This is a genomic window from Pseudarthrobacter sulfonivorans, from assembly GCF_001484605.1.
Lineage (GTDB): Bacteria > Actinomycetota > Actinomycetes > Actinomycetales > Micrococcaceae > Arthrobacter > Arthrobacter sulfonivorans_A.
In genome coordinates this window covers 4,236,185-4,465,245 of the sequence record NZ_CP013747.1, presented here as the reverse complement: position 1 = coordinate 4,465,245, position 229,061 = coordinate 4,236,185, and the positions used below count along the sequence as shown (strand labels likewise).

The 229,061-nt window shown below is 64.6% G+C and carries 211 protein-coding genes, 7 tRNA genes, 1 other RNA gene and 2 riboswitches (2 of these 221 running past the window's edge); of the genes, 83 read left to right on the top strand and 136 right to left on the bottom strand.

What is annotated here, in order from left to right:
- Window positions 1–318 carry the 5' portion of a hypothetical protein gene (locus tag AU252_RS20290; protein WP_157769028.1) on the bottom strand. The gene continues 597 nt to the left of window position 1, outside the view, so only the first 318 of its 915 coding nucleotides appear in the window; it begins with the start codon at window positions 316–318; its stop codon lies off the left edge, out of view.
- 328 nt (window positions 319–646) lie between these two features.
- Between AU252_RS20290 and AU252_RS23970 the strand changes: the two genes are divergently transcribed.
- Entirely contained in the window at window positions 647–3,580 is a 2,934-nt protein-coding gene (locus tag AU252_RS23970) for a hypothetical protein (RefSeq protein ID WP_157769027.1), read from the top strand.
- On the opposite strand, the gene AU252_RS20285 is transcribed toward AU252_RS23970, so the two are convergent.
- Together AU252_RS20285 and AU252_RS20280 are read right to left on the bottom strand one after the other, a co-directional pair.
- Complete coding sequence (locus tag AU252_RS20285; protein WP_058929994.1) at window positions 3,482–4,699, bottom strand: integrase catalytic domain-containing protein; 1,218 nt, start codon at window positions 4,697–4,699, stop codon at window positions 3,482–3,484. The genes AU252_RS23970 and AU252_RS20285 overlap by 99 nt on opposite strands.
- Window positions 4,700–5,709: 1,010 nt before the next feature.
- The gene (locus AU252_RS20280; RefSeq protein WP_157769026.1) at window positions 5,710–8,145 is read right to left on the bottom strand and encodes a hypothetical protein; all 2,436 of its coding nucleotides are present in this window, start codon (window positions 8,143–8,145) and stop codon (window positions 5,710–5,712) included.
- A gap of 966 nt (window positions 8,146–9,111) precedes the next feature.
- On the opposite strand from AU252_RS20280, the gene AU252_RS20270 reads away from it, so the two are divergent.
- The 3 genes from AU252_RS20270 to AU252_RS20260 all read left to right on the top strand — a co-directional run bounded on the left by AU252_RS20270 (window position 9,112) and on the right by AU252_RS20260 (window position 13,193).
- Entirely contained in the window at window positions 9,112–10,830 is a 1,719-nt protein-coding gene (locus AU252_RS20270) for an ATP-binding protein (RefSeq protein ID WP_157769025.1), read from the top strand.
- 158 nt (window positions 10,831–10,988) lie between these two features.
- Complete coding sequence (locus AU252_RS25055; protein ID WP_430929453.1) at window positions 10,989–11,924, top strand: fibronectin type III domain-containing protein; 936 nt, start codon at window positions 10,989–10,991, stop codon at window positions 11,922–11,924.
- A gap of 987 nt (window positions 11,925–12,911) precedes the next feature.
- Window positions 12,912–13,193: a hypothetical protein gene (locus AU252_RS20260; RefSeq protein WP_058932248.1), complete on the top strand. Its 282-nt coding sequence runs from the start codon at window positions 12,912–12,914 to the stop codon at window positions 13,191–13,193.
- A 332-nt stretch (window positions 13,194–13,525) separates the two neighbouring features.
- On the opposite strand, the gene AU252_RS23965 is transcribed toward AU252_RS20260, so the two are convergent.
- Entirely contained in the window at window positions 13,526–13,690 is a 165-nt protein-coding gene (locus AU252_RS23965) for a hypothetical protein (RefSeq protein ID WP_157769024.1), read from the bottom strand.
- 754 nt (window positions 13,691–14,444) lie between these two features.
- Here AU252_RS23965 and AU252_RS20255 point away from each other — a divergent pair.
- Window positions 14,445–15,470 carry an RICIN domain-containing protein gene (locus AU252_RS20255; protein WP_083510495.1) on the top strand — a complete coding sequence of 342 codons (1,026 nt, stop codon included), beginning with the start codon at window positions 14,445–14,447 and terminating at the stop codon, window positions 15,468–15,470.
- Between the two features lie 1,012 nt (window positions 15,471–16,482).
- Here AU252_RS20255 and nrdF read toward each other — a convergent pair.
- The 7 genes from nrdF to AU252_RS20215 all read right to left on the bottom strand — a co-directional run bounded on the left by nrdF (window position 16,483) and on the right by AU252_RS20215 (window position 24,850).
- Window positions 16,483–17,457: a class 1b ribonucleoside-diphosphate reductase subunit beta gene (nrdF, locus tag AU252_RS20245; RefSeq protein WP_058932245.1), complete on the bottom strand. Its 975-nt coding sequence runs from the start codon at window positions 17,455–17,457 to the stop codon at window positions 16,483–16,485.
- Between the two features lie 580 nt (window positions 17,458–18,037).
- On the bottom strand, window positions 18,038–20,158 hold the full coding sequence (gene nrdE / locus AU252_RS20240) for a class 1b ribonucleoside-diphosphate reductase subunit alpha (RefSeq protein WP_058933079.1): 2,121 nt from the start codon (window positions 20,156–20,158) through the stop codon (window positions 18,038–18,040).
- 53 nt (window positions 20,159–20,211) lie between these two features.
- Window positions 20,212–20,685, bottom strand: coding sequence for a class Ib ribonucleoside-diphosphate reductase assembly flavoprotein NrdI (gene nrdI, locus AU252_RS20235; protein WP_200950610.1), 474 nt, complete (start codon window positions 20,683–20,685; stop codon window positions 20,212–20,214).
- Between the two features lie 57 nt (window positions 20,686–20,742).
- Entirely contained in the window at window positions 20,743–20,988 is a 246-nt protein-coding gene (gene nrdH, locus AU252_RS20230) for a glutaredoxin-like protein NrdH (protein ID WP_013601222.1), read from the bottom strand.
- Between the two features lie 354 nt (window positions 20,989–21,342).
- Window positions 21,343–22,716, bottom strand: coding sequence for a class I SAM-dependent methyltransferase (locus tag AU252_RS20225; protein ID WP_083510493.1), 1,374 nt, complete (start codon window positions 22,714–22,716; stop codon window positions 21,343–21,345).
- Window positions 22,713–23,444, bottom strand: a complete 732-nt coding sequence (locus tag AU252_RS20220; protein WP_058932244.1) for a DUF1365 domain-containing protein — start codon at window positions 23,442–23,444, stop codon at window positions 22,713–22,715. Before AU252_RS20220 ends, AU252_RS20225 begins: the two co-directional genes overlap by 4 nt.
- A complete protein-coding gene (locus tag AU252_RS20215) occupies window positions 23,441–24,850 on the bottom strand; it encodes an NAD(P)/FAD-dependent oxidoreductase (RefSeq protein WP_083510492.1) in 1,410 nt (469 codons plus the stop codon). Before AU252_RS20215 ends, AU252_RS20220 begins: the two co-directional genes overlap by 4 nt.
- 153 nt (window positions 24,851–25,003) lie before the next feature.
- Here AU252_RS20215 and AU252_RS20210 point away from each other — a divergent pair, with 153 nt between their 5' ends.
- Together AU252_RS20210 and AU252_RS20205 are read left to right on the top strand one after the other, a co-directional pair.
- A complete protein-coding gene (locus AU252_RS20210) occupies window positions 25,004–25,921 on the top strand; it encodes a LysR family transcriptional regulator (RefSeq protein ID WP_058932242.1) in 918 nt (305 codons plus the stop codon).
- A gap of 45 nt (window positions 25,922–25,966) precedes the next feature.
- Window positions 25,967–26,473, top strand: coding sequence for a DUF2004 domain-containing protein (locus AU252_RS20205; protein ID WP_058933077.1), 507 nt, complete (start codon window positions 25,967–25,969; stop codon window positions 26,471–26,473).
- Between the two features lie 69 nt (window positions 26,474–26,542).
- Here AU252_RS20205 and metE read toward each other — a convergent pair whose 3' ends face one another.
- The 8 genes from metE to AU252_RS20165 form a co-directional block, all read right to left on the bottom strand.
- Window positions 26,543–28,882 carry a 5-methyltetrahydropteroyltriglutamate--homocysteine S-methyltransferase gene (gene metE / locus AU252_RS20200; RefSeq protein WP_058932241.1) on the bottom strand — a complete coding sequence of 780 codons (2,340 nt, stop codon included), beginning with the start codon at window positions 28,880–28,882 and terminating at the stop codon, window positions 26,543–26,545.
- Window positions 28,883–28,938: 56 nt separating this feature from the next.
- The gene (locus tag AU252_RS20195) at window positions 28,939–29,904 is read right to left on the bottom strand and encodes a methylenetetrahydrofolate reductase (RefSeq protein ID WP_058932240.1); all 966 of its coding nucleotides are present in this window, start codon (window positions 29,902–29,904) and stop codon (window positions 28,939–28,941) included.
- Between the two features lie 376 nt (window positions 29,905–30,280).
- Entirely contained in the window at window positions 30,281–31,120 is an 840-nt protein-coding gene (locus AU252_RS20190) for a hypothetical protein (protein ID WP_240484237.1), read from the bottom strand.
- Window positions 31,117–32,142: a vWA domain-containing protein gene (locus AU252_RS20185; RefSeq protein WP_058932239.1), complete on the bottom strand. Its 1,026-nt coding sequence runs from the start codon at window positions 32,140–32,142 to the stop codon at window positions 31,117–31,119. Before AU252_RS20185 ends, AU252_RS20190 begins: the two co-directional genes overlap by 4 nt.
- Window positions 32,139–33,167: a vWA domain-containing protein gene (locus AU252_RS20180; protein ID WP_058932238.1), complete on the bottom strand. Its 1,029-nt coding sequence runs from the start codon at window positions 33,165–33,167 to the stop codon at window positions 32,139–32,141. Before AU252_RS20180 ends, AU252_RS20185 begins: the two co-directional genes overlap by 4 nt.
- Window positions 33,158–33,628 carry a hypothetical protein gene (locus tag AU252_RS20175; RefSeq protein WP_058932237.1) on the bottom strand — a complete coding sequence of 157 codons (471 nt, stop codon included), beginning with the start codon at window positions 33,626–33,628 and terminating at the stop codon, window positions 33,158–33,160. The genes AU252_RS20180 and AU252_RS20175 overlap by 10 nt, the downstream gene beginning before the upstream one ends.
- Entirely contained in the window at window positions 33,618–34,502 is an 885-nt protein-coding gene (locus AU252_RS20170) for a DUF58 domain-containing protein (protein WP_058932236.1), read from the bottom strand. The genes AU252_RS20175 and AU252_RS20170 overlap by 11 nt, the downstream gene beginning before the upstream one ends.
- A gap of 7 nt (window positions 34,503–34,509) precedes the next feature.
- On the bottom strand, window positions 34,510–35,517 hold the full coding sequence (locus tag AU252_RS20165; protein ID WP_058932235.1) for an AAA family ATPase: 1,008 nt from the start codon (window positions 35,515–35,517) through the stop codon (window positions 34,510–34,512).
- A 155-nt stretch (window positions 35,518–35,672) separates the two neighbouring features.
- Between AU252_RS20165 and AU252_RS20160 the strand changes: the two genes are divergently transcribed.
- On the top strand, window positions 35,673–35,876 hold the full coding sequence (locus AU252_RS20160) for a hypothetical protein (RefSeq protein ID WP_056341538.1): 204 nt from the start codon (window positions 35,673–35,675) through the stop codon (window positions 35,874–35,876).
- A gap of 17 nt (window positions 35,877–35,893) precedes the next feature.
- Here AU252_RS20160 and AU252_RS20155 read toward each other — a convergent pair whose 3' ends face one another.
- The 7 genes from AU252_RS20155 to AU252_RS20125 form a co-directional block, all read right to left on the bottom strand.
- Window positions 35,894–36,778: a carbohydrate ABC transporter permease gene (locus AU252_RS20155; protein WP_058932234.1), complete on the bottom strand. Its 885-nt coding sequence runs from the start codon at window positions 36,776–36,778 to the stop codon at window positions 35,894–35,896.
- Window positions 36,775–37,692 carry a carbohydrate ABC transporter permease gene (locus AU252_RS20150; protein WP_058932233.1) on the bottom strand — a complete coding sequence of 306 codons (918 nt, stop codon included), beginning with the start codon at window positions 37,690–37,692 and terminating at the stop codon, window positions 36,775–36,777. Before AU252_RS20150 ends, AU252_RS20155 begins: the two co-directional genes overlap by 4 nt.
- Window positions 37,693–37,695: 3 nt before the next feature.
- Window positions 37,696–39,048 (bottom strand): extracellular solute-binding protein, encoded by a 1,353-nt coding sequence (locus AU252_RS20145; RefSeq protein WP_058932232.1) that lies wholly within the window; start codon window positions 39,046–39,048, stop codon window positions 37,696–37,698.
- Window positions 39,049–39,156: 108 nt separating this feature from the next.
- Complete coding sequence (locus tag AU252_RS20140; protein ID WP_058932231.1) at window positions 39,157–40,359, bottom strand: ROK family transcriptional regulator; 1,203 nt, start codon at window positions 40,357–40,359, stop codon at window positions 39,157–39,159.
- 181 nt (window positions 40,360–40,540) lie between these two features.
- A complete protein-coding gene (locus tag AU252_RS20135) occupies window positions 40,541–41,701 on the bottom strand; it encodes a class I SAM-dependent methyltransferase (RefSeq protein WP_058932230.1) in 1,161 nt (386 codons plus the stop codon).
- Window positions 41,702–41,719: 18 nt separating this feature from the next.
- Entirely contained in the window at window positions 41,720–42,799 is a 1,080-nt protein-coding gene (locus tag AU252_RS20130) for an FAD-dependent oxidoreductase (RefSeq protein WP_058932229.1), read from the bottom strand.
- An 18-nt stretch (window positions 42,800–42,817) separates the two neighbouring features.
- Entirely contained in the window at window positions 42,818–43,171 is a 354-nt protein-coding gene (locus AU252_RS20125; RefSeq protein WP_083510491.1) for a zinc ribbon domain-containing protein YjdM, read from the bottom strand.
- An 84-nt stretch (window positions 43,172–43,255) separates the two neighbouring features.
- Here AU252_RS20125 and AU252_RS20120 point away from each other — a divergent pair, with 84 nt between their 5' ends.
- On the top strand, window positions 43,256–44,575 hold the full coding sequence (locus tag AU252_RS20120) for an SAM-dependent methyltransferase (protein WP_058932227.1): 1,320 nt from the start codon (window positions 43,256–43,258) through the stop codon (window positions 44,573–44,575).
- 102 nt (window positions 44,576–44,677) lie between these two features.
- On the opposite strand, the gene AU252_RS20115 is transcribed toward AU252_RS20120, so the two are convergent.
- The 21 genes from AU252_RS20115 to AU252_RS20015 all read right to left on the bottom strand — a co-directional run bounded on the left by AU252_RS20115 (window position 44,678) and on the right by AU252_RS20015 (window position 74,238).
- Window positions 44,678–44,753 (bottom strand) — tRNA-Ala (locus AU252_RS20115).
- 164 nt (window positions 44,754–44,917) lie between these two features.
- Entirely contained in the window at window positions 44,918–46,519 is a 1,602-nt protein-coding gene (locus tag AU252_RS20110; protein ID WP_058932226.1) for a serine/threonine-protein kinase, read from the bottom strand.
- Window positions 46,516–47,970 (bottom strand): FHA domain-containing protein, encoded by a 1,455-nt coding sequence (locus tag AU252_RS20105; protein WP_083510490.1) that lies wholly within the window; start codon window positions 47,968–47,970, stop codon window positions 46,516–46,518. The genes AU252_RS20110 and AU252_RS20105 overlap by 4 nt, the downstream gene beginning before the upstream one ends.
- Window positions 47,967–48,857 (bottom strand): PP2C family protein-serine/threonine phosphatase, encoded by an 891-nt coding sequence (locus tag AU252_RS20100; protein WP_058932224.1) that lies wholly within the window; start codon window positions 48,855–48,857, stop codon window positions 47,967–47,969. Before AU252_RS20100 ends, AU252_RS20105 begins: the two co-directional genes overlap by 4 nt.
- A complete protein-coding gene (locus AU252_RS20095) occupies window positions 48,854–49,987 on the bottom strand; it encodes an RDD family protein (RefSeq protein ID WP_058932223.1) in 1,134 nt (377 codons plus the stop codon). The genes AU252_RS20100 and AU252_RS20095 overlap by 4 nt, the downstream gene beginning before the upstream one ends.
- Complete coding sequence (locus AU252_RS20090) at window positions 49,988–52,318, bottom strand: transglutaminase-like domain-containing protein (protein ID WP_058932222.1); 2,331 nt, start codon at window positions 52,316–52,318, stop codon at window positions 49,988–49,990. It abuts the gene before it with no gap.
- A complete protein-coding gene (locus AU252_RS20085; RefSeq protein WP_083510489.1) occupies window positions 52,315–53,673 on the bottom strand; it encodes a DUF58 domain-containing protein in 1,359 nt (452 codons plus the stop codon). Before AU252_RS20085 ends, AU252_RS20090 begins: the two co-directional genes overlap by 4 nt.
- Window positions 53,670–54,644, bottom strand: coding sequence for an AAA family ATPase (locus AU252_RS20080; RefSeq protein ID WP_058932220.1), 975 nt, complete (start codon window positions 54,642–54,644; stop codon window positions 53,670–53,672). Before AU252_RS20080 ends, AU252_RS20085 begins: the two co-directional genes overlap by 4 nt.
- 64 nt (window positions 54,645–54,708) lie before the next feature.
- Entirely contained in the window at window positions 54,709–60,753 is a 6,045-nt protein-coding gene (locus tag AU252_RS20075; protein WP_240484236.1) for an Ig-like domain-containing protein, read from the bottom strand.
- 361 nt (window positions 60,754–61,114) lie between these two features.
- A tRNA-Ala gene (locus AU252_RS20070) sits at window positions 61,115–61,187 on the bottom strand.
- A gap of 100 nt (window positions 61,188–61,287) precedes the next feature.
- A complete protein-coding gene (rsfS, locus tag AU252_RS20065) occupies window positions 61,288–61,689 on the bottom strand; it encodes a ribosome silencing factor (RefSeq protein WP_058932218.1) in 402 nt (133 codons plus the stop codon).
- A 47-nt stretch (window positions 61,690–61,736) separates the two neighbouring features.
- Window positions 61,737–63,050: a hypothetical protein gene (locus AU252_RS20060; protein ID WP_058932217.1), complete on the bottom strand. Its 1,314-nt coding sequence runs from the start codon at window positions 63,048–63,050 to the stop codon at window positions 61,737–61,739.
- A 7-nt stretch (window positions 63,051–63,057) separates the two neighbouring features.
- Window positions 63,058–63,789 (bottom strand): nicotinate-nucleotide adenylyltransferase, encoded by a 732-nt coding sequence (nadD, locus tag AU252_RS20055; RefSeq protein ID WP_256468649.1) that lies wholly within the window; start codon window positions 63,787–63,789, stop codon window positions 63,058–63,060.
- A complete protein-coding gene (locus tag AU252_RS20050; RefSeq protein ID WP_056340536.1) occupies window positions 63,728–63,958 on the bottom strand; it encodes a hypothetical protein in 231 nt (76 codons plus the stop codon). Before AU252_RS20050 ends, nadD begins: the two co-directional genes overlap by 62 nt.
- Window positions 63,959–64,033: 75 nt before the next feature.
- The gene (locus AU252_RS20045) at window positions 64,034–65,398 is read right to left on the bottom strand and encodes a glutamate-5-semialdehyde dehydrogenase (RefSeq protein ID WP_058932216.1); all 1,365 of its coding nucleotides are present in this window, start codon (window positions 65,396–65,398) and stop codon (window positions 64,034–64,036) included.
- Between the two features lie 26 nt (window positions 65,399–65,424).
- Window positions 65,425–66,576, bottom strand: coding sequence for a glutamate 5-kinase (gene proB, locus AU252_RS20040; protein WP_058933075.1), 1,152 nt, complete (start codon window positions 66,574–66,576; stop codon window positions 65,425–65,427).
- Window positions 66,566–68,155 carry a GTPase ObgE gene (gene obgE / locus AU252_RS20035; protein WP_058932215.1) on the bottom strand — a complete coding sequence of 530 codons (1,590 nt, stop codon included), beginning with the start codon at window positions 68,153–68,155 and terminating at the stop codon, window positions 66,566–66,568. The genes proB and obgE overlap by 11 nt, the downstream gene beginning before the upstream one ends.
- A gap of 117 nt (window positions 68,156–68,272) precedes the next feature.
- On the bottom strand, window positions 68,273–68,536 hold the full coding sequence (rpmA, locus tag AU252_RS20030) for a 50S ribosomal protein L27 (RefSeq protein WP_056340543.1): 264 nt from the start codon (window positions 68,534–68,536) through the stop codon (window positions 68,273–68,275).
- Window positions 68,537–68,597: 61 nt separating this feature from the next.
- Entirely contained in the window at window positions 68,598–68,906 is a 309-nt protein-coding gene (gene rplU / locus AU252_RS20025; protein ID WP_018773353.1) for a 50S ribosomal protein L21, read from the bottom strand.
- A gap of 272 nt (window positions 68,907–69,178) precedes the next feature.
- Window positions 69,179–70,777, bottom strand: coding sequence for a bifunctional hydroxymethylpyrimidine kinase/phosphomethylpyrimidine kinase (locus AU252_RS20020; RefSeq protein WP_157769023.1), 1,599 nt, complete (start codon window positions 70,775–70,777; stop codon window positions 69,179–69,181).
- A riboswitch (TPP riboswitch) is annotated at window positions 70,760–70,857 on the bottom strand. (Overlaps the previous gene by 18 nt.)
- A gap of 102 nt (window positions 70,858–70,959) precedes the next feature.
- The gene (locus AU252_RS20015; RefSeq protein ID WP_058932213.1) at window positions 70,960–74,238 is read right to left on the bottom strand and encodes an Rne/Rng family ribonuclease; all 3,279 of its coding nucleotides are present in this window, start codon (window positions 74,236–74,238) and stop codon (window positions 70,960–70,962) included.
- A gap of 454 nt (window positions 74,239–74,692) precedes the next feature.
- Here AU252_RS20015 and AU252_RS20010 point away from each other — a divergent pair, with 454 nt between their 5' ends.
- Window positions 74,693–75,367, top strand: coding sequence for a vitamin K epoxide reductase family protein (locus tag AU252_RS20010; RefSeq protein ID WP_058932212.1), 675 nt, complete (start codon window positions 74,693–74,695; stop codon window positions 75,365–75,367).
- Between the two features lie 139 nt (window positions 75,368–75,506).
- Here the strand turns inward: AU252_RS20010 and ndk are convergent, their stop codons facing one another.
- The 5 genes from ndk to AU252_RS19985 all read right to left on the bottom strand — a co-directional run bounded on the left by ndk (window position 75,507) and on the right by AU252_RS19985 (window position 82,538).
- Window positions 75,507–75,926, bottom strand: coding sequence for a nucleoside-diphosphate kinase (gene ndk / locus AU252_RS20005; RefSeq protein WP_058932211.1), 420 nt, complete (start codon window positions 75,924–75,926; stop codon window positions 75,507–75,509).
- Window positions 75,927–75,964: 38 nt separating this feature from the next.
- Entirely contained in the window at window positions 75,965–76,411 is a 447-nt protein-coding gene (locus AU252_RS20000; RefSeq protein WP_058932210.1) for a DUF4233 domain-containing protein, read from the bottom strand.
- Window positions 76,412–76,413: 2 nt separating this feature from the next.
- A complete protein-coding gene (locus AU252_RS19995) occupies window positions 76,414–77,772 on the bottom strand; it encodes a bifunctional folylpolyglutamate synthase/dihydrofolate synthase (RefSeq protein WP_058932209.1) in 1,359 nt (452 codons plus the stop codon).
- Between the two features lie 3 nt (window positions 77,773–77,775).
- Window positions 77,776–81,102: an isoleucine--tRNA ligase gene (ileS, locus tag AU252_RS19990; RefSeq protein WP_058932208.1), complete on the bottom strand. Its 3,327-nt coding sequence runs from the start codon at window positions 81,100–81,102 to the stop codon at window positions 77,776–77,778.
- Window positions 81,103–81,485: 383 nt separating this feature from the next.
- Entirely contained in the window at window positions 81,486–82,538 is a 1,053-nt protein-coding gene (locus AU252_RS19985; RefSeq protein WP_083510487.1) for a glycerophosphodiester phosphodiesterase, read from the bottom strand.
- A 214-nt stretch (window positions 82,539–82,752) separates the two neighbouring features.
- On the opposite strand from AU252_RS19985, the gene AU252_RS19980 reads away from it, so the two are divergent.
- The gene (locus AU252_RS19980; protein ID WP_058932207.1) at window positions 82,753–83,757 is read left to right on the top strand and encodes an endonuclease/exonuclease/phosphatase family protein; all 1,005 of its coding nucleotides are present in this window, start codon (window positions 82,753–82,755) and stop codon (window positions 83,755–83,757) included.
- Here AU252_RS19980 and AU252_RS19975 read toward each other — a convergent pair.
- Complete coding sequence (locus tag AU252_RS19975) at window positions 83,754–84,557, bottom strand: SDR family oxidoreductase (RefSeq protein WP_058932206.1); 804 nt, start codon at window positions 84,555–84,557, stop codon at window positions 83,754–83,756. The two genes, AU252_RS19980 and AU252_RS19975, sit on opposite strands and share 4 nt — an antisense overlap.
- A gap of 116 nt (window positions 84,558–84,673) precedes the next feature.
- Here AU252_RS19975 and valS point away from each other — a divergent pair, with 116 nt between their 5' ends.
- The gene (gene valS, locus AU252_RS19970) at window positions 84,674–87,292 is read left to right on the top strand and encodes a valine--tRNA ligase (protein ID WP_058932205.1); all 2,619 of its coding nucleotides are present in this window, start codon (window positions 84,674–84,676) and stop codon (window positions 87,290–87,292) included.
- A 312-nt stretch (window positions 87,293–87,604) separates the two neighbouring features.
- On the opposite strand, the gene AU252_RS19965 is transcribed toward valS, so the two are convergent.
- The 6 genes from AU252_RS19965 to AU252_RS19940 all read right to left on the bottom strand — a co-directional run bounded on the left by AU252_RS19965 (window position 87,605) and on the right by AU252_RS19940 (window position 92,844).
- The gene (locus AU252_RS19965; protein WP_058932204.1) at window positions 87,605–88,219 is read right to left on the bottom strand and encodes a hypothetical protein; all 615 of its coding nucleotides are present in this window, start codon (window positions 88,217–88,219) and stop codon (window positions 87,605–87,607) included.
- A gap of 68 nt (window positions 88,220–88,287) precedes the next feature.
- The gene (clpX, locus tag AU252_RS19960) at window positions 88,288–89,568 is read right to left on the bottom strand and encodes an ATP-dependent Clp protease ATP-binding subunit ClpX (RefSeq protein ID WP_056340575.1); all 1,281 of its coding nucleotides are present in this window, start codon (window positions 89,566–89,568) and stop codon (window positions 88,288–88,290) included.
- 179 nt (window positions 89,569–89,747) lie between these two features.
- A complete protein-coding gene (locus AU252_RS19955; RefSeq protein ID WP_056340578.1) occupies window positions 89,748–90,407 on the bottom strand; it encodes an ATP-dependent Clp protease proteolytic subunit in 660 nt (219 codons plus the stop codon).
- Between the two features lie 37 nt (window positions 90,408–90,444).
- A complete protein-coding gene (locus tag AU252_RS19950; RefSeq protein WP_058933073.1) occupies window positions 90,445–91,068 on the bottom strand; it encodes an ATP-dependent Clp protease proteolytic subunit in 624 nt (207 codons plus the stop codon).
- Between the two features lie 224 nt (window positions 91,069–91,292).
- Window positions 91,293–92,684 (bottom strand): trigger factor, encoded by a 1,392-nt coding sequence (gene tig, locus AU252_RS19945; RefSeq protein ID WP_058932203.1) that lies wholly within the window; start codon window positions 92,682–92,684, stop codon window positions 91,293–91,295.
- Between the two features lie 85 nt (window positions 92,685–92,769).
- Window positions 92,770–92,844: transfer RNA gene (locus tag AU252_RS19940), tRNA-Pro, on the bottom strand.
- Between the two features lie 148 nt (window positions 92,845–92,992).
- On the opposite strand from AU252_RS19940, the gene AU252_RS19935 reads away from it, so the two are divergent.
- Window positions 92,993–93,066: transfer RNA gene (locus tag AU252_RS19935), tRNA-Gly, on the top strand.
- Between the two features lie 59 nt (window positions 93,067–93,125).
- Here AU252_RS19935 and AU252_RS19930 read toward each other — a convergent pair.
- The 3 genes from AU252_RS19930 to AU252_RS19920 all read right to left on the bottom strand — a co-directional run bounded on the left by AU252_RS19930 (window position 93,126) and on the right by AU252_RS19920 (window position 95,634).
- Window positions 93,126–94,046: an Fpg/Nei family DNA glycosylase gene (locus AU252_RS19930; protein WP_058932202.1), complete on the bottom strand. Its 921-nt coding sequence runs from the start codon at window positions 94,044–94,046 to the stop codon at window positions 93,126–93,128.
- The gene (locus AU252_RS19925; RefSeq protein WP_058932201.1) at window positions 94,046–94,540 is read right to left on the bottom strand and encodes a ribose-5-phosphate isomerase; all 495 of its coding nucleotides are present in this window, start codon (window positions 94,538–94,540) and stop codon (window positions 94,046–94,048) included. Before AU252_RS19925 ends, AU252_RS19930 begins: the two co-directional genes overlap by 1 nt.
- A gap of 77 nt (window positions 94,541–94,617) precedes the next feature.
- Window positions 94,618–95,634: a hypothetical protein gene (locus AU252_RS19920; protein WP_058932200.1), complete on the bottom strand. Its 1,017-nt coding sequence runs from the start codon at window positions 95,632–95,634 to the stop codon at window positions 94,618–94,620.
- Window positions 95,635–95,744: 110 nt separating this feature from the next.
- Here AU252_RS19920 and pepN point away from each other — a divergent pair, with 110 nt between their 5' ends.
- The gene (pepN, locus tag AU252_RS19915; RefSeq protein ID WP_058932199.1) at window positions 95,745–98,312 is read left to right on the top strand and encodes an aminopeptidase N; all 2,568 of its coding nucleotides are present in this window, start codon (window positions 95,745–95,747) and stop codon (window positions 98,310–98,312) included.
- Window positions 98,313–98,321: 9 nt separating this feature from the next.
- The gene (locus tag AU252_RS19910) at window positions 98,322–98,795 is read left to right on the top strand and encodes an OsmC family protein (protein WP_058932198.1); all 474 of its coding nucleotides are present in this window, start codon (window positions 98,322–98,324) and stop codon (window positions 98,793–98,795) included.
- Between the two features lie 98 nt (window positions 98,796–98,893).
- Here AU252_RS19910 and AU252_RS19905 read toward each other — a convergent pair whose 3' ends face one another.
- Window positions 98,894–99,886, bottom strand: a complete 993-nt coding sequence (locus tag AU252_RS19905) for an epimerase (RefSeq protein WP_058932197.1) — start codon at window positions 99,884–99,886, stop codon at window positions 98,894–98,896.
- 121 nt (window positions 99,887–100,007) lie between these two features.
- On the opposite strand from AU252_RS19905, the gene AU252_RS19900 reads away from it, so the two are divergent.
- Entirely contained in the window at window positions 100,008–100,700 is a 693-nt protein-coding gene (locus AU252_RS19900; RefSeq protein ID WP_058932196.1) for a mechanosensitive ion channel family protein, read from the top strand.
- A 4-nt stretch (window positions 100,701–100,704) separates the two neighbouring features.
- Window positions 100,705–101,157: a globin gene (locus AU252_RS19895; protein WP_058932195.1), complete on the top strand. Its 453-nt coding sequence runs from the start codon at window positions 100,705–100,707 to the stop codon at window positions 101,155–101,157.
- A gap of 52 nt (window positions 101,158–101,209) precedes the next feature.
- Here the strand turns inward: AU252_RS19895 and AU252_RS19890 are convergent, their stop codons facing one another.
- Window positions 101,210–101,866: a hypothetical protein gene (locus AU252_RS19890; RefSeq protein WP_058932194.1), complete on the bottom strand. Its 657-nt coding sequence runs from the start codon at window positions 101,864–101,866 to the stop codon at window positions 101,210–101,212.
- Window positions 101,867–101,929: 63 nt separating this feature from the next.
- Here AU252_RS19890 and AU252_RS19885 point away from each other — a divergent pair, with 63 nt between their 5' ends.
- Window positions 101,930–102,910 carry an acyl-CoA thioesterase gene (locus AU252_RS19885; RefSeq protein ID WP_058932193.1) on the top strand — a complete coding sequence of 327 codons (981 nt, stop codon included), beginning with the start codon at window positions 101,930–101,932 and terminating at the stop codon, window positions 102,908–102,910.
- 102 nt (window positions 102,911–103,012) lie between these two features.
- Here the strand turns inward: AU252_RS19885 and ettA are convergent, their stop codons facing one another.
- From ettA to AU252_RS19865, 4 genes are all read right to left on the bottom strand, one after another.
- Window positions 103,013–104,695, bottom strand: coding sequence for an energy-dependent translational throttle protein EttA (gene ettA / locus AU252_RS19880; RefSeq protein WP_058932192.1), 1,683 nt, complete (start codon window positions 104,693–104,695; stop codon window positions 103,013–103,015).
- 46 nt (window positions 104,696–104,741) lie between these two features.
- The gene (locus AU252_RS24670) at window positions 104,742–105,299 is read right to left on the bottom strand and encodes a DUF6993 domain-containing protein (RefSeq protein ID WP_240484235.1); all 558 of its coding nucleotides are present in this window, start codon (window positions 105,297–105,299) and stop codon (window positions 104,742–104,744) included.
- A 108-nt stretch (window positions 105,300–105,407) separates the two neighbouring features.
- Window positions 105,408–105,989, bottom strand: coding sequence for a single-stranded DNA-binding protein (locus AU252_RS19870; protein WP_058932191.1), 582 nt, complete (start codon window positions 105,987–105,989; stop codon window positions 105,408–105,410).
- Between the two features lie 248 nt (window positions 105,990–106,237).
- Window positions 106,238–106,558 (bottom strand): helix-turn-helix domain-containing protein, encoded by a 321-nt coding sequence (locus tag AU252_RS19865; RefSeq protein ID WP_083510486.1) that lies wholly within the window; start codon window positions 106,556–106,558, stop codon window positions 106,238–106,240.
- A 136-nt stretch (window positions 106,559–106,694) separates the two neighbouring features.
- On the opposite strand from AU252_RS19865, the gene AU252_RS23960 reads away from it, so the two are divergent.
- From AU252_RS23960 to AU252_RS19700, 37 genes are all read left to right on the top strand, one after another.
- Window positions 106,695–106,907: a helix-turn-helix domain-containing protein gene (locus tag AU252_RS23960; RefSeq protein WP_157769022.1), complete on the top strand. Its 213-nt coding sequence runs from the start codon at window positions 106,695–106,697 to the stop codon at window positions 106,905–106,907.
- A 139-nt stretch (window positions 106,908–107,046) separates the two neighbouring features.
- Window positions 107,047–107,541: a hypothetical protein gene (locus AU252_RS19860; RefSeq protein ID WP_058932189.1), complete on the top strand. Its 495-nt coding sequence runs from the start codon at window positions 107,047–107,049 to the stop codon at window positions 107,539–107,541.
- On the top strand, window positions 107,538–107,846 hold the full coding sequence (locus tag AU252_RS19855; protein ID WP_058932188.1) for a hypothetical protein: 309 nt from the start codon (window positions 107,538–107,540) through the stop codon (window positions 107,844–107,846). Before AU252_RS19860 ends, AU252_RS19855 begins: the two co-directional genes overlap by 4 nt.
- Window positions 107,843–108,043: a hypothetical protein gene (locus tag AU252_RS19850; RefSeq protein ID WP_058932187.1), complete on the top strand. Its 201-nt coding sequence runs from the start codon at window positions 107,843–107,845 to the stop codon at window positions 108,041–108,043. Before AU252_RS19855 ends, AU252_RS19850 begins: the two co-directional genes overlap by 4 nt.
- Window positions 108,036–108,416 (top strand): hypothetical protein, encoded by a 381-nt coding sequence (locus tag AU252_RS19845; protein ID WP_058932186.1) that lies wholly within the window; start codon window positions 108,036–108,038, stop codon window positions 108,414–108,416. Before AU252_RS19850 ends, AU252_RS19845 begins: the two co-directional genes overlap by 8 nt.
- Window positions 108,413–109,711 carry a ParB/RepB/Spo0J family partition protein gene (locus AU252_RS19840; RefSeq protein WP_058932185.1) on the top strand — a complete coding sequence of 433 codons (1,299 nt, stop codon included), beginning with the start codon at window positions 108,413–108,415 and terminating at the stop codon, window positions 109,709–109,711. The genes AU252_RS19845 and AU252_RS19840 overlap by 4 nt, the downstream gene beginning before the upstream one ends.
- Window positions 109,704–110,141, top strand: coding sequence for a hypothetical protein (locus AU252_RS19835; protein ID WP_058932184.1), 438 nt, complete (start codon window positions 109,704–109,706; stop codon window positions 110,139–110,141). The genes AU252_RS19840 and AU252_RS19835 overlap by 8 nt, the downstream gene beginning before the upstream one ends.
- A 113-nt stretch (window positions 110,142–110,254) precedes the next feature.
- Window positions 110,255–110,665 (top strand): hypothetical protein, encoded by a 411-nt coding sequence (locus AU252_RS19830; protein WP_058932183.1) that lies wholly within the window; start codon window positions 110,255–110,257, stop codon window positions 110,663–110,665.
- A 319-nt stretch (window positions 110,666–110,984) separates the two neighbouring features.
- A complete protein-coding gene (locus AU252_RS19825; protein ID WP_058932182.1) occupies window positions 110,985–111,188 on the top strand; it encodes a hypothetical protein in 204 nt (67 codons plus the stop codon).
- Window positions 111,185–111,985: a hypothetical protein gene (locus AU252_RS19820; RefSeq protein WP_058932181.1), complete on the top strand. Its 801-nt coding sequence runs from the start codon at window positions 111,185–111,187 to the stop codon at window positions 111,983–111,985. The genes AU252_RS19825 and AU252_RS19820 overlap by 4 nt, the downstream gene beginning before the upstream one ends.
- Complete coding sequence (locus tag AU252_RS23955; protein WP_157769021.1) at window positions 111,982–112,119, top strand: hypothetical protein; 138 nt, start codon at window positions 111,982–111,984, stop codon at window positions 112,117–112,119. The genes AU252_RS19820 and AU252_RS23955 overlap by 4 nt, the downstream gene beginning before the upstream one ends.
- Window positions 112,120–112,170: 51 nt before the next feature.
- Window positions 112,171–113,106, top strand: a complete 936-nt coding sequence (locus AU252_RS19815) for a hypothetical protein (protein ID WP_058932180.1) — start codon at window positions 112,171–112,173, stop codon at window positions 113,104–113,106.
- Window positions 113,107–113,108: 2 nt separating this feature from the next.
- The gene (locus tag AU252_RS19810) at window positions 113,109–113,726 is read left to right on the top strand and encodes a hypothetical protein (protein WP_058932179.1); all 618 of its coding nucleotides are present in this window, start codon (window positions 113,109–113,111) and stop codon (window positions 113,724–113,726) included.
- A 108-nt stretch (window positions 113,727–113,834) separates the two neighbouring features.
- A complete protein-coding gene (locus tag AU252_RS23950) occupies window positions 113,835–114,170 on the top strand; it encodes a hypothetical protein (protein WP_157769020.1) in 336 nt (111 codons plus the stop codon).
- A 125-nt stretch (window positions 114,171–114,295) separates the two neighbouring features.
- Window positions 114,296–114,784 (top strand): hypothetical protein, encoded by a 489-nt coding sequence (locus AU252_RS19805; RefSeq protein WP_058932178.1) that lies wholly within the window; start codon window positions 114,296–114,298, stop codon window positions 114,782–114,784.
- An 82-nt stretch (window positions 114,785–114,866) separates the two neighbouring features.
- Window positions 114,867–116,219, top strand: a complete 1,353-nt coding sequence (locus tag AU252_RS19800; protein ID WP_058932177.1) for a hypothetical protein — start codon at window positions 114,867–114,869, stop codon at window positions 116,217–116,219.
- Between the two features lie 13 nt (window positions 116,220–116,232).
- Window positions 116,233–116,397: a hypothetical protein gene (locus AU252_RS23945; RefSeq protein ID WP_157769019.1), complete on the top strand. Its 165-nt coding sequence runs from the start codon at window positions 116,233–116,235 to the stop codon at window positions 116,395–116,397.
- A complete protein-coding gene (locus tag AU252_RS19795; protein WP_083510485.1) occupies window positions 116,394–117,692 on the top strand; it encodes a phage portal protein in 1,299 nt (432 codons plus the stop codon). The genes AU252_RS23945 and AU252_RS19795 overlap by 4 nt, the downstream gene beginning before the upstream one ends.
- A complete protein-coding gene (locus AU252_RS19790) occupies window positions 117,689–118,435 on the top strand; it encodes an HK97 family phage prohead protease (RefSeq protein ID WP_083510484.1) in 747 nt (248 codons plus the stop codon). The genes AU252_RS19795 and AU252_RS19790 overlap by 4 nt, the downstream gene beginning before the upstream one ends.
- A 136-nt stretch (window positions 118,436–118,571) precedes the next feature.
- Complete coding sequence (locus AU252_RS19785) at window positions 118,572–120,023, top strand: phage major capsid protein (RefSeq protein WP_058932176.1); 1,452 nt, start codon at window positions 118,572–118,574, stop codon at window positions 120,021–120,023.
- A gap of 83 nt (window positions 120,024–120,106) precedes the next feature.
- On the top strand, window positions 120,107–120,430 hold the full coding sequence (locus tag AU252_RS19780; RefSeq protein WP_058932175.1) for a hypothetical protein: 324 nt from the start codon (window positions 120,107–120,109) through the stop codon (window positions 120,428–120,430).
- Complete coding sequence (locus AU252_RS19775) at window positions 120,430–121,224, top strand: hypothetical protein (RefSeq protein WP_058932174.1); 795 nt, start codon at window positions 120,430–120,432, stop codon at window positions 121,222–121,224. The genes AU252_RS19780 and AU252_RS19775 overlap by 1 nt, the downstream gene beginning before the upstream one ends.
- Window positions 121,224–121,688 carry a hypothetical protein gene (locus AU252_RS19770; RefSeq protein WP_058932173.1) on the top strand — a complete coding sequence of 155 codons (465 nt, stop codon included), beginning with the start codon at window positions 121,224–121,226 and terminating at the stop codon, window positions 121,686–121,688. Before AU252_RS19775 ends, AU252_RS19770 begins: the two co-directional genes overlap by 1 nt.
- Window positions 121,689–121,697: 9 nt before the next feature.
- Window positions 121,698–121,973 (top strand): hypothetical protein, encoded by a 276-nt coding sequence (locus AU252_RS19765; RefSeq protein ID WP_058932172.1) that lies wholly within the window; start codon window positions 121,698–121,700, stop codon window positions 121,971–121,973.
- Window positions 121,970–122,998: a phage tail tube protein gene (locus AU252_RS19760; protein ID WP_058932171.1), complete on the top strand. Its 1,029-nt coding sequence runs from the start codon at window positions 121,970–121,972 to the stop codon at window positions 122,996–122,998. Before AU252_RS19765 ends, AU252_RS19760 begins: the two co-directional genes overlap by 4 nt.
- Window positions 122,998–123,603 carry a hypothetical protein gene (locus AU252_RS19755; RefSeq protein WP_058932170.1) on the top strand — a complete coding sequence of 202 codons (606 nt, stop codon included), beginning with the start codon at window positions 122,998–123,000 and terminating at the stop codon, window positions 123,601–123,603. The genes AU252_RS19760 and AU252_RS19755 overlap by 1 nt, the downstream gene beginning before the upstream one ends.
- Before the next feature lie 4 nt (window positions 123,604–123,607).
- Window positions 123,608–124,018, top strand: coding sequence for a hypothetical protein (locus AU252_RS19750; RefSeq protein ID WP_058932169.1), 411 nt, complete (start codon window positions 123,608–123,610; stop codon window positions 124,016–124,018).
- 188 nt (window positions 124,019–124,206) lie between these two features.
- Window positions 124,207–126,987 (top strand): phage tail tape measure protein, encoded by a 2,781-nt coding sequence (locus AU252_RS19745; protein WP_058932168.1) that lies wholly within the window; start codon window positions 124,207–124,209, stop codon window positions 126,985–126,987.
- A gap of 1 nt (window position 126,988) precedes the next feature.
- Window positions 126,989–127,852: a hypothetical protein gene (locus tag AU252_RS19740; RefSeq protein ID WP_058932167.1), complete on the top strand. Its 864-nt coding sequence runs from the start codon at window positions 126,989–126,991 to the stop codon at window positions 127,850–127,852.
- A complete protein-coding gene (locus AU252_RS19735) occupies window positions 127,843–128,994 on the top strand; it encodes a hypothetical protein (RefSeq protein ID WP_058932166.1) in 1,152 nt (383 codons plus the stop codon). The genes AU252_RS19740 and AU252_RS19735 overlap by 10 nt, the downstream gene beginning before the upstream one ends.
- Window positions 128,994–129,914 (top strand): tail fiber domain-containing protein, encoded by a 921-nt coding sequence (locus AU252_RS19730; protein ID WP_058932165.1) that lies wholly within the window; start codon window positions 128,994–128,996, stop codon window positions 129,912–129,914. Before AU252_RS19735 ends, AU252_RS19730 begins: the two co-directional genes overlap by 1 nt.
- A complete protein-coding gene (locus AU252_RS19725) occupies window positions 129,911–130,960 on the top strand; it encodes a hypothetical protein (protein WP_058932164.1) in 1,050 nt (349 codons plus the stop codon). The genes AU252_RS19730 and AU252_RS19725 overlap by 4 nt, the downstream gene beginning before the upstream one ends.
- Before the next feature lie 15 nt (window positions 130,961–130,975).
- Complete coding sequence (locus AU252_RS19720; RefSeq protein WP_058932163.1) at window positions 130,976–131,191, top strand: hypothetical protein; 216 nt, start codon at window positions 130,976–130,978, stop codon at window positions 131,189–131,191.
- Entirely contained in the window at window positions 131,188–131,832 is a 645-nt protein-coding gene (locus AU252_RS19715; protein ID WP_058932162.1) for a hypothetical protein, read from the top strand. Before AU252_RS19720 ends, AU252_RS19715 begins: the two co-directional genes overlap by 4 nt.
- Window positions 131,829–132,767, top strand: coding sequence for a hypothetical protein (locus AU252_RS19710; RefSeq protein WP_058932161.1), 939 nt, complete (start codon window positions 131,829–131,831; stop codon window positions 132,765–132,767). The genes AU252_RS19715 and AU252_RS19710 overlap by 4 nt, the downstream gene beginning before the upstream one ends.
- A complete protein-coding gene (locus AU252_RS19705; protein WP_058932160.1) occupies window positions 132,760–133,086 on the top strand; it encodes a hypothetical protein in 327 nt (108 codons plus the stop codon). The genes AU252_RS19710 and AU252_RS19705 overlap by 8 nt, the downstream gene beginning before the upstream one ends.
- Before the next feature lie 10 nt (window positions 133,087–133,096).
- Window positions 133,097–135,136, top strand: a complete 2,040-nt coding sequence (locus tag AU252_RS19700; protein WP_058932159.1) for a hypothetical protein — start codon at window positions 133,097–133,099, stop codon at window positions 135,134–135,136.
- 6 nt (window positions 135,137–135,142) lie between these two features.
- On the opposite strand, the gene AU252_RS19695 is transcribed toward AU252_RS19700, so the two are convergent.
- The 3 genes from AU252_RS19695 to AU252_RS24825 all read right to left on the bottom strand — a co-directional run bounded on the left by AU252_RS19695 (window position 135,143) and on the right by AU252_RS24825 (window position 137,092).
- Entirely contained in the window at window positions 135,143–135,979 is an 837-nt protein-coding gene (locus AU252_RS19695; protein WP_157769018.1) for a glycosyltransferase family 2 protein, read from the bottom strand.
- 66 nt (window positions 135,980–136,045) lie between these two features.
- Complete coding sequence (locus AU252_RS19690) at window positions 136,046–136,849, bottom strand: hypothetical protein (protein ID WP_058932157.1); 804 nt, start codon at window positions 136,847–136,849, stop codon at window positions 136,046–136,048.
- 108 nt (window positions 136,850–136,957) lie between these two features.
- A complete protein-coding gene (locus tag AU252_RS24825; protein ID WP_276203722.1) occupies window positions 136,958–137,092 on the bottom strand; it encodes a hypothetical protein in 135 nt (44 codons plus the stop codon).
- A 139-nt stretch (window positions 137,093–137,231) separates the two neighbouring features.
- Here AU252_RS24825 and AU252_RS19680 point away from each other — a divergent pair, with 139 nt between their 5' ends.
- Window positions 137,232–137,546, top strand: coding sequence for a hypothetical protein (locus AU252_RS19680; RefSeq protein ID WP_058932155.1), 315 nt, complete (start codon window positions 137,232–137,234; stop codon window positions 137,544–137,546).
- Between the two features lie 15 nt (window positions 137,547–137,561).
- Window positions 137,562–137,634: transfer RNA gene (locus AU252_RS19675), tRNA-Arg, on the top strand.
- 84 nt (window positions 137,635–137,718) lie between these two features.
- On the opposite strand, the gene AU252_RS19670 is transcribed toward AU252_RS19675, so the two are convergent.
- From AU252_RS19670 to AU252_RS19645, 6 genes are all read right to left on the bottom strand, one after another.
- Window positions 137,719–138,615 carry a tyrosine-type recombinase/integrase gene (locus tag AU252_RS19670; protein WP_058932154.1) on the bottom strand — a complete coding sequence of 299 codons (897 nt, stop codon included), beginning with the start codon at window positions 138,613–138,615 and terminating at the stop codon, window positions 137,719–137,721.
- Window positions 138,616–139,298: 683 nt separating this feature from the next.
- Window positions 139,299–139,640: a hypothetical protein gene (locus AU252_RS19665; protein ID WP_058932153.1), complete on the bottom strand. Its 342-nt coding sequence runs from the start codon at window positions 139,638–139,640 to the stop codon at window positions 139,299–139,301.
- Between the two features lie 229 nt (window positions 139,641–139,869).
- Window positions 139,870–140,718 (bottom strand): hypothetical protein, encoded by an 849-nt coding sequence (locus tag AU252_RS19660; protein WP_058932152.1) that lies wholly within the window; start codon window positions 140,716–140,718, stop codon window positions 139,870–139,872.
- A 75-nt stretch (window positions 140,719–140,793) separates the two neighbouring features.
- Window positions 140,794–141,651 carry a sugar phosphate isomerase/epimerase family protein gene (locus AU252_RS19655; RefSeq protein WP_058932151.1) on the bottom strand — a complete coding sequence of 286 codons (858 nt, stop codon included), beginning with the start codon at window positions 141,649–141,651 and terminating at the stop codon, window positions 140,794–140,796.
- Window positions 141,648–142,862, bottom strand: coding sequence for a dihydrodipicolinate synthase family protein (locus AU252_RS19650; protein WP_058932150.1), 1,215 nt, complete (start codon window positions 142,860–142,862; stop codon window positions 141,648–141,650). The genes AU252_RS19655 and AU252_RS19650 overlap by 4 nt, the downstream gene beginning before the upstream one ends.
- A complete protein-coding gene (locus AU252_RS19645; RefSeq protein WP_058932149.1) occupies window positions 142,862–144,031 on the bottom strand; it encodes a Gfo/Idh/MocA family protein in 1,170 nt (389 codons plus the stop codon). The genes AU252_RS19650 and AU252_RS19645 overlap by 1 nt, the downstream gene beginning before the upstream one ends.
- Before the next feature lie 178 nt (window positions 144,032–144,209).
- Between AU252_RS19645 and AU252_RS19640 the strand changes: the two genes are divergently transcribed.
- Both AU252_RS19640 and AU252_RS19635 read left to right on the top strand, forming a co-directional pair.
- A complete protein-coding gene (locus AU252_RS19640) occupies window positions 144,210–145,298 on the top strand; it encodes a LacI family DNA-binding transcriptional regulator (protein ID WP_058932148.1) in 1,089 nt (362 codons plus the stop codon).
- A gap of 5 nt (window positions 145,299–145,303) precedes the next feature.
- Complete coding sequence (locus AU252_RS19635; RefSeq protein WP_058932147.1) at window positions 145,304–145,939, top strand: GNAT family N-acetyltransferase; 636 nt, start codon at window positions 145,304–145,306, stop codon at window positions 145,937–145,939.
- On the opposite strand, the gene map is transcribed toward AU252_RS19635, so the two are convergent.
- Window positions 145,926–146,693: a type I methionyl aminopeptidase gene (gene map, locus AU252_RS19630; RefSeq protein ID WP_058932146.1), complete on the bottom strand. Its 768-nt coding sequence runs from the start codon at window positions 146,691–146,693 to the stop codon at window positions 145,926–145,928. The genes AU252_RS19635 and map overlap by 14 nt on opposite strands.
- A gap of 140 nt (window positions 146,694–146,833) precedes the next feature.
- On the opposite strand from map, the gene AU252_RS19625 reads away from it, so the two are divergent.
- On the top strand, window positions 146,834–147,610 hold the full coding sequence (locus tag AU252_RS19625) for a DNA alkylation repair protein (protein ID WP_083510483.1): 777 nt from the start codon (window positions 146,834–146,836) through the stop codon (window positions 147,608–147,610).
- A 15-nt stretch (window positions 147,611–147,625) separates the two neighbouring features.
- Here the strand turns inward: AU252_RS19625 and mptB are convergent, their stop codons facing one another.
- Window positions 147,626–149,182, bottom strand: a complete 1,557-nt coding sequence (gene mptB, locus AU252_RS19620; RefSeq protein WP_167349848.1) for a polyprenol phosphomannose-dependent alpha 1,6 mannosyltransferase MptB — start codon at window positions 149,180–149,182, stop codon at window positions 147,626–147,628.
- Between the two features lie 161 nt (window positions 149,183–149,343).
- On the opposite strand from mptB, the gene orn reads away from it, so the two are divergent.
- The 3 genes from orn (at window position 149,344) to def (ending at window position 150,867) form a co-directional block, all read left to right on the top strand.
- Entirely contained in the window at window positions 149,344–149,976 is a 633-nt protein-coding gene (gene orn, locus AU252_RS19615; RefSeq protein ID WP_082575783.1) for an oligoribonuclease, read from the top strand.
- Between the two features lie 129 nt (window positions 149,977–150,105).
- Window positions 150,106–150,178, top strand: a tRNA-His gene (locus AU252_RS19610).
- A 116-nt stretch (window positions 150,179–150,294) separates the two neighbouring features.
- Entirely contained in the window at window positions 150,295–150,867 is a 573-nt protein-coding gene (def, locus tag AU252_RS19605) for a peptide deformylase (RefSeq protein WP_058932145.1), read from the top strand.
- 9 nt (window positions 150,868–150,876) lie between these two features.
- Here def and AU252_RS19600 read toward each other — a convergent pair whose 3' ends face one another.
- The 4 genes from AU252_RS19600 to rnpB form a co-directional block, all read right to left on the bottom strand.
- Window positions 150,877–151,674: an HNH endonuclease family protein gene (locus AU252_RS19600; protein WP_058932144.1), complete on the bottom strand. Its 798-nt coding sequence runs from the start codon at window positions 151,672–151,674 to the stop codon at window positions 150,877–150,879.
- A gap of 125 nt (window positions 151,675–151,799) precedes the next feature.
- Complete coding sequence (locus tag AU252_RS19595; RefSeq protein WP_058932143.1) at window positions 151,800–152,003, bottom strand: hypothetical protein; 204 nt, start codon at window positions 152,001–152,003, stop codon at window positions 151,800–151,802.
- A 79-nt stretch (window positions 152,004–152,082) separates the two neighbouring features.
- Window positions 152,083–153,561 (bottom strand): glyceraldehyde-3-phosphate dehydrogenase, encoded by a 1,479-nt coding sequence (locus tag AU252_RS19590; protein WP_083510482.1) that lies wholly within the window; start codon window positions 153,559–153,561, stop codon window positions 152,083–152,085.
- Between the two features lie 268 nt (window positions 153,562–153,829).
- Window positions 153,830–154,216: RNase P RNA component class A (gene rnpB, locus AU252_RS22890), an RNA gene on the bottom strand.
- 56 nt (window positions 154,217–154,272) lie between these two features.
- Here rnpB and AU252_RS19585 point away from each other — a divergent pair.
- Entirely contained in the window at window positions 154,273–155,037 is a 765-nt protein-coding gene (locus AU252_RS19585) for a YaaA family protein (RefSeq protein ID WP_058932141.1), read from the top strand.
- A gap of 60 nt (window positions 155,038–155,097) precedes the next feature.
- On the opposite strand, the gene AU252_RS19580 is transcribed toward AU252_RS19585, so the two are convergent.
- On the bottom strand, window positions 155,098–155,853 hold the full coding sequence (locus AU252_RS19580; RefSeq protein WP_058932140.1) for a zinc ribbon domain-containing protein: 756 nt from the start codon (window positions 155,851–155,853) through the stop codon (window positions 155,098–155,100).
- Between the two features lie 121 nt (window positions 155,854–155,974).
- The gene (locus AU252_RS19575; RefSeq protein WP_058932139.1) at window positions 155,975–156,898 is read right to left on the bottom strand and encodes a Nif3-like dinuclear metal center hexameric protein; all 924 of its coding nucleotides are present in this window, start codon (window positions 156,896–156,898) and stop codon (window positions 155,975–155,977) included.
- Window positions 156,899–156,997: 99 nt separating this feature from the next.
- Here AU252_RS19575 and msrA point away from each other — a divergent pair, with 99 nt between their 5' ends.
- The 3 genes from msrA (at window position 156,998) to epsC (ending at window position 159,147) form a co-directional block, all read left to right on the top strand.
- Complete coding sequence (gene msrA / locus AU252_RS19570) at window positions 156,998–157,522, top strand: peptide-methionine (S)-S-oxide reductase MsrA (protein ID WP_058932138.1); 525 nt, start codon at window positions 156,998–157,000, stop codon at window positions 157,520–157,522.
- A 65-nt stretch (window positions 157,523–157,587) separates the two neighbouring features.
- A complete protein-coding gene (gene cysK, locus AU252_RS19565; protein WP_058932137.1) occupies window positions 157,588–158,523 on the top strand; it encodes a cysteine synthase A in 936 nt (311 codons plus the stop codon).
- A 39-nt stretch (window positions 158,524–158,562) separates the two neighbouring features.
- Window positions 158,563–159,147: a serine O-acetyltransferase EpsC gene (gene epsC, locus AU252_RS19560; protein ID WP_058932136.1), complete on the top strand. Its 585-nt coding sequence runs from the start codon at window positions 158,563–158,565 to the stop codon at window positions 159,145–159,147.
- Between the two features lie 16 nt (window positions 159,148–159,163).
- On the opposite strand, the gene AU252_RS19555 is transcribed toward epsC, so the two are convergent.
- Together AU252_RS19555 and gndA are read right to left on the bottom strand one after the other, a co-directional pair.
- Window positions 159,164–159,997, bottom strand: a complete 834-nt coding sequence (locus AU252_RS19555; RefSeq protein ID WP_058932135.1) for an oxidoreductase — start codon at window positions 159,995–159,997, stop codon at window positions 159,164–159,166.
- Window positions 159,998–160,121: 124 nt separating this feature from the next.
- Window positions 160,122–161,558, bottom strand: a complete 1,437-nt coding sequence (gndA, locus tag AU252_RS19550) for an NADP-dependent phosphogluconate dehydrogenase (RefSeq protein ID WP_058932134.1) — start codon at window positions 161,556–161,558, stop codon at window positions 160,122–160,124.
- A gap of 172 nt (window positions 161,559–161,730) precedes the next feature.
- Here gndA and AU252_RS19545 point away from each other — a divergent pair, with 172 nt between their 5' ends.
- A complete protein-coding gene (locus AU252_RS19545) occupies window positions 161,731–162,459 on the top strand; it encodes a FadR/GntR family transcriptional regulator (protein ID WP_058932133.1) in 729 nt (242 codons plus the stop codon).
- Window positions 162,460–162,514: 55 nt separating this feature from the next.
- Here the strand turns inward: AU252_RS19545 and AU252_RS19540 are convergent, their stop codons facing one another.
- The 3 genes from AU252_RS19540 to AU252_RS19530 are packed head-to-tail and all read right to left on the bottom strand — an operon-like array spanning window position 162,515 to window position 165,326.
- Complete coding sequence (locus tag AU252_RS19540; RefSeq protein ID WP_058932132.1) at window positions 162,515–163,615, bottom strand: L-idonate 5-dehydrogenase; 1,101 nt, start codon at window positions 163,613–163,615, stop codon at window positions 162,515–162,517.
- Window positions 163,615–164,385, bottom strand: coding sequence for an SDR family oxidoreductase (locus AU252_RS19535; RefSeq protein WP_058932131.1), 771 nt, complete (start codon window positions 164,383–164,385; stop codon window positions 163,615–163,617). The genes AU252_RS19540 and AU252_RS19535 overlap by 1 nt, the downstream gene beginning before the upstream one ends.
- On the bottom strand, window positions 164,382–165,326 hold the full coding sequence (locus AU252_RS19530) for an NAD(P)-dependent oxidoreductase (RefSeq protein WP_058932130.1): 945 nt from the start codon (window positions 165,324–165,326) through the stop codon (window positions 164,382–164,384). The genes AU252_RS19535 and AU252_RS19530 overlap by 4 nt, the downstream gene beginning before the upstream one ends.
- 72 nt (window positions 165,327–165,398) lie before the next feature.
- On the opposite strand from AU252_RS19530, the gene AU252_RS19525 reads away from it, so the two are divergent.
- The gene (locus AU252_RS19525; protein ID WP_058932129.1) at window positions 165,399–166,463 is read left to right on the top strand and encodes a D-2-hydroxyacid dehydrogenase; all 1,065 of its coding nucleotides are present in this window, start codon (window positions 165,399–165,401) and stop codon (window positions 166,461–166,463) included.
- Window positions 166,464–166,663: 200 nt separating this feature from the next.
- Here AU252_RS19525 and AU252_RS19520 read toward each other — a convergent pair whose 3' ends face one another.
- From AU252_RS19520 to AU252_RS19490, 7 genes are all read right to left on the bottom strand, one after another.
- Window positions 166,664–168,013, bottom strand: a complete 1,350-nt coding sequence (locus AU252_RS19520; protein ID WP_058932128.1) for an MFS transporter — start codon at window positions 168,011–168,013, stop codon at window positions 166,664–166,666.
- A 168-nt stretch (window positions 168,014–168,181) separates the two neighbouring features.
- Window positions 168,182–168,979: an IclR family transcriptional regulator gene (locus AU252_RS19515; RefSeq protein ID WP_058932127.1), complete on the bottom strand. Its 798-nt coding sequence runs from the start codon at window positions 168,977–168,979 to the stop codon at window positions 168,182–168,184.
- 259 nt (window positions 168,980–169,238) lie between these two features.
- Window positions 169,239–169,529, bottom strand: coding sequence for a hypothetical protein (locus AU252_RS19510; protein ID WP_058933069.1), 291 nt, complete (start codon window positions 169,527–169,529; stop codon window positions 169,239–169,241).
- Between the two features lie 276 nt (window positions 169,530–169,805).
- Window positions 169,806–169,881 (bottom strand) — tRNA-Val (locus tag AU252_RS19505).
- Window positions 169,882–169,981: 100 nt separating this feature from the next.
- Window positions 169,982–170,902 carry an NAD-dependent protein deacetylase gene (locus AU252_RS19500; RefSeq protein ID WP_058932126.1) on the bottom strand — a complete coding sequence of 307 codons (921 nt, stop codon included), beginning with the start codon at window positions 170,900–170,902 and terminating at the stop codon, window positions 169,982–169,984.
- 6 nt (window positions 170,903–170,908) lie between these two features.
- On the bottom strand, window positions 170,909–171,403 hold the full coding sequence (locus AU252_RS19495) for a peroxiredoxin (RefSeq protein ID WP_058932125.1): 495 nt from the start codon (window positions 171,401–171,403) through the stop codon (window positions 170,909–170,911).
- A complete protein-coding gene (locus AU252_RS19490; protein WP_056341561.1) occupies window positions 171,400–171,819 on the bottom strand; it encodes a DUF3052 domain-containing protein in 420 nt (139 codons plus the stop codon). Before AU252_RS19490 ends, AU252_RS19495 begins: the two co-directional genes overlap by 4 nt.
- Window positions 171,820–172,217: 398 nt before the next feature.
- On the opposite strand from AU252_RS19490, the gene aceE reads away from it, so the two are divergent.
- The 6 genes from aceE (at window position 172,218) to AU252_RS19460 (ending at window position 180,207) form a co-directional block, all read left to right on the top strand.
- Window positions 172,218–174,986: a pyruvate dehydrogenase (acetyl-transferring), homodimeric type gene (gene aceE / locus AU252_RS19485; protein ID WP_205630713.1), complete on the top strand. Its 2,769-nt coding sequence runs from the start codon at window positions 172,218–172,220 to the stop codon at window positions 174,984–174,986.
- Between the two features lie 185 nt (window positions 174,987–175,171).
- Window positions 175,172–176,416, top strand: coding sequence for a PucR family transcriptional regulator (locus tag AU252_RS19480; RefSeq protein ID WP_056349053.1), 1,245 nt, complete (start codon window positions 175,172–175,174; stop codon window positions 176,414–176,416).
- Window positions 176,417–176,504: 88 nt separating this feature from the next.
- Window positions 176,505–177,434 carry an ACP S-malonyltransferase gene (locus tag AU252_RS19475; protein ID WP_181037144.1) on the top strand — a complete coding sequence of 310 codons (930 nt, stop codon included), beginning with the start codon at window positions 176,505–176,507 and terminating at the stop codon, window positions 177,432–177,434.
- A complete protein-coding gene (locus AU252_RS19470; RefSeq protein ID WP_058932123.1) occupies window positions 177,431–178,492 on the top strand; it encodes a beta-ketoacyl-ACP synthase III in 1,062 nt (353 codons plus the stop codon). Before AU252_RS19475 ends, AU252_RS19470 begins: the two co-directional genes overlap by 4 nt.
- An 81-nt stretch (window positions 178,493–178,573) precedes the next feature.
- On the top strand, window positions 178,574–178,819 hold the full coding sequence (locus AU252_RS19465; RefSeq protein ID WP_009359314.1) for an acyl carrier protein: 246 nt from the start codon (window positions 178,574–178,576) through the stop codon (window positions 178,817–178,819).
- A gap of 152 nt (window positions 178,820–178,971) precedes the next feature.
- The gene (locus AU252_RS19460) at window positions 178,972–180,207 is read left to right on the top strand and encodes a beta-ketoacyl-[acyl-carrier-protein] synthase family protein (RefSeq protein WP_058932122.1); all 1,236 of its coding nucleotides are present in this window, start codon (window positions 178,972–178,974) and stop codon (window positions 180,205–180,207) included.
- Between the two features lie 154 nt (window positions 180,208–180,361).
- On the opposite strand, the gene AU252_RS19455 is transcribed toward AU252_RS19460, so the two are convergent.
- The 16 genes from AU252_RS19455 to AU252_RS19380 all read right to left on the bottom strand — a co-directional run bounded on the left by AU252_RS19455 (window position 180,362) and on the right by AU252_RS19380 (window position 192,545).
- Entirely contained in the window at window positions 180,362–180,865 is a 504-nt protein-coding gene (locus AU252_RS19455; RefSeq protein WP_056349065.1) for a DUF3145 domain-containing protein, read from the bottom strand.
- Between the two features lie 271 nt (window positions 180,866–181,136).
- Window positions 181,137–182,063 carry a tyrosine recombinase XerC gene (locus tag AU252_RS19450; RefSeq protein ID WP_058933067.1) on the bottom strand — a complete coding sequence of 309 codons (927 nt, stop codon included), beginning with the start codon at window positions 182,061–182,063 and terminating at the stop codon, window positions 181,137–181,139.
- Window positions 182,064–182,114: 51 nt separating this feature from the next.
- A complete protein-coding gene (dprA, locus tag AU252_RS19445; protein ID WP_058932121.1) occupies window positions 182,115–183,299 on the bottom strand; it encodes a DNA-processing protein DprA in 1,185 nt (394 codons plus the stop codon).
- A gap of 13 nt (window positions 183,300–183,312) precedes the next feature.
- Window positions 183,313–184,857 (bottom strand): YifB family Mg chelatase-like AAA ATPase, encoded by a 1,545-nt coding sequence (locus AU252_RS19440; RefSeq protein ID WP_058932120.1) that lies wholly within the window; start codon window positions 184,855–184,857, stop codon window positions 183,313–183,315.
- Window positions 184,858–185,214, bottom strand: coding sequence for a YraN family protein (locus AU252_RS19435; RefSeq protein WP_056349077.1), 357 nt, complete (start codon window positions 185,212–185,214; stop codon window positions 184,858–184,860).
- Between the two features lie 123 nt (window positions 185,215–185,337).
- Window positions 185,338–185,664, bottom strand: coding sequence for a DUF2469 domain-containing protein (locus AU252_RS19430; RefSeq protein WP_056349080.1), 327 nt, complete (start codon window positions 185,662–185,664; stop codon window positions 185,338–185,340).
- A 93-nt stretch (window positions 185,665–185,757) separates the two neighbouring features.
- Complete coding sequence (locus AU252_RS19425; protein WP_430929487.1) at window positions 185,758–186,486, bottom strand: ribonuclease HII; 729 nt, start codon at window positions 186,484–186,486, stop codon at window positions 185,758–185,760.
- A gap of 11 nt (window positions 186,487–186,497) precedes the next feature.
- Entirely contained in the window at window positions 186,498–187,349 is an 852-nt protein-coding gene (gene lepB / locus AU252_RS19420) for a signal peptidase I (protein WP_058932119.1), read from the bottom strand.
- Window positions 187,350–188,027, bottom strand: coding sequence for a signal peptidase I (lepB, locus tag AU252_RS19415; protein ID WP_058932118.1), 678 nt, complete (start codon window positions 188,025–188,027; stop codon window positions 187,350–187,352).
- Window positions 188,028–188,111: 84 nt separating this feature from the next.
- Window positions 188,112–188,471, bottom strand: a complete 360-nt coding sequence (rplS, locus tag AU252_RS19410) for a 50S ribosomal protein L19 (protein WP_056349088.1) — start codon at window positions 188,469–188,471, stop codon at window positions 188,112–188,114.
- A 243-nt stretch (window positions 188,472–188,714) separates the two neighbouring features.
- Window positions 188,715–189,587: a tRNA (guanosine(37)-N1)-methyltransferase TrmD gene (gene trmD / locus AU252_RS19405; protein ID WP_058932117.1), complete on the bottom strand. Its 873-nt coding sequence runs from the start codon at window positions 189,585–189,587 to the stop codon at window positions 188,715–188,717.
- On the bottom strand, window positions 189,588–190,133 hold the full coding sequence (gene rimM / locus AU252_RS19400; protein ID WP_083510480.1) for a ribosome maturation factor RimM: 546 nt from the start codon (window positions 190,131–190,133) through the stop codon (window positions 189,588–189,590).
- Between the two features lie 112 nt (window positions 190,134–190,245).
- The gene (locus AU252_RS19395; protein ID WP_056349097.1) at window positions 190,246–190,488 is read right to left on the bottom strand and encodes an RNA-binding protein; all 243 of its coding nucleotides are present in this window, start codon (window positions 190,486–190,488) and stop codon (window positions 190,246–190,248) included.
- Between the two features lies 1 nt (window position 190,489).
- The gene (rpsP, locus tag AU252_RS19390; protein WP_056349101.1) at window positions 190,490–190,906 is read right to left on the bottom strand and encodes a 30S ribosomal protein S16; all 417 of its coding nucleotides are present in this window, start codon (window positions 190,904–190,906) and stop codon (window positions 190,490–190,492) included.
- 212 nt (window positions 190,907–191,118) lie between these two features.
- The gene (locus AU252_RS19385) at window positions 191,119–191,556 is read right to left on the bottom strand and encodes a hypothetical protein (RefSeq protein ID WP_205630596.1); all 438 of its coding nucleotides are present in this window, start codon (window positions 191,554–191,556) and stop codon (window positions 191,119–191,121) included.
- 113 nt (window positions 191,557–191,669) lie between these two features.
- Entirely contained in the window at window positions 191,670–192,545 is an 876-nt protein-coding gene (locus tag AU252_RS19380; protein WP_058932114.1) for a VOC family protein, read from the bottom strand.
- Between the two features lie 155 nt (window positions 192,546–192,700).
- Window positions 192,701–192,808, top strand: a riboswitch (TPP riboswitch).
- Here AU252_RS19380 and thiC point away from each other — a divergent pair.
- Window positions 192,803–194,620 (top strand): phosphomethylpyrimidine synthase ThiC, encoded by a 1,818-nt coding sequence (gene thiC / locus AU252_RS19375; protein WP_058932113.1) that lies wholly within the window; start codon window positions 192,803–192,805, stop codon window positions 194,618–194,620. It overlaps the preceding riboswitch by 6 nt.
- A 3-nt stretch (window positions 194,621–194,623) precedes the next feature.
- Here thiC and AU252_RS19370 read toward each other — a convergent pair whose 3' ends face one another.
- The gene (locus tag AU252_RS19370; RefSeq protein ID WP_058932112.1) at window positions 194,624–195,358 is read right to left on the bottom strand and encodes an alpha/beta hydrolase; all 735 of its coding nucleotides are present in this window, start codon (window positions 195,356–195,358) and stop codon (window positions 194,624–194,626) included.
- A gap of 103 nt (window positions 195,359–195,461) precedes the next feature.
- Window positions 195,462–197,042, bottom strand: coding sequence for a signal recognition particle protein (gene ffh / locus AU252_RS19365; RefSeq protein WP_058932111.1), 1,581 nt, complete (start codon window positions 197,040–197,042; stop codon window positions 195,462–195,464).
- 88 nt (window positions 197,043–197,130) lie between these two features.
- Here ffh and AU252_RS19360 point away from each other — a divergent pair, with 88 nt between their 5' ends.
- On the top strand, window positions 197,131–198,534 hold the full coding sequence (locus tag AU252_RS19360; protein ID WP_058932110.1) for a glucose-6-phosphate dehydrogenase: 1,404 nt from the start codon (window positions 197,131–197,133) through the stop codon (window positions 198,532–198,534).
- 143 nt (window positions 198,535–198,677) lie between these two features.
- On the opposite strand, the gene AU252_RS19355 is transcribed toward AU252_RS19360, so the two are convergent.
- Together AU252_RS19355 and AU252_RS19350 are read right to left on the bottom strand one after the other, a co-directional pair.
- Window positions 198,678–199,016: a P-II family nitrogen regulator gene (locus tag AU252_RS19355; RefSeq protein WP_056349123.1), complete on the bottom strand. Its 339-nt coding sequence runs from the start codon at window positions 199,014–199,016 to the stop codon at window positions 198,678–198,680.
- A complete protein-coding gene (locus AU252_RS19350) occupies window positions 199,013–200,362 on the bottom strand; it encodes an ammonium transporter (protein ID WP_058932109.1) in 1,350 nt (449 codons plus the stop codon). The genes AU252_RS19355 and AU252_RS19350 overlap by 4 nt, the downstream gene beginning before the upstream one ends.
- A gap of 227 nt (window positions 200,363–200,589) precedes the next feature.
- Between AU252_RS19350 and AU252_RS19345 the strand changes: the two genes are divergently transcribed.
- Complete coding sequence (locus AU252_RS19345; protein ID WP_058932108.1) at window positions 200,590–201,831, top strand: MFS transporter; 1,242 nt, start codon at window positions 200,590–200,592, stop codon at window positions 201,829–201,831.
- A 101-nt stretch (window positions 201,832–201,932) separates the two neighbouring features.
- Here the strand turns inward: AU252_RS19345 and AU252_RS19340 are convergent, their stop codons facing one another.
- Entirely contained in the window at window positions 201,933–202,982 is a 1,050-nt protein-coding gene (locus AU252_RS19340; RefSeq protein WP_058929710.1) for an IS110 family transposase, read from the bottom strand.
- Between the two features lie 410 nt (window positions 202,983–203,392).
- On the opposite strand from AU252_RS19340, the gene AU252_RS19335 reads away from it, so the two are divergent.
- Complete coding sequence (locus tag AU252_RS19335) at window positions 203,393–204,499, top strand: IS110 family transposase (RefSeq protein WP_058932107.1); 1,107 nt, start codon at window positions 203,393–203,395, stop codon at window positions 204,497–204,499.
- Between the two features lie 299 nt (window positions 204,500–204,798).
- On the opposite strand, the gene ftsY is transcribed toward AU252_RS19335, so the two are convergent.
- The 7 genes from ftsY to coaD all read right to left on the bottom strand — a co-directional run bounded on the left by ftsY (window position 204,799) and on the right by coaD (window position 212,902).
- Complete coding sequence (gene ftsY, locus AU252_RS19330) at window positions 204,799–206,007, bottom strand: signal recognition particle-docking protein FtsY (protein ID WP_058932106.1); 1,209 nt, start codon at window positions 206,005–206,007, stop codon at window positions 204,799–204,801.
- A gap of 55 nt (window positions 206,008–206,062) precedes the next feature.
- Entirely contained in the window at window positions 206,063–209,653 is a 3,591-nt protein-coding gene (smc, locus tag AU252_RS19325) for a chromosome segregation protein SMC (RefSeq protein ID WP_058932105.1), read from the bottom strand.
- A gap of 141 nt (window positions 209,654–209,794) precedes the next feature.
- Window positions 209,795–210,742, bottom strand: coding sequence for a bifunctional DNA-formamidopyrimidine glycosylase/DNA-(apurinic or apyrimidinic site) lyase (gene mutM / locus AU252_RS19320; protein ID WP_058932104.1), 948 nt, complete (start codon window positions 210,740–210,742; stop codon window positions 209,795–209,797).
- A gap of 8 nt (window positions 210,743–210,750) precedes the next feature.
- Window positions 210,751–211,491 (bottom strand): ribonuclease III, encoded by a 741-nt coding sequence (gene rnc, locus AU252_RS19315; RefSeq protein WP_058933065.1) that lies wholly within the window; start codon window positions 211,489–211,491, stop codon window positions 210,751–210,753.
- A 21-nt stretch (window positions 211,492–211,512) separates the two neighbouring features.
- Complete coding sequence (rpmF, locus tag AU252_RS19310; RefSeq protein WP_009356569.1) at window positions 211,513–211,716, bottom strand: 50S ribosomal protein L32; 204 nt, start codon at window positions 211,714–211,716, stop codon at window positions 211,513–211,515.
- A gap of 36 nt (window positions 211,717–211,752) precedes the next feature.
- Window positions 211,753–212,277 (bottom strand): YceD family protein, encoded by a 525-nt coding sequence (locus tag AU252_RS23395; RefSeq protein WP_082576166.1) that lies wholly within the window; start codon window positions 212,275–212,277, stop codon window positions 211,753–211,755.
- Between the two features lie 124 nt (window positions 212,278–212,401).
- Window positions 212,402–212,902 carry a pantetheine-phosphate adenylyltransferase gene (gene coaD / locus AU252_RS19295; RefSeq protein WP_058932102.1) on the bottom strand — a complete coding sequence of 167 codons (501 nt, stop codon included), beginning with the start codon at window positions 212,900–212,902 and terminating at the stop codon, window positions 212,402–212,404.
- Window positions 212,903–212,945: 43 nt separating this feature from the next.
- Here coaD and AU252_RS19290 point away from each other — a divergent pair, with 43 nt between their 5' ends.
- Together AU252_RS19290 and AU252_RS19285 are read left to right on the top strand one after the other, a co-directional pair.
- Window positions 212,946–214,175 (top strand): aminotransferase class I/II-fold pyridoxal phosphate-dependent enzyme, encoded by a 1,230-nt coding sequence (locus AU252_RS19290; RefSeq protein ID WP_240484232.1) that lies wholly within the window; start codon window positions 212,946–212,948, stop codon window positions 214,173–214,175.
- The gene (locus tag AU252_RS19285; protein WP_167349847.1) at window positions 214,175–214,963 is read left to right on the top strand and encodes a spermidine synthase; all 789 of its coding nucleotides are present in this window, start codon (window positions 214,175–214,177) and stop codon (window positions 214,961–214,963) included. The genes AU252_RS19290 and AU252_RS19285 overlap by 1 nt, the downstream gene beginning before the upstream one ends.
- Window positions 214,964–215,003: 40 nt before the next feature.
- Here AU252_RS19285 and rsmD read toward each other — a convergent pair whose 3' ends face one another.
- From rsmD to AU252_RS19260, 5 genes are all read right to left on the bottom strand, one after another.
- Entirely contained in the window at window positions 215,004–215,627 is a 624-nt protein-coding gene (gene rsmD, locus AU252_RS19280) for a 16S rRNA (guanine(966)-N(2))-methyltransferase RsmD (protein ID WP_058932100.1), read from the bottom strand.
- 9 nt (window positions 215,628–215,636) lie between these two features.
- Window positions 215,637–217,919, bottom strand: coding sequence for an ATP-dependent DNA helicase RecG (locus AU252_RS19275; RefSeq protein WP_058932099.1), 2,283 nt, complete (start codon window positions 217,917–217,919; stop codon window positions 215,637–215,639).
- Entirely contained in the window at window positions 217,909–218,919 is a 1,011-nt protein-coding gene (locus AU252_RS19270; RefSeq protein ID WP_058932098.1) for a DAK2 domain-containing protein, read from the bottom strand. Before AU252_RS19270 ends, AU252_RS19275 begins: the two co-directional genes overlap by 11 nt.
- 22 nt (window positions 218,920–218,941) lie before the next feature.
- Window positions 218,942–219,892: a thiamine-phosphate kinase gene (gene thiL, locus AU252_RS19265; RefSeq protein WP_240484417.1), complete on the bottom strand. Its 951-nt coding sequence runs from the start codon at window positions 219,890–219,892 to the stop codon at window positions 218,942–218,944.
- Between the two features lie 164 nt (window positions 219,893–220,056).
- Entirely contained in the window at window positions 220,057–221,433 is a 1,377-nt protein-coding gene (locus AU252_RS19260; protein WP_157769017.1) for a hypothetical protein, read from the bottom strand.
- A gap of 124 nt (window positions 221,434–221,557) precedes the next feature.
- Between AU252_RS19260 and AU252_RS19255 the strand changes: the two genes are divergently transcribed.
- A complete protein-coding gene (locus AU252_RS19255) occupies window positions 221,558–222,094 on the top strand; it encodes a DUF3515 family protein (RefSeq protein ID WP_058933063.1) in 537 nt (178 codons plus the stop codon).
- Window positions 222,095–222,096: 2 nt separating this feature from the next.
- Here the strand turns inward: AU252_RS19255 and AU252_RS19250 are convergent, their stop codons facing one another.
- The 6 genes from AU252_RS19250 to leuC form a co-directional block, all read right to left on the bottom strand.
- Complete coding sequence (locus AU252_RS19250) at window positions 222,097–223,245, bottom strand: D-alanine--D-alanine ligase family protein (RefSeq protein WP_058932095.1); 1,149 nt, start codon at window positions 223,243–223,245, stop codon at window positions 222,097–222,099.
- Window positions 223,246–223,247: 2 nt separating this feature from the next.
- Window positions 223,248–224,297 carry an NAD(P)H-dependent glycerol-3-phosphate dehydrogenase gene (locus AU252_RS19245; protein WP_058932094.1) on the bottom strand — a complete coding sequence of 350 codons (1,050 nt, stop codon included), beginning with the start codon at window positions 224,295–224,297 and terminating at the stop codon, window positions 223,248–223,250.
- Complete coding sequence (locus tag AU252_RS19240) at window positions 224,297–225,064, bottom strand: lysophospholipid acyltransferase family protein (RefSeq protein WP_058932093.1); 768 nt, start codon at window positions 225,062–225,064, stop codon at window positions 224,297–224,299. The genes AU252_RS19245 and AU252_RS19240 overlap by 1 nt, the downstream gene beginning before the upstream one ends.
- Window positions 225,065–225,074: 10 nt before the next feature.
- Window positions 225,075–226,400, bottom strand: coding sequence for a UDP-N-acetylglucosamine 1-carboxyvinyltransferase (gene murA, locus AU252_RS19235; protein ID WP_056349177.1), 1,326 nt, complete (start codon window positions 226,398–226,400; stop codon window positions 225,075–225,077).
- A gap of 158 nt (window positions 226,401–226,558) precedes the next feature.
- Window positions 226,559–227,161, bottom strand: coding sequence for a 3-isopropylmalate dehydratase small subunit (gene leuD, locus AU252_RS19230; RefSeq protein ID WP_058932092.1), 603 nt, complete (start codon window positions 227,159–227,161; stop codon window positions 226,559–226,561).
- 9 nt (window positions 227,162–227,170) lie between these two features.
- The gene (gene leuC / locus AU252_RS19225) at window positions 227,171–228,625 is read right to left on the bottom strand and encodes a 3-isopropylmalate dehydratase large subunit (protein WP_058933062.1); all 1,455 of its coding nucleotides are present in this window, start codon (window positions 228,623–228,625) and stop codon (window positions 227,171–227,173) included.
- Window positions 228,626–228,738: 113 nt separating this feature from the next.
- Here leuC and AU252_RS19220 point away from each other — a divergent pair, with 113 nt between their 5' ends.
- Window positions 228,739–229,061 carry the 5' portion of an IclR family transcriptional regulator gene (locus AU252_RS19220; protein ID WP_058932091.1) on the top strand. It continues 397 nt past the right edge of the window, so the window shows 323 of its 720 coding nt (coding positions 1–323); the start codon lies at window positions 228,739–228,741; its stop codon lies beyond the right edge, outside the window.

Sequence of the window (229,061 nt, the reverse complement as noted above, 5' to 3'; positions counted from 1 at the left end):
CGACGCAGCAGACTTCGCTTCCGCACGCACCGTCTTTCGAAGCAGTGGTTCGAAAAGGGCGAACAGTCCCGCCGTGAGAAATGCAGTGCCGACATTAGCCGCTACAGACTGAACGACGGCCAGATCGTCCTTGTCCAGTGCAGTCCAGGGAAACGTTTGCTGAAAGTCCTGGGCTCCAACCCAGTAGCGGGCAAAGAATGCAGAAAGTGTCAAGAGGAAGCCGAGCCCTAGCAAAAAGCCAATCCATTTCCAGTGGAATTGGGCAAACCAGGCTTGAATTCGACGGATTGCCGCATTTCGGGAACGCTCAGATGTCATGGCACGTCGCAGAAGGAAGCCGCGACAAGCGGCAACTGAGGACCGACCATACCAAACCCTTGATGCACATAGTGCACATGCTCATGGCGGGTCTCGGCCAATGGCGAGTGGCTAGGATATTGGTCATACCCGAAAATGGGTTGCCTACTTAGGATGAGTGACCGTGGCGGAAAGCACAGAGCCAGTGGCGGGGCGGGGGAGTGTCGCCGGAGCTTCGGGTGACGCTGGAGTCGAATATCGAAGAGGGGTAGCTGCTTACGCTGTTGCATGCGGTCTCTCCGGCAATCCTCTGCCAGGTTTTGGCATCCCAGATGAAGATTCGCAAGTAGTGTCTGTTGCCCTAGAGACGGAAGACCCACTTGACGACATCAGGGTCAACTTCAAGTCGGGTTGGTCTGCTCTCGTTCAAGCGAAGCGTACTTTAACCAAGGGAACAGCCTTTTCAAAGGCAGTAGACCAGTGGATTGAAGCTGCCCAGTTATCCTTGGCGCCTGAAACTCACCGCTTTGTCATCGTTAGCGGGTCATTAAGCGGTCCGCTTCGGGATCTTCAGAAAGCACTTGAGCGTCACCGATCGGATCTGCCGGGGCCGCCCACAAAGGGCGAAGCTGAAGCACTTTCATATCTTGACGGATTACTGAATGTACTCACACCGGAGCAGAAAGAGTTAGTCCTTCGTTGTGGTGTTCTATGTGAATTAGCTGTTGAGGAGCTTCATCACGCTGATGCGCGTATAGGAGCTCTCTACCTCCGTTCACTGGTTTCTCCGGCTACGGCTGAAAATGGGCGAAAAGCGTGGAAGGAACTGGTTTCGGCAGCAGGTAAGGCGGCGCGCCTTCGGGGCGGATACATGCTCGAAGGGTGGTTGGCAGAACTGCGCGGGGCCGGGGTTTCAATCGCTACTAGCGGCGAATCTCCCTCAGCTGAACTCGAAAGACTCCATGGAGCACTGGAAAGGTATAGGGAGCGCGCAATTCGCGCTGGTGCGTCTATCGACCTTCGCGGCCTCGGGGCACGCCTTCCTTCAATCCCGATTGAGGACATCGACGCCGACGTAAAAGTTTCAACTGATTCGGACGATACCAGGGCCGAGGCTGATCTCTTGTGGGCCTTTCTCCGTAGAGGCCGCCTCATCCTGACAGGACTCCCAGGGGGCGGCAAGAGCACAGCCATCCGGATTCTGGCTGCCCAATTGTGCACTCTACCTGCGGCGCCCCTACCCCTCCGAGTCTCGCTCAAGGACGTCGATGCTCTCGATCACACTGCAAGCTTTCGCGACCGGCTGTTGACTGCAGCAGTTCGCGACGACGCCGCCGCGGATAGAGCCCTCATCCGAGGGGAGTTGGATGCACGTTTGTCATCTGGTGGGGTGGCCCTGTTACTCGATTCTCTTGACGAGACCTACGACAGACGCGCTGCCGTAGCCAGTGAGGTCGACGAGTTCATGAAGACCGTCTCTACCGACGTGGACACCTTGCTGTCCACGCGGGACGTCGCCTTCGGGCATGCTGCAACTCTGGGATGGGAGGATCTTTCGCTTCTTCCGCCAAAGAAAAGCGAGAGGGTGATCAGCGCAATTCTGAGCCGCGCCGCAGAGAAGCGGCCGTTGTCGGATTCCGACGCTGCTCGTTGGGTGCAAGAACGAACTGATTGGGTGAACGAGGCGCTTCGGAGGGACGTTACTCTCCGCGAAACACCCTTACTTCCCGTCCTCCTTACGTTGCTTGCTGCTGAGAAAGATCTAGATACGTTGCCTGTTGGCAGGGCCCGCGTGCTGGCTGAGGTCGTTCATGATGCTGTCTCTCGCCATGAACTTAGCCGGCAAGACGGAAGCACCTTAGGGCCTCTAGACGGGTCAGCAACGGATACGGCAGCTATGCATGCGTTCGCGGTGGAAGCGTCAGCGATCCTTAGATCAAATGGTTCGATCAAACTTGCTGAATTAGTACGTATCCTCGCTGGAGAAATCGCTACCCACTGGGGTTTGAGCCCAGGCTTTTCCCTAACTACGGCACGTGATGCGATTCAGTTCTTCGATGGCAGTGGCATATTCGTCATCTCCGGCCCAACGGAAACGGTTGCTCCTAGAGTGGCTCTCTTTGCAGAAATAGGAGACGCACTTCGCGCGGTCGAGCAACCTGAAAAGTTAAAAGAATGGGTGACTGAAAAAATACAATCAGCTCAAATAGAACCGATAATTCTTGCGGCCGGCATCAGCTCGACGGCAGCAGCGGTCTTAGGCGCCGTTGCCACTGAGAGTAGTAGTGAACGAAGCGTTCTCTACGCGGCTGTGCGGGCTTACCGTGAGGGTGCCATCTTTTCAGAAGGACATCTGGACTCAATTTGCAACCGACTCATCACGGATCTCAGTAGTGGTGATCCGTCGTCCTGGGACAGTTGGACCCAGTTATTGGAGTTACCCATCACTCTCAAAATGAGAGCCGCCATCGAATCCGCCGCGGGGAAGTATGACCAGCAGCGGCAAAAGCTCGTCCGGGCTGAACTGGATCTCAGATTTCGAAGTCATGAAGAGTTGCGTCAGATGCCAGAATCGTTACTTGACGTCCTGCGGTTGGAACATCTGCCGCATATGGCGAAGCCCGTGACGAAAGGCAGAACTAATCTCAAGGCCCTTCTAGTGGAAAATCAGCTTCATTCCGCCCAGATTAGGGCCGCGCAAATCCTGACTGGGTCAGTTCCGGAAGCGACAGAACTAGTTGTGGAACGCGCGAAGCATACGTCCCCTAGTCTTCAAACTGCTTTACGAGACATCCTCACTCGTGCTGGCCTAGAGGTTGCGGCAGATGAATTAGAAGAGTCGCGTCCCGATTGGAAAATGCTTGATTGGCTCCGTGATCTTGAACCTGACAACGATCGCAAGTTCCTCAACCTACTCGCCCAGAGGCCCAAGGCGGAACTGACCTACCAACAGCAGGTTCGATGTAATGAGCTCGCCGATTTCTTGGAGACGCTATCGTTGAATGACGCTGGCAGCTTGCAAATGTTTAAGTACCCAGAGGATATTCCCAGCGTTATAGACCTGACTGCGACGCTATTCGATTTCGACTCTGCAGTTGTAGCCGCCCAAGCCGAATTGACGATCGACCGCATGGACAAAGGTTGGGGTTCAACTGCGTACTACGCGCTCTCCCGAGGAATCATGTCAAGATGCGCGCGTGGCCGTCTTCGTGGAATCATTCGGAAGTGCGCGCGTGGCGGGCTTGGGTTTGGCGGCTTGTTTGCTGGTCGTGAGCGTCAGTAGCTCGGCGGTGAGTGCCTGGATCTGGCGTTGAATGGCTGCCGGGTTCAGGGGCTGGTTTTCTCGGCCGAGTCGGGTTTTGTCCGTTTTGCGGACCGTGCCCTTGTCGGCCAGAACTCGCTGGTATGGCGTGGCAGGTAGGTCGTACTTCTTCGTGGTCTTCGCGCCGTTGCGCTCCTTGAAGACGAGTTTTTGCTGGGGGCCGAAGTGGTTGGTCAGCAGCCGCTGCAGCTCCCAGATCCGGTTCAGCAGATCCAGTTCGCCGGGGGTGTCGTACCGGTGGTAACCCACGGTCTGACGGACGATGTGCCAGTTCTTCTGCTCCACGTGGGCGCCGTCGTTCTTGTTCCCTGACCGGGACCGGGTGAAGGTCAGTTTCTCCTGCTCGCACCAGCGAAAAAGCCCCCAGTTGATGAACTCGGACCCGTTGTCCGAATCGATGCCCAGGACGGGAAAGGGGAACTTCGCGGTCGCCTCTTTGATCGCGGCGAACACCCACTTCTGCGCCTTGTTCCGCACCGATACGGTCTCCGTCCAGCCCGTCGCGATGTCAGTGATATCCAGGGTGAAACAGAACTCGCCCTGGGAATTGCCGCCCTCGTGACCGACCAGGTCGATCTCCACGAAACCGGGTCTAGCATCATCCCATTCGGCCCAGGTCCGCATCGGGATGGAGTCCTTCAGCAGCGTTCCCGGCTTTGTATGGGACCGGCCCCGCGGATCCAGTTTGGCCCGGTCCGCCTTGAGCCGGCGGTCAATGGTCGCCGGCGCTATCCGCAACAGCAGCGCCGCCGTCCCGTCCTCGATCTGAAGCTCCTCGAACCGGCGCAGACGCGGAACCAGATCAGGCAGGGCCGCCGCCAGCAGCCGCCCGCACGGCGTGCCCTGCACCGCCCAACAGAACCGCAGGGCGTCGATCACAGAGCTGTCATAGACCAGCGGCCTCGGCGGGCGGGGACGGACAACCCTGATCCTCAGGACCAGACCCAGCGCCTTGCGAGCATGACTGCGGTGCCAGCCCGTCACCGCGCAGATCTGATCCAGGATCTCGCCCTTCCTGGCCTTGGAAGCACGGCGGTATTCCGTGGCCAGAACCTTCGTGACAGCCCTGCGTTCGCTCATCGTCAGCTCCATAGCAGCAGCCCTACCCCCGCCAGCGAACCGGCAGCCGCAGACACCCCGCTACGCGCGCATTACCAAATGATTCTTCGATACCCACTACGCGCGCATCTTCTACGAGTCAACGCGGCTCTTTGACAAAGCCTCCGGTCGGCACCAGCATCGTTGGGACAAGGTCACGGACGCCACCGATGCGATCGCCCTCCTGTCTAGGATGATCACCTGGGGAAGGGCACACGCCTGGTATGTGGCTACTGCACTATGGGATGCCCCTGTGGCCGAGCCCGCAGCGTCGATGCTGCGTGAGAGGCTCCCAATTCTGGCGAGTAGCTGCGAGCACCTGCGGATCGGGGCCCATACACTTTGCTCACTCGTCGCCGGCCCGGAACCGGAGTGTTGGTACGACAGTACAGACCCGGTACTCAGGGCAGTCGCGGCGGAGCTGTGCGAAAGTTCGGAGGACGGCTACCTCAGCTCTCAGCATTACCGCCTTCTGGAAGATCCGGATGGCCACGTCCGGTTAACTGCTCTTGACCAAGCCGCCAAATTGCATCCCCCCAACATTCGAGCAGTTCTAGACCACGTCGGAAATCAGTCTCCGACAAGTTGGATGTGTATTTCGTGTCGGACAGTCAACCCACCTGGTTCTACAAGTTGCATTCGATCTGGGTGCTTCCGCTCTGGGCCGAATCTTGCTGGTCGGCTCCAGGAGATTCGTGACCGAATGGGAGCCCAACTCTAGGTGACAGAACTGCGCCCCAACAGCATTACTAGGGCGCATCTGCTAAGCGAGAGCTGCCCGTGAGAGTCGCGGTAATCGATTCGCTTCGCTCCTCGAATACCTCCCGAGGCTAGGCGTCAAATCGATCGAAGATATGAGTACTGGGCACCTTCCAAAAGAAGTGTGGCTGGGCCGCACTCCTGCCAAGATGCAAACTCATCGCGACAGGCTTGAACACTGCAAAGAATTTGTCGGTAATGACCACCGTGTCCTGCTAAAGATGGGAAATGGTTTACCGTCGCCTCGGCTTTTTGGGCTTCTTTTTGCGGCGGACCTGTGGTGGCTTAGGACCATCAGACCGCATCTGGGCAGGTGTCAGGAGACCGCTCGCCGCAACTTCCTGGTCCAGAGATAGGTCTGGAAGGTGGGCTGCGTTCGTGTACTCTGCCCATACCACCTGTCCGGCTGTATCGATTAAGATGCCCATGGATCGGTCCAACTGTAACTGGTGCTTCTTCAGTCGTACGTAGTTCCGAAGTCGGTCAGCGCACTCAGCGATAGCCCAAGTAGGCGGCTTGGAGCCGATAAAGAAACCCAAATGCCCCCACGGACCCGCATAGGTCTGCAAGGAAGTATGGAACCCTGCGTCTTGGACAGTCATTGCGACGATGCGCTGGACATGCTCGGCCATCAACTCCTGGCTCTCCTGTGATAGAGCAGCGAGATCAGCCCCAGCTCTCAGCCATCCGCGCACTTTGCGCTGGTGGAGGGAGTCAACCAGCTCCTCTACAGGTGCTACGTGCTTTCGTTCAGGCCGCGCGGCTGGAATCTCGGTCTGGCCTTCCGTGTAGTACATCCAAGCGTCTAAGGGATCCGTGTGAGTAACGACGTGTGTGCGAACGTTGCTTCTTCTAAACAGTTTCCGATCTGCCTGCGTGGGACGCGCTGTGAGCGGGTACCTCTTGTGAACTGAATCGGGATCAGGTTCAAAGTACAGGCCGCCACTTATGTACCACATTGCAATATCGAGCTCATCGCTTGCCATGAGCAAGCGCGACGTGGAGGGGTCGGTACGACGGCGGAGGTATGTCAGGAAGTCTGCTGGACGGGTCATAATCGACGAGATGACCAAGAGGTCATGCAGGGACACGAGCCATGGGATGGTCTCCGACTGCAAAATTTCTGCCCTTACCAAGGCGTCGGTGGCTATGGCCAGCGGGCCCCAGTCGTCTAGACATACGACGACCGTGTGAACTTCCTGTACGTCTGAAAGGTCTAGCCATTTCCCCTTCGGCGTCCACAAGCCGTGATGTTCCCTGACTAACGACTCCAAGCGTGAAGCTTGTTCAGCAGCCTCGCCGATTGTTTTCCGCAGGTCAGTTTCAACGCGCTTTACATTGCCTGAGCGGGCCTTATCGGTAATCGAACCGGCCTTCACCTCGACGCAAACTGCGACGTCGTCGATGACAAGAAGCGCGTCCGCTTCTGTATCGAGCGAGTTTGCGAAAGGGTCTCTTGAGCCTTTCGACAGGTCGCACTGGCCTGCCGCTGGATCGGGTGCCCGATACTCGAGAGAACGCACGGATGACGAGGAAACGCCCAGAAGCTTTGCCAAAGTTTCCCCAGCGGAGGACTCCACCCAGCGGTCGCGGTGTCGCTGGTACTGGCTCCAGGGTTTGGTGTGCTTCTTCAATCTGGCTTCTATGACGGGGCGAACGTAGTCATGCGGCATGGGATCGCCGATAGCGAGGTAGGAATCGGCGCGACGCAGCATTCCCTTACCCGACAGCAGGTTCTCGCCGTGGACGAACTTTTTGCAGGCTTCATACGCGCTTACAGGGACGGAATCGAGACTGAAACAGTTGAGAATGTCCTTCACTATGTTTGTAGCAAGCCCTGAGAGGGTCGCTAGCTCCGCAGCTGTGAAGGAAATACCTTGCCCCGGCGCTGCAAACAACGACTCGAAAAGAGTGCGCCCCTCCAAAATTTGATCCGGTGAAAGGCTGACGCCAGCTTCGGTGACCTCCACGAGGTTCTCGAATCGCGCAATGTTGCCTTCATGCTTCTTTTGGCGACATTTCTGAATTGCGTCCCACAAGCCACTTACATCATCAGGAGTGAAGCTGGCATGCCTACTGGTCAAATCCCGGATCGGAGCTGGGCCAAAGATACTTTGAACAATCTGGCGGGAGATCGAGAGGTAGTTTCTACCCCTTACAGTCACCTCAAAAGTCCGGAGGAGCCCGGTGAGCTCGGCAGTCCGCCCCAAGTGCGTGTCAGAGGAGGACGAGATAGCCACTAATTGCGCAAGCCTAACGATGCGCTCAGCGGCCTCCAAAATCTGAGGAATTGCAGGGCCTTTTTGTCCCGCCGAGGCGTTGTTGACGGGCGGCTCCAAGTCTGAGTCATTAGCGAGTCCGATCAGTGCCACGACTTCCACAACTGCCGGCAAGCTTGTGTTCAGGCTCTCCCTGAACTCTCCCAGGTCTCCATGTGCAGTTAGCTGCCGCAGGACTTCGAGCACGTCCCAAAGATCCATTCCACCGAGCCCGTCCCGAATCGAACGGACAGCTTCAGCCAATACTGACGGTACTTGATCGCGGAGATCGTCCCACGATTCTGCAGCGATCAGCCCATTACCCGCCCTTTGGACATTGGCTGCGAACACTGCGACTCCTTCGTCGTTGTTCAGAACAACGCGAGCAGTTGGTTCCTTGAACCTGCTCATTTCTACCCCCTGCGGCTGTGGTTCCCTACGTCTCAATGCCAAGACTATGTTGACAGGAACGCAGTGACCGCCGTTGCGCGAAGGGTTGGCGTCGCAGAGGATTTCAGGCGCCAGTCCGAATAGAAGGTTGAGGGGAAAGACCTTAAGCCGCTTCTGGCACGCAGGATACTGGACCAGTGTTCTTTCTCGCAGTCCGGCTCTTCCAGTACAGATCCATCTCGTACACCCCCAAGGTCAACATCAAGACAGCCCTCGCCAATGGCCGCTGCGCCCCGGCCGGAAGCCGCGCGAGCTGACGGCGTGGGGCATCGGGTACCCGTTCTCAACGTCCCCTAGTCTGTAAGCAGCGGGAAGGCTGGCTGCCCGGCAACCCTCAGGGGGATTCATGACTGACGAGCAGGTAGCCAACAAGTTCGAGGCGGCATGGGCCGTGTTCGCCCAGACCTGTGGCCATTGCTAGACAACATCCGAGCGTCAGGGTTTTCCATTCATGCAGGACAGGTGGATATGGTTCCCCTGCCAAAGAAATATTCGCGGGTTCGGCACACGGCGCATTGTCAGCCTATGAGTAACATGCCGGTCCAGACGGCAGCGCAATGGTGGAACGGTGAACGGGTCGGACAGTCCACTGCCTCGCTCCCCCATGAAGTTTGAGATCCCGCGCGAGCCGCGCTGAGACGGCGAACCAGGCTGCGCAGGCGCCGGTTGAACGCTTTCGTCGGTTCTAAATTAACAACTGTTAAGGTATGGCGAATTTAGAAATGGAATTGTTAATCTAGGAACGTACTGGACACACGGCTTGGGTTAGTCCGAAAAAGGACGACGTCGAGGTTTAAGTACGGCAGATAGAAAGACCGGTTACAGCGGGAAAAGACGCTCCTGATACTGGATGGTTGCGAATACCTGGTCGATGACGTCTCTGCCCTCGTCTATCGGCTGCTTAGGTCCTGTCCGAATATATCCATTTTGGCGACAAGCCAGGAGAGGCTCGGTCTTGCAGGAGAAACTCTGCGGACCCTCGGCGGCCTGGGCATACCCAAACCCGGTCCTGCGGAAATTCCGGCCCTGCTGCAATCCGACTCGGTTAATCTCATGGTGGAACGGGCGTCGGCCGTTCGTCCCGGATTCCGACTCGACCACAGCAACAGCCAGGCGATCATTACGATATGCCAAAGGCTGGATGGGCTGCCCCTCGCCATTGAATTGGCGGCCGCGCTGGTGAACTCCCTAGATGTTCACATCATCGCTCAGCGCCTGAACGACCGATTTGACCTCCTGAACGGCTCAACGCACGCACCGCTCGCCAGACATCAAACACTGCGGGCCGTAGCAGATTGGAGCTATGGACTCCTGAACCGGGCCGAACGACAACTTTTCGACAGCCTTGCCGTATTCGTCGGAGGGTTCACTCTCGAGGCTGCAGAGTCGCTCACCGATTCACACGAACAATCAGGGGATCCAGTCGCCATGACTCTTAGCCGCTTAGTGGACAAATCACTAGTCGTCAGTGAGGACCGTGGTGTTTCGGGGCGCCGCTACCGACTGCTCGACAGTCTGCGCCTGTTCGGACTGGAGCGACTGCAATCGAACAACCAGTTGGAACGCATGCGGATGCTTCATGCGTCCTACTACCTCATTGTGGCGGAACATGCAGCATCTGCGCTGCGAGGCCCCGACCAGGAGACATGGCTGGATCGCCTCAGTCTGGACCATGACAACCTTCGTTCGGCACTTGAAATATCGATGCAGATCCGTGATTTTGAAACGGCAGCGCGCATTGCGGGATCTCTGTATCCATTTTGGGACCTGCACGGCCACTACAGCGAAGGTCGTCGTTGGATAGAACAGGTCCTCCGGCCTGGTCGCGACATCTCAAACCAAGCCCGCACTCGGGTCCTTCTCGGTGAAGCGACGCTTGCAGTCATTCAAGGAGACCCTCTCACCACAATGAGCGCCTGCAGGGAGGCCGTCGGCTTGGCCCGCGGAACCGGAGACCGTGCCTCCCTGGCCCATGCTCTGCAGTACCTTGGCTTATGTTCCATGTTCCAAGGCGAACTTGACGAGGCCGATAGCTTCCTTAAAGAGTCGCTGGAGAACGCCATTACTGCCAAAGACTCGTGGCTTGAGAGCTGGGCTTTCGTCTTCATGACCAGCGTGGCTCTCTGTCGTGCTCAATACGAACTGACCGGAACCCTCGCAGAGCAATGCCTCTCAGCCAGCGGTCCGCACCAGGATCCGGAGTGCACGGGGTGGGCGACACTCGCCCTCGGCGTCTCCCACTGGTACGCCGGAAACCTGACCCAAGCCGTTCCGTACTTCAGTGAGGGATTCCAGATCTTCCAAAGACTCGGCGGACTTTGGGGCCTGTCACTTGCGATCTTCATGGCAGCCGAAGTGTCAGGTGCCCGAAGAAACACTGAGCAGCAGGTCATCCTGATGGGCGCGGCAGAGCATCTGCGAACCGCAATCGGCGCCGCATCGCACCCGTTCCTAGTCCGTTGGCTCGAGCAAGCCAGTCAGACAGCACGAACGATCCTCGGAGACGACGAGTACGCCCGGGAATGGCAGGAAGGTGACCAATTGCCGCTGGCAACAGCCATCTCTCTAGCGCGGAGTGAACTTGAGACGCCGTTCTTCTCCCAACTCCCAGTCCCTGAGGCCTCTCGCAGGCCAGCAGCGAGCTAAATCCGAAACGTTCTACTGGGAAGCCTGCGGCACTTGGCACGACGTCGATATGCGTTGGCCACAAGGTTCTGAAGAAAAACAAAAGCTTTCGTGAAGGCGCGGAACCTAACTTGGGAGTTGCCGGACCCAGAACAGGGAACCGCACCATCAATATACCAATGCCCGCCCCGTCTACTTTCGGGCCCAGCGGAAAATCGCTTGTCCAGTCAAGCGATACACACCTGCCACGCGAGGACTTTAGAAAAATCAGGTCCAGCACGCCTATAAAGGCGGCGAAAGGCATGTCCACACATCCCAAGCATCACCAGGACGTTAGGAAGCTTTCCATGTTTTACACTCTCATGAACCCGGCCAACCACCGTGATACCCGGCCGGCAGCCAAGGCTGGCCGACGATTCAAGATACTGCTCGCCTTGTGCCTATCACTGCCAATTTTGGGCCTACTGGGTCTATCACCGGCCAATGCATCCGGCCCCGTTGGGCAGCCGACACTGCCTGCTGCCCCGCTGGCCCCTAGCACGCCGACGGCGGTCCACAACGGCAGCACGCAGGTGACGCTGACCTGGACGGACAGGTCGACCAATGAGCTTGTGTTCGGGGTCCAGTACCGCGACCACGGAGGGGCATGGAAAAACGCCCCCAGCCTGCCCAGCACGTCAATCAGCACCACAGGCAAGACCTACACAATCACTCACGCGGTGCCCTATGGGACGATCTTTTGCTACCACATCAGTGCAGCCAACCTGGGCGGAGTCAAATACAGCCCGGAGGCATGCGCAGTTCCGGCAGCACCGTCCCGACCGACGAATCTTCGAGTCACGCTCATAGGGGCTAATTCTGTTGGGCTCTCATTCGGCCGCTCCGTTGTCTGGGAGTGGGGCTACGGCCTCTACACCAAGCGGGCCGGGGATAGTTCTTGGGTGCTCAACAAAGTGCTGGTATCACGGCCACCGAGTTCGGCAACGGAGCAAATGCTAGCGGACAACTTGATTTGGGGCCAGGACTACTGCTTCCGAGTGGTCGCAATGAACAGCCGGGGCCAGTCACTGCCATCCAATGAAGTGTGCGCCACTCCGGACTATGTTATGGAATAGCAACGAGCGTAATGCCTAAGCCACTCCTCCTCTGCAGGACAAGACGCGCTTCACACAATTGAATCCGGTGTCTTCGCTCTCTAGCGGGCGAATCAACAACAGAGATACTTGGGGGCCCCTATGTAGGGGCCCCCAAGTACGTACGTTGGCGGGATCGTCTGACTAACGGTGGAACCAGAGGCTGGTCTGACAGCCGGGCGGTGCGTAGCGGCGAGGACCAATCCTGAACTAAACACTGGATCCCATGACGATTGACAGCTGTTCGACGTTTGAGCAGATCGTCCAGAAAAGGCAGCGGCAGCTGCCCGGGTCATACCTCAGTAGGCCGCTAAGAACGCAGTTGGGTGATGGCTTCCTCGACCCTGTCCATGGCCTGCATGGCTGCGACCATTTGCGGTCCTCGCCGATCCAAGCCCCGATGGGACGAGATTGCCGAGAGTGAGAACAAAGTGGTCGATCGTGCACGCCAGCGCTTCACTCAGGGTGGCCTCAGCATATGAGTAGTCTCCCTGAGCCTGCTGGATTCCCGCGATCTTGTGCAGGTGGACGGCGACCTCGTACTGCGCCATTCTCGTCCATAAAGGAAACAGCCAACGGCTATCCGCAGGCTATGACGAATTGGTGGTCACCCTGGCTAGCGCCTTTGCTCTCGCACAAGCGCGGGATTCTCCCCTTCTGCCAGCCGGCCCGCCTCAACGCCCTGGGGATTCTAGCCAAGGACCGTGGGCTCTATGAAGACGCGGGAACCTACTACAGCAGTAGCGAGCTCCGGAGGGCTGCGGAAACAGGTCACGACGCCCGATGCAACGCTGACCGAAGGGGACCTGAAGAAACACAGAAGCTTCCCTGAACGCGCTAGACCTAGCTTGGGAATGCACACGGAGCCACTGGATGCGAGGGAACTTTGCATCAACCTCGATACCGTTCAGGATCCGAAAAACATCACCGTCCGCACTTGTCCCAAATGATCCAGAGGAGATCCCGGTCATGAAACGAATAGGTGACCCCGAGCTCGACGACGGCACCATGACCACTGAGGTAGAGCTGGAGGCTCTGCCGGTTCTCGCCATCATCATCAACAACGCGCACGGCGAGCCGCATGCCTATCAGAAGCACAAGGTCACCATTGGCGGCTTGAGGCTGGCGCGATGGTTCTGCACGACAGACCAAGATTGGCCACAATCATCGGAACGGCTGCTGCGCGACGGCGCGACCTACTCCACGCTCTGGCTTCCCAAGGGTAGCCTCTACCCGACTCCCCGTCCCTGATAACAGCCACCCCCACGCCTGCGCAGCTTCGGCTAGTGTACAAAGGGTCGCCAGCGGGCCCCTCACATTGGAGATGGGTGGATGGCTGTTCCGGCGCCATTATCCGGGTCCGTCTGCAGCCACAGCGGTGTGAGCCGCGCGGAGTTCTCCGCACACATGAGGGCCGTGTCTTCGCTCGACACAATTCTCGGTTCTGCCGGGATCCATGGATACCCACATGTCCGCCGGCCATCGACGTACGAAGTGGCGGACCTGTTCAGCCTCGCCGTCTGATTGATCCAGTGATCGATTCCTGTCGGGCGTACACATAACCGGTACAACACCAGGAGCAGTCAGGAGCCGGTCATGAACGTCATCGAACTTCCTTTCGCCCGCGGGCCCGACGGCACGATGTCCTTGGCCAGACCATCACGGATCCTGTCCTGCATGAACTGCTGCGCAAAGCGGTGGTTGCCCACGGGGCAGACGAAGCACGGACGCCTGGCTCCCTCGGGCACCGCTCCACCTGGCCGTGTCAGTCACGCTTCTGGACGCCATCCAGACCCTCATGGGTGGGGCCGACATCGCCACTGACGGGACCGGTGCCTGAACGCCGGCATCAGGGACATCAAGCAACTGGCCAGCATCGCCCGCGACTCGACGGCTCCAATCACCCTCTGTGAGTCCTGAATTCTGCGTAACCAAGCATTTCTCCAAAGACGGCCAGCCACCGAATCTAATGTGAAAGTACTACTCATTCAGGATCTGGATGCACAGTCTAGAAATGACGAGTGGATGTAGGCGTCGTCTGCTGCCACCAGCGCCGAGGCCAAGTCGTGGACCCAATCCGACACTGCCGTTGGCTGTGGACGGATACTACTGCGACCGCGATCCAAGTCGCCCGGGCTTGCAAGAAAATTCGCGGAAGTGCGCGCGCAGCGGAGAAATCCTGGTCTCGCAGCTGGCAAGTGGCCATACAGCGGTTACCGATGGCGATTCAGAAACTTTGGCAGCGATAACCAACGAAATCCGGAGCAACGGGAAGCCTGAACTGGTCACGACTCCCCCCATGGGTTGACCGCAGATGACCTGAAGAAACGCAGAAGCATCTCTGAAGGCCCGAGGCTTAGCTTGGGAATGCACACGGAGCCAAAGCCTGGACCGGAACCCAGCTGGCACCGAGGTTGACTGGAAATGAAGCCTATCGAGACATTCTCCTGGCGCATTTCTACTTCTCATTTACCAACGCAAATCGCATAGAAGGAGCACAAAATGTCTATATTCGAAAGTGCAGGAAGCGGGAGAAAAACTCCTGCCGGACTCACCGGACTTCCTCACGTAACCAGGCGACAAACACTAATGGCTGGAGCGGGGCTTCTGGCCGCAACAGCGTTGCCCGCCGCCGCGGCCCACGCGAACCCCTTGGCGCCCAGTCAAATAGGTTCCTCCGCCGCCGCCTTGCAGGGACGGTACACGATCCAGCAAGAATATAACCGCCTCTTCGTCGATGCCCATGAATCCGCGAATCAGGATTACCGCCTCGTCACCCGCGGTCCGCAGAGCAATGACACGCAACGCTGGCTACTGAATCCTGTCGGACATGTTTTCACCATCCAGCAGGCGAGCACCCACCGCTTCGTCGACGCCCATGAAACCGCGGATCGTGGACTTGACTTCGGCGTCGTTACGCGCGAATGGCAGAACAATGACACCCAACGCTGGATTGCTATCTCGCTGGGCAACGACAGATACACCCTTCAGCAGCTCAGCACCCGCCGCTTCGTCGATGCTTATGTAACCAAGGATCAGGACTTCCGCCTCGTTACCCGCGAACGGCAGAACAACGACAGCCAACGCTGGATTATCAGACCCCTGGGCAACGGCACATTCACTCTTCAGCAGGAGATCAATGGCCTCTTCGTCGACGCCCATGAATCCGCGGATCTGGACTTCCGCCTCGTCACCCGCGATCCGCAAAACCACCCAAGTCAATTCTGGATTCTGAATTCCGTTGGACGTGTCCACACGATCCAGCAGGCGAGCAACGGCCGCTTCGTTGACGCCCATGAAACCGCGGATCAGGGACTTGACTTCGGCCTCGTTACGCGCGAACGGCAGAACAATGACAGCCAACACTGGGTGACGATCTCCCTGGGCAACGACAGATACACGCTCCAGCAGCTCAGCAACGGCCGCTTCGTCGACGCCTATCTATCCACAGATCCGAACTTCCGCTTCATGGTTACCCGCGAACGGCAGAACAGCAGCACACAACGCTGGATTATCCTTCCAGGCTGACCCACGGAACCACGGGAAGGCATTTCTGAATAATGAGCCGATTTCCTGCGCGGGCCCTTGCAGCAAGGCTTTGGGCCCGCGTTTGGAAATCCTGAGGAGGGTTCCTCGATAAATGCCAATCATCGCTCACCCTCCTCGTGTTCAGAAAGACGCTGAGACCCTGGGCCTATTGCATGTATCCACGTGGAAGGGGTTTCGCCGCTGCTAGACCACACAGGAGACTAACGATGCTCCTTGTCCGCTCAACTCCGCATGATCTATGTCTCCAAGTCTCATGACTTGTCGCTGCTCCAATGCATTGCCGTGGCAGTGGCCGTGGCCGTGGCACAACCAAACAGTGGCAGCACCATCATCAATGGAACGATTCTTCTCCACAAGGTTGTAATCCGGCGATCCTTTCACCTGGCATCGGTAATGATGGAAGTGGCTGTGCTGCGGTGTGACTCAGGCACTGACTGACGCCCTAAGGGTTTGTCTTCTTTTTGATTTGTCCGCCGCGGCATAGCTGTAGTAAACGCGGCGGCCAGGTGGACATGACCTCATAGCGAAAGGCCCAAGAACAGCACCATGACTACGATGTTTGGCCGAAGGAGTGACCGACGCATGTGCTGTCAAGCACTGAAGGTTTGACACGGCGGAGATACCCGACCCTCGTACATTGGCTCCGTCACTCATAGCGACGCAGGCGTCCGGAGTCACCACGAGAGTCAGGCGACCACGGCTCTTGCTGCATGCGTCGGACAATCCCCCCGGAGGCTCGGACAAGTCCAGCTTCCAACGACCCGCGCTTCTTCCGCCAACCAGGCTCTCTATTGTCCTGAGACAGATCAATTGCTCCCAATTACACAGCAGGCCCCGCACTGGAAAGCGCGGGACCTGCGTCCGTGTGAGTCAAAGGGCCAGCTACGACCGACCAAGCGAACCGCCAACTAGGCCAGTTTGCGCCAACTTCCCAGTGCCGTTTCGCCAACTAGTATTCGAACCGCCAACTAGCCTCCGATCTCACAGGGTCCTAGAAGTCCCAGTCGTCATCCTCAGTGTTGACGGCCTTGCCGATGACGTACGACGAACCGGACCCAGAGAAGAAGTCGTGGTTTTCGTCGGCATTCGGTGACAGGGCCGAGAGGATGGCCGGGTTCACGTCGGTGACTGAAGCCGGGAACATGGCCTCGTAGCCCAGGTTCATCAGTGCTTTGTTGGCGTTGTAGTGCAGGAACTTCTTGACGTCCTCGGCCAGGCCAACGGAATCGTAGAGGTCGTGAGTGTACTGGACCTCGTTCTCGTACAGCTCGAAGAGCAGCTCGAACGTGTAGTCCTTGATCTCCTGCTTGCGCTCCTCGGAGAGACCTTCCAGGCCCTTCTGGAACTTGTAGCCGATGTAGTAGCCGTGGACGGCTTCGTCGCGGATGATCAGGCGGATCAGGTCGGCCGTGTTCGTCAGCTTTGCCCGTGAGGACCAGTACATCGGCAGGTAGAAGCCCGAGTAGAACAGGAAGGACTCCAGCAGCGTGGAGGCCACCTTGCGCTTCAGCGGATCGTCGCCCTGGTAGTAGTCCATGACGATCTGGGCCTTCTTCTGAAGGTTCACGTTCTCCGTGGACCAGCGGAATGCCTCGTCGATCTCCTTGGTGGAGGCCAGCGTGGAGAAGATCGAGGAGTAGCTCTTGGCGTGCACGGACTCCATGAACGCAATGTTCGTGTAGACGGCTTCCTCGTGCGGGGTGATTGCGTCCGGAATCAAAGAAACGGCGCCGACGGTGCCCTGGATGGTGTCCAGCAGGGTCAGGCCCGTGAACACGCGCATGGTGAGCTGCTGCTCGTCCGGAGTCAGCGTGGCCCACGACTGCACGTCGTTGGAGAGCGGGATCTTCTCGGGCAGCCAGAAGTTGTTGACCAGACGGTTCCAGACGTCTACGTCCTTATCGTCCTGGATGCGGTTCCAGTTGATGGCTTCAACATGGCTCAGTAACTTGAGCTTCTCGGTCAATTTGTGTTCCTCCGCCTGATTGCTGTTGCACGGGGAGCGACCCGCCGTGCCTGTTTCAATTCTAGATGGCTGTGTGGGCACCCCGGCGTGGGCACCCACACAGCCACACTCGAAACTCTTAGACCCACTGCCTAATCGTCTGCGCCGGACTCCGCCTAGCGGCAGTGTCGGTCACGAACCTGCCCGTGTCCGCGGAGCGGTTCACAAGCCGTGAGTTCGATGTACCTGAACCCACAAACTCCACCGTCGTCGTACTGGGACGGCGCTGCGCCGTCGCCATGGGGATGAATGCGCCGGTCTTTGCGTCACGTGCAATTTTCTGAGGCACTGGTGCCCCTTTCTGCCGAATGCTCGGCCGTTGATTTCATAGCTGACCTTGTGGGCAGCTACGGAATCCCGCGTGGGAATTTGGACTTTCGTCCGCGTGCCCTGATACATTCGACCTTCCAGAGATTCAATTTGGAACGTCTCGTGCGCGAGATTCTTGAGGGGCCGTGTTAGCGCACGGCCCCTCAAGCTTTTAAGTCTGGCTTACTACGCGGGGAGCTTGCCGCCGTCGTAAATCAACCGATTTCGAGTGTCACAGCATGCAGCTGACGCAGTTGTCCACCTCAGTTCCCTCCAGCGCGAGCTGGCGGAGACGGATGTAGTAGATGGTCTTGATGCCCTTCTTCCAGGCGTAGATCTGGGCCCGGTTGATGTCGCGCGTGGTGGCCGTGTCCTTGAAGAACAGCGTCAGGGACAGGCCCTGGTCCACGTGCTGGGTGGCGGCGGCGTAGGTGTCGATGACCTTCTCGTAGCCGAGCTCGTACGCGTCCTGGTAGTACTCCAGGTTGTCGTTCGTCAGGTACGGCGCCGGGTAGTACACGCGGCCCAGCTTGCCTTCCTTGCGGATCTCGATCTTGGACGCCACCGGGTGGATCGAGGAGGTGGAGTTGTTGATGTAGGAGATCGAGCCCGTCGGCGGGACGGCCTGCAGGTTCTGGTTGTAGATGCCGTGCTCCATAACGGAGGCCTTCAGCTCGCGCCAGTCATCCTGGGTGGGGATGTGGATGGTCTTGAACAGCTCCGCGACCTTCTCGGTCTGCGGCACCCACTCCTGCTCCGTGTACTTGTCGAAGAACTCGCCCGAGGCGTACTTGGACTTCTCGAAGCCGCCGAAGGTCTGTCCGGTCTGGATGGACAGCAGGTTGGAGGCGCGGACCGCGTGGTACACCACCGAGTAGAAGTAGATGTTGGTGAAGTCCAGGCCCTCTTCGGAACCGTAGTGGACCCGCTCGCGGGCCAGGTAGCCGTGCAGGTTCATCTGGCCCAGGCCGATGGCGTGGGACTGGTCGTTGCCGCGGGCGATGGACGGCACCGAGGTGATGTTGGACATGTCCGAGACCGCCGAGAGGGACCGGATGGCCGTCTCGATGGTCAGGCCGAAGTCCGGGCTGTCCATAGCCTTCGCGATGTTCAGCGAGCCCAGGTTGCAGGAGATGTCCTTGCCGGTCTGGTCGTAGGACAGGTCATCGTGGTACGTGGTGGGCTGGGAAACCTGGAGGATTTCCGAGCACAGGTTGGACATGATGATCTTGCCGTCGATCGGGTTTTCCCGGTTCACGGTGTCCTCGAACATGATGTACGGGTAGCCGGATTCGAACTGGATCTCGGCGAGGGTCTGGAAGAACTCGCGCGCCTTGATCTTGGTCTTCTTGATCCGGGAATCGTCCACCATCTCGTAGTACTTCTCGGTGACCGAGACGTCGGAGAACGGCATGCCGTAGACGCGCTCGACGTCGTACGGGGAGAACAGGTACATGTCCTCGTCCTTCTTGGCCAGCTCGAACGTGATGTCCGGGATGACAACACCCAGCGAGAGGGTCTTGATGCGGATCTTCTCATCCGCGTTCTCGCGCTTGGTGTCCAGGAAGCGGTAAATGTCCGGGTGGTGCGCGTGCAGGTACACCGCACCGGCACCCTGACGGGCACCGAGCTGGTTGGCGTAGGAGAAGCTGTCCTCGAGGAGCTTCATCACGGGGATGACGCCGGAGGACTGGTTCTCGATCTGCTTGATCGGGGCGCCGACTTCGCGGATGTTGGTCAGCGCGAACGCCACACCGCCGCCGCGCTTGGACAGCTGCAGCGCCGAGTTGATGGACCGGCCGATCGACTCCATGTTGTCTTCGATGCGGAGCAGGAAGCAGGAAACCAGCTCGCCACGCTGGCGCTTGCCGGCGTTCAGGAACGTGGGGGTGGCCGGTTGGAAGCGGCCTTCGATGATCTCGTCCACCATCTGCAGGGCGAGCTTTTCGTCGCCGCGGGCCAGGTGCAGGGCCACCATGCAGACGCGGTCCTCGTAGCGCTCCAGGAATCGATTGCCGTCGAACGTCTTCAGCGTGTAGGACGTGTAGAACTTGAACGCGCCCAGGAAAGTCTCGAAGCGGAACTTCTTTTTGTACGCGCGGTTGTAGAGCTCGCGGATGAAGTTCATCGTGTACTGGTCGAGGGTTTCGCGCTCGTAGTACTGGTTCTTCACCAGGTAGTCGAGCTTCTCTTCCAGGTCATGGAAAAAGACGGTGTTGTTGTTCACGTGCTGCAGGAAGTACTGGTGTGCAGCCTCGCGGTCGGCCTCGAACTGGATCTCGCCGTTCGGACCGTACAGGTTCAGCATGGCGTTGAGCTCGTGATAGCCCAGGCCCTTATAGGCGGCCGGCATCTCGGGCTTTTCGACGGCAGCGCCTGCGCGGGTGCCCTGGCCTTCGGCCCTGGTTACTTCTGTGTCTGCGACAGTCGTGTCCAAAACGTGTCCAATCCATTGTGTACGCGGGCGACGTCTTCTGGCGTGCCCATTAGTTCAAATCTGTAAAGCCGGGGGACGTTGCACTTGGCGGCAATAATGTCCGCGGCCATGCAGTAGTTGTCCCCGAAGTTTGTGTTGCCTGCACCGATAACCCCACGGATCAGTTGCCTGTTCTGCGGGTCGTTCAGAAAGCGGATCACCTGCTTGGGCACGGAGCCCTCTCCCCCGGTGCCCCCGTACGTCGGCACTACCAGGACGTAAGGCCGGGTGGCGAGAAGGGGTGCATCCTTTGCATGGAGCGGGATCCGTGCCAGCTCACATCCGAGCTTCGCGACAAAGCGGCTGGTGTTCTCGGAGGTGGAGGAAAAGTAGATGAGCTGGCTCTGTGTGGTGACAGGCGCCAACGGGGCCACCTGGGCCCTGGCTACTGCCAGTGCTGACACGGGAGTCACCTCATGTGTGCGGATTGAAAGTTGCCGGCTGGCGAAAAGTTTAAGGCCTTAGGCCACGGAGGAAACGGCAGACAGTGCCAGTTCCTCGATCTTGTCCGGGCGGAAGCCTGACCAGTGGTCCTGATCCGTGACTACAACAGGTGCCTGCATGTAGCCCAGCGCCTTCAGGCGCTCGAGGGCCTCGGCGTCCTGGGAGATGTCAACGCTCTGGTAAGTGATGCCCTTTTTGTCCAGCGCACGGTAGGTTGCGTTGCACTGTACACACGCAGGTTTGGTGTAAACCGTAACGGTCATTGTCCCTGTCCCCTTTATCGAAATCTTCGCTCGTCTTTGTCCTGCCCAAGCTGTACGTCGATACTACATGTAGTGCAGACTGCTCTTCGGAACCCCAAGATGATGTATTACAAGTATGTCATTTAATGCACTTTTAATCCACAGGCAAGCGCCCTCAAAATGTCCGGAATCCCGCCATTTTTGCGGACGAAATCCACACCCTGTGGAGTACTTAGCCACAATTAACGCCCCGCGTGTCGCGTGCTGGACGGCGTGTCGCGCATGGTGGGCGGACCACTACATCTGGTGCCGGGCACGCAAAAAGGGGCCCTGAAAACACCCTCAGGACCCCTGCGACGTGATGAACCTAACCCACTACAGCTGAGCCTCCCGGCGGTCCAGGACAATCTGCTGCACGTCCAGGTAGCCGGACTGGAAACCCGCCCGTGAATAGCACAGGTAGAACAGCCACATCCGCTGGAACACGGCGTCGAACCCCAGCCCACCCACCTCCTGCGAGCGCGCGATGAACTGTTCCTCCCAGAGGCGGAGGGTCGCGGCGTAGTGATCGCCCAGGCCCATCCGCTCCCGCACCCGGAGTGTGGTGTGCTGCTGGGTCACACTTTCGATGGCCCGCACGGACGGCAGGAAGCCGCCGGGGAAGATGTACTTGTGCACCCAGGTGTACGCGTTGCGCGTGGCCAGCATGCGGCCGTGCGGCATGGTGATGGCCTGGATGGCCACCTTCCCGCCCGGGGCCAGCACGCGGTCGATGGTCTGGAAGTAGATGGGCCAGTACTCATAGCCAACCGCCTCGACCATTTCCACGGACACAACGGCATCGAACTCGCCTTCCACGGCGCGGTAGTCCTGCAGCGCCACGGTCACCTGGTCTGCGTAGCCGGCGGCTGCAATCCGTTCCTGCGCCAGCGCCCGCTGCTCACTGGAGAGCGTCACGCTGTAGACAGTGGCACCGCGGGCTGCTGCCCGGAGGGCCAGCTCACCCCAGCCGGTGCCGATCTCCAGCAGCCGCGTGCCGGATCCGACGCCGGCCTTGTCCAGAAGCCTGTCGATCTTGGCCTGCTGCGCCTCCGCCAACGCGTCCCACGGGACGGAATCCAGCGCACCGTCGCTCAGCGGGAAAAGCGCTGAGGAGTAACTCATGGTGGTGTCCAGGAAGTTGGAGAAGAGCTCATTGGACAGGTCGTAGTGCCGCGAGATGTTGCTGCGCGTGTTGTGCTCTTCGTTGCGTTCCTGCCGCGGCGTCCGCGGCAGGTACAGGCTCCGCAGTTTCTGCAGCGGTGCGGGGATCAACGTGTCCACGGACGCGGCGAAGACCTCCAGCACCCCGGCGAGGTCTGAGGCTTCCCAGTCCCCCGCCATAAACGATTCGCCCAGCCCGATCAGGCCGTTGTCACCGATCCGCACTTCGAACGCTGCCGGCCTGAGCATGGTCATCACCGGTGCGTCCGGGCCGCCGGTGCCCAGCACCGAACCGTCCGGGTAGGCAACGCGCAGGGGCAGCCGTCGTACGGCCGCCTTGAACAGCAGGCCGGCGGCTTTGCCCGCCACCAGCGCTTTAGTGCCCGACGGCGCGTGGGCAACACCGGGCCACACTTCCGGATCGATGGTGGCCGGCGACGCCGGTACCCCGGCAGCAGTTTGCCCTGTCACCGGGTGCCGTGCGGCTGACTTCGCGGCGGAGACCTCCGCAGTCGCGGCTGTTCCGTTTTCATCGGTCATGGTCATTGGACTGCCTCCTGTGAGGGGTGATGTGGTTTTTTGATGACTGGCAGGCGTCGCGCCCAGAGTTTGATGCCCTGGACCCGGATCAGCGCGGATACCAGCAGCGGCGCGGCCGGGACGGCCACGGCCGCTGCCAGGATGTTCCTGACGGTGGCCGGGCGCCGGTCCCCGTCCATGGTCGCGGCGAACGGCCGCTGCCCTTCCCGCTCCAGGACGATGGAGACGGACAGCCGCTGCTCCGGTGCGGGCAGCTTCATCCGGTACTGCCCGTCAACGTCATTGAACGGAGAAACGTAGAAGGCCTTGGGCACGCTGGCCCGGCCGGAAGGATCCGTTTCCAGCAGGTAGCAGTGGCGTTCGCCGTAGGTGTTGTGGACCTCGGCGATGACACACTGCAGCTCCCCGGACATCCGGTAGCACCAGAAGAGGGTGAGCGGGTTGAAGACGTGGCCGAAAACCCGGGCGCTGGTCAGCATCCGGATGGCCCCGCCGTCGGGCTCTATCCCCCGGGTCCGCAGGAACCGTTCCACGTTGCTGCGGATGGTGGCGTCGGGATCACCCAGGTGGTCGGCGGCCCGGAAGACAGCCAGCGGCCGCATGAGCCGGGGCAGAACCGGGAGCCGGTCCACGTCCACAAACCAGCTGTAGCTCCGGTAGGTGAACGCATTCTTAAGGGGCGTCTGGCGCACGTGGGAAATGGACGTGCGGTAGATGGCTGCCGTCGAGCTCATGCGCCCTCCGAGGCAGAGAGCAGTTCGGGCTCGGGTGCCTGAGTAGCGGGCGTATTCCAAGTTCGTCCCAGGCTCGCGGCGGCACGGACACCGGCCAGGGCGCCGTCCTCGTGGAACCCCCAGCCCAGGTAGGCGCCGGCGTAGGCGATGCGGTCGTCACTCAGGGCCGCAATGCGCTGCTGTGCCCGCAAAGATTCGGGAGTGTACTGGGGGTGTTCGTAGACCAAATGTTCCAGCACCCGGTCCTCCGCGATGAGCTCGGACTCCCCCAGGCTCACCAAGTACGGCAGGCCATCGGCAGGCTCCAGGCGCTGCAGCCGGGTGAGGTCGTAGCTGACCAGGACCTTGTCCGGGCGGGCTTCGCAGTCCGGGAGACGGTAGTTCCAGGACGCCCTGGCATTGTCCGCGGCGGGCAGGACGGCCGGGTCCCGGTGGAAAACGGTGTGGTTGACGGAGTACGGCATCTGCCCCAGGGCTTCCTTTTCGGCCGGCGTGGCGTCCGCGAGGAAGCCCAGGGCCTGGGCCGGGTGCGTGGCAATGACCACGGCCTCGAAATCCTCCACTCCGTGATCGGTGTCCACTTCCACGCCGAGGGCGTGGCGCCGGATAGCGGTGACCGGACTGCTAAGCCTGATGTCCGGGAGCGTGGCGGCGAGTTTCTCCACGTACTTTCCCGAACCGCCGGTGACCGTCTGCCACTGCGGCGAACCCTTGACGCCCAGCATGCCGTGGTGGCCCAGAAACGTGAAGAGGTAGCGCGCCGGATAGGACAGCGCCGTGGTGGGATCGCACGACCACACCGCGCTGACCACCGGCGTCATGAAATGGGAGATGAAGTACCTGCTGAAGCGTTCCTTTGCCAGGAAGTCACCGAGGGTCAGCTCCGCGCCGCCCGCACCAGGGCCGGCGTCGGACGCTGGAGCTGACTCAATCAGAGCGCGGGCCCTGCGGTAGAAGCGCATGACCTCCAGCAGCATCAGAAGGTAGCGTCCGCGCAGCAGGCTGGACGGGCGGGCGATGATGCCGCGACCGCCCCCACGGGCCCCGGCGTACTCCAGGCCGCAGCCATCACAGCGGACGGACATACTCATTTCGGAGTCCTGCGTCTCCACGCCCAGCTCGGCGAACAGCCGCAGCAGGGTGGGATAGGTCCGCTCGTTGTGGACGATGAAGCCGGTGTCGATGCCGAGGACGGATCCATCCGGCTGCGCGACATTGTGGGTGTGGGCGTGGCCGCCCAGCCTGCTGTCCGCCTCGAAAAGGGTGACGTTGTCGTGCCGGTTCAGGACATACGCGGCCGTCAGGCCGGCCGCTCCGCTGCCCACGACCGCGATGCGCCGTCCCTGCGGCTTGAAGGTCGAGTTCCCTGCCAAAGACACTGTTCTGCTCCCCTGCTCGGACTGCATGTGCGCTTGCTCGGTGCAAACTCTCTAGGGGCAGTTCGACGCCGCGGGGCCGGTGGATGACTGAGTTTGCCGTAAATCTTTGTGCCAGAATGAAGCGGGCGTTCCATCCCCGGCACACCGCAGTGCCAAGGCGGCCCTGACCGAAGGACAGCGTTGGTAAATCCCGTACATCTGAAGACCCTCCTGGAAGTTACCCGGCTGGGCTCGTTCGCGGCCGCAGCGGCACGCCTGGGCTACACGGCGTCGGCTGTCTCGCAACAGATGTCCGCCCTGGAACGCGAGACGGGCGTGGTCCTGTTCCAGCGTTCGGCCCGCAGCGTGGTCCCCACGGAAGCGGCGGTAGTGATGACCCGGCACGCCGCGAAGGTGCTGACGGACATCGAAGCCCTGATGGCGGCAGCCTCCAAGACACACAGCAGCACCAGCCAGGAGCTCCGGCTGGGAATCTTCCCCAGCCTGGCAACCTACGTCCTCCCGCGCATCCTGAAGAATCCGGCGTGGAAGGACCTGGCCATCGACCTCAAAGTAACGGTGGCCGAACCGGCCCAGACCATCCAGGGACTGCGCACCGGCGGAGAACTGGACGTGGCGCTCGTTTTCCAGGTGGGCCAGTCCGGGCTCGCCTGGCCGCACACCATTAACCGGCAGTGGATCGGCGATGACAACTTCCGCGTAGTGCTCCCCGCGGGCTGGGGGTTCCGCACGGACGCCAAGGTGGCCGCTGACCATCTGTCCGAGCTGCCCTGGATCATGCACCACCCCGGGAGCCCCGACGCCGTGGTGATCGAACGGCTCTTTGCCAGCTGCAACCTGCATCCGCGGGTGGTGGCCCACAGCGACGACTTCCATGCCAGCCTCGAAATGGCGGCCGCCGGACTGGGCGCGGCGCTGGTGCCCGAGCTCGCATTGCGGAACCGGCCAGCCGGCGTAGTAGTGCTGGACGTTCCCGAGATCCGGCTGGCCCGGAACGTGTTTGCCCTGCTCATCAACGAGAAGAAGACCGCCCGGGTGCAGCTGTTCGTGGACCTGCTCGCCGAGACGATGGCCGCTGCGGGGTCCTCAGGCAATTAGCCCGGAATGCTGGAAAGCGCAGCACTTGGGGGCTATGTTGAAGGTATGAACAGGGTAGCGAGCCAGCACTTTGGAGAAATCGAGCTCAACCACGGCAGGGATCACAACATCGCCGCGAAACACGAGCTGGGTGGCCAGTTGCTGGAACTCGACCTGAACATCAACGCACACGACCACTTTGACGAAGCCGCCATGCACAAGGTTGACTACCGGTTGCGCTTCCTCCCCGAGCTCGTGGACGAGGTGCGGCAGATGATCGCCGACGAGCTGGAGCAGGAAGGCACCAGCCCGCAGGAGTACCTCCACTTCCACTGCAGCGCCCTCAAGGACGAGCAGCTGCAGAAAGTCTTCGGCGTGGAGGAACGCAGCCAGCTCACCAACGACGTCTTCCTCAAAGCCCTCAAACTCGGCCACGTGGGCATCTTCCCCGGCCAGCCCGAGCGCTACTTTGTCATGGACTTCACCCTGGGCTCACACTTCACGGACGAGGTCCTGGTGGTAGCCGCCGACGAAGACGGCGTGGTGGACGACGAAATCCTCTGGGAGTCCTGAACCCTTAACGCACGACGGCGGCCGGTCACCTTTCGGTGACCGGCCGCCCGTCGGCGTTAATGCGGTGGGTTACTTGGCGGATTCCAGCAGGCCGGCGCGGACCGTCTTGGTGGCCTTGACCAGGTTGCGCAGGGACTCTTCGGTCTCGGCGTAGCCGCGGGTCTTCAGGCCGCAGTCCGGGTTGACCCAGAGCTGGCGGGACGGGACGTGCTTGACGGCGGTGGCCAGGAGTTCGGTGACCTCGGCTTCGCCCGGAACACGCGGCGAGTGGATGTCGTAGACGCCCGGGCCAACGCCGCGGCCGAAGCCGTGGGACTCGAGGTCGTGGACGACCTCCATGCGGGACCGTGCCGCTTCGATGGAGGTGACGTCTGCGTCGAGGCCGTCAATGGCGTCGATGATCACGCCGAACTCCGAGTAGCAGAGGTGGGTGTGGATCTGCGTGGCGTCGGCCGCACCGGCGGTGGCCAGGCGGAAGGAATCCACTGACCACTTCAGGTACGTGGCGTGGTCGGCCTTGCGCAGCGGCAGGAGTTCGCGCAGTGCGGGCTCGTCCACCTGGATGACCTTGATGCCGGCAGCCTCGAGGTCCGCGATTTCGTCGCGGAGGGCCAAGCCAACCTGGTTGGCGGTCTCGCCCAGCGGCTGGTCATCGCGGACGAAGGACCAGGCCAGGATGGTGACCGGACCGGTGAGCATGCCCTTCATGGGCTTGCTGGTCAGCGACTGGGCGTACTCGGCCCAGGCCACCGTGATGGGGGCGCTGCGGGTGACGTCGCCCCAGAGGATGGACGGGCGCGTGCAGCGTGAGCCGTAGGACTGGACCCAGCCGTGGACCGTGACGTCGAAGCCTTCGAGGTTCTCGGCGAAGTACTGGACCATGTCGTTGCGCTCAGGCTCGCCGTGCACCAGGACGTCGTAGCCGAGCTCTTCCTGCAGCTCAACAACGCGCTTGATCTCGTCCTTCATGAGCTGCTCGTACTGCTCGTTGGTGAGGGCGCCCTTGTTGTTGCGGGCTCGCGCCGAGCGGATCTCGGACGTCTGCGGGAATGAGCCGATGGTGGTGGTGGGCAGCGGCGGGAGGTGCAGGGCCTCTTCCTGGGCGGCTTCGCGGACTGCGTAGGCGGAGCGGTTGAAGTCCGCTGCGGTCAGGGCCTCGGTGCGGGCCCGGACGTCGTCGCGGCGGACGCCTTCGGCGATGGCGCGGGCTGCGATGACTGCGGATGCCTCGTCGATGGCAGCCTTGGCGGAGGCCGGGTCGGCCAGGTAGGACGCGAGGGTCTTGACTTCCACGGCCTTCTGGTCGGCGAACGCGAGCCAGCTGCGCAGCTCCTCGGAGAGCTGGCCTTCTTCGGTGACGTCGTGCGGGACGTGCTGGGTGGAGGTGGAGGTGCTGACGGCGATCCGGCCGGCGGCAGCCTTCAGTTCGTCCAGCTTGGCGGCGGCGACGGCGAGGTCGTTGCGCCAGATGTTGTGGCCGTCCACGACGCCGGCAACCAGGGTCTTGTTGCCGAGGCCGGCCAGGGCCGCTGCGGACGGGACCGCGCCCTTGAAGGCGTCGATGTGCAGGGCGTCGATGTTTGTGGCGGCAAGTGTGCCCAGCTGGCCATCGAGGGCGCCGTACGGGGTGGAGACAAGGATCTGCGGGCGCTTGGCCGCACCGGAGAGGACTTCGTAAGCGCGGGCAACGGCTGCTTCGATTTCGGCGGCCGGGGTGTCCTGGTCAACAACCAGGGCGGGCTCGTCCAGCTGGATCCAGCTGGCGCCTGCGGCGGCGAGCTTCTCGAGCAGCTGCACGTAGACCGGCAGGACGTCTTCGAGGCGGGACAGCGGAGCGAAGCCTGCGGGGGCTTCATCCGAAGCCTTGGAGAGCAACAGGTAGGTGACCGGGCCAACGATGTACGGGCGGGTCTCGATGCCGTTGGCCAGGGCGAACTCGAATTCCTCAACGATGCGGTTGGAGGCGAGGGTGAACTCGGTCTCCGGGCCAATCTCCGGAACGAGGTAGTGGTAGTTCGTGTCGAACCACTTGGTCATTTCCAGCGGCTGCTGGTCCTTGGTGCCACGGGCCAGGGTGAAGTAGCCGTCGATGTCGAGCTGGCCTTCGGCGTTGAGGAGCTTGCCGAAGCGGGCCGGGACAGCGCCGAGGTGGGCGGTGGCGTCCAGGACCTGGTCGTAGTAGGAGAACGTGCCCGGAACAGCGGCGGCTTCGGTGAGGCCCAGTTCCTGCAGGCGCTTGGCGATGGTCAGCTGGATGCCCTTGGCGGCGGCGTCCAGGGCATCAGCGTCGATCTTGCCGGCCCAGTAGGCTTCGATGGCCTTTTTGAGCTCGCGGCGGCGGCCGACGCGCGGGTAGCCGAGGAGTGACGCGGCCGGGAACGGAGTGGCGGGGGTGTTCTGTTCAGTCATGGGAGATTCCTTGAGTGTTAGTGGAAACTGTGAATGGTCTGGCGGATGTTGGAAGGTCAGCTGGCGAGCTGGCGCCGGAGGGTGGCGCTGCGGCGGCCAACTGAACGGGACTGGCGCGGAAGTGCCAGTTTGTCCAGCACCTCCAGCGCGCTCTGGTGTTCGTTGAAGGTGTAGATGTGGATGCCCGGCGCTCCGGCCTCGAGGGCCGCGTTGGCCAGGTCCACCGTGGCCCGGACACCGATCCGGAGTCGTTCGCCGTCGCTGTCCGCGGCGGCGAGGCGGGCCAGGAGTTCCGGTGCCGGTTCAACGCCTGTCAGTTCGCCGAGCCGTGTGACCCGGCGCAGGCTGGTGAGCGGCATAACGCCCGGGATGATGGGGATGGTGACCCCGGCCCGGCGTGCGCGGCTGATGAGGTTCGCGTACTGCTCGGTATGGAAGAAGACCTGGGTGATGGCAAAGTCGGCGCCGGAACGCTGCTTGGCGAGCAGCACCTCGACGTCGTGGGCTTCACTGGGTGATTCCGGGTGCCGCGTGGGGTACGCGGCGACGCCCACGGCGATCTTGCCCGCACACAGCAGGGCCGACCGCCGCTGTTCAACCCGCCGGATGAGTTCGATCAGGTCCTGCGCATACCGCAGTGACCCTGCGGCGAGCGGTGCACCGTCCTTGGGCTGGTCGCCCCGGAGGGCCAGGATGCCCCGGACGCCGGTGTCCAGGAGGTCGCCGATGATCTCCGCCAGTTCCTCCGGCGTGTTGCCCACGCAGGTGAGGTGGGCGAGGGGCCGGAGAGTGGTTTCCAGGAGGAGCCTGTTGATGAGTTCGACGGCGGTGTCCCGGTTCGAGCCACTGGCACCGTAAGTGACGGAGACATAGTCCGGCTCGGTGGTTTCCAGTTCCCGGATGGTGGTCCAGAGCGACTCGGCCGCGGCCGGCGAGCGGGGCGGGAAGAGCTCGTACGAGAGCGCCACGGGGGCAGCCTCGGTGAGGTTCGGATGCGTTTCAATAAGGCTTGGCGGTGACATTTGCGTCCTTGGCTTTGGGCCATTGCCGGCTACCGGTCAGCAAATGTGACGGTGAAGCCGGGAATGAATTTGAGTTTGGGAACACGGAAAACTCCACAGGGACGCAGCCGCGACTGTTACGCCTGTAATGAAGTTGTCCGTGAGCAAATGTCAGGCCCACATGGGGGCACCCACACCCTCCACAATCGGAGGATCGCTGACACGTTACCTCGGTAACTTGTATAGAACTCTAGGAGCCCGCGGGGCACCCTTCAAGTCCGCCGCCGAATTAAGACGCAGCTTTACGGCGTGTTTCGCATTGGTGCAGAATTTTCTTCGCCATATTGGTCAACGGATTCATCGGGGCATACTGCAGACCCGCCGCTGCCTTGGCCTGTTACCAGGGCCGGTCAACACCCGGCCCGAAGCCATCGTCCCGGAGGTACTCGTCCCGCTCCTGCCCGGAATTCCGCTCGCTTTGGGCTTCCCTGGCGCTGTCCCTGAGCTGCTCAAGCTGGCTCTGCTGGCCCGGATCCGCCGGAAGCTCGTCCTGCCCAGGCACTTCCGGCGGTTGCGGGGTGGTGTTGTCCGCAGCCACTGCATCGGCCTTTTGCTGCATCCGCTCCGCCGCCTGTTTCAGTTGCTCCCCCGCGCCGGATTCGGCGCCGGATTCGGCGCTGGCATCAGCGCCGGCATCCGCGCCGGCGGCAAAGCAGCCCTCCGGAGCAGCCTCCACTACCGCAACGCCTTCGGCGAACAGCCGGGCCGCCGCCGTCGGATCTTCTGTTTTGGCCGCGGCGTCACCGAGGCGTTCGATGGTGAGGGCCAGGTTGACCCGGACGACGCACTCGTCGGCCGTGCCCGCCAGGGACAGTGCTTCTTCGAAGCGTTGGCGGGCGGCAGCGAAGTCCCCGGCGAGGAACAGGCCGTCACCCTCGGCGAACGGCGCCTTGTGCGGTTCGATGAAATTGGCGGTCCGCAGTCCGCTGGCGGCATCCGCCACGCCGACGGAGTCCCCGGCCGCGAAGGACCGGGCAGCAGTGTCGGCGAGAATGCCCACGCTGAGCAGCTTGGCGGACAGGCAGAGGATCAGGAGTGCGGGCAGCGCCGACCACCACAACAGCCGACGGCGGCGCTCCCGCCGGTCCCGTGAGGTCACCGACGGTGCCGGTTTCTGCGGTGCCGGTTTCTGCAGTGCCGGTTTCTGCGGTGCCGGTTTGGGCGCATGCCGCATCATGTTCGAGCTCCCGGTCCGGGCCGGAGCTGCCGGTATTGACGCAGCACCAGGAATGTCTCGCGGAGGGCCAGCAGGAACGCTCCGGCGGCTAGGAGCCAGTAGTGCTCCGTCCGCCCGGCGACGTCGGCATCCGTCGGTGCCCGTTGGAAGTCCCCGGGATCAGCGGCCTGCATCATCGGCGCCACCGGGTCTCCGGCCGAACGGTGGACATAGGGCACCCCCAGCTGACCGGCAATCCCTTGCAGGCGGCCTTCGTCGATGACCGATAATGCATCCTTGCCGGTTCCGGATGACCGGTCCTGGATGTAGCCGGCGCCGGCGTCCTGCCCCGAACCCTGCCCCGTGTTTTCCTTCATCCGGCCGCCGGCCGCCGTGCCGTAGCCGAGCACCGCGCCGCCGTCCACCAGGCCGCCGTCGAGCCTGATCGCCGCCGGTGCCTTGGCGCTGGTCTGTTCACCGTCGCCCAGGTAATAGACCAGGCGCGGCCGTTCTGGATGGCTGTCCCGCGCGGCGCGCAGCCGCTCCGCCAGCAAGGTTCCGGCAGCGGTGACGCTGCTGCCCTTCGAAAATGCCGTGACCTGCGGCTGCAGGACGGACACGCTGGTGTCCAGGGCGGTGGCGTCGGTGGTGAGGGGCATCCGGACAATGGCGTTGCTGTCGAACGTCAGGAGCGAAAAGCGGGCCCCGGCCAGTTCACCCGCGATGGCCATGATGTCCTGCCGCACCCCGTCCAGCCGGGGCGAGCCGTCGCCGTAGTCTTCGGCCACGATGCTGCTGCTGGTGTCCACTACAAAGAAAACGTTGACATCCGCCGCCGCGGCCTGGGAGCTTCCGCCGGGAACACCCGGCCGGAGCGCCGCGGCCAGGAGCAGCAGCACCAGGGCGCTCCTGAACAGCCAGTCGCGGCGTGTGCCGGCAGAGCGCACCCGCGACGCCTGGACGAGACGCCAGACCAGAAACAGCCCGGTCGCGGCGATGAGCGGGGCCATAACCCACCAGGGCAGGATCGGTTGCAGTGTCATGGCCGGAGCCTCCACGAGGCGCCCGCCAGTACCAGGCCGGACAGGAGTGCCAGCGCGAGCGGCAGCTCGGGCCGGTCCGAGACAACCGCACGGGGTGCTCCCTTCATCGCCGTGGCTTCGGTTTCCTGCACGGATCGGACGATGTCCACCACGGCATCCGGGCTGTCCAGTTGGTGGTATGCCCCACCGCTGGCTTCGGCCGCTGTGCGCAGCCTGGCTCCGGGCTGGCCGGGGCCGGGTCCATAGTCAAAGTCGCCGGGGTTCAGGGCGTAAACGCGCACATCGCGCTCCTTGGCCAGGGCGGCCGCCTGTTCCAGGGTGAAGATGGGATCGCCGGACAGGTAGTTGTCCGTTGCCAGGACGATGGACCGCGAGCGCCGCTGACCGGCGACAGGAGTGCCGGTCTCCGCTCTGCGGGCATCCGCGGCGCCGGTGTCCGGGAACCCGTTGACGCAGGACGCCAGGCCGTCGCCGATCAGCGAAGATCCGCGGCCGTTCCAGGTGCCGTCCAGGAATCCCGCACTGCCGGGTTTTCCGTCGAATGCGTCTTGGGCCAGCTGGAGTTGTTCCTGGACGTACCCGTAGTCGTCGGTGAGCGGGAAGACCTGGACGGCGCTGCTGTCGAAGACGGTGAGGCCGATCCGTTCGCCGTCGAACTCCTTCGCAAGTTCGGCAAACACCTGCACCACCGCAGCGTCGGCGCTGCTCATCGAGCCCGACGTGTCCAGGCACAGCATGATGTCCCGGTTGCGCTGCTCCGGCTGGATGGTAGTCAGCTCCACCGGGCGCGCCGCAGCGGCCACCGCAGAGACCAGCAGGGTTACGGCCGCGAGAGCGGCCACCGCCAGCCAGCGGCGGTGCCGGCGGAGGGCCGCCTGGTATTCGGGCAGCGCGGTGAGGCGGTCCGCATTGGCCACCGGCCGCCGTCGAGCGTTTGCGTGGCGGTCCGGGCGGAAGGCGCGCCATCCTGCCAGGGCCGCGAGGACCAGCGCCGGAGGGATCAGCCACCAGAACATCAGTTCCATTGCCGCACCGCCTGGCGGGCAGTCGCGGCCGATTGCGGGACCGGCGGCAGCGGTTCCAGGCCGAACTCGCCCGGGTAGATCTTGCCGACGGCCTCGGCCACTGGGGGCAGCGGGTGCCCGTGCAGCTCCGCAAGGGTCATCCTGGGGGCGTCGATGCCGGTGACGTCGCGGGCGAACCGGCGGACCAGGAGGCTCAGTTCCTGGTGCGACTCCCGTGCAGTCAGCAGCCCGGCGGCGGCGTCTGCCGTGACGGCGTCGATCCTTTGCAGGTAGGCCTCCTTGAGGCCCTCAAGGTCCGACGGCGGAGTGAACCGGGGCGCCTGCTCGGTCAGCTTCGGTTTGCGCGTGCTCAGGAAAACAAACGCGTACCAGCCCAGGACCGCTGCCAGTAGGGCGAGTCCGGTCCACAGCCACGCCTGGCTGTACTGGAGGGGTCCGTAGATGCCCGGGTCAGCCTGCACGCCGGTGCCTTTCCAGGAGGGCGAAGAGTTCCGTCATAACCGCACTGCTGCCGGTCACGTGGCCTTGGGTAATGCCGGCGCGACGGAGCATGGCGTGCCGGGCGGCGTCCCGTTCCCCTGTTGCCTTGGCATAGGCCGCCGCGACTGCCGGGGATGCTGCCAGATGTGCTGGCAGCATCGACGAGTCTGCCACGCTGAAGGCGTCCTGGCCGGTGTTTCCTTCCCCGGCCAAGTCAGCGTCCCGGATGGTGAGCCAAAGGACCTCATGCTGGGCACGGAGCCGGCGGAGCAGCTGTTCGGTGTCGGGGCCGGCGGCATGTTCGTCGGACACCACAAACAGCAGGAACCGGCCCTTGACGTTGCGGGCCACGTATTCCAGCTGGTCCTCGATCCTGCTCGGGCCTGAGTCCAGGGAGGTGGATGAGTCAACCTCGCGCAGGAGCCGTTCCAGATGCGGCTCACCGGCTTTGGCGGGAATGGAGCGTGTCCCGTTGCGGTCGCCGCAGACCAGGCCCACTACGTCGCCGTGCCGGTGCGCCAGGTAGCCCACCACGCCGAGTGCCATCACGGCGATGTCCTTTTTGGTTTCGCCGTCGCGGGACTCTGCAGCCATTCCCCGGCCTGTATCGGCAATCAGCAGGACGGTCTGGCGCCGTACGGCGACATACCGTTTGATGAGAGGCGATCCGAACCGGGCGGTAGCCTTCCAGTCGATGTCGCGGACATCGTCTCCGGGGATATAGGCGCGCAAGTCATCAAAGTCGAGGCTGCGGCCGCGGAAGACGGAACCGTATTCGCCGTCGAGCATGCCGCGGGCTTTCCGGTGGGCGAAGATGGCCATCTTCGCCTTCACGCGCTGCAGGAGACTGGTCACCGCTGCCTCAGGGAGTCTGGACGGAGGCCACGACCGCGTCGATGATCGTCTCCACCGGCACCTGCTCTGCAACGGCGTCGAACCCCAGGATGAGGCGGTGCCGGAGCACACGGTGGGCGAGGGACTTCACGTCCTCCGGGATCACGTGGTCCCTGCCGTTGAGAAGTGCCACTGCCCGGGCGGCCTGGCTGAAGGCAATGCTGGCGCGCGGGCTGGCGCCGAACTCGATGAAGCCGGCGAGCCGCTGGTCGATGTACTGCCCGGCGTTCCGGGTGACAAACACCAGCCCCACGATGTAGTTGATGACGGCCGGGTCGATATAGATCCGCTTCACCAGCTCCTGCACACTAATGACGGCGTCCAAAGAGGCGGCGGCCGCAGGCTTCTGCGCTTCAGTGAAGACCCCGGCGTCGATCCGGCGGATGATTTCCGTTTCCTCGGCCGGCGTGGGGTAGTCCAGCACGTCTTTGAGCATAAAGCGGTCCATCTGAGCCTCCGGCAGCTGGTACGTGCCTTCCTGCTCGATGGGGTTCTGGGTGGCCAGCACCATAAACGGGGACGGCAGCCGGTACTCCACTCCCCCGATGGAGGTCTGCCGCTCCTGCATGGCTTCCAGCATGGCGCTCTGGGTCTTGGCGCTGGAGCGGTTGATCTCATCAAGCAGGACGATGTTGGCGTGCACCGGCCCCAGCTGGGTGATGAAGGTGCCCTTGGCGGCGTCGTAGATCTGCGTGCCCACGATGTCGCTGGGGAGCAGGTCCGGCGTGCACTGGATCCGGCGGAACTCTGCGCTGACTGCTTCGGCCACGGTCTGGGCGGCGGTGGTCTTCGCCAGCCCCGGAACGCTTTCGAGCAGGATGTGCCCACCGGTCATCAGGCCCACCAGCAGGGATTCACGCAGCCGCGCCTGGCCCACCACCTTGGCATCGAAGCTGCGGGAAATGTTCGCCACCACCTGCTGTGCACGGGCCAGTTCCGCCGGCTCGATTCGTGCGGGCGCACTGGTCTGAAGCAATGGATTTCCCCCTGATGGCTGGTGGTCTACGGATATTGGCCCGGGTGTGCTGCCGTTCGGCTGCACTCCGTCCGCCATCCTATCCAAGACACCTCCCGGTCCGGCCGCAATGGTGACCCCTCCCCATCGCGGCCCTGCAGGTCTATCCTTTTGCCATGAGTGAGCTTCCAGCCAGTTACAAAGAGTTTCTCGCCGACAAGAGCGAGCGGTTCATCCTTGCCGTCAAGCCTGTCCTGCAGCAGTCCGCTGCCGACAAATCCCATGGTGTCCGGGTTACCTACAACGCGGGTCCCACCGGCCACCAGGCCCACCTCGATGACAGCATCCCCTTCGGCGTGGTGGTCGAGGACATCGACTGAGGTTCCGGCCGGCACCGCTAGCCCTTCACTGCACCCGAGAGCGCGAAGGAGCTGCCGGCGCCCCTGGCCACGATGACATAGAGAGCCAGCACCGGGACTGAATACAGGATGGAGAAAGCGGCCAGCTGGCCGTACGCCACTGCGCCGTGCTGTCCGAAGAAGCTGAAGATCGACACCGCTGCCGGCTGTCGGGCTTCGGACAGGAGCAGGACGAACGGGACGAAGAAGTTCCCCCAAGCCTGGATGAACACAAAAATGAACACCACGCCCAGCCCCTGCCGCATCAGGGGCAGGACGATGGTCCGCAGCGCCGTTAATCCTGACGCACCGTCCACCCAAGCCGCTTCCTCCAACGACACCGGGACTGCGTCCATAAAGTTCTTCGTCATCCAGATGGCCATGGGCAACGTGGTGGTGGCCATAAAAAAGATCGTGGCGGGCATCGAATCCAGCAGTTGAAGCTGCACAAACAACCCGTACACCGGCACCATGATGGCCGTGATGGGAAGGCAGGTTCCAAACAGGATGGTGTACATAAACGGCTTATTGAACCTGGACTGGTAGCGGGACAGCGGGTAGGCAGCCAGGACTGCTGCCACGAGGTTCACGGCGGCCGTGCCGGCGGACAACACCATGCTGTTCCAAAGCGGCTGGAAGAGCAGCCCCTGCGTCATGATGGCGGCAAAGTTTTCCAGGGAGACCCTACCGGGGAGCCTTGTCTCATGCCCGGCGGAGGCATCCAGGGACGCAAACACCAGCCAGAGCAGCGGCAGGACAAAGCAGGCACCGATCAGGATCAGGGAAACGTCCGCCGGCATCCGGGCACGCTGCTGGGCGCGGGAAACTGCGCCCGTCCCGGACCGGAGCTGCCCCCGCGCGGAGGTCCCCGCCGTCGTCGTCATGGTTTGCCCTCCCGCAGGAGCCGGACGTAGGCGGCACCGAACACCACGCCAATGAGGATCAGCACCGACGCCACCGCCGTGCCGTAGCCGATGTCGCCGAACTTGAAGGCCTCCAGGTACGCCAGCACCGGCAGCGTAGTGCTGGCGTTGGCGGGACCGCCCGCTGTCATCACCCAGATGAGGGTGAACACCGCCAGCGTCTGCAGGGTGATGAGCATGAGGTTGGTGGCGATGCTGCCGCGGATCATGGGGATGGTGATGAAGGCCAGCCGCTGCCAGCCACCGGCACCGTCCATCAGCGCGGCCTCCGTGACCTCACCGGGGATGTCATTGAGCGCGGCGCGGTAGACGAGCATGGAGAACGCCGTGCCACGCCAGATGTTGGCAAGCAGGATGGCGACCATCGGGAACGAATACAGCCAGTCGGTCTGCCCTATCCCCAGCCCGCCCAGCATCTGGTTCAACGTCCCGTCGCGGCTGAAATACGCGTAGGCGGCGAAGGCGGCCACGATCTCGGGCAGCACCCACGCAGCCACCACCGCAGTACCGACGGCGGCGGCCACCGTCCGGCGGGCCCGCCGCATCAGCACCGCGAGGGTGAGCCCGAGCAGGTTCTGGCCCAGGATGGCAGAGCCGCCCACGAACAGGACTGTCAGGCCAAGCGAGAGCGGCAGCACCGGATCGGACAGGAGCCTGGCGTAGTTGTCGAGCCCGATCCAGCCGGGACTGCGGGCATTGCGGCCGGTCAGGGCTGCGTTGGTGAATGACGCGTGGAACGCCCAGAGCACGGGGCCGGCCAAAAACACGAGCAGCAGAACCACAGCCGGGAGTACGGGGAGCAGCCGTGCCTGGCGCCGGAGCCCGGGGCGACGCCGCCGGTGGCCGGACCGGTCACGCCCTAGGGAAACCGCCACAGGCTACCGGGCGACGGTCTTGGCCTCACCGACGATGCCCTTCACCGCCGTGTCATAGTCGGCGGCCGCCTGCTCCGGGGATTTCGCCCCGGTGATCACAGCTTCCGTGGCCTCCTGGACGGCCGCCGAAATCCGCGGGTAGTCGGCCGTGGCCGGCCGGTAGTGCGTGACGGCCACGAGCTCGGATACGTCCTTCACAAACGGGTTGGCCGCCTGGTAGCCGGCGTCGGCGGCGACGTCCTCCCGCACGGCGATCTGGGAGCTGGCGATGTTGAAGGCCAGGGAGTTCTTCTGGTTCAGTGCCGTGGCGAGGAACTCAAACGCGAGGTCGGGGTTTTTGGTCTCCGCTCCTACCGCCAGGGTCCAGCCGCCGGACATGCTGACGCCGCCGGGTGCCTGGCCGTTCTGGGTGGGGAACGCCGTGACGCCCATGTCCTGCCCGTACTCGGCCCACTCGTAGCTGCCGCCCTTCTGCCAGAACGACGGCGAGTAGGAGCCTTCCACGGTTGCGCCCATCTTGCCCTGCGGCAGCCATTCGCCGAAGACCTTCTTCCACACATTGGCGTCGAGGGCCTCCGCCGGGGAGACGGCCAGTTTTTCGTCGTAGAGGGTCTTGAGGAACGCCAACGAGTCGGTGAACCCCGGGGCACCGACTACCCACTTCTTGGCGTCGGCATCGTAGAGTTCGGATTCCGTTCCGTAGAGCAGTTCGTAGAAGCTCTGCATTACGGTGCCTTCGCCGCTGGCCTTGCCGGCGTACATGTTGAACGGCACCACGGAGGCGTCACTGGCCTTGATTTTCCGGGCGGTGTCCAGGATGTCCTGCCAGGTGCGGGGCTCCCACGGGACGCTGACGCCCGCTGCGGCGAGCACCTTTTTGTTGTACCAGATAGCTCGGGTGTCGGTGCCCAGCGGGACCGCGTATGTGCCGCCGTCGTCCCCCAGGCCGGCGGCCTTAGCGCCAGCATCGAAGGTATCCCAGTCCTTCCACCCCTCAAGGTGGCTGTCCAGCTTCAGGAGGTACCCGGCGTCGACGTCGGAACGCACCTTGAAGGTGTCTTCATAGAAGATGTCCGGGGCGGTGGAGGGCGAGCGGAGAGCGAGGGCAAGCTTGGTGCCGTAGTCGTCGTCGTTCGCCTGGATGGGCTCCAGGGCAACCGTGACGCCCTGGTTGGCGGCCTCAAACTCCTGTTTGGCCGCCTGGAAGAGCGTGTCCAGGGCAGTGAAGGAATCGGTCTTTTGGTAGACCACCTTCAGTGTCTTGGTCTCCGCTTCGGGGGCGGCGGGGGAACACGCCGTCAGCACTAAGGCTGCGGCGGCAATGAGTGACGTGATTCCAAGGGCCTGACGACGCATGATGCTCCATTTCGGTCAATGGCTGCCGTCCCCTGTGTCTGCGGGCCCCCAGCCGCGGCGATATCCACATGCTAGATGGGGCTCCTGCCACTGGCAAGGAGCCCCGGTTCAGACTTCCAGGAGAAGCCGCTGCGCCCGGGGCGCCAGTGTATGCTCCAGGACCAGGCAGGCAGCTCCAACGGCGCCGACGTCCTCACCCACTCCCGTGCCGACAACCTCGATGGTGTGGATCAGGCGGGCCGCACTGTTGGTGTCCACGAGCGCCGGGATCTTCTCCAGGTAGCGGTCGGCGATCCGGCTCCAGAAGGGCCCGCCGAACACAACCCGCTCCACATCCAGCGTGTTGGTGACCACGGAGACGGCCCGGGCCACCAACACCGCTGACTTGTCGATGATCGCCAGGGCCTTGGCGTCGCCTGCATCGGCAAGGTCGCACAGCTGGGAGAAGCTTTGCTGCACTTCGGCTCCGCTGGTGTGCTTGCCGGAGCCGTCCAGGATGCCGGCGGCAACGGCCTCCGCCACGAGCACCTGCGGGATGGCTGAGGACTTCACGCAGCCGCGCAGTCCGCAGTCGCAGACCGGGCCATCGGGGTCCACCACGATGTGGCCGATCTCGCCGGCGTTTCCTGACGTTCCACGGACCACCTCATCGTTGAGGACGATGCCGCAGCCGATACCGGTGCCCATGTACATAAAGATGAAACTGCCCGAGCCGCTGGGCCCGCCGGCCCATGTCTCGGCGACGGCGGCGCTGGTGACGTCCTTATCCACCAGGACGGAATAGCCGGTGGCTTTGGCCAGGGCGTCCCGAAGTTCCACACGGTCCCAGCCCGGCAGCAGCGGCGGGTCCACCACGGTGCCGTTGTCCAGATCGATGGGTCCCGGAGCGGCCAGGCCCAGGCCGGCGATCCGGCTGGTGTCCACGCCGGACTCGGCAACGAGCTGCTCGATCTCGGTGGCCATGGTGGACATAACGGCGGCAGGATCATTCCCGCCGGGTGTCTTAATCCGTGAATGCTGTACAACGGCGCCCACAAGATCGAGGACCACGAACGTGGTGACGGCGGGGTCCAGGTGGACGCCGATGGCATACATTCCGCCCGGGTTGAGGCGAAGCATGGTGCGCGGTTTGCCGGGGCCGCTGCCTTCCTTGCCGGCTTCGACGATCAGGTGCTGGTCCAGCAGGCGGCGGGAGATGTTGGAGATGGTCTGCGGCGAGAGGCCCACAATCTGGGCGAGCTCCACGCGGCTGAGCCCCCCGGATGACCGGCGGATGGCATCCAGGATGACCGTGAGGTTGAAGTCCCCCATGCGCGGAAGATTAGTCCCGCGCCGTGGCGCCGAGGACTGGCGGATTTCTGGCACGGTCTCCCCTAGGTTTTCGGCCGCGTATTCATGATGTCTGAATGGTACGTTACCTCCTGATCAACGCCCAGAGCCGGAGGTGGGGCCGCGCCGCGGCCGGAGGCGCCACCTTGCCGTGCTGGCACGCCTATGGCCGCCGGGTGCTGACCGCCACCGTGAACTTTGGATTGCCGCCCCTCACAGTGGTGGGACCCACCAGCCGCTCCAGCGCCGGGAGGTACTGCAGGTGCCGGTTGAACACCGTCCACAGCTCACCGCCCGGCGCCAGGACCCTGGCTGCCGCCTCGAACAGTTTGATGCCCGCTCCGGCATGCACACTGGCGCCCAGGTGGAAGGGTGGATTCAGCAGGACCAGGTCGGCGCTTCCGGCCGGGAGGGTGCTCATGGCGTCATCCTGGAGGGCGGTAATCCGTTCCTCGAGGCCGTTGGCCTGCGCCGTGGCCCGGGCGGACGCGACGGCGGCGGCGGACCGGTCCGTGGCCGTGACCCTTGACGCCGGGTTCTGGCGGGCGTACATGGCGGCGAGGATGCCGGTGCCACAGCCCAGATCGATGGCGTGCCCGGCTTCAGGCATCTCCGGCAGGAAGGTCAGGAGGAACCTGGTCCCGATGTCCAGTTTCGCTCCAGCAAAGACGGCACCGTGCGCAGCAACGTCCAGGTCCAGCTCGGCAAGGCGTTCGACGGCGGGACTCCACTCGTGCGTCTCAGTTTGCCGGGCGCCGCTGGCCAGGATGATCCGGGACTTCTGCCGTGCCAGCTGCGGCTGGACCGTCTCGAAGTGGCGTTCCAGGACCACGTTCATTCCCAGGGACATGTGTTTGATCCGCCCGCCGGCGAGCAGCACCACGTCAGGGGCGGCATAACGCGCCACGGCGGCTGCGATTTCCTCAAGCTCCGCCAGCGTCCGCGGCAGTTGAAGCAGCACCAGCTCCGCGCCGGACAGCAGCTCCTCCCCCAGCGGCAATTGTTCGAACCCAGTGGCGTCAATGGCTCCGGGATCCGCCGCTGCGAGCCCCAGAGCCGCAGCGTTGTTCCGCAGGGCGCGCTCCCCAGTGATGAGATCCTCGTGCACACGGACCCGGCTGACCCCCAGAGTGCCAAGCGCACCGAGGGTGAGAGCACCGTAGCGGTCGCCGATCACTGCCAGCCGGGTACCCGGTTCCATGCGCCCTGCGGCGGCTTCGAGCAGCAGCCGGTCCGTGGCGTCCCAGGCCTGGAGGTTCGGGGCTTCGACATCCGGGTGGCGCCGGAGCGTGCCGAAGATGTCCTCAAGATTGTTCTGTGCCACTGGTTTCCTGCCGTCTGGTCATTTACTGGTTGTTGATGCGGTTGATGCAAGCGCGGGCAGTTTGAGGATGGCGGAGACGGCCGCCCGGCCCGCCCTGTTGGCGCCGATGGTGGACGACGACGGCCCGTACCCCACCAGATGGACGCGCGGTTCAGCTGCCACCTGGGTCCCTTCCATGGCGATGCCGCCGCCGGGTCCCCGCAGATGCAGCGGCGCCAGATGTTCGAGCTCGGCACGGAATCCGGTGGCCCACAGGATGACGTCGGCACGGAGCAAGCCCCCGTCGGCGAGCCGGACGCCGTCGGGCTCTATGGCGGTGAACATGGGGCGACGGTCCAGCGCACCCCGTTGCGCTGCCGCCCTCAACGAGGGCGTCCAGATGAGGCCGGTCACGGCCACCACGCTTTGCGGCGGCAGTCCCTGCCGCACGCGCTCCTCCACGAGGGCGACGGCGTTGTGGCCGGCCTGGGCGTCGAACGCGGCGTCACGCCAGTCCGGTTCCCGCCGGGTGAACCAGCTGGTGCTGGTCACCTGCGAGACCTCGTCCAACAGCCCGACGGCGGAAATTCCGCCTCCCACCACGATGACGTGCAGGCCGCGGAACTCCTCGGCGGAGACGTAATCGGCCACGTGCAGTTGCCGGCCCCGGAACGTGGCCCGGCCCGGGTAGATGGGCCAGAACGGCCGGGTCCACGTACCGGTTGCGTTGATGACCGCCTTCGCTGACCAGTCGCCGCTGTCGGTGCTGATCCGCAGGCGCCCCGCCGGATCGGCGTCTTCCCTTGCGACCGAGGTGACCTTGACCGGGCGCAGGACCTCAATTCCGAGGTCCCGCTCGTAGCCGGCGAAGTACCGGCTTAGGAACTCCGAGCTGGGTTCCGTGGGATCCACGTCAGGCTTCGCGATGCCGGGAAGGTCACTGATGCCGTTGACCGTGGCCATGACCAGGCTCTTCCAGCGGTGGCGCCAGGCGCCGCCCGGACCTTCCTCCGCGTCGAGGACCCTGTAGTCCAGCGCCCGGCGCTGCAGGTGGTAGGCGGCGGAGAGTCCCGCCTGGCCCGCGCCGATGACCACAACGTCGGTGGTTCCGTAGTCCATGCCCCTGACCGGTTCCGGCTAGACCTTTTTCACCACGGAGGATTTGAGCTGCATCGGCCCCACGCCGTCCACCTTGCAGTCGATGTCGTGATCGCCCACACCGTCCATGAGCCTGATCCCGCGGACTTTGGTGCCTACCTTGATGACACCGGAGCTGCCCTTGATTTTCAGGTCCTTGATCACCGTGACCGTGTCGCCGTCGGCGAGGATGTTGCCCACTGCATCCTTGATGACCCTCGGCCCGGGCTCTGCCGTGGCCTCCGCCGCCTGGGCGGACCACTCGTGGCCGCATTCCGGGCAGACCAGGAGCGCACCCATCTCGTAGGTGTAGGCGCTGGAGCATTCGGGGCACGGTGGCAACGTCTCATTCACTCCCCCATGATAATCGCGCCACTGCGCTGACAGGCGCGCGCCGGCGTCGTACTGTTGGGCCTAGGCGGACGAAAGGCGAGGACCATGAAAACAGAAAAAGGGGCAGCGTCGCTGCTGGCGAACGCACTGGGCATCGTCCTGGGGACGACGGAGATACCGCTGAGGCTGCGGGCGTGGGACGGGTCCCAGGCGGGGCCGCCCGAGGCCCCGGTCCTCGAATTCAGGTCACGCCGCGCCCTGCGCCGGATCCTGTGGTCGCCGGGGCAGCTCGGGCTCAGCCGCGCCTATGTCGCCGGGGACATCGATGCCCCCGGCGACATCTTTGCAGCCTTCACGGCGCTTAGCTCGGTGGGCAAGTTTTCCGAGCCCGGCCCCTTCCGACCCCTGACTCCGCGTGAACTGGCCACGCTGGTCAGCACGGCCGTCCGGCTGGGCGCGCTGGGCCCCAACCCTGCTCCGCCGCCGGAGGAGGCCAAGGTCACGCGGAAGGGCCGGCTCCACACGCGGAAGCGCGACGCCGCGGCCATCTCGCACCATTACGACGTCGGCAACGACTTTTACGCCCTCGTGCTGGGACCCTCGATGGTTTACTCGTGCGCTGTGTGGGCGGATGGACCCGACGGCGGCGGCACCCCTGCCAGCCGCGGCCTTCCGGCCGGACTGGATGACGCGCAGAAGGCCAAGCTGGATCTCGTCTGCCGGAAGCTTGGGCTGAAGCCCGGGATGAGGGTACTGGACGTGGGGTGCGGCTGGGGCAGCTTCGCGTTGCACGCGGCGCAGCATTACGGCGTCTCGGTGGTGGGCGTGACGCTCTCCACCGAACAGGCCGTGCTGGCGCGCAAACGTGCGGCCGACGCCGGCCTGACCGAAAACATCGACATCCGGGTCCAGGATTACCGTGATATCTCCGACGGGCTGTTCGACGCCATCAGCTCCATCGGCATGTCCGAACATGTGGGCCGGGAACAGACACCCCACTATGTCGACGCGCTGCACGGCTTGCTCCGTCCCGGCGGCCGGCTGCTCAACCACGCCATCTCCTGGAACGCCGGCCCCACCAAGCCGGACCCGGATTCGTTCATTCCGCGCTATGTCTTTCCGGACGGCGAGATGATCAGCCTGGGCGAGATGGTCAGCGCGCTGGAATCCGGCGGGTTCGAGGTGGTGGACGTGGAGGCCCTGCGCCAGCACTATGCGCTGACCCTGCGGGCGTGGGTGCGCAGGCTCGAAGAGGACTGGGACGAAGCCGTCCGGCTCACCAGCCTGGGCCGGGCGCGGGTATGGCGGCTCTACATGGTCTCAAGTGCCCTGGGCTTTGAAACCGGGATCACGGGCGTCAACCAGATCCTCGTCCAGCGTGCCGGCGGGGACGGGCCGCCGCTGCGCCGGACTGACTGGGTCTAGGCGCTCACTACTCGGCGCCCACTTCTCCGGCTCCCTGTTTGGGAGACAAAAAATGAGCCACCCGACCGGGTGGCTCATTTTTTTGCGGACCTGCGTCCTGTTTGGTGGAGCTGAGGGGACTCGAACCCCTGACCCCCTGCATGCCATGCAGGTGCGCTACCAGCTGCGCCACAGCCCCAAACTTGTGCTCCTCCGCGCTTCAGACGCCCGAAGCAACCTGATCAGCTTAATAGAAAACTGCCCGCGGCGCCAATCGGGAGCGCCAGCCAACAATTCATCGCTGGTTCGCGGATCCGCACCGTCAAGGCCGGGATCCGCGAACCAGCCTAGGACGCTTCAGCGCTAGGGTGCACAGGCGACGGCAGGTTCGTTGGTGGACCGTCCGGTACTTCTCCTTATCGATACTTCGATGCACGTTCTCCCGGTGGCGCCTGGCTGAACAGAGACAGAAGGATCCTTCGTGCTGGTCAGGGGGCCGTCGGTCTCGGCGTCCAGGACTCGCCAAAGATACATGTCCTCAGGTTGCGGGCTGGGATTCTGCCAACTGAAAACAACACCTTTGTCCCCGACTGTTCCCGCGAGTCCTGTGGGGGCAGGCACAATACTTTCCACCACCGGATCGAGGGGAACGGACGTCTGGGGCGCGGACTGGCCTGCGCCCTTCTTGTCCGCCTCGCCCGCTTGGCCAGTCATCAGCGTTGCGGCAATGGCACCGCCCACCACAATGACTGCAGCCGCCCCGATAATGGTTGGCACGAGCATGCGTCGCTTGGCCGGCTGGCTGACTTCTGACGACGGAGGCTCCGACGGCGGCCGCAGGAGTGTGTCTTCGATCGGCGGCGCAACAGGCAACGGGAGGCCTGCCTCATGACGTCCGGCCGGTTGTCCACCGCCGCTGGCATGCAGCCCGTCGCGGAGGACGGTGTCGTCCGGGACTCCGGCAATTGGCTGCACGTAATCAGGGTGGCGTCCACGGCTTGGAGCCTGCGGCGCAGTGGCTTCGGGGCTGATGCTGACAATGCTCCGGATCCGCGTCAGTCCGTCGTCGTCATCGTTCTCATCGATCTGATCGGCACTGTCGTCCACCACGTCCACGGGCGTAACTGCCATGTGCATATCGATCTGGACTTTTTGGAGGGCCCTGGCAAAGGCGAGGGAGGTTTCGTACCTGTCGCCCGGGCTCTTGCTCATGGCTTTCTCCAGGGCTTCCTCCAGCATGGGCGGCACGTCGTCCCGGCCCAATGCTGGGAGCGCCGAATTTTCGATCCGGCCCAGGATGTCGCTGCTTGAATTGGCAGCACCGGGAACTTCGAAGGGAGACCTGCCTGCCAGCAGGGTATAAACGGTCGCGGCCAAGGCATATACATCGGACTGGGGGCCGCTCCACGGAGGGCTGCCGAATGACTCCGGCGGCGACCACGGGATGGACATGCCCACGGCATCCTGCTGATTTTCCTGGGTGGCTGAGATGCCAAAGTCTGTAAGTGCCGGCTTGTTGTATTCGCTGATGAGGATATTGGCCGGTTTGATGTCCCGGTGGAGGATGCCTGCCCGGTGCGACGTTTCCACAGCACCGGCAACCTGGATGCCTATCCGGAGTGCTTCGGCCGCACTGAAGCGTTCGCGGCGGTACCGGACCTGAAGGTTGGCCTTCGGGAAGTACTCCATGACCAGGTACGGCCGGCCGTCGGAGGACAGTCCAGCTTGGTAGATGGTGACGATGGACGGATGCGCGGACAGTGCCGCCATCAGGTTGGCCTCAGCCGTGAACTGCTGCTCGGAGCCGGACGAGAGCCTTTCCACGAGCAGCACTTTGACGGCCACGCGCCGACCCAGCACATCCTGGTACAGGAACACGTCAGCGAAGCCGCCGGACCCCAGGACACTCTGATACGTGAAGCCCTCAATCCGGGGTGGTGGACCTACGAGTCGCTTAGGGCTCATGATTCCTCCCGGAACGTGACGGTGACGCCTTCGCCTAGATCCAGTACATCCCCGAAACTCAGCATCGTGGCCTCACGCGGGTGAAGGCGCTCCGGGTCGCGTCCGGTCCGCAGCAGACGGGTGCCGTTGGTGGTTTCCTGGTCGACGGCCAGGACATGATCGCCTTCCACCCGGATTTCCACATGGTTCCGGGATATGTCTTGGGTGGGACTTGGCACTGTCAGCAAGTACGGGACCATGTCGGCAACCGCACGGGTGCTTTTCGGCCTTCTGCCAATGATGACGTTCCGGTCCAACACCACGGACTCTCCGGTGGACACGTCGAGCCTGCCGGCGTTGCGGGCCGCCGCCGGCTGTCTCGCAGCTGGTACCGCCTGCACGGGCGTTCCGCTGCGGCGCCTCATCTCCGCCAGAGCTTCGATGGAAATGGTGTCATCGTTGTCCGGTTCGCCAGGCCCAGCGACTGCGTCCCAGGGAAAGTCCGGGAGGCCGTCGATGACGCCACCGGGGGTACTCGGCACGTGGAGCGGTCTGGCGGGCGGGAGAGCTGGGTATTCCGGTGGACTCAGTACACCAGGCACCGGAAGGCTGGGCGGGTGCAGGTCGCCTGCCGTGGCGGACAGTTGCCTCTGGGGGGCCGTTGGCTCCTGCCCGGCGCCGTCGCCGTCTTCCTCGCCGCGGATGGCCGCCCCTTCCACGGACCTGGCAATCGTTTCGCCGGAGAGCAGCCAGTCGTAGTCAGTTCCTTCCGCGTCCCCAGGATCTGAGATGGTGTGGGAAGGATCGTGCACGGGGGATGCATGCCAGCCGTCCCCTGCCTCGGCCTGCGTGGACTGAGGTTCCGTCGGCGCCACGGGCTGCGGTTCAGGTGTGGTGGCGGCAACCGGCGCGAGTTCCTCGGCCGGCACAGGTTCGGGCGGCTGTGCCTGGACGGATACGGGCTCCGGACCCTGCTGATGATCCGGAAACGGGAGTACGACGCTCAGCCGATCCGCGCTCAGAACTACGGAGATTGCGGAGCACGGGACCACTCCGTCGGCGATCGGCAGGGACTCAGGGAGGCCGATTTCCGTTCCCGTCCCGAGAGCCGTGACGATCTGGACCATATCGGGGTTACTCGACACTCTCTCGCTCCAGGTAGACACACGGGCGCCACTGACCGTATACCCGCCCGCGTCGTCGTCCCCCACCACACCGACCTCCAAGGGGCCCCGCACCGCTATGCCGGCTTCGGTGCCGGTAAAGCTCACAACAGCAAAGCTGGGAAGGGCCGAGAGGCTCGTCCCGAAAGCGCCCGTGAGAACATCCAGCACGCCTCCAAGTCCTTTGCCGGAACGCAGCGAATGCCAGATCCGTTCCACGAGATTGGTATCAAGGTCCCCGGGCAGCACAGCGACGCCGTACTCGGTCACAACCCCCAGCCACTCACCGGTCCGATAGCGGTGCATCATTTCTCCTCACCTGTTCTCCGCAGGGACGCCAGGGCTTCCCGCGGGATCGTTTCGTCCGGGTCGTGATGTTCCCCCGCAGAGCCTGCATGCTGCGGACTCGTCGTTGGCAGCTCGGACCCCTGGCCGTCAACGGCCGTGGCATCGACAACCAGCACAGTGACGTTATCCCTGCCACCATGCAGGAGAGCCTCATGGACCAGTCTTGTTGCGGCATCCTGTGGTGACGATTCCTCCAGCAGGACCTCCAGGATCCGGGCATCGGCCAGCTCGTTAGTCAGCCCGTCGGAACAGACCAGCATCCGGTCACCAGCTTCAGCTGGAACGAACCAGTAGTCCGCTTCGCCGGAGCTCCCGGCGCCAATGGCACGGGTGACAACATTCCTGCCCGGGCTTCCGGCGGCTTCGGCGGATGTGAGCTCGCCCCTGTCCACCTGTTCCTGCACCACAGAATGGTCCACGCTGATCTGCTCAAGCGAGGATCCCGCGAGCCGGTACGTCCGGGAGTCCCCGATGTTGAGTACGAGCCAGTAGGGCAGCCCACCGGCTTCGGAGATGGCAACGCCGGTGAGCGTAGTCCCTGCGCTTTTTCCGGTCGCGGGCAGCCCGAGTACCCTGCGGGTTGCCTGGGAAATGGTTTGCCTCACATCGTCGAGCCCGACGGAGGGCCGCAGGGCCAGCTCTTCGAAGGAGCTCACCACCATCGAACTCGCAACCTCGCCGGCATCATGTCCGCCCATGCCATCCGCGACAAGGAACAGGGCACCTCCTGCGAGGTACGAGTCTTCGTTGGATGTGCGCCGCCGACCAGTGTTCGAGGAGGCGCCAAAGTCCACAGTGATCCGTCTCGCCGGCCCCGGCTCCGAGGCGGGACCTTCGATCCCCGTCATTCACCCACCACAGTGATCCGGAGGTCCCCGAGGACGAGGACGTCGCCGTTGCCGGCATAGGAACGCGTCGAGCTGCTGACATCCAGGTGCTCGCCTGTGGTTCGGACGATTTTGGTGCCATTGGTGGATCCCCGTTCCTGGACCCAAAGGCGGCTTCCGTCGATTCCGAATGCCAGGTGGGTTTTGGAAACCGTCTTCGTGGCATCCCGGACAGGGATCAACTGCGCGGCTGCACCCGCCGCGTGATTCGGCTGGCCTTCCGGGTCTGCTGGATTCCGTCCGATGAAGCCTCGTGCAGCCAAGTGGATGTCCTGTCCGTCATCGAGGCGGAGGCACCAGGTTCGGTGGGCCCTGGCTACGACGCCGATGCGGGTGGCGTCCAGGTCATCGTCGTCATCGGCCAAGGCCGCGGGCACTGGCTGCGGCTGCGGAGCCGGAGCCGGAGCATTGGGCTGCCAGGATGGCACTGACGGTGCAGCCGTCACCAAGCCCGGGGCAAAGCCCGGCGGTGGTGGCGGAACGGGCGACGGCGGCTGCACCGGTGACACGATTGGCGTTACCGCTGCGGGCGCGGGCACTTGGGCAACGAACGGCGCTCCGTTCCGGGGCGCACCAACCGTGGCAGACTCCGCCAGCCGGCGGCGCTCGTCAATCATCCACGTGTTGGTGGCTTTGTCATGCCAGCCCCGCCGCTGCCCCGAATCGTCAAACAGGGGCGAAAAAGGCCCAACGACTATCAAGGCGCCAAGGGCGAACACCACGTTCCGCCCTGCTGCCCGCCAAAATCCGGGTGCGCCCAGTGTTTCCAGGGACACGAGCCGCACCCCAGTCAGCTTCATGCCGAGGCTCTGGCCGCGACCGAGCATGGCTACGTAGATGATGGCGAGCAAAATCCACAGGGCGGGCAAGACGAACCCGATGACATTCATCAAAGTGATGGCAGTGGAGTAATTCCCTGATTGTGCTGCGCCGAGCATCGCTCCGAATGAGGCGAAATACAGCCCGATGTAGATGCCTTGGAGCAGCAGTCCATCAATGACATTGGCCCAGATCCTGGCTCCAATGCCGGCGCTGTATAACCCCGGACCCGCGTGTAGTACTTCGGGAATGCGTCCGACTTCCTGGACCATCTAGTTCTTCCTTTTCCTGGCGATGAACGCCATGCCAATGGACGTCCACGATCCGCGCAACGAGCGCAGCGAGGCACGTGCCTTGAACCGTTTCCACGGTCCGACGCTGTTGTTCATTGAGCCGATGATCCCGTCCACCTCCTGCCAAAAACCTTCAAGCTCATGGGGGCTTGGTTCAACGGGCCCAAACACGCCGCCGTCGATCCGTTCCGCGAGAGCCACAATTGATGACTGTGGATACTTCGATTCCAGGGCATTGGCGCCCTCCTGCCGGGTGACGCCGGGCAAGATTCCGACGCCAAGATCGGTTGCGGCGTCCAGCAGCTCGTCCCAACCGCCGCTGAACCGGTCAGCGGTGCTGTCCGCGTTCGCGCGCCTCATCCGGCGTTTCCGTTTCAAATAGAAAACCAGGAGAACGGGACCCAACAACAGGATTGCGACGCCGAGGAAGCCTCCGCCAATCCCCAACACGGTGAGCAGCGTACCCCAGGGGTTCCCGCCGTCGTCGTCCCTCTCGTCGTCCGGCAAAACTTCCGGCGGCAATTCCGCGGGTTTCTGCGGTGGAAGCGGAGGCTGGAGTACCTGCGCGTTTTCCTGGGACTTCTCTTTGATCTTCTGTTCCTGCGGAACCTGGTCTTCAGGGGGTGTGGGGTCGAAGGTCACCCACCCTGCCCCCTGCAAGGCAATTTCTACCCACGCATGCAGGTCACTGCCCGTGATCTCGACAGCGCCCCCGCCGTCTTCCTCTGAGTGAAACCCCAGCACGACCCGGGCAGGCAGTCCCAGCGAGAGTGCCTGGAGCGCCATGGCCGTGGCGTACTGTTCGTCGTCGCCCACCATCTGCGTGGCTCCCAGCAGCGCCGCGATGCGTTCCGCACCATGGCCTGCCCTCGAAACAGCTTCACCCTGAAGGCCGTGGCTGAAGAACCCGTCGGTATGCAGCTTCGCCTCGAGCGCCCGGGCCTGCAGCAACGCGGTAGTGTTCGAGCCCGCGGCAGACTGCGCCGAACCGGACACCACGTCCGGGACTGCAGCCGCCGCAGGAAGGGCGATATCAGCGGAATCGCGATCACCCAACTGCTCATCCGACAGGACCGTGGGGATGGATACTTCCGCTGTGTAGGTATCGCCGGCCTGTAGACCGGCCGTGTTGATAGCCATCTGGCTTTCACGGTTGTAGTGCAGCGCCTTCGTCAGGACGTCCACGCGGGGTCCGCCAAATTGCACAGTCTTAAGGTCCCCCACACCGGGAACCCAGACCCCTTTGAAGGCCTCGATCGTGACGGCTATTTCGGCCGTGACGGGCCCACGGTTTTCGCCCACGGATGAGCCGATTCTGGCAAACGAACCCGACCCCGTACCGCCGTCGCCAGCCACGTTGTACACGATGCCGTCGTACGCGTCGAGGGTGGCGAGCCGGATGCGGGCGTCGCTTGGCAAGCCGGTGACTGTGAAGAGGGTTTCGTCCTTTTGGTCACGGACGTACTTGCGGAATGCAACCAGCGGGCTTGGGTAGGCGTTAAGGTCCAAGGGAGGCACCAGGGAATCCCTCAGGACCTGGCGCTGGGTGACGGGTTCAACGGAGTAGGCAGCAACTGAGCCGAACAACATGCCAGCTGCCAGGACTCCGGCGCCGGCGGCTATGGCACGGACCCGCAGGGACCTCTGCCACCCGCCGCTGTCCGCCACGTGGGGTTGCGGGGCGACCATTCGACTGCGGTGGCCTCGGCTCCATGCGTACCATGCGAGTGAACCTGCGAACACGAATGAGGCCCGCAGCACGGGTTCCACCGGGTCCTTGGTGCCGAATGCCACAGCCACCACAAAGTGCGCCGCCACGGGAAGTAGGGCCACGGCCGGCCGGCTGAGCCGGAGTGCGAAGCTGCCAGCCAGCACGCCGGCCAGCAAAGCTGCCAAGTACGGCAAGACTGCGAGATTCTCATACGTTCCGGCCGGAGGCTGCAGCGTCAGGAGCTGCTTCCAGGACAGCACCGGTCCCAGGGCGAGTTCGCGCAGGGTCTCCAGCGTGGGCACTGCACCTGCGATGGCCGTGGGCCGCAGCGCGATGGCTCCCCCGAACAGGAAGTAGGCCACTGTTGTGGCGCCGGCTACCGAGAGGATTCCCCACCGCCAGCGCGCTCCCAGCAGTGCAACGCCCAGGCCCAGGAAAGCGCCTCCGAGACCGGCAACAAGGTAGTCAGCACCTTCGAACACACGGCTGAAGCCGAGTGTCCCGGTGGCCAGAAGCAAGAGGAACAAGCCGAGCTGGACCAGGTCGCTGATCAGTGTCCCTGGCTCCAGTGCCCGGCGGGAAGTGGCTGCCTGTGTCATTCGCCGACCCTCCGCACTCCGCGGGAGAGGTCCTCGAGGTGCCCGAGCGTGAGCATGGAAGCTCCAGCGATGCTGCGCAGTCCCAACTCTTCGTCCCGGACACACCGTATGACAGTTGTACGGACACCATGGGGAATTTTCCGAATCGCTGCTTGAATCTCTCTCATGTCCACACGGCCACCGAAAATGACTGTAATCACCGAGGCATTGGCAACATCCGTTGCCACTTTCTGTGCGAATGCGCCCGGGGCAGAGTGGCGCGGCTTCGCAAAAGCTGCATCGAACGCGTCGACTGCAGCCAGTCCGTCGAGGAGGCGTTTGCCCGTGGGGGACGGGACCACGTTGTCGTGGGTTACGACCGTGACCTCCTTCTCTTCCCGCAGGCTCTGGAGGGCAATCGATCCGCACACTGAGATGGCCAGCTCAAACTCGACATCGTCCTGGTAGTGCTCCGGGTTAGTGGACAGTGCGACGGCCAGGTGGGATCGCCGCGTCTCTTCGAACTGCCGGACCATCAGCTTGCCGGTGCGGGCACTCGACTTCCAGTGGATGTAGCGCCGGTCGTCGCCTGGCACGTACTCGCGGAGCGCGTGGAACGAGATGTCGTCGCTCGCCAGATCCTTGGTGGGCAACCCGTCAAGATCCCGGAAAAGGCCTGACGATGAATTGCTCAGTGACGTAGTCCGCGGGTGGACAAACAGCGGCACAGCCTCTGTCCACGCCAGCTGGCGGCGAAGCAGTCCCAGGGCGTCGCCCCTGATTGACCTGACGGGCCCCACCGAAAGGACCGTTCTGCGGTTTGTCGGGATGGTAAACAGCTCTTCATGCGTTTCGCCGGAGTCAAGGCCAGGCAGGTGGAATGAGGCCAGGCCCTGTCCAACGGGCAGTTCAATCCGTGCGGGCAACAGCCTGTGCTTCGCAGTGTTTTCCACGTCAACCCGGCCCACCGCCCGTTCACCGACAACAACCCGGTTGCGGGCGAGATCGAGGGTGACGCGGTACGAGAGCTTGCCCAGCACAAACGGCAACGCCACTACAACGAGCGCGACGGCGATGAACGTCCAGGTGTTCAGCTCCTGCCACCCCCAGGCCACTGCCCCCGTGGCCGACAGGGCGGCCACACCCATAACGGCCCAACCGAACGACGTGGGCACTTTCAGCAGGCGCGCTGCGGCCGCCGCTGAAGGGGAAACGAAGGGTCCCGCGATCCTGCCGATCGGAGCACCGTAACGGCTGACGGCTGACAACGCCGTTCCGATCCTTCTCCTTGCTGCTGCCGCTCCGGACGATGCTCCCCGCGCGGCGGCTGCGACCGCTGCCCGTGCGCTTTTCGCGCCGGTGATGACCTGGCTCATCCAACCGGCTGCTTGGCCAGTGGCGCAGCCACATCGGCGAGCACCCTGGACAGCACCTTTTCCGCGGTCATGCCGGTAAACTCGGCCTCCGGGTCGATGGTGATGCGGTGCGTCCAGACCGGTGCGGCGAGCCGCTTGATGTCGTCCGGCAGGACGTAGTTCCGGCCGTTCGCTGCCGCCCAGACCTTGGCCGCCCGGATCATGGCGAGGCTGCCTCGAATTGAGACGCCGAGCTGCGTTTCGGGCGCGTGGCGGGTTTCCTGGGCCAGTTGGGCGGTGTACCTCAACACCGCGCCGTCCACGTGGACCCGCGCGGCCAAGTCCGCCATGTCTGCAACCGCCTTGGTGGTGACTACGGGGCTCAGTGTTCCGGCGGGGTTACGGACCGCCGCGCCGGCCAGGATCTTCTCGGCCGAATCGAGGTCCGGGAATCCGATGGACGTCTTGATCAGGAACCGGTCAAGCTGGGCTTCCGGAAGCCGGTAGGTGCCGGCCTGCTCGATCGGGTTCTGGGTGGCGATGACCATAAAGGGCCGGCCCACCTCGTGCCCCACACCGTCTACGGTCACCCTGGATTCCTCCATGACCTCCAGCAGCGCGGATTGTGTCTTGGGCGATGCACGGTTGATCTCATCGGCCAGCACAATCGAGGCGAAGATCGGCCCCTTGTGGAAGTCGAACTGCCGGGTCTGCTGATCGTAGATGGTCACGCCCGTGACGTCGGATGGCAGCAGGTCAGGCGTGAACTGGATGCGGTTGTTGGTGCCCTGGACACTGGCCGCGAGGGCACGGGCGAGTGACGTCTTGCCCGTACCGGGGGCGTCCTCCAGGAGCACGTGCCCTTCAGCCAACAGGGCCGTGCAGACAAGCCGGATGGTCTCGGGTTTGCCCAGGACAGCCAGTCCCACGTTGTCAACAAGCTTCGCAAACGTGTCCGCAAACCACGCGGCGTGTTCCGTTGTCAGTGCCATTTCGTCGTTCCTTCGTTTGATGTGCTGCCGTTGAAGATGCGGCTGTGGGCCATGGGGCGGGGCATTACCATGCGCCCTGACCCTGGTAGCGGGTGGTGGTCATGACGCCAATAATTTCGACCTCAATCCACTCGTGCCCTTGCCCGCCATAATCGGTCCAGCAGTTCAGCTGGACGGAGCCGTTAGCGGGGAAATACACAGGTGCCATGTTGGTGCCGTTCGGCCAGCCGCCCGGCGAGCCGTCGGCGCGGCACGTATACCGGTAATTACCTGCAGGGAAGTTCCGCGTGTTGACAACAACGTTGTACGCATTTCCTGTATAGTTTTGGCCCCTCGAGATCCACGCTTCCTTAGGCGGCGGGTCCTGGCTTCGGGCGGAGGCCGAATTTGTGCTCGACTGGCCGGCGGCGTCGGTGGCACGTACCTGGATGCTGTGCGTTTGTGAATAGCCGTTGCCGACCTCGCGGCTGCCGCTGCCAACACCGACGCCGGACCAGCCGCCGCCGTCCACGTTGACCTCCATGCTGACGATGTCGCGGCCGTTCCGGGCCGGGGCTGACCAGTTGAACGTGACGGTCTGGCTGTTGCCGTTGGCCGTTACGCCGGGCTGACCTATAGGCCCGTAGGGGGCAACAGAATTCGACGGCGCGGAAGGTGAACCCTCGTAGCGTTCGCCGTCGAGCGTTGTGACGCCGCGGACGGCGATGGAGTACTGCCCGTTGTTCGGCACTCCGGCCGTGATGCGGTTGTTCACCCAGTCGGACCGCCAGGCGCCGCCGCTGACACTGAACTGGTAGCTGATTTCGTTCGCGTTTGCTCCGTTGGCCGATCCTGGCGTGTACGTCACGGATACCTGGTTGTCTCCCGCAGTGGCCACAACATTGGTGGGAGCTCCGGGTGGCACAAAGGCCCGCCGCGGTGCCGACGGAGCGCTGGCGTTGGAGGCCCCGGCCTTGTTCCGGGCGGTCACGGTGAACGTGTAGTCCGTGGAGGATGTATCCACGGAAACCGCCTGTGACAGCTGGCCGGCAGGAACGGCCACCGTCTGAACTACGGCACCGCCTCTCAGCACGTTCAGGGAGTAGCCGGAAACCGGGTCACCATTGGGGTTGGCGGCGGCCCATGAGACCCGGAGCTGCGCCTGGCTGCCCACAGGGCTCAGACGTTCAGTGGTGGGGGTTCCCGGGGCACCGGGGATGCCAGCCGGAACACTGTTCACGGGGTCCCCGCCGTAGGGTCCCCACTCTGAGGGCTGCGGGGCCTTGTTATGGGCCTGCACGCGGAACTGGTAGCTGGACCCGTTGTCCAGTCCCGTCCAGGTCACCGAATTTCCTGTCGCTGTGCGCTGCGAGGCACCCGCAAAGGCACCGGAAATTTCTACCGTGTAGGAAGACACAGCGGAGCCGGGGCTGGCGGGCGTGGGCCAGGACACCTCGATCTGCTTATCTCCGTACTTAAGCGTGGGCGCCGCAGGCGCTGTTGGCCTCGCATCCGGTCGGGCAGGGGCGGACGCGGGAGAGGGCTGCGACTCCCCTACTGAGTTCTTGGCCGTTACCGTGAAGGTGTATTCGACGTCGTTTGTCAGGCCGCTCAGGGTGCACGTAGTGGTGGCGCACGCCTGGCTGAATCCCTGCGCGGACTTGACCGTGTATCCCGTGATTTCCGCGCCGTTGTTCGACGCCGGCGCCCAGGACAGGACAACCGTACGGTCCTGGATCGAGGCAACACTCGGCGTTGACGGCGCATCGGGTTTGCCCTTGACCGTCAGCCTAATGCGGCCATCAACCTCGCGCTCGGGATCTCCCGTGGCGTCGGCGATCCGGTACCGCACCACCATGGTTCCCACGAAGTCACCGCCAGGAGTCACCACAACCTCGGTTCCCGAAACGGTGGCCGTCCCGGTACCGGTTTCCACCATGGCGGACACGAGCTTGAGTGCCTGGTCCGGGAACGGGTTGGTGTCGTTGGCCAGCACAGCAACGCTGCTCGGCTTGCCCTGCTGGGCGTCGGTGAGGACATCGTCGGTTGCCGTGGCCAGCGGCCGGGTGGAACCTGTCACCTTGACTTCCACAATGCCGGTCACGGGATTCGACTTTCCGTCGGTCACTTCAATCTGGATGGTGCCCGAGGTCCCCTTCGACGTTTCCTTGGCCGCACTTACCAGGAGTTCCTGGCCTTCGACGGCGGCGGTCACTCCGGCTGGCACCCCACCGGTTACCTTGAAGGCCAGACGTTCCAGGTCGCCCGGATCGTTGTCCTTGGACATTGCAGCCAGGCTGACTCGCTGGGCCGATTCACCGGGAGCCACTTCGACGCTTCCGCCAACGAACGTGGGCGGCCTATTGGACGGGCTCAGGACGGTGATGGGCAGCGACAGCACAGCTTTTGTGCCGGTGGGATCGTCCGGTCCGTTGCCGTCGGTCACTTCAAAGCTGACGGCGTCCGCTCCCGCGTAGTCCTGCACTGACGTGTACACGAGATGCGACTCGTCCTTGACCAACGGTTCGCCGTTGGAATGTGCGGCTTTGACGCTTTCGGCCACAGTGATCCGCGGCGTCTTTCCCTCTCCAACGTTGACGTAGTCGGCGAGGCTGATGGTGACGGGCTCGCCACTCTTCACTTCAACCGGCTTGATCGGCAGCTTTAGGCTGGGCCTGCTGCGGTCTGAGCCCGGGACGAAAACGAAGGCGGAAGCCGTGAGTCCGTCCGCGTCTGTCACGGTATACACGACGGTCTGTGCGGTGGGCTGGAGCTGGACTTCCACCACTCCGTCAGCCAGCACCGTTGCCGACGCATCCTTGACGCCCACCCTGAGCTGGGAGGCCACGCCGTCGGGATCTTCATCGTTGGCAAGGACCTGGACGGTGACAGACTGCTTTCCCGCAATCTCTGCGGCCGGGACACGGTCGTCCCTGGCGATCGGAGCTTCCAGCTTGGCGTCGGCAGAGACGGTCACCTGCAAAACGCCGTCGGCCTCGGCGCCCCAGGTGTCCTGCACCCTGTAACGGATGGTGAAGATCCCTGGTGATTCCGGGGCGTCAACAAGGACTCGGCTTGAGACCACCCTGGCCTGCATGCCGGCCGGGACGTCGAGCCCATCTGCCACGAGCGACAGCACGTCACCGTCAGGATCTGTGTCATTGACCAGGACCGGCACAACCACTTGGCGCCCCGGACGGACAGTGTAGACGTCCTTGACCGGATAGGGCTTCTGGTTGCTGGCCGAAGGCAGCGAGATGCCCACCAGAACTGTGGCCTGCGCTTCCGCGCCCAGTCGGTCCCGCACCGAGTACGTAAACGTATCTGTGCCTGCCGAGTCCTCGAAGGCTTCATAGACCAGCCAGCTCGCACCGACCTCGACGATTCTCCCCTTGACCGGTGCCGACACCTGTCCCAGGAGTTCCACTGAGTCCCCATCAGGATCGATCTGGTTCATGGAGATGGGGATGCGGACAGTGCTTCCGGCCAGGACCCGAGCTGTCGCGTCAAGTGGCCGCGGCGGTGTGTTGGTTTCCGCGTTCGGGCCAACGATACGGATGGTCACGTAGCCGGAATCCTTCTGGCCTAGTGAGTCCACCACTTCGTACGTGGCGTACACCGTTTTGGCAGTGTTTCCCGCCCGGAACTTCAGCGAATTCTCGGCGATGAACATGTCGCCGTCGTTCGGATCGATAAACGGCTGGATAAGGTCGGGATCAAGGGAGATGGTGTCCCCGTTGGGATGGTGGTCGTTGTCCAGCACCGGGATTGACACAACATCGCCGGCCCGGACAGTGGCGGTGTCGTCAACCGCAACAGGAGGCTGAAGCTTCGACGGAGCCGGGACTGGAATAACCAGTACCTCCCCCTTGGCTGTCAACGCGCCATTCGAAACGGTGTAGCCGATGCTCGTGGGGCCGGCGATGCCGGAGAGGTCTGAAATCCGCAGGACCCTGTGTTCGAGCACGGCGACATTGAGCCCGGACTGAGCGGGTACGGAAACAGACTGGACCACCAGGATGCCGCCGGCAGGATCAGAGTCATTCTGCAGGACGTCCACCAGAGTGTCGCGGCCAACGGGCAGCAGTGCCACGTCCCGGACCGCGATCGGCGGAAGGGATCCGGCGCTGGCCTCCTGGACATCCACGCGCACCAGGCCAAGGGCGGATCCGGGTCCGTCAGTGGCCAAATACTGGACGTAATAGGTTCCGGGCGAGGCAGCAGTCACCACGAATGTTCCTGCCGAGTAGTCCGGGGTGAGCGTCAATCCGGCGGACTCATCCACTTTGGCCAGCCTCAGCGGGCTCCCGCTTGGGCTGACATCGTTGAGCAGTGGGGTCACTGTCCCGGCCTGCCCGGCGATGATCGTGACGTGATCGGGATTCGCGATGGGTTTGGTGGTGCCCACTGCCCGGACATCAACGCGCATGGTGCCGTCGCTGCTGTCCTGTCCGTCAGAAACAACGATGGACATTTCCTGTGGCCCGAGGACGTCACCGGTGGCCTTGTATGTGACCACGCCGTCCGCGCTGAACTCTAGATCGCCTGTGCCCGACGTGGCGGCGGCGGCGAGGAACAGGTCGTCGCCGTCGGGATCCGTCCAGTCCCCCAGCACGTTCATGGTCCCGGTCCCGCCCTGCTCAAGCACGAGGCTTGGGATGCGCTTTTGGACAGGAGCCTTGTTGGAGCCGGCAGCAGTCACTGTCAGGGAAACGGATGCTTCCGCCTCGCCACCCCGACCGTCGGAAATTTTGTAGCGGAAACCATCGGTTCCCGAAGCCTCATCCCTGACATCAATCTGCAGCGCCTTGCCACCATAGATCGGTTGGACCGATCCGATTTTCGGACCTTCGCCTACCACTCTTGCTGTCAGGAGGTCTCCGTCAGGATCGTTGTCGTTGTCCAGGACTGACAGGATGATCGTGCGGCCCGGGCGTACGCCCAGCTGGTCGTCCTGGGCCACGGGAACCCGGTTCTGGTCCTCGCGTTTGGGCAGGGAATTGGACAGAGACTCGGTGGGAGAGTCCTCCTCCTGTTCCTCGTCGTCTTTGTCCGGCAGGGGTTTGACGTCGTCCCAGTTGTTGGCCATAACCATGTTCTGGTTGACGAGCCACACGACACCGCTGGAAAGGTCGTTCAGCACTACAACATCCCTGTTGACCCTGAACACCAACTCGCTGCGGGTTTGAGTCTTCTCAAGGTCCTTGAGGAGGTCATCGCTTTCGCCACGGCAGTCGCGGACATACTTTCCGGAACCGTTCCAGGCGGCGTATGAACAGCCGCGCAGGTGGACCGGAGCAATGGCGCTGCCCTTGGCGCCGGTGTCCGTAATGACCGCCTGCCCACCGTCGAGTGGCTGTGTGACGAGGCCAGTGGCGGTGGCAATCACAACGGAGTCGTTGTCCGGGCCACTCTGCTGCAGGACGGCACCTTCGGCGTTGTCCACTTTGACTGACTTGCCGCCCGGCAGGAAGAGGGTGGACGTGTGGGAATCGAAAACAACAGTCTGGCTGCCCACAGCCGCGACAGATAGCTTGGATTCCGGAGTGATTCCCTGGAGGGTCTCCTGCGACGGCGCGCCAAAGGCGCCTTGCCCGGTTACGGGGATGGTCATTACTTGACCGTTTTCGCTGGATGCAGCCCGGATGGTTCCGTCAGTGCCGACGGTGATCGTCGCATTGGCCCCCAGCTCCGCCAACGGTTCAGCGCCGGTGTCCATGGTGAGCGATGAGAGTTGATCGGCAACGGTGGAGAAGATCTTGCCGGTGGCGGCGTCCAAGGCAGCGACTGTCTGCCCGCCGAGGGCAAGTACGGCGGACGGCGAAACCTTGATATCCGTGCCGAGAATGACGTTGGCCGGATCAACGGCATTCAGGGTGGCATTAGCGCGGTCATGGGTGAGAACCGTATTGCCGCTCTGGAGGAGTTCCACCTCGCTGGATTTTGATTTGAGCCCCGAGTCAAGGACCTGGGCCTGGTAATTGAGGTGACCGACGAGGAGGCTGGCCGGCTTGGTTACCCACACGCCGCCGTCGTTCAGTTCAACATCTGTGGTTTTGTGACCTTCGTAGATAAACGCACAGAGCGTAATAACCAGGCTTAATGCCGTCAGTAGCGCGACGGCGCACAAGGACTTTCCACGCGCACCCAAAAAAGACAATCGTTCCCCCAAGCTGAATGCCCCTGGTCAGCGCAGACTTACCGAGTCCGTCCTCCAGATGATGGGGAAAATGTATCACCCGGAAGTTCACGAATTGGCGGCAATTTTCTCTGTTGCACATTTATGACGCAATTGCGAGTCAAATGGGACACGGCTCTCAGAATGGTGCGGGGAACTGCGCGGAATGGGTGCGGTAATCTCCGGCACCGCAAGATTCCCAAGCATGTTCACATATCCGGACCTTCAAAGCCCAGGTCTGGGCATAAGCCCCGGACTTTGCTGGGTACACAAAAAATCCGCCGGAATCTTTCGATTCCGGCGGATTATCCGGTGGAGCTGAGGGGACTCGAACCCCTGACCCCCTGCATGCCATGCAGGTGCGCTACCAGCTGCGCCACAGCCCCGGACCTTCGTTACTCCGCGGTCTCCCCGGAGCAACTCAAATATCTTAGACCATCTTTTCCGAAAATTCCAAATCGGGCATATTCGGGCCGGCAAGGCCTGCTATTCGGAGTCGGAGGCCGCCGTCGCCTTGGCTGAAGTGTCCTCGCCCAGCTGCAGGTCAACTACCGGGCAGTCCTTCCACAGGCGCTCCAGGGCGTAGAAAACGCGGTCCTCTTCATGCTGGACGTGGATGACGATGTCCGAGTAATCCAGCAGTACCCAGCGCCCGCCGGAGCGGCCTTCGCGGCGTACCGGACGGAGGTCCTGCTTGGAAAGTTCTTCTTCGATGCCGTCAACGATGGCGTTGACCTGGCGCTCGCTCGGCGCGGATGCGATGAGGAAGACGTCTGCCAGTGCCAGCCGTTCGCTGACATCGAGGGCCACAATGTCGTGGGCAATCTTGTCCGCGGCTGCCTTGGCGGCTTGGCGGGCTATGGCGATGGATGAATCTGTTGCAGTCATGGGACTCCTTGTAGTTTTCTAAAGCTTCGTAAAAGGGCGTTGCGTGGTCAGCTGGAGATGCCGCTGACGATGAGGATAACGCCGGAAATAAGGGCCACGATCCCAAAAGCCAGGACGAGGACCTGCATAAGCCTGAGCCGCTTCGCACGGGCCAGGCCGGCCGTTGCCGCATCCAGCGGCTCCAGCCCGTGTGCTGACCGTGCCGGGATGCGCGGCAGGTCATCGAACAGATCGTCCGGCTCCCCCATTGGTGTATCGGCCACGGTGGGCTGGACGGGGACGACGCGCTTCGGTGCCGCGGCGGCCCTGGCAGCAGCTTCCGCACGGGCGATCACCCTGGAACGGCCCGAAGCGGCCGCCTGCGCAGAACCCGCGGCCGGCTCTTTGGACGTAGTGGACGGCCGGCGGCCCTTGCCGCCAGGCCGGACCTTAGGTCCGGCCTGGGTCGCCAACGGCACGTAGGAGGTCGCCGGGGGTTTCATCACAGGACGGTCGACGCCGGGTACCTGCACGAATTCCAGCGGCGTGACCATGGCCAGGTTGTCGGCGGTGGCCGGGCCCGTCTGGGGAACGGATTGGGTGGCCGCGGCCTGCGGATTGGCAGCCTGCGTGGGTACTGATACTGGCTGTGCAGGGGCGGCCTGCTCGGCCAGCTTCCGCTTGGCCATCGCCCGGCGGTTCAGCACCGCCGCGCGCTCGGCCAAGGCGATCTGTTCCGCAAGAATGTCCGGATCCACTGCTTCGGGGTCCAGCGAGGCGATGTGTTCCATCTTGGCCAGCTGATTCTTGGCCTGCTCGGCAATGAGCGTGCGGGCTGCGAGTGCCTGCTCCACGCTCATGCCAGCCGGAACACCTGCACCGTTCGCCGGCGCGGCGGGCCCGGCCATATCGGCGGATACAGCAGTGTCTTGGCCTGGCTTCGTTGGGGCTGGCTTCGTTGGGGCCGGCTTGGCTTGGCCTGGCTTAGGTTGGCTCGGCCCAGATTGCCTCGGCGCGGGTTGGCTTGGCAAAGGCTGCCCCATGGGAGCGGGAATGATGGGATTGGCCGAGGTGACGGCCTGTTCCTTCAGCTGCTGAAGCCGCAACTGCCTGCGCGTGGGAGGGCCTCCTGCGGAAAGCTGGCCCTCTTTCTCCTCGAGTTCCTTGATGGCACGCAGCGCCGCGCGGTCGCGGGCCCGGATCTGCGAGGACCGCTGCGCTTGGGACTGCTCGGGGACGGAATCCACCGGGGCGTCAGCCGCGCGCCGTTGTTTTGAGGCAGGCGAAACCTGGCCCGGGCCGTTGGACCCGGGAGCCGTGTTCTCATCTCTGGCCTGCCGCAGTTCGCGGCGGCTGCGGACGGGGGGCTTTTCCTGACTCATTGAGGACTCATTCAGTACTGGCTGGCTCGTCTGTTTCGGTAGTTCGGACGTCCTCGGGATCTGATCCCTCGGCGTACAGACCATATTTGGCGATGTATTGGACCACTCCGTCCGGCACGAGGTACCAGACGGGGTTGTTTCCGGCTACACGGACACGGCAGTCCGTGGACGAGATGGCCATGGCCGGCACCTCGAGGAGGCTGACGTCCTTGCGGCCCATGCCATCAAGCACATGTCCCGGCCGTGTCACACCGACAAAATGGGCCAGTGACCACAGCTCGTCGATGTCCTTCCAGGACAGAATCTGCGCCAGTGCATCCGCACCGGTAATGAAGAACAGATCCGCATCCGGACGTTGGGTCCGGAGATCCCGCAAGGTATCAATGGTATACGTGCGACCGGGCCGGTCAATATCCACCCTGCTGACGGTGAAGCGGGGGTTCGATGCCGTGGCGATCACCGTCATGAGGTAGCGGTGCTCAGGCTCACTGACCTGCTTGTGCGACTTTTGCCACGGCTGCCCGGTGGGGACAAAGACCACTTCATCCAGGCCGAACTTGGCGGCCACTTCGCTGGCTGCAACAAGGTGGCCGTGGTGGATGGGATCAAACGTCCCGCCCATCACGCCCAGCCGCAGCCGCCTTTGCGCACCGTCACGGTGCAGAACACGGGAAATTTCAGTGGCCTTGGCCGTGGTCGTGCTTGTTGGGGTGCTGGCGGTGCGGATCGGCGTGCTCATCCGTTACGGTGTGCCGGTTGCCCAGGTTCGAGTAGGAGAGCGTAACGAACATCATCACCAGCAGGATGGCGAAAATGGATACGCCGAACACCCACGGCTCAGCCCAGATCGGAGCGGGTGCGTGTTCTCCGCCTTCGGCAACGGTCATGGCGATCTGCTGGAGCAGCATTTTCTCCCCTAAGGTTCAAGGATGTGGCAGCGGATTGTCCCGCCGTTCCGGACTTCTGTCTATATTACCGCGTTGCTACCCGCGGACCTGGCCCTCGCCCTGCACGATCCACTTAGTGGTGGTGAGCTCTGTCAGTCCCATCGGGCCGCGGGCGTGCAGCTTCTGCGTGGAGATGCCAACCTCGGCACCGAGGCCCAGCTCGCCGCCGTCGGTAAACCGCGTGGACGCGTTGACGATGACCGCGGCAGAGTCAACCTCGGCGATGAACCGCTCCGCGTTGGCCAGGTCGTTGGTGAGGATCGCTTCGGTGTGGCCTGTGGACCAGGTCCGGATGTGCTTGACGGCGTCATCCAGGCTGTCCACCATTGCGACGGCGAGGTCCAGGTCCATGTACTCGGTTCCCCAATCCTCATCCGTTGCCGGCACGGACTCAACAGATGAAGGCAGCGCCGCACGGATGCGCTCGTCAGCGTGGAGGGTGACCCCGGCTCCGCGCAGCGCGGCGGCGACGGCGGGCAGCACGGTGGACCGCGAATGGACCAGCAGCGTCTCCACGGTGTTGCAGACACTGGGCCGCTGGGTCTTGGCGTTCAGCAGGATCTCCACCGCCATGTCCTCGCTGGCGGATTCGTCGATGAAGATATGCACGTTGCCCTCGCCGGTCTCGATGACCGGCACGGCGGCGTTCAACACCACGGACTGGATCAGGTCCCGGCCCCCGCGCGGAATCAGGACATCAACCCGGCCGCGGGCCCGCATCAGCGCATTCGCGCCTTCCCGTCCGTACTGGTCCACTGTCTGCACGGCATCGGCGGGAAGGCCCACACCGTCCAAGGCTTCGCGGAGAACGTGGACCAAGGTGTCGTTAGTGGCTGCAGCGGCGGTGCCGCCGCGGAGGATAACGGCGTTGCCGCTCTTGAGCGCGAGACCGGCGATGTCAACGGTGACGTTGGGCCGGGCCTCGTAAATGGCTGCGACGACACCCATTGGCACGTTGATTTGGCGCAGGCGGAGACCGTTGGGCAGCGTCTGGCCGCGGACCACGTTGCCCACCGGGTCGGGCAGGTTGGCCAGGTTTTCCAGGGCGTCAACGAGCCCGGTAATGCGGGCGTCAGTAAGCGTCAGCCGGTCCAGCATGGCCGCCGAGGTGCCGTTGGCCTTGCCGGCGGCAACATCCTTGGCGTTGGCGGCCAGGATCTGGTCCTTCCGCGCCAGCAGGGCAGCTCCGATGGCGCGCAGGCCACGGTCCTTCCAGGCCCTGTTGGCACTCGCCATCCGGCGGGCCGCGTGCTTGGAACGGTCGGCGACGGCATGGACCGCCGCTTCGACGTCCTCGGCGGACAACGGAACGGCAGCTGATGCAGGCGCTTCCGGGGCAGCGGGAACAGCAGTGGTATCCCCGGAAATAGCAGCAGTGTTGTGAATCAGTGCCTCAGTCATGATCCAAGTTTAGGCGAGCCGCAGGCTCAGACCAGCACCAGGTCGTCAACGTGAACAACTTCACGGTCATATCCGCGGCCCAGCGCCTTGCCCAGCTCCTTGGTGGACCGTCCCAGCATCTGGGGCAGTTCCGCGGCGGAATAGTTGACGAGGCCGCGGGCAATGACGGTGCCGTCGGCACTGACGATTTCGACGGCGTCGCCCGCCTCAAAATCACCGTCCACCGCGGAGATGCCGGCCGGAAGCAGCGAAGTGCGGCGGTGGCGCACTGCCTTGACGGCGCCGTCGTCGAGAATCAGCCTGCCATGCACGGAGGCAAGGTGCTCAAGCCACAGCAGCCGGACCGGCTTGCGGGCGCCATTGACCTTGAACCAGGTGCCAACGTCCTCGCCGGCCAGGGCGGCGGCGGCGTTGGCGGTGGACGTGACCAGGGCATGGATCCCTGAACCGGCCGCGATGGTGGCGGCTTCCACTTTGGTGGTCATGCCGCCGGTTCCCACGCCGGCTTTGCCTGCCTTGCCGATGGTGACGCCGTCGAGGTCGTGCGGACCTTCCACGAGCGGAATCCGCTTGGCGCCGTGCGACGGCGGACCGTCATACAGGGAGTCGACGTCGGAGAGGAGCACCAGCGCGTCGGCGCGGACCAGGTGGGCCACCAGGGCCGCAAGGCGGTCGTTGTCACCGAAACGGATCTCGTGCGTGGCCACGGTGTCGTTTTCGTTGACCACCGGAACGACGCCAAGGTTGAGGAGCCGGTCCAGGGCACGGAAGGCGTTGGTGTGCTGGCTCCGGCGCATCAGGTCATCGGCGGTGAGCAGCACCTGGCTGACGGTCACGCCATGGGCACCGAACGCCTGGGTGTAACGGGCCATGAGCAGCCCCTGGCCCACGCTGGCCGCGGCCTGCTGCGTAGCCAGGTCCCGTGGCCGCTTGGCGAGACCCAGCGGTGCCAGGCCGGCCGCGATCGCACCGGAAGACACCAGGATGATCTCGGTCCCGGAGTTCCGCTTGGCTGCCAGCGCATCGGCGAGGGCGGTCAGCGATTCTTCCGAGATGCCGCCCTTGATGCTGGTCAGCGACGATGAGCCGACCTTAACAACAATCCTGCGGGCATCCGAGAGCACACTACGGTCCGCGGTCCGCTTCCGCGGGACCGCGGAGACGGAGCTACTGGTCATCTTCTGCGCCCAGTCCACTCTCCTTGACCGGCTTGGCCACGCGGCGGCCGCTGACCGATTCGGTCCAGATCCCGGCCTTGCGCTCGGCTTCGAGCTCGGCGCGGGCGGCGGCCTTGGCCTCGCGGCGTTCCACCTGCTCGTCCCGCTTCTGCCCGCGGGTGGGCCGGTCGCCGATGTCGGCGAAGCGGACGTCGGTGCCACGCGGTGCCGCCAGCAGTTCGGCGCCGGCCATCATGGTGGGCTCCCAGTCGAAGACGACGCCGTCGTCCTCGCCGATCACCACGGTGTCGCCCGGCGTGGCGCCCTGCTTGAACAGTTCGTTTTCGACGCCGAGCTTGGCCAGGCGGTCGGCGAGGTAGCCGATGGCTTCCTCGTTGGTGAAGTCGGTCTGCTTGACCCAGCGGACGGGCTTGTCGCCCAGGACGCGGAAGAGCGGCTCGAGGTTCTTTTCCTCGCGGCGGATCTTGAAGCCGGATTCGTTGACGGCGCGGGGCCGCAGAATGGGCGGCTGGACCTTGGGCGGAGCGGCCGCGAGGGCGGCACGTGCAGCCTGGACGATTTCCGCCATGGCGAAGCCCAGCTGGCGGAGACCCTCGTGGCTGGTAGCCGAGATCTCGAAGACCCGGTAGCCGCGTGACTCGAGTTCCGGGCGGACAAATTCAGCCATGTCCTTGCCGTCCGGGAGGTCCACCTTGTTCAGGGCCACCAGACGCGGCCGGTGGTTCAGCGGAACCACTTCGCCGTCGGCACCCGCGTAGCTCATGTCCACGGAGTATTTTTCCAGCTCGGCCTCGATGATGGCCAGGTCTGCCAATGGGTCACGGTCGGATTCAAGCGTGCCGCAGTCCAGCACGTGCACCAGGGCGGCGCAGCGCTCGACGTGGCGCAGGAAGTGGTGGCCAAGGCCCTTGCCTTCGCTGGCGCCCTCGATGAGGCCCGGGACGTCGGCAATGGTGAAGCGGACATCGCCGGACTGGACAACACCCAGGTTCGGGATCAGCGTGGTAAAGGGGTAATCGGCGATCTTGGGCCGCGCGGCGGACATGGCCGCGATCAGGCTGGATTTGCCGGCAGAGGGGAAACCCACCAGCGCGATGTCGGCGATGGACTTCAGTTCCAGCACAATGTCACGGGCGTCACCCTCGATGCCCAGCAGGGCGAAGCCCGGGGCACGGCGCTTCTGCGAGGACAGCGAGGCATTGCCCAGGCCGCCCAGGCCGCCGGCGGCCGCCACATACTCGGCGCCTTCGCCGACCAGGTCCGCCAGGACGGTGCCGTCCTTGGACTTGACCACGGTGCCGTCCGGTACGGGCAGGATGAGGGTCTCGCCGCTCTTGCCACCGCGCCAGTCACCCATGCCGGGGCCACCGTTGGTGGCGTGGCGGTGCGGGGCGTGGTGGTAGTCAAGCAGCGTGGTGGTCTGGTGATCAACGCGCAGGATGACGTCGCCGCCGTCGCCGCCGTTGCCGCCGTCGGGACCGCCCAGGGGCTTGAACTTCTCCCGGTGGACAGAGACACATCCGTGGCCGCCGGTACCGCCGGATACGTGCAGTACTACCCGGTCTACAAAGCTCGCCACGTGGATCTCCTCAGTGCTGTTTCCTGTACGCCCAAAGGCGCCAAGACGATTGTAATGCGGTTAAAAGAACAGTGGAGCGGACCAAAATGGCCCGCTCCACCGCTTCAGAACTATTTGTTACTCTGCAGCTGCAGCAGCAACGATGTTAACAACGCGGCGACCGCGGCGGGTGCCGAACTGGACGGCTCCCGGGGCCAGTGCGAACAGTGTGTCGTCGCCGCCACGTCCAACGCCGGCGCCCGGGTGGAAGTGGGTGCCACGCTGGCGAACGATGATCTCGCCTGCGGAAACTACCTGGCCGCCGAAGCGCTTGACGCCGAGGTACTGGGCGTTGGAGTCACGACCGTTGCGAGTGGAACTCGCGCCTTTTTTATGTGCCATTTGAAATGCCTGCCTTTAAATTCTGGGGAATCTGCTGAAGAACCTGAACAGTAACGAAGAGTTACTTGATACCCGTGATCTTGACCTTGGTCAATTCCTGACGGTGACCCTGGCGCTTCTTGTAACCGGTCTTGTTCTTGAACTTCTGGATGACGATCTTCGGACCACGGAGGTCTTCGAGGATCTCAGCCGTAACCGTTACCTTGGCCAGGTCCGCAGCAGCAGAGGTGACTTTGTCACCGTCTACCAGGAGCAGTGCGGGCAACTCAAAGGTGCTGCCGGCTCCACCGGGGACGCGGTTCAGGGTAACGAAGTCTCCAACGGAAACCTTCTCTTGGCGGCCGCCTGCGCGGACAATCGCGTACACCACTTGGGAACTCACTTCTCTCGACGTTTATTACTAAATTTGCGTGCTGAACCCTGTTCCATAATTGGCTGGGTTCTCGCTGTGCCTCAACGCCGTGGGGTCGTAACCCAAGTGTTGGCGTAAGCACCGAAGATCTAGAATACGCTAATTTTGCCTTCGGCCGCAAATGAGGCTGGTTACGGCAGGTTGTCTGTGATAGGACCCACAAGCAGGTACTGCACTGACAATCCAAAACCGTGCCTGACTATCGTACAGGCCGCACGGGCCGCAGCCTGTCAGGAATGAATTCGCGGCGCGTCGAAGAATTCCACCTCAAACCGGCACGACTGCCTGAAAGCCACCAGCATCGCCGCCCGTTCATCCGCGGAAGCACTCCGGCCGGCGTCGTCAGCCAAGGCGATGGCGTCGCGCGTGGCCTGGGCGAAATCCTCGTCAGCATAGGCCCGCAGCCAGTCGGCATAAGGATGTGCTGCCGGTGCACCCGCAGCCAGGAACTCCGCGTGGAGGGTCTGTCCCACTTCGGCATACAACCAGAAGCACGGCAGTACCGCCGCCACGAGGACCGCGTAGCTGCCGGAGGCCGAGGCCGCCAGCAGGTGGTCCACGTAGGACTTGGTGACAGGTCCCAGGACAGAGTCCACTGTCCTGGTGCTTAGCCACGTGCGGTGCAGTTCGGACTCGACCTCAAGGCATTGCTGGGCCGACTTTGCCCAGAACAGCTGGGCGGCTTCCGTGGGCGCCAGCGCGCTGGCCCGGGCGAGGACCCGCGAATAGCCGTTGAGGTAGATGGCGTCCTGGGCGAGGTAATAGGCGAACTGTTCCTCAGCCAACGTGCCGGCCGCCAGGTCTCGGATGAAATCCAGCCCGTAGATGGCTGCAAGATCCGGCTCCGACGCCCGGCGCAGCGTCTCTGCGAACTCGCCGGCTGCCGGAACCTGTTGCATGTGGTGGAAGTGGTTGATGGGGCCGTTGCCCTCGCCCACCTCAAGTTGGTCAGAGGCCTGCAGCGCGCCCACCAGCCAGGGCTTCACCTGCCGTAATGCGGCTTCCCAGTCCCCCAGCCGGGCCTGAGCCGTGGCCATGGCCGACGACAGCGAGCAGCCGGTGCCGTGGCTGTTGCGCGTGGGGATCCTGTCCCCGCTCACTTCCACCACCTCCTGGGCGAGCAGCCCGGCAGCGTTGACCAGGGCATCCGGGCACGCACCGCCGTCGAGATGGCCGCCCTTGACCAGGACGGTGGCACCGGTCGCGGCGGACAACCGCTGCCCCTGCCCGAGCGCGTCGTGCCATTCCCTCGCCTGCGGCTCCCCCACCAGGATGGCCAGTTCGGCCAGGTTGGGGGTGATCAGGTCCGCGAGCGGGAGCAGCTCCCGCAGGGCCGCCTCGGCAGACTCCTGCAGCAGCCGGTCGCCGCTCGTGGCCACCATGACCGGATCAAGAACGACGACGGCGGGACGCACCTTTTCCAGCCAGTCGCGGACCACGCCTATCACCGCAGCGTCGCCCAGCATGCCGATCTTGACCGCGTCGATGGTGATGTCATCGCTGATGGCATCGAGCTGCTGGCCCAGGAAGGACGCAGGCGGGACGTGAACCGCCTGGACCCCCTGGGTGTTTTGGACCGTCAGCGCGGTGATGGCCGCCATGCCGTAGCCGCCAAGGGCTGCAATGCTTTTGAGGTCGGCCTGGACGCCCGCGCCCCCTGAAGGGTCCGATCCGGCAATGGACAGCACCCGCGGAACGTCACGCAGCACCCGGACCGCAGAAGAGCGGGCTGGTGCGGGCCGGACCTCAGCCCGGGTTGCTGGGGTTTCCGGCAGAGCCGCCGCGGGTGTTGCAGGAGGAAGGACAGAAGTTGAAGCCAAAGGAGACATCCCTTCGCCGGTGCTAACCGGACAGGTTCAACGGGTGTGGATCTCAGCCGGCTCTCTGCGCGGCACCCCGTGTCAGTCACCAGCCTAGCGTTCCTCGCGACTTAACGCCGGACGCCCGGACGCAGCCTGTGATTCACAGGCTGCGTCCGGGCGCCGTTGTATTGGCTTGCCCTACTGCTTGGTCAGAGCTCCGAGGCCGGAACTCCTACGCCCAGGATGATGGGCGCGTTGGCGGCAACCGGTTTGTCGGCCACAGGAGCCTTGACAGGCTCCGGCGCCTTGGCGGCGTGGGTGTGCCCAGCGGCAGCCGCCGGAGCAGCTTCGTGATGCTCCACGGACGTGGCGTTGGCTGCGCCCTGGGCACGGCTGGCACTCCGGTTCCGCCGGGGACGGCGGGCGCGGGGCTCCTCGGTGTGGTCGGAGTAATCCTTCTCCGCCACAGCTGGCTGCTGCTGGCGGGCAGGTTCTGCCGGCTGGGTTTCAGTTGCCTGGACTGCCGACGGCTTGCTTTCCGCTACAGGTGCCGGCTCGCCAAGGTGCGCGAAGGCCTCCGCGAGGCGATCAAGTGTCAGGGCAGGTGAGTGCGGCTGGTCATCGTGGTGCGCCACGAACGGAAGCACAACCTGCTCGCCGCCGAATGTCAGCACTGCGGCCGGACGGCCGTTGGAGTCCGTTTCGGACCGCTCAGCCGGAGCCGGCACCGCAGCCGCAGGCTGCCGGCCCGCGGCAGCTGATGCGTGAGCCACTTCGTCGTCGTGCAGGTGCGCAGCGTGGGCTGCGGCCGCAATGTTCGCAAGCGCTGCCCGCGTGGCCTCCGCCTTGGCATGTCGCTCGGCATCACTGGCTTCCGGGTGGACCGTGTGGATCTGCACCGGAGCTGCCGGTGCCGTTTCCAGCGGCTGGCCGCCCCGTCCGCGGCGGCGTTTCCGGTCAGTGCGGCCACCCGGCTGGCTGTCCGGGCGCTGGCTGTCAGTGCGCACGCTATCGGTGCGCTGGGTTTCCGGGCGGCTGTCCACACGCTGCACGTGGTGCTCCGCGGCTACGGTGTTGGCGCGGCGGTGTTCCACGGGGTCGTCGTGGGTGACGATCCCGCGGCCTGCACAGGTTTCGCACTGCTCGCCGAAGACTTCCAGGAGCCCGGTGCCCATGCGCTTGCGCGTCATCTGCACGAGGCCCAGCGAGGTCACTTCGGCCACTTGGTGCTTGGTCCGGTCGCGGCCCAGGCATTCCACCATGCGGCGGAGGACCAGGTCGCGGTTGGATTCGAGGACCATGTCGATGAAGTCGATGACGATGATGCCGCCGATGTCGCGGAGCCGGAGCTGCCGGACCACTTCTTCAGCTGCCTCGAGGTTGTTCTTGGTGACGGTTTCCTCGAGGTTGCCGCCGCTGCCGGTGAATTTGCCGGTGTTGACGTCCACCACGGTCATGGCTTCGGTGCGGTCGATGACCAGCGAGCCGCCCGAAGGCAGGAAGACCTTGCGTTCCAGGGCCTTGTGGATCTGCTCATCGATCCGCCACGCAGCGAAGATGTCCTGGTCCTTGGTCCACTTTTCCAGGCGGCCCACGAGGTCCGGGGCAACGTAGGTGACGTAGGCCTCGATGGTGTCCCAGGCCTCTTCACCGGAGACGATCAGCTTGGAGAAGTCCTCGTTGAACACATCACGGACCACCTTGATGGTGAGGTCAGGTTCGCCGTAGAGCAGCTCCGGCGCGAGGATCTTGGTGGACGTGGACTGGCTTTCGATGCCCTCCCACTGGGCCCGCAGCCGGTTGATGTCGTGTGTGAGCTCCTCTTCCGAGGCGCCTTCGGCAGCGGTGCGGACGATGACGCCGGCGTGCTCCGGGAGGCGGTCCTTGAGGATGCGCTTGAGGCGGTTGCGCTCGACGTCGGGCAGTTTGCGGGAGATGCCGGTCATGGAGCCGCCGGGCACGTAGACCAGGTAGCGGCCGGGCAGCGAGATCTGGCTGGTCAGGCGTGCACCCTTGTGGCCCACGGGATCCTTGGTGACCTGGACCAGGACGGTGTCGCCGGACTTGAGCGCGTTTTCGATCCGGCGCTGCTTGCCTTCGAGGTTAACGGCCTCCCAGTTCACTTCACCGGCGTACAGGACGGCGTTGCGGCCGCGTCCGATGTCAACGAACGCCGCTTCCATGGACGGCAGGACGTTCTGCACCTTGCCGAGGTAGACGTTGCCGATCAGGGAGTCCTGCTGGGTCTTGGAGACAAAGTGCTCGGCCAGGACGCCGTCTTCGAGGACGCCGATCTGGATTCTGTCGTCGCGCTGGCGGACGATCATCTGCCGGTCAACTGATTCGCGGCGGGCCAGGAACTCGGCCTCGGTGATGACGGTGCGGCGGCGGCCGGTGTCGCGGGATTCGCGGCGGCGCTGCTTCTTGGCTTCGAGGCGGGTGGAACCCTTGACAGACGTGACGCGGTTGTTGACCGGCGCTTCGGTCGCGGCGCGCGGCGCGCGGACGCGGGTCACCGTGTTGGGCGGGTCGTCGCCTTCTCCTCCGGTCAGTTCCAGATCCTGGTCGCCACGGCGGCGGCGACGACGACGGCGGGACGTCACGCCCTCATCGGCCTGCCCGGCGGATTCCTCATCGGTTTCTTCGGCTGCGCCTTCGTCGCCTTCGTTATCACCGTCAGCATCGCTTTCGCCTGTGCGGCTGCGTCCACGGCGACCACGGCTGCGGCGCCTGCGGCGGCCGTTGGCGTCGTCCGCTTCGCCGTCTTCGGCGTCGTCCTCTTCCGGCTCTTCAACCACGGCAGCAACCGGCGCGGGGCGGACCACGGTGCTGAGGTCGGGGGCCTGGAAAAGCACCGATGTGGTGGCCGCCGGCTCAAGGAACAGTGAACTGAACGGGCTGGCAGTCTCAGCAGCAGCTGGCTCTTCAGCCGGCGCGGCGGCAGCGCTGACCGGGGCAGCGTTGACGGGGGCGACGGCGGCTGCTGCGGGCGCCGCAGCGGCGACCTCCTCTGCTTCCGGGGCCTGCGTTGCTGCAGTTTCAGGGGCTGCCTGCTCCGGAGCTGTCTGTTCTACGGCCGCGGGAGCGACGTCGGGGGCCGAGGTTTTGCGGGTGGCCACGCGGCGGCGGCGGACAGGCTTGGTCTCCGCTGCAGCCTCAGGCGCTGCGGCTTCGGCCGCGTGTTCGACGCCGGCAGTATCTACGGCGGTCTCGGTAACAACGGCGGCAGGTGCTTCCAGAACCTCAGCAGCGAAGGCCGGCAAGGGTTCGGCGGCGACCACCGTCTTACGTGCGCGGGTCCGGCGGACCGGCGTCTTGGGTTCCGGAGCGGTATCCGTCGCAGGCTCAGCTTCGGCGGCGTCATTCACCGGTACGGCCTCTGCGGCCTTCGGCACTGCCTTCCGACGTGTCCGGGTGGCCTTCTTGGGCGCTTCCGTAGCCTCGGCGACGGCTTCATCATTAACGGCTGGTGTTTGTTCGTTTTCCATATGTGGCAACACTCCTGCCCCTGACGTACCGCCACATCCGGCACCCATTGGGGCACATATTGTCAAAACCCGCAGGCGTTGACAGAAGTCAAGTGGATTCTCCCAGGTTCGCACCGGCAGAGGGGTGCGGCAGCCCGTGGGAGCCGTCGGCTGTGTCCTGAAACCCGTTGTTCTAAACGCCACAACCAGGTGCCGACCAATGGAATTGCGGGAAGCCGGATCAGAGAATCCGAAGCCTGCCCTGCTCATCATTGGCGGTCTTGAAACAAGCCACCGGACCGGAGTCCGAATGTGGGTCGGCCTCCAGCCATGTTCATTCTCTCACACCCGGACTGAAAGGCGGCGGAACCACGGGCAACGGATCGGTACCTGGGGGCACTGACTGAATGCTGCTTCCAGTCACCGGCGTTACAATCGGGGCAAGGAGCACCCGAAGCAAAGGACGCCACACACCATGCCCAGCATTTCCTCCCACGGCACCGACACGCCGGCTGCCTCCCCTGCGGCGGAGCCCTTTCCCGCCACGCCCGGGACTGTGCCACCGATGGCACGTAACCGGCCCCTCGGCTGGCTGATGGTCATCACCGGCGCCATCGGCTGGCTGGCCTCGGGAACGCTGGTCCTGGAAAAGCTCGCCGTCCTCGAGGATCCGAATCACGTAACGGCCTGCGACGTTAATCCGTGGATCTCCTGCGGCCAGGTCATGCAGACGTGGCAGAGCTCGGCGTTCGGGTTCCCCAACATGTTTATTGGCATCGTCGCGTTCGCAGTCATCATCACAGTGGGCATGGCCCTGCTCTCCGGCGCCACGTTCGCCCGCTGGTACTGGGCAGGACTCCAGGCCGGTGTGACGCTCGGCTTCGCGTTTGTGGTGTGGCTCTGGTCCCAGGCACTTTACGACATCCATGTCCTGTGCCCGTTCTGCATGATCGTCTGGGCCGCGATGATCCCGCTCTTCGTCTGGGTGACCATCCGCAACGTCGTCCACGGCGTCATCCCCGTCCCGGCAGGTACTGCACGTGTGCTGGGCGAATCGGGCTGGATCATCACGGCGCTGCTGTACGTGGCGGTCATCGCCACCATCTTCTTCGCCTTCATCCAGGTGTTTGTCGGAACCTCGGGGTTCTGACGCGAGCCCCGCACAAAACGCACAGAAGGCGCGAACGGACAAGCGCGAACGGACACTTGAGGCCCCGGTTTCCCGGGGCCTCAAGTGTCCGCTCGCGCTGTGGACTCAAGTGTCCGTTCGCGCAGTTGGCGGGTGGACGTTAGTCCTGGAACCAGATCTTGATTTCGCGCTCGGCCGAGTCCACGGAGTCGGAGCCGTGGACCAGGTTCTGCTGGACCTTCAGGCCCCAGTCGCGGCCGAAGTCGCCACGGATGGTGCCGGGAGCCGCAGTGGTGGGATCGGTGGTGCCGGCCAGGGACCGGAAGCCTTCAATGACGCGGTGGCCTTCGAAGATCGCGGCCACCACCGGTCCGCTGAGCATGAATTCAACGAGGGGCTCGTAGAACGGCTTGCCCACGTGTTCTTCGTAGTGCTGCTCCAGCAGTTCCCGGCTGGCGTCAACCTTCTTCAGTTCGGCGAGGGTGTAACCTTTGGCCTCAATGCGGCCCAGGATGGCGCCGCTGAGGTTGCGGGCAACGCCGTCGGGCTTGATCAGTACCAGCGTGCGCTCAATGGTCATAGCTGCTCCAATGCGTAATGGGTGGTTTCGGGACAATTCTACGAGGCTTCCGGGGTGTCCCCGTGCGACGCGTTCCACTCAGCCTGTTCGCGTTCGCGCTTTGCGGCTTCGGAATCGATCCGGATGCCGGTGCGGATTCCATACCACCAGGCCAGGCCGAACAGCGCGCCAACCAGGAACATCATGGGCTCAACGATGCCGGTAAGGATCAGCACAATCTGCAGGATCCAGCCCAGTCCCACGCCCCAGGGCTTGGACAGCACCGCGCAGGCCAGGATCATCACTACGCTCAGTGCGATGCCGATGCCCAGGATCAGCGCCGGCGGCAACTCGCCGCGCCTGAGTCCAAAGACGGCCAGCGTTGCGAAAAAGACCACAAACGCTTCAAGCAGCAGGACGGTGGAGGCAAACATCACCTTGGTGGACCGGCGCTTCTTGGGCATTCCCGGGCGCCATTCACGCTGGGCTTTGGTCAGCTTGGCCACGGCTAGGCCTCCGTCTTTCCGAGCAGGATCCGGGCTTCCGCCACCAGGGTAATGGACCCCGTGACCAGCACACCGCCGGAGAGGTCGTCATTGGCTTCGGCGCGTTCCACAGCCCATTCCAGGGCGTCATCGAGTTTCTCCGCGATGTGGACGTTGTCTTCCCCGAAGCCCATTTCCACGGCGAGTTCGGCCAGTTCGGCGGCGGGCACTGCCCTCGGCGAGTTGGACTGGGTGAAGCAGTATTCCTCGGCAAGGTCTCCCAGGGACTCCTTGAGCTGGCGCAGGATTTCTTCGGCATCCTTCTCTTTGAGGACTCCCACCACCGGCACAAGCCGGGTGAAGGTGAAGGCCTCCTGGATGGCCTCGGCCGAGACCCTGATGCCATCCGGGTTGTGCGCCGCGTCCACGATGATGGTGGGCGCCGTCCGGACAACCTCAAGGCGGCCCGGGGACGTGACGGACGCGAAGGCTTCCTGCAGCACCTCGGCGTCAAGTTCCTTTTCGCCACCGAAGAAGGCCTCGAGCGCTGCCACCGCCACGGCCGCGTTCTGGGCCTGGTGCGCGCCGTGCAGCGGCAGCAGCAGTTCCGGGTATCGGCCGGCGATGCCCTGGATGCTCACTACCTGGCCGCCCACGGCAACCGTCCGGGACTCGACGCCGAACTCCACGCCTTCAAACCGGAACGGAACTGCCACCTCTTTGGCTTTCTCAAGCAGCACCTGCGCGGCATCAACGGGCTGCGACGCACTGATGAGGTAACCACCGGGCTTGATGATGCCGGCCTTCTCGTAAGCGATGTCCTCGGTAGTGTCGCCCAGCAGGTCGGTGTGGTCCAGGGAAATGGGGGTGACCACGGAAACCAGGCCGTCGCCCACGTTGGTGGCATCGGTGATGCCGCCCAGGCCCACCTCGATCACGGCCACGTTGACCGGCTGGTCCGCGAAGATCGCGAAGCCCAGGATGGTCAGGCACTCGAAGTATGTGAGACGGGGCTCCCCCGCAGCGGTAAGTTCGTCGTCGACGATCTGCAGGTACGGGCGGATCTCGTCCCAGATCCGGACGAACGTTTCGTCAGAGACGGGGTGGCCGTCGATGCTGATCCGCTCGGTGACCTTGGACAGGTGCGGGCTGGTGTAGCGGCCGGTACTCAGGCCGTGCGCGCGCAGCCCGGCCTCGATCATCCGGGCCGTGGAGGTCTTCCCGTTGGTGCCCGTCACATGGATGATCGGGAACGCCTTGTTGGGCTCCCCCAGCACATCCATGGCCCGGAACAGCGGCGCAAGACGCGGCTCCATCTTGTTTTCCGGCGCACGCCCCAGCAGCTCGGCGTAGACACTTTCCACGGAGAATTCGTCAGTCATAGCTCAAGCCTCTACTTTTTCGACGGTAATGCGTGGTTCGCCTGACTCAGCCGGAACTGTGGCCAGCTCCAGGGTCAGGGTTTCGGTCTTGACCAGCTCGGCGTTTGCCAGCAGCGCCTCCAGCACGGTGGGAACGGCCGTGACGGTGGTGCGGATCCGGTCGCTCACATTCAGTGCGGCGTCCTTGCGTGCCTGCTGGATGGCGCGGACCATGTCGCGGGCCGTCCCTTCGGCCTCAAGTTCGGGCGTGACCTCGGTGTTGAGCACCACAAAGCCGCCGCCCGGCAGGACAGCTACCGAAGCCGATCCGCCGTCGGATTCTGCCACCACGGTCTCCAGTGTGTACTCCTGGGTTTCCAGCTCCAGGCCTCCGGCGATGACCACTCCGGCGTCGGAAACCGACCAGTCGCCGGACTTGGCGCCCTTGATGGCCTGCTGGACGTTCTTGCCCAGGCGCGGTCCCGCGGCGCGTGCGTTGACCACGAGCTTCTGCTCGATGCCGAACTCCTCCGGGGAGGCGCTCTCGGCGTCCAGCAGGCGCACGGAGCGCAGGTTCAGTTCATCGGCGACGACGGCGGCGAAGCCTCCCAGCGCATCCGCGCCGGGTGCCACCACGGTCAGTTCCTGCAGCGGCAGCCGCACGCGGAGGTTGGCGGCCTTGCGCAGCGAGGATCCGGTGGAGCAGATCTGCTGCACGCGGTCCATCGCTTCCACCAGCGACGCGTCGGCCGGGAACAGGTCCGCGTCCGGCCAGTCGGCCAGGTGCACGGAGCGTCCGCCGGTGAGGCCGCGCCAGATCTCCTCGGAGACCAGCGGCAGCAGCGACGCGGCCACGCGGGACACGGTCTCCAGCGCGGTGTACAGCGCGTCGAACGCGTCAGCGCTCTCGTCAAAGAAGCGCTGGCGGCTGCGGCGGACGTACCAGTTCGTGAGCATGTCCAGGTAGCTGCGCAGTTCGTCGCACGCACCGGAGATGTCGTAGCTGTCCAGCTGGGCGGTCATGTTGCGGACCAGGTCACCGGTGTTCGCCAGCAGGTACTGGTCCAGGGTGTCGGCGTACCCGTCGTAGCGGAGCTTCGCGTCGTAACCCTTGCCGCCGTCGGCAGCGTTGGTGTACAGCGTGAAGAAGCTGTACACGTTCCACAGGGGCAGGATGACCTGGCGGACGCCGTCGCGGATTCCCTGTTCGGTGACCACCAGGTTGCCGCCGCGCAGGATGGGGCTGGACATCAGGAACCAGCGCATGGCGTCGGAGCCGTCACGGTCCAGGACCTCGGAGACATCCGGGTAGTTGCGCAGGCTCTTGGACATCTTCTGCCCGTCCGAGCCCAGCACAATGCCGTGGCTGATGACGTTTCGGAATGCCGGACGGTCAAACAGCGCCGTGGAGAGGATGTGCAGCATGTAGAACCAGCCACGGGTCTGGCCGATGTACTCCACGATGAAGTCCGCGGGGTTGTGGGTGTCGAACCAGGCTTCGTTCTGGAACGGGTAATGCACCTGGCCGTAGGGCATGGAGCCGGAGTCGAACCAGACGTCCAGGACGTCCTCGACGCGGCGCATCACGGACTGGCCCTCTTCGGGGGTCCGGGGATCGTCCGGGTTGGGGCGGGTCAGTTCATCGATGAACGGGCGGTGCAGGTCAACCTCGCCGGCCTTGTTCAGCGGCAGGCGGCCGAAATCGGCCTCGATCTCGGCCAGCGAACCGTAGACGTCGGTGCGCGGGAATTCCGGGTCGCTGGACTGCCACACCGGGATGGGGCTGCCCCAGTAGCGGTTGCGGCTGATGGACCAGTCGCGGGCGTTGGCCAGCCACTTGCCGAACTGGCCGTCCTTGACGTTGCCGGGGATCCAGTTGATGTCCTGGTTCAGTTCGGACATGCGGTCCTTGAACTTGGTGACCTCGACGTACCAGGAGGACACCGCGCGGTAGATCAGGGGGTTGCGGCAGCGCCAGCAGTGCGGGTAGCTGTGCTCGTAGCTGGCCTGGCGGACCAGGCGGCCCTGGGCCCGCAGCACCTGGGTGATGGGCTTGTTGGCCTCGAAGACCTGAAGGCCCACGATGTCGTGCAGGTCGCCATGGCTGAACAGCGGCAGGAACTTGGCACCTTCGTCCACGGACAGGACCACCGGGATGCCGGCTTCTTCACAGACCTTCTGGTCGTCTTCACCATAGGCGGGCGCCTGATGGACGATGCCGGTGCCGTCGGTTGTTGTGACGTAGTCGGCCACGAGGAAGCGCCAGGCGTTCTGCGTCCCATACTTTTCGTCGTCGCTGAAGTCGTTCCACAGCGGCTGGTAGGCCAGGCCCTCCAGGTCGGCGCCGGTGTGGGTTGACGTCACGGCAGCCTCGGCGGAGTCCGCATCCTCATAGCCCAGGTCCTTGGCGTACGCGGCCAGCAGGTCCGCGGCCAGGAGGAAACTGCCGGTGACGGGCGCGTCCGGCGAAGCGGCCTTGACGCCGTTGGGTCCGGCGGGGAGCACGGCGTAGGTGATGGAAGGCCCGACGGCGAGCGCCAGGTTGGTGGGCAGCGTCCAGGGCGTGGTGGTCCAGGCGAGCGCCTGGACGCCGGCGAGCTGCTTCGACAGCGCCGACTCCCCTGCCGTGATGGGGAACGTCACCGTGACAGTCTGGTCCTGGCGGTTCTTGTAGACGTCGTCGTCCATGCGGAGCTCATGGTTGGACAGCGGCGTCTCGTCCTTCCAGCAGTAGGGCAGCACACGGTAGCCGTTGTACGTCAGGCCTTTTTCGTGCAGCTGCTTGAACGCCCACAGGACCGATTCCATGTATTCGACGTTGAGCGTCTTGTAATCGTTGTCGAAGTCCACCCAGCGGGCCTGGCGGGTGACATAGCTCTTCCACTCATCGGCGTACTTCATCACGGAGGCACGGCAGGCGTCGTTGAACTTATCGATGCCCATGGCCTCGATCTGGGTCTTATCCGTCATGCCCAGCTGCTTCATGGCTTCCAGTTCAGCCGGCAGTCCGTGTGTGTCCCAGCCGAAGCGGCGTTCAACGCGGCGGCCGCGCTGTGTCTGGTAGCGGCCTACGAGGTCCTTGGCGTACCCGGTCAGGAGGTGGCCGTAGTGCGGCAGGCCGTTGGCGAAGGGAGGGCCGTCGTAGAAGACGAATTCGTTGCTGCCGGGCTGCCCGCCGGGGGCGTCGGCGCTTCGCTGGTCGATGCTGGCCTGGAAAGTGCCGTCCTGGTCCCAGTACTTCAGGATGCGCTCTTCGATCTCCGGGAACTTCACGGAGGCGGAGACACCGGCGCCAGCGCCGCTCGAAACTGCAGCCGAAGGGGAAGCTGAGGCTTTGGGGTAATACGTCATTCTCGACATCCTGTGTTGAGCTGGTGAACCACTCAGCCGTTGCTGGATGGTTCCGTTCAGGATGCGAGGACGGCTCGTGTACTGTCCTGGGACTGCACGCTTACCGCGGTACCACCTCACTTACCGGCACTCCACCATGCTCCGGGGGAAGCTTGTTGGTGCGCCGGCCGCTCATTACTGCTGTGACGGGCTTACCCGTCCGGTTCTACCGGCCCTGGCGCGTGCTGATCCTTGCGCCGGGGCGTTCTTCCGGAAGCTCACCGGTGATGGCCGGGTCAAAGCTGATACGACGATGTTACCGGAGAAGTCACTGCGTTTCACTGCACAGCGCGGTCCGCCGGGCAGCGAAACGCAGTGACGGCGGCTGGGCGCCCGGGCCGGTACTAGAAGCCGCGCGGCAGTTTCATCCCGGCAGCAGCCATGACATCGCGGAGCCGGTCCGGGTAGTCAGTGATGATCCCGTCAACGCCGGTGTCGATCAGCGCCCGCATGGTGGGCTGGTCATCGACGGTCCACGGGATGACCTGCATCCCGGCAGCGTGCGCACGCTCCACCATGTCCGCGGTGACGTAGGGGACGTAGCCCGGATCGGTCACTTTGCCGTTCTGCGGTGTGCCGTGCACGGGAGAGACGGCGTCGAAGCCGAGGGAGGACGCTGCAGCGATGAGGTCGCCGCCAAAGTCGTCGGCGTCAATCCCGCCAAGCCACGGCGAGCTGCCCGGCTGCCCGGCCTGGAGGAAGTCCTTGTTGGTCAGGGCCACGGTGCGGATCTGCGGGTCGCGCTGCTGGACGAGGCGCAGGGAGCCCCAGTCGAAGCTCTGGATGGAGACGCGGCTCTGCATCTGGGCGGCGTTGATTTCCCGGAGGGCGACGTCGATGAACTGCTCGCGCGGGGCGGTTTCCGCCGGAGCGCCGGCTTCGACCTTCGTTTCAATGTTGAACTTCACCTGGCTGGCGCGGTGGGCGTCGGCGAGCTCAAAAACCTCGGCCAGAGTCGGCATCTTGGCGCCGGGAGACGCCGTCTGGCCCGGGAACTGCGGCTGGGTGAGCGAACCGCAGTCCAGGCTTCGGACCTGTTCGAAGGTCAGGTCCTTGACGTACTTGCCAACATAGGGGAACTGCGGATCGTTCGGCGTGACCGGCGCGGTATCGAGGCACTTCTTGTTGCTGATCTTGCGGTCGTGCGTGATCACTTCGCGGCCGTCCTTGGTGATCTGGAGGTCAAGTTCCAGGGTGGACACGCCGGTCTCGAGGCCCTTGGCGAAAGACGCCAGGGTGGATTCGACGGTCAGGCCGAGTCCGCCGCGGTGGGCCTGTAGATCAAAATGGTTGTCCGTGCCGTTGGGGTTCGTGTCAGCGGCTTGGGCCTGGACCGAAGTAGTGAGGAGCAGGGCTGCGCTGAGTACGGCAGCGCCAAGCTTCATCGGGGTGCGCATGGGAAGGAATCTCCACTCTGGTGGTGTGCAGTTTGCGCCTGCTACAGTGCCGTCCTGCCGCCAACGTCAGGCCACAGCGGGCTGGCCGGCGTGCGACTGGACGGTAAACGTTGGGCTTCATCGCAAAGCCGATCCAATCAACGGGCGACGCCAGGGCGGCGACTCCTTAGACTCGTGCCATGACAGTCTCCCGGGCGATTTGTTCCGGTCCCTGATGGGCCGTCGTGCACACCACGGCTGGCTGTGGTCTGCTGGCCTGTTTGCGGCACCTGTTGTGATGGTGTCCTGGTTCCGCGCCGTCCCGGCGCCGTGGCCGCCGCTTGTGGTACAGCTAGTGGCCTTTACGCCGTGGCTGGCATTCCTCGCCGCGGCCGCGGTGTTGCTGGCACTGCCCAGCCGGCGTGCCTGGGCTATCCTGCCGGCCGCAATCCTGCTGATCGCACAGGTTACCTGGCTGTTCCCGCCGGAAGTGTTCCTGGCCCGGCAGGGAGGGTATCCCCAGGTCCGGGGGCCGGATGCTCCAGCCGCGGCGAAGCTGACAGTCATGAACCTCAATGCCCGGCTCGGAGGTGCTGATAGCGCCGCCATCGTCCGGCTGGTCCAGGACCACCATGTTGACCTGCTGACCGTCCAGGAGCACAGCCCGGAGTTGGAGAAGCGGCTGGCGCGTGCGGACCTGGGCAGCGTGCTTCCCCACCGCGTGTCCCATCCCCGGAACGGAGCGGCCGGCAGCGCCGTCTACTCGTCTTTCCGGCTCAAGGAGGTGGGACTGGTCCCTGACACAGCCTTCAGTATGCCGGTTGTCCGGCTTGAGACCAGTGACCCGGGCGCCGGCCTGACGGTCATCAATGTGCACACGCACGCGCCCGTGGACATTGCCGTTCATCAATGGCGAAGTGACCTTACAGCTGTGGCCCGGGCAAGCAGCGGAGCCGGTCCTACGCTTCTGGCGGGCGATTTCAACGCGACATATGACCACTGGGAATTCCGCGCGATGCTGGAGGGGGCCGGCGGCGGCCGGAAACTGGTGGATGTTGCAACCGCGTTGGGCAGCCGGCTCATCCCCACCTGGCCGATGCGGGATTACAGCCTTCCCGGCGTGACTCTGGACCATTTGGTGACCAGCCCGGACGTTTCAAGTTCGGGTTACTCGGTCCACCCGGTCAGCGGCACCGACCACGCTGCAGTGATCGCCACCCTGGAGATCCAGCTTCCCTAACGCTTGCGGATCAGCTTGTGGGTGGCCGCCTGCGCAACGGGCCGGATCACGATCTGGTCCAGGTTGACATGGTGCGGCGCGCTGACGGCATAGCGCACCACGTCGGCGACGTCGGCTGCGGTCAGGGGCTTCTCCACGCCCTCGTAAACCTTCTCCGCGGCGTCCTGGTCACCAAAGCGGTTGAGCGCGAACTCTTCGGTGCGGACAAGGCCCGGGGCTACCTCGATGACGCGGATGTTGTGCTCCGCCTCTTCCAGCCGGAGGGCACCGGTCAGTGCGTGCTGGGCAAACTTGGCGGCGTTGTAGCCGCCGCCGCCCTCGTAGGCCACCAGTCCGGCGGTCGACGTCAGGTTCAGGACAGTTCCTTCGCCGGTGGCGCGGAGCATCGGCAGGAACGCCCGGGTGAGCTTCACTGTGCCGAGGACGTTGACCCGGAACATCCACTCCCAGTCCTCGGTGTTGGCCTCGCCCACCAGGTCAGCACCCCGGGCCCCGCCCGCAATGTTGATGAGCGTCCCCACGCCGCCGGCTTCGGTGACGCGGGCAAGGAGCCTGGCGACGTCGTCGTCCTCGGTGATGTCAGCGGGAATTCCGACGGCGCCTGTTTCGGCTTCCAGCGCGGCCAGCCGTTCGGCGCGGCGTGCCACAGCGAATACCGTCCAGCCTTCTTCCCGCAATGCCCGCACGGTCGCCTCGCCGATGCCGGTGCTGGCGCCGGTAACCACCGCCGCCCTGTTCTGGGGTGAATCGCTTTGTGATGCCTGGTTCTGTGCTGTCGCGTTCCGTGATTCCTCAGTCATGGCACCACCCTAACGGCAGAGCAGCTACCGGTGCTTGAGTATGAACTTTCCGCGGTTGTGCCCATGTCCCGCATGCTACGGCAGGCCGCGCCACCGGAACATGAAACAATTGCCAGATGGCTGAAGACACTCAGGGTACAGACACGCCCTCCACCGCCCCTATCAACGTTCCGGACAAGCCCGCCCTTGAGGGGCTGGAAGCTGCCCTCACGCAGCGCTGGCTTGCCGAAGGGACCTACAAGTTCAACCCGGACACCACCCGGGAGCAGGTCTACTCGATCGACACTCCCCCACCCACGGCGTCGGGCTCCCTGCACGTGGGGCACATGTTCTCCTTCACGCAGACGGACGTGCTGGCCCGCTACCAGCGCATGATCGGCAAGAACGTGTTCTATCCGATGGGTTGGGATGACAACGGCCTGCCCACCGAGCGCCGCGTCCAGAACTACTACGGCGTGCGCTGCGATCCGGCCATCCCGTACGACGCCGGCTACCGTGCTCCGGCCGAGCCCGCCAAGAACCAGCGCGACTTCGACGTCGTCTCGCGCCGGAACTTCATCGAGCTGTGCGAAGAACTGGCAGTGGAGGACGAGAAGGTCTTCGAAAGCCTGTTCCAGCAGCTCGGACTTTCCGTGGACTGGCAGCTGACGTACCGGACCATCGATGACGCCTCCCGCGAAGTCTCCCAGCGCGCCTTCCTGGCCAACCTGGCAGCCGGCGACGCGTACATGGCCGAAGCGCCAACCCTCTGGGACATCACCTTCCGCACGGCCGTGGCCCAGGCGGAACTCGAAGACCGCGAAGTTGCCGGCGCGTACTACCGCTACCCGTTCTTCACTGAAGACGGCGAAAAGATCTATGTCGAGACCACCCGTCCCGAACTGCTGGCAGCCTGCGCCGCCCTCGTTGCAAACCCCGACGACGAGCGGTACCAGCCGCTGTTCGGCAAGATGGTCACGTCCCCGGTCTTCGGTGTTGAGGTTGAGGTCAAGGCCCACCCGCTGGCCAAGGCGGACAAGGGCTCCGGCATCGCCATGGTGTGCACGTTCGGTGACCTCACCGACGTCACCTGGTGGCGGGAACTCCAGCTGCCCACCCGTGCCATCGTTGGCCGGGACGGCCGCATCGTCGGCGAAACCCCGGACTGGATCACCACCGATGCAGGGCGCACCGCGTACGAAGCCATTGCCGGCAAGACCATCTTCAGCGCCAAGGAAGCAGTGGTGGAGCTCCTGGCCGCCGAAGATCTGATCGACGGCGAACCGAAGAAGATCATGCACCCGGTGAACTTCTACGAAAAGGGCGACAAGCCCCTCGAGGTTGTCACCTCACGCCAGTGGTACTACCGCAACGGCGGCCGCGACGAAGAGCGCCGCGCCCGCCTGATCGCGCGCGGCCACGAGATCGACTTCCACCCGGCCTTTATGCGGTCCCGCTTCGAGAACTGGATCTCCGGGCTGAACGGCGACTGGCTCGTGTCCCGCCAGCGCTTCTTCGGTGTGCCCATCCCCGTCTGGTATCCGCTGGACGCCGAGGGCAACCCGCGGTACGACGCCCCGATCGTGCCCCTGGACGAGCAGCTGCCGGTTGACCCCGCGGCCGATGCCGCACCGGGTTACGACGAAGCCCAGCGCGGCGTTCCCGGTGGCTTCGCCGGCGACGCCGACATCCTGGATACGTGGGCCACGTCTTCGCTGACCCCGCAGATTGTGGGCGGCTGGAGCCGGGACGAGGACCTCTTCGCCAAGGTCTTCCCGTTTGACCTGCGCCCCCAGGGCCACGACATCATCCGCACCTGGCTGTTCTCCTCGGTAGTCCAGGCTGATGCGCTGCAGCACGCCGCGCCGTGGAAGCATGCCGCCATCTCCGGCTGGATCCTGGACCCGGACCGGAAGAAGATGTCCAAGTCCAAGGGCAACGTGGTGGTTCCCACCGATGTTTTGGACGAATTCGGCTCCGACGCCGTCCGCTACTGGGCCACGTCCGCCAAGCTCGGCGCGGATACGGCGTACGAGATCGCGCAGATGAAGATCGGCCGCCGCCTTGCCATCAAGCTGCTGAACGCCTCAAAGTTCGTCCTGAACCTGGGCGCGACGGAGAATTCCGTGGTCTCCACCGATCTCTCGGTCCTGACCAACCCGTTGGACCGGGCGGTGCTGGCCCAGCTGGCCGAGGTGGTGCGCCAGTCCACCAAGGCGTTCGAGAACTACGACTACGCCCGGGCCCTGCAGATCACCGAGAGCTTCTTCTGGCAGTTCACGGACGATTATGTGGAGCTCATCAAGGACCGCGCCTACGGTGCCGCCGGCGACGCTGAGCAGGCCTCCGTGCTGGCAGCACTCGCCACCAGCCTGGACACGCTGCTGCGCCTGTTCGCCCCGTTCCTGCCCTTCGCCACCGAAGAGGTCTGGGGCTGGTGGCGCAACGGCTCCGTACACCGTGCACAGTGGCCCACCGCAGTGGACGTGGACGGCGACACCACCCTGCTTGCCACCGTTGGCACGGCCCTGAGCGGTGTCCGCAAGGCAAAGTCCGAGGCCAAGGTCAAGCAGCGCACCGAGGTCCTCTCCGCCACCATCACGGCGTCGGAATCCCTGACCACGCAGCTGAAGGCCGGACTTGGCGACCTGAAGGCAGCCTCGAACGCCCGCGAACTGACCCTCGTGGCAGGCGACGGCGAACTGACCGTCAGCGACGTTGTGCTGGCCGCTCCGGAGGAACAGCCCAAGGCCTGACCTGTTTTTGGGCAAAGGGGAAGCCCCATCAGCGTTTTGCCGTTGGTGGGGCTTCGACTTTTCGGCCATCCTGGTGACGTCTTTGATGGTCTGGCAGGATCCTTGGATCTTCAGGTCTTCCTACCTCGTCACTGGTAGCTTGTATCTGACTTTGCCGATGGCTGCGTCGGATACATATCACTGAATCTTTGGTTCCTGCGTCCCGCTTCTTTCGAAGTGGGTAAGAACCATTGTTGTCCCGACGGTTTGGATGCGCAAGAGCCCCGGAAGAATTACATCAGAGTAGTTCGTCCGGGGCTCTTGCTGTCTGCGTCAGTTGAATTCGGGACGTTCGCTGCGGCTGCGCTTAATCTCGAAGAAGTGCGGGTACGAGGCGAGTGTGACGGTGGCATCCCACAGCCGGCCCGCCTGCTCGCCGCGCGGGATGCGGGTCAGCACGGGGCCGAAGAAAGCAGTTCCGTTGAAGGCAACAACCGGCGTGCCAACGTCCTGGCCCACCAGCGAGATGCCCTCCTCGTGACTGGCCCTCAGCTGGGTGTCAAAGGCGTCCGTGGCGGCAACGTCTGCCAGGCCGGCCGGGAGTCCGCACTCCGCCAGTGCCTTGCTGATGACAACGCCGAAGTCCTTCTCCCCGCCAAGGTGGATCAGTGTGCCCATGGCGTCGTAAAGCGGCTTCACCACGTGGTCGCCGTGCTGCTCCTGGGCCGCGATGATGACCCGGACCGGGCCCCATGCCTTGTCCATGCCTTCGCGGTACGCGGGTTCCAGGTCCCGGCCTTCGTTCAGGACAGAGAGGCTCATTACATGCCACACGGTTTTGATGTCGCGGACAGCCTCAACCTCGCCGATCCAGCGTGAGGTGATCCAGGCGAACGGGCACAGCGGATCAAACCAGAAGTCGGCCTGGTTGATGGTTGTTTCAGTCATGCGTGAGTCCTCTGTTCCTGGGCATGCGGGGATGGAAGGCGGAAGTGTCAGGCGGGGTGGCGGACGTGTCAGGCGGACTTGCGTCGCTTGGTCACGTGCGGAATGAGGGTTGGCTCGGCCTTGCTGAGGACAACGTCAGCGGTGATGACCACGCTGGCCACGTCTTCGCGGCTGGGGAGGTCGAACATGACCGGGAGCAGCACTTCCTCCATGATGGCGCGCAGGCCACGGGCACCGGTACCACGCTCCAGGGCCTGGTCGGCAATGGCATTGAGGGCGTCGTCATCGAAGACGAGTTCCACGCCGTCGATCTGGAACATCTTCTGGTACTGCTTGACCAGCGCGTTCTTCGGCGTGGAGAGGATCTGGATGAGGGCGTCGCGGTCCAGGCTGGAGACCGTGGTGATCACGGGCAGGCGGCCGATGAATTCCGGGATCAGACCGAACTTCAGGAGGTCCTCGGGCATCACTTCGCCGTAGGAGTCCACCTTGTTGCTGGCATCGTTGAGTGGGGCGCCGAAGCCAATGCCTTTGCGTCCGGAACGCGAACCGATGATCTCTTCCAGCCCGGCAAAGGCGCCCGCCACGATAAACAGCACGTTGGTGGTGTCGATCTGGATGAATTCCTGGTGGGGGTGCTTGCGTCCGCCCTGGGGCGGGACGGAGGCTACGGTTCCTTCGAGGATCTTCAGGAGGGCCTGCTGCACGCCCTCACCGGACACGTCCCGGGTGATGGAGGGATTCTCGCTCTTGCGCGAAATCTTGTCGATTTCGTCGATGTAGATGATGCCCTGTTCGGCCTTTTTGACGTCGTAATCCGCTGACTGGATGAGCTTGAGGAGGATGTTCTCCACGTCTTCACCCACATAGCCGGCTTCGGTGAGTGCCGTGGCGTCGGCAACAGCAAACGGAACATTCAACCGCCGCGCCAGTGTCTGGGCCAGGTAGGTTTTGCCGCAGCCGGTGGGGCCGATCAGGAGGATGTTGGACTTGGCGATTTCGACGTCGTCGTGGTGGCCGCCCTCGGCGAGGCTGCCGCTCTTGGGGGCGTGGCCGGCCTGGATCCGCTTGTAATGGTTGTAGACGGCGACGGCGAGGGAACGCTTGGCGGGTTCCTGGCCGATGACGTATTCCTGCAGGAAGTCGAAGATCTCGCGGGGCTTGGGCAGCTCGAAGCTTCCCAGATCGGCGACTTCCGCGAGCTCTTCCTCAATGATCTCGTTGCAGAGCTCAATGCATTCGTCGCAGATGTAGACACCGGGCCCGGCAATGAGCTTGCGCACCTGCTTCTGGCTCTTTCCGCAGAAAGAACACTTCAGCAGATCCGTGCTCTCGCCAATCCGAGCCATATGTGAACCCCTTTAGTATCTTGCTGCCAGGCAGCTGTGCACCGTTGCTGGAATCGTGGCGGGCCTGGGAGGACCGGCCGTGACATCTTCCACTCTAGGTCACAATTGCGTCCAAGGGTGGAAAGCGAAGGCCGGTGCGGCCCAAATTACTGGACCGCACCGGCCGTCGAAGAGGCTGGCTACCTGGTGATTGCCTGCGGCTTCATCTTGCGGGAATCAAGCACCTGGTCAATGAGGCCGTAATCCAGGGCCTCGGCGGCGGTCAGGATCTTGTCACGCTCAATGTCGTTGTTGACCTGCTCCGGGGTGCGGCCCGAGTGGTGAGCCAGCGTGTCCTCAAGCCAAGCGCGCATCCGCATAACTTCCGCGGCCTGGATCTCCAGGTCCGAGGCCTGTCCACCTTGGCCGCCGGAGAGGGCCGGCTGGTGGATCAGGACACGGGCGTTGGGCAGGGCTAGGCGCTTGCCCGGGGTGCCGGCTGCGAGGATCACGGCGGCGGCGCTGGCGGCCTGGCCGAGGCAGACGGTCTGGATCTCCGGCCGGATGTACGTCATGGTGTCGTAGATCGCGGTCATGGCCGTGAAGGAACCGCCCGGGGAGTTGATGTAGAGAGTGATGTCGCGGTCCGGGTCGGTGGACTCGAGCACCAGCAGCTGGGCCATGACGTCATCAGCGGAGGCGTCATCGATCTGGACGCCGAGGAAGATGATGCGGTCCTCGAACAGCTTCGTGTAGGGGTCCTGGCGCTTGAAGCCGTAAGGCGTGCGCTCTTCGAACTGGGGAAGGACGTAGCGGCTGGTCGGAAGATTACCGGCAGTCGATCCGAAGTTGTAAGTCATTTTTGTTGCTCCTGATCTAAGTGTTCTAAGTGCCGGGTTACTTCTCGGAGGCTGACTCGCCGGAGGTGGCGTTGGCGGTTCCGCCGCCGCCTGAGACGGAACCGGCGTGGGCCGCGATCTTGTCGAAGAAGCCGTATTCGAGGGCTTCAGGCGCGGTGAACCACTTGTCACGGTCGTTGTCCTTGAGGATGGTATCCACGGACTGGCCGGTCTGATCCGCGGTCAGTTCGGCCATGACCTTCTTCATATGCAGGATCAGCTCTGCCTGGATCTTAATGTCCGAGGCCGTGCCGCCGATGCCGCCGGAGGGCTGGTGCATCAGGACCCGGGCGTTGGGGGTGGCGTAGCGCTTGCCCTTGGTGCCTGAGGAGAGCAGGAACTGGCCCATGGAGGCTGCCAGGCCGGTGGCGACTGTGACGACGTCGTTCGGGATGAACTGCATGGTGTCATAGATGGCCATGCCCGCGGTCACGGAGCCGCCGGGAGAGTTGATGTAGAGGTAGATGTCCTTTTCCGGGTTCTCGGCGGACAGGAGCAGCAGCTGCGAGCAGATGGCGTTGGCGTTGTCGTCACGCACCTCGGAGCCCAGCCAGATGATGCGCTCCTTCAGGAGGCGGTTGTAGATGTAGTTGTCCTGGCCGGCCGGATCTACAGTCGCCATCCGGGGGGCCTCTGCGTGCTGTGACATGTGTACTTACCTCTCGCTGGTGACGGTGACATCACTGAACTTCACTACTTGGACACTAACCGGTTTGGTGGCCGATTTGTTCGCGGGAATCGCGCTGTTCGCTGACGGCGCACGATCCCTGCGAGAGCCCGTTAACCAAGGCAGCCCCCGGACCAATAGGTCCAGGGGCTGCCTTCAGTCGCACTACCAGGGGCGTGCTAGAACTTCACGGCTGCCGGGTCGTCACTCGGGGTGGCCGCGGTCTCGGCGTTGGTGTCTTCAGCGGACTCGGCCTCAACGGCGGGAGCCTCTTCTTCGCCGCCGGGGCGGACGAAGTCGCTGAGGTCAACGGTCTTGCCCTCGGTGTCGGTCACGGTGGCCTGGCCCAGGACAACGGCCAGTGCCTTCCGGCGGCGGACCTCGGAAACCATCATGGGAACCTGACCGCTCTGATCGATGATCTGGGCGAACTGGTTCGGGTCCATGCCGTACTGGCTGGCCGCGCTGACGATGTAGTCGATCAGCTCAGCCTGGCTGACGTTGACTTCTTCCTTTTCGGCAATGGCGTCGAGGATGACTTCGTTCTGGAAGGCGCGGGCGGTGTTGGCCTTGACCTCTTCGCGGTGCTCTTCGGTGTCGTGTTCGCCTTCACCGTGGCCGTTGCCCTCCTTGAAGTGGGCGTCGACCTGCTCTTCAACTACGGAGTCGGGAACCGGAACCTCAATGAGCTCAACGAGCTTGTCCAGGACCTTGTCGCGGGCCTCTACACCCTGCTCAACAACCTTCGATTCGGCGGCCTGCTTGGCCAGGTCCTCACGGAGTTCGGCAAGGGTGTCGAACTCGGAGGCCAGCTGGGCGAAGTCGTCGTTGGCCTCGGGAAGCTCGCGCTCCTTGACGGCCTTGACAACAACCTTCACCTGGGCGGACTCGCCGGCGTGGTCACCGCCCACCAGGGTGGTTTCGAAGATGGCGTCCTCGTCAACGCTGAGGCCGGTCACAGCCTCGTCCAGGCCCTCGAGCATGGTTTCGGTGCCTACCTGGTAGGACAGGCCGGACGCGGAATCAACGTCGGCGCCGTCAATGGTGGCGGTGATGTCGATGGTCAGGAAGTCGCCATCGGCGGCCGGGCGGTCCACGGACTTCAGCGTGCCGAAGCGGCCGCGCAGTTCATCCAGGGCCTTGTCAACGTCTTCGTCGGAGGACTCCGCTGCGGCTACCTCGACCTTGATGCCGGCGTAGTCCGGGAGTTCGATCTCCGGACGGATATCAACCTCGGCGTGGAACTTCAGTTCCCCGTCCGTAGAAGTGGGGTCCGGAACTTCGGTGATTTCAACCTCGGGACGGCTCAGGGGGCGGATGCCGGATTCCTGGACTGCAGCCTGGTACCAGCCGTTGAGGCCTTCGTTGATGGCCGTCTCCAGGACGTAGCCGCGGCCAACGCGCTGATCAATCAGCTTGGACGGGACCTTGCCCTTACGGAAGCCAGGGACCTGGATCTGCGAAGCAACAGTCTTGTATGCCTCGTCGATGCTGGGCTTCAATTCCTCAAAAGGGACCTCAACATTGAGCTTGACCCGCGTGGGGGTGAGGTTCTCGACAGCGCTCTTCACGGTCTAAGTACTCCTGGGTTTGTGGGATGGGTTTCTGCAAACGCATTTTTCTGCCCGGGCCGCTTGCACGGCCCGAGCCGCAGAGTCGGGGTGACAGGATTTGAACCTGCGACTTCCTGCTCCCAAAGCAGGTGCTCTAGCCAAGCTGAGCTACACCCCGTAAGTGCACAGGCAAGTCTACGGTCATCCGGGCGTTCTTTGCACATTTGACACGTGGGGCATGAATTAGGTTTAGTTGTATCCGGCTTCAACAGCCAGCCCGAAGAAACGCAGAGCAGCCCGACGCAACAGCTGAGCTGTATTTTTCCGGGGACGTAGCTTAATGGTAAAGCCTCAGTCTTCCAAACTGATTACGCGGGTTCGATTCCCGTCGTCCCCTCCACATAAGCAGGGCCCCTCAGCTGAGGGGCCCTGCTTTTTTGTTTGGCCGACTTGGGTTGGCTACTGCTGGCAGCCGGGGCACCAGTAGAGCTTGCGGCCCACCATTTCGGTGATGGCCACCGGCACGGCGCAGACCCGGCAGGGCTGCCCTTCGCGCTTGTACACAAAGTGGGCGTCGCCGCCCGTGGGCAGGAGCGCCCCCGGTTCCCGGTTATCCGGCTCCCAATACACCGGCGGTGTGGTGATGATCCGCCCGTCGCGGACGCCGTCGGCCATTACTGCGGCTGTGTCGTCCCACAACAGACCGGCGGCGCTGCTGGAGAGTCCAGTACCCGGCAGCCACGGATCCAGCCGCTGCCGGAACAGCACTTCGGCCCGGTAGACATTCCCGACGCCGGCAATCACCTTCTGGTCCATCAGCAGGGCTGCGATGGACGTCTTGCGGGACAAAAGGCCCGTCACAAAGCGGGTCCTGTCCGCGGGATGGTTGTGCAGCGGATCCGGCCCCAGCCGAGCCAGGACGGCCCGGGCTTCTGCATCGGTGATGGCCGCGCAAGTGGTGGCACCGCGGAGGTCCGCCCAGCCATGCTTGCTGACCAGCCGGACACGCACGGCGCCGCGGGGCTCGGGAGGTCCCGCGTACTCACCCATCCCGGCGTCGTCGGTAGTTTCGGGGTCCTCGAAAACCTCGCGCTCCCCGATCTTCCGCGGGGCACCGATGCTGGAGGCCCCGCTGAAGGTCGCGTCGCCGCCGAAGTCCCAGGCCCCGTAGAGCCCCAGGTGGACGTGCAGCACCACAGCGTGGTCAAAATGCAGGAAGAGATGCTTGCCGTGGGCGCGCGAATCCGTCAGGACCTGGCCGTCCAGCAGGGCTGCGCCGGCAACGAACCGGCCCTGCGGGCTGCTCACGGATAGCGATTCCCCGGTAAAGACGTCCCCGAACTGTTGCGCCAGGCGGCGGACTGAATGCCCTTCGGGCACTACTCGATGACCTCGCCGGTGGTTTCGTAAGCCGCGATCTTGCCGATGCGGCGGACGTGCCTTTCGTCGTTGCTGAAGGGCTCAGCCAGGAACGCCTCGATCAGTTCGGTTGCTTCTTCGACAGTGTGCTGGCGGCCGCCCACGGCCACCACGTTGGCGTCGTTGTGTTCGCGTGCCAAAGTTGCGGTGGAGTGGTTCCAGGCGAGGGCTGCGCGGACCCCCTTGACCTTGTTGGCGGCGATCTGCTCACCGTTGCCCGAGCCGCCCAGGACGATGCCCAGGGCGTGGATTCCTGTCTGCTGGTCAGCGACGACGGCGAGCGCTGCGTTGATGCAGAAGGACGGGTAGTCGTCCAGGGCGTCGTATTCCTTGGGGCCGTGGTCCACCACGTCGTAGCCCTTGGCCGTGAGGTGGCTGACCAGGTGGGCGCTGAGTTCCATGCCTGCGTGGTCGGTGGCGATGTGTACCCGCGGGAAGGCAGGGGAAGAAGTCACAGCAATATCCGTTCGTTTCGGCGCCAGGGCCAGCAGTGCTGGTTCAGGCCAGGGTCAGATCATCAGGGACAAGGTTACTAGGACTCAGACTCCGGCGCGCGTTCGCCGGAAGTGCCCCCGTGCGCCCTGGCAGCCACCCGGGTCAGGACTTCCGCCAGCCGGGCCGCGGATGCCGGGCTGCCGCCGCTGACCGCAAGGTTGCGCCCGTCGGTTTGATGCACGACGACGGCGGGCCCGCTGCTGACCAGCATCGCGGCGGTGCCGCTGTGGTTGCGGTAGCCCCACCCGCCGTAGTCGGCGGCGCGGACGTCCGCGGCACTTGCGGTGGAGATCGCGGCCGCCGGCACATCCATGACCGGCAGCACTCCGGCCACCAGGACACGCAGGCCGCGGCGATCGGCCTTGACGCGGGCGCAGAGGAAAGCAGCGGCCACCACAGCGAGGGCAGCCACCAGGGCCCCGAGCCAGGGCAGCGCCACAGCGATCAGCGCGGCCGGGAACAGGCTTGCCACCGCGATCATCACAAAGACCGAGCTGCGGGCGTGCACCCACATCCGGAACGTGTCCCCCGCAAGCTCCGGGTCAAGCTCGCGGGCGAGGGCCCGCTCCAGGGCCCGGTCATCGTCAAGCGACCACTGCCGGTCGGCCTTGAACACGAAGCCCATGATGACACCCAGCGACAAGGCCGCCCCGCTGCCCAATGCGAGAACCGTGAGATCCACCTGGGACTCCCGGGCGTCCGCGAGGCCGGCCTGCCCCACCAGCCCGGCCGCCAGGACGCTGGTGATGAACAGGCTCAGGAACAGTCCCGTCCCCATCATGATCCGGCGCATCACAGCGGGCCGGGACAGCGGTGCCGCCTGGAACATCACCAGCCAGCCTGAGGCGATGATAAGCAGCGCGCCGCCGGCCGCATAGGCGCCGAACGGGGCAAAGGAGGCGCCGCCGTCGGCCGTCCAGCTGATGGCTACGGGGTCCGGAAGATCGGGACGCAGCAAGAAGGCACAGAACACAAAAGCCGCCGCCAGGACCATGGGAAAGCCGACGGCGAAGCGCAGTGCCTTGGTGTCCACCGAATCCCGGAACTTTCCCATGCATTAACGCTACTCCCGCCGGAGGCCGTGACAGAATGACTTCACTGTGCCGCTGCAGGCCACCGCCCGCCGGCAACCGCAACCCCTTCTGGAGGCCCCACTTGCCAGGTATGAACCTGACTCGCGCCGAAGCCCGCGAGCGTGCCGCACTCATCAACGTTGACTCCTACGATGTCATCCTCGACCTGACCAGGGGCGGGAAGGTCTTCGGGACCACCACCACGGTGAAGTTCACGGCAGTGCCGGGTTCCACCACATTCATCGACGCCGTAACGCACGCCGTGCACACCGTCACGCTCAATGGGCACGCCCTGGACCCTGCGGCAGTGTCCGACGGTATCCGGATCCAGTTGCCGGACCTGGCGGCGGCCAACGAGCTCACGGTGGTGGCCGACGCGCCGTACATGAACACCGGCGAAGGCCTGCACCGCTTTGTGGATCCGGTGGACCACGAGGTGTACCTGTACACCCAGTTCGAGGTTCCCGATTCGCGCCGGATGTTCGCGGTGTTTGAGCAGCCCGACCTCAAGGGCACCTTCAGATTCACGGTCACCGCGCCGTCGCACTGGGATGTCATCTCCAACTCCCCCACCCCTGCCCCGGTGGAAGCCACACCAGGGGACGACGGCGGCGCCCGCTCCGTCTGGACGTTCACCCCCACACCGCGGCTGTCCTCCTACGTCACCGCCCTGATCGCCGGCCCGTACCAGTCGGTCCGCAGCGAAGTGGCCAGTTCCGACGGCCGCGTGATCCCGCTGGGAGTTTTTGCCCGGAAGTCCCTGATGCAATATCTCGACGCGGACAACGTCTTTGACCTGACCCGCCAGGGCTTCGAATTCTTCGAGGCGCAGTTCGGCTTCCCGTACCCGTTCGAGAAGTACGACCAGCTCTTTGTGCCCGAGTTCAACGCGGGCGCCATGGAGAATGCCGGCGCGGTGACCATCCTGGAAGGCTACGTTTTCCGGAGCAAGGTGACCGGGGCCCAGATCGAGCGCCGGGCCATCACCGTGCTGCACGAACTCGCCCACATGTGGTTCGGCGACCTGGTGACCATGCGCTGGTGGAACGACCTCTGGCTCAACGAATCCTTCGCCGAATACATGTCCCACCTCGCGGCCGTGGAAAACACGTCCTTCACGAGCGCGTGGACAACTTTCGCCTCGGTGGAGAAGTCCTGGGCCTACCGCCAGGACCAGCTGCCCACGACGCACCCGATCTTCGCCGACATCAGCGACCTGCAGGACGTGGAGGTCAACTTCGACGGCATCACCTACGCCAAGGGCGCGTCTGTCCTGCGCCAGTTGGTGGCGTGGGTGGGGCCGGAGCAGTTTATGGCCGGGGTCCGGGAGTACTTCGCCAAGCACGCCTGGCAGAACACCGAACTCAGCGACCTCATGGTCGAGTTGGAGAAGGCCAGCGGCCGCGACCTGGACCAGTGGGGCCGCCTCTGGCTGGAGACCGCCGGCGTCAACACCCTCAAGCCGGAGCTCGCCGTGGACGGCTCCGGGACGCTGACATCCTTCACCATCGTGCAGTCAGCCGTCGAGGAGTGGCCCACCATCCGTCCGCACCGGCTCGCCGTCGGGTTCTACAACCTGAACAGCGCGGGCAAGCTGGAGCGCGTGCACCGCGAGGAGCTCGACGTCGACGGCGAGCGCACCGAGGTTCCGGAGCTGGCGGGCCTGGCCCAGCCTGACCTGATCCTGGTCAACGACGACGACCTCGCCTACGCGAAAGTCCGGTTGGACGAGAAGTCCCTCGCCACGGCAACGGCGCACCTGAAGGACTTCAGCGAGAGCCTGCCGCGAACCCTGGTGTGGAACTCCGCCTGGGACGCCGCCCGCGATGGCGAGTCCCCGGCGCGCCGGTATGTGGAGCTGATCCTGGCCAACGTGGCCGCGGAATCGGATTCTTCGGTGATCCTGGTCCAGCTGCGCCAGCTGGCCACCACGCTGAACTTCTATGTGGCCGAGGAGCACCGCGAGGCCACAACGGTCACCGCCGTGGACACGCTGTGGGAGCTTGCCAGTGCAGCACTTGGCGGGTCCGACGCCCAGCTGCAGTTTGTGAAGTCGTTTGCCCTGTTGGCCGGCAGCCCGGGCCAGCTGGACACCGTCGCCGAGCTCCTGGATGGCACGGCGACCTTGGACGGGCTGGCCGTGGACCAGGACCTCCGCTGGGAGCTGCTGGCGTCCCTGGTGGCCGGTGGCCGGCGGGGCCAGGCACAGATCGATGCCGAACTGGAGCGCGACAACACCGCGAGCGGACAGAACGCCGCGGCTCTTGCGAAAGCCGCGATCCCCACGCCCGATGCCAAGGCCGCCGCGTGGGACTCGGTCGTGGTCACGGGAGAACTCTCCAATGCGCTCCAGGGTTCAGCGGTCTCAGGCTTTATGCGCGTGCTGGACCGTTCGCTGCTGGAGCCGTACGCGGAAAAGTACTTCGAGGCTGTTCCCGGGATCGTGGCAAACCGCACACACGCACTCGCCCAGCAGATCGTCGTCGGGCTTTACCCGGCACTGCTGACCACGCAGGCAACGGTGGACCGGACAGATGTTTTCCTCGCCGGCCTTCCGGCCGACAGCGCCGCCCTGCGCCGCATGATGCTGGAAAACCGGGACGGCGTGGCCCGGGCGTTGCGGGCACGCGCGGCCGACGTGCTGCCGGGCGAAGCCTAGGCCGGCGCCATGGGCCTGGGCGAGCACCACTATTCCCTGACGGTGCAGTGGACCGGCAACCTGGGTAACGGCACGTCGTCGTACCGGGGCTACTCACGGGACCACGACATCCGGATCCCCGGGCTGCCGGTCCTGCCCGGTTCCGCCGATCCGACGTTCCATGGGGACCGTGACCGCTACAACCCGGAGCAGCTGCTCCTGGCGGCGCTGGCGCAGTGCCACATGCTGTCGTTCCTGCACGTGGCGGTGAAGCACGGGGTGGTGGTGACCGACTATCAGGACGACGCCACCGGTGTGATGCGGCTGAACCGCGACGGCAGCGGACAGTTCGAGTCCGTCACGCTGAACCCGCGGGTGACCGTGGAGGACGCGGCCCACGTGGATCTCGCGGAACAGCTTCACCGCGAAGCCAACGCGGTCTGTTTCATCGCCCGCAGCGTCAACTTCCCCGTGCATCATTCACCCGTGACCGAGGTGGCCTGAGACCCAACTGGGTCGCACTAACTGTCGTTATGGGAGGTCATAACGACAGTTAGTGCGACCTACATGGGTGGGGTGCTTCAGTTCGCGCTCGGCCGGACTCAGCGGCTTCGAACAAGCTCCTCTGCCAGCCGTGTTTCGGTGGCGGGCGTGAGCCCTGCCTTGCGGGGGCGGTCCAGGCCGCGGCGGCGTTCGTCCTCCAGGGTGGCCGCCAGCGTTTCCTGCCAGGGTCTTATGGCCAATCCGGCGGCCCTGGCGGCGTGGTTGCTGCGGTCGCAGAACCCCTCGTGGCCGGGCGGCAGCCACAGCGGGAGGGAACCCGGTCCGGCCCAGTAGTCGATCCCTTGTTCCAGGAGCCAATCCTCCGGTGCGCTGAAGACCTCACCCCGATACCCGGCCACTGCTTTGGCCACCTCCAGGTACTCGCCAAAGGGCACGTGGTCCCCCACAGCGTTCAGCGGCCCTGTCACCCCGCGCTGGGCAGCATCGAGAACCCAGGCCGCGAGGTCCCGGACATCAATGACCTGCGTGGCGTGGCCGGCGATGGCCGGGACCACGGCAGGGCCGTTGTCCCTTGCGAACCTTGCGGGCCAGTAACCGTACCGGTCCGTTCCGTCGCCGGGGCCGCCGATCAGGCCGGCGCGGCAGAGGTGCGCCCTGTCCCCTGCGGCTTCCAGGGTTGCCTGTTCAATCGCAGACTTGGATTCCCCATAGTTCTCCGGAGTGGATTCCGTGCCGGCCGGCAAGGGGGCCAGGAGTGCGGCGTCCTCAGCAGCTCCCGGCGTCGAAGCGTCCGCATAGACGGAGCAGCTGGACACAAACGTCCAGTGGCTGGTCCGATGCGCCAGGGCGGTCAGCGCCTCCTTGGCCGGGACAGGATCTCGGGCCACGTCAATCACCGCATCCCAGTCCCGTGCCACCTGTGCGTAGCTGTTCGCGCCGAGTGAACGGTCCGCTTTTACCCACTGGACGCCGTCTGGCGGTTCCGTCGCGGACCCGCGGGCCAGGCAAGTGACTGCGTGACCTGCGGAAACGGCCTGCCGGGCGATTTCAGCGGAGAGAAAGGCGGTTCCGCCCAGAATGAGGATGCGCATGGGGACACGCTACGGCGCTAGGGTTGAAAGGGAATAGAGCCTTATGCCGCGGGCGAACCTGTGCATGGGCCGACGTCATCCCCCGGCCGCCGCCGGTGACCCCCCAAGGAGTTTTACCTCTATGTTCAGCACGATGTCGCTTACACCCCCGCCCCTCACCTCGCAGCCCGACGGCGTCAGCGTCACGGGCATCGCGATCAGCCTTGGCGTCGGAATCGCGATATGGCTGGTGGCCACCTTCGTGATTTCCCGGATCAGCAAGCGCGTGGCTGCGGGCACCAATTTCTTCAAGAAACCGCACTTCAAGTGGGTTGCCCCCGCCCTGCGGGCTTTGGATCACGAGCGCCGCGTGCAGCGGGCGGAAACCATCGGTTCCCTGCTCAACAGCATCGTCGGAGTTCTGGTGGCCGTGATCACCACCATGTATGTCCTGCAGAACCTGGACATCGACATCGCCCCGCTGCTGACCAGCGTGGGAATCCTGGGTATCGCCATTGGTTTTGGCGCCCAGCAGCTGATCCGCGACTTCCTTGCCGGCATCTTCATCACCATCGAGGACCAGTACGGGATCGGCGACGTCATCGAAACCAGCGAGGTGGTGGGCGTGGTCGAGTCCATGGGGCTGCGCATCACCCGGGTCCGCTCGGAGGACGGCGCCGTCTGGTACCTCCGCAATGGCGAGATCCTTCGGGTGGGCAACCGTTCGCAGGGCAACTACGTGCCGGTGCCGGACTCGCCAATCGCCGAGCAGGACACTGCCCTGAGTGCGCCCGCCACCGAGGCGAAAAAGACTGAGCAAAAGGCCGGAGAATAGAAACATGACCATACCCGCCGAGCCGCAGCAGCCACGCCAGCTCATGCAGAACGATCCCTTCAGCCAGCCCGGCTATACGGACAACTTCTACGACTCCGTGGGCGGACACAACACGTTCGCTAAGCTGATCGATGTCTTCTACGACGGCGTCGCCACTGACCCGCTGCTGCGCCCGATGTACCCGGAGGAGGACCTCGAGCCGGCCAAGCGGCGGTTCCTGATGTTCCTGGAGCAGTACTGGGGCGGGCCCACCACGTACGGCGAGGAGCGTGGCCACCCGCGCCTGCGGATGCGCCACATACCGTTCCGGGTCACGCCGGAGGCCAAGGACCGCTGGCTGTTCCACATGCGGACCGCTGTCGATGCCCTGGAACTGCCACCCTTGTACGAGGGAACACTCTGGGACTACATGGAACGCGCCGCGCTGTCCATGGTGAACAGCCCGTCGGAGGCGTGACGCGGCCTTCGGGCTTAGCGAATGGGCGCGTACGACGGCGGCTGGCCGGGTTTTAGAGGCCGCTGCCGGTGCGTGCCAGGACGTGGCCGCGTGGACCACTGAGGCGGAACCAACGGCCCGCCCGGTACAGCTTCTGGTCCGCGTCTGCGAGGAATCCCAGGGTGAGGGCCGCGAAGGCGGCTCCTGCCGGAAGGCCGGAGTCATCAAGGGCCCGGCCCCAAACAGCGGCGCGTGCGTTGTTGACGATCAGCGCCCCCGGCTGGGCGGGCATGATGCCCGCCACTTCGGTGATGCCGGCTTCGGCCGCCCGCCGGAGTTCGGCATCCGACAACGCACCCACCAGTTCCCAGCCGGTGCGCGGTGCGCCGACGCCTGTCCACGATTCGGTGACGGTGGACGGCGGAACCGGCAGCTCGACGTCGTCCTCCCCTGCCCTGGCAAGCCGGTCAAGGACGGCTGAGAGCGGTACCGTCACGTCAATCGCGGAAGGTTCCGCCAGCGCCATGGTCCGCAGGCCCAGGATGGTGGGGGTGGATTCGCCCAGCAGGCGGGGCCGCAGAACGCACACGTAGGCCGCGAGAACGGAACCTGCGGCCTGAAGCCGGATGGCGCCGTCGTCGACCGTCTTGGCACGGGTGGTGAATGTTCGCAGATCGGCGAGATCACGCGGATCGGCGAACCGGAAGGACTTCGTAAGTAGGTCAGACACATTAAGAACACTACCGGCTGAAGCTTGGTTGAGCAGCGGCGGGGCGACGTCTAGAGTCAATCCATGACTGAAGCCGAACCCGGACTGCTGGCGCCACCCAGCGGCGACCCCACCGAAACGCTCATCCAGCTCCTTGACCTTGGTGAGCTTGAGGGCGCCCGGACGGATGAGGACATCTTCCTTGGCCCATCGCAGCAGCAGCCCCGGCAGCGTGTGTTCGGCGGCCAGGTGCTGGCCCAGTCGCTGGTCGCTTCCATGAAGACGGTGGACCCGGAACGGTTTGTCCATTCCATGCATGGCTATTTCCTCCGGCCCGGCGACGCCAACAAGCCCATCACGTTCGGTGTCCAGCGCCTGCGTGACGGCCGGTCCTTTTCGGCGAGGCGTGTCCATGCCTACCAGGAAGGGGTGCCCATCCTTTCAATGATCGCGTCCTTCCAGGACCTGGACGAAGGCCTCGACCACGAATCCAAGATGCCCGCCGGGATTCCCGATCCTGAGTCGCTGCCGAGCACGGCCGACCTGCTGGGCAAGTTCGACCACCCCATCGCCCAGCACTGGGCTTACGAGCGGCCCTTTGACATCAGGCACGTCGACCCGCCGCTGTACGTTTCGGCCAAAGGCAAGAAGGAGGCCCGGAACGCCGTCTGGATGAAGACGTTCGGGCCCATGCCCGATGACTCAAACCTGCACCGGGCCGCCCTGGCCTACGCCAGCGACTACACGCTGCTGGAATCCATCCTGCGCCGCCACGGGCTGAGCTGGATCACGCCCGGCATGAGTGTCGCCAGCCTCGACCACGCCATGTGGTGGCACCGTCCCGCCCGGGTGGACGAATGGCTGCTCTACGTCCAGGAATCCCCCAGCGCCCAGGGAGCCCGCGGCCTCGCAACGGGCAAAATTTTCAACCGGGCCGGGCAGCACGTTGCCTCGGTGGCGCAGGAGGGCATGGTCCGGGTTCCCACCGACCTGAAAAACAAAGTAGTTGGCGCGTTCCAGTCCAAAGTCATGGAGCACCAGATCCGCAAGGCCGGGCGGAACTGAGGCTGAGCGGGCTGACTAAGCCGGCTGGCAGAGCGGGCTGACTGGCTTCCGGCAGGCAGCAGAAAGGCCGGCACCCTGACGGGGTGCCGGCCTTCATTGCGATCAGTCGCGGGTGAGGCGGCGGTGCGTCACGCGGTGCGGCTTGGCCGCATCGGGTCCGAGCCGCTCTACCTTGTTCTCCTCGTAGGATTCGAAGTTGCCCTCGAACCAGTACCACTTGGCGGGGTTTTCCTCGTCGCCTTCGTAGGCCAGGATGTGTGTGGCCACCCGGTCCAGGAACCAGCGGTCGTGCGATACCACCACGGCGCAGCCGGGGAACTCCAGCAGTGCGTTTTCAAGGCTGCTGAGCGTTTCGACGTCGAGGTCGTTAGTGGGTTCGTCAAGGAGCAGCAGGTTGCCGCCCTGTTTGAGCGTCAGTGCAAGGTTGAGGCGGTTGCGCTCACCACCGGAGAGCACCCCGGCCTTCTTCTGCTGGTCCGGACCCTTGAAGCCGAAAGCGGCAACGTAGGCGCGGGACGGCATTTCGACCTGGCCCACCTGGATGTAATCGAGGCCGTCCGAAACAACTTCCCACAGGGTCTTGTTCGGGTCGATGCCGCCGCGGCTCTGGTCCGCGTAGGAGATCTTGACTGAATCGCCGATCTTCAGCTCGCCGCCGTCGAGCGGCTCCAGGCCAATGATGGTTTTGAACAGCGTGGACTTGCCCACGCCGTTGGGGCCGATGACGCCGACGATGCCGTTGCGGGGAAGCGTGAAGGACAGGCCGTCGATCAGGGTGCGGTCGTCGAAGCCCTTCTGCAGGTTCCTGGCTTCCAGGACCAGCCCGCCCAGGCGCGGGCCCGGCGGGATCTGGATCTCTTCGAAGTCAAGCTTGCGCGTGCGGTCAGCCTCGGCAGCCATCTCCTCGTAGCGGGCCAGACGGGCCTTCGATTTGGTCTGGCGGCCCTTGGCGTTGGAGCGTACCCACTCGAGTTCCTCGGTGAGGCGCTTGGCCTGCTTGGCGTCCTTTTTGCCCTGGACTTCCAGGCGGGCACGCTTCTTCTCCAGGTACGTGGAGTAGTTGCCTTCGTAGGGGTACAGGTGGCCGCGGTCAACCTCGGCGATCCATTCCGCGACGTGGTCAAGGAAGTACCGGTCGTGGGTGACGGCAAGGACTGCGCCGGCGTAGCTGGAGAGGTGCTGTTCCAGCCACAGCACGCTCTCGGCGTCGAGGTGGTTGGTGGGCTCGTCCAGGAGCAGGAGGTCGGGCTTCTGCAGCAGGAGCTTGCAGAGGGCCACGCGGCGGCGCTCACCGCCGGAGAGCAGTGTCACGTCGGCGTCCGCGGGCGGGCAGCGGAGGGCGTCCATGGCCTGCTCAAGCTGGGAGTCGAGATCCCAGGCCTCAGCGGCGTCAATGGCTTCCTGCAGCTGACCCATTTCTTCGAGCAGGACGTCGAAGTCAGCGTCGGGGCTGGCCATTTCCTCGGAGATCTCGTTGAAGCGCTGGATCTTGCCGTAGATCTCGCCAACGCCTTCCTGGACGTTGCCCAGGACAGTCTTTTCCTCGTTCAGTGGCGGTTCCTGCAACAGGATCCCCACGGTGTAACCGGGGCTGAGCCGGGCCTCACCGTTGGACGGGATGTCCAGTCCGGCCATGATCTTCAGGATGGTGGACTTACCGGCACCGTTCGGGCCGACAACACCGATTTTGGCGCCCGGGAAGAACGACATGCTTACGTTGTCAAGAATGAGTTTTTCGCCAACTGCCTTGCGGGCATTGGTCATTGTGTAGATAAATTCCGCCATGGTTCCAAATCTAGTGGGTTGGCGGGCTTAACTCACATTCGAGGCGTCAGGCAGCCGCTCCCACGAAACACTTCCCGCTGGCCAGGACCGGCAGAACGATAACGGTGACGTTGCCATCGCGGACCTGTCCCACCACGCAGTCGGTGCCCTGCAACACAGCGGCCTCAATGGCATCAGCTTCCAGCCCGGTAGGCGTCCGGCTCGCCGACACTTCAACGGCCGCAGGGGGAATCCCGGCGCCGGTCAGCGCATCGGTCACCTGGGCGGTGGCTGGCTTTGGGGTCCCCGCCGCCAGCCTGCCCAGCGCGTCCGTTACTGTCTGTTTCATCTCCACGATGGCCGGATCCTCCGCCGGGGACGTGGAGGCCGGCCGGGTGGAGCCCGTGGTGGCCGGCCCCGAGGGGGTGGCCAGTTCGCCGGGCGTGGCAGCGCCCGTGCCTGTCGCCGTTGGGGAGCCGCCGGTGCAGGCTGCAAGCGCAAGAACCATCAGGAGGCTTCCGGCGAGCGCCGCGGGCGCCCGCCCCGCACGTGCCCCGAACCGCCGGGAACGGGTGGTCCGGCTGGTGATGGGGGTTGCCTGCCGGTTGTCCGTCGCGCGATTCATGCCGCCATTCTGCCACGCGGCCAAGCCTGGGACGGAACGGTCCCGGCGCGGGCGGACTGCCGGCCCCGGGCCCGCCCGCGTCCCGTGCGGTATCCAGCGCCAGCACTTTCAGACGGTGGCTCCGGCGAGCTCGCCTGTTTCAGCGTCCACCGGAATGCGGTTGCCGTCTGCATCCTCGTGGAAGACTCCCAACGCTGCGGCGTCGTCGTCCGTGTGCTCCCCTTCTTCCGGGTCTCCGCCGTCCTCGTCAGGATCAGCTGGGCCGACGCCGCTGCCCTCCGCTGACGCCTCCTGCCCTGCCGCGCCGTTGTCTGAGACGAGGTGCAGTCCGGTGTCGCTGGTACGGATGTAGTTGGCCGAACCACGCTTGAGGTCGTGACCCACGGAATCCGCATCGATTTCGGCCGAATGGTAGACCCGGCCGTCTTTCTCCCAGCTGCGCAGCTTGAGCCGGCCAACGACGATGACGCACTGGCCCTTTTTGATGCTGCAGGCCATGTTTCCGGCAAGCTGACGGTAGCCCTGGACGTTGAACCAGTTGGTGTGGCTGTCCACCCAGGCACTAGTGGCGCGGTCAAAACGCCGCGCGGTTGAACCGAGGCGGAACGAGGCTGTGCCAACGCCGCCCGGAGTTGTGGAGGTCTTGATATCCGTGGCAACGAAGCCCCGGAATGTTTGGTAGTCAGTCATCATCTTGTCCTGTCTCGAAAGGTAGCGCCTTAGCGGCAGAACCAGCTTCGCGCGGACAGCACCGGGCCGCGAGAGACAAGTTCGCGTATGTGCACAACCCTGCCTGAAACCGCCTTGTTGAGGACAAGAGCCCGCAGCGCGCGACGCTGATGCTGCGGCGCGTCGGGGCAATGTAGACTTTTGATGCGCCGGATCTATGGTCGTGGCGCCACGTGCCCCAGTAGCTCAGGGGATAGAGCAGCGGCCTTCTAATCCAAAGGCTTGCGTTCTGAGACCGGCTCAAGTTTTGGGGAGTGAAGATTGCCTCCCGGATCAGACGGATGCATGGCTGTATCGGCCTTACCCGTCTTCAACCACTCGACGTCCACGTCGCAGACGACTGCCCAGGCATTGATGACGAGCTTGCCCGGCATGGTGGCGCCGCGCTCATAGTTGGAAACCGTAGCCCGACTGATTCCGAGCTCTGCGGCAATGTCCGCCTGCTCAAAGCTATTCAGTTCTCGCGCTAAGCGGAGCCGGTCTTTCAACTGAAATTCCGGGGTTCGAGTGTGCATCGGTTGGGTGCTCATGAGTCAAAGCTATGTCACAGACAAAGCTTTGTCTAGATTTCAAACTACAAACTTTCGTGTAATTCAAAACACGCGCCGCAAATCTTCCCTCTGACAAGTCTTTGACATATGTCAAAGGTGCGCCTATCTTTGACACATGCCAACAACTGCACCTCACCTGATCACCACGGCGCAAGCGTCCAAAGTCTCAGGCAAGAACTGGCGGACCATCATTCGGCTGGTCGAACGGGGCGACCTAAGCCCCGCTCAGAAGCTGCCTGGTCTTCGCGGTGCTTACCTCTTCCACGCCAGCGACATAGAAGCATTGAAGCCGGCCGCCGGCCCTCCCGCCGCCGAGTCCCTCAAGTAACCCACGGGCCTACCGCAGGCATAAAGAAGCGGTCCAGTGACCTCTCGCCAAAGATTCCACTGGACCGCCATTAGATAACCCAAGAGCCAGGCCCTTTGCACGGGGTCTCCTGGCTCTCGAATCAGAAACGAGTCTATCAATGGACGCTTCGAGTTCACAGGAAAAGATCGTGGGTCCACCCCGGCATCTGTTCTTCGGTGTCGAGGACCGCCGCCTCGGTGGCCGCGCCGGACTGGCCGACAAGTACCTCGGCATAGAGAAGGGCCGGCGGCACCAGCTGGCTGAGCACGTCATCAGCTCGGCAATCCAAGTAGCCAACGCTGTCCGCACGCTGCGGACCTTCGACCGGACAGGCAACGCCGACCAGGCACTCGACCACCTGACCGCCTCACTCGATGACCTGGTCAAACACACACGCAACCTCGCCACCGAGGTAGAGCAGTCAGTCGATCGCTACGGCGACGGCCTGGACGCACTCGCCACCCGCGACGCGGCAGCAGCTACCGCCGCCCTCAATACCCCGGCAGCCGTCGAACTAACCCCCCAGGCCCCGACGGCTGCCGGCCCCAAGCCATCCGATATCGCGCAGGTCCAGGCCAACCTGAACCGTGCACTCGACCGGGCCGCACGATGAAGGCCCGTATCAAACGGTTCGCCGTCGTCCAGCCGGTCGGCCACCGCCCACTAAAGGAATACCCCGACCTTGAGTTCCGAGACGCCAGGGAACTGTCAGACGGGATGACCACCTGGCTGAAGTGGTTCTGGCAGAACCGATCCAAAGCAGACGTGGACATCGATGCATACCGCATCGACGTCTCGGTCAAGAGCAAGACCGAAGGCCAGATCCTCCTCAACGGGGACATCTGGGCAAACTACTCGCTCCACATCCACCGCGGCACCCCCGAATGGAACGCCGCCGCGCAGGGAGCGGCGCTGTGAAAGCCCCGTCAGTGCGGGTCGGCCGGAATCGCCGCCGCACCTTCCTCTACCTCCCGCTCCTGGTCCTCGGTGCGCTCGCCGTACTCGCAGCCGTAGCCACCTTCCCGATCATCAACTCCGGCTACCTCGCCGGCGTCACCTTCCTTATTACCGGCGCTGCCGGATTCGTATTCGAGACAGGACAAGACAATGACTGAACAGCCAGTGGAGACCGAAGAGCAGTTCCTCGGCAACGAACCCAAGCAGGCCCTCGCCGCCGCCGTCACCGCACTGCCGGGGCTGCCACTTACGGAGGGGCAGCAGGCGGTACTGGACAAAGCCATGCAGCACTACGTTCCCAACGCTCACCTCCGCCGGCCTTCCTGGTCACCCGTTGACGACGTCGAGCTGGCCGCCCTGGTCCGGAAGAGCGTCAACGCGAACAGGCTGCTGGCCATCGCCAAGGCCGGGTCAGTCAAGGCAGAGACTGCGCTGCAGCTCGCGCTCAACGTCGAGGACGAAGCCTCTACCGCCGCGCATGAAGCGGAGAAGGCGCTGCTCACTTTCACCAGGAAGGACACCGGGCTATGAGCACCCGCTTCCAGGAGATCGCCATCGGCGCACTGGCCATCCACCCGAAGAACGTCCGCCGCGACGTCGGGATCGTCACTGACCTTGCCAACAGCATCACCGCCCAGGGCATCATGCAACCGCTCGTCGTCGCCCCCGACTTCAGCCAGGCATCCTTCCAGTACGTGATCATCGCGGGCCACCGCCGGTACGCCGCCGCGCAGCTGGCCAACCTCGACGTCCTCCCCTGCGTGATTCGCGAAGACCTCAACACCGAACCGAAACAGCTCGAGGCGATGCTGGTCGAGAACACCCAGCGCACCGACCTGACTATCAACGAGGAAGCCGCCGCCTACCAGACGCTCGCCGAGTTCGACGGCTACAACGTCAAGACCATAGCGAAAGCCACCGGGCGCTCGCAGAGCCTGGTCCGGTCACGGATCGCACTGGCGAATCTGTCCGAGGACGCCAAGGACAAGATCGAGGACCGCACCCTGAACATTGACCAGGCGCTTGTGCTGGTCGACTTCACCGACGACGAGGCAGCCACGAAGCGTCTCCTCCGAGTAGCTGACAAGCCGAACGACTGGGCGTTCCAGCTGGCCAAGGAAACCAAAACCCGGGCATGGCTGGAGAACCTGCCCCGGTTGACCGCTGAGCTGCAAGGCGCCGGCGTGGACATCGTCGAACGCCCCGAAGGGCAGAACTGGACGTGGACGGGATGGCGCGTCTCCTACACAGGGATGACCGTGGCCGAAGCAGTCGCCGGGGGCTGGTCCGCGATCTGCGACGAGTCCGATCCTGAAATCACGTGGCTCAAGGAACGACCCGCCAGCGCAACCGCCACCGTACCGCAGCGCACGCCCGCGCAGCTCGCCGATGATATCCGCCGCCAGGAGCTCACTCGGGGCCTAGCCACCGCCATGGAAGTCCGGACGCAGTTCATCAAGGAAGCGATCCAGAAGCCGGCAGCTGACAAGACGCACGAGATGCTCGTGGATTACGTGCTCGAGCGGCACCACATTGGTGACATCGCACCCTGGCTCGGCCTCGAAGACGAAGACATCGACCAGCAGGAAGTCATTGATGCGGTCGAGAAGTTGAACATTCCCCAGCTCGTGGCCCTCATGCACGTGGATCAGTTCGAACGCGAGATCCACATGGATGACGTATCCGGATGGCGCGCCGGCCCCGGCTGGCAGTCCACCGAAGCGTGGCGGGGCAGGCTCGCCACGGTCCACGGCTACCAGTGGACCGAAGCAGAACAAGCCGTCATCACCTACCACCACGAAGCAGAGGGCAACGACGATGAGTAACCACGGGCTCACCCGCAACCCCGACAACGAACCCGTCTGCCTCTGCGGCTACCGCCCCGAGATCCTCAGCGACCCCGCACCTGTTGGCAAGCAGTGGAAAGCCCAGACCGCTGTACTCGACCACGTCGAAGCCCTCAAAGAATACGACGACGCCATCGATAAGTACCTGGCTACCCGACCGCTGCCGGCCCCGACCCCGCTGCGCTCGCCGAATGATCCGTTCGTGGTGATGGATGCCCGGTACCCGCGGGCGGGAGTCCGGCGGACCGAGGACGGGCGCTGGCTGCTCTCCTGCTGGGACGGTGACCAGATCGTCCACGTGATCGATGAGCCCGTGTTCGATGACCGCGTGACCGCTTTCGATTACGGCTTCCTGACTATCGGCGCCTGCCGTGAGTCCGGAACCAACCTGAACGGAGGGGCAGCATGACCACCAAAGCGCAGAACGATAAGCCCACCCAGTTAGAACGCTGCGGCTCATGCAACGGCGTCATCAATCAGCACACCGGCGAATGCCGCTGCTCCTAAAGGAAGGCAAGGAACATGGTTGAACTCGTTTGGCAGGACCCGCCCAGCCGCGGCGGTAAAGGTTACGAACACGTCATCGAAGCGCTGAAGCAGAACCCCGGCAAATGGGCGCTGATCAGCCCGGACTGGAAGACGACAGCACCGCCTACCGCCTTCCGTCAGAACGGATGCGAGTCAACCGCCAGGAAGAACGACGACGGGAAGACCTGGAGCGTCTACGCCCGGGCCCCGATCCCAAAAGGCCAGCCCCGTCCGGCCGCCCCACCGGCCGATGACATGGCAGCAGTGCAGCGTGCCGTCCAAACCGGAACCGCGCTGATACCACCACCGCCCGCGGTTCCCCGCCCCAAGGTAGGCGAGGAACCACCGGCCGCAGACCCGGGTCTGAGCAACTACCTGGAAAAGCGTCGCGCCCGCGTCTCGTAACCAAACCAGGCGCCGGGCACACCCGGCGCCGCACGGGCCCGATAGGCAGCCACCTGCTGAAACCAATCCCCCCATGAGGAAGTAAGCAACCGGCCCCGGTTCGAATCCGGGCGGGCCCCCGAAATAACCCCGCAGGATCCAGAGAGGGAGCCATGGCCAGGGAGCACGTAGTAGGCGTAGGCGCAGCGTCCTCTTGGAACCGCGTCCCGAACCGTGACCCAGGCTGCAGCTGCCCACCATGGCGCTACAACCCGAGCCAGGCCCATAGACGACCAACTAACCCCGACTGCCCCACCCACGGAACAGGAAGCGACAACACATGAACTTCTGGAATTACCTTGCACTCGCCGTAGCGATCCTCGCTGGCCTGCTTGCGCTGGTCGCAGTACTTCGGATTCTGGTCGTGTACATCGGCAATAAGGTGTGGACCGGCCGGGGCGGGTTGCAGCTCAACTGCTTGCAGGCAGCAGTTTGTGCACCGCTGGCCATCTGGCTTGTCGACGTATCGGGCGTGACCGGATGATCCTTACTGTCAACACCTTGGACGTCCGCCAGGCGCTTCAGTCGGTCATCCCGCACGCGGCCGACGTGAAGGACAGCCCGGCCCACGCCGTCGTACACTTCACCGCCACCGACAACAACCTCTACCTGACCGCATGCAACATGCAGACCCTCGGCCACTCGGCGGCATCCGTCTGGGAAGCGGACGGGCTGACCGGCGATCCTGACACCGATGCTTTCAATCTCCCGGTCGATGTCGCGAAAGAGCTGCTGGCGCTCTTCAAGTCGAGCGGCAAGCAGAAGGAAGGCGAGATCGGTGAGGCGCTGCGGCTGACCATCAAGAACAAGACGATCACCGTGCTGGACGTCTCCGGCCTGTTCCCGGGCAAAGAGCTGACGATACCCAGGGAGGACGGTAACGAGTACCCGGTGACGTTCGGGCGCATGCTCATGAGCGCGGTCCTGGCCGAGCCCGTAATGCCCAAGCGTCTGACCGCCTCCGGACGCCTGGTCAAGCTCTTCGCAACCGCGGCCGCCGCCTACGGCGAACCGCTCGTTATCGAACCGACCGACGACTCGCGTCGAATCCTTATCAGCTGCGGAGAGTCGTTCCTCGGCATCCTGATGCCCATCCGCGACGAAGAAGTATCCGGCAACCTCAACGCCTGGCGGGAAGGATGGATGCGGCGACTCCCCGAGATCGCCCACGCCGGCGGCACCATCAAGCAGGACGAGCCGAGCCCGCCCAACAACGTCCGCAACCTGACTGACGCCGTATTCAACCGCGTTGTCGAAATCATAGAGCCGCACCTCTCATGACCAGGTACACGATCCCGACCTCAACCCGGACGATCATCATCGACGAGCCCGATCACCCGGCGCTCGCCGATCCCGAGGGCATTGCCCTGGTGCAGGCCATCCACGACCGCAAGGCAGAAAAGGAAGGGCAGTGATAGGTGGCATGGCTCAGAAGCGGAGACAATGCAGCAACGTACCCGCCACTCATGAAGGTCGCATACCTGGGAGAGGACGACCGGGCGCTCAACGAAGTGACCGGCTTCCTCTTCCGCTGTGCGATGCAGTCCGCCGGCCACATGACGGACTACTACATCGACTTCGGCACAGCCCAGATGATGGGCGGATCGAACTGGCGCAACGTCACGGACGCTGCTGTGAAGGCCGGGCTGCTGACTGCCGAGACCGAACCGGACGGCGCCCCTCGCTGGAAGCTGATCGAGGACACGGACTTCCTTCACATCCGGCTCCGCGAGGAAGTCGAATGGGACAGGCAGCAGGCCCGGGACTCCAGGGACACGAAGCTGACCTCGGCTGTCCGTCACCGCGATGGAGACGCCTGCCGGTACTGCGGGCAGATCGTCTACTTCGGAGACAAGAAGTCCGGTCGTAGAGGCACCTACGACCACCGCGGGGACACCGGCCAGCCCGGCACCCTCGAAACGCTCGTCGTGGCATGTGGCAGCTGCAACAGCGGCCGGCGCGACTACGACGACCGCGACAACCGCTACCCTCTCCTGCCGCCGCCGCCTGCACCGCATTACCGCCAATCAACCGTCACCTGGCTTGCCAAGCACGGGTACACCGTCAAAGCCAACGAACCGTCCCACCCCATCAAGCCGCATCACACCGGCCCGGCAACGGAAGCAACACCCGGCCAGGCAACGGAAACAACCGGCTCCAACCCCGGCCCGACATCGGAAGCAACACCCGGTCAGGCAACGGCACCAGGAGCAACGGAACCCGATTCGGCAAATCCGGCAGATCACCTGCCCACAAAATCTGGATATGTCGGGACGGGTCTGGACGGGGCGGGTCGGGCAGGTACTGGTATGGCCGTGAGCCCAGCCCAGCCACTCACCAAGGTCTCACCGAATAACAATCGATCCAGGCGCGGACGCCCACGCAGCAGAGGACGTAACTAGACATGCCAGACTCAACTGCTTTCATTCCGAAACTGTTCTGCACCGTGACTGACTGCCACCGGGAAACCACGATCTTCCTCTGCACTGGATGCATCGTCGAATTGGCTGGCCTACTCAAAGACGTCTCGGCGTTGGTGCGCCTGCTCGATGGTCCCATCGCCCGGACCAGTGTCACGAGGAGCCCCGGCTCCAGCGGTGGCGGTGGTGGCCACCCTGGGTCCAAGCCGCCTATCAATCTCGACGCGCTGCTGCTGAGGTCCTGGCTGTGTCAGCTGCCTTATAGTGCTCACGCCGAAGCGGTGGACAACCCCGACGCCGGCCAAACCCTGTACATGGCGAGGATCTGGGTTCCCCAGGCTCGCGAGCTGGTGTGGGGCCCCGAAGAAACGTGGGTCGATCATCAGGCTAACCGTGAGCGTGTCCGAGATATCGCGCCACCCATGCCAACCCGCCAGCTGCTTCCCTGGTTGAGGGCCAACGCCAGGATAGCCATCACCAGCATGGACATCCGGGACTGGGCGCGACGGGGAAAGCTGCGACCAGTGGATACCGAGCCGCTGCCGACCTATCACCCGCACGAGGTGTTGGGCGCTTGGCACGACACGCGAGGTTCCAAGTAGCGCAACCGGGTTAATTCGCGATAGTGTGGCAAATCGAGGGGATAGTTGTCCCCAGGGCCTCGCCGGTTTACCAGCGGGGCCTTTGTCATGTGCTCAAGGTGGTGGTCCATGCCGGCGCTTGATGAGTGGGACCCGAGGCGTGGCAGGTCCGGCAGGCCATGGCAACGCCTCGTCAAGAGGTACTGCATCCCCGGCGCGGTCTGCGCCTGGTGCAATGAGGAGATCCTGTTCGGCCTTCGACCTCGGCATCCGCTCGGCCCCTCCCTTGACCACATCACTGCACTGACCGACGGTGGCCACCCGACCGCACATTGGAACCTTCAGCCCATGCATCTTGGATGCAACGTGAAGAAAGAAAACCATCGCCGCCGCCTGGTCAAGGCCGGTGCCCAACGGGTCGAAAGACCTCGCTCGAAGCTCCGGGACGCGATGAACTTCCGCTAGAACACACGGATTTTTTAGGAATCCGGGGTGTGGGCGACCCGCGCATCTTCCATTTTTTGTGCCTGCGAAAATTCCCGGGTAGCGAGCTACAGAGGTAGCCGCCCCTTGTAACACGAGGAGGTTTCATGGCACCCACGACCCCGGAACCGAAGCACGGTTCGACACCCGGCCGCAAGGGATACCGGAAGGGCTGCAAGTGCAACCTCTGCCGTGCCGGCCAGCGCAAGTACATGGCCGACTACCGGGCGAAGAAGAAGACCACCGAAGCCTCTGAGGCGCTCGCGGAGATCTTCCCTGACGAGGATCTCGGGCTTGACCGCTCACTCGACCTTGACTGGTCGGGCCCGGCTGGCTTGATCGAGTCCACACTCACCGAAGAGATTGAGGAAATGGAGTTCGCGGACCCGCCGTTCGCGAGCACCCTGATCGTCCTGGCCAAGTACGACGCCCGTGTACTCGATCAGATCCCGCGCATTCAGCGACTGGATCTGATCTCGGGAATGCAGTCGAGACTATTCAACGTGTTTGACCGTCTGCGTAAAACCTCAGGGCCGGCCAGCAATGGGGCCGATGCAGCCGACGCCTTCCTCGCCTCGCTGACGCAGGATGACTGAGGCACCCCGCAACCCTGAACCGAGATTCGGCACGCCGCGAAACCTTGCCCGCAAGACCAGGGGGCGAGCTGTTGGCAAGGTCATGAAGGCACTCAACAACGACCCCATGCCGTGGCAGCAGCACGTGCTGGACGTCGCCTGCGAAATCGACCCGGTCACAGGGCTGTACTGGTACAAGACAATCATCCTGATCGGGCTCCGGCAGATCGGCAAGACCTCGATCAGCCGCGGGAAACTCACGCACCGTGCGCTGACAACGCGCAACGCACGCATGATCTACACCGCGCAGAACCGCATCAAGGCTTTGAAGCGCCTGCACGAGGACTTCCACGAGCCAATCATGGAGTCACCGCTGAAGCAGTTCATGGGCAAACCCCACTGGACCACAGGTTCCGAGACCCTCCGTTGGTCGACTGGATCCAAGCTGGGCATCGACGCCGTTGGTAAGAACTCAGGTCACGGCGACACCAACCATGAAGCTCACATCGATGAAGCCTATGCACACGTAGACGGCGAAATTGAGCAGGGCATTTCACCGACCATGATCACGGTCAAGGGTTCCCAGAAATGGATACTCTCAGCCGCCGGCACAACAGCATCAACCTACCTCGCCCCGAAAGTGGAGATGGGGCAGGCCCTTGTGGAGTCACGCCGCGAATCACGCGTGGCCTACTTCGAATACTCCGCCTCCAGAGACGACGACCCGAACGACCCCCAGACGGTCCTGAACTGCCACCCCGCCATCGGCCACACAATCTCCCTGGCAGATGTGATGGCAGAGCGAGACAGCATGACCGAGCCGGGCGAGTTCGAGCGCGCCTATCTCGGATGGTGGCCTGAGGCGAAGGCCGCGCCGCGGGTGATCCCGACGGCAGCTTGGGAGGGCTGCTACCTACCGCCCGATACGGACGCTTGGACGGGCACACCGTTCTGGACGATCGACACATCCCCCGACAGGGAATGGACATCAATCGGGATGGCCGCCAAAGCCACCGACCCGGACGCCGTCTGCTACCTCGAAGTGTACGAACGCATGGTCGGCACCGCCGGTGTGGTCAACACTCTGGTCCAGCTCCGCAACGAATTCGGCGGCAACACCGTAGCACTCGATGGGAACGGCGCCGCCAAGTCCCTCATTCGCGACCTCGAAGACGAAGGATTCGACGTCATCAAAGTATCCGGCCCCAGCCGGGTCGATGCCTGCGGCGGACTTCACGACGACGCCCTGGCCGGCACGCTGCGATTTGAGAACGACCAGCTGCTGAACACGGCAATGGCAAACGCCATCAAGCAGTACGTCGGCGGCCGCGTGTGGATCTTCGCGAGGAACAAGACCTTAGCCGACATCTCCGCGCTCTACGCCGTCACGTTCGCCCGCTGGCTGTTCAAGGAAAAGGCGCCGGACGACTACAACATCGGGGACTCCCTCGGATGAAAGGCAGGACCCCGTGGAACGTGTGACCTCTTGGCTGGACCTGATCGGCATGCTGCTCATCCTTCTGGCCGCTGCGCTCGCGGTCGGGCTGTTCTATTTGCCAGGCGGCATAGGGGTGGGTGGCCTCGGGCTGCTCCTCATTTCGTGGCTGATTGATCGCAGGAGGTCCACGCAGTGAGTCTCTTACGCCAGCGCTCAGCTGATCTCGGTTCCCTGCTCCCCCAGCGACTGGGGAAGAAGGGCGCCTCAGTATCCGTCACCACCTCATCGGCACTGAAGCACTCCGCTGTCTGGGCGTCTATCAGGCTGAGGGCTGACCTGATGTCGTCCATGCCCATTGACGTTTTCCGGCGGCTGCCTGGTCAGATGATGGACACCGAGGCGCCCAAGCCGAATGTCCTGATCACACCGTCCAGCCATGGCGATGGTCAGCCGATGGATATCAGCGAATGGATGTACTCGACCCAGTCGGATCTGGACAAGATAGGCAACTCGTTCGGCTTGATTGCCGGGCGTGACGGGATGGCGCTGCCCACACTGATCGACCCGCAGCCAGCCGAACAGGTGACCGTCGTGGTCAAGAAGGGTCGCATCGATCACTACAGGATCAGCGGGACGAAGTATGACCCGGCCGACGTCTGGCACGAACGGCAGTTCACGACGTCCGGCTCGCACGTCGGGCTGTCACCGGTGGCCTACGCCGCAGCATCCATCGGCGGTGCGCTCTCCGCTCAGCAGTTTGCACTGGACTGGTTCAGCAATGGGGCGGTGCCTGGGGCCATCCTAAAGAACACCGGTAGGAAGCTGGACCCTGCGGAATCGGCTGTCGCCAAGCAGCGGTTCCTCGCATCCGTCAGCATCGGCGAACCCTTCGTCACGGGCAGCGATTGGGAATACTCCATGCTGCAGGCGAAGGCCAGCGAGTCGGAGTTCATCAAGGAGATGGAGTTCTCCATCTCCGATATCGCCAGGTTCTTCGGAGTCCCTGGTGACATGATCGATGCCCCGATCTCCGGGTCGGCGGTGACATACGCCAACGTCACCCAGCGCAACCTGCAGCTGCTCATCATGAACATGGGCCCTGCGGTCATGCGCAGAGAGCGTGCACTGTCGAGGCTCACGCTTTCCCCCAGCAAGGTGAAGCTCAACACGGACGCCATGCTCCGGATGGACCCGGAGACGCGGCAGCGCATGTTCAAGCTGCAGATCGATTCCCGCACCCTGGCCCCATCCGAGGCCCGGGCCCTGAACAACTTCGCGCCGTTCACGCCCGAGCAGCTTCAGGAGTTCGACATATTCCGAGGCGCTGAGTCTGAGCAGTCGCCGGCGGCCGAGGCGAAGCAGCTGGCGGAGATCGTCCAGAAGATCTACCTCGGTGTCGGGACGGTCATATCCGAGGAAGAAGCCCGCGTAATCCTTCAGAGCGCAGGCGCCAACATCAATCCCAGCTCGCCGATTGGAGACACGTTATGATCCCGGACCCGCAGGAGGCGGCGCGCGAACGCGCAGCCTCGGTCAGTGCCAGGGCTAACCGCCCGTCGCAGCGTCGGTGCTCTGAAGAGGACGGCTCGCCGGCGCGGGTCAGTGCCCGCGCCCACGGAATCCAGATCCGGCAGGCCGAAGGTGACAGCGCCTTGCAGTTCGAGGGCCTCGCCTCGGTCTACGAACGCGGCTACGAGATGTACGACTACTTCGGCCCGTACACCGAAGTCGTGTCTGCCGGTGCTGCCACGGACTCATTGTCCCAGGCCGGCCTCGATGTGCCGCTGGTCCTGCAGCACCAGGATCTACGCCGCATCGCGCGCACGACCAACGGTTCCTTGATCCTCACGGAGACAGACGAGGGCCTGCACGTGAACGCTCCAGAGCTGGACGCCACGGACCACGATGTCCAGTACATCGTGCCCAAGCTCCGCTCCGGCCTGATTGACGAGATGTCCTTCAAGTTCCGGATCACCTCGGGCGTCTGGTCCCCGGACTACACCGAGTACCGCATCCAGGCCTTCGACATTCACCGCGGCGACGTCGCTATCGTCGGGTACGGGGCCAGCCCCCACACCGCCGGCGCCGGTCTCCGCGCATCAAATCTTCCGGATCTGATCCGGGACATGGACGACACGGAAGCGCGGCAGGCACTTGCCGAGCTGCGCGCCCGGTTCCCCATGACCGGGCGCGACCTCATAGCAAATGGGGATACCGCCCTGCGCCACCTGTAGGCGCACCACACTCTGCACCTCGCGTAAAGACCAGCGCGCCGCGTTCGCCCGGCCCGCGTGGCACTGCCTGCTGCTGACAGAGCGATTGACCCAACCCACCTGAGCCCGCTACGGCGGGAGAAAGGGGCATGTCACCATGACCATTGCCCAGCTCATTGCTCAGCTTCGTTCGCAGATCGCCGACAAGCTGACTGTCCGCAACGCCCACGCCACCGAACTGGAAACCCTCCGCGGGATCGACGCCGTCTCTGACGAGCAGCGCGCCCGCATCACCGAACTGCGCACGTCCAAGGACGGTCTCGACAACGAGATTGATGTCCTGCGCCAGCGCGTCACCGAGCTCGACGGCGAGGCAGAGCGCGACGCTGCCGCTGACCGTCTCGCCCGGGAAGTGGCCCCGGCCGCTGTTCGCCCGGCCTACGACGAGGTCGCCCGCGTCGGTCAGGAACCGCGCACCTACACCCGCGAGACCGCCCGCGAGGGACGGTCCTGGTTCGCTGACGCGTACCGCTCGCAGTTCAAGAGCGACCGCAACGCCTCCGAGCGCCTGGACCGCCACGCCCGCGAGGTCGAGGTTGAAGGCGAGCTCACCGAGCGTGCCCTGACCACGGGCAGCTTCGCAGGCCTGGTCACTCCGCAGTACCTGATTGACCTCACGGCCCCGGTGCTGCGTGCTGGCCGTCCGCTCGCGGACATCGTCAACCGCCACGAGCTGCCGGCCGAAGGCATGAACCTGGTTATCCCTCGCGGGACTACCGGCGGATCCGTCGCTGTTCAGAACGGTGAGAACACGGCCGGTTCCAACACCGACGTCGTGTTCGCTGATCTGACGGTCCCGGTCCGCACGCTCATGGGACGGCAGGAAGTATCCCGCCAGTCGCTCGAGCGCGGCAGCAAGACGGACGAGATCCTCTACCTGGACCTCGCCCGGGCCCACGCTGCGCAGGTGGATTCCCAGATCATCAACGGCACCGGCTCGTCCGGCCAGATGAAGGGCATCCTCAACACGGCAGGGATCGGCGCAGCGACAGCATTCGGAGCAGTGCCGTCCGCAGCCAACTACGGCCGCAAGATTGCCGGCGCCAACACGGCAGTGGCCACCAGCGGCGGCGGCATCTTCGCCAAGGTCCTGGTCATGCACCCCCGCCGTTGGGGTTGGCTGACCGGCGAGTACGATTCCGCCGGCCGCCCGATTGTCACCGCCAACACGGTGCCGAACTTCAACGCCGCCGGCATCATCAACAAGCCGGGCGAGACTTCCGACAACGGGGCCACCGCCCCGTACTTCGTCGGCGTCCACTCCTCCGGCCTGCCGGTCCTGTCCGACGTCAACATCCCGATCAACGTCGGCACCAACGTGGAGGACATCACGCTTTCGCTTGATACCTCCGAGCTGCACCTGTGGGAGGAAGGCGACGGGCTGCCCCGCCAGCTGAACTTCGAACAGCGCCAGGGCACGCAGCTCACAGTCGATGTCGTGGTGTACAGCTACGCGGCATTCACGGCCGAGCGGTACCCGACCGCCAGCGCCAAGATCGGTGGCCTGGACACCGTGGCCACCTACGGTCTGGTGGCCCCGACCTTCTAGGTCGGACAAACCCCGCGGGGCAGGAGTCATCTCCTGCCCCGCGGTGCCCCCTGCAATTCCCACATTTCCAAAGGAGCAGCACCATGGCACCGATCGATCCCGCGATCAAACAGAATTACATCGAACTCCACGAGTCCACCGGCGAATCCTACGAGTCGATCGCCGGGCGCGCCGCCAGCCAGGACGACAAGGAGCTGGCCTCATGGCTCCGTGCACAGGCCAAGGGCGAGCAGCCGAACACCGAGCAGGAACAGCGCTCAGAACCTCCCCAGGGACGTCTGCCCGCAAAACAGGAAACTGCAGCAGCGGACGCCGAGGCGCAGGCCAAAGCCGAAGCAGAAGCGAAAACAGCCGCCGAAACCAAAGCAGCGGCCGACGCCGAAGCGAAAGCCACGGCTAAGAAGTAATGGCATCCCTTGACCTCGGCGCACTGGCTACGGTGAAGTGGCCCACCGCGCCGGACACCGGACCCTACGCGCTCGCGGTCAAGCGGCCGGACGGCACCACCTTGGACCCGGCCCCGACGGTGACCGGCTACAGGGAAACCACACAGGCGCAGTTCGTCCCGGCCATGGCTGGCAGGTACCTGCTGTCTTGGACGGCGGGCGGCTCCGGCGCCTACACGGATGTGCTGGACGTGTGGCCCGCAGACCCGCAGTTCCTCATCTCCCTGGATGAAGTGCTGGCGGGTCTGCGGCTGCCGGCCAACGCTGATCCTGCCAAGGCGCAGGACCTGCGCCTGTACGTGGCAGCGGCAACGCCGGTGATCGAAGACATCACCGGCCCGATGCTCGCGGCCACGAAGACGTTCACAACCTGGGGCGGCGGCTCGACCGTGGTCCTCCCGCATCTACCGAACCAGATCCTTGGCATCACGGCAGACAGCGTCCCGGTTGTGGACTACGTCCCGGACCTGGTGTCCGGCATCATCTACTGCGGCACGCGGACGGCGGTGACCGCTTTCCCTAGCGGGGATCTGGTCATCACGTACCGGATTGGCAGTTCGGAGATCCCACCCAACGTCAGGCTGGCTGCGCGTGAGCTGGTCCGCTTCTGGTGGCAGGGCGGGATGCAGGGTTCCGGTGGCAATGTCCGCGGCTCGGCATCTGATGGTGAGGCCTTCACCCCCTCCGGATACGCGGTCCCCCGCAGGGTCATGGAGCTATGCGCGCCGCATGAGCAGATGGGCGGGTTCGCCTGATGGATCTCACCCAGGCGACGCTCGGCCTCGCTTTCAAGAAGGCGTTCTACCAAGCAGTCAAGACACTCATGGCCACGGGCTACGAAACCGAACACGTGTACGTGGTGTTCGGCCCGCCGACGACCTACAACCCCGAGGACATCGTCTCCTTCGGACGCGTGTCCTCGGGGCAAGCAGCGGCCACGATGAGCACCAACCGGAGCCGCGAGGAAACACTCACCCTCGAAGTGGTGATCTCCTGCGCCCTGGGCGGGGACGAAGATGCTGCGCTCGCAACATCCGAACGCAGCACGGAGTTGCTGCGGCTGATTGAACGCCTTGTCCGGATGGACGACACCACTCTCGGCGGCGCTGTCAGGGAATGCGTGCTGACGTCATACGAATCCGAAACGGAAGTAACTGACGAAGGCATGGCAACGGACATCGCCGCAACATTCACAGCCAAAGCACGGATCACAGCCTAGGAGACCACCATGCCAAAACTCAAGAACATATCCCCGCTCGGCGCGCTCGACGTTCCCCTGCTTCGCAGAGTCGTCGATGCCGGCGAGGTATTCGACACCACCGAGGACCAGGCACGTGTCCTGCTTCTCCAGTCCGACAACTACCAGCCAGCAGACAAGGCAGCCAAGACGCTGGCCGCCTCGCTGACGGCCCAGCAGGACGGCGACGGGGCAGCGAGCCACGACGGCGACAACGAAGACGCAGGCACCCCAGCCAGCGGCGAAGGAGAGGGTGAAGACCAGTGACGACCCAGCTTGATTGCTCCGTGGGCCTGAAGAAGGAAACCACGTACGGCACGGCGGTGACCGTGGACCGCTTTCCCGAGTTCATTGACGAGTCTTTCGCGTGGAACCCCTCGTTCGTCCAGGGCGCCGGAATGCGTGTCGGTTCCCGACTTGCACGCTCGGCCCGCCGCGTCCTCGCCAAGCAGTCCGCCGGCGGTGACCTCAACGTCGAGCTGGTTAGCAAGGGCCTGGGCGTTCTGCTGGAGGCGCTGTTCGGTAACGGTGTGTCCACTGCGGTGCCTGGTCAGGCCGGTGTTTTCCAGCAGCTCTACACCCCGACGACCACGGACCCGCTGAACTCCTACACCATCCAGAAGGGCATCCCCACACTGGGCGGCGGCGCGGCCACGGCCATGACGTTCCTCGGCGCGGTCTGCACCTCGGGTGAGTTCTCGGCATCCAACGCTGACATCGTGAAGCTGAAGACCACGTGGGACGCGAAGGAAGTCAAGACCGACGTCGGCTATGCGGCACCGTCCTACGTTGCCGGCGGCGAGCTGTTCCACTTCGCTGAGGGCGCGATCACCATCGGCGGATCCCAGACTCCACCGACGGCGACGGCGCTCGCGACCGGCGGGACCGTGGCGGCCACCATCGAAGACTTCTCCGTCTCGTTCGATAACAAGATCGATGACGGCGGCTTCACCTTCGGTGGTTCCGGCAAGCGCAACCGGAAGCCCGTCGTCGGCCTGGCTGACGCAAAGGGCAAGGTCACCGCGGAGTACTCGGACACCATCCTCCGCGATGCCTACCTCAACCAGACGGCGCTCGGCCTGACGCTGACGTTCCTCTCGACGACCACGATCGGTACGTCCGCGAAGTACGCGCTGCAGTTCCACTTCCCGGAGATCCGCCTCGAGGGTGAACTGCCCAAGTCCGCCGGCGGATCGGTCGTGAAGCAGTCGATCGACTTCACCGTCCTCGACGGTCTGGTTGCTGGCTCGCCGGTCTACGTCGCCCTGGTCACGACCGACGCCACGATCTAATGGCACGCTCCGGGGAGCAGCGCGGCGGCGGGCCTGATCTTCCGGAGATCACCATCACTTCCCCGAACATTCTGGAGGCGTTGGCGAGAGCCAAGGAGATCGGGCCCGCTGTGCAGCGCAACCTGCGCCGCAGCCTCCGCGGCGTGGGCGACGACATCATCAAGGATCAGAAGGCCATCCTCTCCGGGGCCAAGCCTGGAGTGGCTCGCAAGGCCGGGATGCGGGTCAAGAAGGTCAAGCGCGGCGGCACCGGCAAGGTCTACCTGCGGGCGGTCAACGTCTACAAAGCCGAAGCCGCGTCCCGTTCCCGCAGTACCGGGATGCGTAACCGGGTCAAGGCGTCACTGAAGACCCGCGTCGTCGCCGGCGCCACCAGGTCAGGGATCAGCATCCGGGCGGACAAGTCCGTCGGCGGCGTGATGGTCAAGGGCTGGAACAAGCAAGTCATCCGGCACCCCGTGTTTCATGACCCGGACAAAATTCAGCAGACGTTCGTCTCGCAGTTCGGCCAGCCCTATTGGTGGGAGCCGATCAAGCGCGGACGCATCGACGCGAAAGACAAAGCCCTCAGGGCGATCGACGACGCACTCAACGGAAAAGGGTAAAAGCGTGAAGCTCATTGTTGGAGACAAGAAGTATCCCCTGCAGGAAGCCATCCAGGGCGCGACCCTGCGGAACCTGTACACCCTCAAGCTGCAGACCAAAGGCGACGGTCACCCGGGCATCGGCATCAAGTCACTGCGGGACGCCTTCCAGCGCATGCAGGACAACGCCCCGAAGAACGGCGCGGCGGCTGACCCGCTGGACTTCCTCGAAGACGCAGAGAACCTGCTCGCACTCCAGGCCATGGTCTGGCTGTGCAAGCGCCACGCCGGCGAGTCCGTGACCGTGGCCGAAGCCAACGACTTCCCCCTCTCCAAGATCGGTTTCGAAGCCGACGAGGAGGTCGCGGCGGAGGACCCTACGGTGGCCCGGACGGATACCGTTCCGGGCGACGAGCCAGCCAGAGCAACAAGCTAGAAGACGCTGACGACATCGAGGCGTCCATCTACCGATGGATCACCACGATCTCGCACGTCTGGCCCGGCATTACACCGCTGAACGTCTGGGACCTGCCTTACCTGATGTGGCTCAAGTTCGTTGCGAACGCTGCCGCCTGGGAAGAACAGCAGGACAAGAACCGGAAACGATAAGGAAGGCGGTCCCTGGTGGCAACCCAGCAGCTGCTGTTCGACATTCTGGCCACGTCCAAGGGCGTCGATAAGACATTCCAGGACGTAGTTGATTCTGCCGACACCATGGCTGGCAAGCTCGGCGCGGCAGGATCCAAGGCGACAGCGAAGCTGTTCTCCCCGATGACGGCGGCGGCTGCCGGCGGCATCGCGGGCGCAGCGCTGATGTCCGGTCTGACTACCGCCATCAACATGGACTCGGTTACCTCGACCATGACGGCGGGCCTGAACCTTACCGGCCCGGCCGCTGCGGCGGCCGGGCAGGCGGCAGGGCAGATGTACGCGGACGGGTACGGCGATTCCTTCGAGAGCGTCACCGCCGGAGTGGAAGCCACCCTTTCCTCCATCAAGGGATTGTCCGGGCAATCGCAGGCGGACATCCAGTCCGTTACGTCCAAGGTGATGGACCTGTCCGCAGCCTTCGGGATGGACGTCGGCCGGGCGGCGCAGGTCGCCGGTCAGATGATCAACACCGGTCTGGCGAAGGACGGCGTCGAAGCTGCCGATCTGCTGGCGGCTACCCTGGCCAAGGTCCCGGTGAACGTCCGCGAGGACGTTCTGGACGCAGTGGACGAGTACGGCCCCATGTTCGCCAACCTCGGGATGTCGGGCGGCGAGGCCATGACGCTGCTCGCAGACGCCTCGGCGAAGGGCGCCTACGGCATCGATAAGACCGGCGACGCGCTAAAGGAATTCACCATCCGCGCCACCGACATGTCGAAGGCAACGTCCGGCGCCTACGAATCGCTGGGCATGGACCAGACAGACATGACCAACCAGCTGCTGGCTGGCGGCGACACCGCCCGGGCAGCGTTCGACAAGATCATCATGGGGCTTGGCGATATCAAGGACCCGGCCCAGCAGTCTCAGGCCGCGCTCGCGCTCTTCGGAACACCTATCGAAGATCTGGGCACCGCCGAAATTCCCAAGTTCATTGACTCCCTGCTCAACTCCCAGGAAGCCCTCGGCACCGTGGAAGGCTCAGCGGCCACCCTCGGGGAGAAGCTCCACTCCGGACCGGGCGCCGCGTTCACCGAGCTGCAGCGCAAAGCCGAGACGACCCTCGGGCAGCTCGGCGCCCAGATGCTGCCCATTCTGACGCCAATCCTCGAAGGGCTCCAGCAGTTCGCCCCCGTCATCGTCCCCGCAGTAATCGCTCTCGGCGCGCTCGCGGCCGTGATCGCCGTCGTGAACATGGTCATGGCCGTGAGCCCGATCGGATGGATCGTAATCGGGGTCGTGGCGCTGATCGCCGCGATCGTCGCCCTGGTCATGAACTGGGACACCGTCGTAGCGTTCCTCACCCAGGCCTGGGCCGGGTTCGTGGGCTGGTTCCAAGGCGTCATGGCCGGGTTCTTCGGATGGTGGGACGGCGTCTGGGGTGGCTTCATCGGCTGGACCCAGGACGTCTGGAACGGTTTCGTCGGCTTCCTGGGCGACGTGTGGGGCGGCTTCATGGGCTGGATCCAGGGCATCATCGGCGGGTTCCTCGGCTTCTGGAACTCAACCTGGTCCACCATCGGGTCCTTCATCGCCGGCGTGTGGGCCGGGATCGTGGCCGCCGCCACGGCCGGCGTCCACGCATTCGTGGATCCCATCGTCAACGGGATCGTCGGGGTGTGGAACTTCATCACAGCGATCTTCACCAACATCGGCAACTTCATCGCCGGCGTCTGGAACTGGATCACCAGCCTGGTAGGCAACATCATCAAGGCGTTCGTCCAGGAGCACGGCGACGAGATGCAAGCGATCTGGGACAACATCGTCGCCGTGTTCACGGCCATCGGCGGGTTCTTCACCGGGATCTGGAACTGGTACGTCGGCATCATCACGGGCGCGCTGCAGGCGGTGTGGGGTGTGATCTCCACCGTCTTCACTACTGTGTGGGGATTCATCTCCGGAGTGTTCACAGCCATCGGCGCGTTCATTGGCGGCGTCTGGAACTGGTACGTCGGGGTAATCACGGCGGCGCTGCAGGCGGTGTGGGGTGTGGTCTCTGCGGTCTTCTCTGCCGTGTGGGGATTCATCTCTGAAGTGTTCACGGCCGTCGGCGGATTCATCGGCGGGGTCTGGAACAACATCGTCGCCGTCATCTCCGGCGCGGTAGGCGCCGTCTGGGGAACCATCGTCAACGGGTTCTCCGCAGCCTGGAACTTCATCACCAGCGTCTTCGGGCAGGTCGCTGGATTCCTCGGCGGCATCTGGGGAAACATCGTGTCCGGCGTGTCCGGGATGATCGGGCAGGTCGGCGGGTTCTTCTCCGGGCTGTGGGGCACCATCACCGGTGCCCTGTCCGGCGCGGGCCGGTGGCTGTGGGACGCCGGCGTGAACATCGTCAACGGACTGTTCGACGGCATCAAATCGCTGGCCGGGACCATCGGCAACTTCTTCCTCGGTCTGCTGCCCGGCTGGATCGTGGAACCGTTCAAGGTCGCGCTCGGCATCCATTCCCCGTCGACGGTCTTCGCCGGGTTCGGCGAGAACATCGGCGAGGGCGTGCTCGTCGGCGTCGGCCGCGTCCAAGGCCGGATCGATGACCGCATGTCCAGCCTGGTCACCGTCCCCGAGTTCGGGGCAGGCAGCGGGTTCGGCAGCAGCAGTACTGCTGGCGGCCGCACAGCCGGCGGTGGGTCCACGATCGATGACCTGATCGACGTCATCCGTACCCAGCGCCCCATCAACGTCCAGGCCCCGCCCGGCACGGACCCGGAACTGGTCGGCCGGGCTACCGCCGAACAGATCTTGTGGAGAGGGTGACATGACAAGAACCCGCACAGTAACCGTGGACGGGCTGACCTTCAGCGAAGACGGCTGGACCAGCCCCGACGGGTACACCCTCTGGCTCGATGACATCCCCGGGTGGAAGGACGGCCCGGCCGTGCACAGGGAACGCGCCGCACGCATGAACGCACACGGCGAGTTCTCCGAACGCGGCTGGCGGGACGCCCGCCTGGTCACCATCCAGGGAGACGCCACCTGCCCATCAGAGGAGGTCACCGCGCTCGCCGAACAGCAGCTGGCGGCGGTCCTCGCTGACGGGCTGGCGGGCGTACTGGAGGTTACGGACACGGCAACGGTTCCGATGTCCTGCGGGACGTACCTGTTCTCTGAGCCGAAGATCGGTTACAAGAACGACACCACGCTGACCTATCAGATCCAGTTCATCTGCCCCAAGCCACGCAAGTACGGCGCACCGGTCAACGCCGTGACGGGTGTGTCCACTGCTGGCGGTGGGCTGGAGTACCCGCTCGGTGATCCGCTGGATTACGGAGCGGCCGGCAACCCCGGGACCGTAACCCTGGTCAACACCGGGACGGCAGACACGGCCCCGGCCTTCACTGTCTCGGCGGGGACCACGGACATGCCGTTCGGGTTCTCGATCACGCACGTGCAGTCCGGCAACAGGCTGGTCTATTCCGATCCTGTTCTCCTGGGGCAAACCGTCCGGCTTGATACCTCTGACGGGTCCGTCCTCCTCGAGGGATACGCGGACCGGTCAGCGAAACTCACCGTCCGGGAATGGACACGGCTTGCCCGGAACACGTCCGGCACGTGGCTGTTCGAGGCGACCGGCTCCACCGGCGCCCAGATGATCGCGGAGGTGAGACCTGCATGGTGGTAGCCCCAGGGTTCCGGGTGTTCATCGGGAACATGGTCACAGGCCGGATCACCGCCGACCTGCCGGCCGCATCACAATCATGGGGGGTCCGGCTCAACGGGGCCGGCCCGCTGGACCTGACGACCAGGGCGCTGTCCGAGGAACTCCTCACCAAGGACCTGCGGAACATCACCGCCGAGAAGAAAAACTACCTGGCGTTTGCCTATGGGAACACCATCCTTGAGGCAGGGCCCATCTGGAAAAGGGACTACTCCGCCAGGACCGGCGTACTGAAACTCGGTGCCGAAGGGCTCTGGTCCATCCTGGACAAGACCAAGGCTCTGAACTGGGCACAGATCATCGCCGGCACGCCGGTCACGCGCAGCAGCCTGGACCTGACAGGCCTCTCGCTCGGCAGCATCGCCCGCGAAATCGTCCGGCTCTCCATCGTCGGGAACCCGTACAACCCCGGCTTGCCCATCGTCTTCCCAGACATCGTTGAAACCGGCAGCAACGAACGGCACTACAAGGGCTACGAACTGCCCTACGTCGGGGACCTGCTGCGGAAACTGACCGAAGTGCAGGACGGACCTGACATCGCGTTCCGGCCCCGGTACAACGCCGCCGACCCGACCCGCATTGAGTGGGTCATGACCCACGGTTCCCCGTCGTCCCCGCTGCTGTACCAGAGCGGGGATGACTGGATCTGGGATGGGTCAGTGGACGAGTCCGGCGTCTCCGATATCGGCGTCAAGTCAGACGGTTCACGGATGGCAGACAGGGTGTGGCAGCCCGGCGCCGGTTCGGAACTGGAGATGAAACTCGCAACCGCACAGGATCTGGATCTCATCCAGAACGCCGACTACCCGTGGACCGAAGCCGACGCGGCGTCAAAGGACGTCGAAGACCTCGACATCCTGCAAGGCCACGCCGACTACGCCATAGCTCTGGCCCGCCGCCCGATTGAAACGTGGGACCTCACCGTCCGAGCCAACACCAGCCCCCTGCTGGGCAACTACTCACCCGGGGACTTCGCACAGATCACCGTCCCGAAGGGTAACCCAATGATTGCCGCCGGCGTTCGGCGGGTCCGGCTGATGGCCATCGACGGGGACAACACCGAGACAGTCACGCTGACACCAGCCCCGATGCCGGCAGGAGTGTAATGGCCACCGACGCACCCCGCTCCATCCCCGACCCGGACCCCCGCAAACGGATCAGCGACAACGACAAGGCGCACCAGCGCAGGACATCCGAGATGGAACGCGGCGCCCCGCAACGGTCGATGTCCATCTCGGACGACACCGGCCGAGGAATCCGCGTGGACGAAAACGGGTTCCGCACAGTCAACGCAGCCGGCGACACCGTCGGGATCTTCCAGACCTCCGACGGGACGTTCGTCATCAAGGACGCCGCCGGCACCCCAATGGCCCGCTTCGGCGAACTGCTCTCGGACCCCGGCAACTTCGGCGGCGAGATATGGGACGACATCAACAGCGTCTGGGTCAAACTCGTCACCGGCGCCTCCACCTCCTGGGCAGCCGTCACCGGCAAGCCAACAACGTTCGCACCCACCGCCCACACCCACGCAGGCAGCGACGTCACATCAACCGTGGCGCTCGCCGATGGCTCGGCCTACGCCTTCAACAACAACGTGGCCGGCACGACGTTCTACGCCGTGTGGGTGGGCAACGACGGCGGCAACCACCTGGGCAAGAACACCTCTTCCATGCGGTACAAGGAGAACGTCAGGCCCTACGGCGTAGACCCTGCGAAGGTGCTCCAGCTGGAGCCGAAGATCTTCGACCGCAAGCCGGTCAGGATTCCCACACCGGAAGGGCAGGAAGGCCCGGACCAGATGGTCACCGGGGCAACCGATGAATACGGGCTGATCGCCGAGGAAGTCCACCAGCTCGTGCCCGAGATCGTGGTCTGGTACGACGACCAGATCGACGGCATCCGCTATGACCTCCTCGCACTGGCCCTGCTGGACGTGGCCAAGGACCAGGACCGCCAGCTCAAAGAACACACCGAACAGATCGCCGCCCTTCAGGCTGCGGTCGAAGCTATGGGAGGAACACTATGACGGTCAACCGAGGACCAGGCGTTGCACCCATTGCGGGCGTCGGCACCACCACCACAGAACACAGGCTCCAGCTGGCCGGGCAGTACGCGGAGAACGCCCCGGGCGTGCCCCGCTCCGGCGTGCTGGGACAGGCCACCGATCTGCTGGTCGTCGGACGGGCAGACATGTCCTACGACGTCGGGCCCGCGGCCCTGGTCATCAGCCGGACGGCAGCCGAGGGTGTCTACACCCCGACCCTGACAGGGACGACGAACGTCCCCACCACCGCTGCTCCCGGGACAAACTCCCGCTGGGACCTGATCTACATCAAGCAGAACGACCAGGCCAAGGGCGACGCCGACAACGCCGCCGTCGTGGACGTGGTGCAGGGCACCGCTGCGGCGTCCCCGACCAAGCCCACAGGCTCGCTTCCCGCCGGCGCCTACGTCCTCGCCGAGGCGCGGATCTTCGCCACGACCACCGGAACCAACGGCGGCTCCAACACGATCGCACAGGTCTGGCGGCACACCGCAGCACGCGGCGCGCCGATACCCGTCAGGAACACCACCGAACGGGACGAGATCACGGGCAAGCCGGTCGGCCTGCGGATCAGTCGCCTGGACCTCGGCGGCCGGCCCTTCTGGTGGACCGGGACGCGCTGGTCCACCGGACCGATCGGCACCGCCTATGTGCCCATCTGGACGGGCATCGCGGACTTCGGCACGGGCGGCGCACTGACCGGCACGTACTGGGTGGACGGTGACCGGGTGCATGTCCGCTCCCGCGCCACGTTTGGTTCCGCCGCGTCACTCGGCAACTCGATCGTTCACTGCCCGCTGCCGCCCGGGTACCCGGTTTCCGGTGGGGAATCCAAGTATCTCGGATCGGGGATCTACATCCCGACCTCGGGTTCCATCCGTCACCTGACGGTGTTCGAGGACGGCGGCGCCGCTTCGGTCTGGATCGCGTCCGATCCGATCAAAACCCCGGGCGATGTCCCGGTCTCGGCGGCGGCGGGAAGCTACTTCGAAATCGCGTTCAGCTACCAGACCAGTGGCATCTACTAAGGGAGGACCAGACGTGTGGATGCTGGGATTCTCGATCTCATCAAGACCATCGGCGGCGTTGTGCTGTCCACAGGTGGAGCCCTCGGGCTGTACCTCATTTTCCGCAGGATCGATGCGGATATTCAGAAGGCGCTCCGTGAGGACGTCGCCGCGCTGCGCAAGGAGAACCGAGATCTACGGGCCGACCTACGCAAAGCCGAGGGCCGGGACGAAGAGGAAGGCGAGCAATGACAGAACGTACTGATTACCGGGAGTTCCCGCCGCGCTGGCTGATGTTCCTCTGCGTCCTGGCCATCGCCGCCGGCGTCGGTTTCCTCGGCTTCAACCAGTGGGCCGCGACGCAGGACCGGAACACCGCGCAGTCGAACGCCGCCACCCTTGCCCAGGATCTCGAAAGGATCTGCAAGGACCAGGGCAGCCTGCTGCTGGACAACCGCGACGTCTGCGCCAAAGCCACGCAGGTGCAGGAGAACCCCACCGAATCAATCCCCGGGCCGAAGGGCGACACCGGGGCAGCTGGCAGGGATGGCCTCGACGGCGAGCCTGGCCCGCCGGGGCCTCCGGGTCCGGGCGGGCCCGGAGGCGAACCCGGTACCGCGGGCACGCAGGGCGCAGCAGGAGCATCTGGAACCGACGGGGCCAATGGTCTGCCCGGCGCCGACTCGACCATCCCCGGCCCGGCAGGCCCGCAGGGCGAACCCGGTCCGGCTGGACCAGCAGGCGAGCCGGGGCCGCCGGGCGCTACGGGCTCCGACGGCCAGACCCCCAGCTCCATCACCTTCACGGACCGGACGGGCACAACGTACACCTGCACGCCGAACCCGCCAGGGTCCAGCACCTACACCTGCACAGCGGAAGGGATCACCCCATGATCGCCATCACGGAGAGCTTGGGAACATGGATTCCGCAGGTGCAGGGCCAGTACATCAACGAGGACTGGAACCCGCAGAACAAGGGATTCGGTGCACAGTGCTGGGACCTCGCGGCGAACTGGTCCAAGTTCCTCGGCCTGCCCGTCATCAACACCGGAGACACCGCAACGAAGAAGGGCCGCTGGCCAGGGTGGGCGGGCAACATGGTGGACTGCTTCCCGCAGACCGCCGCCATTGCCGCCGCGTACACGCTCCACGGGCCCAACGAGACAGGCCAGCCGGGTGACATCTGCGTGTGGGGCGACTCCAACAAGGTCTGGTACCCAGCGACCCACGTCGCGGTGCTGGTACTGGACAAAGGTTCCTGGCTGCAGGTCATGTCCCTGAACAGCACGCCATCACGCGCCGATAACCCGTACCCCGAATGGACGTCCGGGCCCACCACGATCCAGAGCCTCCCACGCCAGGGACTCATCGGCTTCATTCGCCCACGCCTGGGCGGGCTCGCCCCGCAGGGCACCACCACACCCTTGGAGGAAGACATGCCACTATCCAAAGAAGACGTTGACAACATTGCTGCTCGCGTGGCCGAAGTCATCCAGCCCATGCACGACGTCACCCGCGATCACATCGTCAAGGAAGTGCCCAAGGCCACCGTCGCCGCGACATGGAAGCACCCCATCGACAACCGCCACGAGGTCACCGGCGAGCTGCAGGCCGGCGCCACCACGCCCGAGACGGTGCTCAGCTACGTCAACTACCAGCACACGGCCACCAGGGAGACCCTGCTGGCCGCTGTGCGGGGCATCGTGGACGCGGTGAAGGCCGCGCCCGGACCCGACGCCGCGGCCGTCGCAGAGGCAGCGTACGCCGCCTTCGCCGAGAAGCTGGCCGGCCTCAAGCTCACCATCACTACGGGAGGCCCCGGTGAATGAGTTCCTGAACCTCGGAACACCCGCACTCTGGGCGCTCGCCGTGGGCTTCTTCAGCCCTCCGGTGATCAGCACCATCCAGCAGTCGCGCTGGTCCGAACGGACCCAGTCCCTGGTGGCCTTCGGCTTCTATCTGGTGGTCGCTGCCGTGACCGCCTACGTGCTGGGCCTGTTCAACGCCGGGGATATCTTCCGGCTGGCGCTGCTGATCTTCCTCGCCGCCGGCACCAGCTACAAGACGCTCTGGAAACCCACCGGTGTCAGCCCGGCCATTGAACGTGTGACGTCCCCGAACAACGCGCCCGAACACCGGGCAGAGTAGGAGCTTTTCCATGGGCTTTCCCCCAGGCATGCAGCTGGCCACGGTTGCGTTCGGCATCCCGCTCACCGCCACCGGCAAGGACGTCGTCACGAAGGTGACCGTCAAGCCGACGTCGCGCGTGATCTGGGCGGCGACCGGCCAGCCGCTTCCGGAGTTCTCGGACTCCTTCACCGCGGAGGCCGGCCAGCTCGGCCAGTTCCAGGTGCCGTTCATCGACCAGCCCGGGTTCATCGACTCGACCGGAGCGGCGGTGACGGACTTCGCCTTCCAGATCAGCGCGTCCTGGGAGTTCGGCAACGAACGGCCGATCGACTGGTCCAAGAACCTGAAGCCGCTGCTGGGGCAGTCGGGCCCGATCGATCTGGACCTGGTCCCGGACGGGCCGGTATCCATCCCGGTGACGGCTCCGTCGGCGGCGGTCCTGGGCTTCGGCGGCCGGACGGGGTTCGTCACGCTGCAGGAGTCGGACCTGCCGCAGCGGCTTTCAGTTGGTGATCTTTCTGCCACTTATGCCACCAAAGGCGAAGCCGGGGACAAGTCCCACGCGATCACCAACGCGGCGATTGCCTACGCGCCCCGCGCAACCCTCCAGACCATCCCGACCTACGACGGGTCAGGGGTAGTCGTGCACCCGTCCGTGTACTTCAACCCTGACGGCTGGAACGGCTATAAATATTGGATGGGCATGACCCCGTACACCAGCGCGGACGCGGCACTGGAAAACCCGTCCATTGTCGTCTCGCAGGACGGCGTCACCTGGGCCGTCCCGGCCGGTTTGACCAACCCTGTCGAACCGACCTACCCCAGCCCGGGGAACGGGTACAACTCCGACCCGTACCTGTTCGTGGACGGCGCGACCATGTACTTGTTCTGGCGCACCTGGGACGGCATCGTGAGCCGGGACCGGCACTATTACCGCACCAGCACGGACGGCGTTATCTGGACTGCGCGGACAATGGTCCGCGATGACGTACCCGCCACCCGACGTCTCGTTTCCCCGTCCTACATTAAGGACGCGAACGGGTGGACCGTGTACGCCGTGGACATCGTCCCGACCCCGCGACGGATCGTCAGGGTGAAGGCAGCCACCCTCGCTGGGACCACCACTGCGACTGTCGAGAACGTGACCGTCACCGGCAACGCGGGCGACCCGTGGCATATCGACGTCCACAAGGTTGGCGGCGAATGGCAGGCCCTCGTGCAGGATGGCGGATCGGGCGGCGGATACTTGTGGGCTGCCGTGTCCAACGACGGTCTGAACTTCACCGCAGGCCCGTCGCTGATTGCCCGCGTCCCGGGGCAGTGGGACGCGGCCTATTACAAGTCCTGTTTCGTGCCTGCCGTCAAGGATGGGATTGCCGGGTGGGATGCGTGGATCGGCGGCGCAACGTTCGGCGCATCGGGCAACATTATCGGTCGGACCTTCGTTCGCTTCGACCAGCTCCGGATCGAGGTGGCTGCGCTCACCAGTGAACTGGCCCTTTCCCGTGGCGAGGTCTCGGTTATTCAGGCGGTCAACGGCATCCCGCCTTGGATTGTCGGGGACACGTTCGCCCGCGCCGATAACCCCACGGCGCTCGGCAACGCCAATACCGGGCAGACATGGACCGCGTCCTCCGGTAGCTGGAAGGTCGCCAGCAAGGCAGGGCAGGGGCAGACGGTAACAAATAACATCGCCACCATCGAAACCGGCGCCGTGGACCATTGGGCCAACGTGACGTTGACCTACCCTGACACTGCAAACACAAAAACAATCATCGCCCGGTACGCGGATGCCTCCAACTTCTACCGCTTCGGCATCTTTAACGGGGTGCTCAAGCTACAGAAGGTAGTCGCCGGGGCGGCAACGGACCTAGCCAGCCCCGCCGGGACCATCTCGTCTGGCATGTCCATGGGGATTCGGTGTGCTGGGTCCACCATCGACCTGTACCTGAACAACCTACTGGTTGCCACGGTCACGGACGCCGCACTAGCATCTGGGACAAAGGTGGGCATGCAAGACACGACCGGCGCAGTACGCTTCACAATGTTCACCGCACGCACCAGCTAGACCCCGCTAACCCCCGAGCCGGGCCAAGACCTTGCCAGGCAGCTTCTGCACCCGCTGCCACACGAAACCCGGCAAAGTCCGCCGCCCGTGCTCGGCAGGCATCGGCAGCACTAATGCGGGATCAACCACCATTCCCCGGCTCGTGGCATTTGCAACACTCCGATTGAACGTGATGTGTTCGCAAATCCACGGGCCGGGGACGGCGGGCAGGTACGTTCCCGCCCGATAGGCGTCCGCGTCATAGATACACAAACCATTGAATGCTGACGTGCACCATAGGTCGGCGTCGCTCGTCAGGCGTTCCTGCGCCGGGTAGATCGTGTCCCGGAACAGGCTGTAGTAGCTGGCGGGGTTGCGCTGGGAGTCCCTGATCCGGTCATCTAGGCCAATGAACTCCTCGCCGCCGTCCTCGAACGCGAGCAGGTCATAGTAGGTGGGCGCGCTTGTCGCAGCGACGGCGAACGCATCCCCGAGCCGGTCAAGAGCGCTCCGCAACTGGACGACATTGACCGACCGCAAGAACGGCTCATCAAGGTCCACCACAGCGAACGCACGGGCGTTCATGGTCTTGGCATGGTCAGCCACGATCTGCCGGCCCAAAGCCATCCGCTCTAGGCGGTTACTTGCCGCCCCCATAGCTGACGTGTCCACCACGGACACAAGGTGATGGTCCAGGAGTTCGCGGGTGGAGTCCTTTGACCCGTTCTCCCCTATGAACGCGTGGACCGAGAGTCCCGAAGAATCGAAGTATTCCAATGCCCGGAGCGCGGAAGGAACCGTCCTAGCGCAGTCTCGGGCAAGCGCCAGAAAAACAATGTCGTACATACGTCCCCCAGTAGTCATGCCCCCAATTGTAGGGGCTACTTTCGGCCGACAAGACCCCCGCAGGCTGGAAGCGGTCAGCGCTTACTACTTGGTAGCCGCTTCCTCCGCATAGAGCTGGTGGACGCGGTGCATGGCTTCTATGTCGTGCTCGCGTCCACCACTGCTCTTGCATCGCACAATGAACGCACCCTCAAGGTCGCCGGAGGTGAGCGCATTGAGGTCTTCGGGGGTCAGTACGTCAAGGCGGTTGAGCGGCTGGACCTCCACCGACGCCCGCGCCATTGAGCGGCCCATCGCCACGTCATCGATCAGCCCGAACTCCCACGCCTGGTCGTTCACCGCGTACTCGACCAAGTCCCGAGACATCAGTGTGCAAGTCCCTGACGCGAATTTGGTTCCGTCACGCTCGCCAACGAACCCGCCATAGAAGCCCGTGTCTGGAAGTGCCTGCACATAATCCTCCAGCATGGACAAATTCACATAGCTGGATGTGTTCGTGCGGAACACGTAATCGAAGTCCAGTGTGGCAAGTAAATGCCGTAGCCCGGACATGTTCTTGGCGTTTGTGTTGAGGTAAGTCTCCGGGACCCCGGTCACCAATCGGTCACCAGCAAGCCTTACTGGACGGGAAGCTAACCATGTGCCGACCAATCGGCTGTAAGCGCGGAAGGCGGCAGCCGGTGCGAACCGCTGCACCGCTCGCTGGGCGTACCTAGCCATGGTGCTGGACATCCCAGTCCTGCCATACAACCAGAACGCTGGAACGTCGGCGCGAGGTTCGGCAGCCCATGTTTCCCTCTGCCCTTTATCCTCGATCATCCGCCACGGCTGGGCATCCATGGCCAGCACCAAAACAAGCACACGCTTACGCGATTCCCCAAAAGTCATGCCCCCAATGATAAGGGGTCCTTTCGACACGGTTAAGTTCCCCAACTAAAAGGCTGTCCTGGGCGACGCCGCAGATCGCACGGCATCGCCCAGGACAGCCCCCAGATGTCAGACTGCCAGGCTCTGCTGCCGCCTCGCGACTGTAGCCGCCAGGTTCTCTGGCTTCACAGCTGTCTTACACGTAGCCTCCAGCGCCTTGACCCGGTCCTCAAGGACTTTGATCTGGGCCTGCAGTGATTCCATCGACACTTCCCTCATCTGGTTCCCCCTCATTTTCGTTGCGCCCATAAGGGCGGATAGGACAACTCGAATCCTAGCGACCAAACCCAAACCCAGCGCCCCATCTCTTCGGAGGTGGGGCACTTGGTGGTTAAGTGGTTTCGTGGATCGAATCGAGAAACGCACCAAGTTCACGCTGGACGGCACCGCCTACGAGCACGCCAACCCGACGCCGCAGCTGGTCGCTGGAAGCGTTCGCAGATTCCCGTCCGGGACGGAGCCTAGAGTCATCGCGCAAGTCCCGCTGGCCGGCGGCGGCACCGTCGAGGTCCACGGCTACGCCACCCACTACACCCAGGAATGGGTTTCGATTGAATGGAACGACGACAACATCCAGCACTTCGCCTGCTGGGTGCCGGCCGCTGACGTGCGCCGACCGGGTGAGGACGAATGGCGTGGCAGGTACGTCGCGTTCTAGACTGTAGTTCGCCTGGCCCCAGTAGCTCAGGGGATAGAGCAGCGGCTTTCTAATCCGCCGGTCGGGGGTTCGATTCCCTCCTGGGGCACATGCGTAAGGGCCGGACACCGTCAAGGTGTCCGGCCCTTTTTGGGTTGTCATGTGCCCGTCAACTACCCATCAAGTGAACTGGTCAGGCTGCCAGGGGCGCGGCGTCGGGTGGTGCGACGCGGCGCCGGCCAGAGCGATCCGGGATGGTGAGGACCGGGAGCAGATCGAAGCCGTGGCGGATGCCTTCGGGTCGGAGCAGCAGGTACTTCGTGGTGGTGTCCATGTTGGAGTGCCGCATGCTGCGTTGGACGATGAAGTCACTGACGCCGGCCTCGTGCATCTCGGTGGCCAGGGAAGCGCGGAGGTCGTGGGGCCGGTGCTTGAGGCCCATGCGTTTGATCGCTTCGCCGATCAGGCCGGAGACACTGTTGCCCATGATGTGGCCTTCGCCGGCGGCGTGGAGTTTGTTGGCTGTCCGGTTGGGGAACCAGTAGCCGGTCCTGGGCATCTGCTGGAACAGGGGCCAGACGGCGGCGGGGACGGGCAGGGTGGCCTCTTTGCGGCCCTTGCCGATGGTCTTGAGGGTGCGGACGTTCCAGTCGATGTCAGCGCCGTTGACGGCCGCGATCTCCGAGACGCGTAACCCGAGGTAATAGTGCAGGGCGACCATGACGCGGGTCTTCCGGTAGATCCCGGACTGAAGCAGGGCGTTGATCTCTTCGACGCTGAAGGGATTCGGTTCGCGCTTCCGGGTGGCGACCCTCGGCAGCCGGTAGGCGGGGTTGTCCAGGCGCAGCTGTTCGTCCTGCATCCAGGCGAAGAATGTATGTAGGCCCGAGCGGCGGTGCACGCGGGTGGAGTTGGACCAGTTCTGGGCGGCGGTCCAGTGGATCAGGTCACGGCGTGTGACGGTCTCCAGGGACTCGATGTCGCGGGCCAGCTGGCGGATGAAGATGAGTCGTTCTCTGATTGTTTTCGGTGTGAGGTCTGCCGCTTTCATGCAGGCCGTCCAGTATGTCAGCGTGTCTTCCGTGTTCATTAGTGCCCCCTGGTTTAGTGTGTGTTCCGCTACCGTTCTTACCTTGATTCAAGGCTGATTTCTCGCCGATAGTCTGGAAGGTTTTGGCTGGTCAGGGCCTGCTTTGCAGGCCTTTTCTTTTGTTTTGCTGATACCGCAGAGGGAGCAGAGGGAAGCTTGGGAGGAGAGACTTCTGCCTTCTGGTCCGTCCCAAAGCACATGGCTGTGCGGGTGGGGCGGACTAAAAGACAGAAGCGTTTACGTGGACACCGCGTCGGTTGCGTCGGTCGTCGGTCGTTTCGCAGCTGGCTCAGGGCATTACTCCTGGGCAGTGGCGGCATCCTCCTGCTTGGGGGCTGGAGGGCGGTATGTGTGCAGATCTGGTGGCCCGGCTGGGCCCACTGTAGGTGCTGGCACTTCTTCGATTCCAAGGGATTGCTCTTCCTGGTGAACACCCTGCCTGCACACGCGACATTGGAACTGGCTCTGACCCAGTAAGCAGCCCGTGGTTGAAGGCTTAGCGTGTTTTGAGGCGCGACAAAAGCACCAGGCGGGGTAGCCGTACCGCCTCGGTATGAGGGCGTCACAAGCTATGGACTGGTGCAGGGTGCAGTGGTTAGACTGGTTCCGCGATCAGGGTCCGTAGCCGGGGACTGATTGCCTGGCCGGTTCGGATGCTTCAACATCCGGCCGGCCTTTTAGTTTTAAGTTCGGGGGTGTGCCTGCCGTAGTTCGGCTGCGGCCTCGATGATGGGCTCTGTATCCGGAAGCCAGACGACCAGGAACGGACCGAGGTGGAACCGGCCCACCGCTTCCTCTGCCGCCAGGGCGTTGAAGATATCGGAGTCCCACGCCGGGTACCAGTAATCGGTGGAGAGAGGGTCCGGCCCGTCAGGGCGCTTCTGCATGGACACGCGCCGGTAATCGGGCGAATCGTTGAGGCAGTCCGGATCGCCGAGGACGACGGCGAAGGTCGGCAGGGCGTCGAGCTCGGTCACGGTGGTGAGGAGCATGCCGACGTGAGGCCGCGCCATTGCGGCGCTCACGAGGCGATCTCCAAGGGAGCATCTTCAATGTGCTGGAAGCGGCGGAATGGGAAGACCAAAACCTCTGCCGAATCGCCAACCTTGTAATCCGCCGGTCGGGGGTTCGATTCCCTCCTGGGGCACAAGGTGATGGGTTGGCACGTCCTTGACGGATGCGCCGGTCAGCACAAAACACCCCGGTCAGCAGACCGGGGTGTTTTCCTTTCTGCGCGTGCTACTTCGCGGTCCATTATGGGAGCGCACGGTATTCGAGTCCGACCGCCGAAAACGGCCAGTCCTCCCCCAGCAGAATGCAGCGGCCCTCCAGCGTCTGGTGGATATCCTCGCCGAGGTCATTGAAGTCCTCCGGCGCCGCGCTACAAAGCAACCGCCGCGTGCCGGTTAAACCGCGACCGGTCAGGAGGAAGTCCGCCCCGGTTCCCGCTGCGGTCAGTACGCCGGAAACAGGCGAAACCAGGAGGCTTCCGGCGCGGTCCCCGTCTTCCGCGGTCCAGAGATAGCCCGCGACCAGGGCAGGCCGGTGCCCCCAAAGCCGCGACCGCATCAGGACTGCCTCCACCGCCGGGCCTGAACTTGTAGGCCCGGCAGCGGATACCCACCGCCATGCATCAGGAAGCCGTCGGCCCCAATAGTGCGTCAGCGTTCCGGCGGCGTCACCCACGGGGAAAACTTCCCCGGACACAGTCACTTCACCTGCAATCCGGACCCTGGGGTAACTAATGAGTTCAAGGTCAAGTGGATGGAGTGAATTCATCAGGGGCATGGCCGGGGCAATCCGGGCAGTCCCGGCATCCCAGTAAAGCTCCCAGCCGACATCCCCGGCCCAGCCTCGGCTGCGCTCCGCGGCGAACAGGCTCCCGCCGATGACAACTTCGGCCCCGTCCGCCTTCCAGTCGCCGCTCCGATGAAGAACGCGCCCCTCCCCGCGAACCCACAGACTTATCCTGACTTCCGCGCTATCAGTACCGGTCCGGAGGATAAAGTCGGCAAGGAACGAGAGGTCGCCGGCACGGAGTCTGACAAACCAGTAGTCCAAAGGGGCGTTCCGGCAAGAAAAGTCCGCGGACAGTGCGGTCATGGCATCACCATACCCATGTGCTCCACGCGGCGGAACTCCGCAGCGAAACGTATGGGGCCCGCGGACTTCATCAGGTCACGCGAACGGCAGCACGAGTTCCGCGTAGCGCGCCTTGACGGTCTCCATGACGGTATCGCCGTCGGCGTCCCAGATCTCCTGGTTGAAGATTTCAACCTCGATGTCCCCGGTATACCCGGCGTCCCTGACCCAGGTGCTGATCGTGGCGAAGTCGATCACGCCGTCGCCCATAAATCCGCGGGACAGCAGCGGATCGGCCGCTATGGGCATATTGAAGTCACACACCTGGTAGGAGGCGATGCGCCCTTCCCTGCCGGCACGTTCAATCTGGGCCTTCAGGTCCGGGTCCCACCAGACGTGGAAGGTGTCGACGGCGACGCCCACCGCGTGCGCATCAAACGGGGCTGCAAGATCCAGGGCCTGGCCCAGGGTCGAGATGACGGCGCGGTCCGCTGCGTACATGGGGTGCAGGGGTTCGAGCACCAGCCGGATGCCGTTCTCCGAGGCGAACGGGACAAGATCGGCGAGGCGGTCGGCAACGCGCTGGCGGGCTGCCATCACGTCCTTCTCCCCCGGCGCCAGGCCGCCGACCACCAGGAAGAGTTCCCCGGTGTCCAGCGCAGCCGCTTCGAGGACGGCCGCCCGGTTGTCCGCCAGGGCGGCGGCCTGGCCCTCAGCGTCAGCCGCAGTCAAGAAGCCGCCGCGGCACAAGGAGGAGACCCGCAGGCCCGCGTCCTTGATCAGCTTCGCGGCCTTGTCCAGCCCCGCTTCTTCAACCCGGTCGCGCCACGGGGCGATCGCGGGGATTCCGGCGCGGACACAGCCATCAACCACTTCGGCAAGCGTCAGCTTCTTGGTGGTGGCGCTGTTCAGGGAAAGCCGTGAAAAAGGGGACGGTTCTGAATTAGATGTCATGCTCCCACTCCGTTGATGCGCAGGTAGTCGGACATCCGGAACGCGGCGAGCGCCGGGTCCTTCAGCAGCCCTGCCTGGTCGGCAAGTTCGAAGGTCTTGGCCAGGTGGCAGACGGAGCGGCCGGAGTGCAGGCCGCCCACCATCTGGAAGCCGGGCTGCCTGCCGTTGAGCCAGGACATAAAGGCGATCCCGGTCTTGTAGTAGAACGTGGGGGCACTGAAGATGTGCTTGCCGAGTTCGCGGGTGGAGTCCAGGATGGCCCGCGCTTCGGCAGCCTGGCCGGCGTCGTACTTCTGCAGCGCAACCGACGCGGCAGGGTAGATCGCAGCGAAGATGCCCAGCAGCGCGTCCGAATGGTGGCTGCCGTCGCCGTCGATCAGTTCCGGGTAGTTGAAGTCGTCGCCGGTGTAGAGGCGGACGCCTTCCGGCAGGGCAGCGCGCAGGGCAACCTCGTGCGAAGCGTCAAGCAGCGATACCTTGACGCCGTCTACCTTGTCGGCGTGCTGGCGGATCAGGGAAAGGAACGTCTCGGTCGCGGCAGCGACGTCGTCCGAACCCCAGTATCCGGCCAGCGCGGGATCGAACATGGTCCCGAGCCAGTGCAGGATGACGGGCTGGTCCACTTCCTGCAGCAGCGTCGAATAGACGTGCAGGTAGTCGTCCGGGCCGTTGGCCACGCGGGCCAGCGCCCGGGAAGCCATCAGGATGATCTTGGGTCCGGCTTCACTGACGACGGCGATCTGCTCGCGGTAGGCGTCCAGGACGGCGGCAAGACCTGCCTTGCCGGTGGGCAGTGTGGCGAGCTCCAGCTGGTCGGTACCGGCACCGCACGAGACCAGGTCGCGGACGGTCTTCCCGGCGGTAGCGGGGCCACCGGCGGCGACCACCGAAGCGGCCTCCACACCGGTGCGCTTGATGAGCTGCTGGGTTGCGGCCCAGTCCAGGCCCATGCCGCGCTGGGCGGTGTCCATGGCATCGGCGACACCGAGGCCGTAGGACCAGAGTTCGTGCCGGTACGCCAAGGTGGCGTCCCAGTCGAGGCTGGCCGGGGCACCTGGCGTGTTGTCCGCCAGGACCTCGGGAATGACGTGGGCGGCGGCGTAGGCACGCCGCGACGTGAGCGGGGCGGCGGGGCGGGCCCACGACACGCCGCCCTGGAGGCGGTACTCGCGGGTGCCGCCGCCGTGGGTGGGAAGGATCAGGGAAGTCATCAGAGCGTGATCTCCGGGATGTCGATGGTGCGGCGTTCGTCGTTGGACTGCAGGCCAAGCTCGGCGAGCTGGACGCCGCGGGCGGCGGACAGCAGGCCGAAGCGGTGCTCGCGGCCGGCCACCACGTCGCGCAGGAACTCTTCCCACTGCAGCTTGAAGCCGTTGTCCAGCTCGGCGTTGGCGGGAACTTCCTGCCACTGGCTGCGGAAGGATTCCGTGACGGGCAGGTCCGGGTTCCAGACCGGCTTGGGAGTGTGGGCGCGCTGCTGGGCAACGCACTTGTTCAGGCCGGCAACGGCGGAACCATACGTGCCGTCGATCTGGAATTCCACAAGCTCGTCGCGGTAGACGCGGACAGCCCAGGAGGAGTTGATCTGGCCGATGACCGGCTCGCCTGCCGGCGTTTCGAGTTCGAAGATGCCGTAGGAGGCGTCGTCGGCGGTGGCCTTGTACTCCTTGCCTGCCTCGTCCCAGCGGGCCGGGATGTGGGTGGCGGTCTTGGCGTTGACGCTCTTGACCTTGCCGATGATGCCTTCGAGGACGTAGTTCCAGTGGCAGAACATGTCCGTGGTCATGCCGCCGCCGTCTTCCTTGCGGTAGTTCCAGGACGGTCGTTGCGCTGCCTGGACGTCGCCTTCGAAGACCCAGTAGCCGAATTCGCCGCGGATGGAGAGGATGCGGCCGAAGAAGCCTTCGTCCACCAGACGGCGGAGCTTGACCAAGCCGGGGAGGTACAGCTTGTCGTGCACAACGCCGGCGGTGACGCCGGCTTCCTTGCCGATGCGGGCCAGTTCGATGGCTTCTTCCAGGGATTCCGCCGTGGGCTTCTCGGTGAAGATGTGCTTGCCAGCCAGCATGGCCTTCTTCAGCGTGGCGGCGCGGAGGCTCGTCATGGACGCATCGAAGATGATGTCCACCGAAGGATCATTGATCACGGAATCCAGGTCCGTGGTCCATTCGGCCACCTTATGCAGTTCTGCCAGCTCGCGGATCTTGGCTTCATTGCGGCCGACCAGGATCGGCTCCACCTGGACCTTGGTGCCGTCCTCCAGCGTGAAGCCCCCGGCGTCGCGGATGGGAAGGATGGAACGCAGCAGGTGCTGGCGGTAACCCATCCGGCCGGTAATGCCGTTCATGGCGATACGGATCGTCTTTGTTTCGAAGCCCATGTGTCCTCCACGGTGAGTGAGCAGTGTTACTCAAACTGAATTGGGAAAGCGCATTCCCACTGCGTCCATCATGCACCGCTCCCCTTCGGGTTGGCAAGCGCTTTCCCAAAGTATCCTCAAACTGCCATACTGAAAGCGGCGCTAACGGCGCTGAAAGTCTGTATGAACGGGAGAAGTTGTGGCTGCAAGTACCCTCACCGAGGTGGCCCGGCTGGCGGGCGTGTCGCCGGCCACCGCCTCCCGCGTGCTGAACGGCTCCGCCCGGATACCCGGCAAGGATATTGCGGACCGGGTGCGCCAGGCTGCCGAATCCCTCGGCTACATTCCCAACGCCCAGGCGCAGGGGCTGGCCAAGTCCAGCTCCGGGCTTATCGGGCTGATCGTGCATGACATTGCCGATCCGTACTTCGCAGCCATTGCCCGCGGCGTCCAGGATGCCGCGAGGGAACAGCACAAGATGGTGCTGCTGGCCACCACTGAGGGCGCTCCGGACAGTGAGAAGGAAGCCGTGGCTGCCTTCGCCGCACGCCGCGCCGATTCCATCGTGATCGCAGGATCACGGACCTCCCGCACCGAGGACCTGGAAGGCAACACCGAACTCGCTGCGGAACTGGACCGATACTGCCGCAACGGCGGCCACGTGGGCGTGATCGGCCACGGGATTGTGGGGGCCGCGGCAGCGGACGGCTACCGCGTGGTGAGTGTGCCCAATGAGGAGCTGGCCGCGCAGCTCGCAACTGAGCTGGCCGCGTCGCGGGAAGAAGACTTCGTCATCGTCGGCGGCCCGGAAGGGCTGTTCACCTCCGACGACCGGATCCGTGGGTTCCAGCGCGGCCTTGCCAGCGCCGGCCTGCCTGCCGCGGACGTCATCCGCACGGACTTCACCCGTGCGGGCGGCTTCGAGGCCGGCCTCGCCCTGGCTGCACGGATCACTCCGTCCCAACCCGGGACGGAGACAAAACGGCTCTGCATCTTTGCCGTCAACGATGTTATGGCCATCGGGGCCGCCGCCGCGCTGCGCTCCCAGGGACTGCGGATCCCGCGCGACGCCGCCGTTGCCGGTTTCGACGATATTGAGACTCTGCGCGATTTCCGGCCGGCCCTCTCCACGGTGCACCTTCCCCTGGAAGAGATCGGACGGCAGGCCGCCAGCAGCGCAGCCGGCCCGTCCCCCGACGATGCCGGATCGCCCCCGATAACCGGCCAGGTCATACTCCGGCGCAGCACCGAGGTGGCACACCCGAGCAGCGCCGAGTCGGTGGCCTGACCAGCATGACGGACGGGCCCGCAACCGGCCTGACGACGGCCGCGGCGCAGTGGAACGGCGTCGAGCGGCTGTTCGGCCGGCCCGGTGAGCCGTCCCGCTGCTGGTGCCGGTTCTTTGCCCTCACGGGTCCGGAGTACTCGGCGCTGGATCCGGCCGCCCGCAAGGCACAGTTGAAGGAAAAGTTTGACGGCGGCTCCCCAGCCCCCGGCGTCCTCGCCTTCGTCGACGGTCAGCCCGTGGGCTGGTGCGCCGTGGAGCCACGGACCTGTTATCCACGTGTGCTTCGCTCCCGCGTGCTTCGGCAAGCGGAGGAATCAGGGCCGCCCGATTCCGAAACAGCACCACCGGATGCGGCCGACAGCGTGTGGTCAGTGACCTGCTTCGTGGTCGCCGCCGGCCACCGCCGGAGGGGTGTGGCAGCCGCGCTGCTGCGCGCCGCCGTCGAGCATGCCCGGCTCAATGGTGCCGACGTTGTGGAAGGCTACCCGGTGGACCGCGAGCAGCGGCCCAAAGCGGGACCCGCAGACCTTTACCACGGCACGCTGAACCTCTTCCTGCGCGCCGGGTTCACCGTGGCCAGCAGCGCCGTCCCAGGGCGGGCCGTGGTGCGCGTGAGCCTCACCGGACCTAAGGGAGCGTAAGGATCAGCGGGCCATCGGCAGTGATGGCCACTGTGTGTTCGCTGTGGGCAGCCCGGCCGCCGTTGGCGGAACGCAGCGTCCATCCGTCGTCGTCCTGGTAGTAGTCGTCCTTGCGGCCCAGTATTAGCATGGGCTCGATGGCGATGACCAGCCCGTCGGTGAGCTTGATCCCGCGTCCCGGCCTGCCGTCGTTGGGCACCGGCGGTTCGGCGTGCATGGTGCGGCCGATCCCGTGGCCGCCGTGGTCAGCCAGCAGACCGTAGCCCGCCCGCCGCGCGGCGCCGCCGATCGCGTAGGCAAGATCGCCCATTTTGTTGCCGATCCGGGCTGCCTCGATCCCACGGGCCAAGGCGGCATCCGTGGCATCAATGAGGGCCTGGTCCACAGGATCGGGTGTTCCCACAATGAAACTGACGGCCGCATCGCCGCACCAGCCCTCCAGGAATGCCCCGCAATCCACGCTGAGCAGGTCACCGTCCTGGAGTTTGTAGCCGTCGGGGATTCCGTGGACCACGGCGTCGTTCACACTTGTGCAGATCACGCCGGGAAACGGAACTGCGGCCCAGCGCGGGTGGTAGTCCAGGAAGGCCGGTGTGGCTCCCGCCGTGGCAATCGTCTCGGCGGCCAGCGCATCGAGGTCACGCAGGGTGACGCCCACTCCGGCGGCCTCACGCACCGCCGCCAGCGTATTGGCCACCACCCGCCCGGCTTCGCGCATGAGGGCAATCTGCTCGGGAGTCTTGATCATGGACATGCAGGGAACCTCCGACGTCGGGTGGCACGGTTCACGGGAACGTGCAGTTTGTCTGGTCCCACTCTAGAGCCGTCCCGCTGAGGATGGACCGGCCGACATCCACGCCGCCGGCACCTCGCTAAAGTTGCACCATGGACCGAATGCCGCCGAATGACGAATCGCTGGACACGAACGCACCGGTCACGGAAGCTCCGGCCACAGAGACTCCGAACCGCGAGTTGCTGGATGCCGTGCGCGCGGGGCTGCGGGAGCGGACGGACCCGGTGCGGGCCACTGGCGCGCAGGCGTATATGAAGTCCACTCTGCCGTCACTGGGCGTCAGAGTCCCGGAAGTCAGGCGGCTGGCGCTGGCCGCTGCTTCCGTCCATCCCGTTACGTCGGCGGGCCAGTTGCGGGCCACGGTGCTTGAACTCTGGCGCGGCTCCACTGTACGTGAGGAACGCTATGCGGCCATTGACCTGACAAGCCTCCGGTTGGTGGCCCGTGACCAGCTGATGCTCCCTGTCTATGAGGAGATCATCCGCACCGGCGCGTGGTGGGATTTCGTGGATGGGGTGTCGCATCGTATCGGCGGGCTTCTTCAGGCCCACCGGCCCATGATGACCGAATTGCTGGTGGCCTGGAGTACAGACCAGGACTTTTGGATCAGGCGGTCGGCCATCACCTCGCAGTTGAAGGCCAAGGCCAGCACGGATCAGGACCTGCTGCGGGCTGTCATTGAGCCGAACCTGGCGGACCCGGAGTTTTTCATCCGGAAGGCCATTGGCTGGGCGCTCCGTGAATACGCCAAAACGGACCCGGAGTGGGTACACGATTTCGTGGTGGAAAAGGGCACGCGGTTGAGTCCGCTGTCCCGGAAGGAAGCCTTGCGGCATCTGGAACAGGGCACGACGGCGGGAATCACCGGCGCCGGATAACCGCGCCTGCGGAGACTAGATAACGGGGCGTTCGGTCACCGGTTCGGCCGACTTCCGGAAAAGCCTTTTGGTGTCCGGATCCATGAAGATCAGGTACATGGCAAAAAGCAGGCCGGTAATCGCCGCCGCGAAGCGGGCCAGGACCAGGGCAAGTCCCAGGTCCTCGGTCTGGAGGTAGGGAAATACCTCCAGCTGGTCAGAAATGGCGTAGATCATGAAGAACGACACGATGAAATACAGGGCCTTGACCTGCCAGTCATTGCGGATGCCTGTCACCGCGAACAGCGGGATGAGCCACACCACGTACCAGGCCTGGATCATCGGCGCCAGCACCACAATGGCCGCAAAGCCCAAGGTGAGGCGGCGGATCAGCCGCTCATGCTCACCCCTGAATATCTGGAAGGCGACGATGCCTACGGCAAGTATTTTGCCGGCGTCGAACACCCAGTCGGCGAGCGTCCACCCGTCGAGGCCGAAGGCGTTCGAAACGGAAGCGACCATCAGCCCCACCAAGCCCACCGGCGCGTACCAAATGAAGAGGCTGCCAGGGGCGGACAGCCCATTGATCCAGCCGAAGCCGAACCCGTTGACGAGGCTCAGGCCGTACAGAATGGCCAGGCTCAGCCCTCCGGTCAGTCCCCAGAACAGGAATTTCCGCGGCCAGCCGGCGTTCTTGCCTGCCCAGATCAGGCCGATGAACGGCAGGAAAACGATGGTGATGGGCTTGACGGCGATGGAAAGAGTGACGAGGACTATGCCCAGCACCACGCGCCTGGTGGCCGCGTAGTACAGCCCGGCAAGGGCCAACCCGATCATGAGGGCATCGTTGTGGACGCTGGCGATGAAGTTGGTGAGGAACAGGGGGTTGGCCGCGGTGAGCCACAAGGCGCGGTGCGGATTGACGCCGTGAAGCTCGGCCAGCTTGGGCACGTAGATGACACAGAGGACCACACCAAACAGCGCCACGAGCCTGAAAAGCATCACGCTGGCCTCGGGCTGGACGTTGGTGGACCAGACCACAAACTGCTCGATCCACAGAAACAGCTGGCCGTACGGCACGGGAGCTTCAGTCCACTGCTTGTCGGCGCCAAGCTGGAAATAGTTGGACAACGCCGAGATGCCGTTCTCGTAGGGGTTGAACCCCTCCACCATCAGCCTGCCCTGACCAATGTAGGCATACACGTCGCGGCTGAAGAGCGGGACGGTGAACATCAACGGCAGGCCCCATGCTGCGATGGCCTGCAGCGTTGCCTTTCGCGCCGCCGGCCCCCATACGCGGACCCGCTGGCCGAGCCTCAGCCAGGAGCGGACCAGGAGCATGCCGCCTACCGCAACCAGCACGATGGCCAGGGCAACGCCGATGGCCTCCGTCCGCATCCAGATAAAGATCGGTACGCGGCGGAGTTCGGAAACGGGGGCCAGCCAGCCGACGCCGAGGGATCCGAACACCATAAGCACCGAGCCGACAAGACCGGCAAGGATGGGGGACCTGGCGTTATCCACTTCTGCCGCACCGGGCTCCGGGATCACGCTGGCCGCCATCTCCCCCGTTGCAGGCACAGGCGCCGTCATCTCAGGATCGTCCAATCTCTTTACACTCGGCGCTTCAGTCCCGCGGGCGGCTGTGGCCGCCCGGGCCGCGCAGACACTGCACAGCGGCAAAATCCTCGCCCCATGTACCCGAAATCCTAGCATCGGACGGTTGCGCCGGAGCTAAACGGTAGGCTGGTCCGGTGCCTATATCTAACGAACGCATCGTCTGGATCGACTGCGAAATGACCGGCCTGGACATCAAGAACGACGCCCTGATCGAGGTGGCGGCGCTGGTGACGGACTCAGAGCTCAACATTCTCGGCGACGGTGTGGACGTGGTGATCAAGCCTGAGGATGCTGCCCTCGCCCAGATGAACGACTTCGTGAGGGACATGCACACCCGGTCCGGGCTGCTCAAGGAACTGCCGCACGGCAAGACCATGGCCGAGGCCGAAGCCGCCGTGATGGAATACATCGAAAAGTGGGTGCCGGACCCGCGCAAGGCACCGCTGGGCGGCAACTCCGTAGGGACCGACCGCGTCTTCCTATCCCGCGACATGCCGGCCGTTGTGGAGCACCTGCATTACCGCGTGATCGACGTGAGCACCATTAAGGAACTCTCCCGCCGCTGGTTCGCCCGGGCTTACTTCCAGTCCCCCGCCAAGAAGGGCGGCCACCGCGCCCTGGGTGACATCCAGGATTCCATCGACGAGCTCCGCTACTACCGCGAGGCGGTTTTCGTTCCGGCTCCGGGGCCTGACAGCGCCACGGCCCGCGAAGTCGCCCAGCGCATCACTGCCTCGCCGGGCACAGCAGGTATTCCGAAAGAGTAATCTGCGCCACGTTTGGCGGAAATTTTCGCAAAACCCCAAAAAGTGGCGCAAGCACCCTCAAACAGCAGGTAAGCTATTTGAGTTGCCTTTCCAGAGCACCGGACCACCGGGAAATCTGTGGGGCACATGGTGGGCTTAGCTCAGTTGGCAGAGCGCCTGGTTGTGGTCCAGGAGGTCGCGGGTTCAACCCCCGTAGCTCACCCTTGTAGGGCGGCAGTAAAAGCCGTCCATTTGGAGGCCGTACCGGATATCCGGTACGGCCTCCATTTTTTTGCATAACCGCCGGCGCCACGCCGCACGCACGAAGGGCCGCCTGACATGACAGTTCTGCCAATCACCGTCTGGGGTGAACCGGTGCTGCACCGCCGCGCCGCCGAGGTGGAGGTTTTCGACGACGAACTGCGCACCCTGATCGCGGACATGTTTGAAACCAACGACGCCGCCAACGGCGTGGGCCTGGCGGCGCCGCAGGTTGGTGTGGGCAAAAGAATCTTTGTGTACAAGTACCCCAATGACGACGGCGCACCGCCCATCGGGGTCCTGGTAAACCCGGTACTGACCCTGTCCAAGATCTCTGGCGCGCTGCCGGACCCCGAGGAAGAGGAAGAAGGCTGCCTCTCCTTCCCCGGCGGCGCATACCCGCTCAAGCGTGCGGAGTGGGCGCGGGTGGAAGGATTTGACGGCCAAGGGCAGCCTGTGGAGTTCGAAGCGACCGGATGGTTCGCACGGGTCATCCAGCACGAATACGACCACCTCGACGGAAAGCTCTACGTCAACCGGCTGATGGACCGCTATGCACGGAAGGCCATGAAACTGGCCAAGAAGAGCGGCTGGGGTGTGCCCGGCCTGACCTGGATGCCCGGCGTGGATCCGGACCCGTTCGGCCACTGAGCCGACGCATTACCTCGCGGTAATGGTTGGCTGGTCCGGGCAGGAGTCCAGGACGCGCTTCATCGCATCCCTCTCCGGCTGCGTGACCCACAGTCCATAGGATGCCTTCACCGAGATCTGGCGGGCCACGTAATGGCAGCGGATGTTTTTGTTCTTCGGCAGCCAGCTGGCGGCGTCGCTTGCGCTCTTCTGCTGATTTGCAGGACCGTCCGCGGCGATGAGGTTTATCGGATCGTTGGCCAGGCTCTGGCGCTGCTGCAGGGTCAGCCCCTGTGCGCCTTTCTGCCACGCGTCACTGAGCGCCACCACGTGATCAATCTGGATTTCCTTGCTGCTTTCCGGGCCACGCCGGAACTCCATGGCTTTGCCCGTGTACGGCTCATGGATGGACCCTGACACTACCTTGCATTTGGAACCCTCCGTGAAGCCCACAGCGGTGAGGTCCCTGCGGAGGATGTCATTACGGGTGTCGCAGCCGTTCCGGTCCACGTCCAGCCAGGCCTGCCCGAAGGCCTCCCGCTGGTAATTGTCCTTGGGAGCCCGTCCCTTGACGGAAAGCCGCTCGAGGGCGGTCAGGGCACTCCCCTGCGGTACAGCGTGCACCGGGATCACGGGCTTCATCCAGGTCCCGTCGAAAACAGGCGCCTCGCGGGGCCCGGCGATTGCCGGTTCTGCCGCAACGAACTGGCCCGCGGTGAAAAACCACCCCGCGGAGCCCACTGCGGACAGGGCCAGCACCGCCAGCAGAGCCCAGGCCTGCCTCGAGCGGCGGCGGGCACGGCGGTAGGCACGCCAGCTGACGGTCATGGGCAACCGGCTCTTCCGGAAATGTAATGCACCAGAAGAGCCTAGGCCACCCCACTGACACCCATGCGGTTATCCACAATGGGGAGGACGAGTGGCCCGGGTGTTCCGCCTACTGCTATGGCCGGCTACTGCTCCCGGGCTACGCGGCGCAGGTCTTCTTCGGCAACCTTGAGGAGCCCTTCGAGCTGGCGCACGCGGTCGTCGCCGACGTCGCCGGAAGCCCGGGACGCACGGGCCTGCTCCAGGAGCCTGATGGCTTCTTTGTGGTTGGCCTTGGCGACGTCGAGGGCGTGTTCAAGGGTGGTCTCGTGGAGAGTTTCGTTATCCATGCCACCAGTGTGGTCCCGATTCCCGGCTGATTCCAGCGAATCAGCCGGGAATGTCGGGCAGCCAGCCCGGCAGACGGGCCTAGACGGCGATTGCGGCCAAGGCAGCAGCGGCTTCCTTGGCGGGGAAGGACGGCGGGTTGACGCCGGCCATCTCCTCCATGACCCGGACTACCTGGCAGCTGTAGCCGAACTCGTTGTCGTACCAGACGTAGAGGATGACGTTCTTGTCATTGGCGATGGTGGCGAGGCCGTCCACGATGCCGGCACGGCGTGACCCGACGAAATCGGTGGAAACAACCTCCGGCGAATCGATGTAGTCGATCTGCTTGCGCAGGTCCGAATGCAGTGACATCTGGCGCAGGTAGTCGTTCACTTCATCCTTGGTGGTTCCGTTTTCCAGGCTCAGGTTCAGGATGGCCAGCGAGACGTCCGGGGTGGGGACGCGGATGGAACTTCCCGTGAGCTTGCCCAGCAGCTCGGGCAGTGCCTTCGCCACAGCGGTGGCCGCACCGGTTTCGGTGATCACCATGTTCAGCGCGGCGGAGCGGCCGCGGCGGTCACCCTTGTGGAAGTTGTCGATCAGGTTCTGGTCATTCGTGAAGGAGTGGACCGTCTCAACGTGGCCGTGAATAACACCGAACTTGTCGTTGATGGCCTTCAGGACCGGGGTGATGGCGTTCGTGGTGCAGGACGCCGCGGACACGATCTGGTCCGTGTCCTCGATGCTGCCGTGGTTAATGCCGTGCACGATGTTCTTCAGCGCGCCCTTACCCGGGGCGGTGAGGAGCACGCGGGCAACGCCGTTGCTCTGCAGGTGCTGGGACAGGCCCTCGGCGTCACGCCAGCGGCCGGTGTTGTCCACCACCAGGGCGTTGTGGATGCCGTACGCGGTGTAGTCGATCGTGGCGGGGTTGTCCGAGTAGATGACCTGGACCTGGACACCGTTCGCGGTGATGGTGTTGGCGTCCTCGTCCACCCGGATGGTGCCCTCGAACGAGCCGTGGACCGAGTCGCGGCGCAGGAGGCTGGCGCGCTTGGTGAGGTCCTTGTCCGAGCCGCGGCGCACCACAATGGCGCGAAGGCGAAGGCCGTGGCCGCCGCCTGCCTTTTCGATGAGGAGGCGCGCCAGGAGGCGGCCGATCCGGCCAAAGCCGTACAGCACAACGTCGGTGCTGGTGCGGTCATCGCCGCCACGTTTGCCCACTACCTCGGCAAGCTCGGCGCGGAGGAACTCTTCCAGGGTGGCGCCGTCGCCTTCTGCCTTGAACTTCTCTGCCAGGCGGGCGACGTCGATGGCCGCCGCACCAAGTTCCAGCTGAGCCAGGATGTTCAGCAGCGGTGCGGTCTCTTCGAGCAGGAGCTCGGTGTTGCTCATGCGGCGGGCGAAACGGTGCGCCTTGAGGATGTTCATGGTGGACTTGTTGATCAGGCTGCGGCCGTGAATGCTGGTCACCACGTTGTTTTCGCGGTACAGCCGGCCAATCACCGGAATCATGGCCTCGGCGAGAGCCTCCCGGCCCATCCACGTATCAAGACAAGAATCTGACGTCTGGCTCACAGAACTACCTTCCTCGGTTCAGCCGCATACGTCGTCGTACGCGGTTGGCGGCCACCTGATGTTGTCCAGGGGCTCTGGCACCGGCAGGATGCGGTCCATCCCGGGTGCCGTGGAGAAGCGTAAAGAAAAGCCACCGGCTGCGAACGCAGACCCGGCGGCAGAACTTCTACGTTCGCTCTCTATTCTAGGCTGGAGCGACACCGCGGACCGCCGCAACCGGCGTGAAATCACTCACATGCGGGGCGGGTCGGTGCCCGGCGGGTGGTGTTGGATGGGTTGACCGATACGCCGGGTTCTGTGCTCCCGTGCCGTTACCAGCGCGGGAGTAGCGGCCATCCATCTACGGACGCCGTTGCCGACGCCCTCCAGCGGCCTACCCGGACACTCGGGCGGGCAGCCCTCAAACGTGTCCTGTCTGGCCTTGCTCCGGGTGGGGTTTACCTAGCCTTCCCGGTCACCCGGGAAGCTGGTGGTCTCTTACACCACCGTTTCACCCTTACCTGCTGAGCCTCCGTTGCCGGAAGACGCAGGCGGTCTGTTCTCTGTGGCACTGGCCTGCGGGTTACCCCGAGTGGGCGTTACCCACCACCCTGCCCTGCGGAGCCCGGACGTTCCTCGAGCCACTTGCGTGACGCGCGGCCGCCTGGTCAACCCATCCGCAGCCAGTCTACCGCCGGAAGGAGGCCCCTCCGTCGCCGGTAGGATCGTACGGTGCTGATTCTGCTTCCCCCCTCCGAAGGCAAGACCCCCGCAGTCCGCGGGTCCGCCGTCGACTGGCCGTCACTGAGTTTTCCTGAACTCAACACCTACCGGGCCAAGGTCCTGGAAGCGCTGGGGACGGTGAGTGCACATGAGGATGCCCTCGCGCTGCTCGGCGTCGGCGCATCACTGCAGGACGACGTCGAACGCAACACCCGGCTCCACGCCGAACCGGCGGCCCCTGCGCACCAGATCTATTCGGGCGTTCTGTACGACGCCCTCGGCTACAAAACGCTGACCCCGCCGCAGCGCCGGAAGGCCGATGTTTCGGTGCTGGTGATCTCGGCCCTGTGGGGTGCCATCCGCTTCGCCGACAGTGTGCCCGCCTACCGGCTGTCGATGGGAACGGCACTGCCCGACGTCGGCCGCCTCGCCTCGTTCTGGAAGCCGCAGCTTTTGGAGGCACTCGCGGAGTCGGTGTCCGGACATCTGCTCGTGGACTGCCGCTCCAGCACGTATGCCGTGGCATGGGCACCGCCGCCGGATCAGACGGTGGCTGTCAACGTATTCACCGAGGTCAACGGTGTACGCAAGGTGGTCAGCCACTTCGCCAAGCACACGCGCGGCGAGCTGGCACGGCACCTGCTGGCCCGCCGCGGCAACGCCCCGCAGACCCCGGTACAGCTGCTGAAGGCCGCGCGCGAGAAATGGGACGCGGAGTTGGTTGACGGTTCAGCGCGGAAACCGCACGCCCTGAATATCATCCTTCCCAACTAGGTAGCACTAACTGTCGTTTTGAACGTTCAAAACGACAGTTAGCGCTACCTACATGGGCTGCTAGGCAGTTGGGGCGGGGGTGTTCCACTCGGCGGAGCGCACCAGGATGGCACCCGAATCCGGGCAGAACACAATGTCGTCTTCGGCGGCGGCCTTGATTTCTGCGAGGTCGCCGGGGCTCAGCTTCATGCCGGAGGCTTCAGAGGTTCCGTGGAACAACCGGGCGGCGCCCACTCCCCGCTTTGCCAGCGTCTTTTCGTAGACAGCCAGCATCCCGGCGTCGAGTTCTGCAGCGAATTCGGCGCGCTTCCCGCTGACAACGGTCGCTTCAGCGGCCACTTCGGCCAGGGCCTCATCGAGTTCGGCCCGGATGCCGCCGAAAGAGCCTTGGACGTTGTCCACGATGAGCTGCTGGGCCGCCTGCCGTTCGCGCAAGGAATCCAGGCGTTCCAGAACTTCCAGCTCCACGTCCTCAAGGTCGGAGCGGCGCCTGTTCAGTGACGCGATGTCCTTCTGCAGGGCCACGAGGTCCTTTGACAGCCCCGTTCCGCTGTTGAGCCGGGCTTCGTCGCGTTCGATGCGGGAGGCGACCTGTTCGACGTCGGCCTCTGCACGCTTCAGCTCTGCTTCGGCGTCATGGACAGCCATCTTGGCGGAGCCGAGTTCACCGTTGGCGACGGACAGGGCAGACTGCAGGTCCTCGATCCGGGGATCGGTTTCCAGGGCCCGGCGGCGGTTGGACAGGGACTTGAGCTTTGCGTCCAGCCCCTGCAGTTCGAGCAACTTCAACTGTTCCGCCGGTGCTGCCTTGGCCACTATTTACCTCCGCTGAATCCAATCCGGCCGAAGCCGGGCACCGTATCGGCGCTGTATAGACTCTAGCGCCTAGCGTGCTCCCCGGGCTCGCTAGGGTCCCCCGGGGCCCCGCACGCCAGGCTTAGCCCGGAGTCAGAATGAAGTCCCACGGATCGCTGTTGGTGGTGCTTACCTGGATCTCGACGTCGTGGCCCTGATCGGCGAGCACATTGCCCAGTGCCGACGCCGCGGCGGGCAGCCAGAGCCATTCGCTGGCGAAGTGCGAAACGTCAATCAGGTACGGCCGGCCGTTCACTGCCGCTTCGCGGGCTTCGGACGCCGGATGGTGCCGGAGGTCGGCGGTGACATAGACGTCGGCATTGTTGGCCCGCACCTCGTTGAACAGGGAATCCCCCGCCCCGCCGCAAACCGCAATACGCCGCACCAGCCCATCCTTATCCCCGGACACGCGGACTCCCCCGGCCACCGACGGCAGGATGCCGAACACCCTGGCTGCGAAATCGCCCAGGCTCATCACGTCCGCCAGATCACCCACGCGTCCGATGCCTTCCTCGGGCAGGCCGTTTGCGGCAACGGTCAGCGGGACGACGCCCTCCAGTCCCAGCGCATCAGCCAGGACGTCGGAAACGCCCCCGACGGCGGAATCACCGTTGGTGTGGACGGTCAGGAGCGCGGTGCCAGACTCGATGAGACGGTGGATGGCCTGGCCCTTGGCGGTGGTAGCGGCCACGGACGTGACCCCTTTGAGAAGCAGCGGGTGGTGGGTGATCAGGAGCTCGGCACCCCATTCCACCGCTTCCTCGATCACCGTGAGCGTGGGATCAACGGCGAACATCACCCTGGTCACGGGCGCTGACGGGTGGCCGGCCACGAGCCCTACTTCGTCCCAGTTTTCGGCCAGCGACTCGGGCCAGAGTTCCTCGACCGCCAGCAGCACCTGGCCCAGCGTGGGAGCAGCCGGACCATCCGCTGCAGCGTCCTCCCCCGTAAGGGTGCCGTCGTCGTGCTTGTCCGCATCTGTAACGCCGGTGTCTGCAGATTCCATAGTCTCAGTTTTACCCCATCGGGCCGTTTGCCCGGCATCTTTCAAAGTCTCGTAGGGTGGTCTGGGAATCATCCGGCGCGCTCAACCATTGAAGAGGACATGAAAACTTTTGTTCTTGGCGGGGGCTGCTTCTGGTGCCTTGATGCTGTCTACCAGAAAACCAAGGGAGTCTCCTCGGTGATTTCCGGCTACACGGGCGGCCATGACCCCCGGCCTGACTACTACTCCGTCTGCGGCGGAACCACGGGCCACGCTGAGGTCGTGGCGGTCACCTTCGACGAGTCCGTCATCCCGGCCGAGGTCATCCTGGACATGTTCTTCGCGCTGCACGATCCCACCACGCTCAACCGCCAGGGCTACGACGTGGGCACGCAGTACCGCTCGTCCATGTTCTATGAGACCACCGAGGAGAAGATTCTCTTCGAGGAAGCCATCGAACGGAACCAGGCGCTGTGGTCGCACCCGATTGTGACCGAGGTCAGCCGGCTGCCACGGTTCCATGTGGCGGAAGACGTCCACCAGGACTATTACGCCAAGTATCCCGAGCAGGGCTACTGCCAGGTGATCATCAATCCGAAGCTCGCGAAGGCCAGGAAATATTACTCTGCATGGCTTAATGCTTAGCAGCGGCCGCTCAGCCATCGTTAGGCTGACCTCAGCATTCACTCTTGAGAGATAGGCATATCTACATGGCACGGATCTATGACGATGTAACGCAGCTGGTCGGCGGCACTCCGCTGGTCCGCCTGAACCGGCTCACCGAGGGCCTGGGCGCCACTGTGGCCGTCAAGCTGGAGTTCTACAACCCGGCCAACAGCGTCAAGGACCGCATCGGTGTGGCCATCGTTGACGCCGCCGAGAAGTCCGGCGCCCTCAAGCCCGGCGGCACCATCGTTGAAGGCACCTCCGGCAACACCGGCATCGCCCTGGCCATGGTGGGCGCTGCCCGCGGCTACAAGGTCATCCTGACCATGCCCGAGACCATGTCCACCGAACGCCGCGTTATGCTGCGGGCGTTCGGTGCTGAAATTGTGCTGACCCCGGGTTCCGAGGGCATGCGCGGCGCTGTGGAAAAGGCCCAGGAAATCGTCGCCAACACGGAGAACTCCATCTGGGCCCAGCAGTTCGCCAACGAAGCCAACCCTGAGATCCACCGCACCACCACCGCCGAGGAAATCTGGTCCGACACCGACGGCAAGGTGGACATCTTCGTCGCCGGCATCGGCACCGGCGGCACCGTCACCGGCGTCGGCCAGGTCCTGAAGGAACGCAATCCTGACGTCCAGATCGTGGCCATCGAGCCGAAGGACTCCGCCATCCTGAACGGCGGCGCTCCCGGGCCGCACAAGATCCAGGGCATCGGTGCGAACTTCATCCCTGAAATCCTGGACACCAACGTCTACGACGAAGTCCTGGACGCCACCCTGGAGGATTCCGTCCGCGTCGCCCGTGAACTCGGCGTCAAGGAAGGCATCCTCGGCGGCATCTCCTCCGGCGCCATCGTCTGGGGTGCCCTGGAACTTGCCAAGCGTCCGGAGAATGCCGGCAAGCTGATCGTGGCGGTTGTGTGCGACTTCGGTGAGCGTTACATCTCCACTGTGCTCTATGACGACATCCGCGGCTGATCAGTCCGTTGTCGCCCCGTTTCCTGTAGAAAGAACTTTGTGGGCTTTTTCGCAAGACTGAAGGAAGACCTCGACGCCGCCCGGTCCCACGACCCGGCGGCTCGAGGTTCTTTTGAGAATTTTTTCGCTTATTCGGGGCTGCACGCCATCTGGATCCACCGGCTGACGCACCGGATGTGGCAGACCCCGGGGCTGCGGTTCCCGGCGCGGCTGGTGTCGCAGCTGGGCCGCTTCCTGACCGGTATCGAGATCCATCCCGGCGCCACGATCGGCCGGCGCTTCTTCATCGACCACGGCATGGGAGTGGTCATCGGCGAGACCGCCGAAATCGGCGAAGACGTGATGATCTATCACGGCGTCACGCTGGGCGGCCGCTCCCTGGCCAAGGTCAAGCGCCACCCCACCATTGAGGACCGGGTCACCATCGGTGCCGGGGCCAAGATCCTGGGACCCATCACCATCGGCCGGGACAGCGCCGTGGGCGCCAACGCCGTGGTGGTCAAGGACGCGCCGCCGGAATCGATTGTCACCGGAGTGCCCGCCAAGTGGCGCCACCGCGATGCCCAGCGCGAAACCAAGCCCGCAGTGGATCCGGCCGAGTACGACATCGAATACCGGATCTGATCTGTTACTGCAGCCTCTACCCGGCAACACGCTTCAGGACTGCCATGACCACCGCGTCATAGAGCCGGTCCGGCAGGACGCGCCGCAGGCCCAGAATGGCTGCCGCTCCCCTGCCCACCGGATACCGGGTCCGGGGACGCGCAGCCGTGGCCGCGTGCAGTACAGCCGCAGCAATCACCGCTGGCTGCGTCGACGTTTCCGGCCTGTCCGTGGACGCCAGGACATCCGCCATGTGCTTTGCCTGGGCAGCGTACGGCCCCTCGCCGCTGCTGGCCAGCAGCCCGTCAGCGGAAATCCGGCCCCATTCGCTGAGCGTACTTGCCGGCTCAATGATGGCGACGTCGATGCCGTGCGGCTTCATTTCCAGCCGCAGTGCATCGCTCATGCCCTCAACGGCGAACTTCGTGGCGTGGTACCAGGCACCAAGGGGTTCGTAGAATTTTCCGCCAATGGACGAGATGTTGATGATCCTGCCCCGGCCCGCACTCCGCATGGCCGGCAGGACCAGCTGGGTCATTCTGGCAAGGCCAAAGACGTTCACTTCGAATTGGCGCCGGCCTTCGGCCAGATCCACGTCTTCCAGCGCCCCATAGGAGCCGTAGCCGGCGTTGTTGACCAGGACGTCTATCCGCCCGCGCTCTTCCAGGACACGGCCGACGGCGGCGCGCATCGAATCGTCGTCCGTCACGTCCAGTGCCAGGACCTGGACGCCAAGCGCTTTCAGCGGCTCCATCCTGTCCACGCGGCGGGCGCCGGCGTAGACGATGAAGCCATGGCTGCTGAGCTTCTTCGCCGCCTCGAAGCCGATACCCGTGGAGGCTCCCGTAACAAATGCGACTAGCTTGGGCATTCTGACTCCTTGGATGGACGGACACCGCGGCTGCTGCCGGAAACGCCAACGGCCGGCAGCTCCCAGAATATCCGGGAAGTGCCGGCCGCAGGGTTTGCAGCTTGATGCAATCAGAGCATGGGGATTAGTGCGTGTCCACTGCTTCGATTTCGGACTTGTCCTCGCCCCACAGGGTGTGGAACGTGCCCTCAGCGTCGACGCGGCCGTAGGTGTGCGCGCCGAAGAGGTCACGCTGGCCCTGGATCAGCGCTGCGGCCACACGCTTGCGGCGCAGGCCGTCGTAGTAGGCCAGGGACGAGGAGAACACGGGAACCGGGATGCCCAGCTGGACAGCCGTGGCAACCACGCGGCGCCACGCCGGGAGGGCGTCGGCAATCGCCTGGGTGAAGGCCGGGGCGAACAGCAGGTTGGCCGGCTTTTCCTCGGCGGCGTAGGCCTTGGTGATGTCCTTGAGCAGCTCCGCACGGATGATGCAGCCTGCGCGCCAGAGAGAGGCGATCTCGTCCAGCTTGAGGTCCCAGCCGTATTCCTTGGCGGAGGACGTCAGCATGTCCATGCCCTGGGCGTAGGAGACCAGCTTGGAGGCGTAGAGTGCCTGGCGGACATCTTCGACGAAAGTCTCCGGGATTTCCACGGATGCTTCCGCGCCGGCCAGCAGTTCTTGGCCCAGCTTGCGCTGCTCAGCCTGCGAAGACAGGCCACGCGCGAAGACGGACTCGGCGATGCCGGAGACCGGGGAACCGAGCTCGAGGGCGGAGATGACCGTCCAGCGGCCGGTGCCCTTCTGGCCTGCGGCATCCACCACAATGTCAACAAACGGCTTGCCGGTCTTCGCGTCAACGTGGCCGAGGACCTCTGCCGAGATTTCGATGAGGAAGGACGACAGCTCGCCCTTGTTCCACTCGGTGAAGATCTTGGACTGCTCCGCAGGCTCGATGCCCGCGCCGGAGCGGAGGAGGTCGAAGGCCTCGCCGATGACCTGCATGTCGGCGTATTCGATGCCGTTGTGGACCATCTTGACGAAGTGGCCGGCACCGTCGGTGCCTATCCATGCGCAGCAAGGCTCGCCGTCGACCTTGGCTGAAATCTTTTCCAGCAGCGGTCCGAGGGCGTCATAGGACTCCTTGGAGCCGCCGGGCATGATGGACGGACCGTTCAGGGCACCTTCTTCGCCACCGGAGACGCCGACGCCCACGAAGTGCAGGTCCTTCTTCGCCAGCGCGGCTTCGCGGCGGCGGGTGTCCTCGTAGTGGGAGTTTCCGGCATCGATAATGATGTCGCCGGCTTCCAGCAGCGGTTCAAGCTGCTCGATGACCGAGTCAACGGGCTTGCCGGCCTTGACCATGATCAGGACACGGCGGGGCTTCTCCAGGGAGTCAACAAGTTCCTGCAGGGTTTCGGTGCGGACGAAGTCGCCGTCCGTACCGTGCTTTTCGAGCAGCGCGTCAGTCTTTTCGACGGACCGGTTGTGCAGGGCAACGGTGAAGCCGTTGCGGGCCAGGTTGCGGGCCAGGTTGGCGCCCATCACCGCAAGGCCGGTGACACCGATGTGTGCAGACATCAAAACTCCAATTTCGTTGTGCAATGGATGTGCAGATGGCTCCGCGTTCGCTGCGAAGCACGCTGTCACGAACCGATGGATCCTAATAAAGCATATATATTCAATCGGTTTGAGGGAAGCGGTGCCCACTTTGTGGAACGGGGCCAGTCAATCCCAGTTTAGGCTTGAGTCCATGTCGACCAGCCTGCACCACCGTGCCATTGAGAACCTTGGCACGCGGATCATCACGGGCGAGCTGCCCACCGGACACATCATGCTGGCCGAGCACCTTGAGGAAGAACTGCAGGTTTCGCGTTCCGTGGTCCGCGAGGCTGTGCGGGTCCTTCAGTCCCTGGGCCTCGTGGAAACCACCAAGCGGGTGGGGATCCGCGTGCTGCCGCCGAGCCGCTGGAACCCCTTCGATTCCCAGGTCATCCGCTGGCGGCTGTCCAGCGACGCCCGCGGCGCCCAGCTGCGGTCACTGATCGAACTGCGCTCCGCCGTCGAGCCCGCCGCGGCCGAGCTGGCCGCGAACAACGCACCGGCGCAGCTGCGGCGGGAACTGGTGGACATCGCCCATGCCCTGCGCGACGCCGGCCACACCGGGGACGCGCAGAAGTTCCTGGAGCTGGACATCGCTTTTCACTCGGTCCTGCTTTCCGGATCGGGCAACGAAATGTTCGCCAACCTGATGGGGCAAGTGGCGGAGACCCTGACGGGGCGCACGGTCCACGGACTAATGCCGGACCACCCCCACGAGGGAGCGCTCCAATGGCACGTCGATCTCGCCGAGGCGGTCGCCGCCGGGGACGCCGCCACGGCCCGGGCCGCATCCGAACAGATCATGCGCCGCACCACGTCCCGGCTGTCAGGAACGTGGACGGACCAGCCCAGGGTGTTCATTCCGGTCCGCCGGACTTAAGCGCGAACGGACACTTAAGCCCCCTTTGAGCGGGGCCTCAAGTGTCCGTTCGCGCTCAATCACTCAGATATTCCGGTTGGAAGTTGAGGAGGACTTTTCCTGATGCGGCGGAGTTTTTGGCGGTCTCGAAGGCTTCGAGTCCTTGGCTGAGGGGGTATTCGTGGGTGATGACGGGGCCGATGTGGAGGGTGCCGTCGGCGAGGGCGGTGATGACGTCGTCGATTTCGTTGTTGAAGCGGAAGGATCCGCGCAGGTCCAGTTCCCGGGTGATGGCCAAAGAGATCAGGACCGGCTGGGGCCCGGTGGGCAGCAGCCCGACCATGACCACGGTCCCGCCGCGCCCAACGCCCTGGATGGCTGAGGCCAGGCCGTGGTGGCTGCCCGAGGACTCGATGACGACGTCGGCCTGCACCGCGGCGATCGCGTCCGCGTCCCCGGCCTGCAGGGTGTGATCCGCTCCGACGGCGGACGCGATCTCCAGCGGTTTGGCATGGACGTCGACGGCGGTGATCCAGGCGGCGCCGGCACGTTTGAGGACCGCGACGGCCAGCGCACCGATCGGGCCGCAGCCGATCACCAACACGCTCTTGCCGGCCACGTCCCCGGCCCGGGCGACGGCGTGCCAAGCCACGGCGGCCGGCTCGATCAGCGCCGCGGTCCGCAGATCCACGCCCGCCGGGAGCACCCGCAGCATCCGGGAAGGCAGGTTCACGTAACGGGCAAACGCGCCGTCGGTGTGCGGGAACTGCGCCGCGCTGCCCAGATACGTACAGCCCGGGGAGAGGTTGGGCCGGTCCGCCGGCCACCGCACCTCCCCCGCACCGGGGCCCGGGGTGGCCGGGTGGACCGCGACCAGGGTGCCTGCGGCCGGGCCGGTCCCGTCCGCCGCGGCCCGGACCACGGTCCCGGAAATCTCATGCCCCAGCACCATCGGGGCTCTCAGAATGGACTCCCCCGCCGCCCCGTGCAGCCAGTAATGCAGGTCCGACCCGCAGATCCCGCCGTAGGAAACCTCCACCACGGCCTCGTCCGCGGCCGGTGCCGCCAGGGGGACCTCCTCGATCCGCAGGTCCCCGGCCGCATGCGCCACCACCGCCGCACCCGACGCAGGCAGAACTGTTGCTTCGGTCCCCTGAGCCACTGCTGAGGTGCCCATCAGACCACCACCGTCATTCCGCCGTCGATGAAGATCGTCTGTCCGTTCACAAAATCCGAACCGTCCGAGGCCAGCCACACCGCCGGGCCCGCCAGGTCCTTCACCGTTCCCCACCGGTGCGCCGGGGTCCGGCCCAGGATCCAGGCATTGAACTGCTCATCGTCCACCAGGTTCTGCGTCATCTCCGTATGGATGTAGCCCGGGGCGATCCCGTTGATCTGCAGCCCGGACCCCGCCCACTCCGCCGTCATGGCCCGGGTCAGGTTCCGCAACCCGCCCTTCGCCGCCACATACGGGGCGATCGTGGGCCGGGCCAGGTCCGTCTGCACCGAACAGATATTGATGATCTTGCCCCTGCCCCGCGGGATCATGTGCCGGGCAGCCTCACGCCCCACCAGGAACGCGCTCGTCAGATCCGTCCTGATCACCCGCTCCCAGTCCGCGACGTCGAGTTCCAGCATCGGCACCCGGTGCTGGATCCCGGCATTGTTCACCAGGATCTGCAACGGCCCCACGTGCTCCTCCACCCACGAAATACCCCGGGCAGCCTCGGCATCGCTCGTGACATCAAACGCGACACTATGGACCCGCCCCGGCGCAAAGTCCGCGGCCATCGCAGCCTCGGCCGCTTTGAGCCGCTCCGCGTTGATCCCGTTCAGCACCACCGTCGCCCCGGCATCCGCCAACGCCCGCGCCAACGCATTACCAATCCCCCGGCTCGAGCCCGTCACCAGGGCAACCCGCCCCGTTAGGTCAAAAAGTCCACTCATGGTGTAGCTGTCCCTTTCGTCGCGGATTCCGCAGTTCCCGCGTTATTGGTGTTGTCGCTCAGATTCGAAATGACCTGGCGGACCACGGCAAGGTCCTGATCGCCAAGGCCCTGGCGCTTGAGTTCGGCGTAAAGCTCGACGCCGGCTGTCGCCATCGGCACGGCAGCGCCGGCCGCCCGGGCTGACTCGAGCACAAAGGACAGGTCCTTGTGCATAAATTTCGCCGGGCCCGTTGGCGTGTAGTCCTTTCGGACCAGGCGCGGTCCCACATTCTCCAGCACACGGCTGCCGGCAAGGCCGCCGGCCAGAACGTTGAAAAGCGCCGCCGAATCCATCCCGGAACGCTCGGCGAGCTCGGCCGCCTCGGCGAGCGCCGCCGTCGTGGTTCCAACAATGAGCTGGCTGCAGGCCTTGGCGAGCGACCCCGTGCCCAGTGGGCCCATGTGCCTGACAGTGGTCCCCATCGCGTTGAAGAATGGCTCGAGCCGCCGGAAATCGTCCGCGGCACCGCCGGCCATGATGGCCAGTGTCCCCTCCGTAGCGCCCTTGGTCCCGCCGCTGACAGGGGCGTCCACCACAGCGGCGCGGCCCTGGCTTGCCTCCTGGACTTTGCGTCCGAAGTCCCGGACCTTAGCCGGTGAAACTGAGCTCATGACCACCACCGCGGTACCGGCCTGCGGCGGCGTTTCTTGCCAGCTGACCAGCAGACCCGCCGTTACGTCCTCGATGAAGGACAGGTCAGGGAGCATAAACGCGATGACCGGGAGGTCCCGCAGTGTCCCAACGTCCGGCGCGGAGTGGCCACCCTGCGCTACAAACTCCTGCAGGGGTCCCGCGGAACGGTTAAAGGCGGTGACCGCCCAGCCGGCGCGGAGCAGATTCGCCGCCATGGGCAGCCCCATCAGCCCCAGGCCTACAAAGCCCGCTGCTCTGTCTTCCATCTAAGGCCTCGAATCACATCGTTGTGTGGTTAATGAAGGGAAATCTGTCCAATATCCTAGCCGCTATTCAGTATGATGAACACTATGACGACTAAAACCACCGTCGCGATCGCCGTCCCGCTCGAAGCAGAGCAGGTGGAGCGCATCCGCGCCGTAGACCCCTCCGTAACTGTTCTCTATGAGCCTGACCTGCTTCCGCCGGAGCGTTTTCCGGCGGACCACTCCGGGGATCCGGACTTCAAACGCACTCCTGCGCAGGAGGAGCAGTACTGGTCCATGCTCAACCAGGCGCAGGTGCTCTATGGCCTGCCCAACGAAAGCCCCTCAGGCCTGGCCCGCATCGCGCGCGACAATCCACGTCTCCAGTGGGTCCATGCCATGGCCGCCGGCGCCGGCGGTGCCGTCAAGGCATCCGGGCTGGACCAGGAAACACTCCTCAAATTCAAAGTGACCACTTCCGCCGGCGTCCACGCCCTGCCGCTGGCAGAATTCGCTGCCCTGGGGATCCTCAACGGCTTCAAGCGCAGCGCCGAGCTGGCCCAGGACCAGGCCGCCAAGGTGTGGCCCGAGCTGCGGACCCCCACCCGTCTTGTCAGCGGTTCCACACTGGTGGTGACCGGTCTGGGTGAAATCGGCCTGGAGACGGCCCGGATCGCCCGCGCCCTGGGCATGACCGTCAGCGGCACCAAGCGGAATGTTGAGCCGATCGAAGGAATCGAGCAGGTTGCCGGCAACGACGGACTGGCTGGGCTGCTCGCCTCGGCGGACGCCGTCGTCAACACGCTGCCCGGCACGCCGTACACGGAGAAGTTGTTCAACCGTGGGGTGTTTGCCGCGATGAAGCCGGGAACGGTGTTTGTGAACGTCGGCCGCGGCACCGTGGTGGACGAAGACGCCCTGCTGGAAGCCCTCGGCAACGGCCAGGTGTCCTACGCCTGCCTCGACGTCTTTGCCGTGGAACCACTGCCCCTGGACAGCCCGCTGTGGAACCACCCCAAGGTGATGGTCTCGCCGCACACCTCCGCGCTCAGCGCAGCGGAGAACCGCCTGATCGCGGAGCGCTTCTGCAGCAACCTGGGCATCTTCCTCGCCGGCGGCGACCTCCCCCACCTGGTGGACCCGGTCCACTTCTACTAACGCAGGCCCCGGCCCACACCACAGAGCCCCTGCCGTGGATCCTGGAAACAGGAATCCGCAGCAGGGGCTCTTTTGTGTCGGCGGGAAGCAGCCAGTCGCTCGGCGCAGGGGGACGGCACATCGGGCTGCGCGGGCCGTTAACGCCAAAAGGTGGCCTCCCCGTTATGGGGAGGCCACCTTTCAGTGTGAGTACGGTACGCCTAGCTTGCATCCTCCACAAGGATCAGGTCACGGCCGACCGTTTCCGGGGTGAAGAACGTTGTTCCGAAGGAGATCAGCGCCAGGACCAGGGAGTAGATTGCGGGCACCAGCCAGGAGTGGCCGGTGGCGGCCAGGAGTGCCACGCCGATCATGGGAGCGAAGCCACCGGCCATGACGGCTGACAGTTCGCGGCTCAGGGCGACGCCGGTGAAGCGGTGCTGGGAGCCGAACAGTTCCGGCAGCAGGGCGCACTGGGGGCCCAGCATGGACTGCACGCCCAGGGAGATGCCCACCACCATTACCACCCAGACGAGGGTGACATTGCCCAGCGTGACCAGGTAGAAGGCGGGCAGCGCAATGATGGCCTGGAACAGGGCGCCATAGCGGTACACCGGGACTCGGCCGAAGCGGTCTGACAGGGCTCCGAACGTCACAACCATCACGGCAGCGAATCCGGCAGCAATGAGAAGGCCGGTGGGACCGATGAACTTGTCGCCGGCGAAGATTCCGGCGGGCATGCTGATGAATGACACCAAGAGGGCGGAGTAGATGGAAGAGTTTCCGTTTTCCCCCATGCGCAGGCCGATGCCGATGAGCACGTTCTTCTTCGAGTGTTTCCAGATCTCCACCACCGGGTTCTTGACCACGGCCTTGTGCTTTTCCAGTTCCTGGAACACCGGTGTTTCCTTGAGCCGGAGCCGGATGAAGACCGCGATGACGATCAGGATGACGCTCGCCAGGAACGGCACACGCCACAGCCACCCCTGCAGGACTTCCTTGTCGGCCAGTGCCATCAGGGCGAAGGTGCCTGCGCCGAGCAGCGTGCCCAACTGGATGCCGACGAACGGCAGGGAAGCAAAGAAGCCACGACGACGGCGCGGGGCCACTTCTGAAATCAGCGTGGTGGCGCCTGCCTGCTCAGCACCGGCGCCCAGGCCCTGGAGGATGCGCAGGGCTACCAGAAGGACCGCTCCGACCATTCCAGCCTGTTCAAAGGTGGGCAGAAGTCCGATGGCGAAGCTGGCCATGCCCATCAGGCCGATGGTCAGGATCAGGACCATCTTCCGGCCGAACCGGTCACCGATGTAGCCGAAGATAACGCCGCCGAACGGCCGGGCAGCAAAGCCCACACCGTACGTGGCGAAGGAAGCGATTACAGCGCCGCTTTCCCCTAGCGGTGAGAAAAAGAGCGGCCCAAAGATCAGGGCCGAGGCGAGGCCGTAGATGTAGAAGTCGTAGTACTCCAGAGCGGAGCCTACTGAACTGGCAAGAGTCGCCCTTCGCAGCTGCTCCGGATCGACGGCGGCGCCGTCCACGTCAGTCTGCGGCGATGTAGTACGAGTGGTCACAAGAACTCCCTTAAACACACTCCAGACCCCCGTTGGCCTGGTGGGTTAGCGACGACACCTGTTGTGCGGATCACTATACTGAACAGAGTACAGCAAGTTGAACAGCTTGCAAGGAGGGTAGGCGAAAAATTAATGCCCGATTGTCGGTGTTGTTCTTGATGACCTGCATCAGCCCATGGGGTTGCCCAAGGAATGGGCCAGCTCACGCAGCTCCTTCACCATTCGGGAACCCTGCTCGTCCGAGTACGTTGCCTTCAGGGCCGTGACGGAGAGGCCAAGACTGGGGCCATGCGCACCGTGAGTAGGCACTGATACAGCAAGGCAGACCACCCCCGTGGTGGATTCCTCATCTTCGAAGGCATAGCCCTGTTCGCGGATTGTCTCCAGTTGTGCCTTAAGCTGTGCTCCCGTACTCAGTGACTTCGGTGTCATCACCGGTAGCTGGAGATCGTCCGGGAACATGGCTTCAATGTCGTGCTGATGAAGGCGTGCGATCAGCACCTTGCCTACGGCGCACAGCGAAACCGGCATTTTGTCGCCGATGTTGGATGTAAGCCGGACAGCAGGATGGCCCTCGTAACGCGCCAGATAGATGACGTTGGATCCGTCAAGCATGGCGATGCGGACCGTCTCACCGGAAAGCGTGGGCGCCTGTTCGCAGAACCGGTAGAACTCCTGCACCTCGTCGAGCCGGCTGAGATATGCCGCACCGAGTTCCACGAGCTTGCGGCCCAGCGTGAATTCAGCGCCCTGGCGGCTGATAAGCCTGGCTTCTTCCAACGCCAGCAACAGGTTGGAGGTTGATGACTTAGGGATGCCCAACTCGCGGGCAAGATCGCTCAGTGTCAACTTTCCGGTAGGCGAGGCGGCAAGAACCTCCAATACGGCAGCTGCACGGGTGACTGCTGGCGCCGGTGAGGCGCTCCCCAATCCCTCGGAGGGGCGGGCGGTGCGGGAATCGGCCATGATTCTCCTTCGATCGACACGCCGGGGCGCTTCGCGTATGCGTTCATTCTGCTGAACAGTAACCATCATAATGGCTTGGCGACGATTCGGGGCCGAAAAGGGCGACGCCAGCAGCGCCGGGCTGGCCGGATCGTGTGGCATTTGTTTGTTTCCGGAAGTTCACGGTATATTCATTTCAGACCCTCCACCGCGGCATCCCCCAATAGTCGCGGTGGAGGGTTTTCCAATGCCCGAATTGTCTTGCCATCTGCAGCCGGGTTCAGGCGGCGTCCACCACGGACTCCCTTAACCTCCAGCCGCCGCCGAGACCGTCGCGCTCCAGCATCATGGTGGTCAGAGCGGAATTTGGGTTGCGCCCCAGCCGCACTTGGACCTGCAGCACCTCAACATCCACTCGGCCCAGTCCCTTGGGCATACGCCGCTGCGCCTCCCACCAGCTCACACGCTCAAACCATCTCACTGCGTCGGCACCGACGGCCCATTCCCTGCCGTTGCTGACCACGGCCGTCGGGCTGCCGTCCTTGGCCGTCTTCACCACCACATATTCCATAGCGGGAACACTAGGGACAGCCACCGACAATTTGGCGCCCTGGCGGTATTGAGCCATGGAGCCAAGTGCGGAACGGATGTTGTCGCGGAGGTCGCAAAAGATCTCCGTCCACCCTGCGTCGTTATGCCACGAGCTCCACGGGTCCGTTGAGGGAATCCCTGCCGCGGAGATACTCGACCCCATTCACATTCATGGGCCGGCCCTACGCCCTGAACCGCACAGGGCAACAAAAACCCCGCCGTTCCCGGCCCTCGGGCCAGGAACAACGGGGTTTGGTGGTGGGTCCTACCGGGATCGAACCGATGACATCCACGGTGTAAACGTGGCGCTCTACCAGCTGAGCTAAAGACCCAAACTGCCGGTTTTTCGCACCTCAGCGCGTCAACCAACGAACATAAACTCTACCTGACGGGCGGGACGAAAAGCCAATCGACACGGTCGGCCCCGAACGGTCAAAGATCGGGGAGTTCGGCGGCGAGCCAGGTCAGTGCCTCGCTGACGCCGGCGTCGAGTTTGATGGTGGCGTACTGGTCGCCCCGGGTACCGCCCCTGTTGATGATCACCACAGGCTTGCCGTCCTTCGCCGCGTGACGGACGAACCGCAGTCCGCTCATCACGGTCAGCGATGAACCGGCAACAAGCAATGCCTCTGCACTGTCCACCATCGCGTAGGCGGCTTCTGCGCGTTCTTTGGGCACGTTCTCGCCGAAGTAGACAAAGTCGGGCTTGAGCATTCCGCCGCAGGCGGGGCAGGCAGCGACCACGAAACTGCTGATCAGAGCAATGTCCTCAACAGTGGCGTCGGCGTCGGGCGCCATTTCCACGAGGCCGGAAGTTGTGGCGCGCGCCAGGAAGCCGGGATTGAGTTCTTCGAGCACCTCCGACAGCAGGCGGCGGGTGTAGGTGCGCTTGCAATCGAGGCAGGCAACCCGGTCATAACGGCCGTGGAGGTCAATGACATTCCGGCTGCCGGCGTCTTCATGCAGCCGATCGACGTTCTGCGTGATCAACCCGGTGAGCAGGCCCCGCCGCTCAAGTTCTGCGGCCGCACTGTGCCCAGGGTTTGGATCTGCGTGCCGCAAGTGGGACCAGCCGATATGGTTCCGCGCCCAATAGCGCTGGCGGTTGGCGCCGTCGCGCACAAACTCCTGGTACGTCATGGGCGAACGTGGCACGGCGTCCGGCCCGCGGTAATCCGGTATGCCCGAATCGGTGCTCAGCCCTGCGCCGGTCAGTAACGCCAGCCGCTTGCCGGACAAAAGCTCCCGGACGCGTTCAAGCCCCTGAAGGTCCGCACTGGACAGCGCGGCAGGGTCAGCGGCCGGCAGGCTGGCGAAGCCCGTCAGGCCGATGCCGTGCCGCTGCTGGTCCATGCGGCCTCAGGCCTGTTCCAGACCTGCCAGAGCATCCTGGTACTCGGCGAGCTCGCGGGCCTGCCCGCGCGGATTCACCACGACGTAGCGGATTGTTCCTGCTGCATCGATGATGAACGTCCCGCGCCCAGCCATGCCGCTCTCCGGGTCGAAGACTCCATAGGCGGAAGCGACAGCGCCGTGCGGCCAGAAGTCGGCCAGAAGGTCAAAGCCGTAGCTTTCCTTCTCGGCATAAGCCCGCAGGCTGAACTTGCTGTCCACGGACACGGCCAGGACGGTGGCCCTGGCATCCTCGAACGCGGCCAGATTGTCCCGGATTTCGCAGAGCTCGCCGGTACAGACACCCGAAAAAGCAAACGGATAAAACACCAGCACAACGTTCTGCCCGCGGAAAGTGGATAACCGGACAGGTTCTCCGAACTGGTTTACCAGCTCAAAGTCCGGGGCAAGCTCCCCCACCGCCGGAACAGTCTGCCCGGCTACGGCAAGAGCTGCCGTCACTTGTTCTTCCTGCTGACCAGGCGGGTGGCACTCCAGTCCTTTGACACACCTGCCGAGGTGGTGAGGTGCAGGCCCGCAGTGGGCGCCGCTTCCTGGATTTCCGCCGGCGACACGTACCCGGTGCGCCCGGACTTTGGCGTCAACACCCAAACAACCCCGGTTTCACTCAGGGTGGTCAGGGAATCCATGAGGCTGTCGACCAGATCCCCGTCGCCGTCCCGCCACCAAAAAATGACGGCGTCAACAACGTCGTGGTCGTCTTCGTCCAGGAGCTCGGACCCTGTCAGGTCCTCAATATCATCACGTAAGTCGAAATCGACGTCGTCGTCGTAACCGAACTCCTGAATCAGATCCCCGTTTTTGAAACCCAATTTTTCCGCCACATTTACCGAAGTGGCGGCGTCGGCCTCGCTCACGTGTTCCTCCAATGCCTAATACATGCAATTCGCATAGTGATTTCCATTACTCCCAGCCAACACCCTTTGTGCCTGCGCTTCAAGCTGCCACCACCGCGATCCGCCATATTCTGCGTCACATCCGGCGCCGTCAGCCTGCGTTGCAGCGGCTTTCGTCACACAACCAGTATGACGGCGAAATACAACAGGGACGCCATGGACGCGGCTACGCATCGCGCTGGAGTCACAGCTAGAGTGACTGGTGACAACTATGCCTGCGGGGCGACCGCCTGGAACTCAATGGCAGACATAGGCGTGATAGGACCCTGCCCGGCGCACATGACCGGGCTGTTGTAACCGATACGTCGCACACGTCGCATTCATGCCGGACAGTCACCCTGCCCGGCATGTGGGCGCCGATGCATGCGCGCAAAGAGAGGTTGGACGTGGCTGCAGGAGAAGATACCTCCCATATCCTCAGCGGGTTGACAAACCAGCTGCCTGATCGTGATCCGGAAGAGACCGCCGAATGGGCTGAGTCCCTGGATGCACTGATCAGGGAACAGGGCACCGAGCGTGCCCAATACATCATGCGGAGCCTGCTGCAGCGCGCCGGCGCGCAGAGCGTCGGCGTTCCGATGGTGACCACCACGGACTACGTGAACACCATCCCGGTGGACCAGGAAGCTCCGTTCCCCGGCAACGAAGAGTTCGAGCGCCGGTACCGGGCGTACATGCGCTGGAACGCCGCCATCATGGTGCACCGGGCGCAGCGGCCGAACATCGGCGTGGGCGGGCACATCTCCACGTACGCCGGTGCCGCCACCCTGTACGAGGTGGGCTTCAACCACTTCTTCCGCGGCAAGGACCACCCCGGCGGCGGTGACCAGGTCTTCTTCCAGGGCCACGCCTCCCCCGGCATGTACGCCCGCGCGTTCATGGAAGGCCGGCTCGCCGAGGAGGACCTGGACGGATTCCGGCAGGAAAAGTCCAAGGAAGGCCACGCCCTCTCCTCCTACCCGCACCCGCGCCTCATGCCGGAGTTCTGGGAATTCCCCACGGTCTCGATGGGCATCGGCCCCATGAACGCGATCTACCAGGCCCAGTCCAACCGGTACCTGCACAACCGCGGCCTCAAGGACACCTCGGACCAGCAGGTCTGGGCGTTCCTGGGCGACGGCGAAATGGACGAGCCCGAGTCCCGCGGCCTGCTCCAGCTCGCCGCGAACGAGAACCTCGACAACCTCAACTTCGTCATCAACTGCAACCTCCAGCGCCTGGACGGCCCCGTCCGCGGCAACGGCAAGATCATGCAGGAACTCGAAGCGTTCTTCCGCGGCGCGGGCTGGAACGTCATCAAGGTCGTCTGGGGCCGGGAGTGGGACGACCTGCTCACCAAGGACTCCGACGGCTCCCTCGTGAAGATCATGAACGAGACCCCGGACGGGGACTACCAGACCTACAAGGCAGAATCCGGCGGGTTCGTCCGCGAGCACTTCTTCGGCAAGACCCCGCAGACCAAGGACATGGTCGCGGACCTTTCCGATGACGAGATCTGGAACCTCAAGCGCGGCGGCCACGACTACAACAAGGTCCACGCCGCCTATAAGGCAGCCACCGAATTCAAGGGCAAACCCACCGTGATCCTGGCTAAAACGGTCAAGGGCTACGGACTCGGACCCCACTTCGAGGGCCGCAACGCGACCCACCAGATGAAAAAGCTCACCCTCGATGACCTGAAGAAGTTCCGCGACCACCTGCGGATTCCGGTCACCGACGAGCAGCTGGAGAAGGACCCGTACCAGCCCCCGTACTTCCACCCGGGCACCGATGCGCCGGAGATCCAGTACATGATGGAACGCCGCGCCCAGCTGGGCGGTTCTGTTCCTGAGCGCCGCTCCAAGCACCAGGAGATCGCCCTCCCGGAGGCAAAAACGTACGAGGTCGCCAAGCGCGGTTCCGGCAAGCAGCAGGCGGCCACCACCATGGCGTTTGTCCGGCTCCTCAAGGACCTTATGCGGGACAAGAACTTCGGCAAGCACATCGCGCCGATCATCCCCGATGAGGCCCGCACGTTCGGCATGGATGCGTTCTTCCCCACGGCCAAGATCTACAACCCCAAGGGCCAGAACTACCTGTCCGTGGACCGGGACCTGGTCCTGGCCTATAAGGAATCGGCCCAGGGCCAGCTGATCCACCCCGGCATCAATGAGGCCGGAGCTGTCGCGGCGTTCACCGCCGCAGGAACCGCCTACGCCACCCACGGCGTACCGCTGATCCCGGTGTACGTGTTCTACTCCATGTTCGGTTTCCAGCGCACCGGCGACGCCTTCTGGGCCGCCGGGGACCAGATGGCCCGCGGGTTCATCATCGGCGCCACCGCCGGGCGGACCACGCTGACCGGCGAAGGCCTCCAGCACGCCGACGGCCACTCCCCGCTGCTGGCCTCCACGAACCCCGCAGTGGTCACGTACGACCCCGCCTACGGGTACGAGATGGGCCACATCATCCGGGACGGCATCGAGCGTATGTACGGGCCGGATTCGGCTGACCGGAACCTGATGTACTACATCACGGTCTACAACGAGCCCATCACGCAGCCCGCAGAACCCGAAGAGCTCGACGTGGAAGGTGTCCTCAAGGGCATCTACCTCCTGGCTCCGGCGAAGATCGACGGTCCCCGGACCCAGATCCTGGCTTCCGGCGTCTCGGTTCCCTGGGCCATCGAAGCCCAGCGGCTGCTCGCCGATGACTGGGGCGTCTCCGCCGACGTCTGGTCCGTCACGTCCTGGAACGAACTGCGCCGCGACGGCATGGCCGCCGAGGAAGAGGCGTTCCTGAACCCGGGCAAGCCCGCCCGTGTTCCGTTTGTGACCCAGCAGCTTGCCGGTGCCACAGGACCCGTGGTTGCGGTCTCGGACTACATGAAGGCCGTCCCGGACCAAATCCGCCAGTTTGTGCCGAACGAGTTCGCCACGCTGGGTGCGGATGGCTTCGGCTTCTCCGACACCCGCGCAGCTGCCCGCCGCTTCTTCAAGAACGACATCCACTCCATCGTGGTCCGTTCCCTGGAACTGCTGGCGCGCCGCGGCGAAGTTGATGCCCAGGCCCCTGCCCAGGCAATCGAGAAGTACAAGCTGCACAACGTCAACGCCGGTTCCACCGGCAATGCGGGCGGCGAGTCCTGATGACCTCCCGCTGACCTGCTTGTCAGCGGAAATGAACGACGACGGCGACCCTCACCGAAAAGGTGAGGGTCGCCGTCGTCGTCCCCCTGCCTTTCTGGACGGGAGGCAGCCTGTGATGCAGGTCCAACAGCGTTGTAGCCTTTGCACAAATGGAGCTTGCCGGGCAGGCACCGTATGCTCATAGGATGCCAGAGCCAACCACCCCGCCCGTGAAGCGCAAGCCGTCCTCGCGCAGCATGACACCGGAGAAATCCGAAACCCTGAAAAAGCTCCGGGCAAGCGTGGGCCAGCTCTCCACCACCACCCTTCGTCAGCTGGAAAAGTCGCTGCCGTGGTATTCGAGGCTCAGCTCCGACGAGCGCTCGGCCCTGGGCATGGTGGCGCAAAACGGCATCGCAGCGTTTGTCACCTGGTATGAGCGGCCCAGCTCACCGTCGTGGATCCTCACCGACGTTTTTGGGACGGCCCCCACCGAACTGACGCGCTCCATCAGCCTTCAGAAGGCGCTCCAGCTCATCCGCATCGTGGTGGAAGTGGTGGAAGACCAGGTGCCGGTCATCGCCCCGGAAGCTGACCAGCCCTCCCTCCGCGAGGCGGTGCTGCGGTACTCACGGGAAGTGGCCTTCGCGGCGGCAGACGTGTACGCGCGGGCGGCCGAGTCCCGCGGTTCCTGGGATACGCGGCTGGAAGCGCTGATCGTGGACGCCATCCTCCGTGGCGAAAACACGGACGCACTGCGGTCCCGGATCGCCGCGCTGGGTTGGAAAGCACAGGAGAGGTTCACTGTGATGGTGGGCAATTCGCCGTCTGAACCCAGTGCCAGCTACGTCAGCGAACTGCGCCGCCTGGCAGGCCGCTATGCAGAGGATGCGTTGGTGGGCATCCAGGGCGACCGGCTGATCCTGATCCTTGGCGGCGTCCAGGACCGCGAGACCGCATACCTGAAACTCAGCGAAATGTTCGCCCCCGGCCCGGTGGTCTACGGTCCGGAAGCCGGCTCCCTGCTGGAGGCCAGCGGCTCAGCGCAGTCTGCCTTTGCCGGCCTGACCGCGGCAAGGGCGTGGCCCGCCGCTCCCCGGCCCGTGGCCGCCGATGACCTGTTGCCGGAACGCGTCATCTCCGGTGACGAAGCGGCGCGCCGCTCCCTGGTGAAGAACATCTACCGTCCGCTTGTCGCCGCCTCCAACGGGCTGGTGGAGACCCTGGGCACCTACCTGGAGTTGGGCCATTCCCTTGAGGCGACTGCCCGCGAATTGTTTGTCCACGCCAACACCGTCAGGTACCGGCTCAAGCGCGTCTGCGACGTGACGGGCTGGGATCCGCTGCTCCCCCGGGAGGCCTTTGTGCTGCAGGCGGCGTTGGTTGTCGGGCGGCTGTCGGCGCCGCCAAAAGCCCCGGCGGAGCGTCATCCGGCGCGGAATCAGCCGTGAGTCGTTGTAGACTTCCTACAATCTGACCCCTTGAGCTTGGTGCAGTGAAACACCGCTGGATGACCCCGTAATTTGGAAAGCTGGATACGTGCTTGCAATAGTCTGCCCTGGACAGGGCTCACAGACCCCGGGTTTTCTGGCCCCTTGGCTGGAACTGCCTTCTGTAGCAGGCCATCTGGCCTCCCTCAGTGAGATCGCAGGCATCGACCTGACAGCCCACGGGACCACCTCTGACGAGGACACCATCAAGGACACCGCCGTTGCGCAGCCCCTGATTGTTGCCGCCGGGCTGGTGGCCGCAAAGTCGCTGTTCGACGTCGAACTCGGCACGCTTCCCGTGATCCTTGCCGGCCATTCCGTCGGTGAAATCACCGCCTCGGCCCTCGCCGGCGTGCTCACCGAGCAGGAAGCCATGACGTTCGTCCGTGAACGCGCCAACAGCATGGCCGCCGCCGCTGCCGTGACCCCCACCGGCATGAGTGCCGTGGTGGGCGGGGACCCTGCAGAGGTCCTGGCCGCCATCGAGGCTACCGGCGCGACACCGGCCAATGTCAATGGAGCGGGCCAGACCGTGGCAGCCGGAACCTTCGAACAGCTCAAGGCCCTGGCGGACAACCCGCCGGCGAAGGCGCGGGTCATCCCGCTGAAAGTGGCCGGGGCGTTCCACACCTCACACATGTCCCCCGCCGTGAGCGCCCTCGAGTCGCTCAAGCCGGGCCTCAAGCCGCAGAAGCCGCAGGTGCCCCTGCTGTCCAACTTTGACGGCCGGGAAGTGACCGACGGCGGCGCCGCCGTCGAGAGCCTCATCGCGCAGGTCTCCCGGCCGGTCCGCTGGGACCTCTGCATGGAAACCCTTGTGCAGCGCGGCGTCACCGGTGTCATTGAGCTGGCCCCGGCCGGCACCCTGGCCGGGCTCGCCAAGCGCGGCATGCCCGGCGTCAAGACCGTTGCAGTCAAAACCCCGGACGACCTCACGGCCGCACTGGCACTCTTCGCAGAACTGGAGGGAAATGCATGAGCGTTCCTACGTTGAAACAGGTTCCCGTAAACGAATACAGCCGCATCATCGGCCTCGGGGCATTCCGGCCTGACGTCATCGTCACCAACGACGACGTCTGCCAGTGGATTGATTCCTCGGACGAATGGATCCGCCAGCGGACCGGCATCATCACCCGACACCGGGCCGGCGCCGACGTCAGCGTTATCGACATGGCAGAGGGCGCCGCCCGGGAGGCCCTGCAGCAGGCAGGCATCGAAGCCTCCCAGCTTGGTGCCGTCATCGTTTCGACCGTCACCCACCCGTACGCCACGCCGTCGGCTGCCGCCGCGCTGGCTGACCGCATCGGTGCGACGCCGGCTCCGGCCTTCGATATCTCGGCCGCTTGCGCCGGGTACTGCTACGGCATCGCCCAGGGTGATGCCTTGGTCCGCTCCGGCACGGCCACCTACGTGCTGGTGGTCGGTGCGGAGAAGCTCTCCGACGTCATCGACAACCGGGAACGTACCATTTCCTTCCTGCTGGGCGACGGCGCGGGCGCTGTTGTCATCGGCCCCTCGGACACCCCCGGCATCGGACCCTCGGTGTGGGGTTCGGACGGCAGTAAGTGGGACGCCATCGGCATGACGCGTTCCATCCTGGATGTCCGGGACCTCAGCATGGCCGCCCGCCAGTCCGACGAGCCCGGCGACTTTGCCCTGCTCGAAGAAGCGCAGGAGCTCTACCCCACACTCCGCCAGGACGGGCAGACGGTCTTCCGCTGGGCGGTCTGGGAAATGGCCAAGATGGCACAGCAGGCTTTGGAGGCCGCGGGCGTCAAGGCTGAAGACCTCGTTGCGTTCATCCCGCACCAGGCCAACATGCGGATCATCGATGAGATGGTCAAGAAACTGAATCTTCCTGAATCGGTCACCGTGGCCCGGGACATCGCCGATGCCGGAAACACCTCGGCAGCCTCCATCCCCCTTGCCACCCACCGCCTGCTCAAGGAAAACCCTGAGCTCAGCGGCGGCCTCGCACTCCAGATCGGCTTCGGCGCCGGACTGGTCTTCGGTGCCCAGGTAATCGTCCTTCCTTAGGAACGCCCCATACAGGCCGCATCCGCGGACTGCACCGTTTCCGGCACCCCCTGCCGGCAATAACAAGAAAAGGAGCCATCAATGGCTAGCAACGAAGAGATCCTGGCCGGCTTGGCTGAAATCGTCAACGAAGAAACCGGCCTTGCCCCCGAGGCTGTGGAACTGGACAAGTCCTTCACCGAGGACCTGGACATCGACTCCATCTCCATGATGACCATCGTGGTCAACGCCGAAGAGAAGTTCGGCGTGCGTATCCCGGACGAAGAGGTCAAGAACCTCAAGACCGTGGGCGACGCCGTCAGCTTCATCGCAGGCGCACAGGCCTAGCCAAGGCTTCAGCCCCTTAAGGCTGACTGGACTGCCGGTCCGTGCTCAGGCCGGACCGGCAGTCCACCACATTTTTCGGCAGCCAGCTGCCCCACACGCGGGACCCCGCCGGACAACCGGATACGGCCTGCCCACCGACAGAGAGTGATCCAATGACACGCAAAGTAGTCATTACCGGTCTGGGTGCCACCACGCCCATCGGCGGCGACGTACCCACCATGTGGAACAACGCGCTGAAGGGGGTCTCCGGTGCCCGCACGCTCGAAGACGAATGGGTCGCCAAGTACGAACTGCCGGTCCACTTCGCCGCCCGCTGCTCCACTCCGGCACTGTCGGTCCTGAGCCGCGTTGAGGCCAAGCGGATGGACCCGTCCACCCAGTTCGGCGTCATCGCCTCCCGTGAAGCCTGGGCCGATTCCGGCATCACCGAGATTGACCCCGACCGCCTTGCCGTCGCCTTCGCCACCGGCATCGGCGGCGTCTGGACCCTGCTGGACGCGTGGGACACCCTGAAGGAAAAGGGCCCGCGCCGCGTACTGCCCATGACGGTGCCCATGCTGATGCCCAACGGCGTCGCAGCAGCCGTCAGCCTTGACCTTGGCGCCCGTGCCGGCGCCCATACCCCCGTTTCGGCCTGCGCGTCGGGCACCGAGGCCCTTCACCTGGGCCTGGAGCTGATCCGCTCCGGCAAGGCCGACGTCGTGATGTGCGGCGGCGCCGAGGCGGCCATTCACCCCATGCCCCTTGCCGCGTTCTCGTCCATGCAGGCGCTTTCCCGCCGCAACGATGACCCCCAGGGCGCCTCACGCCCGTACGATCTGGGCCGCGACGGCTTTGTGATGGGCGAAGGCGCCGGTGCGCTGGTGCTTGAGGCTGAGGAGCATGCCATTGCCCGCGGCGCCCGCATCTACGCCGAACTGGCCGGCACCTCAGTGACGGCCGATGCCTACCACATCACTGCCCCGGACCCCCAGGGCCTGGGCGCCACCCGCGCGCTGAAGGCAGCCATGTTCGACGGCCGGATCCAGGCCGAGGACGTTGTCCACGTCAACGCGCACGCCACCTCCACTCCCGTAGGTGACAAGCCCGAGTACACGGCGCTCCGCGCATCGCTGGGGAACCACATCGACAACGTTGCAGTGTCCGCCACCAAGTCACAGATGGGCCACCTGCTGGGCGCGTCCGGTGCGGTGGAGGCAGTACTCACTGTGCTGGCCGTTTACCACCGCAAGGCCCCGGTCACTATCAACCTCGAGAACCAGGACCCGGAGATCCCGCTCGACGTCGTCACGTCGGCGAGGGATCTGCCGGCAGGCGACATCGTGGCGCTGAGCAACTCGTTCGGCTTCGGCGGCCACAACGCCGTGATCGCTGTCCGCAGCATCTAGCAGCAGCACGGGAACAGCAGGTACCGCAGACAAAGCAGAGGCCCCGCCATGTGGCGGGGCCTCTGCTTTTGCTATGGAGCGCCGCCTTCCGATCCGGCACGGCTTCTGCCGGGACAGCGGACAGGAAGTACGACGTCGTGATGTCCGACGGCGGTCAGCCCACCTGGTGCAGCCAGCGGACCGGTGCGCCCTCGGCTGCGTGGCGGAACGGCTCTAGTTCCTCGTCCCATGCCTCACCCAAGGCCAGGGAAAGCTCGTGGTACACGGCGGAGGGATCGCCGGCACCCGATTCGTAGGCGTAGCGGATGCGGTCCTCTGAGACCATGATGTTGCCGTGGACGTCCGTTGTGGCGTGGAAGATTCCCAGTTCGGGGGTATGCGACCAGCGGCCGCCGTCAACTCCCTGGCTCGGCTCTTCAGTGACCTCGTAGCGAAGATGGGCCCAGCCGCGAAGTGAGGATGCCAGCAGCGATCCGGTGCCTGGGGTTCCTGTCCAGGAGAGCTCGGCGCGGAACATTCCGGGCGCGGCAGGCTGAGGGGTCCACTCTAGATCCGTCCGCTTGTCCACGACGGATCCAATGGCCCACTCAACGTGCGGGCACAGTGCTGTAGGGGCTGAGTGAACAAACAGCACACCGCGGGTCATTGCAACAGACATTCCATCCTCCATAGCTGTAGGTACGTCTTCCCCAACGACCTCTGCCTGGATGAAACTGCCCGGTGCTGTACGTTCCAGCGGCGGTGTTCCCTGATTATTAAGCTGTGTCCGGACTTGCGGGTGACGCGCGAAGCGAAGTAGCTTCAAGCGAAACTTGAAAGTTGCCGGACGTGACTCTTATTGTGCCGTACGCCGCGTAATTACGCCAGTGCGATTCGCCATAGGTGACACGGTCCTGGAATTACCCCGCGTTGGCGGTAATCCCTGGCGCTCAGGCCCGGGGATGGGCCTGCTGGTAGCTGCTCCGGAGCCGTTCAACGGACACATGGGTGTAGATCTGCGTGGTGGCGAGACTGCTGTGGCCCAGTATTTCCTGGACCGCACGAAGATCCGCCCCGCCATCGAGCAGGTGCGTTGCCGCAGTATGCCTCAGCGCGTGCGGGCCGGTCGCCGAGGTGTCGCCCAAAGCTTCGAAGAGAGCATTCACCACGGTCCTGACCTGGCGCTGGTCAACACGGTTTCCTCTGGTGCCCAGGAAAAGCGCCGGTCCGCTGTGGCCGGTGGCCAGGAGCGGCCTGGCCCTGCGGAGCCAGTCGTCCACGGCCACGGCGGCCGGGACGCCATAGGGAACCGTCCGTTCCTTGTTGCCCTTGCCGACCACCCGCAGGGTCCGGCGGTCCGGGTTGAGATCGTCCACATCCAAGGCGGCCAGCTCCCCCACCCGCAGCCCCGTGGCGTATAGGAGCTCCACCATTGCCCGGTTGCGCACCGGCACCGGCGACCCGTCAGCCGCGGCTTCCGCAAGGCTGTTCAGCAGCCTGAGGAGTTGTTGGGACTGCAGCACCCCCGGCAGTGACTTTTCCGCTTTGGGAGCCCTGAGGCGCAAGGCAGGATCGGTCTCGATAAGCTCTTCCCTCATGGCCCACGTGGTGAACGAGCGCGCAGTGGCCGATCTCCGCGCAAGGGTGGCCCGGGATATCCCGGCCTGGCTCTGCGCCCCCAGCCAGCGTCGGAGGGTGCCCAGCTCGAGGCCGGGCAGATCCGTGACACCCTCGGAGGCGGCGTACGCCAGGAGGCTTCGAAGATCGGACAGGTATGCCCGAAGCGTATGCCCGGACCGGGCCCGCTCGGCGGTCAGGTATCTGCCGAAGTCTGCAAGTGCCTGCTCAAGCGCCCGGGACAGTTCCTGATTCTCCACTGTTCCACTGTCCCAGAAGTCGGTGGGCAATCCCGTGCCGGACACAGGCAACTACACGGATTCCTTGGCCCGTTTCCAGCCGCCCCTTTCTGAAGCTGCGAGCCCCAGCAGGCCTAGCCTGCCCAACCCGGCCCGCACGGAGTCCGCACTGAGGCCGGCAACTGCGCAGAGCTTGTCCACGGACGTGGTGGACCGCAGCGGCAGGGCGTCCAGAAGGATCAGATCCTCCAAGGTCAGTCCGTCATGGTCGGCCGCATGCGCTGTCCCGGGCGCCGTAAGCCCCACGCCGCTTGGGGAGGCCAGTTCGGCGATCTCCGCGGCGTCAGTCACGCAGACAGCCCCGCCATCCCGAAGCAGCCGGTGGCAGCCGGCGGAGTTGGCGCTGTGCACGGACCCCGGCACAGCTCCCACCGCGCGGCCAAGCGTCTCCGCGTGGTGGGCCGTGTTCAGCGCACCGGACCGCCAGCGCGCTTCCACCACCACCGTCACTGCGGCCAAGGCCGCGATCAGCCTGTTCCGCTGGAGAAAGCGGTAGCGGGTGGGCGCCGACCCTGGCGGCACCTCTGCGAGCACCGCTCCCTGGTTGCAGACCGCCCTCAGGAGATCCTCGTTGCCGGACGGGTAAAACCGGTCCACACCACCAGCCATCACCGCGATGGTAGGCACCGCCGCTGATCCCCCGGCCAGTGCTGCCCGGTGCGCGTGGGCGTCGATGCCGTACGCGCCCCCGGAAACCACGGTGAAGCCCCGCTGAGCCAAGGAGTAGGCGAGGTCCCCGGTCACCGAGGCGCCGTAGCTGGTGCTGTCGCGGGACCCCACCAGCGCCACGCTCCGGGCCGGACCGGGAAGCTCCTGTTCCAGGCCCCGCCACCAAAGACAGATGGGCTCCTGCATCCCAAGGTCCCCGAGCTGGGCAGGCCAGAGATCATCCGACGGGATGATCAGCCGGCCGCCAAGGCGTGCCATGGTGGCCAGGTCACGCTCGGGCGCCAGATCCGTAATGCGGGGAGCCCAGCGTTTGAGGGAGGCAGCCATGCCCGCCCAGCTGGTTCCGGCGCCGTTGTCCGCCAGCAGTCCGGTGATCTCCCGCTCCAGTGCCGGGCCGGCGGCCGCCTGGCCCGTGGCGATTTTCAAGGCGTCGCGTGCGCCGGTCGCCTGTACTAGGGCCAGTCCGGCCGCGTCCTGCGGTTCCATGAGCCGCGACAGGGCGGCCCGGGCGATCCGTTCGTTGTCCATGTGGTTTCTTCCTTCACGCAGCTGCCGAGGCAGCCTGCCGGAGGCCAAGGGCCTGGCCGATGTCGTTGGTGTCGGGCCTGTCGCGGTGCGACAGGTCCGCCAGGGTCCAGGCCAGCCGGAGAACCCTGTCATAGCCCCTGGCGGTCAGCACGCCCCGCTCCAGTGAGTGGTCCAGGATCCGCGTGGCGCCGGCCGGCAGCCGCAGGGCGCCGCGCAGAATCCGGCCGGGCACCTGCGAGTTCGTTTCCATTCCCAGCGGCCGCAGCCGTTCGGCCTGGCGCCGGCGTGCGTCGCCTACCCTCCGTGCCACGGCGGCTGTGTCTTCTTCGGCGCCCGCCTGGCCGAAGTCGGCCAGTGACACGCGCTCCACCTGCAGCTGGATATCCACCCGGTCCAGCAGCGGACCGGACATCCTGGCCACGTAGCGGCGCCGCATCATAGGCGTGCACGTGCAGTCAAGGCCTTTTCCCGAAGCCTTGCCGCAGGGACAGGGGTTGGCGGCAAGGACCAGCTGGAACCGGGCAGGGTAGGCTGCCGTTCCTGCCGAGCGGTGAATGACCAGCTCCCCGCTCTCCAGGGGCTGGCGAAGGGCGTCCAGGACGCGCCGTTCGTATTCCGGGGCCTCGTCCAGGAACAGGACACCGCGGTGCGCCCGCGACGCCGCACCAGGGCGCGGCAACCCCGATCCCCCGCCGATAATGGCGGCGGCTGTTGCCGAATGATGCGGGTTTTCGAACGGCGGCCGCCGCACAAGCTGAACGGCGGATGAGGGAAGGCCGCAGAGGGAGTGGATGGCAGTGACTTCCATGGCCTCGTTGTCGGCAAGGTCCGGCAGGAGACCGGGAAGTCTTTCGGCCAGCATGGTCTTGCCCGCACCCGGAGGTCCGGTCAGGAGCAGGTGGTGGGCCCCGGCAGCGGCCACCTCGAGTGCACGTCTGGCTTCGCCCTGGCCGGAGACGTCGGCCATGTCAGGAACAGCCTGGGCCCCCGGTTCGGAGTCCCCGTGACCGGCCTCGTCCTCCGGCTCGAAGTCCAGTGCGAGCTCTTGCGGGTCTGCACCGAAGTCGAGCGCCAGCCGCGCCAGCGTGCGATACCCCTTGACGTTGGCTCCGGGGACCAGCGATGCTTCGCCGAGGTTGGCGTGCGCGACCACCACGTCCGGATAGCCGGCCTGTACCGACGCCATCACTGCCGGCAGGATGCCGCGCACCGGCCGAAGCCGGCCATCCAACCCGAGTTCGGCGATGAAGACGGTCCGGCCGGTGGGCTTGATGTCATTTGCGGCCCTCAGGACTGCCATGGTCACGGCAAGGTCGAAGCCGGAACCGCGTTTGGGCAGCGACGCAGGGATGAGGTTGGCCGTGATCTTCCGCCGGCTCAGCGGAATTCCAGAATTTTTGGCCGCGGAACGTATGCGTTCCTTGGCCTCGTTGAGGGCGGCATCCGGGAGGCCCAGGATTACGAATGCCGGCAGGGTCTGGCCAATATCGGCTTCTACCTCGACGATGTACCCGTTCAATCCCACCAGCGCCACGGAGTAGGCCCGGCCCAGCGCCATCTACCCCACCCCCTTGAGGTGTTCCACCAGGGGTTCGCCGCCGCCGTCGTCCACCACGGCAATGACGTCCACGCGCCGTAGCGGCATCCGCAGCTCCCGGTCCCGGCACCATGCCGAACCAAGCCGATGCAGCCGGGCGAGTTTGTCCGGCCCTACAGCTTCGAACGGGTGCCCGTAGTCCAGGGAACGGCGGGTTTTCACCTCTGCGATGACCAGGGCGTCGCCGTCCAGGGCCACAATGTCTATTTCACCCTCGGCGCAGCGCCAGTTGCGTTCCACCACCAGCATGCCGAGCGATTCAAGATAGCCGGCCGCGAGTTCCTCGCCGCGCCGGCCCAACAGGTCTTTGGATTTCATTTCTACCTCCGCAACCAGCCTGCAGGGGCAGGACAGCGGAGGACAGCAGGCTATTCGCGTATGTGGGCAACCCGGGAAAACCGCCCCAATACAGCGGGGCTGTGGAGGAGCAGTGGGCCGGCGTCAGTTGCCGAGGTCAGCGTCCTTCGGGAGGGCGAGTTCCTCGTTGCGGGGCAGTTCTTCGACGTTGACATCCTTGAACGTCAGGACACGGACTGTCTTCACGAACCGTGCCGAACGGTACACATCCCACACCCAGGCATCCTGGAGCGTCAGATCGAAGTAGACCTCGCCGTCGGCGCTTCGGGCCTGCAGGTCCACGTGGTTTGCGAGGTAAAAGCGGCGTTCGGTCTCGACAACGTAACTGAAGAGCCCGACAACATCGCGGTATTCACGGTAGAGCTGCAGCTCCATGTCGGTTTCATAGTTTTCAAGATCCTCTGCACTCATGCTTCCATCTTGCACCATCCAGGGCGCCGCAGTCGCAGCGTCCGCGCCGCATGAGCCCTACACCAGTCCGGCAGGCACTGGAGCGGCACGGAATCAGAGTTCGCCGCCCAGGAGGTTCCAACTCACCCGGTGGTACGGTGTGGCACCGGCGGCGCGGAGCGCGTCCCGGTGAATTGCCGTGGCGTAGCCCTTGTTGACGTCCCAGCCAAACTCGGGGTATTCACTGTGCAGGCCGCGCATCTGCTCGTCGCGTTCCACCTTCGCAATCACGCTGGCTGCGGCCACGCTCAGGCACTGCATGTCCGCCTTGATCTTGGTGTGGACCGGGGCAAGGCACGCGAAATCCATGGGTGGCTCGTCAAACAGGGAAGGCTGCCCGGCGGGCGAGAGCCAGTTGTGGCTGCCATCGAGCAGCACCACATCTGGGCTGATGCCGGCCGCAAGGATGTCCTGCCAGGCGCGCGTACCGGCCAGCCGCAGCGCAGCAATGATCCCCAATGCGTCGATCTCCCGCGCGGAAGCGTGCCCGACGGCGGACGCAACACTCCAGCGTCTGACCAGCGGTTCCAGCCGTTCCCGTTCGGCGGGGCTGAGGAGCTTGCTGTCCCGCACACCGGCCAGGGGCTTCTGGGTATGGAGGTCCACGACTGCGATCCCGACGCTTACAGGTCCTGCCAGCGCCCCCCGGCCCACTTCGTCCACGCCGGCCAGGTAACGGGCGCCCTGCGCTTTGAACGTCCGCTCATGCCGGAGCGTCGGTGCTTTGGAGCGGACCCCGTCCGTCTGGCGGGCTGGAGCCTTGGACTCGGTGGCCGGTATCACTGCGGACACTCCTAGCCTCCCGCAGGCACGTTCCGGAAGACGGCCGGATAATTGTCAAGGACAGTGATCCGGTTCACCGGCCATGCGATGACGGCGGCTTTGCCCTCTACGTCCACGAGGTCGACGAATCCGCCATTGGATTCCAGGTGCGAGCGGGAATCCGCGGAGTGATTCCGGTTATCACCCATGACCCAGACCTTTCCTTCCGGAACAACGACGTCGAAAGCACGGATCTGCGGTGCCTCAGCCCCGTTAACATAGGTTTCATCAATAGGAGATCCGTTGATGGTCAGTTTACCGCCGTCGTCGCAGCAGATCACTTCGTCACCGGGAAGCCCGATGACACGTTTGACGAGGTGCTGCTCGGAGTTGTCCGGCAGCAGTCCCACAAATGTCAGGCCGTCCTGGACCCAGGTGAAAGGTCCATTCGGTTCCTCCGGTGCCGTGCTCAGCCAGCCCTTGGTGTCACGGAAGACCACAACGTCGCCGCGTGAGAGGGAAAACGGCTCCGGAACCAGCAGGTTCACGAAGATGCGGTCGTTGACGTCCAGGGTGCTGACCATGGACTCGGACGGAATATAGAACGCGCGGAACAGGAACGTCTTGATCAGGAAGGACAGCACCACGGCGATCACCACTACCGTGGCAACCTCCTTCAGCCAGACAAAGAGCTGGCTGGGGGCGGCGGGCTCGGAAGTCGGTGCCGCGGATCGCCTGCCGGACAGTGGCGCCGACGGGCTGCCATCCGCCACGCCGTCCGACGCGCCGCCGCCGGAAATCGCGTTGGCGGACATACCGTCGGTGTCGGCACCGGGGGCTCCTTCGCGAGGCGGCTCAGGTGTCCGGGCATTGTTCTCGGGCATTTACTGTCCGTCCTCTGTTGTTGATCCTGCCGCTGGCGGCCGTAGTACTGCAGCAAATCTATCAAGTGGCCAGACGATCTGGACCGGCCTGCCGATGATACGGTCCATTGGCACCATGCCACCGCCGGGCGCACCGAGCAGGCTGCGCGAATCAGCGGACGCCGAGCGGTGGTCACCGAGCAGCCAAAGCCTTCCGTCGGGCACCACGGCGCTGAAGATCTGCGTGCTTGGGCTGTCTCCGTCGAACAGATACGGCTCGTCGAGTGCCTCGCCGTTGACGGTGATCTTTCCGACTTTGTCGCAGCAAACCACGGTGTCCCCCGGCAGGCCGATGACACGTTTGACGTACGTGGTGTCACTGCCGGCCAGGCCAAGCCACTGCCAGGCCGCTACAACGGAATCCAGAACGGGGCCCTTCCCACTGTGCAGGGGAGCAAACGAACCCCGGCCGTCGAAGATCACAATGTCGCCCCGACGGATGGGTTCGGCAAGGAAGTCTGTTTTGGAGACCAGGATGCGGTCCCCGTTCGCAAGGACCGGCTCCATGGATTCAGAAGGTATGTAATAGACATCCAGCCACAGGGAACGGACCAGCCCGCTGATGGCCACGGCCAGGAGAACTGCCAGGAACGCAAAACGCCAGCCCATTCTTCTGGGCTGGCGTTTTGTCTGGTCCATGATCCGTATTCCTGGGGCGCTGTTGCGAAGGGCTCCGGCGCTGGCCTGGTGGGGCTGGGGCCTGCTTTGTAGGTCCCTGGGGACTTACTTCTTGGGCTGGAAGTCGCGCTTTTCCTTGATCTTCGCAGCCTTGCCGCGCAGGTCGCGCATGTAGTACAGCTTCGCGCGGCGCACGTCACCCTTGGAGACAACTTCGATCTTGTCGATGATCGGGGAGTGCACCGGGAAGGTACGCTCCACACCGACGCCGAAGGAGACCTTGCGGATGGTGAAGGTTTCGCGAAGACCGTCGCCGTGGCGGCCCAGGACGAAGCCCTGGAATACCTGGACACGGGAGTTCTTGCCTTCGATGATGTTCACGTGAACCTTGAGGGTGTCACCCGCGCGGAAGACAGGAACATCGGTGCGCAGCGAGGCTGCATCTACGGAATCGAGAATATGCATAATTGCACTCCTGGTGAACGCCACAGGTCATTCACTTTGGGTCACGGCGGGCAAGCCCGGAAGTACCGGAAATTACCGCCGAAAATTAAGTGGGGCCGGTTCCTTCACTGATTGAAGGTCCCGGGGTGTCCAGCTGTTGGTTGCGCTCCCCCTGTGGCAGGTGCGGACCCAGCAGACACAAAGACTAATTTTGCCACACTCGCGGGCCTACAGCCAATCGCCTTGGACCACAGACGCACCGGTTCAGGTTGAGGCGTCGGTTCCAGTGTCCGTGCTGGTATCGGCCTGCCGTCGCGCCAGGAGGTGACCGTCGACGACGTCGTACCCGAGGTCGGCGAAAGCCGTCCGGTCGGCACGTGGCAGCTTCCCGGCGTCGAACGTTTCCAGCAGGTCCGGACGGCGTTCCGCCGTCCGCCGGTACTGCTCGTGGCGGCGCCACTGCGCGATCTTCCCGTGGTTGCCGCTCAGCAGCACTGCCGGGACCTCCCGGTCCCGCCAACTGGCGGGCTTGGTATACACGGGGTATTCCAGCAGCCCGTCCGAATGCGACTCCTCCACCAGGGAATCAGGGTTGCCCACCACGCCGGGCAGCAGCCTGCCGATGGCTTCGACCATGGCCAAAACGGCCACTTCGCCGCCGTTCAGCACATAGTCACCCAGGCTCATGGGGCGCACCGTGAAGTGCTCTTCCGCCCACTCGATGACACGCTCGTCGATGCCCTCATAGCGGCCGCAGGCAAAAACCAGCTGGTCCTCTTCTGCGAGCTCATGGGCCAGGGCCTGGTTGAAGCGCTCCCCTGCCGGCGACGGGACAATCAACACCGGTTTGGCGGGCTCGGCCGCCGTGGCCCCGGCGCCTCCTGCGGCTTCACCGGCTCCGGCGACAGCAGCTGCGGCAACGGCAGCCAACGCCTGCGCCCAAGGCTCAGGCTTCATCACCATGCCGGCGCCGCCGCCGTACGGGGTGTCGTCCACTGAACGGTGCTTGTCGGTGGTGAAATCACGCAGGTCATGGACGCGCAGGTCCAACAGGCCGTCCTGGCGCGCCTTGCCAATGAGCGAGAGCTCCAGGGGCGCCAGGTACTCCGGGAAGATACTGACGACGTCGATTCTCATCTACGCGTTTTCCTCCGCTTCACCGGGGCCGGCTTCGCCGTCGTTGACCTCAAAGAGACCCTCCGGCGGCGTCAGCAGGACGAATCCCTCGGCCACATTGACCTCCGGAACGATCTGCTCCACAAACGGGACAAGGATTTCCTTGCCGTCCGGCATTTCAACCACGAGCAGGTCCTGGACGGGCAAGGTGTGCAGGGCGGCGATCTTGCCGACCACCTGCGACCCGACGCGCGCCTCGAGCCCTACCAGTTCGTGCTCGTACCAGCCTTCGTCGTCGTCCCCGTCCAGCTCTTCGGTTTCGATGAAAAGCTTGGCGCCGCGCAGGGTCTCTGCCTGGTTGCGGGTCTCGATTCCTTCGAATGCGAGCAGCAGGATGTCCTTGTTCCAGCGCGCACCCTCAACAATGAGCGGGCCAGCCGATGCAGGCTCCACCACAAACTCGGTACCGGGAACAAACCGGTCCCCCGGAGCGTCGGTCAGCACCTGGACCGTCACTTCGCCGCGGATTCCATGCGGTTTGCCGATTCGTGCCACCTGAAGCTGCATCTGTTCCTCTGTTTCGGTTGTGGATTCTCCACGGTCTTGTGGTGAAAGCACTCCGGCCCCTCCACCGTTGCTGGTGGAAGGGCCGGAGCAAAAAACTGATGTTGCCGAGCGCTTAGCGGCGGCGGTCGGTGTCGACGACGTCGACCCTGACCGGCTCGCCGTCTGCCAGTGCCGCCACAACGGTGCGCAATGCCCGTGCGGTGCGGCCCTGGCGGCCGATCACCCGTCCCAGGTCATCCTGATGAACACGAACCTCGAGGGTGTCCCCACGGCGGTTGTTCTTCGAGCTGACCTTGACATCTTCCGGCGAATCAACGATTCCCCGGACGAGGTGTTCGAGCGCTTCTGCCAGCAATCTACTCAGCCTCGGTGGTCTCTGCCTCGGCCGGGGCCTCGGCTGCGTCAGACTGCTTCGACTTCTTGGTGATGGCTTCCGGGATGATCACGGAACCCTTTTCCGGGGCAACAAAGGCAGCCTTCGGAGCTTTGGTCTTCAGGGTGCCTTCCTGGCCCGGCAGGCCCTTGAACTTCTGCCAATCACCGGTGATCTTCAGGATCGCGGCAACCTGCTCGGACGGCTGTGCGCCGACGCCGAGCCAGTACTGGGCACGGTCCGTGTCCACCTCGATGTATGAGGGCTCTTCGGTGGGGTGGTACTTGCCGATCTCTTCGATGGCACGGCCGTCACGCTTGGAGCGTGCGTCCATGACGACGATGCGGTAGTACGGTGCGCGCATCTTGCCAAAGCGCTTAAGGCGAATCTTTACGGCCACTTTTGTGGTCACTCCTGTTTCAGAAAAGGGGTGAACCGACGTTCTGCACCCGTGGGGCGGGCCATACTTGAGGGTTCGAAGGACAGGATCCGGACGCGGAGAGAGGGGCCACGCAGATCGAGTACCTGTTTATTGTGCCAGATCAGCGTCCGGATTTCGACTTGACACGTCGGGGTGGGGCAGCCGGGCGGACCCGGCGGGCCACGGCCGGCCTACGACGACCAGACATACACGCCGGTGCGTGCGGCGTCATCGACGGAGTTGGCAAGCTCAGCGAACTGCTGGACATACGTCCGGGCCTCGGCTGCGCCGAACGGCATGTCATCCTGGGCGGCCCACTTTTCAGCGACGTCGTCCAGGACATTGCCTTCGCCTTCAGTCTCGTAGCTGAGCAGGTCGGCGAGCGCACGCACCATGGCCCGCGGGACCCCGAGGAGGGAATCACTGGCCACGTCAACCATGGCCAGTTCGTAGTCCGCGCCACCGGCGTGCACCGCAACGCCGGCAAGATCGCCAAGCTGCTCGATTTCGAAATCGCTGATTCCGGGAATCCGCAGGGCCTGGCCCGCCGGGGAGCCGCCCGCATCCAGGACGTCCGCCCGCTTCAGTGCGGCATTGTGAGTGGAAACAAAAATTTCAGTGAAGCCCATGGGAACAGCCCTCATTCCGTCGACGGTGCGGCCTGGAAGGGCAGCAGCAAGTGCCGCCCCGGCCGTTCAGAATCAGCCTAGTACAAGGCCGGCCGCACATTTGGCATCCGCACTCAGCGGACGGCGACACGGATATTGTTGCGCCACGGGTCCTCGAAGCGAAGCTCGGCGCCCGTGTGGTGCGAGGCCACACCGGCGACCTTCAGGCGGTCGGCGAGCGCTCCGACGTCGTCCCCGGAAGGGACCTCGATGAGCACTTCGCCGAGGCCCAGGGTGTTCTTGCGGGGACCGGCTCCGCGGCTGTTCCAGACGTTCATGGCCATGTGGTGGTGATACCGGCCCGCAGAGACAAACAGCGCCTGCCCGTGCCAGCCGGCGGTCTTTTCGAAGCCCAGCGTGCCCACGTAGAAATCGTGCGCTGACTGGACGTCGCCCACCTGGAGGTGGACGTGGCCCACGCCGGCTTCGCTGGCCCGCTGGCCGGCCACGGATTCCTGGGTCAGGTGCTGCTCGAGGTAGCGCTGCGGCGGCAGTGCCAGGCTGTCCATCACTACATCCTTCCCGTTCCAGGACCAGTTTTCGCGGGGCCTGTCCCAGTACAGTTCGATGCCGTTGCCTTCCGGGTCATTGAAGTAGAAGGCCTCGCTGACGAGGTGGTCGGCGCTGCCGGTGAAGGATCGGGGTTCGTACTGGGCGGCGGTGGCTACTGTGGCGGCCAGCGAAGCCCGGTCGTCAAACAGCAGTGCGGTGTGGAACAGCCCGGCCTCTCCCCTGCCCGGCAGATGCAAGGACGGAGCGGCCGCGAGATGGACCAGCGGGCGTTGAAGGCGGCCAAGATAGACGCCGCCGTCCTGTTCCGCGACGACCTCCAGGCCGAGCGCACGCTGGTAGTAGTCGGTCATCAGCTTCATGTCGCCCACCTTGAGCATCACCGTGCCCATGGAGAGGTCGGCAGGAAGGAGATCCCGGCTGGTGGCTTCTGCAGTCATTTGAACACTCCCGGTCCGTTGGCCTTCGGATGGAAGGCGGCTATGGCTCCAATTTACTTGAAGCTTCAATTTAATTCAAGTGGCGGAGCAGACAGATTGCGACCGCGTACCCGTGATTGCTGTCACCAGGCCACGCTCGGACTGTGGTAGCTTCAACTTGACCACACGGGAGCCCTTGCAGGGGCTGAGATCGGGCTGACGCAGCCTGCGACCGTTGAACCTGTCCGGGTAATGCCGGCGAAGGAAGTGAGTATTCATTGAATACACAAGAAACACAGCTGATCCCTGCCAAAAATGAAGCCGACGTGGATCAAACGCTCCAGCCTGAAACCCAGTCACTGAAGTCCCACTCGCTGGCGTTTGTCACCGATGAGGCCACCGGGATCCGGGTTCCCGTGACCGAGATCGCCCTCGAACCGTCGCCAAACGGCGCGCCGAACGGGCCTTTCCGGACCTACCGCACGGCGGGACCGGGCAGCGATCCGGTGGTGGGCCTCAACCCGTTCCGCTCAGAGTGGATCGCCGCCCGCGGAGACACCGAGCCCTACAGCGGCCGGGAGCGGAACCTGCTCGACGACGGCAAGTCGGCCGTGCGCCGCGGCGCAGCCTCTGCGGAGTGGAAGGGCGCGCAGCCGGTGCCCCGCCGCGCCGTCGGCGGCCGGACCGTCACCCAGATGCACTACGCGCGGCAGGGTGTCATCACCCCCGAGATGCAGTTCATCGCCCTCCGTGAGAATTGCGACGTGGAACTGGTCCGCAGCGAGGTGGCGGCTGGCCGGGCCATCATCCCCAACAACATCAACCACCCGGAATCCGAACCGATGATTATCGGCAAGGCCTTCCTGGTGAAGATCAATGCCAACATCGGCAACTCGGCCGTGACCAGCTCCATCGCCGAGGAAGTGGACAAACTCCAGTGGGCCACGCAGTGGGGCGCAGACACGGTGATGGACCTGTCCACCGGCGATGACATCCACACCACCCGGGAATGGCTCATCCGCAACTCTCCCGTGCCCATCGGGACGGTGCCCATCTACCAGGCGCTGGAGAAGGTCAACGGCGAGGCCAACGCCCTGACGTGGGAGATCTACCGGGACACGGTCATTGAGCAGTGCGAGCAGGGCGTGGACTACATGACCATCCACGCCGGCGTGCTGCTGCGTTACGTGCCGCTGACGGCCAACCGCGTCACCGGCATCGTCTCCCGGGGCGGCGCGATCATGGCCGGCTGGTGCCTGGCCCACCACCAGGAGAACTTCCTGTACACGCACTTCGACGAGTTGTGCGGGATCTTCGCCAAGTACGACGTCGCGTTCTCCCTGGGCGACGGACTGCGCCCGGGAGCGACGGCGGACGCCAACGACGCCGCCCAGTTCGCCGAGCTGGACACGCTGGCCGAACTGACCCAGCGGGCGTGGGAATTCGATGTGCAGGTCATGGTGGAAGGTCCCGGGCACGTCCCGTTCCATCTGGTGCGGGAGAATGTGGAACGCCAGCAGGAACTCTGCAAGGGCGCCCCGTTCTACACCCTGGGGCCGCTGGTTACTGATATTGCCCCGGGCTATGACCACATCACGTCCGCCATCGGCGCCACGGAAATCGCCCGGTACGGCACGGCGATGCTTTGTTACGTCACGCCCAAGGAACACCTTGGCCTCCCGAACAAGGACGACGTGAAGACCGGTGTGATCACCTACAAGATCGCCGCCCACGCAGCAGACCTTGCCAAAGGCCACCCCGGCGCCCATGAACGGGATGATGCCCTGTCCAAGGCCAGGTTCGAGTTCCGCTGGCGCGACCAGTTCGCGCTGTCCCTGGACCCGGTCACGGCGGAGGCCTTCCATGACGAGACGCTGCCCGCCGAACCGGCCAAAACCGCCCACTTCTGCTCCATGTGCGGCCCGAAGTTCTGCTCGATGAAGATCAGCCAGGACATCAGGGACGAATACGGTTCCGCCGATTCGCAGGCGGCCATCGCCGAGGCCTACAGCGGGATGCGCGAAAAGAGTGCGGAGTTCCTGGCCGCCGGCGGAAAGGTCTACCTCCCCGAGCTTCGGATCCCGGCCGGGAACTGACGCTCAGGAAGCCTGAGCCGAGCGTGACCTGCCGACGTCGGCGATGAAGGACCGGATGGCACGGTCACCTTCGGCAGAGTCCTGGGGCCGGTGTCCTCCCGCAGCGATGCGGTGCAGGGCACCGGTTTCCTGCAGATATCCGGCGATTTCCTCGTAGAGCGGTTCCCACCCACCCGTCAGGACCATAGTGGGGACGCCCGGAACTATGTGCAGCGGGGCCTCCCAGGACGGCGCCTGCAACCGGAGCCGGCGCGCCGACCGTTTTTCCTCCGGCGTGGCGGGCTCCTGCAGGTCCGCCGCGAACATTCGCCGCACGAACTCACGCTGGAAGTCTTCATCGCTGAGCTGGTGCCGGACGTCGAACAGCGGTTGCATCAGGGCGCGGTGTGCGGCCGTGGCCGGCAGTTCGGCGGTCAGGGACAGGCACGCCGGTTCTACCAGCGTGAGGGAATACACCAGCTCGGGGCGTTCGACGGCAGCCATCATGGCCGCAATCGCGCCCTCGGCGTGGGCGACGACATGGCCCCCAGCGGCCCCGCGGCCGTCATCGGCAAGTGAGCGCAGGATGATGGCGGTATCTTCGGAGAACGAGGACTCCACGGGTTCAGCGACGGGGTCAAAACCGTGCCGCCGCAGGAACAGGGCGTCGTACGTCAGCGCCATGCCGTGCTGGCGCAGCCACGCCGCGGCACCGAAAGGTCCGGCGCCGTGCACGAACACTACCCGCTGTTTGAACATGACCCAACCCTATTCCACGGCACCGACATCCCAATTGGGCAGCAGCCAGTGTCGTTATGAGTGCCCACAACGACGCCTGCTGCTACCCAGTCGGGAGGGGTGGTTACTTGCCGAGGAACTTGTCGAATCCCTTGGGCAGGTTCAGCTGCGACGGGTCGAAGTCGCCGCCCGGCTGGCCGAACGCTGCCCCCGTGGGGAGCGCCTTCGCCGCGCCGGCCCGCCGGGCCTCGGCGTCCTTCAGCTCCTGGGCAGCCTTGGCAGGGTTGCCTGAGCGGGCCTTCTTCTTCGGGGCGTTCTTGCCGCCCTTCCGCGCACCGCCGGGGCCGCCCATGCCAGGCATCCCGGGCATTCCGGGCATGCCGCCGCCCTGGGCCATCTTCTTCATCATCTTCTGGGCCTGGCCGAAGCGCTCCAGCAGGCCGTTGACCTCGGAGACATGCACGCCGGAACCCCGGGCAATGCGTGCCCGGCGGGAGCCGTTGATGATCTTCGGGGCGACGCGTTCGTGCGGCGTCATGGAACGCACGATCGCTTCGACACGGTCGATCTCGCGCTCGTCAAAGTTCTCCAGCTGCTCGCGGATGTTCTGCGCACCGGGCATCATCATGAGCATCTTCTTCATGGAGCCCATGTTGCGGATCTGCTGCATCTGGGAGAGGAAGTCGTCCAGGGTGAAGTCTTCCTGGTCGGCGAATTTCTTCGCCATCCGGGCGGCTTCGTCCTTGTCCCAGTTCTTTTCGGCCTGCTCAATCAGGGTGAGGACGTCACCCATGTCCAGGATGCGGGAGGCCATGCGGTCCGGATGGAACAGCTCAAAGTCATCCACGCCTTCGCCGGTGGAGGCGAACATAACCGGCTTACCGGTGACCGACGCAACCGAGAGTGCGGCACCGCCGCGGGCGTCGCCGTCGAGCTTTGACAGCACGATTCCGGTGAAGTTCACACCCTCGTCAAACGCCACAGCCGTGTTCACGGCGTCCTGCCCGATCATGGCGTCGATCACGAACAGCACTTCATTGGGGACGATGGCGCGGCGGATCTCGCTCGCCTGCTCCATCATCTCGGCGTCAACACCGAGGCGCCCGGCGGTGTCAACAATCACGACGTCGTGCAGCTTCTGGCGCGCTTCCTCAACGCCGGCGCGGGCGACGGCGACCGGGTCACCGGCGGGGTGCTCCAGTTCCGAAGTGGCTCCGGGGTGCGGCGCGAAAACGGGCACGCCAGCACGCTGGCCGACAACCTGGAGCTGGGTGACGGCATTGGGCCGCTGGAGATCACATGCCACCAGCAGGGGGCTGTGGCCTTGGGCCTTGAGCCATTTGGCGAGCTTGCCCGCCAGGGTGGTCTTACCGGCACCCTGGAGGCCGGCCAGCATGATGATGGTGGGACCGGTCTTGGCAAGGCGGATCCGGCGGGTCTCGCCACCGAGGATCTCAACGAGTTCCTCATTGACGATCTTGACGATCTGCTGGCTGGGGTTCAGCGCCCCCGATACCTCTGCCCCGAGGGCACGCTCGCGGACGCGGGCCGTAAACTCACGCACCACGGGCACGGCGACATCGGCATCCAGGAGGGCGCGGCGGATCTCCCGGACTGTGGCATCGACGTCGGCCTCAGTGAGGCGGCCCTTGCCACGGAGATTCTTGAAGGTTGCTGTCAACCGGTCAGAGAGTGAATTGAACACGCGCCGCGCACTTCTTTCAGTGGATTTACAGGGGGGACTCGACTATCTAGGGTACCAAGTCGGGCTTGCCGGATGGCATGCTGGCAGGGTGACCAGCCAAACAAGTGTAAAAACCCTGCTCATTCTGGGTGCCTCAGGCGATCTGACGGGACGCCTCCTGCTCCCGGGACTGGCCCGGCTGGTGGCGAGCGGCCGCGCCGATGGCCTGACCCTGGTGGGCGCCGGCTCCGATGCCTGGACGCCGGACCAGTGGCGGGCCAGGGTCCACGAAGCCTTCGCCCCCGCCGCGGAGGCCGCCGACGCGGCTGGCAAGAAGGCACTCACGGCCTTGGCGAAGGCCAGTCCCTACCACCAGCTGGATGTTACGGCGGACGGAGCCCTGGCGGCATTGTTGGCAGGCCTGGAAGGCCCCACCGCGATCTATTTTGCGCTGCCTCCCCATGTCAGCCAGCTGGCCTGCGAGTCCCTGCACCGTGACCAGGTTCCGGCCGGAACACGGCTGGTGATGGAGAAGCCGTTCGGCGCAAGTGTTGCCTCGGCCCGTTCCCTCAATCACACACTCGCCGCGCTGGTGCCGGAGGACCACATTCACCGGGTGGACCACTTCCTGGGCAAGGCGACGGTGCTCAACATCCTGGGCCTGCGCTTTGCGAACAATTTCCTGGAACCCGTCTGGAACCGCGAGCATGTGCAGAAGGTCGAAATCATCTTCGACGAGGACCTGGCACTGGAGGGAAGGGCGCGGTATTACGACCACGCCGGCGCCCTGCGCGACATGATCCAGAGCCACCTGCTGCAGATCATGGCCCTGATGGCCATTGAGCCGCCGGCCACCATCGGGGAGCGGGACCTCCGGGACGCCATCGCCGCCGTGCTCCGCGCCAGCAGCATCAGCGCGCCGTACGCGAACTCCACCCGCCGGGCCACGTATACGGCGGGTTCGATTGCCGGCCGGAATGTCCCGGACTACGCGCAGGAAGAAGGGGTGGACGCAGCCCGCGGGACAGAGACCCTGGCGGAAGTCCGGGTGGACATCGACAACTGGCGCTGGAAGGGGGTCCCGTTCATCCTGCGGTCGGGCAAGGCCCTCGGGGTGAAACGCAAGGAAGCCGTGGTCACGTTCCGCCCTGTCCCGCATCTGCCGGCAGGATTCACCGGCGTGGACTCCCCCAACCAGCTGCGGATCGGGTTCGGGCCGGATACCCTGGCGTTCGACGTCGACGTGAACGGCCCCGGCAGCATCTTCAGCCTGAGCCGCACAACGCTGAATGCGGAGCTCAGCGCTTCTGCATTGCTGCCCTATGGCGAAGTGCTGGAGGGCGTCCTGAGCGGCGACCCGCTGCTCTCGGTGCGCGGCGACACCGCGGAGGACTGCTGGCGGATTCTTGAACCGGTGCTGAAGGCCTGGCAGCGGGGCACGGTGCCGCTGGAAAAGTACGACGCCGGATCGGCCGGACCCGCCGGATGGCCAAGTTCCGCGGCGGCTGGCTAAGGCTGGCCGGCTAAGGCTGGCTGGCTGAGCGGCGGCTCTGTAGGCCCCAAACAAACAGAGCGGGCAGGGAGCCTTTCGAGGTTCCCTGCCCGCTCTTTCGTTTGGAACAGTCTGCTTTGCCGATCAATCAGCTTCCGGAACTGCTAGATGGCGGCAACGCCGCGTTCTCCCGTGCGGACCCTGACTGCTTCGAAGACGTCCACGGTCCAGACCTTGCCATCGCCCGCGCGGCCCGTGTTGGAGCTGGCGATGATGACGTCCAGGATGTCATCTGCCTGTTCGTCCGTGGCGAGGACTTCAACCCGGATCTTGGGCAGGAGGTCCACGTTGTATTCAGCTCCGCGGTAAACCTCTGTGTAGCCTCGCTGGCGGCCGTAGCCGCTGGCCGCGCTGACCGTCAGCCCCTGGACGCCGTAGGACTCCAGGCCTTCCCGGATGGCTTCGAGCTTCTCCGGGCGGACGATAGCTGTGATCAGTTTCATGCTTCCACGCTTTCCTTGCCCGCTGCCGGTTCGGTCTTCTTGGCGCCGGCTGCTCCGCCGTCAGTGGCCGTTCCCTTGCCCGTGATCAGTTCGTGGAGCGGCTGAAAGCTCCCGCCGTGGCCGCCCACTCCGAACTCGTACGCCGTCTCGGCGTGCAGGCTGAGGTCAACACCAACAACTTCCTGCTCCTGCGAGACGCGGAAGCCCATGGTCTTGTGGATGGCGTAGGCGATGATCGCCGTGAGGATTGCCGAGTACGCGATGGCGATGCCTGCTGCTGCGAGCTGGGCCCAAAGCTGGGCCGGACCGCCGCCGTAGAAGAGGCCGCCGCCCACACCGTCGGTGGGGAGTGCGATGAAGCCCAGGGCAACCGTTCCGATGACGCCGGAGACCAGGTGCACGCCCACAACATCCAGGGAGTCATCGAAGCCCCAGCGGAACTTGAGACCGACGGCCAGGGCCGAGGCGACACCGGCGATGACGCCGAGGCCCAGAGCGCCCACCGGGCTGACGTTGGCACAGGCCGGGGTGATGGCGACCAGGCCGGCAACCACACCGGAGGCAGCACCAAGTGAGGTGGGGTGGCCATCGCGGATGCGTTCGGTGACAAGCCAGCCGAGCATTGCCGCGGCCGGGGCTGCGAGGGTGTTGACCCAGATCAGGCCGCCCTGCTCAGCAGTGGTGGCGGCGCCGCCGTTGAAGCCGAACCAGCCGAACCACAGGATGGCTGCACCGAGCATTACGAACGGGATGTTGTGCGGGCGGTGGTTCGGGTCCTTGCCGAAGCCGCGGCGGTTGCCGATGATCAGGACCAGTACGAGGGCTGCCACACCGGCGTTGATGTGGACCACGGTGCCGCCGGCGAAGTCGATGGCCGGGCCGAGGGCCTGGCCAATGGCGCCTTCCGGGCCGAAGAGGCCCCCGCCCCAGACCATGTAGGCCAGGGGGCAGTAAACGAGGGTGACCCAGACGGGGACGAAGACGGACCAGGCGCCGAACTTGGCACGGTCAGCGATCGCGCCGCTGATGAGGGCGACGGTGATGATGGCAAAGGTGGCGGCGTAGCCGACCTTGATGAGCCCGTCCGGGGTGGTGATGCCTTCAAGGCCGAACGTGGCGAACGGGTTCCCGACAATCTGCAGGAAGCCCTCGCCGGAGCTCATCGAAGCGCCCCAGAGGACCCAGACCACGCCGACCATGCCGATGGAGATGAAGCTCATCATCATCATGTTCAATGCAGCTTTGGCGCGCGTCATGCCGCCGTAGAAAAATGCCAGACCTGGTGTCATGAACAGCACGAGTGCTGCTGCCACCATGAGCCATACGTGACCTGCGGTAAGTTCCATGGTGCACGTCCTCCCTATGATCGATGCTGCGGAGTGCTCCGCCTTACTAACGCCTTTTGCGTCCTGCATCGAGTCTGTCCCCGCCGTGTTTCGCCCGCGGAGGATTTACATTGCCGGATTGTTACAACAACCTCCCGGAAGTAAATGGTGCATATCTGGCTTGTTACGGTTATGTTTCACCACTGCCGCCGGCCACCGGCTGCCTACCTTGCAAGGATCCCCGCCCCATGACGGCAACATCACGCGTGAGCCGCGCCACAACACGGATCTTGTCCGTTATCCGCCCGCAGAGGCCCACGCTTCCGCGCGACATCAAGGTGATGCTCGCTGCGGCGTTCCTGATTGCACTCGGTTTTGGTCTGGTGGCACCGGTCTTGCCCCAGTTCGCCACCACTTTCGACGTCGGGGCAACGGCCGCCGCCGTGATCGTGAGCATCTTCGCCTTCATGCGGCTGGTGTTCGCGCCGGCGGGCGGGGCCCTGATCGGCCGATGGGGTGAGCGGCCCGTATATGTGGCGGGGCTGCTGATTGTGGCGGTATCAACGGCGGCGTGCGCTTTTGCCCAGGACTATTGGCAGCTGCTGGTCTTCCGGGGGCTCGGCGGCGTGGGCTCGGTGATGTTCACGGTGGCCTCCATGGCCCTTGTGGTGCGGCTGGCGCCGCCGGAAAGCCGGGGCAGGGTATCCGGCGCTTACGCGTCCGCGTTCCTGATCGGCAGCGTCCTGGGCCCGGTGGTAGGCGGGCTGCTCGCCGGATTCGGCTTGCGGGTGCCGTTCCTTTGCTACGCCGCCGCGCTGATCCTTGCTGCCGCGGTGGTGCAGACCCAACTCAGCCACGCGCCGTCCGCGGACCGGTCCACAGTGGGCCGCGCCCCGGACATGCGCTTCGCCGAGGCCTGGGGAATTGGTGTGTACCGCTCGGCGTTGCTGTCCAGCTTCGCCAACGGCTGGGCCACATTTGGTGTGCGGATGGCCACCGTCCCGCTGTTTGCCGTTGCTGCGCTGGGTGCCGGTCCCGAGGCCGCCGGCCTTGCGCTGGCCGTTTTCGCCGCGGGCAATGCCGCCGCACTGACGTTCTCCGGCCGGCTGGCGGACAGCCTGGGCAGGCGGCCGTTGATGGTCGTGGGGCTCCTGGTCGCCGGGCTCGCCACGGCCGCCATCGGCTTCACGTCCCACCTGGGCTGGTTCCTCGCCGCGTCGGTTGTGGCCGGGGTGGGGTCCGGCCTGCTGGGACCTGCCCAGCAGGCCGCCGTCGCGGATGTCATTGGCAATGAGCGGTCCGGCGGGCGGGTCCTGGCGGCCTACCAGATGACCTCGGACGTCGGGGCCATTGCCGGACCGGTGCTGGTGGGCGTCCTGGCGGACCGGCTCGGCTACGGCTGGGCATTCGGCGTCACCGGCGGTGTGCTGGTGCTGGCGGCGGCCTGCTGGTCCGTGACGCGCGAGCCGCTGAAACGCATCGAGGGGTGAGGTCCGCTGCTAAAGCCTGCGCTTAGCGGCGGGAACTCACCCCTCGTTGGTGTCGACCCGGTGTAGACCCGGTCCCTAGACGACCCTTCTATGGTGGCGAGTCAAGCCATGAGTGTCTGGAGTTGGCGGAAGATCTGTCTTGCGATGAAGCGTTTGAGGCAGCGGCGGATTTCCCGTGGGCTCTTTCCTTCCGCGGTGCGCCGCCCGATGTAGGCGCGGGTGGCGGGGTCTGTGAGGCTTCGGGTCCTGGCGACGACGTCCAGTGCGCGGTTTAGTTGCCGGTCACCGTAGCGGTTGAGCCGGTGCCTGTTCGTGTTGCCCGAGGACGCCGGGACGGGGCTGGCGCCGGCGAGGGCTGCGAAGGCCGCTTCCGAGCGGACCCGGCCGTGGTGCGAGTAGGCGGCGAGGATGATCGCCGCGGTCACCGGGCCTACCCCTGAGATGTCCAGGATTCCCGGGGCCATGAGCTGGACACGTTCGGCAAGGGCCCGCTGGTTGTCCTCCAGCTCCGCGCCGAGGGTGATGACGGCGGAGGCGAGGCGACGTGCCTCTGCCCGTGCGACGGCGGCGGCAGCTCCGTCGCCCTGTCTTGCCCGCCAGCCCTGGACCGTCCTGACCTGGGCAGCGGTCAGCGGGGAGCGTGCGTCGATTCCCAGATCGAGGGTTCGCAGCAGGGCGGTCAGAGCGTTGCGCGCACCGGTCCGCTGGGTGTCCATCGAGCGCCGGGCGGCCAGAAGGATTCGAAGTGCTTCCCTGAGACCCTCGGCCCTGGGGCTGACGAGTTCGGTCGTGGCCGATCCCAGGACGGTTCGGGCCGCGGCGACGGCGTCGATCGCGTCGGATTTGCCATGGGCGCGGCGGGATTGCCGCCGGGGCGGCCTGGCCTCGCAGACAGCGAAGCGCTCCACCTCGAGCAGACGCGTCAGCCTTGCCCCGTAGGAGCTCGTCCCCTCAACCGCGACCAGGACGTTCCCGGTGGGGGTGCGGCGCCGTATCCATTCCACTGCCCGGCTCATGCCTGCCCCGGTGGTGGGAAACGTGCTGGTCCCGATCACCGCGCCCGTGGAGGCGGCGAGCATTGAGAATGTGTGGGTCCTGGCATGTGTGTCCACGCCGACGACGTGTGCGTACTGCTCTGCGACTATGGTCATTTGTTTGCTCCTGTCCGAAGAGGTCCGGTCGGAACCAGCCAGGAGGATCACCCTGAGGCAAATCTCTAACGAGTCACGCAGCACCACCGTGGCGAAGCGGACAGCCTTCTATCAAGCCATCGGAGTGGGCCGGCTGCTCCCGGGCCCTCCGGGCGGACAGGTCGTCTATAAGACACCGCATGGCGGGTCAGATATGAAGGGAGTCACGCCCGGCGGTCCCGGAAAGCAGTCTGCCAACCAACCTCGGGCTGGTCACTACCTATTAGAGATATGACTGTGGTGGGCTGGCCCTGAGATAGGACTGGAACCTCGGGTTCAAAGAGTTTCGTGGGTTGCCGGTCCGTCTTTCCGCACGAAGGTGCGGGGTGTGGACTGGTAGAGCCACATTTGAACGTCTGGAGGTTCCAGCCATGAATCAGCGTACTTACGTCGGTTTGGATGTCCATGCCCGCAGTGTGAAGGGCTGCGCGATCGACCGCGAGACAGGCGAGATCCTGCGCCAGAGCCTGGCGGCCAGCGATGCCGGGGTAGCCGAGTGGGTGTCAGGATTGCCAGGCCCGGTCCTGGTTGTCTATGAGGCAGGCCCGACGGGATTCGGGTTGGCCAGGCTCCTGGCTGCCGCCGGTATCGAGTGCTTGGTCGCCGCACCGTCCAAGCTGCAAAGGCCCTCCGGAGACCGGGTTAAGACTGATGCCCGCGATGCCGAGCATCTGGCTCGGTTGGCCCTGCTCGGGCAGATATCTCCGGTACGGGTTCCGGGCCGCGCGGATGAGGCTGCCCGTGATCTGGTCCGTGCCCGCGAGGACGTCCGCGCGGATCTCATGCGGGCCAGGCACCGCGTCTCAAAGCTCCTGCTGCGCCACGGCCTGGTCTACTCCGGCGGCCATGCCTGGACCGACGCCCACCACACCTGGCTGCACCGGCAACACTTTGACGACCCTGCACTGCAGGCCGCCTACGAAGCCGGGCTCGAGACAGCGGAGTTGACGCTGGACCGCAGAAACCGGCTGGACGCGAAGATAACCTCTCTGGCGGCAACTGACCGGTATGCCCCGGTGGTCCACTCCCTGATGTGTCTGCGCGGAATCTCGGTGCTGACCGCGTTCGGCCTGGCGGTGGAAATCGGCGACTGGACCCGCTTCACGGGCAGCACCATCGGTGCATACCTGGGCCTGGTCCCCTCGGAGCACTCCTCGGGCGCCTCCCGGTCCCAGGGGGCCATCACCAAGACCGGGAACACCCACGCCCGCCGTCTGCTGGTCGAGGCCGCCTGGCACCACCGCCGCCCCTACACCAATGCCAGCCGTGACATGCGCTCCCGCTGGGACGCAGCCGACGAAGCGTCCCGGGTCCGCGGCCACCAAGGCAACCACCGACTCCACCACAAGTGGGAGCAGTTCGAAGCCCGGCACAAACGCCGGGTCATCGCCAACGTCGCCGTCGCCCGCGAACTGGCCGGCTGGTGCTGGTCCCTCGCCGCCCCGGTACAACAGGAACAGCCATGGACGAATGAATAGACGTGCGCCGTTCCCGGCCCGACCCGGACCGCTCGGCAGCGTGGAGGAGACCCGCGACTGAACTATGGACAACCGGCAAACGCCGGTGACGCCCGACATTCCTAGACCAGCGGCACCCCTCCAGCCGAACACCTCGTCCTGCGGTAACCAACCCGCGCATATCAGTCTGACAGCGCCCCCCGTCGATCACGACGCGCCAGCCAACCGGACCAAGCAGGGAACGGACACAAAAGAGCGGTCCAAGACAAACCAGCCTTGGACCGCTCACCCTTGCCCTCTTGACAAGGAACACCTACATATCAGTTCAGCAGGGCGTCGACAAAGCTCTCAACTTCGAACGGAGCCAGGTCATCGGCGCCTTCGCCAAGACCGATCAGCTTGACCGGCACGCCGAGTGACTTCTGGATGGCCACCACGATGCCACCCTTGGCGGTCCCGTCCAGCTTGGTCAGGACGATGCCGGTGATGTTCACTACCTCGGAGAAAACGCGGGCCTGGTTCAGGCCGTTCTGGCCGGTGGTGGCGTCCAGCACCAGCAGAACCTCATCCACCTCGGCCAGCTTCTCGATGACGCGCTTGACCTTGCCGAGTTCGTCCATGAGGCCGGTCTTGTTCTGCAGGCGGCCCGCCGTGTCAATCATGACAACGTCGACTTCCTGCTCAATGCCCGCCTTGACCGCCTCATAGGCGACGGACGCCGGGTCCGCGCCGTCGACGTCGGACTTCACGGTGGGAACACCCACACGCTGGCCCCACGTGGCCAACTGCTCCGCGGCTGCCGCGCGGAACGTGTCCGCCGCGCCCAGCAGGACGTCCTTGTCCTCGGCAACGAGCACGCGGGCGAGCTTGCCTACGGTGGTGGTCTTGCCCACGCCATTGACGCCTACCACCAGCACGACGGCCGGCTTGTCCGCGTGCCGGTCGGTGCGCAGGGCGCGGTCCATCGTGGGATCCACGAGCTTGATCAGTTCCTCGCGGAGCAGCGCCTTGACCTGCTCAGGGGTCCTGGTGCCGAGCACTTTCACGCGCTCCCGCAGGGCGTCGACCAGCTGCATGGTGGGTTCAGTGCCGAGGTCGGCCAGCAGGAGGGTCTCCTCCACTTCGTCCCAAACGTGTTCATCGATCTTGTCGCTGGACAGCAACGCGAGCAGGCTCTTGCCGAGGATGTTGTTCGACCGGACCAGGCGCTCACGGAGGCGGGTCAGGCGGCCGGCAACGGGAAGGGGCGTCTCAACCTGGATGGTTTCCAGGCCCGCCACGTCATCAGGTACATCGGTGACTTCGACGTCTTCGAGGTCGACGCCGGCGGGAGCGTTGCGCTCGGCCGGAACCACCGGCGCGTCCTCGAGCAGTGTTCCCCCGCCTTGCGGGGTGGCGGGATCATTGGCGTCGCGCGTCCCGGGGTACTGGGTGATGTTCTTCCGCGTCTTCAACAGGACCGGGATCAGCCCGCCAATAACCGCCAGGGCAGCAACAATGGACAGAATAATGGGGAGGATGTCATTCACTCCCCTAGCTTCTCACAAACGCGGCAGGCGTTCGGGGCTGCCACCTGCGCGGACGCTAGACGTCGGCGCCCAGCCGCTGGCTGATGACGGTGGACACACCGTCCCCGCGCATGGTGACGCCGTACAGCGCATCAGCCACTTCCATGGTCCGTTTCTGGTGGGTGATCACGATCAGCTGGCTCGACTCCCGGAGCTCTTCGAAGATCGTGATGAGCCGGCCGAGGTTGGTGTCATCAAGGGCCGCTTCAACCTCGTCCATCACATAGAACGGCGAGGGGCGGGCCTTGAAGATGGCCACCAGGAGGGCGACGGCGGTGAGCGACCGTTCGCCTCCTGACAACAACGAGAGCCGCTTGATTTTCTTGCCGGCAGGTCGCGCTTCGACTTCGATTCCGGTGGTGAGCATGTCCGAAGGGTCTGTCAGGACCAGCCGGCCTTCGCCGCCAGGAAAGAGGCGCTCAAACACGTGGACGAACTGGTCCCGGGTGTCCTCAAAGGCCTCGGTAAAGACCCGCTGGACGCGGTCATCCACTTCCTTGATGATGTCCAGCAGGTCCTTACGGCTGGATTTCAGGTCCTCCAACTGGGTGCTGAGGAACTGGTGGCGTTCCTCCAGGGCCGCAAACTCCTCCAGCGCCAGCGGGTTGACCTTGCCCAGGGCTGACAGGTCCCTCTCGGCTTTCCGGAGGCGCTTCTCCTGCTCCTCGCGGACAAAGGGCTTGCCTTCGGGGACCGGTGTGCCGTCGTCGTCCACGGGTGTCCGCAGTGCCGCCCATTTGTCCCCGCTTTCCTCCGCGGGGACGGGCACGGGAACGTCCGGGCCGAAGTCCGCCACCAGCACGTCGGGGGTGATCCCGAGTTCCTCGATGGAACGTGTTTCCAGGGCTTCAATCCGTGCCCGCTGCTGGGCGCGGGCCAGTTCGTCCCGGTGAACCGAGTCGGTCAGCTCTGCCAGTTCGCGGGCAAGCGCATCATTGGTTGTCCGGGTCGCCAGCAGCGCACGGTCCCGCTCTTCCCGGTTCTCTTCGGCGAGGTCACGTTCATGCCGGGCCAGCTCAACAGAAACATCGATGAACCGGATTGCCAGCTCCACCGCAGCGGAGACGGCGGCCGCCCGTCTGGCCTGGATCCGACGGCGGCGCGCCCGTTCGGCTGCCTCTTCACGCGCCCGTCGTTCGGTGGCCGCTGCCCGCTCCAGCGAGAGAGCCCGGTTGCGGGTGGCGGTCAGCTGCTCTTCGGTGCTGCGCAGCGAGAGCCTCGCGTCCATCTCCGCAGATCTGGCCAGAGATGCAGCCAATGCGAGCGCATCGCGCTGTTCGGTGGAGGGTTCCTCTTCGGCCGGCGCCTCCTGCGCCGCAGCCAGCCGCGCCGCAACGGCGGCGAGCGCCTGTTCCTCGGTAGCAACATTGGCCTCGGCCCTGGCCAGCGAAGTGGCCAGCCTGTCGCTTTCGCCGACGGCGCTGCGCAGGATGGAGTTCAGGTGGCCGAGCTTTTCGGCCACGGCCGCGAGCCGGGCGTCAGAATCGTGCAGGCGGTCCAGGGCAGCCTCTGCCCTCGTCCGGGCCTCGGCGCGCCGGACCTCGGCGCCGGCCAGGGCGAACCTGTTCCGTTCCAGATCCGCGGTGACAACGGCCAGCCGGGCCTCAGCGTCGTCCACGGCGGCCTGCACCTCAAGCAAGGACGGCGCCTTCGCCGAGCCTCCAGTCACCGTGAGGGCGGTAAACACGTCCCCGGCCCGGGTCACGGCTGTCAGGTCCGGGCGTTCGGCAACCAGCATCCCCGCAGCATCCAGGTCTTCAACAACTGCCACCCCGGTCAGGAGCGCGGCCACGGCGGGTGCGGTCACGCCTCCGCCGGATGCCAGGTCCACAGCCCAGCGTGCGCCAGCCGGCAAGGGTCCGCCCGTGCCGGAGTTTGCGTCCCGCATGGGCACAGCAGACGCCAGCAGCAGGGAAGCACGCCCCGCATCGTCGTCCTTCAGAAGTTGCACCACGACGGCGGCCACGGCTGGATCCCGGACCACTATCGCTTCGGAGGCGTCGCCCAGCGCCGTGGCAATCGCCGTCTCATAACCCGGCTGAATGGTGAGGCCCGAGGCGAGCGTGCCCACAACGCCATCCAGCCCGGAGTTGAGGGCGTGCGCCGCGCCGTCTTTTCGGTTAAGGCCGAGCTGCAGTGCGTCCCGTCGGGCCGCGAGGGCGTCACGTTGGCGGACAGCTTCTCCCCCTGCGGAGGTCAGATCGGCAATGTCCTGGACGACGGCGTCGAGCTCTGCGCTGGCGTCCTCGTATTCGGCATCGAGGCTTTCCTCCCCCTCTTCGACCCCCGCCACCTGGGTTTCCAGGGCGGTGAACTCCGACTGGGCGCGGCGGCGGCGTTCCTGTCCGGCGGCGAGTGATTCCCGCAGCCTGCCCAGTTCGGCCTGCGCTGATTCAACCCGCGATCTTGCCGCACCAACTTGTCCGGCAAGTTTCGCCAGGCCCTCGCGCCGGTCCGCTGCGGCCCGCAGGACGGCAGTGAGCCTTTTTTCCTCGGCAGACGCCTCGAGTTCGGCCCCGGTCTTCGCAGCCGTCGCTGAGTCCAGCGCGCTGCGCCGGTCCAGGATGTGGCGCTCCAGCTCCGTCAGCTCGTCCCGGACCCGGACGGCCTGCCGTTCCAGCTGCTCAGGATCCCTGCCCGAGTACGGTTCAGCATCAACGGCGCCCAGCAGCCGGCCGCGTTCCTGGGCCAGTGAGCCCAGCGAACGGAGCCGTTCCCTGGAAGCGGAGAGCCGGTACCAGGTATCCCGCGCGGCGTTGAGCTTTGGCGTGGCCTCGGCGGCGAGCTGTTCCACAGCTGCCTGCTGGCGGCGCCCCTCCTCCAGCTGCTGCTCCACTACGGCACGGCGGGCCTTCAGCGCCGTTTCGTCAGCCACGTCCTGCTCGAGTGAACTCTGCTGCTGGACGAGGTCGTCGGCCAACAGCCGTGCGCGTGCGTCCCGGACATCGAACTGGACCCGCTGGGCGCGGCGCGCCACATCAGCCTGCTTGCCGAGTGGTGTGAGCTGGCGCCTGATCTCCCCCGTCAGGTCGCTCAGCCGTTGCAGGTTCGCCTGCATGGCCTCAAGCTTGCGGACCGTTTTTTCCTTACGGCGGCGGTGCTTGAGGATCCCGGCCGCTTCCTCGATGAAGCCGCGGCGGTCCTCCGGAGTGGCGTGCAAGACCTTGTCCAGCTGCCCCTGGCCCACGATGACATGCATTTCCCGGCCCATACCGGAATCCGAGAGCAGTTCCTGGATGTCGAGCAGACGGCAGCTGGCGCCGTTAATGGCGTATTCAGAGCCCCCGGTGCGAAAGAGGGTCCGCGAGATGGTGACCTCGCTGTATTCGATGGGCAGCGCCCCGTCAGCGTTGTCGATGGTCAGGGACACATGGGCCCGGCCCAGCGGCGGCCGCCCGGAAGTCCCGGCAAAAATGACGTCCTCCATTTTGCCGCCGCGGAGCGTTTTGGCTCCCTGCTCCCCCATCACCCAGGAGAGGGCGTCCACCACGTTGGACTTGCCGGAACCGTTCGGCCCCACCACTGCCGTGACTCCGGGCTCAAAATCGAAGGTCGTGGCCGACGCAAACGACTTGAACCCACGGACGGTAAGGCTTTTGAGGTGCAAGGTGTTTCTGGTCTCCTGAATGGCTGAAGCGGCTGCTTTGCTGCCCCAAATCTACTGCGTCCCTGCGGGTTTCCACGGATTTCCGGGTGTCTGTCCCTGCACCGGGCAGCGCCCGATCACGGCCGGCAGGGCGACGGCGGCCTACCAGCGGCCGTTGCGCGGGCGCGGCTGACAGACCGGGCAGGTGTAGGACGAGCGGTTCATGAACAGCTCGCGGCGGAGTACGGAGTTAATCCCGACGGCGGCACAACGGCTGCAGGGTCTCCCTTCCCGCCCGTAGGCGTTCAGGGCGCGGTCGAAGTAACCAGAGGCCCCGTTGACGTTGACGTACAACGAATCAAAGCTAGTACCGCCGGCGGCAAGTGCGTCCAGCATGACTTCGCGCGCGCTGGTGATGAGCCGTTCGGCGTCGCCGCGTCGCAGCGTATCGGTGGGCCGGGCGTAATGCAGTTTTGCCCGCCACAGGGACTCGTCGGCATAGATGTTGCCGATGCCTGATACGAGACCCTGGTCCAACAGGGCGCGTTTGAGGCCCGTCTTGCGCTTCCGCAGCCGGCTGTAAAAAAGGTCAAAGGAAAACGCCGGATCCAGGGGATCCCGGGCGATGTGGGAGGCTTCCTCGGCGATGAACGCAACGGGAGATTCCGCCTGGCCCCCCGGGCCGCCGTCGTCCGTGGGAACCATGCCGGTGACGAACAGCCCGCCGAAAATCCGCTGATCCACAAACCGGAGCTGTTCAGGCATACTGGCCACGGGACTCAGGCGCAGCCTGACCTTGAGGTGTTTCTCGTCGGGCACGTCCGCGTCCTGCATCAGGAGCTGGCCGCTCATCCCGAGGTGGGCCATCAGTGCGACGGTCGGCGTGCCAGTGGCGCCGGGTGTCTCACTCAGCGGCATCCAGAGGAATTTTCCGCGGCGCACCACGTCCACAACCGTGGCACCCTGGAGGTTGCCTCTGAAATCCTCGGCGCCCAGGGCATGGCGGCGGAGCGAACGCGGGTCCAGCACGTCCACCGATGTGATGGTCCGGCCGCGGACCCAACTCACCAGTCCGCGGCGGACTACTTCGACTTCAGGCAGTTCGGGCACGGCTCAGCCTAGACGCTGCGGGAGGACTCTGGTGATGCGCCCTCCGCCGCTGAGGCCACGGCGGCTCCCGCGCTTGGGGAGAGCTGCCGCCAGGCGTCCGCGGCAGCTTCCTGCTCCGCTTCCTTCTTCGAATGGCCCGACCCATTGCCGTATGGCCTGCCGCCGATATTCAGGACAGCCGTGAAAGTACGGGCGTGGTCCGGCCCGTCCCCCTCCACGGCGTAGTAGATAGTACCCATCTGCCGGCTGGCTGCCAGTTCCTGGATGCTGGTCTTCCAGTCCGTGCCGGCGCCGAGTGCGCCCGCATCCTTAAGGAGCGGACCAATCAGGCGCATGACCAGCTGGCGGGCAGTCTCAATGTCGTTGGACACGTAAGTGGCACCAATGAGTGCCTCCATGGTGTCCGCCAGGATGGAGGCCTTGTTCTTGCCCTCGGTGAGCTTTTCGCCCTGCCCCAGGTAGATATAGTCCCCGATGCCCAGGCTGCGGCCGATGCCGGCGAGGGCGCGCGTGCTGACAACCGCAGAGCGGCGTTTGGCGAGGTCGCCTTCGGGCAGTGTGGGGTTGTCCCGGTACAGGGCATCGGTCACGGAGAAGCCCAGGATGGAGTCGCCCAGGAATTCGAGCCGCTCGTTGGTGGGGATGCCGCCGTTTTCGTAGGCGTAGGAACGGTGTGTGAGAGCAAGACGAAGCGTCCCGGCGTCAATGGAGACACCGAGACGCTTCAGAAGCTCTTCAGTTGAAGACATCATGTCAGCCAAAGCGGCCGATTAGACGTCTGCTACCTTGCGGCCCTTGTACTCAAGGAACAGCGCGGTGCCAGCCGAGTCGGTAACGACCTTTGCCTGGTGCGGCAGGCTGTAGGTAACCTGGCCGTTTTCGACAGTCTTCACCAGGTGGGGGGCAGTTGCCTTCCACTGGGAGCGGCGGGCGCGGGTATTCGAGCGAGACATTTTCCGCTTCGGGACAGCCACGGCTAACTCATTTCTCTCTAGACAAACACGTACAAATCAGTTTTGCCGGTCAGGCTTAGCCAAGTCGGCTAGGGCAGCCCAGCGAGGATCTACGATCTCGTGGTGATGCCCCGGCTCGTCTTCCAGGCGGACTCCACATTCGGAGCAAAGGCCCTGGCAGTCTTCCCGGCACACCGGCTGGAACGGCAGCATGGTTACAACTGCGTCCCGCAACACCGGCTCAAGATCGATAACATCGCGCTCGACTCGATATTGCTCTTCTTCGTCTTCTTCGTCCGAAAGCACAACGCCCTCGTAGAAGAAAAGTTCTTGCACATTGACCTCAAGGTCATACGCAAGGGGATCCAGGCATCTGCCGCATTCGCCTTTTACTTCGGCGACCGCGGTTCCTGATACCAGGATTCCTTCGTGTACGGCCTCAAGCCTCAGATCCAGCTCGATGTCCGAGCCTTCCTGAACGCCAATGAGTGCCACACCAAGATCACTTGGTGCGGGTACATGTTCCTTCAGTGTCCGCATGCTGCCCGGGCTGCGCCCGAGATCCTTGACGTCGAACGCCAAGGGCGAACTAGCATCTCGTTTAATGAGAACTCCTGTTGAACATATGACCGACGTACCATCTTAGCCTGAAGAACCGCAGGGACTCAAACCAGGCGACGGACGGCCGTCGAAGTACCGGACCAGCCTACCCTCTTGGCGGCTGATCGGGCGCAGACCCGCCCGCGAGCAACCTTTTATGTACCGACCGGGGCACATAGTCGGACACGCTGCCACCCAGACCGGCCACCTCTTTGATCAGGGTGGATGACAAATGCAGGTAGTGCGCCTCCGCCGGCAGGAACACCGTTTCCACGCCGCTGAGCTGGCGGTTCATCGTGGCCATCGGAAGTTCGTAGTCGAAGTCTGAGGATGAGCGGAGACCTTTGACGATCGCGGAGACACCCCGCTGGCGGCAGTACTCGGCCAGGAGACCGTCGCCCACCGGTTCCACCACAATGCCTTTGAGGGATGCCAGGGTTTCGCGCGCCATATCCAGACGGTCCCCCAGGCTGAACATGTACTTCTTCGCATAGTTGGTCGAAACCGCCACGATCACCTCATCGAAGAGGCCGGCGGCACGGGCGATGACCTCGAGATGGCCGTTGTGAATGGGGTCAAAGGATCCGGGGCAGACAGCGCGTCTCATGCACCGAACCTACCGCATGGGACGGCCGGGATACCATGACTGGATGCATCCACCACGGGACCTTTCCATGCCCAGCGTGCCTGCCCCGTGGCAGCGCACCGCCTCAGGCGCCAATCTGCTGGGACCTGCCGGCCAACTGGGCGTCACCATCTTCGAAGAGATGACCACGCTGGCGGCGCAGACCGGCGCCATCAACCTCGGGCAGGGCTTTCCTGACGAGGACGGACCGCGGGAAATCAAGGCGGCCGCGATGGCCGCCATCGAAGCCGGGGCCAACCAGTACGCGCCCGGCAAGGGCATCCTGGAACTGCGTGAGGCCGTGGCTGCCCACCAGGAGCGGTTCTACGGGCTGGCCCCGGACCCGCACACAGAGGTCATCATCACTACCGGCGCCACAGAGGGGATCGCCGCAACGTTGCTGGCGTTCGTCGGCCCTGGCGATGAGGTGCTGACGTTCGAACCGTTTTATGACTCGTACGGCGCCGTCATCGGCCTGTCAGGCGCCACTCACGTCACCGCCCCGCTGCTGGCTCCCGACTTTTACCCGGACATGACGGCCATGGAGGCGGCCTTCACCGACCGCACGAGGGTGGTGCTGTTGAACAACCCGCACAATCCCACCGGCGCCGTCTTCCCCCGCCATGTTCTGCAGCGCGTCGTTGAGCTTGCCGCAAAGCATGACTGCCTCATCATCACCGACGAGGTGTACGAGCACCTCACCTTCGGCGCCAGGCACATTCCTGTCGCCACCCTGCCGGGTGCAGCGGAGCGGACCATCACCATCTCGTCCGCCGGAAAGACCTTCTCCTTCACTGGCTGGAAGATCGGTTGGCTGACCGGCCCGGACCATCTGGTGGCGGCTGTCCGGACGGTCAAGCAGTTCCTGACTTACAGCTCCGGTACACCGTTCCAGGCGGCCATTGCGACCGGCCTCGCACTGCCGGATGAGTTTTACCAGGGCGTTGCGGCCACTCTCCAGAAAAAACGGGACATCCTCAGCGAAGGCCTTCGCGCCGCAGGATTCGACGTTTACACGCCGCAGGGAACCTATTTCGTCAACGTGGACACCGCACCCCTTGGCATTGGCGACTCCGTGGACCTGGCCCGCAGGCTGCCCGGACTGGTGGGAGTGGCCGCGATCCCCGTCCCCGTCTTCTGCCACCCGGAGGGCGCGGAACGGACACGGAGCCTGCTCAGATTTGCGTTCTGCAAGAAAGTGGACCTTCTCGAGGAGGCCGCCGCCAGGCTGGCGACCCTCAGCGGAAAGCTCTGATGGCGGAGCCCGGCGGCACGCGTTCCACGCGGTTCCTGCGGACCACGGGACAGCACGCGTCCATCGAGCCCGATGCTTTCACCGACGGCGGCTACGTGCTGAGCATCGGCGGGGCCGAGCAGTCCCATGTTAACCTGGCGCATCCTGAGGAGATCTTCTACGAGTACCTGCGACGGATCGGCCACATTGTGGACCTCGCCGCTCCCGAAGGCCGGCCAATCACCGCGCTCCATCTTGGGGCCGGAGCCCTGACCCTTGCGCGCTACATCCAGGCGACGAGGCCCGGATCCGTCCAGTATGCGGTGGAGCTGGAACGCGAGCTCCTCGACTTTGTCCTGCAGCAACTCCCCCTGCCTGACGGTACCGACCTGCACACCGTCATCGGCGATGCGCGCGACGCCCTGGCGGACCTGGACCCGGCACTTCAGTTCGACGTCGTGATCCTGGACATCTTTTCGGGTCCGGAAGCCCCGGCCCACATCGCCTGCGAGGAGTTCTACCAGGAGGCCCGTGCACGCCTTGCACCGGAAGGCTTGCTGATCGTCAACGTGGGCGATGAACCCGGCCTGACCCTGGTACGAAGCCAGGCCGCCGCCATGCGTCGCGCCATGACCGACGTGGCGGCCTTCGCCGAAACCGGGATGTTCGCGGGCCGCTACCCTGGCAACATCATCCTCGCCGGAACGCAGGCGCCCTGGCCCGAAGCCTGGACAGCCGAATTGACGGCACGCGGCCCCCACCCCGCGGTGGTTCTCGCCGGCGTGGACCTGGATAAGCTGGCCGGCTGAGCCGCGGACTCCCCGCGTCCCAGGCGTACCGGGCCGGGCCCTAAACCTGCTTCGGCGACTGCTCCTCAAAAACAACGTCCGGCGTGATGGCGTCCGGCACAAATGGCTCCGCGAACCAGAGCCGCGTTTCGCCGTACTTCTTCTCGGCAAACCGTTCCAGGCCGGCGGGCCAGAACGGCTCCGGTGAACGCGAGGACCGCTCCACCACTACCACGGCCGCCGGAACCAGATGATCGGCGAGTTTGCCCAGCACCGCCGACAGGGCAGGGTCATCCAGCGGATAGGGCGGGTCCAGGAACACCAGGTCCCAGCTGGCCGTCTCCGCCGTGCGCTCCAGGAAGGACTCCACCTTGGACCGGTGGACGGTCACTGCCTTGCGGCCCAGCACGCCGTTGATCAGGTCCGCGTTGCGTTGGCACACGGAACTGGCCTTGGCATCGAATTCCACGAGGTCGACGGCCTCAGCGCCCCGGCTGCCGCTCTCCACGCCCAACGATCCGGACCCTGCGTACAGGTCCAGGACCCGTGCACCGGCAATGATCCCGAATGCGTCGAGCCGGGAGAACAGTGCTTCCTTCACGCGGTCGGTAGTGGGCCTAGTCAGGGAGCCGGGGACGCTGACGAGGGGGGTCCCGCCTGCGGCGCCCGCGATGATGCGGCTCATGGCCGCCTCCTATCCGCGCTCAAGGAACGCCTCCTTCTCGGGGTTCAAGTACTCGTCAATGGCCTCCGCCAACCGCGGATGCCGCGCCAGGGTCGGATCCGAGCCCACAATTTCCTGGGCGTCCTGGCGCGCCTGCGCAATGATGTCCTCGTGTTCCAGCACGCGCAGCAGTTTCAGGGTGGAGCGGCCGCCGGACTGCGACGCGCCCAGGATGTCGCCCTCGCGGCGCAGCTTCAAATCCTCCCGCGACAGCTCGAAGCCGTCGGTGGTTGCCGCCACGGCATCGAGCCGGCGCCGGCTCGGGTGCCCGCGTTCGAGGTTGGTGACCAGCAGGCACGTTCCGGGAAGCCCGCCACGGCCCACCCGGCCGCGCAGCTGGTGCAGCTGGGAAATGCCGAAGCGGTCGGCGTCGAGGATCACCATCAAGGTGGCGTTATGGACGTCGACGCCGACTTCGATAACGGTGGTGGAGACCAGGAGCTTGGTCCGGTTGGCGGTGAAGTCGGCCATCGCGGCGGACTTCACTGCGGTGTCCAAACGGCCGTGCATCGGCCCAAGGGGCACACCTGTCAGGGCCGCCTCCTGCTGGAGATGTTCGACGACGGCGGTCACCGACGCGAGCTCCCGCCCACCGCTGTCGCTCGCCAGGTCAGCCGCGGAAGGTTCCGCTTCCCCCGGGCTGAAGTCGCCGTCGTCGTCCGTTCCGATCCTGGGGCACACCACGTACACCTGGTGCCCGGCGTCGATCTCCTCGCGGGAACGGGACCAGATGCGGTCTGCCCAGCCGGGGTTCTCGGCGAGGCCCACCACATGCGTGGAAATCGGCGCCCGGCCGGCCGGGAGCTCGTCCAGGACGGACGTTTCGAGGTCGCCGAAGACCGTCATGGCCACGGTGCGTGGAATGGGCGTGGCCGTCATGACCAGCAGGTGCGGCGGTTTGTTCGCCTTTGACCTGAGGACGTCCCGCTGCTCCACACCGAACCGGTGCTGTTCGTCCACCACGATCAGGCCAAGGTCGTAGAACGCGACGTTGTCGCTGAGCAGCGCGTGCGTGCCGATCACAATCCCGGCGGCGCCGGATGCGGCGTCCAGCATGGCCCGTTTCCGGGCGCCGGTGGGCATGGAGCCGGTGAGGAGGGTGACCTGCACCGCCCCTTCGGCCAGGCTGCCCAGCAGCCCGTCCGCGGACAGCATCGGGTCGCGGGACAGGGAGCCCAGGGTCCGCCGGATGGATTCGAAGTGCTGGGCGGCGAGGACCTCGGTGGGCGCCAGGAGGGCCGCCTGCCCGCCGGCATCCACTACCTGCAGCATGGCCCGCAGCGCGACGATGGTTTTGCCCGAGCCGACCTCACCCTGCAGCAGCCGGTTCATGGGGCTGTCCTGCGCCAGCTCCGTGGCCAGCGTTTTTCCGACGGCGGCCTGGCCGCCGGTGAGCGTGAAGGGCAACTGCCTGTCGAACGCCGCCAGCAACCCGTCGAAGGCCGGGCGCCGTGCCGTGGCTTCCTCGGCCGCAAGCTGGGCACGGCGCCGCGCCAAGGCCGCCTGCAGGACCAGGGCCTCCTGGTAGCGCAATCGCTCCTGGGCCTTCATCCAGTCGGCCTGCGATTCCGGCCTATGGATGAGCCGGTAGGCCTCGGCCACGGGAAGGAATTTCTCCCTACGGGCCACCGCCTCCGGCAGCGGATCCGGCAGGGCATCCAGATCCACGGTTTCCAGGAGCGTGGCGATGACTTTCTGAATCGACCAGCTGGTGAGCTTTGCGGTGGCCGGATAGACCGGGATGGGCATCGCGGCGAGCTTTTCGGGGTCCATGGCCGGCATGTCCGGGTCCTCGTCGAGGAGGTGGAAGTCCGGGTTGGTCAAGCCCAGGGACGCTCCGTAGCGCGTCACCTTGCCGGAGAACATCACCCGCCGGCCCGGCAGGAGCTGCGCCTGTGCCCGGTGTCCGCTAAAAAAGGTGATCTTGAGAGTTCCGTGCCCACTGCCGGGGCCGACCGCGGAAAGGCGCGGACGGCCGTGGGAGGCGGCGTCGTCGGTGATCACAACGTCCGTGATGGAACCACGCCGCGTATGCATCTTGCGCGTGCTGCTGGAGAGCACCCGCGCAAAAAGCGTGACCTCTTCATCCAGCGGCAACTCGCTGATGGGCGTCAGTTCACCGCGGTTCAGGTAGCGGCGCGGGAAATAGTTCAGCAGCCCGCCGACCGTGGTGATTCCCAGGTGCTTCTCAATAGCCGACGCTGACCGCTTCCCGATCAGGCGTTCCAGGCCCAGGCCCAGTTCAGCGCTCATGCCCACTGGAGTTCACCGGAGCTGGTTCGGGTTCGCGGGCCAGGGCGAGTTCGCTGACCGAAATGTCGCTGGGCTCGCCGAGGGAACGGATCAGGGCCACCGCGGGTGCGGCGTCGGGGACGTGCACGTGGACCCGCCACCGGTAACTGCCCTCGGCATCGGCCAAACTGTCCACCTGGCTCATGATGACGGACTCGCCGACCTCGTCGAGCCGCTGGCGCAGCGTGGCCGCGCTGAGCGGCGAAAGGCTGATTGTGCACATAACCTCAACGCCGTCGTCGTCCGGCATATCAGTGTGGATGTGGGGGTCCTGGACGTCGAAGCCGTGCAGCCCGTCGAGGAGTTCGCCCTGCAGTTCTTCGCCCAGGACGGCGGAGCGGAGGCAGTCGAGGATGAGCAGCATGCCAACGCCCCCGGCATCAACCACATGCGCGGCTTCAAGGGCCGCCAGCTGGCTCTCGGTGTTGACCACTGCTTTCAGTGCGCCGTTGACGGCAGCGTCGAGGGCTTTGCCCAGGGCTTGGTTGCTGTCGTCGCCGTTGTGGCCGGCGTCCACTGCCGCGGCGGCGCGCGCGGCAGCCTCCATGACTGAAAGCATGGTGCCGGGTACGGGATCGCTTAACGCTGACCAGGCCCGGATCTGGGCGCGGTTCAGGGCGGCGGCCAGAAGGGTTGAGGTCAGGCGCGTATGACCGGCCAGGGGCTCAGCCGCGGCGCAGAGGAAGACTGAGAAGAGGGTTCCGGAATTGCCGCGGGCCTGCTCCATCGCGGCCCTGCCGGCACGCGCCAACACTGCGCCGACATCCGCCTGGCCGGCGGCTGCGGGGACTGCGGCACCTTGGCCCGCCGGGCCGCTGTGCAGGGCACGGGCGGCCGCCCGAACCGTGAGGTAAAGGTTGGTGCCGGTGTCACCGTCCGCCACGGGGAAGATGTTGATGGCATTGAGGCGGTCGCTGTGGTTGGCAATGGCGGTTTCAGCCTTGTCCAACCACCGCTTCATCGCTTGCGCGTTGGCGGCAACCTTAGTCTGCAAAGTGATCCCATCCCCCGGTGCCAACGGCGTGGCCCGCAATTGTGACGCCCGGATGCGAGGAGCCTTCCGGGGCTTGTACTGAGCCTATCGCAGTGAATCCGGCAGGCAGCTGAACGCCGGCCGGGAATGTGGCCAGTAGCCCGTGGTCCTCTCCCCCGCCCAGCACCCAGGCCATGGGATCAGCTCTGAGAAGGTCCGACGCCGGACGCAGGGCTTCCGCGAGAGGCTTTAACGCCGCGGGGTCAAGGTCAAGGACGACGCCGCTGGCGGCGGCGAGGCGGCCACCGTCGCGCACCAGGCCGTCCGATATATCCAGCATGGCAGTGGCTCCGGCTGACCTGGCCAGCGGCCCCGCGGACAGTGGCGGCCGTGGCCTGCACTGCACTTCCACGAGCGCCCATTGCGCGGGCGCCAGGGATTGCACAGCAGCCTCTGCTTCCAAGAGCGCAAGCCCGGCCGCGGCCCGGCCTACCGTACCGGCCAGGGCCACAACGTCGCCGGCACGGGCCCCCGACCGCAGGACCGCGTTGCCGCCAGCCAATGAGCCCAGCACGGCGACCGTCACGGAGATTTCCCTGCCGCGGCCCAAGTCGCCTCCCGCCACCGAACAGTCTGTTGCCCCGAGTTCCCGGATTCCCGCAGTCAGGCCGTCGGCCAGGTCCGCCACCCAGCTGACAGGGGTGTCGGGCGGCAACGTCAGGCTCACCACCAGCGACGTGGCCACGCCGCCCATGGCGTTGATATCGCTGAGGTTCTGGGCCGCCGCCTTCCATCCGACGTCGAAGCCCGTGGTGCGGTACCCGTTGGGCCATTGGAGCCGGAAGTCCTGGTCCTGCACCTGTGTATCGATGCTGATTACTGTCCTGCCATCCGGAGCGGCGATAATGGCGGCATCGTCTCCCGGGCCAAGCAGGGTTGCCGAACCGTGCGTTCCGGCCATTTCCAGCCGCGGAAAGATCCGGGCCAGGAGTTCGGCTTCGGACAGCGCGGCGACAGTCAGCGTTTCTTCAGTCAACGGAATTTCAGGCACGCCCCTACGCTACAGCGCGGCAACGACATTGCTGAGGGACAAGGCCGTCCGGGTCCCGCAAGGGGCTTGGATGGTCAGCTATCCAAAATGACATTACAAGGTAAGACCGTGTACCAGAGTGCGGGCGCCAGAGGAATCGCCGCCTCATGCAGCCCGGGATTTGCCGCGCATTGATCGCGGGCCAAGGTCAGGCCCTCTGCCCATTCGGGCCCGGTCGCCCGCGCCGGAAGTGCCGGAAAGTAGTTTACTGACAGGAAGATGAGCATCAGGGCCGGAGCCCGGAGAGAACGGAGAGATTCTTTGTTTCTCATGGCACCTGCTCGCTCTTTAGCAACTGCCCACGACGCCGGAACCATAATCAGGAGAAACATAGAGGGAGCAGCGGCATACCGAAAGAACTTGAACTTACTCAGCCAGTCTTCCTCTGTGAAATTTGCGAAATCGAATTCCGGCGATACATTAAGCACGACCGCCGCGGTCCAGCAAACTGCTGCGGCACCAAAAGAATACACGCCTACGAATTTCCATTTAAGGCTCCCGAAAACGAGAACATAAATAAGGAGGCACGATATCACGGCGACTGGGATGAGAGCTGCGTAGGCACCGAAGTTAACGATGCTGGAGGCCACGCTGCGTTCGTCCGTCTCCCACAGAGAGGTCATAGCCTGCAGCCCAAAACCGTAGAAAACTGACAACGGCTCCAGCGCGTCCACCTGCGGCAGAGACGCGTAGCGAGGCTTGCTCGCCGTTGCCATTAGCTGGCAAACCAATCCGGCAACCAGTCCTATGGGGGCCGCGTATTGCCTACGTCGGAAACATTGCCAAAGCGCGAGGGGCAAAAAGATCCCGGAAATAATTTCGGTGGTTGCTGCTGCAAAGGTCACGATCAAGAGAACCGCTTTGCCTTTCCACCGGGACGGCTCGTAGATCAGCAGCCAGGGAACAAGCCATAACATGTACCAGTGCAGATTGGCCGCATTGCCTAGAACTTCAAGTGGTCCAACTGGAACAAATACAGGAATCAGGGCCAGCATCAACCGAATTTCCCGGCTGTCCACTAGGGCAGCGGACAAATGAAATACCGCAACGGAAATACTTGCAACGACGGCACAACTAAAGAATGACATCAGGACGGCACAAGACTCCAGGGGCCCGGCCAGATAGGAGATCGCAGATATGAGGCGGGGGATCGTATGCAGGTAGCCTGCATACGGCTCTCCAATGCTGGCCAACGGACCGATAACGACTGTTTCCCTAAGAAAGACAGTGCCATCTTCGGCCCAGATGGTCCCACGGGTCACTTCTGGCAACCGCAGCCAGGCAACATAGCTGAGTGCTACTACCGCACCGATATACCCGATTACGGTCAGTATCCGCTTTCCTGGGAGGCCCCGCCCTACACCTGCCGTTTCGGCGCTATCGGCAGACTCTACATTCATAGTTTTACTCATCGGGACAACAGCATATAGTCCTTTGAGGCCGCCGTTTGCCCGGCGCTGACTTGTTGGTGCACGGGTCCCCGTCGGTCGGGAAGGCGATTGGCGCGACAAACGGTATGAAGAGATGATGGATGTCATGCAGACTGACCCTCCAGCCGAAGACAGACGACTGGTCCGTGAACCGAGAGTCCACAGGTCCAGACTCCTCATCGGGGTGGCAGCAAGTCTACTGACAGGGGTTTCACTGTCCGCCTGCGCCCCGGCTGTGGATGTCACCGCCGGAGGCGACGCGGCGAACCCGGCCTGCGCTCCGATGATGGTGGCCCTTCCTGACGCCATCGGCGATGCTGCCCTGAGGAAAACCAACAGCCAGGCCACCGCCGCCTGGGGGGACCCGTCTCAGGTGATCCTGCGCTGCGGCGTCAACGTTCCAGGCCCGACGACGGACCGGTGCGTGAGTGTCAACGGCATCGACTGGGTTATCAAGGAGGGCGATCCGGTGTGGACGCTGACTACCTTCGGCCGCGAACCCGCCACGGAAATCCTGATGGATCCGGAGAAGATCAGCTCCGCAACTGTGCTGGCGGATCTTTCCGCCTCAGCCGGAAAGATCCCGGCCAGCCGGAACTGCGTGGGTCAGGAAGACCTGCAGAACCTGCCCTCCAGCAAGTAGGTCTAGCGCAGGCCGGTCTTCCGGTTCAAGGCCAGATGGATCAGCTCATCAATCAGGTCCGCGTAGTTCAGGCCTGATGCTGCCCACATCTGCGGGTACATGCTTTTGGGCGTAAACCCGGGCATGGTGTTGATCTCGTTGATGATCAGTTCGCCGTCGGGCGTGTAGAAGAAGTCCACGCGGCTCAGGCCTTCCGCACCCACAGCGTCGAAGGCAGCTGCTGCGAGTTCCCGGACCCGCACGATGGCTTCGTCGGGAATGTCGGCGGGGCAGCTAAGCGCGGCGGCGTCGTCCTCAACATACTTCGCGTTGAAATCGTAGAATTCGTGCGTTCCGGCAGCGACGGAAATTTCGCCCGGCATGGACGTCCGGGGGGAATCGGTCCCGCGTCCTTCCAAGACCGCGCACTCAATCTCACGCCCTACGATGCCAGCCTCGATGACCAGTTTGAGGTCATGGCGCCGGGCTTCCTCGACGGCGGCGTCGAGTCCCTCGAGCGAGTCCACTTTGGAGATCCCCATGGACGAACCCGCCCGCGCCGGCTTGACGAACACGGGAAAGCCGAGCTGGTCCACCTGCTTGCGGACGGCCTCCGCGTCCTTGACCCACTGGCGGTCCGTGACGGCAATGTAGGGCCCCACGTGCAGCCCGGCGGCCTCGAACACAACCTTCATGTAGTGCTTGTCCATGCCCACAGCCGACGCAAGCACGCCGGCGCCGACGTAGCGAGTGTCGGACAGTTCCAGGAGCCCCTGGATGGTGCCGTCCTCGCCAAAGGGACCATGGAGAAGGGGAAATACGACGTCCACCGTCCCGAGTTCCTGCGGTATCTGGTTGGGTGAGGCGACGATCAGCTGGTGCTCGCCGCCGATCTCGGCCAGTGTCACCGTTTCCGACGACGGCGGGACCTCCGGCAGCGACGACGCGGACAGCGACCACTGGGCGGTATCCCCCGCAGCCAGCACCCACTGCCCCGACTTGGCGATGCCGATGGGGATGACATCGTACTTGTCTTTGTTGATGGCGCCCAGGACGCCGGCGGCGGTCACGCAGCTCACGGCATGTTCACTGGACCGGCCACCAAAGAGGACCGCGACGCGGGGTTTGGCCCGGGGGGCGGAGTCCGCTGCGGTCAGGTTATCGTCGGACATCGTCAGTAATCGCCTTCGGGTTTCAGGTCCCGTGCCAGCAGCAGCGGCCCCAGTTGGTCAACGGACAGTTTGCCGGCCAGGACGGCTACGACGGCGGCAGTGATGGGCATTTCGACGCCCAGTTTCCCCGCAAGTTCATGCACAGCCTGGCCGGATTTGATGCCTTCGGCTGTTTGTGTCATCTGCTGCGCCAACTGCTCAAGGGTAAGTCCCTGGCCCAGCATCCGGCCGGCCGTATGGTTTCGCGACAGAGGCGAGGAACACGTCGCCACCAGATCCCCCAGGCCTGCCAGCCCGGCCATGGTCCGTGCCTCGCCACCAAGGGCAAGGGCGAGCCTGGATGTTTCGGCCAAACCCCGGGTGATCACGGAGGCCTTGGTGTTGTCCCCCATCTGTTTACCTTCACAGATGCCCACGGCCAGTGCTATGACGTTCTTGACGATGCCGCCAATTTCCACGCCGACGACATCCGCCGTGGTGTACGGACGGAAGTACGGTGCGGTGCAGCTCCTCGCGATCCAGCCCGCGGCCGCCGCATCGGAACAGGCCACCACAGAAGCAGTCGGTTCCTCCCGGGCGATCTCCATGGCCAGGTTGGGACCGGAAACCACGGCAATGCGGTCCTTGGGAATCCCCAGTTCGTCGCTGATCACCTCACTCATCCGGGAGTCCGTGCCGAGCTCCAGGCCCTTCATCAGGGACACCACCATGGCGTCAGCGGCGATCAGCGGCTTCCATTCACGGAGCTGGAGTCGCAGTGACTGTGCAGGAACGGCCAGGACCACCAGGTCCGCGCCCGCCAGCACGTCGCTGACGTCTGTGGACGCTGTGATGCTGGGCGGCAGCTCTGTGTCCTTCAGGTACTGGACGTTTCGGTGCGTGCTGTTGATCTGCTCCACCACTTCGCTGCGTCGGCCCCAGATCCGGATGCTCCGCTGTTCCCCCGCTGCCCGAGCCGCGTCGGCGAGGATCTTGGCGAACGTGGTACCCCAGGAACCGGCGCCCAGGACGGCGACAGACCGGGCGGAACCCTGACGGCTTCCGTCAGCCATCAGGTGGCATCCGCAGCGTCGTCAGGATTTTCCCGCACAACGAAGCGACCGTGCGTGGCTTGATTGTGCTTGGAAGGGTCCCAGCGTTCAGCGGGCGGCTCCTCCCCGCGGATGTCGGCCAGCAAACCGGTCACGGCATCCATGATCTTCTCGGTAGCCGCGGTCAGCGTTGCTTTGTCCAGTGGCCGGCCCATGAACTGGCTGAGGTCAACGGGCTTGCCCACCATCACCCTGGACGTCCTGCGCGGGAAAAGGTGGAACCGCTTCGCATAACGCGGGAACACCTCATGGGCGCCCCAGTGCGCGATCGGTACCACGGGAATGCCGCCTTCCAAGGCAAGGCGGGCAGCGCCGGTGTGGCCCTTCATCGGCCACAGCGCGGGATCGCGGGTGAGTGTGCCTTCGGGGTAGATGATGATGGCCCCGCCGTCCGCCACAATCTCCTGGGCGAGCTGCAGCGAGCGGTTCGCTCCCGCCGTCGAGCGTTCCACCGGGATCTGCCGGGTGGCCCGCAGGACCGCGCCCAGGACGGGAACCTTGAACAGCCCGGCCTTCGCCAGGAAGTGCGGGGCGCGGTTCTGGTTGTAGAGAATGTGCCCCACGATCAGCGGATCGATTTCCGTGCAATGGTTAGGCGCGGCAATAAACCCGCCGGCGGGGAGGTTCTCGAGGCCTTCCCACTTCTTGTTCATCATTGCGTTCAGCACCGTGCGCACTATGGCCGCGACCACAACGAATGTGGCCTGGCTCTTGGCCGTTTCCTTCACGTACCCACCGCTACTTTGTCGAGGTGATGTCGAAGTCGGCGCCGAGGCCGGACAGCTTTTCGGTGAAACGTTCGTAGCCGCGGTTGATGATGTCGATCCCGGTCACGCGCGACGTGCCCGAAGCGGCCAGCGCCGCGATCAGGTGGCTGAAGCCGCCACGCAGGTCCGGTACGTCGATGTCGGCGCCCTTGAGCTGGGTGGGACCGGAGATGACGGCGGAGTGGAGGAAGTTGCGCTGGCCGAAGCGGCACGGCACGCTGCCCAGGCACTCGCGGTGCACCTGGATGCTGGCTCCCATCCGGATGAGCGCATCGGTGAAGCCGAACCTGTTTTCGTAGACGGTCTCGTGGACGATCGAGACGCCTTCGGCCTGGGTCAGTGCCACCACCAGCGGCTGCTGCCAGTCGGTCATAAAGCCGGGGTGCACATCCGTTTCCAGGACCAGCGGGTTGAGCTTGCCGCCCCGGTGGTAGAAGCGGATGCCGTCCTCGCCGATGTCCATGCCGCCGCCTACCTTCCGGTAGGTATTCAGGAAGGTCATCATGTCCCGCTGCGAGGCGCCTTCGACGAAGATGTCACCGCGGGTCACCAGTGCTGCCGAAGCCCACGACGCCGATTCGTTGCGGTCCGAGAGTGCGCGGTGGTTGTAGCCGCCCAGGTCCCGGACGCCTTCAATGCGGATGGTCCGGTCGGTCTGGACGCTGATGATGGCGCCCATCTTCTGCAGCACTGCGATGAGGTCGATGATCTCAGGTTCCGTGGCGGCGCCGGAAAGCTCCGTGATCCCTTCGGCGCGGGTGGCGCTGAGCAGCACCTGCTCCGTGGCACCCACCGAGGGGTAGGGCAGATTGATCTTGGCGCCATGCAGGCCCTTGGGCGCAGAGATGTGAATGCCGCCCGGGCGCTTTTCCACCACGGCGCCGAACTGGCGGAGCACGTTCAGGTGGTAGTCGATGGGCCGGTCGCCGATCTTGCAGCCGCCAAGGTCCGGAATGAAGGCCTCACCGATCGCATGGATCAGGGGTCCGCAGAGCAGGATGGGGATCCGCGAATCACCGGCGTGGGCATCGATCGCCGTGCTCGGGGCGGTTTTGGCCGCCTTCGGATCCAGGGTGAGGTCACCGCTGACGGGATCCTTGACCACCGTCACTCCGTGCAGCTGCAGGAGCGAGGTGACAACCTCGACGTCCTTGATCTCCGGAACGTTCCGCAACACCGACGGCTCGTTGCCCAGTAATGCTGCCACCATGGCCTTGGGAACAAGGTTTTTGGCCCCCCGGACGCTGACGCGGCCTGTAAGCGGGACTCCGCCGCGGATTGTCAGAACACTACTCATATACCGGTTTCCTTACGATTACTCGCCCCAAAATCCTTGCAAAGGCTCCAGCTAAGCATAGGAGGTTGCGTTACCGAACCGAAATACGGGCGCCGAAAGCCTCCGGCGCGGCGCCGTACAGGCGGCTCCGTCCGGGGCGGGAAATTCCGCGCTCCCGCTCAGGAAAGGCGGGCCGGAAGCGTTGTGGGCATAAAGGCCGGACGGGTGGTCTCGAAGGCAGTGATGTCCTCTTCGTGCTGGAGTGTCAGGCCAATGTCGTCCAGGCCCTCCAGGAGGCGCCAGCGCGTGTAATCGTCGATTTCAAAGGGTGCCACGATGGTGCCGCAGATGACAGTCTTGGAGACGAGATCAACGGTGACTTCGGTGCCGGGAGCGTTCTCGAGCTCTTTCCAGATCAGCTCGATGTCGTCCTGGGCGAGCTCGGCGGCCAGCAGACCCTGCTTGCCGGAGTTGCCGCGGAAAATATCAGCGAAACGGGACGACAGGACTGTCTTGAAGCCGTAGTCCTTCAGCGCCCAGACGGCGTGTTCACGGGACGAACCGGTGCCGAAATCCGGGCCCGCCACCAGGACGGAGCCGGCGTTGAACGGCGCCTGGTTCAGGATGAAGGCCGGGTCCTTGCGCCAGGCGGAGAACAGTGCGTCCTCGAAGCCGGTGCGGGTGATCCGCTTGAGGTAGACCGCGGGGATGATCTGGTCCGTGTCAACGTTGCTCTGGCGCAGCGGCACGCCGATGCCGGTGTGGGTGGTGAACTTTTCCATGGCGGCCTCCTAGGCTGCGTCGGTGCGGATGGCGGCGGATTCGGGAGCCGGATCGAGGTCCGACGGCGAACTCAGGGTGCCACGGATGGCCGTGGCCGCTGCCACCACCGGCGATACCAGGTGAGTGCGGCCTCCCTTGCCCTGACGGCCTTCGAAGTTTCGGTTGGACGTCGAGGCGCAACGCTCGCCCACCTCCAGCTGGTCCGGGTTCATGCCCAGGCACATCGAGCAGCCGGCGAAGCGCCACTCGGCGCCGAAGTCCTTGAAGACCTTGTCCAGGCCTTCGGCCTCTGCTTCCAGCCGCACGCGGGCCGAACCGGGCACCACCAGCATCCGGATGTTGGGGTCCTTCTGGCGCCCGCGGATGATGTCGGCAGCGGCCCGGAGGTCCTCCATGCGCGAGTTGGTGCAGGAGCCCAGGAAGACCGTGTCCACCCGGATGTCTTTCATGGGCGTACCGGCGGTCAGTCCCATGTACTGCAGGGCGCGTTCGGCGGCAGCCTTGGCGTTTTCGTCGCCGAAGTCCTCCGGGGACGGCACCTTGGCGGAAAGCGAAACACCCTGCCCTGGGTTTGTGCCCCAGGTGACGAACGGCTCCAGCGTGTCGGCGTCCAGGGCCACCTCCACGTCGAACGTGGCGTCGTCGTCGGTCCTCAGCGTGTTCCAGTACTCGACGGCGGCATCCCATTCGGCGCCCTGTGGCGCGTGCGGGCGGCCATTCATGTAGTCGTAGGTGATCTGGTCCGGGGCCACCAGGCCGGCGCGGGCACCGGCTTCGATGGACATGTTACAGATGGTCATGCGGGCTTCCATGGACAGCGCGCGGATGGCGGAACCGCGGTATTCCAGGACGTAGCCCTGGCCTCCGCCAGTGCCGATCTTGGCAATCACGGCCAGGATGATGTCCTTGGCGGTAACGCCCGGGCGCAGCGTGCCTTCGACGTTGATGGCCATGGTTTTGAACGGCTTCAGGGACAGCGTCTGGGTGGCCATGACGTGCTCCACTTCGGACGTGCCGATTCCCATGGCCAGGGCACCGAACGCGCCATGGGTGGACGTGTGGGAGTCTCCGCAGACAACGGTCATGCCAGGCTGCGTGAGGCCAAGCTGCGGGCCAACCACGTGCACAATGCCCTGTTCCGCGTCGCCGAGCGAGTGCAGGCGGACGCCGAACTCCGCGCAGTTGTTGCGCAGCGTCTGGATCTGCGTGCGGCTGGTGAGATCGGCAATGGGCTTGTCGATGTCCAGCGTGGGAGTGTTGTGGTCCTCCGTGGCGATGGTGAGGTCCGGGCGGCGCAGCTTGCGGCCCGCCAGCCGCAGGCCCTCAAATGCCTGCGGAGACGTCACCTCATGGACAAGGTGAAGGTCAATGAAGAGAAGGTCGGGCTGGGCGTTGGCTCCTTCGCCCTCGCCTTTGCGCACCACATGTGCGTCCCAGACTTTCTCGGCCAGTGTCTTTGCCACGGCCATCTCCCTTCACTGCTGTTTGGCTGTTTGGTTCCACTGAACCAGCAGGGCTGCATTATGTGCCAGCCCAAAGATTTGCATCTCAGATAATGAGACGGCAATATCATTACATGGACAATTCTAGTGGAGTCGGCGTCATTGATAAAGCGGCCCATGTGCTTGATGCATTGGAGGCCGGACCCACCACGCTGGCACAGCTGGTGGCCGCCACGGGCCTGGCCCGGCCCACCGTGCACAGGCTCGCCCTGGCCCTGATCCATCACCGGCTCGTAAGCCGCGACATCCAGGGCCGGTTCGTCCTCGGAAGCCGCCTGGTGGAGCTTGCCTCAGCCGCGGGTGAGGACCGACTCATCGCTTCCGCCGGGCCGGTCCTGATGCAGCTGCGCGACGCCACCGGCGAAAGCTCCCAGATCTTCCGCCGCCAAGGAGAATG

What these genes read in the sequence shown, in the direction of transcription:
- AU252_RS20205 (WP_058933077.1), top strand. Translation starts at nt 25,967, where the DNA reads ATGAACAGGGTAGCGAGCCAGCACTTTGGAGAAATCGAGCTCAACCAC.
- AU252_RS19670 (WP_058932154.1), bottom strand. Translation starts at nt 138,615, where the DNA reads ATGAACACGGAAGACACGCTGACATACTGGACGGCCTGCATGAAAGCG.
- rimM (WP_083510480.1), bottom strand. Translation starts at nt 190,133, where the DNA reads ATGCAGCTTCAGGTGGCACGAATCGGCAAACCGCATGGAATCCGCGGC.
- AU252_RS19980 (WP_058932207.1), top strand. Translation starts at nt 82,753, where the DNA reads ATGGGCCGTCGTGCACACCACGGCTGGCTGTGGTCTGCTGGCCTGTTT.
- AU252_RS20110 (WP_058932226.1), bottom strand. Translation starts at nt 46,519, where the DNA reads ATGAGCCCTAAGCGACTCGTAGGTCCACCACCCCGGATTGAGGGCTTC.
- AU252_RS19510 (WP_058933069.1), bottom strand. Translation starts at nt 169,529, where the DNA reads ATGGAATATGTGGTGGTGAAGACGGCCAAGGACGGCAGCCCGACGGCC.
- AU252_RS20095 (WP_058932223.1), bottom strand. Translation starts at nt 49,987, where the DNA reads ATGGTCCAGGAAGTCGGACGCATTCCCGAAGTACTACACGCGGGTCCG.
- cysK (WP_058932137.1), top strand. Translation starts at nt 157,588, where the DNA reads ATGGCACGGATCTATGACGATGTAACGCAGCTGGTCGGCGGCACTCCG.
- coaD (WP_058932102.1), bottom strand. Translation starts at nt 212,902, where the DNA reads ATGAGACGCGCTGTCTGCCCCGGATCCTTTGACCCCATTCACAACGGC.
- AU252_RS20090 (WP_058932222.1), bottom strand. Translation starts at nt 52,318, where the DNA reads ATGACACAGGCAGCCACTTCCCGCCGGGCACTGGAGCCAGGGACACTG.
- AU252_RS19255 (WP_058933063.1), top strand. Translation starts at nt 221,558, where the DNA reads ATGCAGACTGACCCTCCAGCCGAAGACAGACGACTGGTCCGTGAACCG.
- rsfS (WP_058932218.1), bottom strand. Translation starts at nt 61,689, where the DNA reads ATGACTGCAACAGATTCATCCATCGCCATAGCCCGCCAAGCCGCCAAG.
- rplS (WP_056349088.1), bottom strand. Translation starts at nt 188,471, where the DNA reads ATGCATATTCTCGATTCCGTAGATGCAGCCTCGCTGCGCACCGATGTT.
- AU252_RS19910 (WP_058932198.1), top strand. Translation starts at nt 98,322, where the DNA reads ATGGGCCTGGGCGAGCACCACTATTCCCTGACGGTGCAGTGGACCGGC.
- AU252_RS19245 (WP_058932094.1), bottom strand. Translation starts at nt 224,297, where the DNA reads ATGGCTGACGGAAGCCGTCAGGGTTCCGCCCGGTCTGTCGCCGTCCTG.
- AU252_RS19840 (WP_058932185.1), top strand. Translation starts at nt 108,413, where the DNA reads ATGAGCACCCGCTTCCAGGAGATCGCCATCGGCGCACTGGCCATCCAC.
- nrdE (WP_058933079.1), bottom strand. Translation starts at nt 20,158, where the DNA reads ATGCCGGCCGCCTATAAGGGCCTGGGCTATCACGAGCTCAACGCCATG.
- AU252_RS20015 (WP_058932213.1), bottom strand. Translation starts at nt 74,238, where the DNA reads ATGGAAAACGAACAAACACCAGCCGTTAATGATGAAGCCGTCGCCGAG.
- nrdH (WP_013601222.1), bottom strand. Translation starts at nt 20,988, where the DNA reads ATGACCGTTACGGTTTACACCAAACCTGCGTGTGTACAGTGCAACGCA.
- AU252_RS19845 (WP_058932186.1), top strand. Translation starts at nt 108,036, where the DNA reads ATGACTGAACAGCCAGTGGAGACCGAAGAGCAGTTCCTCGGCAACGAA.
- AU252_RS20280 (WP_157769026.1), bottom strand. Translation starts at nt 8,145, where the DNA reads ATGAGCAGGTTCAAGGAACCAACTGCTCGCGTTGTTCTGAACAACGAC.
- AU252_RS19810 (WP_058932179.1), top strand. Translation starts at nt 113,109, where the DNA reads ATGCCAGACTCAACTGCTTTCATTCCGAAACTGTTCTGCACCGTGACT.
- AU252_RS20215 (WP_083510492.1), bottom strand. Translation starts at nt 24,850, where the DNA reads ATGCAGTCCGAGCAGGGGAGCAGAACAGTGTCTTTGGCAGGGAACTCG.
- AU252_RS20195 (WP_058932240.1), bottom strand. Translation starts at nt 29,904, where the DNA reads ATGTCACCGCCAAGCCTTATTGAAACGCATCCGAACCTCACCGAGGCT.
- AU252_RS20120 (WP_058932227.1), top strand. Translation starts at nt 43,256, where the DNA reads ATGAAAACAGAAAAAGGGGCAGCGTCGCTGCTGGCGAACGCACTGGGC.
- AU252_RS19765 (WP_058932172.1), top strand. Translation starts at nt 121,698, where the DNA reads ATGCCAAAACTCAAGAACATATCCCCGCTCGGCGCGCTCGACGTTCCC.
- AU252_RS19535 (WP_058932131.1), bottom strand. Translation starts at nt 164,385, where the DNA reads ATGAGTGGACTTTTTGACCTAACGGGGCGGGTTGCCCTGGTGACGGGC.
- AU252_RS20105 (WP_083510490.1), bottom strand. Translation starts at nt 47,970, where the DNA reads ATGATGCACCGCTATCGGACCGGTGAGTGGCTGGGGGTTGTGACCGAG.
- AU252_RS19595 (WP_058932143.1), bottom strand. Translation starts at nt 152,003, where the DNA reads ATGGATAACGAAACTCTCCACGAGACCACCCTTGAACACGCCCTCGAC.
- AU252_RS19530 (WP_058932130.1), bottom strand. Translation starts at nt 165,326, where the DNA reads ATGGAAGACAGAGCAGCGGGCTTTGTAGGCCTGGGGCTGATGGGGCTG.
- AU252_RS20140 (WP_058932231.1), bottom strand. Translation starts at nt 40,359, where the DNA reads ATGGGGGACTTCAACCTCACGGTCATCCTGGATGCCATCCGCCGGTCA.
- AU252_RS19455 (WP_056349065.1), bottom strand. Translation starts at nt 180,865, where the DNA reads ATGTCTGTTGCAATGACCCGCGGTGTGCTGTTTGTTCACTCAGCCCCT.
- AU252_RS20050 (WP_056340536.1), bottom strand. Translation starts at nt 63,958, where the DNA reads ATGCTGCTCCAGCAGATCGCCATGACCGTTGCCGAAGGCGGAGAACAC.
- AU252_RS19275 (WP_058932099.1), bottom strand. Translation starts at nt 217,919, where the DNA reads ATGAGCGCTGAACTGGGCCTGGGCCTGGAACGCCTGATCGGGAAGCGG.
- AU252_RS19515 (WP_058932127.1), bottom strand. Translation starts at nt 168,979, where the DNA reads ATGGCCGATTCCCGCACCGCCCGCCCCTCCGAGGGATTGGGGAGCGCC.
- msrA (WP_058932138.1), top strand. Translation starts at nt 156,998, where the DNA reads ATGAAAACTTTTGTTCTTGGCGGGGGCTGCTTCTGGTGCCTTGATGCT.
- AU252_RS20060 (WP_058932217.1), bottom strand. Translation starts at nt 63,050, where the DNA reads ATGAGTCAGGAAAAGCCCCCCGTCCGCAGCCGCCGCGAACTGCGGCAG.
- nadD (WP_256468649.1), bottom strand. Translation starts at nt 63,789, where the DNA reads ATGAGCACGCCGATCCGCACCGCCAGCACCCCAACAAGCACGACCACG.
- AU252_RS20160 (WP_056341538.1), top strand. Translation starts at nt 35,673, where the DNA reads ATGAGTGAGCTTCCAGCCAGTTACAAAGAGTTTCTCGCCGACAAGAGC.
- AU252_RS19540 (WP_058932132.1), bottom strand. Translation starts at nt 163,615, where the DNA reads ATGGGCACCTCAGCAGTGGCTCAGGGGACCGAAGCAACAGTTCTGCCT.
- AU252_RS19355 (WP_056349123.1), bottom strand. Translation starts at nt 199,016, where the DNA reads ATGAAACTGATCACAGCTATCGTCCGCCCGGAGAAGCTCGAAGCCATC.
- AU252_RS19285 (WP_167349847.1), top strand. Translation starts at nt 214,175, where the DNA reads ATGGCGGAGCCCGGCGGCACGCGTTCCACGCGGTTCCTGCGGACCACG.
- AU252_RS19385 (WP_205630596.1), bottom strand. Translation starts at nt 191,556, where the DNA reads ATGGGCTTCACTGAAATTTTTGTTTCCACTCACAATGCCGCACTGAAG.
- map (WP_058932146.1), bottom strand. Translation starts at nt 146,693, where the DNA reads ATGTCCATGATCAAGACTCCCGAGCAGATTGCCCTCATGCGCGAAGCC.
- leuD (WP_058932092.1), bottom strand. Translation starts at nt 227,161, where the DNA reads ATGGAAAAGTTCACCACCCACACCGGCATCGGCGTGCCGCTGCGCCAG.
- rnc (WP_058933065.1), bottom strand. Translation starts at nt 211,491, where the DNA reads ATGTCTTCAACTGAAGAGCTTCTGAAGCGTCTCGGTGTCTCCATTGAC.
- AU252_RS19895 (WP_058932195.1), top strand. Translation starts at nt 100,705, where the DNA reads ATGACCATACCCGCCGAGCCGCAGCAGCCACGCCAGCTCATGCAGAAC.
- AU252_RS19820 (WP_058932181.1), top strand. Translation starts at nt 111,185, where the DNA reads ATGATCCTTACTGTCAACACCTTGGACGTCCGCCAGGCGCTTCAGTCG.
- AU252_RS19755 (WP_058932170.1), top strand. Translation starts at nt 122,998, where the DNA reads ATGGCACGCTCCGGGGAGCAGCGCGGCGGCGGGCCTGATCTTCCGGAG.
- AU252_RS20130 (WP_058932229.1), bottom strand. Translation starts at nt 42,799, where the DNA reads ATGGACTACGGAACCACCGACGTTGTGGTCATCGGCGCGGGCCAGGCG.
- AU252_RS19290 (WP_240484232.1), top strand. Translation starts at nt 212,946, where the DNA reads ATGCATCCACCACGGGACCTTTCCATGCCCAGCGTGCCTGCCCCGTGG.
- AU252_RS19955 (WP_056340578.1), bottom strand. Translation starts at nt 90,407, where the DNA reads ATGACTTACAACTTCGGATCGACTGCCGGTAATCTTCCGACCAGCCGC.
- AU252_RS20145 (WP_058932232.1), bottom strand. Translation starts at nt 39,048, where the DNA reads ATGCGTCGTCAGGCCCTTGGAATCACGTCACTCATTGCCGCCGCAGCC.
- AU252_RS19900 (WP_058932196.1), top strand. Translation starts at nt 100,008, where the DNA reads ATGTTCAGCACGATGTCGCTTACACCCCCGCCCCTCACCTCGCAGCCC.
- mptB (WP_167349848.1), bottom strand. Translation starts at nt 149,182, where the DNA reads ATGACGGCGCCTGTGCCTGCAACGGGGGAGATGGCGGCCAGCGTGATC.
- AU252_RS24670 (WP_240484235.1), bottom strand. Translation starts at nt 105,299, where the DNA reads ATGAATCGCGCGACGGACAACCGGCAGGCAACCCCCATCACCAGCCGG.
- AU252_RS19270 (WP_058932098.1), bottom strand. Translation starts at nt 218,919, where the DNA reads ATGAAGCGGTGGTTGGACAAGGCTGAAACCGCCATTGCCAACCACAGC.
- gndA (WP_058932134.1), bottom strand. Translation starts at nt 161,558, where the DNA reads ATGTCTGCACACATCGGTGTCACCGGCCTTGCGGTGATGGGCGCCAAC.
- AU252_RS19775 (WP_058932174.1), top strand. Translation starts at nt 120,430, where the DNA reads ATGGCATCCCTTGACCTCGGCGCACTGGCTACGGTGAAGTGGCCCACC.
- AU252_RS19380 (WP_058932114.1), bottom strand. Translation starts at nt 192,545, where the DNA reads ATGACTGCAGAAGCCACCAGCCGGGATCTCCTTCCTGCCGACCTCTCC.
- AU252_RS23955 (WP_157769021.1), top strand. Translation starts at nt 111,982, where the DNA reads ATGACCAGGTACACGATCCCGACCTCAACCCGGACGATCATCATCGAC.
- AU252_RS19335 (WP_058932107.1), top strand. Translation starts at nt 203,393, where the DNA reads ATGAATCAGCGTACTTACGTCGGTTTGGATGTCCATGCCCGCAGTGTG.
- AU252_RS20100 (WP_058932224.1), bottom strand. Translation starts at nt 48,857, where the DNA reads ATGACGGGGATCGAAGGTCCCGCCTCGGAGCCGGGGCCGGCGAGACGG.
- lepB (WP_058932119.1), bottom strand. Translation starts at nt 187,349, where the DNA reads ATGCCCGAGAACAATGCCCGGACACCTGAGCCGCCTCGCGAAGGAGCC.
- AU252_RS19965 (WP_058932204.1), bottom strand. Translation starts at nt 88,219, where the DNA reads ATGACTGAAACAACCATCAACCAGGCCGACTTCTGGTTTGATCCGCTG.
- metE (WP_058932241.1), bottom strand. Translation starts at nt 28,882, where the DNA reads ATGACTGAACAGAACACCCCCGCCACTCCGTTCCCGGCCGCGTCACTC.
- AU252_RS19645 (WP_058932149.1), bottom strand. Translation starts at nt 144,031, where the DNA reads ATGGGCTTCGAAACAAAGACGATCCGTATCGCCATGAACGGCATTACC.
- AU252_RS19600 (WP_058932144.1), bottom strand. Translation starts at nt 151,674, where the DNA reads ATGACCGTCAGCTGGCGTGCCTACCGCCGTGCCCGCCGCCGCTCGAGG.
- AU252_RS19260 (WP_157769017.1), bottom strand. Translation starts at nt 221,433, where the DNA reads ATGAGTAAAACTATGAATGTAGAGTCTGCCGATAGCGCCGAAACGGCA.
- AU252_RS20080 (WP_058932220.1), bottom strand. Translation starts at nt 54,644, where the DNA reads ATGGCACTGACAACGGAACACGCCGCGTGGTTTGCGGACACGTTTGCG.
- AU252_RS19500 (WP_058932126.1), bottom strand. Translation starts at nt 170,902, where the DNA reads ATGGACCAGCAGCGGCACGGCATCGGCCTGACGGGCTTCGCCAGCCTG.
- AU252_RS24825 (WP_276203722.1), bottom strand. Translation starts at nt 137,092, where the DNA reads ATGGAATCACTGCAGGCCCAGATCAAAGTCCTTGAGGACCGGGTCAAG.
- AU252_RS19715 (WP_058932162.1), top strand. Translation starts at nt 131,188, where the DNA reads ATGACAGAACGTACTGATTACCGGGAGTTCCCGCCGCGCTGGCTGATG.
- AU252_RS19370 (WP_058932112.1), bottom strand. Translation starts at nt 195,358, where the DNA reads ATGTTCAAACAGCGGGTAGTGTTCGTGCACGGCGCCGGACCTTTCGGT.
- AU252_RS19700 (WP_058932159.1), top strand. Translation starts at nt 133,097, where the DNA reads ATGGGCTTTCCCCCAGGCATGCAGCTGGCCACGGTTGCGTTCGGCATC.
- AU252_RS19635 (WP_058932147.1), top strand. Translation starts at nt 145,304, where the DNA reads ATGACGGACGGGCCCGCAACCGGCCTGACGACGGCCGCGGCGCAGTGG.
- AU252_RS19350 (WP_058932109.1), bottom strand. Translation starts at nt 200,362, where the DNA reads ATGGAACTTACCGCAGGTCACGTATGGCTCATGGTGGCAGCAGCACTC.
- AU252_RS19995 (WP_058932209.1), bottom strand. Translation starts at nt 77,772, where the DNA reads ATGACTGACGAATTCTCCGTGGAAAGTGTCTACGCCGAGCTGCTGGGG.
- AU252_RS19870 (WP_058932191.1), bottom strand. Translation starts at nt 105,989, where the DNA reads ATGACTGACTACCAAACATTCCGGGGCTTCGTTGCCACGGATATCAAG.
- AU252_RS20010 (WP_058932212.1), top strand. Translation starts at nt 74,693, where the DNA reads ATGCCCAGCATTTCCTCCCACGGCACCGACACGCCGGCTGCCTCCCCT.
- AU252_RS20180 (WP_058932238.1), bottom strand. Translation starts at nt 33,167, where the DNA reads ATGGAACTGATGTTCTGGTGGCTGATCCCTCCGGCGCTGGTCCTCGCG.
- AU252_RS19905 (WP_058932197.1), bottom strand. Translation starts at nt 99,886, where the DNA reads ATGCGCATCCTCATTCTGGGCGGAACCGCCTTTCTCTCCGCTGAAATC.
- rpmA (WP_056340543.1), bottom strand. Translation starts at nt 68,536, where the DNA reads ATGGCACATAAAAAAGGCGCGAGTTCCACTCGCAACGGTCGTGACTCC.
- AU252_RS20155 (WP_058932234.1), bottom strand. Translation starts at nt 36,778, where the DNA reads ATGACGACGACGGCGGGGACCTCCGCGCGGGGGCAGCTCCGGTCCGGG.
- AU252_RS19860 (WP_058932189.1), top strand. Translation starts at nt 107,047, where the DNA reads ATGGACGCTTCGAGTTCACAGGAAAAGATCGTGGGTCCACCCCGGCAT.
- AU252_RS20185 (WP_058932239.1), bottom strand. Translation starts at nt 32,142, where the DNA reads ATGACACTGCAACCGATCCTGCCCTGGTGGGTTATGGCCCCGCTCATC.
- ileS (WP_058932208.1), bottom strand. Translation starts at nt 81,102, where the DNA reads ATGACGTATTACCCCAAAGCCTCAGCTTCCCCTTCGGCTGCAGTTTCG.
- valS (WP_058932205.1), top strand. Translation starts at nt 84,674, where the DNA reads ATGGCTGAAGACACTCAGGGTACAGACACGCCCTCCACCGCCCCTATC.
- AU252_RS19575 (WP_058932139.1), bottom strand. Translation starts at nt 156,898, where the DNA reads ATGGAATCTGCAGACACCGGCGTTACAGATGCGGACAAGCACGACGAC.
- AU252_RS19725 (WP_058932164.1), top strand. Translation starts at nt 129,911, where the DNA reads ATGACGGTCAACCGAGGACCAGGCGTTGCACCCATTGCGGGCGTCGGC.
- AU252_RS20285 (WP_058929994.1), bottom strand. Translation starts at nt 4,699, where the DNA reads ATGAGCGAACGCAGGGCTGTCACGAAGGTTCTGGCCACGGAATACCGC.
- def (WP_058932145.1), top strand. Translation starts at nt 150,295, where the DNA reads ATGACAGTTCTGCCAATCACCGTCTGGGGTGAACCGGTGCTGCACCGC.
- AU252_RS19695 (WP_157769018.1), bottom strand. Translation starts at nt 135,979, where the DNA reads ATGACTACTGGGGGACGTATGTACGACATTGTTTTTCTGGCGCTTGCC.
- AU252_RS19830 (WP_058932183.1), top strand. Translation starts at nt 110,255, where the DNA reads ATGGTTGAACTCGTTTGGCAGGACCCGCCCAGCCGCGGCGGTAAAGGT.
- AU252_RS19655 (WP_058932151.1), bottom strand. Translation starts at nt 141,651, where the DNA reads ATGACATCTAATTCAGAACCGTCCCCTTTTTCACGGCTTTCCCTGAAC.
- AU252_RS19790 (WP_083510484.1), top strand. Translation starts at nt 117,689, where the DNA reads ATGATCCCGGACCCGCAGGAGGCGGCGCGCGAACGCGCAGCCTCGGTC.
- rsmD (WP_058932100.1), bottom strand. Translation starts at nt 215,627, where the DNA reads ATGAGCCGCATCATCGCGGGCGCCGCAGGCGGGACCCCCCTCGTCAGC.
- AU252_RS19770 (WP_058932173.1), top strand. Translation starts at nt 121,224, where the DNA reads ATGGATCTCACCCAGGCGACGCTCGGCCTCGCTTTCAAGAAGGCGTTC.
- AU252_RS19460 (WP_058932122.1), top strand. Translation starts at nt 178,972, where the DNA reads ATGACACGCAAAGTAGTCATTACCGGTCTGGGTGCCACCACGCCCATC.
- ndk (WP_058932211.1), bottom strand. Translation starts at nt 75,926, where the DNA reads ATGACCATTGAGCGCACGCTGGTACTGATCAAGCCCGACGGCGTTGCC.
- ettA (WP_058932192.1), bottom strand. Translation starts at nt 104,695, where the DNA reads ATGGCGGAATTTATCTACACAATGACCAATGCCCGCAAGGCAGTTGGC.
- AU252_RS19825 (WP_058932182.1), top strand. Translation starts at nt 110,985, where the DNA reads ATGAACTTCTGGAATTACCTTGCACTCGCCGTAGCGATCCTCGCTGGC.
- dprA (WP_058932121.1), bottom strand. Translation starts at nt 183,299, where the DNA reads ATGGACAACGAACGGATCGCCCGGGCCGCCCTGTCGCGGCTCATGGAA.
- AU252_RS19785 (WP_058932176.1), top strand. Translation starts at nt 118,572, where the DNA reads ATGACCATTGCCCAGCTCATTGCTCAGCTTCGTTCGCAGATCGCCGAC.
- AU252_RS19835 (WP_058932184.1), top strand. Translation starts at nt 109,704, where the DNA reads ATGAGTAACCACGGGCTCACCCGCAACCCCGACAACGAACCCGTCTGC.
- AU252_RS19465 (WP_009359314.1), top strand. Translation starts at nt 178,574, where the DNA reads ATGGCTAGCAACGAAGAGATCCTGGCCGGCTTGGCTGAAATCGTCAAC.
- AU252_RS19730 (WP_058932165.1), top strand. Translation starts at nt 128,994, where the DNA reads ATGGCCACCGACGCACCCCGCTCCATCCCCGACCCGGACCCCCGCAAA.
- AU252_RS19435 (WP_056349077.1), bottom strand. Translation starts at nt 185,214, where the DNA reads ATGAAATCCAAAGACCTGTTGGGCCGGCGCGGCGAGGAACTCGCGGCC.
- AU252_RS19555 (WP_058932135.1), bottom strand. Translation starts at nt 159,997, where the DNA reads ATGCCCAAGCTAGTCGCATTTGTTACGGGAGCCTCCACGGGTATCGGC.
- AU252_RS19340 (WP_058929710.1), bottom strand. Translation starts at nt 202,982, where the DNA reads ATGACCATAGTCGCAGAGCAGTACGCACACGTCGTCGGCGTGGACACA.
- AU252_RS20220 (WP_058932244.1), bottom strand. Translation starts at nt 23,444, where the DNA reads ATGAGCTCGACGGCAGCCATCTACCGCACGTCCATTTCCCACGTGCGC.
- AU252_RS19815 (WP_058932180.1), top strand. Translation starts at nt 112,171, where the DNA reads ATGAAGGTCGCATACCTGGGAGAGGACGACCGGGCGCTCAACGAAGTG.
- AU252_RS19985 (WP_083510487.1), bottom strand. Translation starts at nt 82,538, where the DNA reads ATGCGCACCCCGATGAAGCTTGGCGCTGCCGTACTCAGCGCAGCCCTG.
- AU252_RS19440 (WP_058932120.1), bottom strand. Translation starts at nt 184,857, where the DNA reads ATGGCGCTGGGCCGGGCCTACTCCGTGGCGCTGGTGGGATTGAACGGG.
- lepB (WP_058932118.1), bottom strand. Translation starts at nt 188,027, where the DNA reads ATGGACCAGACAAAACGCCAGCCCAGAAGAATGGGCTGGCGTTTTGCG.
- AU252_RS19710 (WP_058932161.1), top strand. Translation starts at nt 131,829, where the DNA reads ATGATCGCCATCACGGAGAGCTTGGGAACATGGATTCCGCAGGTGCAG.
- AU252_RS25055 (WP_430929453.1), top strand. Translation starts at nt 10,989, where the DNA reads ATGCCCGCCCCGTCTACTTTCGGGCCCAGCGGAAAATCGCTTGTCCAG.
- AU252_RS20190 (WP_240484237.1), bottom strand. Translation starts at nt 31,120, where the DNA reads ATGATGCGGCATGCGCCCAAACCGGCACCGCAGAAACCGGCACTGCAG.
- pepN (WP_058932199.1), top strand. Translation starts at nt 95,745, where the DNA reads ATGAACCTGACTCGCGCCGAAGCCCGCGAGCGTGCCGCACTCATCAAC.
- AU252_RS19805 (WP_058932178.1), top strand. Translation starts at nt 114,296, where the DNA reads ATGGCACCCACGACCCCGGAACCGAAGCACGGTTCGACACCCGGCCGC.
- proB (WP_058933075.1), bottom strand. Translation starts at nt 66,576, where the DNA reads ATGACCAGTAGCTCCGTCTCCGCGGTCCCGCGGAAGCGGACCGCGGAC.
- AU252_RS19625 (WP_083510483.1), top strand. Translation starts at nt 146,834, where the DNA reads ATGCCGCCGAATGACGAATCGCTGGACACGAACGCACCGGTCACGGAA.
- murA (WP_056349177.1), bottom strand. Translation starts at nt 226,400, where the DNA reads ATGAGTAGTGTTCTGACAATCCGCGGCGGAGTCCCGCTTACAGGCCGC.
- AU252_RS20085 (WP_083510489.1), bottom strand. Translation starts at nt 53,673, where the DNA reads ATGAGCCAGGTCATCACCGGCGCGAAAAGCGCACGGGCAGCGGTCGCA.
- AU252_RS19345 (WP_058932108.1), top strand. Translation starts at nt 200,590, where the DNA reads ATGACGGCAACATCACGCGTGAGCCGCGCCACAACACGGATCTTGTCC.
- AU252_RS20260 (WP_058932248.1), top strand. Translation starts at nt 12,912, where the DNA reads ATGAAACGAATAGGTGACCCCGAGCTCGACGACGGCACCATGACCACT.
- AU252_RS19865 (WP_083510486.1), bottom strand. Translation starts at nt 106,558, where the DNA reads ATGAGCACCCAACCGATGCACACTCGAACCCCGGAATTTCAGTTGAAA.
- AU252_RS20020 (WP_157769023.1), bottom strand. Translation starts at nt 70,777, where the DNA reads ATGTCTCCTTTGGCTTCAACTTCTGTCCTTCCTCCTGCAACACCCGCG.
- clpX (WP_056340575.1), bottom strand. Translation starts at nt 89,568, where the DNA reads ATGGCTCGGATTGGCGAGAGCACGGATCTGCTGAAGTGTTCTTTCTGC.
- AU252_RS19975 (WP_058932206.1), bottom strand. Translation starts at nt 84,557, where the DNA reads ATGACTGAGGAATCACGGAACGCGACAGCACAGAACCAGGCATCACAA.
- aceE (WP_205630713.1), top strand. Translation starts at nt 172,218, where the DNA reads ATGCATGCGCGCAAAGAGAGGTTGGACGTGGCTGCAGGAGAAGATACC.
- AU252_RS19250 (WP_058932095.1), bottom strand. Translation starts at nt 223,245, where the DNA reads ATGTCCGACGATAACCTGACCGCAGCGGACTCCGCCCCCCGGGCCAAA.
- AU252_RS19855 (WP_058932188.1), top strand. Translation starts at nt 107,538, where the DNA reads ATGAAGGCCCGTATCAAACGGTTCGCCGTCGTCCAGCCGGTCGGCCAC.
- AU252_RS20255 (WP_083510495.1), top strand. Translation starts at nt 14,445, where the DNA reads ATGTCTATATTCGAAAGTGCAGGAAGCGGGAGAAAAACTCCTGCCGGA.
- AU252_RS19735 (WP_058932166.1), top strand. Translation starts at nt 127,843, where the DNA reads ATGGTGGTAGCCCCAGGGTTCCGGGTGTTCATCGGGAACATGGTCACA.
- AU252_RS19660 (WP_058932152.1), bottom strand. Translation starts at nt 140,718, where the DNA reads ATGACCGCACTGTCCGCGGACTTTTCTTGCCGGAACGCCCCTTTGGAC.
- AU252_RS19780 (WP_058932175.1), top strand. Translation starts at nt 120,107, where the DNA reads ATGGCACCGATCGATCCCGCGATCAAACAGAATTACATCGAACTCCAC.
- trmD (WP_058932117.1), bottom strand. Translation starts at nt 189,587, where the DNA reads ATGAGAATCGACGTCGTCAGTATCTTCCCGGAGTACCTGGCGCCCCTG.
- thiL (WP_240484417.1), bottom strand. Translation starts at nt 219,892, where the DNA reads ATGGCCGGAACGCACGGTTCGGCAACCCTGCTTGGCCCGGGAGACGAT.
- AU252_RS19740 (WP_058932167.1), top strand. Translation starts at nt 126,989, where the DNA reads ATGACAAGAACCCGCACAGTAACCGTGGACGGGCTGACCTTCAGCGAA.
- AU252_RS19545 (WP_058932133.1), top strand. Translation starts at nt 161,731, where the DNA reads ATGTCGACCAGCCTGCACCACCGTGCCATTGAGAACCTTGGCACGCGG.
- AU252_RS20045 (WP_058932216.1), bottom strand. Translation starts at nt 65,398, where the DNA reads ATGACTGAGGCACTGATTCACAACACTGCTGCTATTTCCGGGGATACC.
- AU252_RS19470 (WP_058932123.1), top strand. Translation starts at nt 177,431, where the DNA reads ATGAGCGTTCCTACGTTGAAACAGGTTCCCGTAAACGAATACAGCCGC.
- AU252_RS19800 (WP_058932177.1), top strand. Translation starts at nt 114,867, where the DNA reads ATGAAGGCACTCAACAACGACCCCATGCCGTGGCAGCAGCACGTGCTG.
- AU252_RS20225 (WP_083510493.1), bottom strand. Translation starts at nt 22,716, where the DNA reads ATGACCATGACCGATGAAAACGGAACAGCCGCGACTGCGGAGGTCTCC.
- AU252_RS19525 (WP_058932129.1), top strand. Translation starts at nt 165,399, where the DNA reads ATGATGAACACTATGACGACTAAAACCACCGTCGCGATCGCCGTCCCG.
- AU252_RS19920 (WP_058932200.1), bottom strand. Translation starts at nt 95,634, where the DNA reads ATGGGAAAGTTCCGGGATTCGGTGGACACCAAGGCACTGCGCTTCGCC.
- AU252_RS19430 (WP_056349080.1), bottom strand. Translation starts at nt 185,664, where the DNA reads ATGAGTGCAGAGGATCTTGAAAACTATGAAACCGACATGGAGCTGCAG.
- AU252_RS19885 (WP_058932193.1), top strand. Translation starts at nt 101,930, where the DNA reads ATGACTGAAGCCGAACCCGGACTGCTGGCGCCACCCAGCGGCGACCCC.
- AU252_RS19950 (WP_058933073.1), bottom strand. Translation starts at nt 91,068, where the DNA reads ATGGCGACTGTAGATCCGGCCGGCCAGGACAACTACATCTACAACCGC.
- AU252_RS23950 (WP_157769020.1), top strand. Translation starts at nt 113,835, where the DNA reads ATGCCGGCGCTTGATGAGTGGGACCCGAGGCGTGGCAGGTCCGGCAGG.
- AU252_RS19650 (WP_058932150.1), bottom strand. Translation starts at nt 142,862, where the DNA reads ATGACTTCCCTGATCCTTCCCACCCACGGCGGCGGCACCCGCGAGTAC.
- AU252_RS19690 (WP_058932157.1), bottom strand. Translation starts at nt 136,849, where the DNA reads ATGACTTTTGGGGAATCGCGTAAGCGTGTGCTTGTTTTGGTGCTGGCC.
- AU252_RS19480 (WP_056349053.1), top strand. Translation starts at nt 175,172, where the DNA reads ATGCCAGAGCCAACCACCCCGCCCGTGAAGCGCAAGCCGTCCTCGCGC.
- AU252_RS23960 (WP_157769022.1), top strand. Translation starts at nt 106,695, where the DNA reads ATGCCAACAACTGCACCTCACCTGATCACCACGGCGCAAGCGTCCAAA.